Raw genomic sequence first — 230,686 nt, 5'->3', positions numbered from 1 at the left:
GCTTCCCGAATGTGATTTCCCTGTTGCGCATGGTGGCGGTACGCTCCCTGTCCGAGCCTTACGACAAGAAAACCATGACAGAAACCTGCCATGTCGATTGGGCTTCTGGTGCCTTCCTGGCTTTTGATGCACTGCACTATCAGGCGTTGCAAGGTTTTGATACCCGCTATTTCATGTATTTTGAAGATGTGGATATCTGTTACCGCTCCAAGCAATTGCTGGGCAAGGGCATACGTTTTTATCCACAACTCGATGCCACCCACACTGCCGCCCACAAAAACCGCAACCTGGTGTCACGCCATGCGAGCTGGTTTTTCCGCAGCTTCCTCAAATTTTTGTCGCGCCGCTATTTTGTCTATGACAGGCGGTCGAATTTGCCTGCTGCCAAATAAGGTATGAAGCAGCAAATTTTGTTGACCGGTGCCAGCGGCTTTGTCGGCCAGGCTCTTGCCCGCGCCTGCCTGGCCCAGGATGTTGCCCTGATTTGCCCCAGCCGCCGTCCCCTGGCCTGGCAGGATGCAGACATGCGCAATCCCATTGTCAGCGATATGAGTGCGGACACTGACTGGTCTGCCCATTTGCAAGGCGTGGATATCGTCATCCATAGCGCAGCGCGGGTACATGTGATGCAAGAGACAGCCAGCGACCCTCTCGCGCAGTTCCGTGCTGTGAATGTCGATGCCAGCCTGCAACTGGCGCGCCAGGCAGCAGCGGCGGGCGTCAGGCAATTTATTTACCTGAGTTCAGTCAAAGTGAATGGCGAAGCGACCTTGCCAGGTCATCCATATACCGCTGATGACCAGCCCTTGCCGCAAGATGCCTATGGCATATCCAAAATGGAGGCCGAACAGGCTTTGCTGCAACTGGCACAGGCAACTGGCATGGCTGTCACCATCATACGCCCGCCACTGGTGTATGGGCCGGGCGTCAAGGCCAATTTCCTGAGCATGCTGCGGATGGTGCGCCGTGGCCTGCCTTTGCCCTTGGGCAGCATACGCAACCAGCGCAGCTTTGTGTATCTTGGTAATCTGGTTGATCTTGTCCTGCATTGCCGTTTGAACGAAGCGGCGCGCAACCAGGTTTTCCTCGCATCTGATGGCAGAGATTTATCGACGACAGAATTATTGCGCCTGTGCGCGCAGGCCTTGCAAGTCAAGTCGCGGCTATTGCCGTTCCCTGCTGCTTTGCTGACAATCGCAGCCAGCATGCTGGGCAAGAAAAATGTCGCTGACCGCTTGTGCCAGTCATTGCAAGTCGATATCAGCAAGACCAGAAAGCTGCTGGCCTGGTCGCCGCCCTATACCGTAGAACAAGGCTTGCAGGTCACAGCTGCAGCCATACCTGTTAAATGAAGAATATGTTGAAGCGCCTTTTCGATCTCGTCCTTGCACTGACAGCCAGCCTGTTTTTGATGATACCTTTGATCATCGTTGCCATCTGCGTCAAACTTACTTCACGTGGCCCTATGGTTTATTGGTCAGACCGGGTCGGGCGTAATAATGTCATCTTCAAGATGCCCAAGTTTCGCAGCATGCTGATTGATACACCCGCAGTGGCTACTCACTTGCTGAGTAATCCAGACCAATACCTGACGCCCATAGGCTCTTTCCTGCGCAAATCCAGCCTTGATGAATTACCGCAATTGTGGAGCATACTGCGTGGCGACATGAGTTTTGTCGGCCCGCGTCCTGCCCTGTACAACCAGCATGACCTGATTGCCCTACGCACTGAAAAGCAAGTACATACTATCCCGCCTGGCCTGACGGGTTGGGCACAGATCAATGGCAGGGATGAATTACCTATTCCTGTCAAAGTGGATCTGGATGCGTATTACCTGCAGCATCAGTCCTTCATGCTGGATATCCGCATCTTGTTCTTGACCTTTTACAAGGTGGTGCGTCGTGATGGTGTTACACATTAATAAGGCTGCGCTATCATGATGCAATCCGTACTCAATCTGCCCCGTCTGCAAAAACAGTTGATAGCCGCCCTGGCCGATGCCATCTGCCTGCCGCTGATGTTTATCCTGGCGATCTGGCTGCGTTATGAAACCTTTAATGCCAGCCTGTTCAATCATTACTTCTGGCTCATCGTTTCTTCTTCCCTGATCGCCATACCGGTATTCATACGCATAGGCTTGTACCGTGCCGTGATCCGTTTCATCGACCAGAAAATCATTAGCGTAGTGGTCTTTGGCGTCACGCTGTCGGTGCTGTTCATGGCGTTTGTGGCGGTGATGCTGCATATCACGCCTTTGTCGCGTGCGGTGTTTGGTTTTTTCTGGGCAGGTTCCATCCTGTATGTGGGTGCCAGCCGTTTCCTGGCCAGGGCCTGGCTGTTGCAGGCTGACATGGCAGAGAACGCCACCCGCATTGCCATCTATGGGGCAGGCAAGGCTGGTGCGCAACTGGCTACTGCCCTGCGTGCCGGTGGTGAGTATGTGTGCACCGCCTTCATTGACGACAATAAATCCATACAGGGTTCTACCATAGGTGGCGTCAAAGTATTTGCACCTGAATTGTTGAAGGACCTGGCTGAACGCCACGACATACGCGAAATCCTGTTGGCCATGCCCAGCATCAGCAAGACCAGACAAAAGCAGATACTTGACCAGCTAGAATCGCTGAAACTCAAGATCAAAGTCACGCCATCAATACAAAGCCTAGTGAATGGTGAATTGCGTTTGCAGGATATACGCGAAGTAGAGATAGAAGATTTGCTGGGCCGTGATCAGGTAGAGCCTGATGCCCGCCTGCTGAGTATCTGCATCACTGGCAAGCGTGTCATGGTGACCGGAGCTGGTGGCTCGATAGGTTCTGAACTATGCCGCCAGATTTTGCGCCAGCGCCCCGCCAAACTGGTCTTGCTGGAAATGTCGGAATACGCCCTGTATGCCATAGAGCAGGAATTGACTGGCCTGTGCCAGCAACTGAAGCTGGATGTAGAGATTTTACCTTTCCTCGGTTCCATACTCGACAGCGCCAAGCTTGACCGAATCTTCACCACCTGTGAAGTTGAGACCCTGTATCACGCTGCCGCCTACAAGCATGTGCCACTGGTAGAACATAACCCGGCTGAAGGCATACGCAATAATGTGTTTGGCACCCTGTCCGTCGCACAGGCGGCGATGGCGGCAAAGGTCAAGAATTTTGTGCTGATTTCTACTGACAAGGCAGTACGCCCGACCAATGTCATGGGTGCGACCAAGCGCCTGGCCGAACTGATCTTGCAAGCCTGCTCACGCCGCCAGCAACATACCCGTTTTTGCATGGTGCGCTTTGGTAATGTGCTGGGATCATCCGGCTCGGTCGTCCCCTTGTTCCGCAGGCAGATCATGGCAGGTGGCCCCATCACTTTGACCCATCCAGAAATCACCCGCTATTTCATGACCATCCCCGAAGCCGCGCAACTGGTCTTGCAAGCCGGGGCCATGGGCGAAGGCGGTGATGTGTTTGTACTCGATATGGGCGAACCAGTACGTATCATCGACCTCGCACGCCGCATGGTGCATCTGAGCGGGCTCGAAGTGAAGAGTGAAAGCACGCCCGATGGCACCATAGAAATCCAGCACGTAGGCCTGCGCCCCGGTGAAAAACTGTATGAAGAATTGCTGATAGGCGACAATGTTGAAGGCACTTCGCACCCGCTGATCATGCGCGCCCAGGAGAGCGAGTTGCCATGGGATCAACTGAATGCCCTGTTACAAAACCTGCAGACTGCCTGCACCGCCTTTGATTATGAGCAAATCCGTGCCCTGCTGCTGCAAATAGTGGCAGAATATGAACCACAATGCGGTATTGAAGACCTGATCTGGCAAGCCCAGCAAACTGGCCCCAAAGACCAGACGGCCACCGGGCTGCTCCACTGAATCTTTTTACTATAGAAAAATAATCATGTCCCTACTCTCCCCCAGCATATTCAAAGCCTACGATATTCGCGGCATCATCGATAAAACCCTGGATGCCGAAGTTGCCCACCTGATAGGCCAGGCCTTTGGCAGCGCCGCCATCGCCAAAGGTGAAAAAGCCGTGGTCATAGGCCGCGATGGCCGCTTGTCCGGCCCGGATCTCATCACCGCGCTGGCCAAGGGTTTGCAATCGACAGGCGTGGATGTCATCGACCTGGGCGTGGTCGTCACCCCCATGGTTTACTTTGGCACCAATGTACTGGGCGCCACGTCCGGCATTATGGTCACAGGCAGCCACAACCCGCCTGATTACAATGGTTTCAAAATGGTGCTGGCGGGTGAAGCAATTTATGGCGATGCCATTCAAGCGCTATACCAAACCATATTGAATAAAGATTTCAAACAAGGCAGTGGCAACTACCGCACGCATGATATCAAGGCGACTTATCTTGAGCGCATCATCGGCGACGTCAAAGTCGCCCGCCCACTGAAAATTGCCGTCGATTGCGGCAATGGCGTGGCTGGTGCTTTTGCCGGTGAGTTGTATCGCGGCATGGGTTGTGAAGTCATAGAACTGTTTTGCGAAGTCGATGGCACTTTTCCCAACCACCATCCTGATCCAGCCCACCCGGAAAACCTGCAAGACCTGATACGCTGCCTGCAAACCACCGATGCAGAAATAGGCCTGGCATTTGATGGCGATGGTGACCGTCTTGGTGTTGTCACCAAGGATGGACAGATCATCTACCCTGACCGCCAGCTCATGCTGTTTGCCGAAGACGTATTGACACGCAACCCCGGCGCGCAGATTTTGTATGACGTCAAATGCACCCGCCATATCGCCCCTTGGGTCAAGGCACGCGGCGGCGTCCCGTTGATGTGGAAAACCGGCCATTCCCTGGTCAAGGCCAAGCTGCGCGAAACCGGCTCGCCTCTCGGTGGTGAAATGAGCGGCCATGTTTTCTTCAAAGACCGCTGGTATGGTTTTGATGATGGCCTGTATGCTGGCGCCCGCCTGCTGGAACTCGTCAGCCGCGTAGCCGACATGACAGCCACACTGAACAACTTGCCACAATCAACTTCAACACCAGAACTGCAATTGCAACTGGCTGAAGGCGAAAACTTCAAGATCATCGCCGCCATGCAAGCGAATGCCAGCTTCCCAGGTTCCGATGAAATCATCACCATCGATGGCCTGCGCGTTGAATATCCAGACGGCTTCGGCCTGGCCCGCTCATCCAACACCACTCCTGTGATTGTCATGCGCTTCGAAGCCGAAAATCCCGAAGCACTGGCACGCATACAGGGCGCAATGAAGCAGGCTGTGCTGGCTGTGAAGCCAGATGCAAAATTGCCGTATTAATTTATATAAACCTGCAAGCTCACCACAGAGACACGGAGACACAGAGGGGCACAGAGGAAAACCGAAAAGATAAAGGAAAGGTAATCAAATTTATCGCCTTTATCCTTTGAGGTTTTCTCTTGTTTTTCTCTGTGCCTCTGTGTCTCTGTGGTGAGATTTTTGGTCTTACTACTATTGTGAAAATCCTTCTTGTTCGCGTTTCGTCGTTGGGCGATGTTTTGCATAATATGCCCATCGTGGATGACTTGCGTCGCCAGTTTCCGCAGGCGCGTATAGACTGGGTGGTGGAAGAAGCCTATGTGCAACTGGTGCGCCTGAATCCTGGTGTAGATCAGGTATTCCCCTTCGCCCTGCGCCGCTGGCGCAAGAGTCTGGGGCAGGCGGCAACACGGCAAGAGATCAGGAATTTCTTTCGCCAATTACGGCAAGAGCAATATGACCTGGTACTCGATACCCAGGGCTTGCTCAAAACCGGCATCATCATGGGCCTGGCAAAAACCGTCAAAGGCGGCAAGAAAGTCGGTCTGGCCAATGGTACTGAGGGTTCGGGCTATGAAGGCATTTCCAGAATCTTCCACGACATCAGCGTACCGGTAGACAAACGCACCCACGCCGTCCTGCGCGGCCGTCTGGTCGCCGCTGTGGCTGGCGGCTATACCGTCAACACACCCGCCAGCTTTGGCTTGCAGGCACCGGATATACCCGCTGACCAGCATGCATGGCTGCCAGCTACCCCTTATGCAGTGTTCTTCCATGGCACTGCCGGCGCAGCCAAGAAATGGCCGCGAGAGAATTGGCAGGCGATTGCCGCCGAATTAAAAAACTACGAATTGCCAATACTGCTGCCCTGGGGCAGTGCTGCAGAAAAAACCGAAGCAGAAGAGATGGCAGCCATCATGCCTAATGCAACCGTCTTGCCTGCATTATCCATGCAAGCCGCAACCCTGCTGGCGCAAAAAGCACGTCTGGCTATTGGTGTCGATACAGGCCTGACGCATATCGCCGCAGCTTATGAAACCCCGACCATAGAAATCTATTGCGCTTCACCGCGCTGGAAAACTGAAGGTAACTGGTCGGATAAGATTATTAATCTTGGGGATAGCGGGGAGCCTGCGACTGTTGACGAGGTTCGCGGGGCGATTGGCATACTAATGAGAGCAACCAGCACACAACAATAGCCAGGCGCTTAGGAATAAACTCTTCCACTTAGTAACGTCATTCCAGCGTGCCTTTAGCTGGAATCCACCGGGCTGGCGCTCCAGTGGCGTTCATAGTACGTCACATAAGGTATTTACTTCATGCCCGTACAACTTTACACACTAAATTTTCAAATACCTTCGTAAGTCATTTACTCATTTTTATGCAAATAGATCAGATTACATTGCTCTTGATCATCCCGAATGCCCTTATGCTACTTCACGGTTTAAGGAGCGTTTTCAGACGCGATTCAGGTAATACTGTAGCAGCATGCTGCCTTGCCATCAGTTTGACCATGCTGGCTTTGGTCGTCTCTGTCACCCTGACTTATTCCTGGGCACCAGCCAAAGAACTCAAGGATGATTACTTTGCGGCATATTTACCAGTATCCGTCTTCACCCTGATTTTCACTCAGCATATTTGGAGAAGAAAGCCCGCTTTATGGCAAATACTTCTTGCAATATTCTTCAGTGCCATCATCTTTTGTATTATGGCCCCTTATGCTGCAATATTGACGGCGTGTGCTTGCGGTGACTGTCTGTAAAAGCAGCACAGACATCATCGTCAGCAGATAAATAGCTGATGATGCCACAGTGAGTAACTCAAATTTGACAGGCAAATACAAATGAATTCGATCAACATCATCGCCCCCTACAAATACCGCGACAGTTGGGTATTTGATGATGAGCGTGTAGGCCTGCTGCAAGAGCCTTTCGTGTGCGGCGCAGACACAATGATAGACAAGGTAGTTGCCACAATTCCTGACCCAGAATCAGGTTTTATCATGCTTTTTTCTGCGATCGCCTTCCCTGGTCACCAGATAAAACTCTCCTGGAGCAGGGAGGACTGTGACGGCAACTGGTATTTTTCAGAACAATTGGATATGGAAGGATGGCTATGCCCTGCTTTGTTTGAATATTTTGATGAAGCACCAAAAGAAATTTATGTGCAGGTCAAGGCAAGGAATAATCCCGTTATCAAACCTGTTTAAATCAAATCAAGCAAACAATCTTATACTTGAAGACAGCATACAAGCTGCGTTGCAATTTTTCTCCTATGAGCAACGTATTGAGAGTACTGGCTTCGTCGTCACGCCTTGCTGGAACAATTTTATGTAAGTCCTAATTGATTTGGAAATATTGTCATACCCATGCATACAAATTTATTGGCTTTTTTAATCAGCCCTGTGGGACTGTGTTTAATAATACCGCCCATTCTCATGCTAGATAAACTTCGCCGATTTGCCATTAGCTCCCTATCGATGTCAGGAAAATGCCAGATACGGTAAAATGAAACCCCGCCTGTCAATATACCGCGAACCATGGCATCCCCTTCCAGCCACAGCGCTTCACCCCATTTCTGGCGCGACGAACAGTTGCCTTTTGTCGAGATGCGGTCTATCAAGGGAGCGCGTAGCATAGCTTATGCGAAACACTCGCATGAGAGCTTTTCCATTGGCGCAATCACCGGCGGAAAGAGTACCTACCTGAACGGCAAAATGAAAGAGCAGGTAGCTGCAGGAACGGTCGTCATTATCAATCCTGAAGAGATACACGCCTGCAATCCCGTTGTTGATGAACCCTGGTCTTACCACATGCTGTATGTCGATCATGCATGGTTGGCAGCGCTTCAGCAGGAACTTGGCTTCAGTGCCAATGCTGACTTCAGGCCGTTTTCAACAATATCGACCAATTCCCTGTTTGTGGAATTGACCTCTCTATGTGCGATGTTAGCGGATGAACATGCGGATCAATTGCAAAAACATGGCGCTGTCATCGATTTTTTCTCAATGCTGCAAAACCGGCTTGATCCTGCATCCACCAGCAACAAGGATGCCAACGTCAAGCTCGTGCGCGCGGCGGAATTCATCAAGGAAAACTTCAAGCGTAGCTTTAAGCTTGAAGAAATCTGCGCCGCTGCCGAATTGTCACCAGCCTATCTGATACGCGCATTCAAGCATCAATTCGGCATGACGCCTCATGCCTATCTGATCAATCACCGTATTCAACAGGGCCGCGCCCAGCTCAGACGCGGCCATGCCATCGCCGACATTGCCATCGACACTGGGTTCTCGGATCAGGCGCATTTCCAGCGCGCTTTTAAACAGCATCTGGCAGCCACACCTGGTCAGTATCGGGGCCGCGGATAGACTCATACCTTCATAAGCGAATTATGATGATGCTGCCATGACGTCGATCACCGCCTGATATAGGCGCACAGGTTCCTCTGCAATGCGGTTGAGTACATAAAGAAAATATTCTTCGCCAAACACCGCATATTCCCGCGTCACAAATCCACGTCTTTGCAAGCTGTCAAGCAAATCAGTACCAAGACCGATCAGGGATTCAAATTCATAGCTATCGCGCCGCACATCCTCGCTTGAGATAAAAGCAGATAATTCTTCTTGAATTTGAGCATCATGGGTCGCTATCGAACATTGATGGCCGCTCGAGAGCAAGGTCTTTGCGTAGCGTCGATAGCAGGCTGCAAGTTCAGGGCTATTGCGGCTGTAAGCAATATTTTCTGCCTCCAGAAATGCGCCCTTGACCAGGCGAATTCTTCCCGGATATGTCATCAGCACAGGAAGATCCTGCTCGGTGCGATGCAGCTTGGCGGGCACGGTAATGCCAATATTGCTCAGACCCGCCTCCGTATGCAAGCGGCCATAGGTCGCGTAAATATTATCAGCACGATCCGATCCCTCCATCGAAATCATGACCTCGCGCCCCACCGATGCTGCGGCTGTAGCGATGCGTTTCACATTTTGAAAACCAAGTTCCGCATCAATCACTGATCCTACGTGCGACAGGTCCAGGGAAATCGAACAGCGCAAGTTCAGTCTGTCGATAGCCGCGATCAATTCAAGGAATATGGCTGTTTCAGCCAGCGCCTTGCCCTCGTCCCGACAACTTTCCCCCATGTATTCAGCCGACCCGGCATGACCTCTTGCATTGATTTGCTGTATGCGCCGCAACAAATCTTGAATTGTCTCGCCAGCGACATAGCGCTTGGCCACGCGTTGCATATAGGGACGTAAGATTGGATCGTCACAAAACCGCGCCTTGGCTTTTTCATCCAGTGCCAATTGGCGAAGTTCATTCGCTGCCTGAGCAACCAGTGGCTGCCATGCCGCCGGAAATTTTGGCAAATTTGATACTGTCATGTTCAACTCCGATCGAAAAATGGAAAGGAGTCAATGGTGGCGGGATACTTCGCCAAAGTATTGAAGAAAACTGCCCTCTTCCTAAGTTCGCGTCAAAGCGTAGGTGCGCAACACTGCCAGGTAACACGATGATGATTGCCGCACCAGGTAATAAATGTGTAATTGCCAGCTTAACAGACGTCCGCAGCCAACTTTAGCTTCTCACATCCATCTGGACCGCATGCGATTGGCGCTAAACTCACATAGGCGAACAAATGGCAGAGAATTTTTCCTGATGTCGTAAAAGGACGGGCCGGATAAATGGGGTAATCGACCTTGCATCACTCAAATCCTCAGTATCAGTACATGACCAATACCAGACAAGATGAATATGCATGTCAATATCTCGCTCAAGCAAGTCCAAAAACTGCTTCCAGCTCTCGCTGCGCAGAAAATTCTCATTTTCATCTATGGTGTCGCAAGATGATTGCAATAGCATGGCCATGAGCGTGAATTTTTCATCCTCGCTTAATTCACCACTAGCATAGACGACAAGAAATTCATCTATCCTGCTCGCATCAGCAACTTCATATTCCCAATCCTGCATATTTTTTTCATTGGGCAGATTGAAGCGTATTGCAGTGCGTCCATGGCAGCTCTGGTGGGGAAGCGGTAAAGATGATCGAGGTCTGCGAACATAAATCTTAATGCACCTTTACCGTGAAGCATTTACTGATAATGCCCGCATTTACTTTGACCGCAGAGGCAACAGCCGCAGTGAAATGACCGAAGCCAGGTTTCCTACTGCATCGAATGAAGGTTTAAACTTGCAAGAGCTGACGAGCTTGACACTTTCCTGATTCAATTTTGGATCAAGCGACCACTCAAGATTGGTTTTCTCAATACCTCCATCCTTATTCAGCCAGACACCAACGACAATACCACGCCCTGGTTCATTATCTTTTGCAAAACTGACGAAATCGGACTTGTTACATGTTCCCGCCAAAACTTCTGCAGGCTTGCTTGGAACATTACTTTCAAGAGACCATGCGTAGGCAGTCTTGACGTAAAGTCTTTCTGTTTTAGGATCATCGAAAATTTGGCAACCCATCATTGCAATCAAGACAGCTTCATCCAATGCACGCCAACCACTACTACGTGTGACCTCTGCCATCGTCACTCTCCCTTCGGAATTCACAGCTAAATCCAGCTCCGTCTTTCCCACCATTTCATAGCGTAATGCAAGTCGTGGGTATTCTGGTTTCTTACAACGATCATATGAAGCTTTTAGCAGGAGAGTCGGTTTTATGTTTGGCACAACTGAAATGCTCGGAATATCTTTCAATTCGGTTTGCGCCCATACTTCAGATACTCCAAAATGAAAATTTAGCAGAGTTAATACAAGAGTAGAAGTAATGAAAATTTTATTTTTAAACATTTTTTATACAAGTCTGAATGCGGAGTGAGGAAGCACCTTAGAAAATGAATTTGAGATTAAATCTCCAACATCCCAAACGACTTCACCAAATCATCCAGCGACTTCAATTGCGCGAGGAAAGGTTCCAGCTTATCCAGCGGCAAGGCGCTGGGGCCATCACACTTGGCTTGTGCCGGATCAGGATGCGCTTCGAGGAACAGGCCCGCCAGACCAGTCGCCATGCCCGCACGCGCCAGTTCGACGATCTGTTCGCGACGGCCACCTGAGGCTGCTGCGCCAGCTTCACGTTGTTGCAGGGCGTGGGTGACGTCGAAGATGACAGGCAGGTTGTTGGTGACTTTTTTCATGACAGCAAAACCTAGCATATCGACCACCAGGTTATCGTAGCCAAAGCAGGTGCCGCGGTCGCAGAGTATCAGTTGGTCGTTGCCTGCTTCCCTGAATTTTTCGACGATGTTTTGTACTTGGGAAGGGCTCAGGAATTGCGGCTTCTTGATGTTGATGACGCGGCCAGTTTTGGCGAGTGCGACGACGAGGTCAGTCTGGCGTGCCAGAAAGGCGGGCAGTTGCAAGACATCGACGACGTCTGCCACTTGCGCAGCTTGCCATGGTTCATGTACGTCGGTGATCAGGGGGACACCAAATTCTGCCTTGATGGCTTCAAATATCTTCAAGCCTTCTTCCAGGCCAGGGCCACGGTAAGAATGGATGGAAGAACGGTTGGCCTTGTCAAAGCTGGCCTTGAAGACATAGGGGATGCCCAGCTTGCTGGTGACACGTACGTATTCTTCGGCAACGCGCAGGGCCATGTCTTTGGATTCCAGCACATTCATGCCACCGAACAGGACGAAGGGGCTTTGATTGCTGGCTTGAATTTGTGAGGTGATGGCGACGGTAGTCAAGATGATTCCAATTCTTAAAAATAGGCTGTTAAAACCATATGTACAAGCGATTTATTTTCAACAATACCTTAGAGGCTGTTGCAAAGTTAAGATGGCTAGGCGCCGCCGACGCAGACAGTACTTTAGTACCGGGTTTTACATCTGGGAGGCGCAACAACGCCAGATTAATTTTGCAACGGCCTCTAAGAAACCCAGCGCAAGTAATCTTGCCATTGCGGATCAAATTCGCTGCTGATATCAAACTCCAGCGGGGCAAAGTTTTGTGCAAGTTTATGCGCCTTGGCCAGGGCGGTTTCTACATCGCTGACATGCCAGTTCATGCTGCGCACATTGCCGTGCAGGGTGATCTGGCTGGTGATGCCTTCCTGGGTTTGTGCTAACAGGGTTTCAAGCTGGTCTTCAAACTCGCGGGCGGCTTCAAGATCATCTTTATTGTCCAATACCACATCGACTTGCACGCGCCACAGCATGTCGGCCCTGCCAACCAGAGCCATGGCAGATTCATTGCGTTGTACCAGCAACTTGTCGTCAGGGTCGGTATTGCTGACGAGCTCAAAACCTGTCCATTCATTTTCACCGGTCGGGAACAGGGCCGTATGACCAAGCTCATCGCGCCAGAAATGATCGAGCACAGCCGGGAAGGCAGCCAGGCTCACCGTGTCTTGTCCGGGTTCGTCTTCCATGAATTCTACCGGGCCTATCTTGATGGCGAAATCATATTCACCGATGGCATGGTCCAGCAGGATGAAGGACATGTGCCTGGCATGATCGACCATGTCTTGCGGTATGGGTTTGGCAAACCATAATTGCAAACCCACCCTGCCTGCGTCGGCATAATGGCCAACCAGCACATCGTCAGGGCTGAGACTGAAATTATCCATGGACATGCCAAACTCACCCATTTCTGTGCGTGCCCGGAAGGCCGTTACATTGCTGAACATGGTCAGCTTGGGCGCTGTCTGCGTCAGCGACATGACATCCTGAAAATGCTCCGTTGCGCCGTGAGCCGTGATGATCAGGTCATAGACGCCATCTTCAGTCTTGCCTTGCAATTCAGCAGCCAGCTTGGGGAAATGGGGTTCCAGCAATGCATTGATGGCTTCCATGACATCGCGAATTTCCATTTGCTGTAATTGTGGCTGTGCATTTGTCAGTGCTTGCCAAAAGAGGTCTGTGCTCATCTATTCATGTCCTGGATGGTGGAAGGCTCAACATGTCCTTGCATGTTGTTTAAGAGGCATAGGATATCATTTTATGGGGGTGGTTTTGTAGAAGTGCAAAGTGCCTTGTTCAGCTTTACTAAATTTTCAAGCAACATGCTTAGCGACAAACGCCACTGGGCTCCTGCCTGCGCAGGAGCGACGATTTTAGAGTCTTACCTTTATCAAATTACCCGGCCTGCAACGTCAAAGAACTTGCATTAGAGGCAAATAATTATAAAATTTGCAAGGATTACATTCATTGTTAATAAAAAACACACATCTTTTGCTGTGTATTAAGCTCCAGCAAGACATAACCCCTGCACACCGTTTTCAGGTATATTCCCTCCTCTTCGCCCACACTCCCCAAGCTTGATGTCTGCTCATCGAAAAAATCTTGATGGTTTTGCCATTTCCCTCATGCTGGTGCTGTGCCTGTGCTGGGGTTTGCAGCAGGTGGCGGTTAAATTGGCGGCGCCTGTTATCGGTGCCACGATGCAGCTGGGTTTGCGGTCTGGGCTGGCTGCGGTGCTGGTGTTGTTGCTGATACTTATCAAAAAGATTCCATTTTCTTTGCGTGACAAACATCTCATGCCCGGTATTGCGGCGGGTGTTTTGTTCGCTGTCGAATTTTTATGCATATCGCTGGGGCTAAAATACACCACGGCCTCGCATATGTCGGTATTTTTATATACCGCCCCTATTTTTACCGTGCTGGGCCTGCACTGGCTGATCCCGGCGGAGCGCTTGCAATCGACACAGTGGCTGGGCATATTGTCGGCCTTTGCGGGGGTGGCCATCGCTTTCTCAGGGGCCTTCAGTAGTAGCCAGCGTGATGTGGCTGACATGCTCATCGGTGACAGCTTTGGCGTGGCGGCAGCCGTGTTGTGGGCAGCAACGACGATTACCATACGCAAGTCCAGCCTGTCTGAAGCTGAACCAACGACTACACTGTTTTACCAGTTGGCTGTGGGTGCGGCGATCCTGCTGGCATTTGTCATGCTGCGCGGTGAAAGCCTGCCCACGCAATTGGATATGACCAGCATCGTCAGTCTGTTTTTCCAGACAGTAGTGATTGCCTTTGCCAGTTACCTGACCTGGTTCTGGTTGATGCGGCGTTATCTGGCATCACGTCTTTCTGTCTTTTCTTTCCTGACACCCTTGTTCGGCGTGGCCGCTGGTGTCATTCTTATGCACGATCCCATTAGCCCACGCTTTGCGCTGGGTGCAGTACTGGTCTGTGGTGGTATTGTATTAGTGAATTTCCGTCGGACATAAAGCATGCGTCTTCTTTACTCCCTGGTATGGGGCCTGTCCCTGCCGTTTGCCCTGTTCCGCCTCTGGTGGCGTGGCCGCCTTGAGCCTGGCTATCGCCAGCATATAGGCGAACGCCTGGGCTTTTACCCAGCCGCTGCCAGTGTGCCAACGATCTGGGTGCACGCCGTCTCTGCCGGTGAAACCCGTGCAGCAGAACCGCTGATACGTGCCCTGCTGGCACGCTGCCCTGAACACCGTATCCTGCTCACGCATATGACTGCCACCGGGCGAGAAACTGGCGGCAAGCTGTTTGCCGATGTGGGCCCACGACTGCAACAGGCGTTTTTACCGTATGACATCAACTGGATGATCGTGCGCTTCTTGCGGCATTTTTCGCCGCAACTGTGCATACTGATAGAAACAGAAGTCTGGCCCAACCTGATTGCGCAGTGTGAGGCCAAGTCCATACCTGTAACACTGGTGAATGCCCGCCTGTCTGAAAAATCCTTGCGCAAGGCGCAACGCCTGGCTTCGCTGATACTGCCTGCCGCTCGGGCTATCAGCAGCGTGGCAGCACAATCAAATCCCGATGCCCTGCGCCTGCATGAGCTGGGCATAGAGCAGCCGGGTGTCACTGGCAATATGAAGTTTGATGTGACACCCCCTCCATTGATGGGTGAACGCGGTGCGGCCCTGCGCCGCAGCTTTGGTGATCGTCAGGTGATTTTGTGCGCCAGTACCCGCGATGGCGAAGAAGAACTGATACTGCAAGCCTTTGTCGAGCAAGTGCCTTTACTGCAAACCAACCCGCTGCTGATCATCACACCACGCCACCCGCAACGCTTTGACCATGTGGCCAGCCTGCTGGAATCACAAGGCATCAAATACCTGCGCCGCTCCAGCCTGAACCATGAAGAAATTGCCCCCATAGGTAAAAACATACAGGTCGTGCTCGGTGACAGCATGGGTGAAATGTATATGTATTATGCGGCCTGCGATATCGCCTTTGTCGGCGGCAGCCTGGTACCACTCGGTGGACATAACCTTATCGAAGCCTGTGCCATGGGCAAGCCTGTATTGACAGGTACGCATACCTTCAATTTTTCTGAGATCACTGACCAGGCCATTGCCAGCGGCGCGGCCTTCCGTGTTGATGGTGCACTGAGCCTGTTCCGCCAGGCCCATGCCCTGCTGGCGGACAAGCCAAAATGCCAGCGCATGGGTGAGGCAGCCTACACGTTCTTTTTGCAGCATCAGGGCGCAACTGCACGTACCATGCAGATGCTGGAAAAATATCTATGATGCGGTACTGCCGACAGGACTGACATTGTCGAGTATCTGCAGAGCCGCCTCAAAGTCAAACACCTGCAGGGCCCGCACAAATTCATCAGCCTGCGCCCCCAATACCTGGTGCATGCTGGGCTGGTGAGTGTTGAAATAATCGAGTGCTTCACTGTCTGAGTCTTCAAGATACTGACGCAGCGTGGCAAACAAGTCAGCAATTTCTGCGGCATCAGTAGTATCTGTGCCCCGCCCTGCCAACCCTGCTTCCTTTTCCTGTGTGGCGGCTTCTTTGCCTGCCTGATCTTGCAAAGCCTGTTTCAGGGCATTGATAAGCTCTGCACTGGTCGCACTGAATTTTTGTAGCAGCGCCTCATTCTCTTCAGAATTTTCTATAGCCAGCTCGAGTTCGGTGGACACGGCGGCCATTGTAGTCGCACCGATATTGCCAGCAGCACCGCGCATGGTGTGGGCTTCGCGCTCTGCAGTGCCACGGTCACCCCGCTCCAATGCCTGCCTGACCTTGTCTGGCGTACTTGCTGCACTCTCAACAAAAATTTGCAACAGGCGCAGGTAAAGATCAAGATTCTGGCTGCAACGGCGCAAGGCAGGCGCAACATCGACACCAGGGATAGTCAGATCGTGAACAGGGGCTTCTGGCTTGACTGGCTCTGCCTTAGTGGCTGTTGTGGCGGATGTAGCAGGAGCATCGTGTACGCTACCAACAACCGCAGCCGTCACGGCTGGTGCTGAGTCTTCATTCTGATAACCTGGCATGCGCTGACCACACCAGCGGGCAAGAGTGGCAAAGAAACTGTCAGGATCTATCGGCTTGGCGATATGGTCATTCATGCCGGTATCGAGGCAGCGTTGCCGCTCTTCATTCATGGCGTGTGCGGTCATGGCAATGATGGGCAAATCCAGCCATTCGGGGTAAGAGCGGATGACGGTAGTGGCGGCATAGCCATCCATCTCCGGCATTTGCAAGTCCATCAGCACGATGTCATACGGGTTGCCCTGGTTCAGCTTGTCGATGGCGATGCGGCCATTGTCGGCCACATCAACGATCATGCCTGCCTCGGTCATCAGCTCGGCAGCAATTTGCTGGTTGATATGATTGTCTTCTACCAGCAGGATGCGCATGCCTTCAAAGCGGCAATCACTATGGGTCTCGACTGCAGTACTGGCAGGTGCCTCGCGCGTTGCTGCACTGATGCGCAGTAATACTTCGAGCAAACCAGCCATGCCCGTTGGCTTGGACAGATAAGCAAGCGGTGCATAAGTCCTGGCCTGCATGGTGCTTTCATCAAAGTTCATGGTGGTCAGCATGATGACCTGAGGTGCTTCGCTGCCCATGCTGGTGGCGATGGCATTCATGGTGGCGGCACCATCCATGTCTGGCATATGGGCATCAAGCAACAGCAGATCATATGGCTGAGCATGTACCCTGGCTTCGCTCAGCATGTGCAGGGCCAGTTTGCCGCTGTTGGCGGCGTTCACTATCAGGCCAAGTTGCTGGCCCAGCTTTTGCAGATGCAGGCGGGCGACATCATGGTCATCCACGACCAGCAATTTCAGGCTTTGCACCTGCTCTGGCAATATGATTTGCGGGGCCGGGGTAGCAAACGCGAACCAGCAGGTGAAATGGAAACTGCTGCCTCTGCCAACCTGGCTTTCAACCCATATCGTGCCACCCATAAGTTCAACCAGGTGCCTGGAGATCGTCAGGCCCAGCCCGGTGCCGCCATATTTGCGGGTAGTGGAACTGTCGGCCTGGGTAAAGGCCTGGAACAGGTTTTCCTGCTGCTCTTCTGTCATGCCGACGCCGGTATCCTGCACGCTGAATTGCAGTTGCACCTTGTCGATTTCTGCCTGCACCTGCTTGACCAGAATGATGACAGAACCCTGGTCGGTAAACTTGATGGCATTATTGACCAGGTTGGTAATGATCTGGCCCAGACGCAAGGGGTCGCCGTGCATGCTGTGCGGGACATGGGTATCGATATCAAATACCAGCTCTATGTCTTTCTCTGCGACATTGTGGGCAACGATGGTGGCGACATCGTCGATGACATCGGCCAGCACAAATTCTGCCGATTCTATATCGAGCTTGCCGGCTTCTATCTTGGAGAAATCCAGGATGTCATTGACGACGCCAAGCAGCGAAGTACCGGCGCTGTGGATCTTGTCGATATAGTCGCGCTGTTTCAGGCTCAGGCGGGTTTTCTTGGCCAGGTGTGAGAGGCCGATGATGGCATTCATCGGTGTGCGTATTTCATGGCTCATATTCGCCAGGAAATATGACTTGGCAACCGTAGCCTGCTCAGCCTGTTCCTTGGCTTCGCGCAGTTCATCTTTTTGCAGATAGGTCTCGGTTTCATCTATCCAGAAACCATTCCATATCCAATCACCATTGACGCGCTTGGGATTCACGGTTTGCGAGCGCAGCCAGCGCACCTTGCCATCGACGAGAACACGCTGGTGGAAATTGCTGTAGGTGCGGTTATCGACTGCCCGGTTCAAACTGGTTTCGGCGGCATCACGGTCTTCTGCCAGTGTAGTGCGCCAGCGGGCGTCCTTGTTGGCCAGCAATTCTGCTGCCGGTACGCCCAGAACGTTGATGACGTTTTCACTGACGTAGGCATATTCTCTTTGCCCGTCTGGTCTTTCACGGTATTGATAAACCGAGAGCGGCAAGACGTCGGTCAGGTCGGTCAGGCGCTTGCGTTCGCGGTCTGCCTCTGCCGTTCTTTGCCTGACCAGTTCTTCGAGCTGGCTTTGCTGGTCAGAGAAGCGGCTGACACGCCAGCGATAGACCAGGAAAATCAGACCCAGCAGGATAAGGCTGACAATGATCCTGAACCACCATTCCATCCAGAATGGTGGCGTGATGGTGATCAACAGGCTGGCACCTTCACTCCATTCACCATCCTTGGTGGCGGCGCGGGTTCTGAATATATATTCACCAGCCCCCAGATTGGTATAGTTGGCTGCGCGGTGGGCACCGTCTATCTGCACCCAGTCCTGATCAAAACCGTCAAGCTTGTAGGCATAGCGATAATGCAGGGGATCGGAATAATTCAGCGCTGCAAATTCTATCGATACAACACTGTGCTTGTAAGACAGGGTGATGGACCTGGCATCAGAAATATTGCCATCCATCTTCACGCCTTCAGGCAATTTGCCGCCACGCACAGACTGGTTGAAAATCAAAAAGTCAGTAATCGTCGTGACAGGCTCGGTATTGTTGTCGCGTATGGCCTTGGGATAAAACCAGGCCATGCCCTGGAAACCACCAAAGTAAAGTGCGCCGTCTGCATCACGGTGGCTCGCACCTACCGTGAAAGTGCCATCAATGAGCCCATCATCAGCGGAATATTTTTTGACAGTCTTCCTGTCCGGCCCCAGTTTGTACAGGGCTCCATCAGTACTGATCCACAGATTACCAGCATCATCTTCAGCAAAGCCTGCAATCGCATCATTGCCGAGCGCTCCCGCATAGCGGATGAAGCTGAGCTTGCCGTCAGCCCCCTGCACCATCTGGTTCAGACCGCTGGCCGTGCCTACCCAGATCACACCCGTCTTGTCTTCATACACCGCATACACGCGACTATGGCTCAGGCTGGCGGGGTTATCCGGTTCATGCTGGTGATGTTCAAAGCGGCCCGTACTGCGGTCCAGTTTATCCAGTCCACCAAAGCTGCCGACCCAGAACTGGTCGCGCCGGTCAAACAGGATAGACACGACACGGCCATGAGAAAGACTGTCGCTGTCCCTGGGATTGTGCATATAGCGCTTGAACTTGCCGCCCTGCATAAGGTTCAGGCCATCATCGCTGCCCACCCACAGATTGCCCGCCTTGTCATAGGCCAATGAATGCACAATGCTGGAACTGAGGCTGTCTGCCTGCTTGGGGACATTCTGGAAATGCTGTGCATGCGCGGTCACGGTGTCAAACAGGTTCAGGCCATCCTGGGTACCAACCCAGAGCTTGCCCTCAGGTGCCAGCTTCAAAGCCCTGATCTTGCTATTACTGAGACTGTCTGGCACGCTGTCGAGATGATGATAGGCGCGTACCTGACCGCTGGCCTTGTCGAGACGGTTCAGGCCATCGCCGGTACCTATCCAGACCACGCCGTCCTTGCTGGTGATGGCGGAGACTGTGTTATTGCTAAGGGTCTTGGCTTCGCCCGGCAAATGCAGCAGGCGTTCGAACCCACCACTGGCCAGATTGGTACGGCTGGCACCACCAAGCCAGGTGCCTACCCATAAGGTGTCGGTACGGTCTTGCAGCAGGCGCGTGACGCGGTTGTCGGTCAGGCTGTGCCTGTCGCTGGCATGATGGCGGTAAGATGAAAACTTGTTGTCAGCAGCGTTCCAGCGCTTGAGACCGTCATCGGTGCCTACCCAGATCACACCATCCCGGTCTTCGAGCAAAGAAGTGACAGGACCCGGTTCGAGGTCTTCTGCCCGCCCAAAGCGGCGTTTTTGCTTATGGTCGCGTGACCATAGCTCAAGACCTGCCGAGGTGGCTATCCACAAGTTGCCCTGCTTGTCACTCAGCAGCGCCTGTACATTATTGTGGCGCGGGTCTGGCTTCGCATCACTGTCGAGGCGAAAATTCTCAAAGCTGGTCTTGCCGCGATACATGACACTGACACCGGCATTGCTGCCTGCCCACAGATTGCCATCCTTATCCAGGTTCAGTGCACTGATCTGGTCACTGGCAATACTGGCGACGTCTTTGTCGTCATGACGCAGAATCTGGAAGCGGGCAGTATCCGGGTCAAAATGCGCGAGGCCATCGCCCGTTGCCAGCCACAGGCCTGAGCTGCTGTCACCGATGATGGCCTGTATCTGGTTACCGCCCGAGCTGCGGATATCGGCAAGGTTGCGCTTATACCTGACCATGGTCTCGGTCGCCATGTCATAGCGATGCAAACCGCCATTGCGCGTACCTACCCATATCCTGCCCTTGTCATCCTGATGCAGGGCCCAGACCCAGTTATCGGTGAGGCTGTCTGTACGGCTGGGGTCATGGCGGAAAAATACCACCTTGGAACCATCATAACGATGCAGGCCACCCTGGGTGCCAAACCACATATAGCCCTGGCGGTCTTGCAACATGGATTGCACGGATTCGTGCTGGAAGCCCTGGTCACGCCCAACCTGCTCAAAGCGCAGGCTTTGGACACTGACAGCACGGGCTGGCTGACAAAACAAAAGGAGAACCAGGCACAGCAAGCTGGTGCAGGCGAACAGGAACTGGGGAAAAGTATATCGCCTAGCCAAACTGCCCTGCCTCATTATGTGCCCTCTGTTTTTATTGAATTTCTTGGATCAAATTTTGTTCAAGTATATGTTATTCAGTCATTAAGAAATCACTGTTAGCCCCGAGTTTCACAGAGTTTTTCACAGTTTGTAGGGATTTCGCTAAAAAGCGGCAAGTTTGGCTAGACTTACTGACATCAGAGCCCCATCTGGACGCGAATGGAAACAAAAAAGTAGCCAGTCGGGTAGCAAAAATACATATCTGCCAGGCAAGCCGGATAAGGAATTTTTTTATCTATACAAACCTCTTCATGCCATACAGACATGATTGCCGGAAAGATAAAGTCCGACCCAACTCCCTGCATTTTTATCCAAAATCGTGCATCGCTCAGTCAGTTTTCACCAGGCGCGAAAGTGGCGCGTTTCCTTGAGAAAATCTGGCTTGGCAATTTTGTTATGCCTTGCTGGAAAGATTGCCCCTACCTAGATTCAGCTCAAGAAAAATTATCGCGGCGGGGTTTATAATGGGAGCGATCAGACATCAGGATGGTTGGCATTACGATGCCTTAAATTCAATAGGGCAATACTTGTTTTAATAAGGACTACGCCATCCTGCTTCCCATCTAATACCAGGAAAATCAACCTGGCACCTTGCCCGTTTTCTTTAACAGGCAGGGCTTAGGATTCATCTCTGCAACAAAGTAACAAAGAAAACCATTCATATGAACGCAAACGAAAAAATTTTAGGATTGACAGAAATGTCTCCTCAAGAAATCTCTCTCGATGTCTTGCTCGAAAAATACGCCAAAGGCGATGAAGTCACTATCCATGATGTGCAGACTCGCGTTGCCAGGGCACTCGCCAGCGTAGAGCAGCCAGACTTCCAGGCTTACTACGAAGAAAAATTCTTGTGGGCGCAAAAGAATGGTTTTGTACCGGCAGGCCGTATCAATTCTGCCGCTGGCATGGACTTGCACGCGACTCTCATCAACTGCTTCGTCCAACCGGTAGGTGACTCTGTTTCCAGCGCTACCGATGGCAAGCCTGGCATTTATACCGCTTTGGCAGATGCTGCAGAAACCATGCGTCGCGGTGGCGGTGTTGGTTATGACTTCTCCACCATACGCCCTAAAGATGCACTGGTGCGTGGCACGCGTTCACGCGCTTCTGGCCCGGTGTCTTTCATGCAGGTCTTCAATGCATCCTGCTCGACCGTTGAATCTGCCGGTGCACGTCGTGGTGCGCAGATGGGCGTCTTGCGTGGCGACCATCCTGATATCCTCGAATTCATCCGTTCCAAAGACCAGGGTGGTTTGACCAATTTCAATATCTCCATCGGTGTTACCGACGAGTTCATGGAAGCAGTCGCCAAAGATACGGATTACTGTCTGGTCCACAAGGCTGAACCGGGCGAAGACAAAAAAGAAGCCGGGGCCTACCAGCGTGAAGATGGCCTGTGGGTATATCAGACAGTGCGTGCGCGTGATTTGTGGGATGAAGTCATGAAATCGACCTACGACCATGCAGAACCGGGCATCCTGTTTTTGTCGCGCATGAATGCAGAGAATAATCTCTACTATTGCGAAAAGATTGAAGCCACCAATCCATGCGCAGAACAACCACTGCCTGACTATGGTTGCTGCTGCCTGGGTTCGATCAATCTGACTCGCTTCATCAAGGGCGCATTCACTGATGCTGCCGAATTTGATTTCACAGCCTTTGAAGCGGTAGTGACTGTTGCCACACGCATGCTCGACAATGTGCTCGATGCTACTGCGTGGCCTTTGCCACAGCAAAAAGCGGAAGCCATGTCCAAGCGCCGCGTCGGCCTGGGCTTCCTCGGTCTCGGCAGCAGCCTGGTCATGCTGGGCCAGCGTTATGATTCCGACGCCGGTCGTGCTTTCGCACAAAAAGTATCTGAAGTCATGCGCGATGCTGCCTACCTGGCATCGGCAGAACTGGCCAAAGAAAAAGGTCAGTTCCCATTATTTGACAGCACAAAATACCTGTCCGGTGCTTTCGCCAAACGTCTGCCTAAAAATGTACGCAATGCGATTTCAAAACATGGTTTGCGCAATTCCCATTTGCTGTCCATCGCCCCTACCGGCACCATCACCCTGGCCTTTGCCGACAATGCATCGAATGGCATAGAACCGGCTTTCTCCTGGGTGTATAACCGTAAGAAACGCATGGCCGTTGGTGATGCCAAAGTCTATGAAGTGGCGGACCATGCATGGCGTTTGTACCGTCATCAGGGCAATGATGTATCTGACGACAGCAAGCTGCCAAAACAGTTTGTCACCGCATTGAACATGTCTGCCAGCGACCACATGAAGATGTTGCAGGTCGTGCAGCCTTACATTGATTCTGCGATTTCCAAAACCGTTAACGTACCGGCAGATTATCCATACGAAGATTTCCAGAACCTGTACATGGATGCCTGGCGTGCTGGCCTCAAAGGCCTGGCAACTTACCGTCCGAATAGCATACTCGGCAGCGTATTGTCTGTCTCCACGGAAGCCGCACCAGAAGTCAAACAGACACCTGACGACGACCTGCTGCGCAAACAATTCGATGGCCGCCCATTTGGCGACCTCGAATCCGTGACATCCAAAGTGCAGTACATGACTTACGAGGGCAAGAAAACTGTCTACCTGACAGTCAGCTTCATCCACATAGATGGCATGGTTGGTGGCGAGCGCGTGACGATAGAGCGCCCGTTTGAATTCTTCATGCCTGCTGGCCAAAAGAATGATGGCCAGCAATGGATATCAGCCAGCATGCGCCTGCTGTCGATGGCAGCACGCTCAGGCGGCTCCATCGCCAAGGCCCTGGCAGACATGCGTGAAGTGGTGTGGGACAAAGGCACGGTACGCTGTGGCATGATCACCAAGGACGATGGCTCACAGGCACCACTGTTCCATGAATCCGAAGTCGCCGCCATCGGTTACTCGCTGCAACGCATATTGATGAAACGCGGTTTCCTTGATGCGTCCGGCAACCAGATCCCTATCACCGTACTGGCAGAAAAATTCAAGCAAAGAAGCCATCACTACGGCATGGACGACCTGGCCTATGAAGCTGAAACTGCGCCGATCAGCTATATCCCGACTGGCAAAAAATGCCCGGATTGCGGCGCACATGCCCTGCAAAAAATAGATGGCTGCAGCCGTTGCGTTTCTTGTGGCTATGTTGGGGCTTGTGGTTAATTTTTGCTGGCTTCATTGCGCTTATTGATGTGGGGTACACCATAAGTCGCTATACTTTCAAGCATTAAAATATTGTGGGCTTGAGTGACATTTATTAAAATATTGTGGGCTTGAGTGACATTTTCTTAATCAATTTTTTCCAGCGTATTGACTGAAATTTCCTTGGTAAAATTTTCAAAAAATTTCACGATAATTAGAATAAATAAACAATGGGAAGTTCGGATTTCTGAACTTCCTATTTTTATATATTAAACGGGGTATTTGTTGTGAGCGTCAACGATTCGAGCTATCAGCCAGTATCTGGAAAGAGTTGACGCCCACCTGCAGAGTAATCGTCACCGACATGCCCGCATTCCATGCGTTTTCCGGCGAAAATTAAGTGCAAATAACGGAAGTGCCGTCTGACTGAATCCGGCAGTTTGGGATGGTTTGCGATATTGCATGCGGCAAGCCATCAGCCAGTCGGACCTGTTGCAAACGATCCCAGGCTGACGCCGCAAGACTGGTGCTAGCCTGGCCTGAGTCGCCCTTACCAGGGTATTTCTGAACCGGCATGTTCAAACTTGCCGGTTCGACTATTCGGCGGCAACATTGCCAAATCAACGATGGTCTTTATGCCTTCTTCTACCGACAGCTCGGCATATTCAGTGCCAAGCTCAGTGCGGACCCATCCAGGATAGGCACTGTTGACCTGGATACCCAACGGTTGGCCCAGTTCCGCAAGGTGAGTGGTCAGCGCATTCAGTGCCGCTTTGCTGGCATCATAGGCAAATGGTTTGACGCCGACCAAGGGCCCGCCCGGATCGGCATGGTAGGTGTTTGATCCCATCCGGCTGCTCACGTTGACCACATTGGCATGACCGGCTTTAATCAGCAGCGGCCAAAGTGCCTGGGTCAAGGCGACCGTTCCAAAAAAGTTGGTTTCAAAGGTCCGCTTCAGGGTGACGGCGTGAATGGTGATAGTAGTGTTGCCGACCCAACCACCATCGAGCATGATGGCGGCATTGTTGACGAGCACGTCCAAAGATCCATGCCGTGCCTCGATTCCCTTTACAGCAGTAGTGATCGACGAGGGATTGTCGAGATCCAGTGCGATCAACTCGCCTTTATTTCCTTTTTCCCGTATTTCCGCAAGCAAAGCCTGCGAAGCATCGATATCGCGTACGCCGATGAGGACAAAGTATCCAGCCTGCGCCAGGTATAAGGCGGCGGCTTTGCCCAAGCCCCGTGACGCACCAGTGACGAATGCCACCGCTTGCCGTTTCTGCTGATTCAATTGTGTCATTTATTTTCCTCGGTTAGGTTTGACGACAACGTGGATTGTGCGGGAGAATCAGATATTGAAACAGTAGGTAAGAAATGAACGTATGGTTTCCATAAAAAGAACGATCGATAGTGGATTGCTGGAAGTGTTTGTCCACATCGTGCATCATGGTGGCGTCTCTGCTGCAGCCGTCAAGACTGGAAACACGAAATCTGCCATCAGCAAACAGCTTGCTGCGCTGGAAACACACTTGCAGGTGCGTTTGTTTGAGCGCAACGGGCGCCGGATGATGCTTACCCAGGAAGGCAAGTCGCTGTTCGCCCGCGCAGAATCCATCCTGGCCGATTTTGGTCAATTGGTCGAGGACGTGCAGAACCAGAAAACCCTGGTCCGCGGCACGGTTCGATTGGCGGCCTCGCCGGAATTCGGCGCGCTATTGTCCGAACACTTTATTCCGCAGGTGCTGGCGCGCTACCCGGAACTGAAGATTTCCATGTCGCTCGAATATGCATTTGACGACCTGCATGATCCCGCTATCGACCTGGCGTTACGGCTCGGTACAGTTCGCGATGAGCGTCTGGTGGTACGCCATCTAGGCGATCTCCAGCGCGTGCTTGTTTGCAGTAAGTCTTATTTGAAATCGCATGCCATCGGGGCGGTTGATGACTTGGCTACAGCAGAGGTAGTGCTGTTTTTGCGCGATGGCCCGGAACCCTCCTGGACCTTGCAATCAACTGCCAATGCCGCAGAAACATGCGAGGTCAGGCTGCGTGGCAGATTTGCAGTTCAGGGCGTTGGCGCCCTTGCGCGGGCCGCCATCGGAAACTTGGGTGTTGTGCAGATTCCGGCGTTTGTTGCCGCGCCACATATTGCCGATGGTAGCCTGGTCCGCGTTCTGCCCCATTGGGATCCGATTCCCCTACCGGTTCAGCTTGCTTACCGGGCCGGTGTTTCACGCGTGAGTCGCGTCCGTGCCGTCATAGAGTCCGCGACAACGATCATTCCGGAGCTTCTCGATCGCTTATGAGGAAAACAGTAAAGCCTGATTTCGACGCGCAACCCGACACTGCATTTGCCAACGCGTGTCACCTTGGGTACCGTCGGGTATCCTGCTGGCCCTTCGCCGGTGAGAAACGCATATTTGCACGGTGTACGATTCTTTTCTTTCGAAAGATTCGATTTCGTTGCGAAGGATATGTCCTTTTTAAGTAAGGTCTGTACCGTGTATGTAGTTGGACGGTGTCGCTTGACCTTCCTCCAAATAATGCCTGGTAATGCCACGTCAATCACTCCTATCCCGTAGTCATCAAAATAAGTAGGATTGTGTGCTAAACGTGGGTCACAATAGATGCAAATTACCCAGCAAAAAAAATGTAGCGGCTTATGGTGGTGTGTTCCACAATTAAGCTAAAACCTGTCCAGATTTATGGATGACGCCATAAATCCGGCCAGGTGCTCAGTAAGTCAGGGATGCATGCCCTCTTTTACCCATTGGTCATATAAATCAATTTTTTTCTGCTCCATGCGTCTGTCCTGGCCGCCTGGTGGCATGGGGTGTGAGGCTTTGACAGGCTTGCCTTTGTCGGGGCCGTCCTTTACCAGCAGGGGCGGTGCGCCAACTGCCTCGTCATAGCCATGGATTGCCACCTGCACCTGATAATAAAAGCGTTTTACGCACTCATAGTCGTCGAGCTCAAGGTTGGCCGTACCTTGTGTGTCACCTAGCACTACCCTTTTCATGCAGGCGGTGTAGCGGGCAAAAATTGGTTTGATATCACTGTTAAACGAAACCATCATGCACTCCTGATTGTATCTGTTATCGTTATTTGCTGTAATTGATGACGGGGGCGCTGAAGGCAAATTTGCCCGATGGATTATCGCGTGAGCTGATGCCCAGGGTGACTGTCCATTCCTGCCCGTCCTTGCCGCCAAGGCGCAGGTTGTTGATATCCTTGCTGATATCTTGCGTCAGCCTCAAAGGCACACTGCTGCCTGCATCATCATGATGGTGGTGATGTCCGGACAAGGCCCAATAGCTGGCGCTCAGGACCAGATAACGCATGCGAAAATCTTTATTGCCGACATCAGCAGCGACATCTTGCGGATGAAAATAAACATCCACCTGGTAACTATAATCATCACTGCCCGCGTCGCGCACGATGTCGATCAGGGCTTTGCTGCCATCCAGTGACTGAATTTTAACCTTGCCCTGAACGATTGCATTCGGGCGTGCTACCGGGCCATGTGCGCCATAGCTCATCAATTCGCTGAACAGGCTTTGCGGGTTGTCACCCAGGGTGGCACCTGGCAAATTATGCTTGGCAACGATGGCATCAATCTGGCTTTTTGGAACAAACTCGCCGAAGGCACCAGACTGATAGGCAAACCCCTGTTTTTTGGTATCGTAATACAGCTCTGCCCGCCCCATGTTTTTGCTGTAATTGCTGAAGGGTTCACGCTTTTTGCCAATGCCTTCTTCAAAGCCGACCGGCAATTGCAGACGCGCATCCTGTTCGCCGCGCATGAACCAGTTGCCACCTGTGATGGTCTCGCTGCCGTGTTCTTCTATCCATTTTTCGAGAGCATAGTCAATGAAGGCATGGAAGGAATAAAACAGGGGGTCAAGCCCGGCTGTAGCGGGGTTACGTAAGTATCCATGCACATACTCATCGTGCATGGTGTCGTGGATTTGCGATTCAAATGAGCCCGAGTTACCGGCACCACCCAGAGGATAGCCACCAAAGGATTGCCAGTCCTGCTTGTAAATCAGGTAGCCCATCAGATAAGGCGAAGTGTAGCTGGGCATGGCAGGTTTGCTGCCTGCGGGATTTTGCAGCCTGTGCTTGAACCACAATGGCGATGCGGCATCTTCAAAGGCTTTGGGGTAACGGCTGCCGGTGGGCGGCTTGGTGAAGTTCCAGTAAGGGACGGTAACATTTTTTGTGCTCGGGCCAGACAAGCCTTCCGGGTCAGCATCCTGCAAGGCTTTTTCATAAAAATAAAACTCGGCCCGGTGCCACTGGAAAAAAGTGTCTTTCCTGTGTTCACACATGCCTGGATTTTCATAGATGACGTTGCCAGCGCCTTTCACCTGGGTCTCAAAGCTGCAGGTATTGAAGGGATTGGCCATCGTATCATTGATGTCATTACCCATATTTAATTGCCCGTTGATGACTTCATACAATTGCTTGTTGTCACCGCTAGCCAGTGCATATTGCCGCTTGTCATTCACCGCAACTGAGGTGCAATTGTGGACCCAGGCCTGCCATAAAAAGCCTGTTCTGTCATAAATGTTCTTTGCACTTTTGACTTTCATCATTTTCACTGCATGCTCGAAGGCGGCCAGTTCTTCTGCACTGAGTTCATCAATGTTTTTGCGATATTTCACTTCCCGTGGTGCTGCAATTTGCGCGCAGGCATTGATGCTGAAGCAGCTTGCAAGCAGCAAGCCAGCCAGCAAGCGGTATTTTGAGATATTCATTTTGTACCCTTTAACTCTTGTTGCCCAGGCCTGGCTGGCAGATGCAGCAGTGTGGCTGCCGGATTACCGGTTTACAGCCACACTGTGTATTCAGGAAGTTTGCTTACTACCGAAAATATGGATCAGTGCATAAATCCGTACTTGGATGTGCGTGCGTCAATGTGAACCATGCGCCCCATGCCCACCGACAGAGGCACCGCCATTACCATCCGGCAGCACGACCTTGACGTTTTGCATCATGCCCTGGTCTTCATGATCGAGGATATGGCAATGCAGTACATACTCGCCGATATAGCGCTGATAGCGAGTGCGAGTTTTGACGGTATAGCCTGGTGTCGCCATGATGGTGTCTTTCCAGACTCCTTGCATACCGGCGTATTGCCCGATTGTCTTTGCTGTCGTATCTGTCAGTGCGCTGACATCAACACCGTTTTTATCGGTGATGCTGATAATCTGGTAGGGATTCACGTGGATGTGGAAAGGATGCTGTATCGGTGCTTCACCCGTGTCAGTTGGGTTATAAGACTTGATATGCCATTCCTGTACCTGGCCCAAGATCAGGGTCTGATGAACTTCAGACGGTACATAAGGTGCACCATTGACGTCAAAGATAGTCTTGCCGTTACGCTGATCGATACCCAGTACCAGGTCAACCGGCTTTTGCGGATCGGTAAGTTCGGATTCGGGTATCGCTTTATGCGGTACAAATTTGGTCAGTTTCAGGCCATCTTTCAAATCCCTGATAATGGTATCGCGCACACTTTTTGACAACAGGCCAGCGGCACGTACCAGTTCTTTGGTGACGAATTGCGTTTGATCACCGCTGGTCTTATTGCCGGTAGCATGAATCACCGTGATCACCTTCGCATTATTCGGCAAGGCTGAGATAAAGTCAGGTGCGCCTGAATCGCTATAGACGCAATAATCGCCTTTTTCTGGCAAGCTGAACAAGATATCGCTGCGATAACCGGGTTGCAAGGTATTGGTGACCTTGGCAAAAGCGCTGGGGCGGGTCAGGCCATCGGTTGCGACTTCAAACTGCAATACGTCGATGCCATTACAGGCGTTTTTTACTTCAGCTTGCAAGGCCTCGGGTGTGGCGGCAGTTGGAGTCAGCTTGCTGACGTCATTGATTTTGCGGATGCGCAAAACGATGGATTCACGTACGCCTGCGTCTATCAAACGCCAGCGATACAGTTTGCCCGCTTCCATCATCAGAGGCTTGGCAGGATTACGTGCAAAGCCGTTGATCAGGGTATGGCGGCCAGATTTATTCCAGGAACCGGGGGCGAATTGCGCTTTGAAATCCTGCACTACACCAATGTCACCTTTCTTGCACAGCCAGGTGCCATCAGGATTGGTCTGTATCACGTCTATTTCTTTGCCCGGTTCTTTGGGGTCAGGTCCCTTGATGAAACAGGCATAGGGAATCTGTTGCATCAGCATTACTTCGCTATAGTTGCCAGAAGCGGGCTTGAAAGGATTGAGCAAGGTATCAAGATCACCATTGCTGAGCACAGTAGGCTGTCTGTCGCCTTTGACGATCAGCGCACCGGCCATGCCACTGCCTACCTGCACCGCAGTAGAACCATGCACATGCGGGTGATACCAGAAAGTGCCGGCAGGGTGATCCGCCGGTACATTGTATTCATATTCAAAATTGACCTTGGGCTTGATCGCCAGCAGCACATTGTCGCTATTGCCCGATGGTGAAATCCACAAGCCATGTGAATGCAGATTGGTGGTGTTGTAGCAATGCGGTGTATTGATATTATCTTTTGCAACCAGCTCACAACCCGGTTCCTTGTCGAGGCGGTTACTCAGGTCAAAGCGCACGGTTTGCCCAGGTTTCATGACTACCGTAGGAGCAACAAAGTCGGGGCGCAGCAGATTAGGGGCACCAGAAACATTACGGCCATATGAACGCAAGGACACCTGGTCATATTCGCCTGTCGAGGGATTGTAGATAAATCCCGATGTCATTTGTATCGGCAGGAAATAACGGATTTCACGACCTGATCTTTCCACCATCTTGCGCTGCTCGCCACTCAGCAGATTGGCAGCGGGCTTGATCAGGTCTGCCGCTACATCCTTGTCATCAACCTGGCTGGCCAGTGGCGGCGCCTGTGGCGCTTCTTTGGCTTTGGCATCCTGTGCCAGCGCAGCCTGACAGAACATGCTGACCCCGGTCACGGCGGCGACACCAGCCAGGCGGCGCATTTGCTTTAATTTTGTGTGCATAAGATGCTCTTGAATTTGATTGATGGAAAGGAGTGAGGATGACTTTTGCAAGCAACTCATAATGTGTATATGAGCTTTGGTTTCTTTTTATGAAGCAATATTGCCAAACCGAATTACCCACATCTGGAAAACATGGTTTCGCTACATAAACATTCATTTTGGTCATTATTTTTTGCCAACCCAAGTTTATAAAACCACCATCTAACTTGCAACAACGTTAAGCTGTCAAAGCACAAATTCGTTGTTTTTTCGATAAATTTTTCAATTTGTTTCAAATTCTTGTTTTAGCTGTGCCTAATCCAGTTTCCAGAATTGTCTGGAAGATGGTGTCGCTCCTGTCAATCAGGTGTGAATGTCTTCATGGTATTTCTGTTGGCGAGTTTTCCACTGCAGCAACGAGAGCACGTACCCCCAGGCTTTCTTGACAAATGCTGGCATATGCAATTAAATATAAATATTGGCATATGCAAGTATTTTCAAAAATACTTGCGCCAATGATTCACTCTGTTGCCTGCCTGTGACGTGCCGTATTTTGCCGGTGGACTTAACAACAGCCTGTCTTGGCCTTTACTCACTGAACCAGGAGATACTCGATGCCTTATTTACAGCTGGACGTCAACGACAGCTATCCTGCCGACCTCAAAAAGACCCTTGCCAGGCAGATGGCGACCACCTATGCCAGGCTCATGACGGTCGATATACGCCGCATCAGCATCGCCATCCGCGAACTTGGCGAGGGAGGTGTCTGGAGAATGATAGATGGCGAGCCTGTTGCCGTTGCTGTACTGATGTGCGACATCCGCAAGGGACGCACGCCAGAACTCCGCATGGAGGTCGCCAAGGCGCTATGTGCTGATTGCATCGCGATCCTCGGCCTGCGCGAAGACCGGTTGAATGTCGAGTTCACCCAGCATACAGGAGATGAGATGTATCACCCTACACTGGGTGGCTTCAGCCCTGAATGGTCTGAGAATGAAGCATAGACCTGCTGAACCGACTGGGAACGGCGTGATGAATAAACCAAATAAACCACATGGAGGCAGGATTTGACTCAGCAAAGCGCCAAAGACCCGCTTGTTTGCAATGGTGCTGCGCTACGCAAGGCCAGCCGCCGTGTTACCCAGCTATATGATGCCGTTCTCGCTCCATGCGGGCTGACTATTTCCCAGCGCTCAGTGCTCGTGCATGTGCAGCGTGCGACATCACCGACGATGTCGGAACTTGCTCATGCGATGGTACTTGACCGCTCGGCGCTTGCGCACAATCTGAAGCCTTTGGAGCGTGACGGCTATCTCGTGCAAACCAGGGACGCCAAAGACGGGCGAAGCAAACGCGTCACCCTGACGCCAACCGGCGCAGAAAAATTGAATGACGCAAATCTGTTATGGCGAAAAGCGCAGGCACGCTTTGAAAAAACCTATGGCCCTGAGCGGGCAAAAGCCCTGCGTTTTGCGCTGGCAGATATTTTTACCGACGACTTTGCCGAGGCTTTTTTGCTGGACTAGGGAGATCAGTTGGCGATGGATATAACAATGCGATTGCGCTTCTGCGTCTTTGCGGTGGGTACGCAGTTCAAGCTGCCGTATGGCAATGCCGTACGACTAATATCCGTAATCTGGCAATGGCGGCAGGAATGATGGTAGGATAGGAAATCCCTTGCCTGAGTGAATAATGCCCTACGAAAAGTCAACCGATGTCGCAATGATACAGAGCATGGATTCTGTATCCACCATACTTGAAGCAGTGGCCGCTACCACAGGCTTGCGTTTTGTATGTATAGCCCGTGTTACTGCTGATTCATGGACCACATGTGCCGTCCTTGATCAACTGGAATTTGGGCTAAAAGTCGGTGACGGTCTTGATGTGACCACTACCCTGTGCGAAGAAGTGCGCGATACCGGCAAAGCGGTGATCATTGACAGCGTCAAAGACGACTTGAAATACAGCGACCACCACACACCACGGATTTATGGTTTCCAAAGCTATATATCCATTCCTGTGTTTCGTCCGAATGGGGATTACTTTGGCACTTTATGCGGTCTAGACCCACTGCCAGCCAAACTGTCAACCGCTGGCATCGTAAAAAGCATGACGCTGTTTGCGCAACTTCTTTCATCGCAAATGGATTCAGAAGAAGCACTCAGGGATGCCCGAAAAAACCTTGTCCATGAACGCGAGACATCTGAACTGCGCGAACAATTCATTGCTGTACTGGGTCATGATTTGCGTAATCCGTTAGGTTCTATTTTAACGGGAACCGATGTCTTGCTACTGCAAGGCGCGACAACGCAAACCAAGACCGTCATTGAACGCATGCGAAGAAGTGCCTTGCGCATTTCCAGCCTGGTCGATGATGTGATGGACTTTGCACGGGGCCGTATGGGCGGTGGTATCTCTTTGAATATGCGCGAGAATACCGAGCTTAGCCAAGTTTTTCAGCAAGTCGTTGATGAACTCAGCAGTCTCTACCCATATAGAAAAATCACCGCTGATATAACACCGCATTTGAGGATGTCATGTGATGCGGGACGATTAAGCCAGCTGCTCTCCAATCTATTAAAAAATGCCCTGGTTCATGGCGCGCCGGACACACCTGTGCATGTGCAGGTTCAACTCAATGAAGGCATGCTGGAAGTGAGCGTGACCAATGCCGGGCAGGCAATCCCTCCGGACGTGTTGCTTCAGCTTTTCAAACCATTCTGGCGGTCTTCACCAGCCATGGGAAATGACGGACTGGGCCTGGGACTCTACATCGTCGCTGAAATCGCCCGCTCGCATGGTGGTACTGTTGACGCACAATCGAACACGACGGCTACCACATTCACCTTCCGCGTCATGGGTGCGGAAGTTGCTATGTGAATGTGTGGCGCTTGCAGATTCGGGTAAAGCATCTCTCGGAAAAATTCTTGCCAGTCAGCTATTTCCAGTCGTCCCGTTCCTGAGCGACTCTTGAATTATTTTTCGACTCTTGAATTATTTTTTTCTTTACTCAGGAAAGTTATCCAGATTTTCTGGCTCTTTCATTTGCAGTCCATTATGCGCTGCCCGGAATTTCGACGACATGTCATAAGCCGCCTTGCGCGCCCGCATGATGGAACCTATAGGGCGATGAGCGGCGATGCCGTGCCAGGGATTGAAAGACATATTGTCATCCACTGCTTTTGAGCGAGACTCACTCCATGCGAGTTGCGGCTGCATGATAATACGTGCGACCGGCAGATAAGGACTGATATCTTCTGGCCAGGCGACGGATGCATCCTCCACCGGCATGCTGGCAAGATCGGTACACAATTGCACACGTACTTCCCACTCAGCAATATTGTCCTTGAAAAAATCGATGACTGCATCGCGCAAACCATTGGGTTTGCCATTGACGTTGAGCTCTGCACCGGCAAGCTCAGTCAGATTGGCCGAGACAGGGGCAATGCAGATTTTTGCCATGTAAGGACCAAACAGCACCGGTGTCTTGCTAAAGAAAGTTTCACCGAGAATATGTGTCTCAGGATGACCACCCATACTGATGATGGTCGCACTCTCACCACCAAAGGCTTCAATTACTTTCTCTGTGCCACGCAAGACAGCGGACAAGGCTTTTTTGAGACCAGGGGCTTTATTGGTCGTCGGTGCAAGCAGCTTCAAGGCATTTGAAAAATCCCTGGCGCCCGCTGCAGAAAAACTGGGGCCGCCATTGACGAGGACAAAATCCTGGGTGACATCCCCTGCACTTCCATCCAGACGTTCGCCTTCTACACCGACCACTTTGACGGCCATGCCGCGCGGGGTCGATACACTGTCATCCAGCATATCGCCTGGTACTGTAGAAAGACGCATGACGACGGGATAACTGCGCGGTACAGCAAATATGCCCTGCGCCAATATCTGTGGCAAATTATCCAGTACCTGCATTTCACCGCGCAACAGGCCGTGGCTTTTTGCATGCACACTACGTGTTGCATGACCAGAATCTTTGAACGTGACTTCAGAGATGTGCTTTAGCGACTGCAACAAGTCTGCAATGACCTCTGCCTCGCCTTCTTCCGGTACTTCAAAAGAAGGCTGGTAAATCAAAGGGTGTAATGTGTTACTGGTTTGTATGCTCATGGCATATCCTTAAACAAATTGGGGGCAAAGAATCCTGACTGCTATCATGCTAGTGACAAGATCATTCTCTGCGAGTAGGAGGGTCGGAGTCCTTTCTGTAGGCGGACATGCTGGCAGGCACTAAAGCGCTCAAACACGTTGAATGAACAGGGGCCAATCTTCAAGAATATGGTATTGTCTTGGCAACTCGTGACGCACAGGTTTTTATTCCCTCATCAAAAGGAGTCTTATGAAACTGTCCCGCTCTCTCATTGCTGCTGCATCACTGGCAGTATTCAGCATGACGCCAGCCTTGCTGGCACATGCCAAGACACCACAGCAGCTCAGTGCAAAAATTGATGGGAAGTTATTCGAGAGCGATGATGACGGCATTACCTATCTGATACCGACCAAGGGCGTACTGAACCTGATCGCTTCGACCAAAGGTGCATCTGCTTATCCTCCACCCAAGACACTGACAGACCGCCTGAGTATTATCTGCAGGGATTTTGACGGCAAGCCTGTCAAGTATCAGGCCAAGGATTTTAGTAGTAGCGGCTGCGAAGTCAAATTCATCAAGGGTGAAAGCAAGAAACCATTTGGCGAACCAGTGGCTGAATACATTGCGCGTGATGGCAAGAACATGCTGGAGATTACTGCCGTCAAGGGCAAGATCATCGAAGGCAAGTTTTCTTTTGAGCTGAGGGATATAAAGACCAAGGCAGTGCTAACGATCACTGAGGGTACGTTCAAGGCGGAAGACCGGCAGTTGTAATCCGATGCCTATAGTATTTATAGCGCTTATTGAAACTGATCAGGCACATCCAACATGATGCACTTAAGCAGCGCCTTGCGGCACTGCTTAAGCTGTTCATAAAATTATTCCAGCAAGACATCTTTGACGATATCAGCTTATCGCTTTCTGTAATTTCAGCATGCGGGTAAATGTTTGTCCATAAGGTGGATAAAGCAGGCTGATGCCATTCAACTTGCACTACCCACTTCTCAGATACCTTTACGCACCAGCACCGGATCGGGCCTATACACCGCTGGCATGACGCGCTTGAGGTTTTCAACCTTGGGCAAGTCGTTGATGGCGATGTATGGCTCGTTAGGATGCAGGGTCAGGTAATTTTGATGATAAGCCTCTGCTGCAAAGAAACCTGTGTCTGCTTCCAGAGTGGTCGCCAGTTTGCTACGGAAAGCGCGCGAGGCATTCAACTGGGTGATGTATTTTTCAGCCACATCGCGTTGCGTTGGCGTGGCTGGGAAAATCGCTGAACGGTATTGCGTGCCACTATCTGGCCCCTGGCGGTTCAACTGGGTAGGGTCATGCGCAACGGAGAAAAATATCTGCAGCAGCTTGCCATAACTGATCTGGTTGGGATCATAGGTCACCTGCACTGCTTCTGCATGACCAGTTGCGCCTGAACCTACCAGTTCATAATGCGCAGTCGCTGCCTTGCCACCGGCATAGCCCGAGACTGCATTGGTGACACCGCGCACATGCTGGAATACGCCCTGCACACCCCAGAAGCAGCCACCCGCGAAAACTGCAGTCTCTGTCTTGGCGCTACCTGTTGGCACATCCACCGCTGGCGCGGCAATGATTACTGCTGCTTCGCCAGCCCGCACCTGTCCATTGAAAACCAGTGCTGCGGCGACACCGCCTATGCCCAGTACCAGGGCTGTCAAACTGCTTGCTATTTTCATGTCGTACTCCTTGTAGATAATGTAGAGGCTGTTGCAAAATTAAGCTGGCTAGGCGTCGCCGACGAAGACAGTACTTTAGTACGGCTAGGAGGCGCAACAACGCCAGGTTAATTTTGCGGCAGCCTCTTAACCAAAAGTGAAGGCGTAGGCTTCTACGCCAGGATCAAGAAACTCTATGCTGAAAGTGTGCTCAGCGACTTTGCCTGATTGTCGCACCAGTTGGTACAGACGCTGGCCAGTCACCTTACCAGTACCGTCGGAAGCGATGTCACTGCCATGCGCAGCACCAGGCGCAGCGCCGTCAATAGTGACGCGGAAACGTACAGGCTTGCCGTCTTTGCCTGGCCCCAGCACCAGATGCAGGTCGCGGGCCTGGAAGCGGTAAGTGATACGCCCACCCTTTTGCGTCAGGGCGGCATGTTCTTCCTGCACCTTCCAGTTACCTGCCAGACCCCATTGATTCAGAGTCAGTTGTGCTGGCAGACTGTAATCGGCATTGCGGTTTTGCTGTACGCCACCAGCTGAAACAAAGTTTTGCACGCGGCTATAACCAAGATAGGTTTCTGGTGATTTGACCTGGCTTTCGTCCGCCGCCATTTGCGCACCAGCCGCACCCGTCTCGATGACGACATCATTGGCAACATTTTTCTGGCCTGCTTCTTCCAGCAATTGTTGTATCACCTGCTCAGATTGCACATATTCGCCTTCACCAAAATGATGGTGACGTATGCGACCAGTGGCATCGATAAAATAATGCGCAGGCCAGTACTTATTGCCAAAGGCACGCCAGATTGCATAGTTGTTGTCGATGGCAACCGGATAGCTGATGCCAAGATCACGCACGGCCTTGCTGACATTGGCAGGGTCGCGCTCAAACGCAAATTCAGGCGCATGCACACCAATCACGACCAGGCCCTGGTCACGGTATTTCTTGGCCCATGCCTGCACATACGGCAGACTGCGCAGACAGTTGATGCAAGAGTAAGTCCAGAAATCGATGAGCACAACCTTGCCTTTGAGCTCTTGCGCAGTCAGTGGTTTGGAATTAAGCCATTGTGTTGCACCATCCAACGCTGGCATGATCCCTTCTTCTGGTAAAGTGCCTGCTGTAGCTGCATTGCTACCATGCGCAGACATCATGGCATTCGATGGTGCCATGGTGTTGGATGCCATTTGCTTGTTCGATGCCATCATGGCATTGGAAGCCATCATTGCATTCGAGGCCATCATTGCCCCCTGCTGCGGGTTGTTCTGTGCTGGTGTTGGATTGGCTTGTACATCTGGTGAATTTGGCGCATAGCGGTCTATCAATTGCTGTTCCAGTCCCGAGGTAGCAACAGTGGACAACCGTGTCAGCAAGCCAGTATCCAGACCCAGCGCAATCGCAGCAACACCGGCTATCATCGCAGCACCCAGAATGCGGCGTATCCATTCACCGGCACCCAGCGAGCGTTTCATCGCGGCAAATACCTTGCCACCTATCAGCAAGGCCACGGCCAGTGAAGTTGCGGCACCGGCAGCGTAAGCCAGCAGCAAAAAAGTTGTCTGTGCACTGGCACCATTCAGTGCGGCACCGGTCAACAGCAGACCCAGCACTGGCCCGGCACAGGGTGCCCATAATAGGCCCGTTGCCACGCCCAGCAAGAGTGATGAACCTATACCACCGCCATCCGTCTGCGCGGTATTCGACAGGCGGTCACCTGCAGCCACCAGTGGCTTGGTGAGCTTGTCAGCCAGATGCGGGAACAACAATGTCAGACCAAAGAAAGCCAGCAAAGCCATCGCCAGCCAGCGGCCATATTGATTGGTCTGCAACACCCAGTTACCGCCCACCGCGGCCAATGTGGCAACAGCAGCAAAGGTCAGCGCCATGCCCACCAACAATGGCAAGCCACTGCGGCGGAACGGCTGGCCGGTGCGGGCGAAGACAAAGGGCAGCACCGGCAGGATGCAAGGGCTGAGTATGGTCAGCACGCCACCGAGATAAGAAATAAGTAATAGCAACATGTTTGCTTTCTGTGCGTGGTTCAGGCTTTGCCAGGGGTAAAGTTCATCGCCACGCCATTCATGCAATAACGCAAGCCGGTAGGGCGCGGGCCGTCATCAAATACATGACCGAGATGGCCACCGCAGCGGCGGCATTGCACTTCTGTACGCAGCATGCCAAAGGTGGTGTCGGTCACATTGACAACAGCCCGCTCCAGTGGCGCATAAAAACTGGGCCAGCCAGTGCCGCTGTCAAACTTGGTTTTTGATGAAAACAGTGGTAACTGGCAACCAGCGCAACTGAACTGGCCACTGCGGTGTTCATCATTGAGCGGGCTGGTGAAGGCACGCTCGGTCGCACCACGGCGTAGGACCTCGTATTGCATGCCAGTCAGCAGGCGACGCCATTCGGCATCGGTACGTTGAACTTCAAACACATTACCCACAGGGGCAGCTGACAACATGCGGCTCATGGCCAGCATGCTGCCAGCCAGTAGAAATTGACGTCGGTTTTGCATATATCCTCCTTGGTGTGTACAGCATCTGTGCGATGGTTCTTATTGTGCGCCTCAATCGCTGTCCAAGTCTTCACGTAAAGTTAAACGATTTGTGATACTTTTTCTCTGCAAATCCTGCACAATGACAACATTCGGATGGCGGGGAAAAGCGTGGATACAGCAAAAAATATACTGATTGTGGAAGATGACATGCCCATCGCCGACCTGCTGCGCCTGCACATGAAGGACGAGGGTTATCAGGTCACGCATTGCGCTGACGGCAGACAGGGTCTTGCACAATTGCGTACCGGTAACTGGGATGCCCTGATCCTCGACATCATGCTGCCCGGTGTCGATGGGCTGGAAATCTGCCGACAGGCACGTGCCATGGAAAACTACGTACCGATTATCATCATCAGTGCCCGTTCCAGCGAAGTGCACCGCATCCTGGGTCTGGAACTGGGTGCTGACGATTACCTCGCAAAGCCTTTCTCGGTGCTGGAACTGGTGGCCCGCGTCAAGGCCATGTTGCGTCGCGCCGATGCGATGGACAAGAGCCGCCGTACTGAAGCCGGGGATGTAGCCGTAGATGGCGTGGCCTTGTCGCCGGTGACACGGGTTGCCACTGCCGATGGCAAGTTGCTGGACCTGACCCCGCGTGAATTTGACTTGTTGTACTTCTTTGTACGTCACCCCGGTCAGGTATATTCACGCCTGGATTTGCTCAACAAGGTCTGGGGTTATGAACACGAGGGGTATGAACATACCGTCAATACCCATATCAACCGCCTGCGCGCCAAGATAGAGAGCAACCCGGCAGAACCGCAGCGCATACTGACGGTATGGGGCAAGGGCTACCGTTATGCACTGCCTGGAGAGGCAACGTGAAGCTGACGCTGTCCCAGCGTTTGTCGCTGGTATTTTCTGTATTATTGCTGGCCAGTTGCGGTGTCTCTGCCTGGTTGCAGATACGCGCCAATGACATGCGCGAAATGGAAGTGGTGCAAGGCCTATCGCGCGGGCTGGCAGGCAGCATCGCCGTCAATGCGCAACTGACTGGCACAGAAGAAATGGGGCCGGATTCTGTACGCCGCCTGTTTGACCAGTTAATGACCGTCAACCCGAGTGTGGAAGTTTATCTGCTCGATGAAACCGGCAAGATCATCGGCAATGCGGCACCGCCTGGACGTCTGAAGCGCCAGCAGGTTGATCTGGCACCCGTACGTAAATTCCTTGATGGCCGTATGTTGCCCATACTCGGTGACGACCCCCGCAGTATCACCGGGCACAAGGTATTCAGCGCGGCGGCATTGCGCAGTAACAGGCCTGAGGTGCATTACATCTACGTTATTTTGCAAGGCGAAGAACATGACCGCTATGTTGCCCATGCGGGTATCAATGCGGTATTGCGTGTCACCTTGTTGTCAATGGCGTTGGTGGCATTGCTGACCCTGGTGGCTGGCTGGGCTGCACTGCGCTGGGTCACCCGACCCCTGCACAAGCTGGCAGACACCATGCGCCGTTTTGATACCCAGGCTGAACAGCCCGTCGTACCGCCACCGTTAACACAGGCTACCAACCAGCGTGATGAAATCGCGGTGCTGGAAACCAGCTTCGGGCAAATGGCGGCGCGCATCAATGAGCAATGGCATACATTGAAGCAGATGGATCATGACAGGCGCGAAGTGGTCGCGAATATCTCTCACGACCTGCGCACGCCATTGACATCCATCCATGGTTACCTGGAAACCCTGGCTGCCAGAGATGCGACGCTGGATGCTGCTGAGCGCCAGCGCTACCTGGCGATTGCGCTGGGCCAGAGCCGCAAGGTTGGCCGTCTGGCGCAGGCGCTGTTTGATCTCGCAAGACTCGAGCATGGCGGTGTAGCGCCAGAACCTGAAGCCTTCATGCTGAATGACCTGATACAGGACGTGTTCCAGAAGTTTGAGCTGCTGGCGCAAACCGGCCAGGTCAGGCTGGAAGCAGAACTGGATGGTAATGCCATTGTCATGGCAGACCTGGGCATGATAGAGCGGGTGCTGACCAATCTGATCGACAATGCCATACGCCATACACCGGCAGGCGGCACGGTGACTGTGGCGGTAGCAAAACGCCTGCAGGCAGTAGAAATCTGCATACGTGATACCGGCCCGGGCATACCCGCTGAATTAATGGAAAAGCTGTTCAAGCGACCATTTGCACTCAGTGGTGAAGGTCACGGTGGCGGTGGGCTCGGCTTGCTGATCGTGCACCGCATCCTGCAATTACACCATAGCAGTATAGAATTACGTACAGACCCGGCTGCAAACAGCATGGGAGCCTGCTTCTGCTTTGCCCTGCCACTGGCAACTGGCGCTGCGGGTAACACTCACTCATAAATACACAAATAGATTCAGGAAAAGCACCATTGAAAACAAGAGCATGGATCAGGCTGCCGTCAGGCAAGCGCCTGGATCTGATTAACCCCGATCCCCAGGCCTGGCTGGATAGCGACCTGGCAGACAGACTGTCGAGAACTTACCGCTGGGGTGGCGAATCCTGTTGGCCACGGCCACTGTCAGTAGCCCAGCATAGCCTGAACGTACTTGCCCTGCGCAGTACCATGACAGAAAAGCCTATGAGCGCAGGAGCTGCCTTGCGCGAACTCTTGCATGATGGTGAAGAAGGCCTGCTGGCCTTCGACTGTATTTCACCACTGAAAGCCGTACTGGGCGCGCCGTTCAAGGAAGTCAGCGACAGGCTCACAGATGCGATCGTCAGACGCTATCAGCTACCCGCATGGGATGATATGGATTACCGCTTGCATAAACTCGCAGATGAACTGATCGCCGCCTCAGAAGCCGTACATTGCGCCGGCTGGCGGCGTAATGAAGTACTTGATGTACTGCAAATCAAACTGCCCATCCTCGAAGAAGACCCGCTGGCAGAAATCTATAATTCCCAGCCATGGGAACCATGGGCACCGGACGTGGCCTGTGAGCGTTTTTTAGAAAAACTGATTTCACTTAACAATATTGCGCTGAACAATACTGTGCTGAATACATAAAATCAATGCCGGAAAAAATCCGGCATTGATACTTCACCATTCACTCTGGCTATATCTGATACTTCTGTATCGGTTACAGCCGCATCATTACTTGGGCATCAAGACGGTATCAATGACGTTGATAACGCCATTCGATTGATACACATCATAGGTGCTGATGCTGGCGACATTGCCGCTTTCATCCTTGACGCTGATGTTATGCGGGCCATTCATCATGAACCACAATTTGCCACCACTGGCTGTCGCCAGTTCTATGGGGCCGCCCTGCTTTTTGATCTGGGCAGAAATGCTCATGAAATCATGTTTGCCAGGTACGACGTGGTAAGTCAGTATCTTGGTCAGTGTCGCCTTGTTTTCTGGTTTGACCAGGGTGTCAACGGTACCTGCTGGCAGCTTGGCAAATGCAGCATTGGTTGGCGCAAACACCGTGAACGGGCCTTTGCCTTTTAAGGTATCAACCAGGCCTGCAGCTTTGACGGCGGCAACCAATGTCGTGTGGTCGGCAGAATTGACGGCGTTATCAACGATGTCTTTGGATGGCAACATGCTTTGGCCACCGACCATGACATCAGCAGCATTGACAATGGAAGTTGCAGCCATGGCGGCAGCGAAGACAAGAGCGTAATTAAATTTGCGCATGATCATTTCCTTTTAAGATAAGTGCGAGTTCGCATCAAGTTCTACGGTGAGAAAATCACATCGGTTTCAATTATTTTTAAATAATGTAAATTTAAATTTTCTAATGGCTTATTTTTACAGCCCGGCAACAATACTGTCTGACGGAAGAAGTCAGCAGGTGATAAATCCTTTGTTGCTTCATTCAATTTAGAACATGCGACGCATTGCAATGCGTCCTGCATAACGACGCTGAGTTGCTTATTTTTTTCCCCGGTAGGGTGCGCCGTGCGCACCGGCTTTTGGTTTAGTGACCAGCAAGATTTTGCTGGTAATGGTGCGCACGGCGCACCCTACGCGATACGACAATGCGGGGGAATCTCAGCTTAATTAAGGGTTCGCCATTCCTTGAGCACATTCATAAAGTTTTCTTTCATCCCGATATCCGCGCAAAAAAATGTTTAAAAAATGTGAATCCGCTTGTTTGTTTTGAACGTAATAAGTAAGGACAGCAATAAAGCAGCAGGAAATATCCTTTTTCCCCCTGACACAAGCATGTGTAGTAAGCAGGCAGTGAACAGGAATGCAGGCAGGTCTGGTTTTTGCTTATCTAAATGCAAAGTATGAGGAATTTTTACTTTTCTCATACAGACAGATCAGATGGGCAGGCATTGAAATCAAACTACATAAAAAGAATATATACGGAGCAATAATGCAAAAGACGACGATAAACCGCACTGAACTTGTACTGCTGCTGGCAAGCCTTGGTGTGATGTTGATGCATGTCGCTCCGGCTGCGCAGGCGCAACAATCCAGTGAAACAGCACAGCCAGAAAAAATCGCCACCGTCCAGGTGCTCGGCAATTACGATAATGCTGTTGGCACCAGCAATGCTGCCAGCCAGGGTTCAGTGACATCCAATCTCGTCAGTAACCGCCCTGCCCTGCGTACTGGTGAACTGCTGGAATTTGTACCAGGCATGATCGTCACCCAGCATAGTGGTGATGGCAAGGCCAACCAGTATTTTTTGCGCGGTTTCAATCTTGACCATGGCACTGACTTTGCCACTTTTGTTGATGGCATGCCGGTCAATATGCGTACCCATGCGCATGGCCAGGGTTATTCTGATTTGAATTTCCTGATCCCTGAGCTGGTACAGCGCATTGATTACAAGAAGGGGACGTATTTTGCCGATGAAGGTGACTTTGCCTCTGCCGGTGCGGCTCACCTTCGCCTGGCTGACAAGCTGGGGGCCGGCATCGCCAGCCTGTCTTTGGGTGGCTATGGCTATCAGCGGGCAGTGCTGGCAAATTCAGTGGCACTGACGAATGGCAATTTACTATATGGCCTGGAGATCAACCGCAATGATGGTCCATGGCTTAATCCTGAGAATGTGCGCAAGTACAGTGCTGTGCTGCGTTATAGCCAGGGCAGCCATGACGATGGTTACAGCGTGACAGCCATGGCTTACAAGAATAACTGGAATTCCACAGACCAGATACCCTTGCGTGCAGTGCAGTCAGGCCAGATCAGCCGCTTTGGTGCGCTTGACCCTACGGATGGTGGACAAAGCTCACGCTACAGCCTGTCTTATGCCATGAAAAAGCGTAGTCAGGATGGTGTGTTTGAAATGGATGCCTATGCAGTGCAATCCAGTCTTGACCTGTTCAGCAACTTTACGTATTTCCTGGCTAACCCTGATATGGGTGACCAGTTCAGCCAAAGTGAGAAGCGCCAGATGCTGGGCATGAATATCAGCCAGACCTGGCCGCTGACTGTGGCTGATCTTGAAATGCACAGCAAGATAGGTGTGCAGTTGCGTTACGATAAACTATCGCCCGTCGGCATTTATAACACCATCGCTCAACAACGCATATCAACGATACGCGAAGACAGCGTGAAAGAAGCCAGCGCTGGTTTTTATGCAGAAAACTCCATACAGTGGCACCCAAAATTCCGCAGTATCGCCGGGTTGCGTTACGATGCCTATCGCTTTGATGTCAACAGCAGTATAGACGGCAATTCAGGCAAGATCAGTGACCATATTGTCTCGCCCAAGTTGTCATTGATCTTTGGCCCATGGAACAAGACCGAATATTTTATCAACTATGGCAGCGGCTTTCACAGCAATGATGCGCGCGGCACTACGCAGACACGCTTGCCTGATGGCGGCATCTCCACACCGGTAACACCACTGGTAAAAACCAGGGGCGCAGAATTGGGTGTGCGCACAGAAATCATTCCCGGCCTGCAAAGCTCGCTGGCACTGTGGCGGCTGGATATTGCCTCTGAACTCTTGTTCGTCGGTGATGCCGGTGAAACCGAACCCAGCCGTGCCAGCCGCCGCACCGGCATAGAATGGAACAACCATTACATCGCCAGACCATGGCTGTTATTTGATCTTGACCTGGCAGCATCACGGGCGCGTTATACGCAAAATGATGTGGCAGGTAATTACATCCCAGGCTCCATCGACAAGGTGGCCTCTTTTGGCGTTACAGTGACTGACCTGGGCCGCTGGTACGGTGGCTTTGAACTGCGTTATTTTGGCCCACGTCCCTTGATTGAAGACAATAGTGTGCGCTCTTCATCGACCACGCTGGCCTATGCCCGCATGGGTTACCGTATCAATGCCAGGACCAAGCTGACGGTGGATGTATTTAACCTGTTCAACAAGCAGGCCAGCGACATTGATTATTATTACCAGTCACGACTGCCGCGTGAAAGCATGGAAGGTGTCAATGATATCCATTTCCACCCGGTTGAACCACGCTCTGTGAGACTGACACTGACGCATAATTTTTGACACGGAATGACAGGGAATGACAGAGCATGCATGTATCATTGCATTCATGCACACCCATGAGTTTCTACCAGATATCCCCATAATGGCGTCATGTATAGTAATGTACATATTGTCCCGGTAGAGATGAAAAAATACACCCAAGTTTGGCATGCGCATATTCATCCGAACAGTTGGATCGAGGAACGACATATAAGCATAGTATTGAGCTGAATCCGTTTTATTGAATACCCCATACTTCCTGTGCAGCTATCGTCGCCTGTCCAATAGCATTTCCTCAGCATCCCCCCAGCATTCCCCCATAAGCGCCTGCACATACAACATTTCAGAAATTATTAAAACTGGAAAATCTGTCAATTGATCTGCCCTCCCTTCCATATGTGGCTCCGGCCAGTGCGTTCAATATGGAATCAAACCTGCTAAAAATCTGCAAATTTCCCTGAAGTTTATCGGCGAACCACGCATAGGTCTTCGACAAAAACCCAAACATAGTTTGTGAAATATCAAATCATTTCCCATGATTAATATATAATACGAATCATTCTCATTCTCATTAATATCAAAAAGAAAACATGCGCCGCTCTTTCTTACTCCAGCCACTTCCGTTAGCACATTCAACGCGCCGTGCGCCCATTACTGCCACACTGACTGTCTGCGCAGCCCTGGTTGCCAGCACCTTCATGGCAACATCTGCGTTTGCACAAACGGCAGCAACGGCTTCCCGTTCCTATAATATCGCTGCCCAGCCTATGGGTGATGCGTTGAATACGTGGGCACGCCAGGCTGGTGTGCAAATGAGCTTGCAGGCTTTCCAGGTCACGGGCAAGACTGCGCCTGCAGTACAAGGTACGCTGGCTGACCGTGAGGCGCTGGATTTGCTGCTGGCTGGCAGCGGCCTGGTGGCGACACAGGATGGCAACACTGTGGTCATCAAAGCCGACGCTTCAACAACGACCAGCACAGCAACGCCGTCCGTGAATATGCAAAGCGTGAATGTGACTGCGAACAGGCTGGGCCGTATCACGGAAGGCAGCGAGTCTTATACACCTGGCACCATCGCCACCGCGACACGTATGGTACTGACACCGCGTGAAACACCACAGACCATCAGCGTGGTCACGCGACAAGAGATGGATGACTTCAACCTCAACTCCATCGACCAGGTGATGATGCACACGCCTGCCATCAGTATCGTGACATATGACAGTGAACGCACTGAATACTATGCGCGCGGCTTCGCCATCCAGAATTTCCAGTATGACGGCATCCCCATGACGCGCAACTCCTCTTACTCTGCGGGTAATACCCTGAGTGACATGGCCTTGTACGACCGTGTGGAAGTACTCAAGGGTTCAACCGGTTTGTTGACAGGCAGCGGCATGCCCGGTGCAACGATCAACCTGATCCGTAAAAAACCGACACGCAAGTTCAGTGGCAATGCATCGGTCTCGGCTGGCACCTGGAATACTTACCGTGGCGACGTTGATGTCGGTGGCGCAGTGAATGAGAGCGGCAGCGTGCGCGTACGCGGCGTGGCAGCCTATCAGGACCGTCAGTCAAATCTTGATCGCTACTCACGTTCAACATCGACGCTGTATGGCATCCTGGAAGCGGATATTGCCCCCGGCACATTGCTGACCATCGGTGGCGATTTCCAGAACAATGAACCCAAGGCATCTACCTGGGGCGGCATCCCTTTGCTGAACTCAAAAGGTGAGTTCAATGACATGCCACGCTCTCACAATAATGGCACCAACTGGAGCCACTGGGATCAATATACCCGCACCGCCTTCGCTACGCTGGAACACAAATTCGCCAATAGCTGGATCGCCAGATTGCAATACAACCACCAGATCAACGGCTATGACGCCGCATTGGGTGCCGCCGCCAGTGGTTACCCCAATCCGGCAGATGGCAAGGGTGTATCAATGTGGGTAGGCAAATATGTAGGCCGCACCACCAGCGACGCATTTGATGGCTATGTCAGCGGCCCCTTCACTCTGGGCGGGCGTGAGCATGAGCTGGTGATAGGTGGCAGCCTCTCCAAATCCCGCTGGACCAATAATGGCTACAGCGCACCTTCCAGCTACAGCACCACAGTGCCGGATTTTTATCACTGGCAAGGCAATGTGGCTGAGCCGGTCTGGCCTTCAACACCCAGTTTTGGCAATGATGAAACCACGCGTGAACGTGGCCTGTATGCTGCAGCCCGCTGGGATTTGAATGACAGCACCAAGCTGATCACCGGTGGCCGCTGGTCCAGTTACCGCAACCGCGAACAGGGCATGGAAGAATCCGGCGTATTCGTTCCTTATGTCGGTGCCGTAGTCGATATCAACAAAAACTACTCGATCTATGCCAGCTATACCAATATCTTCAGCCCGCAGTCCAATCAGGATATGCAGGGCCGCACACTGGCACCGGTTGAAGGCAAGAATTATGAAGCCGGTGTCAAGGCCGCTTTCTTTGGTGACAGACTGAATATTTCAGCAGCCGTGTTTGAACTGGTGCAGGATAACTTTGCCATAGAAACCAGTGGCCTGACACCATCGGGTGGCATTGCCTATCGTGCAGCACAAGGCGTCAAGACCAAGGGGTATGAAATGGAACTGTCAGGTCAACTGGCAGCAGGCTGGCAAATGCATGCAGGTTACTCACACAATATCTCACGCCAGCAGGGTGAGCGTGTAGCTACCCTGACGCCGTCCAACCAGTTCAGCCTATATACCAGCTATAAACAAAATGCCCTGACACTGGGCGGCGGCGCACGCTGGCAAGACAAGACCTGGGGTGACATCAGCAAACCTACGGGTGAGACCATACGCCATACCGTCGATAGCTACTGGCTGTTTGATGCCATGGCACGCTATGAGTTCAGCAAACAGTTGTCTGCGTCGATCGGCGTGAAAAACCTGTTCGATAAAAAGTATTACACCATCTTCAATTGGTATAGTACCTACACCTGGGGTGAACCGCGCAGTGTGAACCTGAACATGAACTATAAGTTCTGATGCCATGGCAAGCCAAGCGCCCGCCAGGCTGGTTCTGGCCCATCGTTTTGTAGTCGCCATATTGGGTGCCTACATTTTTTCCTGGGGTTTCATCACCCTGGGAATGGCTGGCTTGTTTGCGCTTGGCATGTCCTTTCATGATGCCGAGCACCTCAGCAGCATGCTGGTTTTTTTGGTGTATCTGGGTGCCTTCCTGTGGGCATTCATCGCTAAAAGCATGTTGCGCCTGTGGCTGTTGCTGGGTGGTGGCGGCGCCTTGATGGCCGTATGCGCATCAGCGCTGCAACACACCCTGGTTTGAAGAGAGAAATCACCATGTTCCAAAATTCCCGTCTTGCACTGGCCTGGCTGCATACCTGGCTGGGCCTGCTGCTAGGCTTTGTTCTTATCGTGGTGTTTTTCTTTGGTGCGCTGTCGGTATTTGACCGTGAGATAGACCGCTGGGCGATTCCGCAATCACGCTTTGCGCCGCAACCCATGCCATCTTTTGACAAGGTGCTGCGCCCGGTTTTCGAGAGCATGCAACCCACGGCTGAGAGCATTAACTCCATGCGCGAGCGCGTCAAGGGGGCCATGCCTGAGCATTTTGATACCGTACGCCGCTGGGGTGCCTACACCACCCACCGCGATCCGGTACTGGGCATTTTCTCTGGCTATGAAATTCCCAATGCCAAAGACCCTGAAGATGCGGTCTGGGGATCGCGCACCATAGACCCGCGCAATGGCAATGCGCTGCCCGATGATCGCCTCAAAATCGGCAGCCAGTTTTTTTACCCATTGCATTACAGTCTGCACCTGAACTGGCTGAGCCTGGGCTACTGGATAGTCGGGTTCGCTGCCATGGTGATGCTGATTGCCCTGGTCAGTGGCATCGTCATGCACCGCAAGATATTCCGGGAATTGTTTACTTTCCGCGCCAAAAAACGTGGCCAGCGCCGCGTGCTGGATTTGCATAACCTGACAGGCGTGGTCGCCCTGCCCTTCCATTTTTTCTTTGCCCTGACAGGCCTGATCATTTTTGCTGGAATTTATTTCCCTGTCACCCAGACCCAGCTTGCCCCTTTGCATGAACTGCATGAAAAACTCGAAGCGCAGGAAACTGGCCTGCCGCAGCATCGCTCTGGCATTGTGGCTCCACTGGCGTCAGTAGATGCCATGATGGCCGAGGCGCAACGCCGCTGGGCCGCCCGTGGCATGGCAGGCGAGATCGGCTTCCTGGCGCTACAGCATGTCGGTGACAGCAATGGCTATGTCAGTGTTTACCGGGCCGGCACAGACCGCATTGCCCTCACTGGCGAAGGCATACACTTCAAGGCATCGACAGGTACCGTCTTGCGTGAAGATCCGCCGCAAACTGCGGTAGCTACCGTCAATGAATTTCTGACTGGCCTGCACCTGCAACATTTCCGCCACTGGCTGTTACGCTGGCTGTATGTATTTGGTGGACTGTCAGGTTGCGTCTGCATTGCCACAGGTTTTATCTTCTTCGTTGAAAAACGCAAACTGCAACATGCCAAACAGGGCAGCCAGGGTGTGCGCATTGTCGATGCGCTGGCAGTGACCACGGTAACGGGCACCTTGCTTGCCACCCTGGGCATGCTGACAGCCAACCGGCTGCTGCCAGACCAGCTACCTGCCGGCTGGCCCGCACGCGGCGATCTTGAACAATACCTGTTCTGGGCGAGCTGGGTATTGGCTATGGTACATGCCTTCTGGCGTTCTGCCCCGGTCGCCAAAGCTGGCATTTCACCAGCATGGCAGGAACAATGCTGGGCAATAGCAGCAATGGCGGTGAGCACTGTCTTGCTGAACTGGATCACGACAGGTGATCACCTGTTGCGTACCCTCGGCAATACTTACTGGCCTGTGGCCGGTATCGATCTGTTCATATTGGCCAGCGCTACCGTGGCAGTGATGGCTGCCCGTAACCTGAGGCAAAGGGCAAGCAGTACAGCATCTGCATCAAACAAGGAAACTGTCCATGCCTGATACCCTGTTCTTGATTGCCGCCCTGGCTGCCAGTGTGGCGGGCATGGGATGGCTGGCGCTGGCCATGGAAGTGCACTGGGAACAGGTACGCGGTACTCTTCCCCAATCGCCCCAGTTGGTCACACGGCTACGTTGTCTCGGTGCAGTGGGCTTGTTTGCCTCACTGCTACTTTGCCTGAAAGTCGATCATGCATCCATGGCAGCTCTGGTATGGATTATGGCAGTCGCGTTTGCAGCCATCAGCACAGCCTTTACCCTGACTTGGCGACCGCACTGGTTGCGGGTGCTGGTATTCTGGTCATAAATCACTCCTGAGGGCCACCTCTTCCCATAAAGTACGCTGTCGCACAGAGACACCAATATATCTCTGCCATCATCAATTCAACTTACAATAGCCCCATCAGCAGGCGGGCTATCAATTGAATGGAAATGCAAGGGGAAACTCGTGGGTGATCTGGGGCGTGATCTGGTTGTTAACCGTAAGGAAGGCCTGTATTGCGTGCCGGGTGATTTCTACATCGACCCCTGGCGCCCGGTACCGCGTGCCATCATCACCCATGCGCACTCTGACCATGCCAGGATAGGGAACGAACACTATCTGACGGCAGCGGCTGGTGTCGGCGTGATGAAATCGAGACTGGGTGATATCAGCATAGAAGGGCTGGAATACGGCGAGCAGCGCGTGCACAATGGCGTGACGATCTCCCTGCACCCTGCCGGACATGTGCTGGGTTCTGCCCAGGTCAGGATGGAATACAAGGGTGAAGTGTGGGTGGCCTCTGGCGACTACAAGGTAGAGGCAGACGGCACCTGCGCCCCTTTTGAATCTGTCGCCTGTCACACCTTCATTACCGAATCCACCTTTGGCCTGCCCATCTACCGCTGGCAGGCCCAGCAAAGTATTTTTGACGACATCAATCAGTGGTGGCGCAATAATGCCGCGCAGGGCAGGACCAGCGTGCTGCTGTCTTATTCATTCGGCAAGGCACAACGTATTTTGCATGGGCTCGATGCCAGCATAGGCAGCATTATCTGCCATGGTGCAGTCGAACCGCTGAACCATGCTTACCGCGAAGCGGGCATACGCTTGCCAGCAACAAAAATGGTCAGCGATGTCAACGACAAGAATGAGCTCAAACAGGCAATTGTCATCGCCCCGCCTTCTGCTGGCAATTCGCCATGGATAAAACGCTTTGGCGATTTCAGCGATGCCTTTGCCAGCGGCTGGATGCAGTTGCGGGGCGCACGGCGCAGGCGTGGCGTGGACAGGGGCTTTGTGCTGTCTGACCATGCCGACTGGCCGGGCCTGATGCAGGCGATCAATGCAACGGGTGCCTCACGCATTATCGTCACCCATGGATCAATACCCGTCATGGTGCGTTATTTGCAGCAACAAGGCTTGCAGGCATCTGGCTTTGATACTGAATACGGGGATGAAGACGAAGCCTCTGCAACAGTTGCTGTAGAGGCAGCAGTAGCGGGAACAGAAACGGGAACAGAAAAACCCAAAGAAGGCGATCATGCGTGAATTCGCCCAGCTCTACGCCCAACTGGATGAAACCACATCCACCAACCGCAAGCTTGATGCTTTGAAAACGTATTTCAGCCAATCACCACCTGAGGATGCGGCATGGGCAGTGTATTTTCTGGCGGGCGGCAAACCACGTCAGGCAGTACCGAGCAAACTGCTGCGACAGTTTGCCATGGAATATGCCAACATCGAAGAATGGCTGTTTGAAGAATGCTATCAGGCGGTAGGCGACCTGTCGGAAACCATCGCCCATGTCTTGCCACCACCTGTACGGCAAGCCCATGTTGGCCTGGCAAACTGGATGCTGGAAAGAATCGCCCCTCTGCGTGGCGCAACACCAGAGCTGATACGCAACGCCCTGTTTTCTTTTTGGGATGAACTGGCCACACCCGAACGTTTTTTGCTGGGAAAACTGATAGGCGGCGGCTTTCGGGTAGGCGTATCGAAACTGCTGGTCACGCGCGCACTTGGCGATGTCGCCAAAGTCGATAACAAGCTGATCGCACAAAGGCTCATGGGCTGGACAGATGGCCGTGTGGCGCCAACAGCAGATGGCTTCATGAAACTGATAGCCCCCCAGTCAGACCAGGAACATAGTTTGCGTGGCGGCCAGCCTTACCCATTTTTCCTGGCGCATCAGTTATCCGCTGCGCCAGAATCCCTGGGCGACATCACTAACTGGCAGGCAGAATGGAAATACGATGGCATACGTGCGCAACTGCTGCGCCGTGACAACCAGACATATCTGTGGTCGCGTGGCGAAGACCTGATTACTGAACGTTTCCCGGAAATAGCCGCTGTCCCCCTGCCAAATGGCACCGCCATTGATGGTGAAATCCTGGTGTGGACTGAAGACCGCCCTGCCCCGTTTGCTGATTTACAAAAACGCATAGGCCGCAAGAGCCTCACTACAAAACTCTTGTCCGAGCTGCCAGCCGTGCTGGTGGCCTATGATTTGCTGGAGCTGGAACAAGCTGACTTGCGCCATCTGCCACAACATGAACGACGTGCCCTGCTGGAAAAATTGGTTACCAGCGTCAACAACCCCACGCTCAGGATTTCCCCCGTCTTACAAAAACCGGACTGGCAGGACTTGGCCCTGCTACGCCAGAACTCCCGTGCACTGGGTGTCGAGGGCATGATGCTCAAGGCTGTCAATGCCCAGTATGGCGTGGGCCGCACCAAGGATGTAGGCACATGGTGGAAATGGAAGATCGATCCTTATTCCATCGACGCAGTACTGATCTACGCCCAGAGCGGCCATGGGCGTCGCGCATCGCTGTATACCGACTATACTTTTGCAGTGTGGGATGAAGATGCCAGCGGCAAACGTATACTCGTGCCTTTTGCCAAAGCGTATTCCGGCCTGACGGATGCAGAAATCGCCCAGGTTGATGCCGTGATCCGCAAGACCACCATAGAAAAATTTGGCCCGGTACGTAGCGTCAAACCCAGCATGGTGTTTGAAATAGGCTTTGAAGGTATCTCGCTTTCCACGCGGCACAAGGCTGGCATTGCAGTACGTTTCCCACGCATACTACGGCGACGTGAAGACAAGCAGATAGAAGAAGCCAATACCCTGGATGACTTGAAAAATTTACTGGCTGGCAAAACGCATGAGCTTGGCAACTAAGGCAGTCAAAGACTGGTTTGCTGCAAAGGGATGGAAAATTTTTCCCTTCCAGCGCGAAGTCTGGAAAGCAGCGCATGCCGGCCAGTCTGGCATATTGCATGCGAGTACAGGCTCAGGTAAGACTTATGCCGTCTGGTTTGCTGCGCTGTTGCGGGCCATGGAAAGAAAGCCGAATAAAAGAAGCACAGCAGGTCTCAGGGTATTGTGGATCACGCCCATGCGGGCGCTGGCAGCAGATACCTTGCGTGCCTTGCAAGAGCCCCTGACTGAGTTGCCAGATGAGTTATTGCCGCGATGGAGCATAGGCGCACGCACCGGTGATACCGGCTCTGCCGAGCGTGCGCGTCAGGCCAAGGCCTTGCCTGCGACCCTGATCACCACACCAGAAAGCCTGTCGCTGATGCTCAGCAAGAACGATGCCCATGCCCAGTTTGCTCAACTGGACATGATCATCGTCGATGAGTGGCATGAATTGATGGGTAACAAGCGTGGCGTACAAACCCAACTGGCCATCGCCAGGCTGAAGGCATGGAATCCACAATTGCTGGTCTGGGGTTTGTCGGCAACCCTGGGCAACCTGGAACAGGCACGCGATGCCTTGCTGGGTGTCGGCAATGGCTTGCTGGTACAGGGTCAGATCCAGAAGAAGATCAAGGTCGATACGCTGATACCAGCGAACCCCTCACGCTTCCCCTGGGCCGGTCATCTGGGCCTGCAAATGCTGCCCGCGGTTGCCGCAGAAATTGACAAACATCAAAGTACCCTGGTATTTACCAATACCCGCTCACAGGCAGAAATCTGGTACCAGAACCTGCTGGAAGCGCGCCCAGACTGGGCGGGCGTCATCGCCCTGCATCATGGTTCGCTGGACAAGCAGGTACGGGACTGGGTTGAGCAAGGCCTGAAAGCGGGACAATTAAAAGCCGTGGTGTGTACATCCAGCCTGGACCTGGGCGTGGATTTTTTGCCGGTGGAACGGGTACTGCAAATCGGCAGCGCACGCGGCGTCGCGCGCCTCATGCAAAGAGCCGGGCGCAGTGGCCATGCACCCGGACGCGTATCACGGGTAACCCTGGTGCCCACGCATACGCTGGAATTGCTCGAAGCTGCAGGTGCCAAACAGGCCGTTGCCCTGCGCCAGATAGAAGCCCGCCAGGTACCTGACAAGCCACTCGACGTGCTGGTGCAGCATGTGGTGACGGTGGCGCTGGGTGGCGGCTTTCGTTCGCAAGACCTGTATGCAGAAGTCAGGGCGGCATATTCCTACCGCAATCTGAGTCTTGATGAATGGCAATGGGTGCTCGATTTTGTCGCCCGCGGTGGGCAGAGCCTGATTGCCTATCCTGAATACCATAAAGTGGTTGAAGGTGAAGACGGCATCTATCGCGTGCCAGATCCCGCCATAGGCCGCAGGCACCGCATGTGCATAGGTACCATCGTTTCTGAAGCATCGATCAGCGTTAAATTCATCAGCGGCAGCCGCATAGGCACGATAGAAGAATCTTTTATCTCGCGCCTGAAAAAGGGCGATCACTTTTTGTTTGGCGGCAGGATACTGGAGTTTATCCGCGTCTATGAAATGACTGCCTATGTCAAACGTGCCGTGGGTAAAAAGGGAACCATACCGCGCTGGCAAGGCGGTAAAATGCCTTTATCTTCTGAACTGGCCCATGCAGCGCTGGAGCAACTGCGTCTCGCCGCCAGGCAGGAATTTGATGGCCCTGAAATGAAAGCGCTGAAACCCTTGCTCGACATACAGCAACGCTGGTCTGCCCTGCCAACGCCAGAGATACTCTTGATAGAAACCATGCAAAGCCGCGAAGGCTTTCACCTGTTCATGTATCCGTTTGAAGGGCGCGCCGTGCATGCGGGCCTGGCTGCGCTATTGGCCTACCGCATGGCAAAGCACCAGGCAAATACTTTTTCGATAGGCTTTAATGATTATGGCTTTGAGTTGCTGGCGCCGCAGTCCACAGACTGGGCTTTACTGTTTAATGCAGAATCAGGCAAAGAGACCGCCCTGTTCAGCACCGACATGCTGCTGGAAGATGTCTTGCTGAGCCTGAATGCGACTGAACTGTCGCAGCGACGCTTTCGCGAAATTGCCCGCATCGCGGGCCTGGTATTCCAGGGCTACCCTGGCCAGCCAAAATCCAACCGCCAGTTACAGGCATCATCAAGTTTGTTTTTTGAAGTATTTCGCAAGCATGATGCTGAAAATTTGTTGCTGACCCAGGCCCAGCGTGAAGTGCTGGAGCAGGAACTGGAACTGACACGCCTGCGCCAGACCTTGCAGCAGCTACAGCAAAAACAAATTGTCTTGCGTCAAATAGCCAGACCCACGCCGTTTGCCTTCCCGCTCATGGTGGAACTGTTCCGCGAAAAACTCAGTACAGAAAAACTTTCGGACCGTATCGCCCGTATGGTGCGTGAGCTTGAAAAGGCGGCGCAATCATGATGGCACTGGAACTTGAGGTCGCAGGTGAAATGCTCATGCTGTTGCCACAGAAAGCCATGTACTGGCCCAGCAATTCAACACTGATCATTGCCGATATTCACTTTGGCAAGGCTGCCACATTCCGCCGCCTGGGTGTGCCAGTGCCGCATGGCACGACAGCACAAAATCTTGAACTACTGGATGAGCTGATGATGCTCTACCCGACCCAGCACATTATTTTTCTGGGGGATTTTTTGCATGCGCCTGATATTTCAGCAGCCACGCTACAAAGCCTGCTCAACTGGCGCACTAGCCATCCCGCACTTGAAATGACACTGGTACGTGGCAACCATGATTTGCGGGCGGGCGACCCGCCGCAGGAATTAGGCATCCATATCGTCAATGAACCTTTCCGCAGCGGGCCATACGCCTTTTGCCATTATCCTGATATTGAAAGCGACGGTTATGTGCTGGCCGGCCATGTGCACCCGTCTTTTCATTTGTATGGCAAACGTGATTCGCTGCGCTTGCCCTGCTTTGTCGTCGGTGAACGGCGCACGATACTGCCTGCCTTCGGCGCTTTTACCGGCACCTACACCATGTCCCCGCAAGTGGGAGAGCAGATATTTATTATTGCAGACGACAGGGTCATGAAAATTGGCAATTGAATTATTTCCCCTTATTGCAGCATATTCCTACACGATTTTCATTATGTTCTGACATTTTTTATACAGGATGAAGCGCAATATGGAGAGTGAATACTAGAACTCATTTAACAGAAAAAATATCATCCAGCAGGAGTCAACATGGCACACGCAATATGGAAAGGTGCGATCAGCTTTGGTCTGGTCCATATCCCGGTAGAGCTTTTTTCAGCAGTGGCAGACAATGCTCTTGATCTGACCATGCTGGACAAGCGTGATTTTTCTCCTATTGGTTTCCGTCGCTATAACAAGGCAAGCGGCAAAGAGGTCAAATGGGAAGATATCGTCAAGGGCTATGAATACAAGCCGGATGAATATGTCGTGCTGTCAGATGAAGACTTGAAACAGGCCAATGTAAAAGCAACGCAGACTATTGATATCCAGTCTTTTGTCGATGCCAGTGAAGTGCCACTGACTTATTATGAACAGCCGTATTTCCTGGTGCCTGACCGGGGCGGCGACAAGGTATATGCCCTGTTACGGGAAACCCTGCGCAAGGCAGACAAGGTGGCGATTGCCGAAGTGGTGATCCGCACCAAACAGCATCTGTGCGCCTTGCTGACCATAGATGATGCGATCGTCCTCAATACCTTGCGTTACAGCGATGAAATACGCGATACAGGTGAATTGAAATTGCCCGCCAAGAGTGCAAAGACTGCGGGCATTTCTGACAAGGAAATTGCCATGGCCATGTCATTGGTGGATGGCATGACAGAAGCATGGAATCCCTCACAATACCATGATACCTACCGCGAAGATGTACTGGCACTGGTCAAGAAAAAAGTGAAGGCCAGACAAACCAAGACCATCACCATGCCGGAAGCGGAAACAGAAGAAAAACCACGCAGTGCGCAGGTGTATGACCTGGTTGGTTTGCTGCAACAAAGTCTGGGTAAAAAACCTGCCGCTAAAGCCACAAAAATCACAGCCAAGTCCAAATCCAAAACCACGGCTGACAAATCCAGCGAACCTGTACCTATCCGCAAAAAAGCCGCTGCAGTTGTCAGCAAAAGCAAGGCAAAACCCGTAACAAAAACGAGCAAAACCGCAGCAGTCAAAGCCAAGGCTGCAGCACCCAGACAAAGACGCAGCGCCTGATATCCGACAAACAGGCATTGTGAAAATTTAACAGCCTGGCGAGTATCAAAGATACTGCCAGGCTGTTTAAATTTGTTGTTACAAACTAATGCTGCAAATGCTTTTCTACTGCAACAGCACTGGTGCCCACTTCTTGCACGGCAGTGACCAGTTCATCTTTGGTACAGTCAAATTTCCTGGTCCAGTAAGCGACCTCCCAGGGTTCACTCACGTTCACCCTTGAAGCGTCTTGCGGACCACGGTTTTGCAGATTGTCGGCCATGTCAGCCTCCTTGATTTGTTGTTGGCAGCAACACCATGGTTATGGTGCTGGCTGGCCTTTTACTGCGTTACGGTATTTAGCCTTGGCGGCCAGCTTCTTTTCTGCCTCTGCGGCGACATTGGTACGCTTGATGTCGCGTTTTTCCTGTTTGCCACGGTGTTGTGCTTCATCTTTATTGCCTATGCGTTTTGTCATTACTTTCTCCTGATAAATAATTTAATGATGTCAAGCATCCAGAACAGCAGATGCTGTGAGATGCCACAGTAGCCAATGCACTCAGGCTTGTATGTAGGACGATAAACGAAGCAGATGTAGGATAGCTAGGCTTGTTCCTACATGCTTGTCATCACCTAGCTGATAGCCCGTCTGTCTTCTTGAATTTATGCTCTGCCCTATCACATTTGATCAATACATATGTATTTCACGGCAGAAAGTTCATCATGGCAAAACCAGACGCGCTGCAAAAATATAAATCCAAGCGCGATTTTTCCATTACATCAGAACCTGCGGAAGGTGGCACGCCTAACGAAAAGGCGCGGGCTTTTGTTATCCAGAAACACTGGGCCAGCAGCCTGCATTATGACTTTCGTATAGAGCTCGATGGCACCATGAAAAGCTGGGCCGTACCGCGCGGCCCAAGTTTTGATACGCACGACAAGCGCATGGCGGTACATGTCGAAGATCATCCTATTTCCTATAACACTTTTGAGGGGACTATCCCGGCCAGGCAATATGGTGCGGGCAAGGTCATCATCTGGGACAAGGGTTATTGGAAACCCCTGGGCGATGCGCGCCAAGGCTATGAAAACGGCAATCTTAAGTTTGAACTGTTTGGTCACAAGCTGCGTGGCAAATGGGCACTGATCAAAATGCGCAATGTCAAAGGCAAGCAGGAAGCCTGGTTGCTGATCAAGGAAAAAGATGAGTTCGTCCGCCCTGCCAGTGAATTCAGTGTTGTTGATGAACAGGCAGAGAGTGTCAAGGCGCTGGGTATGCCTGCCATGGAAGACGATGAATCGAATACGGGAACAGCAGAAACAGAAACTGAAAAAAAAGAAGCCAGCACCAGCGGGCCGCCTGCACTGGCAAAAGCAGCGAAGTTACCAGCGGACCTCAAGCCCCAGCTTGCCACACTGGTCAGCGGCACACCAGCGAATGTGGGTGAATGGCTGTTTGAAATAAAATTTGACGGTTACCGCCTGTTAAGTCGTGTAGAAAACGGCACCATACAATTGTTCACCCGCAACCAGAATGACTGGACAACAAAGCTGCCACGCCTGCACAAGGAGTTGCTCGGCATGAATTTACCCGATGGCTGGTATGACGGTGAAATCGTGGTACTCAATGACGATGGCAAACCAGACTTTGGCGCACTGCAACTGGCTTTCGATGAAAACAATACCAGGGCCATTCATTATTTTATCTTCGACTTGCCCTACTGTGCCGGTCACGATCTGCGCGATGTACCCTTGTGGGAAAGGCGTCAGGTGCTGGAACGCATCATGCAAAGGCAGACGTCTGAACTGGTGCGCTTCAGCGGCATATTCGACCATGATCCTGGCGAGATTGTCGCTGCGGCTTGCCAGATGGGCCTGGAAGGCGTCATTGGAAAACTGAAATCATCGACTTATGTATCAAGGCGCAGCGACGACTGGATCAAACTGAAATGCGCACAGCGCCAAGAATTTGTCATCGGCGGTTTTACCGAACCGCAAGGTTCACGCATAGGCTTAGGTTCATTATTGCTCGGTGTCTATGCCAAAGACGGCAAGCTGCACTATGCTGGCAATGTCGGTACTGGCTTCAATGACATAAGCCTCAAAGCCTTGCGTAAACAACTTGATGGCCTGGTAAGTGAACAACGTCCGTTCGCTAGCAATACCGGCATAGACAGCAAATCACACTGGGTCAGGCCTGAGCTGGTTGCCGAAGTCAGTTTTGGGGAGTGGACCAGCGCCGGGCATATCCGGCATTCGGTCTTCCAAGGTTTGAGGGCAGATAAACCAGCCAGTTCCATCGTGCGCGAGCAAGCGATAAGTCCTGCACATGCAGCATCAGCAGATAAAACACGGCCCGGCAAATGGCAAAGAATCAGGAATGCAGCAAAACCAGATAAAGAAGCGACAGCCAAGGCTAGTAGCAATGCAGAGGTGCATGAGAGCCTGCCAGCAGACTTCAAGATCACCCATCCTGCACGCATCATGGATGAAGAAAGCGGCACCACCAAGCTGCAACTGGTGCGTTACTATGCCTTGATTGCCCCCTTGATGATGGAACACCTGAAAGACCGGCCACTGGCACTGGTGCGCGCCCCTGCCGGCGTCAGTGGTGAATTATTTTTCCAGAAACATGCCGATACCCGGACCCTGCCCGGCGTCAGCCAGACCCGCGATAATTTACTGCCAGGTCATCCTGGCCTGCTGGTGATCAAGAAACCGGAAGGCCTGATTTACTCAGCCCAGTGGAACACTGTAGAAGTGCATACCATGAATGCTACTGCGGCTTCATTCGATAAGCCAGACCGCATGGTGTTTGACCTTGATCCTGGCGAAGGTGTGGACTGGAAATCAGTGCAGGAAGCAGCCCGTTTGATGCAGGCCATGCTGGTGGAGCTTGAATTGCTGCCATTTTTAAAAACCAGTGGTGGCAAAGGCTTGCATGTCGTGGTGCCCATCAAGAAACGCTATGACTGGAACACCGTCAAGGATTTTTCTGAAGCCATTGTGACTCATATGGCCAATACCATCCCCGAGCGCTTTGTTGCAAAAAGCGGCCTTAAAAACCGTGTGGGGAAAATATTCATCGATTATCTGCGCAATGGCCTTGGTGCAACCACTGCCTGCGCCTGGTCAGCACGTGCCAGGCCGGGGATGGGTATATCCGTGCCAGTCACCTGGGAAGAACTGGACAAACTTCATGGCGGTAATCACTGGACAGTGCATACCGTCCATGAACGCCTGGATGCGGGAAATGAGCCCTGGAAAGATTATGCAGACTCTGCCAGGCCACTCACAGCCAGTATGAAAAAACTGGGGTTTAAAGTTGCGAGTAAATAATGTTCCCTTCTTCTGTCTCACTCACATTTAAAGTCATCCATGTCAACAACATCACCTAAATTCGCTGCCCATAAGAAGAAACAGGTCCACAGCCTGCTGCACGAGGTATTTGGCATTACCAAATTTCGCAATGGCCAACAGGCTGTGATAGACAGCGTGCTGGAAGGACGGGATACGCTGGCGATCATGCCGACGGGAAGCGGAAAATCGCTTTGTTACCAAATCCCTGCGGCAATTTTGAGTGGTGTGACCATCGTCGTCTCGCCGCTGATTTCACTGATGAAAGACCAGTTGGAAAAACTGACAGAGCTGGGCATGCATGCCAGCCAGCTCAACAGCAGCCTCACTCATGCTGAAGAACAGGCTGCGCTGAATGACATTGCCAGCGGCAACAGCAAGATCATATTTTGTACGCCAGAGCGTCTGACGTCGCCAGATTTTTTGCAGTTGCTGACAACGATCAACATTGCCCTGGTAGTCATTGATGAAGCACATTGCATTTCGCAATGGGGCCATGATTTTCGTCCTGCCTATCTTGAACTGGCAGCGGCGATCCGCAGCCTGCACCGACCTCCCATACTTGCACTGACGGCCACCGCAACGGAAGACATCATTGCAGATATGGAAAAACAACTGGGTATGATCAAACCCCGTGTCATCAACACCGGCATCTACCGTAAAAACCTGCGGTATCGCGTCATACAGACCACCAATGAAGAAGAAAAATTGGCGCTGGTTACACGAATGATCAGGGAAAGCAAGGGCGCAGGCATCATCTATGGTACGACGGTCAAGGCAGTCAATGCTTTATATGAACACTTGCAACAATGTGACGAAAGTGTCGCCTGCTACCATGGAAAACTGTCTGCCACTGAACGCAAACAAAACCAGGAATTATTCATGAGTGGTGCCTGCCGCCTGATGGTGGCGACCAATGCCTTTGGCATGGGCATAGATAAGAGCGATATACGCTTTGTCATTCATTTGCAGGTACCTGCCTGTCTGGAAACCTATTATCAGGAATCAGGCCGTGCCGGTCGCGATGGCTTGCCGGCAGATTGCACCTTGCTTTATTTCCAGGACGATAAACGCGTACAGCAATTCTTCCTGACAAAAAACTATCCTGAGGCACACGAATTGCAAACGCTTTCTCAGCAGTTAGAAGAAATGAGCGTACAAAAACCAAGTCTGTCGTTTGCAGACATCAAGGGCATACTGAGCGATATGCCAGCAAGCAAATTGAAAATCAGCCTCAAGCTGCTCAAGGATGGTGGCGTGCTGCGGCAGGATCGTAAATTGAACTATTTGATTAAGCCGAGGCAGATTAAGCAGGAAATATTTTCTGAATTGAGTGCAACTTACCAGCAAAAGCAGGACGCAAGCCGCGTCGCGTTGGAAAAAATGGTGGCCTATGCGCAAAGCGGATTTTGCCGCTGGAAATTATTGCTGGATTATTTTGACGATGATCATGACTTCAAACAATGCTGCCAGTGCGATAACTGCCTGTCTCCACCGACAGCCAAGGCTGAAGACAATAGTACGCTGGAAATTCTCATTCCTCCTGTGCATACACTAAAAGAACATAAAGAACTCATCTCCACTTTTGAAGTGGGATCACAGGTCAGGTTGAAAAAATTCGAGGTCGGCACTGTCATTGCAGTGGAAGGTGAGCAGGTCACGGTGGAATTTCCACAAAACCTGGTGAAAACCTTTTTGCGGGAATTCGTCATGCCAGCATGAACAAACTTCCAAACTGTAGATAGCGACTTCTCCTACATCAGCAGGCGCTTGAAACTGACTGCATCTGTCTGGAGCAGGATTTATCATGCAAGATGAATATGATTGGAAAAACGATGAGTTCAGATAAAAATCAAATTCACAAATCAAATCCGGTGCATGACGCATACAGAAAAAAAAGAGATAAGAAAGCTTATGATGCCACCAGCAGAAACAGTTGAGACCACAGCAGCGCTGGCAGACAATAATAACAAGGACTCCGTCCTGTCCAAGCTGGGACCTGGCCTGATCACGGGCGCAGCTGACGATGACCCCAGCGGCATAGCCACGTATTCACAGGCTGGCGCGCAGTTCGGTTTCAACATGTTGTGGACAATATTGCTGACTTATCCGCTGATGTGCGGCATACAAATAGTCAGCGCACGCATAGGCAGGGTCAGCGGCCACGGGCTTGCCACCAACATCGCACGGCATTATCCAAAATGGCTGCTGTACTTCATAGTTGGCTCTTTGCTGGTCGCCAACTGCATCAATATCGGTGCCGATCTGGCTGCCATGGGTGAAGCCACCAAGCTGCTTCTGGGCGGTCAGGCGAAATGGTATGCCATTGTTTTTGGCCTGATATCCATCGTGTTGCAGGTGTGCATACCCTATCAGCATTATGTACGGGTATTGAAATGGCTGACACTGGCCTTGCTGGCCTATGTGGCAACAGTATTCGTGGTACGCATCCCTTGGGGCCAGGTAGTAGCAAGCACTGTCATGCCACATATTTCAATGAAAGCTGAATATCTGACGATGATCGTCGCTGTATTTGGTACCACCATCAGCCCTTACCTGTTTTTCTGGCAAGCCTCACAGGAGGTCGAAGAATTGCGCGCAAAGCCGGAAGAAACCGCATTATTGAAAGCACCCTTGCAGGCGATCAGAAGTTTAAAGCGTATCAATATAGATACCTTTATCGGTATGGGGTTTTCCAATATTGTCGCATTCTTTATCATGCTGACCACTGCAGTGACTTTGCACATGCATGGGCAAACCGATATACAGTCCTCGGCGCAGGCAGCGGCGGCATTGAAACCTATCGCAGGTGAATTTGCCTTCCTGCTATTCAGCCTCGGCATTATCGGTACAGGTTTGCTGGCTATTCCTGTGCTGGCCGGTTCTTCTGCCTACGCCATTGCAGGCAGTTTCAAATGGAAAAACAGTCTTGAGCATACTGCTACCCAAGCGAGAGAATTTTACGCGGTGATTGCAGTGTCAACCGTCATCGGTGTCATTCTCAGTCTCAGTAATGTTGATCCTATCAAGGCCTTGTTCTGGAGTGCGGTGATCAACGGCGTCATCTCTGTGCCTGTCATGGTCGTCATGATGTTGATGGCAGCCAAGCCTGCCGTAATGGGGCAATTTGTTATTTCTCGCCGCTTAAAAATCCTCGGGTGGCTGGCTACAGCAATGATGGGCGCGGCAGTTGTTGCGATGGCATTCACCCTTTAAGTAGATTGAGTGGATTGCATAGGCAAAATACCATTCAGGCAAGAATGAAAAGGCGATCTCTTACAAGCATTGGCATCACTGTCTGATGGATAACAGACCCCGGGACGTCTAAGCTACAGTTAGCAAGACGTATTTCAGGACAAATCCAAATAAGCTAAATGGAGCTCAAAATGATTATAGTTAAAAGCGTAGGAAAAGGCATTTTGCGAGCGACCGTCCGCCTGGAAACAGTAGAATATGGCAACGGTTGGACATTAGGCGTAGAGATCAATGGCATCATGGTGCATCACCCTGACAAGGATTTATACCAGACTGAGCAGGATGCGCTGATTGCAGGCGATGAAGTTGTCGATGCGATGGTGCCGACACTACATTGATGATGAAAAAACAGCGTACTTCTCGAAAGAAATACGCTGTGGAAACCAGAACTTGTTCTGGGAGGGTAGAAATCTTCTTTATCTTTAGTTGATCTTTAGTTGGCTACTGCAAGACTAAGCCTAGGATCAATGGCCGATGGTGTCGTTAGCACCACTGGAGCAGAATTACGTGCATCCCAGCCACCACCAATAGCCCGTATCAAACTCACTGCCGACCTGGCACGCGCACCATCGAGTTGAGCAGCGATGCGCTGTTGCTGCAATACTGTTCGGTCAGCATCAATCACATTGAGGTAACTGACCGAACCTTCGCGGTATTGCACATGCGAGAGTTTCGCTGCCCGCTCTGCCGCCTGCACCGCATTATCTTGCGCCTGGGTCTGGTCGCGCAAGATGCGCAAGTCAGCCAGGTTGTCTTCGACTTCCCTGAAGGCATTCAGCACAGTCTGGCGATAATTGGCGACATCTTCTTCATAGACTGCGCCTGCCTTGTCCACACTGGCCTGACGACGCCCACCATCAAACAGAGGCATGGACAACAAAGGCCCGAGCAGGAAGGTGCGGCTGCTCCAGTTCAGCAAGTCACCCAGGCTGGCTGACGCATAACCGGCTGAGCCTGTGATATCCAGCCGGGGGAAAAAGGCTGAGCGGGCCACACCGATGCGTGCATTGGCGGCAGCCATGCTGCGTTCTGCTGCGGCAATATCAGGCCTGCGTTCCAGCAAGTCTGATGGCAAACCTGCCGGGATATTGACAGCAATGCGTGACAAGGGCCTTGGGGAGAAATTGAATTCTGCCGGTGTCTTGCCCAGCAAGACTGCCAGCGCATGTTCAGCTACCGCACGGCTACGTGCCAGGCCCAGCGATTCTGATTGTGCCGTTGCCAGTTCAGCCTTGGCACGTGCGAGATCAAGTTCGCTGATATCACCTTCATTAAAACGGGTTTGCACCAGCTTCAGGGTTTTTGAACGCAACTCTACCGTGGCGGCATATAAAGCCTGTTCTGCATCCAGCTCCCGCAACAAAAAATAAGCCTGTGCCACATCGGCTTGCAAGGCCAGTTGCACGGACTGGAACAGGGCTTCAGTCTTTTGCGTATCTGCCGTTGCCGCATCTATGCTGGAAGCCACACGGCCAAATAGATCCAGTTCATACGAGGCACCCAGCTGGGCATTGTAGGTCGTGGAAGTCGGCATCCTGGTATTGTCAGGCAAACCCTGGGACGCCGGTGCGGCACGCCCACGGCTGGCACCCAGGCCCGCGTTCACTTGCGGGAACAGGCCAGCACGCGCATCCTGGCGCAAGGCGCGGGATTGCTTCAGACGGGCAGCAGCCGCTTTGAGGTTCTGGTTGGCCGCCATTGCCTGAACCTCCATCTCGTTGAGACTGTCGTCTGCAAAGATTTTCCACCAGTCGCCACGGGCGACTTCTTCTGCAGGTTGCGCTTCTTTCCAGTTGCTCAAGTTGCTGCTTGCCTGCACTTCTTTATAGGCAGCGGGAGTTGTCACTTCTGCCTTCTGATAAGTCGGTGCGACTGAACAACCAGCCAGCACCAGCAATAACATCAACAGGGATGAAGCAGACTTCAGGGGTTTGATTGTATTCATCATCATGCCTCTCAAACTTTAACTACGCTATGTGCGTGGCCATGATCGTGCTCATGATCGTGACCATGTGCTACGGCAGGCGCTTCATGCACTACCGCAGAATGCAGCTTGCGGCCACCTGCAAGAGTACGCAGCAATACATAAAATACCGGTGTCAGGAACAAGCCAAACAGGGTCACACCCAGCATGCCAAAGAACACCGCCACACCCATCGCATGACGCATCTCGGAACCTGGGCCGCTGGAAATCACCAGTGGCACCACACCCATGATGAAGGCGATGGAGGTCATCAGGATAGGACGCAGACGCAAGCGGCTGGCATCTATCGCTGCCTGCAAAGGCGTGCTGCCCTGCAGTTCAAGCTCCCGCGCAAATTCCACAATCAGAATCGCATTCTTGGCCGATAGCCCCACCAGTACCATGAGACCTATCTGGGTGAAGATATTGTTATCACCACCTGTCAGCCAGACGCCAGTCAAGGCCGCCAATAAACTCATGGGCACGATCATGATGACTGCCAGAGGCAAGGTCAGGCTTTCATACTGCGCTGCTAATACCAGGAACACCAGCAAGACACTGATAGGGAATACCCAGACACCGGCATTACCAGCCAAAATCTGTTGGTAAGTCAGGTCTGTCCATTCAAACTTGATACCGGCAGGCAGGGTCTTTGCAGCAATACGTTCTGCCGCAGCCTGCGCCTGGTTGGATGAATAACCGGGAGCTGGACCACCATTGATATCTGCCGCTGTATAGCCGTTATAACGCACCACCATTTCAGGACCAAAGCTTGGTGTCACCTTGACGAGAGAAGACAACGGCACCATTTCACCAGCCGTATTGCGGGTTTTCAGTTGCAGGATATCTTCAGGCTTGGCACGGTAAGGCGCATCTGCCTGGGCACGTACCTGATACACACGGCCAAAGCGGTTGAAATCATTCACATACAAAGAACCAAGATAAATCTGCATGGTGTCAAATACATCAGTCACCGGCACACCCAGTTGCTTGGCCTTGACGCGATCAAGGTTGACATCCAGTTGTGGCACATTGATCTGGTAGCTTGAGAACATAGGGCCCAGTTCTGGTGCTGTTTTGGCAGCAGCAATAAAGGCCTGTGTTGCGGCGTCCAGTTCAGCATAGCCTAATGCTCCCTTGTCTTCGATCTGCATCTTGAAACCGCCAACTGTGCCCAGACCCATGACAGGTGGTGGCGGGAAGACGGCGATGAAAGCATCCTTGATGCCGAAATACTTCTGGTTCAGCTTGCCCGCAATCGCATTGGCAGAAAGCTCGGCACTGCGGCGTTCTTCAAACGGCTTCAGCGTCACAAAAACAATACCAGCGCTGGAGCTATTGGTGAAGCCATTGATGGACAAACCAGGGAAGGCAACTGCGCTTTCCACACCCGGTTCTTTGAGCGCGATGGCAGACATGTCGCGAATGACTTTTTCAGTACGATCCAGCGTTGCGCCATTCGGCAATTGCGTAAAGCTGATCAGGTATTGCTTGTCTTGCCCAGGCACAAAACCACCCGGCACGATATAGGAAATACCCACGGCTGCCGCCAGCAATACCACATACACCACCATGCTGGATGCCTTGCGCGAGATCACGCCAGCCACACCCTTGGAATACTTTTCAGAACCGCGATTGAACATGCGGTTGAAGGCATCGAAGAAGCGGCCAAACAGCCGGTTCATGACTTTGGTCAGCCAGTCCGGTTTTTCATCATGTCCTTTGAGCAGAATGGCTGCCAGGGCTGGTGACAAGGTCAGCGAGTTGAAGGCCGAGATCACAGTAGATATCGCAATCGTCATCGCAAACTGTTTGTAGAACTGCCCGGTCAGACCTGTCATGAAGGCCAGTGGTACAAACACCGCAACCAGCGTCAGGGCGATAGCGATAATAGGGCCGCTGACTTCACGCATGGCGCGGTAAGTCGCTTCTTTCGGTGACAGGCCAGCCGAGATATTTCTCTCTACATTCTCTACCACCACAATCGCATCATCGACGACGATACCGATGGCCAGCACCATGCCAAACAGTGACAAGGCATTGATGGAATAGCCAAAGCCCAGCATCAGCGAAAAAGTACCGACGATGGATACCGGCACTGCCAGCAGCGGGATCAGCGAAGCACGCCAGGTTTGCAAAAACACGATGACCACCAGCACGACCAGGGCAATCGCTTCCAGCAAGGTCTCGACTACCGCATGGATACTCGAACGCACGAATTGCGTAGGGTCATACACGATCTTGTATTGCACCGAGCTTGGAAAGTCTGCCGACAATTCTTTCATCGCCGCACGTACCTGGTCAGACACGTCTAGCGCATTGGCGCCAGGTGCCTGGAAGATAGGTATCGCTACTGCCGGTTTATTGTCAAGCAGCGAACGCAAGCCATATTCAGAAGCATCCAGCTCTATGCGCGCCACGTCCGCCAGGCGGGTGACTGCACCATCGGCAGAAGTCTTGAGTATGATCTCGGCAAATTCTGCTTCTGATTTCAAACGGCCTTGCGCATTCACATTGAATTGCAAAGGCGTGCCAGGCACATTCGGTGATGCACCAATGACACCCGCCGCCACCTGCACGTTTTGCTCGCGTATGGAATTCACGACATCAGATGCAGTCAGACCACGCTGCGCGACTTTTTGCGGGTCCAGCCAGACGCGCATGGCGTAATTGCCAGAGCCAAACAAGCCCACTTCACCGACACCCTTGATACGCGCCAGACGATCTTTGACATTCAGCACGGCATAGTTGCGCAGGTAGGTCATGTCATAACGGTCATCCGGTGAAATCAAATGCACGACCATGGTCAGTGCAGGTGAACTCTTGATCGTCGTCACCCCCAGGCGTTGCACATCAGCAGGCAGGCGTGGCAAGGCTTGCGAAACACGGTTCTGCACCAGTTGCTGCGCCTTGTCAGGGTCTACACCGAGCTTGAAGTTGACAGTCACCGTCAGGTTGCCGTCACTGTTTGCCTGTGACTGCATGTACAGCATGTTTTCCACGCCGTTGATGGATTCTTCCAGCGGAGAAGCCACGGTTTCTGCAATCACCTTGGGGTTGGCACCGGGATATTGCGCCCGCACCACGACGGAAGGCGGCACCACCTCGGGATATTCCGAGATGGGCAACTGGAACATGGCCAGCGCACCGGCCAGCAAGATAATTACCGACAGCACCCCGGCGAAGATGGGGCGGTCGATAAAGAATTTTGAGATATTCATGATATTTTTCTATCTGCGTTTATATTTGAGTACGCGACATGTATGTGACGTTTAAGACTTGTTAGCAGCAGTTTTTTCTGTTGCAGCACTGGTGTCAGGATTTGCCGGAACAACCGCGACTTTACTCATAGGCACCATGTTTGGTGTGATGGCGTCCCCTGGTCGTGTACGTTGCAGGCCATTGACGACAATGCGTTCACCGACCTTGAGACCAGATTCCACAATCAGCATATCTTCCTGCCTGGTACCGAGGCGTACTTCGCGGTAAGCAGTGTGATTGTCCTTATCGACTGCCAGCACGAAGCGTTTGCTTTGATCAGTGCCCACGGCTTTTTCATCTATCATCAGGGCTGCATGCGGTGCACCGCCACCGAGGCGTACGCGGGCATACAGGCCAGGCAAGAGCAAACCATCCTGGTTTTCAAACACGGCACGTACACGTACAGTTCCTGAGGAAGTATCCACACGGTTGTCGATGGAAACCACCTTGCCCTGACGCGAATAACCGTCTTCATTGGCCAGACCCAGGAAGACTGGCACCTGGGTATTTTTCGCCTGTGCCGGGTTCACGTATTTCAAGAAACTTTGCTCATCCACGTCAAAGGATGCATACACTTGCGAAACGGATACCAGCGTACTCAAAGGCGGCGAACTGGCACCGACTGCAATGACGTTGCCTACAGTGACCTCGGCCCGCGAGATACGGCCAGCAACCGGTGCGGTGATCTGGGTATATTCAAGATTGAGTCTGGCTGTTTTCAATGCTGCCTGCGCTGCCAGCACATTGGCCGCTGCTTCACGCGATGCATTTTGTTTTTCTTCAAAGTCACGGCGGGCGATGGCGTTTTCACCGAGCAGTCTCTCACCGCGGGCCACGTCAGAACTGGTGTAGGCTGCGCGTGCTTCTGCTGCTGCCAGTTGCGCCTGGAAGCGTGCTACTTCAGCCGCATACGGGCGTGGGTCTATGGTGAACAGCAAATCACCCTTTTTGACCAGGCTGCCATCCTTGAAATGCACGGCAGTCAAGGTACCGCCAACCAGGGGGCGTATTTCTACCCTATCGACGGCTTCGAGTTTGCCAGAATAATTTTGCCAATCGACGATATTGCGGCTGACGACTTCAGCGACATCAACCGTCGTTGCTGGCGGCGCAGCCTTGGGGGCATCATTGGCTTCGACATTAATAGCGCCTATGGTGCCAGCAGCGGCAATCAACAGGACAACGGCGGCGCTGATGGCTATGGATTTACGGCTAGGAGCTGTTGATATAGTGGAGCTGGTAGATTCAGACATGATATTCCTCGTGGATGTAGTATGTAAGTTACTGAGTTCTTGAGAGTCTTTTGTTTTGTCAGACATTTTGTTTTTCCTCCAGGGATACGAAAGCAGATGTGTTCAAATCATTGGGAACTGCAAGGCGGCGGCGTAAAAAATCCGCCACTTCCACCAGCACCGGCTGATGCTCGGGCAATGAGGCATGCTTGATACCGGCAAAGCGGGCGACCTGTACTGGCACGCCAACGGTGATCAGGGCTGCCGCATATTTTTCTGCCTCCACATGCAGGACATCATGTTCAGCAGTAGCGATAAAGGCGGGGGATAAACCACCCAGGCGGCTGGATTCCAGCGGCGCAGCGTACGGGTGCAGGCGCTGCAAGGAGCGCGGCAGGTATTGGCCATAGCAATGCGCGCATTCTTGCGGGGTCAGGTCAGATTCCAGCTTCTTGGCGTCGCCGAGGCGTGTCATGCTGGGGTCCAGCATCGGACCTATCAGTGCTTGCGCCAAAATCGGCGGGGCATTGCGGTCACGTGCTATCAGTGTCAGGCAAGTCGCCAGGTTGCCACCGGCATCGTCACCGGCTACTGCCAGGCGGCTGGCGTCAGCCTTGATGCTGGCGGCGTTCTTGATGGCCCACAGCATGGCGGTGTAAGCATCTTCCGGCGCTGCCGGAAAAGGCTTGGCCGGTGCAAGTGAATAGCCCACGGACAAGACGATGACATTGCTGTTACGTGCGATGAAGCGCGCCGGTACATCGGCATCATTCAAGGAACCACTGATAAAACCGCCGCCATGGAAATACAGCACCACCGGCAAAACCGCATTGCCCTGAGGGCGATACAGGCGCACAGGAATGACACCCAGTGGGCCAGGGATAAGGAAATTATCTATCTGCAAAGATGGCTCAGCCGTCTTTGTGGTCTTCTTTCTTTTTTTATCAGAAATACCGGGTTTAGTGAGGATTGTTGCTGTTTCGTCCATCATATTGTCGCCAATCGCGCCAGAGCTTAGTGAATGGACCGAATAGTAGGCGCGATGCGCTTCTGGATAAACGCCTATAATCCAACATGACTATTCCGTCAGGCCGACTAATTAAGCATCAGATTAGGTTTATACTTCGTTCAGACGAATAGTCCTTGACTATGCCAACCAGTTATTCAGGAGTACCGCGATGGACCGCTTTCAGGCAATGCAAGTCTTTACCCGTGTGGTGGACAGCAATAGTTTTACCCGCGCCGCCGACAATCTCGGCTTGCCGCGTACCACCGTCACGACCATCATCCAGAACCTGGAAAGCCTGTTGCAGGTACGCCTGCTGAACCGCACCACCCGCCGCCTGAGCCTGACGCCAGACGGCGCGGCCTACTATGAGCGCTGCGTACGCATATTGGCTGACGTCGATGAAACTGAATCCTCATTCCAGAACGTGGCGCGCGGCCCCAAGGGGCAACTTCGTATAGACGTGCCAACCTCGATAGGCAGGCTGATCCTGCTACCGCAAGTCTGTGAATTTTATTCGCGCTATCCTGATATCAAACTGGTCATGGGCATGGGTGACCGCATGGTCGATATGGTGCAGGAAGCGGTTGACTGCGTGATCAGGGTAGGAGAGTTGCAGGATTCCAGTATGGTGGCCCGCCGCATAGGCACTTTCCAGAGCATCACCTGCGCAGCGCCCGATTATCTCGATACCCATGGTGAGCCACAGAGCCTGGAAGACTTGCAGCACCATCAGGCTGTGCATTATTTTTCCAGCCGCACTGGTCGCAACCTTGACTGGGATTTTGTTGTCGATGGCAAGACCGTGGATGTCACGGTCAATGGCAAGATATCCGTCAATGATTCTGAAGCTTATATCGATTGCGCCGTCAAGGGTTTTGGCCTGATACAGGCACCACGCTTCATGCTGATGCCGCATCTGCAATCCGGCGCATTGCGCGAAGTATTGCCGCAATGGACACCCGCCCCTATGCCCATCTCGGTGGTCTATCTGGCTAACCGTCATCTGTCACCGAAAGTGCGCGCCTTTGTCGATTGGGTGGCAGAACTGTTCCCGCGTTGCCCTTTGTTCAGTGGCCGCGATGCAGAATTGCTTAACGGTACGGGTGAATGTGCTTTCGCTGGCAAACCTGAGCAACGCCCGGCCTACAATACTTTGCGCTCCGTCATCGAGCAAAAGAATATTGCGGAAAGTGTATTTTAAGTAGCTACCCTGCTTGCATGAGTTGATTTGAAGCAATATCATTTTGGCAAAATTAAATTTACAACAAATAATGTATTTCAATTAAATCATTTCCCGTTTGCCCGCTAAAGTCGTTAATAATTCATTACTAGCGGGCGTGCGAGATGATAAGCAATATCAAAGCTGACAGTTATTCCCTCAAGAGTTTTGACGCAAACGAAACTCCTTCCTCACCCACTCCATCGTCCTCTGATGCGTTGAGCATGAACGTTTCACACGCAGGCGGCAGGGACGCAGCAGACAGCACGACCTATTCGCAGCGCAATCATTATCTGTATGTACAGTTGCAGAACGATTTAAAAAAATCGGGGGCGCCAGAATTGCAACTGAACTTGCCCAAAGGCTCATTGACTGAATCCTGGAATAGCTATCTGAAGACGCAAACCACGGGCAGCCCGCTGAAAACTGCAGCATCAGAAAAAATAAGACCGCGCAGTACAGAATCCATCCAGGACTTGCTCAAGCGCCGCATGAAGGAAGAGCGCGTCAGCCTTGGCACACCTGCCCCCAGGTCTGTCAGTTCACCGCCGGCCTCGCTGCGCAGCAGTGTTAACAACTCCATGCAGAGCCAGTTGCTTTCTCGCCTGAACAGCAAGGATGAAACTGCGGTTGCAGGCACGCAAAAACCCCAGGCTGCGACAGGACCAGTGATTGACCCGGTAACGGGTGCGATCAACCGTGAAAATCTGGCCAGGACAGTGCGCGCCCTGATACAGGAATTACCACCGGTACCAGCGAGCCCGCTGGATTTACGTGAAAAAAGAAGAGCAAAGATCGTTGGAGAATTACATACCGTGCTGGCCCTGGCCACCAGCAAAAATGCCTTGCCTGAAGATGAACTCGGTCTAAAAATCCGGCAAAGTTTTTCACAAGCCGCCACTGACTCAAGAAAACTGGCACGCAATCTCGCCACCTCCATGTTCAAACGCCCGTTGTTTACACCTGAACCTGAACTGGCATTGACGTATAGCTGCATGGGTGCCCTGCTCACAGAATTAAAACGCATACACCTGACTGCCGCAGCGCCCGCAATTTTGGACAAATACGCCGCAGCTGAAGCAAAGAATATGGAGAGCGTGGCACCAGGCATAGATAAAGCCCGGCCCGGTGCCAGCCTGGTTGTATCAAAAAGCATAGGTGCCAAACATTCTTTCTTTGGCGTCGGTAGCCTGGGCGGCAGCCTGCAAAAGACCAATGTCCTTAGCGTGGATGAAGATGGAGATCACAATTATTGGGAAATGCTGGGCGGGCAAATAAAAGGCGGCTTTGGTGACAAGGTACACGGCTGGGGATATGAAGCCAGTGGCAAAGTCAAAGCTGAATTTGGCACGACATTTTTTGAAACAGCGACGACTGCCGAGATGGCGAAGTTGATCGCAAACATGCATGCGAACCAATTGCTGAGCCAGAGGTCGGCTGGGCAAGGCGCAGAAGCACTCGCAAAGGCAAAGGAAACCTACAACAAGATTGCCAAATTCGTCATCGGCAGGCGTTATGAAAGTGATGCGACTGAGCCCACTTATCTGAACGACGCCAAACTGGCCAAAGGTTATAACACTTCAAAACTGATGCATATTGCCAGTGCGGCTGACGGCATGCTGGGGCAAAAAAAGATCACTGACTTATTTGCTGCTGCCTATCCCAGCGCTGCACAACTGGCATATAAAGACCAGGGTACAGATGCTGCCAGCAAATTGCGCTCGCCCATCAATGCGTCCATCCCTGATTCGGTCGGCTATGCCAACAATAAAACTTTCAGACCGGCGATCAATAGTTTAACGGGAACTGTCGCCGCCGAAATTGGCAAGAAACACAATGAAGGCAGCTGGGCAGCGGTTGGTGGCAAGGCGGCAGGAGAGCTGACAGTCAAAAATCTGGCCATGCATATCAAAACCGCCGAGCCAGCACATCGCCTGCTTGACCCTGTGCATTTGCACGATATGGCACAGACCATGGAAGTGCATCAACGGGTGGAGAAACTGAATAATCCTCGCCTGTATTTGTATCATTCATTGCGTACGGTCATGGAACAAGGTGCTCCCGGTGCAAGCGATGTCAACAATAAACTGGCGACAGAAGCCCAGCATTTTTACGGGAACAATGGCCAGATTCCTGCGCAATTCAAGAGCAGTATCAATGCGCCTGATGTCAATAAATTATCCGGGCTGACTTCCGCTTTTGCTGAGCTGCATCATATCTATAGTAATTATCTGGAGAATGCCAATCTGGTGTTGGCCAAACCAGACCGTTATCTGCCGCCTGAATTGAGAAATGATTTCCAGGCAAAGAGGGAGCATGCTTACCAGGCGATCAATGCCGAAATCTGGCAGGGTAAAAACCAGCAAGGCTTGCAAGCCGCATTGAAAGACCCAGAGAAATTCGTGGCCGAAAGCTATGATGGTATTTCACTAGCGCTGGCTTCTGCAGGTACACACCTGAGTTTGCTCAAACGGGAAATCGCCAGGGAAGAGGCAGCCCATCCATCGACATATCCGGCAATCAGGGAACAAAAAATTGCCGCGATCAGGGCTGCGGATAAAGAGTACGCAAAGATACGTGAGCTCATGGATACGACCTTGCTGCCCATCAAGCGGGAAACATTATCAGAACACATGCTGTTGAAAGAACGGGCACTCTGGCAAAGGCAGGATTACTCGGCAAAATTGTCGGGTTCTGGCGGCTCGAATTTCAATATAACCGATACCCTGCCAGCGCAGACCGGGCAGATTAAAGAAGACGGACAACATAACCCCAGTTTTTCGACTCAGGTAGGGAATATGTCTGTGTCTGTAGAAACAAAAGTACAAAATGCTTCTTCGCAGATCAACTCGGGGCGGCTGGGGCAATTCATGCTGCTGTCGATCAGTGCAAATGCTGGCCAGCCCATTACCGGCAAGCTGGCAGAAGAAGGTTTGCTGCTGGTGATGGAAAAATTCTATCCCGGTACGTCTGCCCGCGAGTTGCGCTCGATGACGGAAGAAGTTTGCCAGCAATTGCGCAGCATACAAGGGGTGGTGGCAGACCAGGGAGCTGGCGCCACAATCGAGTTGAAATTGCACCGGATGCCAGGGGTAGGCTCGAAAGCGCGGTTTGAAATGCAGCATATCCGTGCCATGGCCAATACGGATAGCGGCATGAGTGTTTCCGTTCCGTTGGTAGTGACAAAAGCCGGGGTCACATCTCTGTCACTCAGCAATAAAGATTCGACGACCTCGGTTGTCAGTGAAATTATTGGCCCTGACCTCAGCTATCTGATGATGCGCTCTTCTGCCATGAAAGAAATGCTGGATTTGGGCAAGAAAAATAATGCTTCACTGTCTGAGATGTTTGCTGCCAATCCGCAAATGAAGGGTCAGTATTTGGGTAACCCTGATCTGTTCATCAAATTGATCGACAAGCACTATGAATATCAAGCCATCTCCAGGGCTGGATTTGATATTTCAACCATGCCCATGCCAAATGAATTCTTTTGGTATTTTGAGCAAGAACCGTATAAACGTGCCGCAAGCATGGCAAACGAAGTGGCCCATTTTGCACCCGGCTCAACAAAGGACGATAGCGACCCATTCGCAAAAGCACCGGATACTTTGCTGAGCCAGATACGCAATATGCAGTTGCCCGATAGCATAGACTGGGAAAAAGAAAAAGCAGTGATAGGCAAACTGTCTTCTGTCGAGCAGCGCCTGGCTTATTTTGAAAGCCCGAAGGGCCGCCAGGTTTTCGATCATTTCGTCAACATCATTGACGTCACCAAACAAGTCAACAGCGCGGCGATGATCCATGGCGAACACCGCAATGACGGATTCAGTATCAAAACCCCCAAGGCAGAGATAGCAAAAGATGTGGCCGATAGCATCAGGAATCTCGACAACAAGAAAAGCCTGTTTGGACAATTAAAATCTGGAATGGCCGATGTCATGCGGCCAGAAAGAAAGACCCTGCGCGAACTCAAACCCAATGAGCTTGAGATCATCTCCAAAAACATGACGCTCACTGACCGTGTCAGGGTTGAAGCCTTCAAGGAAATAGCCAAACGATCTGCCCTGGGCAAAGCTGCAGCGCAGGAGAAAACAGCGGACACATCCACGCCACCACCAGCTACGTTCAATTCCAATGAAGCAGGCAAAAACATATCCAGCCTGCAGAAAAGTTTTATCAATGGCACACAGCCTGCCAAGACTGAAAAAAGCAGTAGCGAAGCTGTCAAATCTCCTTTCGATGCAAAAGGCGCATCAACGGCGGCGAAGAAAATTATAGAGATACAAGGAACTGCTTTTGGTGCTCAGGGGAATGAGACCAACAAACTGGTACAAGGGAGTATTTTACCTACGCTCAGGACTCAGGCAGGCTCATCATCCGACGGCAGGGCCGCGCAGGCAATCGCTGAAGAAACAGAGCGCATGGCGAAGCTGATGCCAAAAGTAGAGAGCTGGATGAAAGCAAGGAACATAGGCATCGTACCCAACAATGGCGATGGCCTGAATTGCCTGATCATTTCCCTGTTACAGCACGCCACGAAAGATTATGGTTCGCAGCATACAGAAATGGCGGGCAAGTTGCGTACCGCAGTACAGAATAAATATCCTGAAGTAGGTAGCAAAATGCTGTATTCAGATGATGCACCATTCAAGTCGCTGGTGAATTTTATCAACAAGAAATTTAATGCCGACATGAATGTGCTGATCGTCCAGCCGGATGAAAACGGCAAGCCTGTCGTATTGCCCACCAACCGCACCGGAAACAATGATGTGGTCATCATACAAAAAGGGGCGCATTATGAAGCGGTGACCATGGCATCTGCTGCCACCCAGCAAAGCAAAGCGGATTTGCTCGACATTCCAGCCTTGCCCAGTTCCAGGCTGACGCAGATATCTGACAGGCTGGCAAACCCGAATGGCTTGTCACGCAAGATTTAAGGAAAAGCTGAGCTGCTTACAAATCACTGCCGCGCTGTGCGGCAGCGGGTAAGGTAAACCAGAACACGGTGCGGACACCAGCTTGTGATTCAAAACCTATGCTGCCGCCCATGGTTTCCACAAGGTTCTTGGTGATGTTCAAACCCAGGCCCGCGCCACCCAGGTTTTTTTCGCCATGCTCTTCTGCCTGGGCGAATTTGCCAAAAATACGCGGGCGGAATTCGTCAGGAATGCCTGCACCACGGTCTTCAACCTCTATCCTGAAAACCTCATCCTCAAGCTTGAGGCGGATTTCTACCTGTACATGCTCAGGTGAATATTTGGCCGCATTGGACAAGAGATTGGCAAACACCTGCATGATGCGCTCAGAGTCGCCCATGACCCAGGCCGACCTTGGATATTCGGTCAATGCAAAAGAAGTCTGGCGCTCCTGTGCATAGCCGGTATTTGCTTCTATCGCCTGCAAGGCCAGGGTGGTCAGATCGACACGCTGAATTTCAAAACGCATGTGACCAGAGCTGATTTTTTCCATGTCGAGGATATCGTTGACCAGGCCAGTCAGGCGCTTGCTGTTGTTATGGGCTATGCGCACCAGTTGCAAGGCCTTGGGAGTGAGCTCCATCAGCGTGCCAGATTCCAGCAAGCCCAGCGCACCCCGGATCGACGTGATGGGAGTACGCAATTCATGGCTGACCGTAGAAATGAAGGCCGCCTTCATATTATCTACTTGCTTGCGCTGGGTAATATCACGCGCAATCGTGGAAGCACCTATGACGTTTTGTTCACCATCATGTACTGGTGACATGGCAACAGAGAGCTGGATTTTTTCACCGTTCTTGCGCAGCCCTGTCACTTCAAAATGGCTGACCCGCTCTCCCTTGATGATGCTACCCAGATGTGCTGAACTGGCGATCACGTCATTATCTGCATACAGCAGCCTGGAAGAACGGTCCAGCACTTCTGCGGCCTGGTAGCCAAACAATTTCTCTGCTCCCTCATTCCAGCTGGTGATGATGCCATCCAGAGATTCGCCGATGATAGCGTCTTCCGAACTGTCTATGATGGCAGACAACTGGGACAGCTTTGCAGCCGCTTGCAACTGTTTTTCAAATTGTCTGACGATGACAGCACCAAAGATCAGCAGGATGATGATCAGCACGCCATTGCCTATGCCTTGCACTATGGCACTGGAGCGCCAGGCTTCCAGCACTTCTTCCCTGGACAGAGCAGCCACCGCTATCAGGGGGAATTGTTCAAGACGGCTATAACCGACTATCCGTTCTACACGATCCAGCTTGGAAGTTGTAGAAAATGTGCCGAATTTATTGACAGCAATCTGCTCGCGGAAAATGGGGCTGTTAATGTATTTTTTTCCCAGCGCACCGACTATCATGGGCCTGCGCAGGATCAGTGTGCCATCATCTGTCAGCATGGCGATAGAACCTTTTTTACCGAGGTTGATGCTGTTGAAATATTTGAGCAGGAAATCAACATCAATATGTGCCAGCACCATGCCGCCGTATTCACCATTCTTTTGATTGAGGCGATGCGACATCAGGAAAACCCAGCTGCCATCCTGTACCACTTTGGCGGATTTGCTGATATACCAGCCAGCGTCTGCATGTGTTTGGTGATACGCAAGATTATCGTGTTCGAGTTCACTGGCCAGGGTAAAACCGGCATTGCTTGATGCCATGACCTTGCCATCAGCGTTGATCACCGTCATGAGTTTTAACTGCGGCAGGTTATCCATCTCGCGCTTCAGGGTCAGCGTCAGTTTGTCACGCTGATGCAGATAGCCGGCATCCTGCTCCAGCCTGTCCAGGACAGAAATGATGGCAGCATCCACCGCCTTGAGCGTATCACCGGAATGCTGGGCCATGGCCTGCGCCAGATTGCCGGCGGCCACATCACCGGCACGCACGGCCATCTCATGGGTTTTCCACATTTGCCAGATGCTATTGCCAGTCAGGACCGTGCATACCAGCGCAATAAACACATACATGGCTAACTTGATGGAGGTGCGCTTCACTGGCATTAAGGTATTCACTCAAGATCAACGGGAAAGGATATCTGCCCTGCAGGCCAGTTCACTGGAACACGCCGCATCACAGTGACTGAGTTCCAGGACTGCATCATTGTAAGTTGTCTGTCATAAATAGGCGAATGAATCAGCAGCCTTGCGATGCAACTATATATCTTCCATGGCGACTGCTGGCTTCACCATTCAAGACAAGCAGATTCGCTGCTCAATTACCTGCCAATTACCTGTCACTTACCTCAGTATTAAATTTCCCTTGAGACAAGATAGTAATAAATTGTTACGTATTTCGACCTTGACAAATATTAATAATAAATTAACCTTGAATGATTGACATGCAAATAAAGTAATAAGCATATGTAATTAATTTCCTCGCCTGCAATCTCTCCCTTTTTGTGATTTTTGAGTGTTTGAGCCCGTTTCCAAACGGCTCGGGGTGGATTGTTGTCGCCGTCTTTTTTTGCATGTATGGATTTGCATCACATCAGGGATTTTGAACGTGTCATCTGGCTGTAACGGTGATGCGTGTTGTAGCTGCAAGGCAGGGGCCCGGCTTCTGTTTGTTGAATATTGTTGTCCAAAATTTTCTGGAACAGTAATCGGGTATCAGCAAAGCCCTAAGTCCGATAGTGTTTCAGTGCCAACCGAATGGAGAATTGTGATGGCGAAAGACAAGTATTTTGTAGAAGTATTGGCTGCTGATCCGGCGAATATTCCTGATGTGGTCTTGCTCAACGGCTTTGTGGGTAATTCTGCACTGGAAGGCTATACCCGGCTGTACCTGAATGCAGTCCTGAATGAATATTATGAAATCCCCAGCGAGGCAATCTTGCACACGGCAGCGGCATCTGCCAGCAGCAATAATCCACTGGAAACCGCCTATGTATGGATCAAGGCCGACGCCGAACTCATACGCAAAGGCAAGAGCGTGGCTGACACCAAGCTCAGTTTTTTCAACGGGCCCATACAAAGTGCCCAAGCTGCATCCGCAGCATCCGCCGCCAATGCAGCAGCCCAGGCAGCGGTGGCTGGCGGCCCTACCGGCGTATTGAACTGCACGCAGGCCCCGGCGCAATGCGGCAACACTGCATGGCCAGGTTGCCCTGACACCCCGAAATAATCTGACAGAAATTCCGACAAGAATTCAGACCGAAATACCCGAATTGGAATATTCGTGATGTGAAGGGCCCTTGCCTGACTGGCCTTTTTCTCATGCGAATGTGTGAAGAATGGCGCATGTCACTGCCCTGTTTTTTTTATCAGAGGCATGCATTGCTGCCATTAGTTTGTTGCTTTGTTTTTCCCTGGTTTTCTTTTTTGTTCATGAAATGCAGTACCACTCTTAGGAGAGTTTTGCCATGACTACTCAATTACCGATTTGTCACATCAACACATTGATTCCTCAATGCCTGCCTGTGACTATTCCGGCCGCATGTCATCATCTGACACAACCACCACAATGCCTGCCAAACACCTCGCCTGTCATCTGCCATGTGACGCAACCGCCACAGTGCTTCCCGCAGACTCTTGCTGGCCCAATTTGCCAGCATGTCACCAGCCCTGCGATATGCCACTTCACCCATAATCAACCTCAATGCGGCATACAATGTCAGGCTAATACACGCTTGCCTATCACTACGACCTTCGATCCGACCATATTCCAAACCCACACACCGGTACTACAAAATCAAACACCGGTACTCCATGGTGGCGTAGGTGGCGGCCTGGCCGCACCAGCGCAGGCACAAAACTTTGCAGGAGCAGCAGCACCTGCCCAGCAATTTGCAGCACAAGCCAATGTCGGCCCAACTGGCGTACAGCATTGCACAGCTGCCCCGCAATTTTGCGGCAACACAGCGTGGCAGCCTTGCCCGCCCATCGGCCCAACCGGTGTACAACATTGCACCGCTGCACCTCAGGTTTGCGGCAATACGGCATTGCAGGCTTGCCCGCCACAACAGGCGCAACATGCACAACAGGCGCATTTCCCTTTCCACCCCACCACAAACCCTACTGCCAATACCCATTGCTTCATTTGCCCACCATTTACCGTTGAGGCACAGCAGGCTGCACCTCAGCAAGCACAGGCAATGAATCCAACGAATGCGACGCATTGCTTCGTTTGCCCTCCACACACACTGGAAGCGCAACAGCAGGTTGGACCAACCGGCGTACAGCATTGCACAGCCGCACCACAATTTTGCGGCCATACCGCGTGGCATGGTTGCCAGCCACCACTGTCGGCACCACCACATTGCCCAACCGTTGCTGCCGCTGTTTGCCACACTGCTGCCACGGTTTGCACACAAACGGTAGCGCCTACGCATCTGCTCGGTTGCACTTGCCTGCCCATGACCGTGGGTCCGGTACATCCAACCAACCATATGCAAGTTTGTGGCAACACTTGCCTGCCAATGACGGTAGGGCCTGTTATTCCTACGAATAACATGCCAATTTGCGGCAACATCACTGCCCCTGGTTTTTGCTAAACAGGAAACAACAAGGTGCAAGGGAACTAAAGCAGTACAGAGCAGTTTGATCAGCCCTGGTAAAAACGGTCGGGATACTATCCCGACCGCGGGTTGACTCATTCTTAGTAAACCCCGGGTGCAATTTGCACCCGGGGTTTCGGCATACTGGCAAGCGTAAGGCTGCCGTAATACCAGGAGTAATCAGGAATGTTTTTGACCGCATCCAATATGGCCCACTATCTGCTGGCGCGAGGCACGGTTCCACCATGCGTGGTTGTCGATGGCGATTTCATGGTGGTAGAGGCAGGCCGCCGCAACCGCAATTACAAGATCATACGGCGCGATGGTTCAGGCTTGTTCGTCAAGCAGATCAAGGAAGTCGAACCCATGGCAATCTCGACCATGCAGCGCGAAGCCGCCTGCTACCGCATGGCGCAAAAAAATGGTTACGAAGCATTGGCAAGGCTGATGCCCGGCTTTGTCGATCATGATGCTGGCCGTCATTGCCTGACCATCAGCTTGTTACCCGGCGGTGAAAATCTGACGGAATTTCATGCCCGCAAAAAAACATTCCCAGCCGAGATAGGCAAGTTGCTCGGTGCTGCACTGGGGAGTTATCACCAGACCTTGCGCGGCAAGTCGTTGCGGACAGAAGACCTCAGCAATTTCCCACGCATGGCGCCCTGGATTTTAAGTTTTCATCTGAACAGTGTGCAGGCTGGCTCCACCCTTAGTGGTGGCGTGCAGCAATTGGGCGCACTGATCAGGCAATACCCTGACCTGCAGCAAAACCTGGCACGGCTGGCACAAGGCTGGCGCTATGACAGCATTATTCACGGTGACATGAAGTGGGATAACTGCGTAGTCTATCCTGGCCCCAATGGCGAGATGACTTTCCGCATCATCGACTGGGAACTGGTTGATTATGGCGATGCCAGTTGGGATATAGGGGCAGTGCTGCAAGCCTATCTGACTTCGTGGATATATTCCATGCCGCTGTATCAGGAATTTGACCCTGCCAGCTTTGTCGATAAGGCTGTCTTTCCGCTGGAGGGTATGTACCCGTCCATCCACGCTTTCTGGCGCAGCTATGTACAGACAGCAGGCATCGATAAATCGCAAGTCTATCCTTACCTGCTGCGCTGCATAGAATATGGTGCTGCACGCATGGTGCAGACTGCGTTTGAATCCCTGTATTACTCGCCCGTCATGACCAATCATGCGGCGACCTTATTACAGGTAAGCCAGAATATTTTGCGCGATTCACGGCAGGCAGCATCTGCCCTGTACGGGTTTAGCGGGGAGTTGTCATCATGAGTGACGCATCTACAAACAATGCATCCATGCGCGAAGAATTAAATGGCATCTATGCTGCCTTGCAAATCCACAATCAGCAGAGCTATGCACTGGGCAGCAATACCCCCATCCCGGTTACATCCACAGGTGCACAAACCAGCCCTGCCCAGGCATTGATCACCGCCATCAATAACAGCCTGTATGGCATGTACTATGTGCGTGACGCTGCGGGCGAAGCTGCGCTGCCATCACAAAACCTGGTAGCAAATTTGAGCCAGGCCAACCAGACCTCAGACCGCTGGGACCCCGGCTGGAAAATTTATCAGCAAAGTCCCGATGGCCGCGTCATGATACAAAAAGGTGAACGCAGCCGCACCGCAATGGCGGGCGAATATGCGGCCAACAAATGGCCGGGCATGCCAGCGCAGGCCGGTGAGCTGGTGAACTTGCGTGTGTATCCCGGCACTGCCGATATGCAGCAGGGGTTTTACTATGCGTTTGGCAGCAACCTGTCTGACCAGTTTGACGATTATGAACTGATACGTTTTTACTTCAATGTACCAGCGCATGCCGCAGCAGAATTACTCTACGGTCTTACTGCGCAGTTGAACCGTTATGCCCTGCCCTTCCGTTATAAAACCCTGGTTGATGCCAGCGCCTATCGCCGCGCTGATGCCGCTGTGCTATATATCGCCAAGCGCCACTACGCCATGGTCGCAGCGCTGATGCAGGATTTGCATGCCAGCCTGGGCAGCAAGCTGCGTGTAGCCACACCAATGTTCTGTAAAACCCTGATGAGCGGCATAGGTGTGGCAGAAGAACCCGGTACCGGTGAGAGCTTTGGCATGCACAGGTGCAGGCTGGTGGCAGAAGGCATGGTCGATGCCTGGCTGGCAGGCTCACAAAGCGTGAACGCACGTGCAGATGCCGTGCAAAAACGCTTTGCAGCAAGTGGCATAGACATGCGCACCCCTTACCTGAACCGCAATTCAGTCAACCTGTTTGAAACACCCGTATTTAACGGAGGCTTGCTGTTATGAATGCACCTATCAATGTACCTATGACTACGCCTGTAACTGCGCCTATGAATGCACCTATGACTGCACCCATCAATGCAGTCATCAATCCTTACAAAGAAGTTTATCTCGACGTTGCCGATCGCATAGGTCGCAATTTATGCCGCGATGCGGTCTGGGATGGGGCGCGCTGCAACTGGCTGGGCTGGTCCATGGAAGCCGTGAATCAAAACTGGGTACCAGCTTACCGCTCTTTTGCCGGTGACCTGTATGGTGGTACCAGTGGTATTGCCCTATTCCTCGCTGAACTGCATCAGTTCAGCGGCGACAAACAACAAAAACGCATACTCGAAGGCGCATTGAACCAGGCATTGTCGCTGTCTGACAAGATGCAAGGGCCAGCCCGTAGCGGTTTTTACGCAGGCAGCAGCGGCTTTGCCTATGTGCTGGTACGTATCGGTACATTATTGAAAAATGAAACCCTGATCGCCCGTGGTCTGCGTGAAATGGCCAGCCTCAAAGAGCAGGTGCCGGATGCGATGTTCATCGATGTCATCGGTGGCAGTGCCGGTGCCATACCGGCGATGTTGAAACTCGGCCTCGAACACCAGCGCCCCGACTTCATCACCATGGCGCAAAGCCATGGTGATTATTTGCTTGAGCACGCCAGCAAAAGCGACGCTGGCTGGTCATGGGAAACCATGCATGTGCCCGGACAAAAACACCTGACCGGGCATTCGCATGGCGTGGCAGGCATCGTCACCGCCTTGCTGGAACTGTATCGAGCCACAGGAGAAAAACGCTATCTGGACGGTGCCAACGAAGGCCTGCGTTATGAACGCAGCCTGTTCAGCGCCCAGCATAATAACTGGCCAGACTTGCGCATCATGGATGCCAGCCAGACAGATGCACCGCCGGTGTATAACATGGCCTGGTGCCATGGCGCGCCAGGCATAGGTTTATCGCGCCTGCGCAATGTCGCCCTGATGCCGGATGATGCCATGCTCATGCAGGAATTGAACGCGGCCATACAAACCACCGCGAGTTCACTGATGCCCGCCTGGGTGCATGGCATAGGTAATTTTTCGTTATGCCATGGTGCCTGCGGCAATGCTGAATTGATGATCATGGCCGGGCAATATCTGAAACGCCCTGACCTGACCCAGATCGCAGAAAAAATCGGTCAGGAAGGCTGGCAGCATTACGGCCAGTCCGACATGCCCTGGCCCTGCGGCGTGGCGGGTACGGGTGAGACACCTAACCTGATGCTGGGGACGGCGGGGATAGGGCACTTTTATTTGCGTCTGTATAAGCCTGAAGCTGTGCCTTCGGTGTTGATTGTGACACCGCCGGATAAGGCGGGGAGTTGATTGAAATTTTGTAGGTTGGGCTACGCTTCATCAGCCCAACACTTGGCCTCAACATACGTATACCTTATTTAAACGCCGAGTGTTGGGCTGGTAAACCGCAGCCCAACCTACAAGTTCAACCCAACCTACAAACTATTAAAACAAGCGATTGTAGTAAGCCACTTGCGCTTTCAAACGCGCGATTTCAGCCTGATCACCACGTGTCACTGCATCTTGTATCGCCACACCATACAAGGCTTGCGGCGGCAAGCCCTTGGCTTTCATGGCTGTTTCCAGCGACGGCAAGAGGCGTTCTATTTCTGATGCGGCTGCCAGATAGTCCAGTGCCTGATCGCGGACGGTGGACATTTTTTTGACATCGCCACTGGCGATGGCTTCATGCATGGGGACGGCATACAAGGCGGCCAAGGGTGCTGCGTGTGTTGGGGAAACCATATCTACTCCTTCGAGAAATCCTGGCATCAATATAAAGCCAGGCGGATTAAGGAAAATATTTATCAATACAAAATTTCCCCCGGCAAACCCCAAAAAATTTGGAGGCCGGGCTTTGATCGTCACACTGTGCTGGTCAGCACATGCAGGCGATCGAGTACGCTCTTGAGTTCTGTCATGACGGCTTGCCGTCTGGCTTCTTCAATGGCATATTTTTGTGCGGCGGCAGCGACATCGGCATGGCAGTGCGGGCACTCGGTTTCATCCTGCCAGATGTATTCATGACAGCTGCGGCACAATCCCAGTTCAGGCAAGGGATTGCTGCTGGTGCGTTCTGCCACGCGTGGTGCTGGCGCAGGTTCCTCGGGTAGAATTTGCCTGCCGGGAATTGCTTCTTCATACAGTTCAAACCGGCCTATGGCAAAAGGCTTGTCAGGCGCTGGTGCCACCTTGCGAATTTTTTCATGTATGCCACGTTTTTCCAGCTTCAGTGCACGGTAGTGGCAATAGGGATTATTGCCGGGCTTGCCGAACAGGGAATCTGAAGTCCAGGTGCAGCCACCACGGCAAACATCGGCGTAGTAGCAAGTGCGGCAATGGCCCCACAGTGAATCGATATTGCGCATGCGGCCAAAGTGCAGGGCCTCAGACGTGTTCCACAACTCTGCCACGGCAGTGTCACGGACATTGCCACCACCATAGGTTTCTGTTGCCAGAGATGGGCACCCCTTTATCGTGCCGTCCGCCTCAAGACCGATGACATTCTGGCCAGCAGCGCAACCTGTCCAGTGCAGGGTTTCATCACCGAGGCCACGCCAGTGATGCTCGAAGGGGCCGAAGTAACCGAGGTTGTTGCCAAAGGTCAGCAACAGGCCACGTTGCTGGCCTTCATGATAAAGCCGGTTCAACAGTGGCATGAGTTCCAGCACGCGGTGTGGCTGCAGCAACAGGTGGTCATTTTCTACCGCATTGCCCATGGCAACAGTGATCTGCAATTGCCAGTGAGTGGCACCTGCTTCGATGATGCGGTTGAACAGCGGTTCCAGTTGGTCTATGGTTTCTGCACCGATCTGGGTATTACAGCTGACACCCAGGCCCAGGGATTTGGCAGTTTCCATGGCACGCAGAGCATCATTCCAGGAACCTACGACACCGCGCACCCTGTCGTGATAATCCTTCATGCCATCAATGGACACGCCTATGCCAAACAAACCTGCCTGCTTGCCAGCTTCCAGCCTGGCGGTATTGAGATTGCGGGCGCCGGTTTGCATGCCTACGCGTATGCCGTGGCCAGCGATACGTTCCACCATTTGCAGCCAGTCCTTACGCAAGAAGGCTTCGCCACCTATGAGGGTGATTTCACGCGTGCCCAGAGCGGCCAGTTGATCGATCACGGAGAAGGCTTCTTCGGTGGAGAGTTCACCTACCCTGCGCTTGCCTGCGCGAGAACCGCAGTGGCTGCATTTGAGATTGCAGGCAAGGGTAATTTCCCACACCACATGCACAGGCGTATGGCCGTTGAGGTCGGACAGCGTACGCGCCCTGGCGGGTTGGGATGCTTGAGAAGATTGAGATACCTGAGTTTGTTCCATACTTGGCTCCGGTGGCAAATGCCAGCAAGCTGGCATCCGGGATCATGCGGCTGTACTTATTTGCTGGCGTTGAGTTGTGCCAGCAGGCTTTGAGCGAGTTCTTTCAGGCGATCAACTTCGGCCTGATCACCGCGCGCCTGCGCATCCTGTATCGCGACGCCATAAGGTGTGACAGGGTGAAAAGCGGCGGCAGAGTTGCTGACACCACCGAGCAGATTGCCATAGGAGGCAAGTTCAGATTTGATGCGGGCGATTTCAACCTGATCGCCACGGGCGACGGCGTCTTGTATGGTAACGGCATACAGGGGACGGATAATACCGCCCTTGCTTTTGATCGCGCTTTCCAGTTCAGGCAACAGACGGGCCACATCGGCGGCAGCCGCCAGGTGACTGAAAGCGGCATCACGCGCTGCGCTCATTTTTGCTGCGTCGCCACTGGCAATTGCATCGCTCATTGCGACTGCATACAGGGGGATGAAACCGCCATAAGATTCTTTACTGGTAGTCATAAAATTACTCCTTTAAGTGAGTACGGGTTATGAAACTGGGGTGGGTATCTATGAAATTCTGGAAACCTGCCTGCTATCAATATGGCAAGCTTACTTAGTATATTTTCAATTATCTAAAAGTCAATGTCATTATTCTTTTTTTAATTAAATTAAACAGATAAAGAAATCATCAAAGCCGATGCTTTACACTTAGCAACCCTGCCAAACACCAAACCAGAACATGAATGCGAATAAAGTCAGCGGTACCGAAGGCTATGCAGAGATGGCGGATTACCTGGTGCAGCAATGGCAGGAAATTTCCTTCAAAGAACATCACGCTGCCGTCTTGCACCTGCTGCCGGTAACACCTGGCCGTGTACTTGATATTGGTTCTGGCATAGGCAGTGATGCAGCGGCCTTTGCAGCAATGGGGCATCGTGTTGTCGCCGTAGAACCGGTCAGTGAATTACGCCTGCCGGGCATTGCGCTGCATGACTCAACTCTGATCACCTGGCTGGATGACAGCCTGCCAGACTTGTCCTTACTCAGTGCCAGGAATGAGACTTTCGACCTCATCATACTCAGTGCCGTTTGGATGCACCTGGACGAACTTCAACGACAGCGCGCCATGCCCAGGCTGGCAAACTTGATGAATGCATCAGCAACGATGATCTTATCGCTACGCCACGGCCCTGTCCCTGCCGGGCGACGGATGTTTGATGTCAGCGCGGCAGAGACCATAGAACTGGCCGCGCTGCAAAACCTGGAACCCATTTTGCATGTAGAGGCAGCGTCAATACAAAAACTCAACCAGCAAAGCGGGGTGACATGGACGCGGCTGGCGTTCAGACGTGCCACATCATAAAGCGACAAAAATACAAAGGTGTAAGCACACATATCATATTGACCATAATTGCCTTTTGTGAAACACTGACCTGCATTGAACTCATTTAGGCTCATTTTCAGGCTCATTTTCAGGCTCATTTTCAGGCTCATTCCATGGCAAACCCGCTACCCATCGTTCTGCCGCAACTCATGATGCAGCAGCGATGCGCATCCAGCATTGTCTTGCGCGGCCTGAATAATCCACGCGGCATCAAACTCAAACAAGATGGCAGCCTGTTGCTGGTGGAAGCAGGCAGTGGTGATGCTGCACAACCGTTCTCCGGGCGACTACTGCAATTCAAACAAAATGCTGATGGCGGGTATGCAAGGTACGAGGTACTTGCTGATGGTTTTCGCTCCATGAATATGCAGGCACGCATGTGCCGGGATGAAATATTCGGACTTGCCGATATCGCGTACGGCGATGGTCGCTGGTTGTTGAGCCAGACAGATTATGTTGCTGGTTCACGTATTCTTGATTTGACTAGCTTGCCGCCTCAGCCACTGATACATAGCAGTGGCAATTTAAATGCGCTTTGTTATCACCCACAAAGACGAAGCTGGCTCACGGTCAAGCCAGATACCAATCAGGCGATAGAATTCATTGATGGCCAGCCAGAAGCGGTGGTCGGTGTGCTGGCAGATTTATCGGGTGGTCAACACGCCGTACCTGTGACGATTATCCTTGATCAACATTCAAAAGTGGATAGTGGCGATCAGCCGGTATTGATTTCCCTGTTCTCTGGCGAGTTGCAAGACGATGCCGACAAAATGGGCATCAACTTTGAAAAAGGCGTCAGCCAGATCGTCTGGCTCGATCTTGCTACGGGTGAAGTCAGCACAGTCATAGCAGGCCTGACGCTGGCCACCGGCATGGCATACACTGAACAGGGGCAATTGCTGGTGCTGGAATTATGCGAGGATTTTTTAGAACCCATGCCTGCAAATGAAGTACCACAAACCGCATGGCATGGTGGCTTCAAGCGTTATTCTGGTCGCTTGCTTCGCTTTGATCTGGACAAGCGCACGGTAACCTGCCTTGCCAGACATCTGGATACGCCGTCGAATTTATGCGTGGCAGGCAATACGGTCTTCATCAGCGAAGGCATGGGTCTGCCCGGCCGCCCCATCGCCAACGCGGATGGAGAAACCGAGGCCCTCGAAGGCTATGTACGCAAACTGATATTGCCCGAAAACTAGATCGCCTGTAAACGCGCAGTCAGCTCAGCCAGCTTGGCAGGGAAAGGGGCCTGTGCCACCCACTCTGCCGGGTCACCTTCTTTTTGCCAGGCGAAACCAACCACGGCCATGACATCGCCCGCTTTGCTGAGCAGGGGAATCGCGATTGCCGCCTGCGCGCCAACTGCCTTGGCACCGGGTCGTATATTGCCGCTTTTATCGTCTTGCAGATTGCAGGTTTGCACAGGTGTCTTGCTTAGTTGTGCCGCACCTGCCATGCCCTTGCCATGACTGACATGGGCAACGATGGCGAGCACAGGTTCAGGTATGCGCAAGGCGGCACTCAGGTATAAATCTTCACCGCGCTGTACATGGATAGTGCCTGCGGCAGCATCGAGATTGGCGATGCTGTCTTCCAGCCATTGCTGATGCTCTGTGTTTTTTTCAAACATATTCATTCTCCTCAGTTTATGAGTATTGCTATCAGTGTGAGTCTTGCAGCAGCTCTTGCCAGCTCTGGTCTTTTGCTGCGGTGATCAGATTCTGTTGTTGGCACAGTGTGCGAATCTTGCTGTCATGGGCAGGCAGACTTTTGGCGATCGCCAGCTTTTCTGCCATGCTGCCTTGTTCAAGTGTGCGCAATAATTCTGGTTCGCCAAGCAATGCCAGTTGTGGTGTCACGCAGCGCCATAATTCGGGACTGATGGCCCGCCCCGCTGCCCAGCGTTCATGGGCGAGATCAATCAGGATAGCAGCGAGGGCAGGATTATTCCTTTGCTCCAGCCCTTGTATTGGCCATAGCGGGCTGTCGAGAAAAAAACATTTGACGACCATCTGGTTCCACGCTGCCTCATCAAACGACAGCATGGGGTAAGGGTTACGGTGCGCCATCGCTTCAAAAATGGGACGCATGCTGGAGCGTATCGCTTCGCGGGCGCGGTGTTCTATCGCCACCGCTGCGGGATACAAGGGAAAGCCGGAATACAAAGCGATCAGCTCATTGATCTCTGCACTGTCAGCGATGCTGTCGAGCTGCCTAGCGAATTGCGCTTCATCTCCGGCATAGCTGGCGAGCAGGAAAGCCACCCTGGCTGCGATATCGACGCTCCAGGCCGAGGGGTCAAAACCAGGGCGCAATGCGTGCGCTGCGGCCAGTTCCTCTACAGTCAAATTCAAATCCTGTTTGCCAAGTTTGCGCGAAGCCATGCCCATGGCGCGATACACATCACGCTCCTGTTTCGCAGTGCTGATTTGCTGGCATTGCAGGCGGAACCATAGCAAGGCTTCTGGCGTGCTGCGTGCGGCTATCCAGATATCGAGTTGTGACAATGCTGCAGCAGTTGGCGTCAGTGCCTGCATTTCTTCTAAAGATGGATGTCTCATGATTGCCGCCTTCAAATGATGGATCAGGTTCCGGGAATGACACGCTGCAAAACCCTGGTCAGGACAAAGGCGCAAAGGCAAAACGCGACGGCCGCAACACCACCACCGGCGATGGCAATCACCAGTGCATCCAGCAAGGATGTTGCAGCAATCAATTGCGCCACGGCCTTTGGTACCGAACCTGCAATATGGCGGGTAATCAACAGACGCACAGCGATGACGTCTGCAACGATCAGAGCCAGCAGCATCAGCAAGGCCAGCCCGCCATCGGCCCAACTGGTGACAGAACGGCTGCCATACAAAAGCACGGGCAAGGCCAGTATCAGTAAGGGCCACAGGCTGCCAAGACGGTTCAAGCTCTCTTGTTTTGCAGCATAGGTCAGACCCACCACATGCGCCCAGATAGCCAGTGCTGCCAGCACTACCGTGGTATTGAGCAATACAGTGCTGGTCGGAGGCTGCTCGTTTGTAGTATTAAGCTCTACCATCATGACACTGGCAGCGGCAACAAAATACACCAGGGCGCGACACAGGCCCATGATCAGCGGGCTCAGTGGATTACCCTTGTGCCAGACGTTGTACAGCAGGATGGTCGCGGCCAGTGCACAGCCACAGACGATAGCCCAGTTGCCGTAATAGCTAAGTATGGCAATGCCCGCTACTTGCAGGACAAAGCCTATGGCAAACACAGCCCTCGCGCTGATCTGGCCAGAAGGAATCGGTCGCCCCGGTCTTTCGCGGGCATCAATTTCACGGTCAAAGGCATCATTCAAGTACATGCCCGCACAATAAAAAGCCGATATCGCCAGCATGACCAGCAGCATATGCATGAGGGATAAAGGACGACCAGTAATGCTGCCAGCAACGATGGCACCCGCCAGCACATTGGTCCATACCGTAGGCAGGTTGGATACCCGGCCCAGCCGCAGATAAATACTCATGCGGCTGTTATTCATGACTAAAGTATTCATGTCAGCAGTTCTTTCATGATAAAACTGAGCTCGCGCGCAATAGCGTGGGCCTTGGATTCAGTCTTCAAATGCGCAGGCAAGACATCCCAGGTATAAGTCTCGACTTCCAGATGCCCCGAAAAACCTTGCTTGCGCAAAGCCCGCAAAGTCGCCAGCAAATCTGCACGGGTTGATCCCAGTGTTGAAGCTTGCTGTTGCTCACTATCCCAGAAGATAGGCACATGGCAATGTACACGCCATTCACCGTCTGCATGGCCAGCCTGGTATGAGGCGAGCGCAGCAGGCAGGTCGGTATAACGCTGCAACTCATCTTGATTCTGGATCACGACCTGATGCAGATAAACACCATCATCAAAACGCCGCAATTCACTCAACAAATTTGCATGCATGACAGGAATGCGCAAGGCGCAAGATAACTGTATCTTGGGTATGCGTATGCCGAGCGCGGTCAGGGTCTGCATGGCATGGACGGGGTCTTCAAATTCGACAGCAGCATGGCAGACGTCATAGCACACACCCAGATGACGGCGCATCAGGCGCTCAGCCTGCGCTTCTGTGCAGGCGAGCAATGCAGCCAGCTTGCTAATGCTGTCTTTTGCCCATAGCTGGCCACAGAAAAAAGCCGTGGTCTCGCTCATGGTTTCCAGAAAACAGCAGGGCTCTGGTTCCAGTGCCAAGGCTATGCATTTTTCTGTCTTTTGTTCGATCTGGGCCAGCATGGCAACTGCCTGTATGAGCTGCTCAACAATCTGCTGTTGTGCATCTGCAGTCTGCGTTTCAGATTTGTAGGCACCGGGGACGGTGGAAATACTGCCTTCCATATCATCAGGCAAGAGCTGGCTCAAAATCGTGGCGCATTGCCTGGTGTAGCGCAAACGTTCAGCATCGCGCCAGTCTGGCAGATAGACTTGCTCCTTGACTCTGACAGTGTGAAAAGGCCCGTACGGAAAGGCATTGATGGTGAATACATAGGCACCCAGGTTTTGTAGTTGCACCTTGAATTGCTGCAAGACTGCAGGCTGCGCCAGACTGTCAGCGGCAATCGCCGACAGGCGCAAGCCTATGCCGAAGGGCTTGTCTTCAAGCAGCTCCAGTTTTTTCCTGAGTATGGGTATGGTTTCATCAAGACTGGCGCTGATTTCTTCCCAGCTTTCACCCGCATGGATATTCGTGCAGTAAGTCAGGTGCACGTTTTGCGGTGGCAGGGATATCAACATATCAGTCTCAGCCTGCGGTGGTGATGGATGCTGCGGTTGGTTTTGCAGTTGATACTGCGGCTGGTATTGTTAGCTGTGCGCTTGCCTGCAAGCTTTGCAGCCAGTCTATCGCGGTCCGCACCAGTCCGGCATCCATCTCATGCACTTCTACACCACTGCCTATCGCGGCCAGCAGGGTGATGGTTAACTCCCCACCCAGATGTTCACGAAATTCTCGCAAACCCTGCAGCACCAGTAATTCGTCTTGCGCACTCTGCGCGAGTAATTGCGGGTGCCACAAATCAAAACCTAATTGCGTCAACAAGCGGTGGATGCGGGCATCTTCTCCCGCTGGCAATAAACCGGCGAGGCAAGAATAGCGGGCATCCAGAGCAAGACCTATCGCCACCGCCTCGCCATGCGACAAGGCATGTGCGGTCAGGCGTTCAAGTTTGTGGGCGACCCAGTGGCCGTAATCGAGGGGCCGGGCGGAACCGCTTTCAAACGGATCACCACCATGCGCGATCTGGTGCATGTGCAGGCTGGCTGAACGGGCGATGACGCTGTTCAGGATTGCGCTGTCAAATGCGGCCAGCGCGGGCAGCTGTTTTTCCATCATGAGGAAGAAGGCATGGTCACGTATCAGGGCAACCTTGACGGCTTCTGCCAGCCCCGCCCGTTTTTCACGCGCTGGCAGGATATCAATGAAAGCCGCATCATTGATGACTGCCCACGGTGGTGCGAATGTGCCAATAAGATTTTTCTGTCCCTGCCAGTTGACAGCATTCTTGACACCGACACCGCTGTCATCCTGCGCCAGCACCGTAGTCGGGAAGCGTATATGACGCACCCCGCGGTGGAAAATCGCAGACGCATAACCGACTGCATCGAGCACTGCACCGCCACCTATGGCGATAGCATAGGAATGCCGGTCTATGGCACGCTCAGACAATGCCTGCAACAGTGTTTCTACGAGGGTGGGATCATTCTTGCAGGCCTCACCACCGGGCATCATGAAGATGTCATCGATCAATTCCATCGCTTCATGATGGAAATTGATATAAGTCAGTATCTGTTCGGCGAGACCAGGCATGGCTCTGGCCACACCCTCATCGAGAAAAATGGCGAGGCGGTGGCGGCGTTGCGGTTCGCGCAAAGTCACAACCGCACGAAAATCCGGATTGGCAATATCAAAGGCATCGCGGGTGGATACCACAGGGAAAGAATAATCGACGCGCACATGTTGCTGTTGCCAGGCACCGCGCAAGGCAGATGGTGCCGTCACATCAAGATCGGGCAGCCTGTTGAGTTCAGCCAATTTCACGATAAGTCCTTTTCATGGATATCCACATCCAGTTCACCATCATGCTGTAATTGATTATAAAACTGATATGCATTTGTTTGCAAATTTATCAATCCCTCCAGACAACATCGACAACATTGGCAACATCAGCAACACTGCCTGGAGGAAACACAAGGGTTCATTCAATCAGGGAAAGGCAGCTGGAAGCTTGGCCCTGCCGTTGTGCCATCACTCAAACCTGAAGGCGTCTCCATCAATTGCTGCGCAGCCAGGCCAAGCGAGAACATCAGGCCAACTGCCTGGCCCAGCTTGTCCGGCTCGCCATTGAAGGCAATATGCAAGCCATTCAGCAGCGCCTGATAAGTATTGGCGAATTGCTCCTGCAAGATGCGTGCGCGTGAACCCTTGGGATAGAGCGCCAGATTGGGGTCATCCATCATGGGCCAGACACCATCAGGGTCAAACGGGATTTTTTCGCCGGTATAGGAAAAACCATGCTCGCTTTTGACCAGACGGTAACCATTGACGATTTCGGCATATTTGTAATAGTGCGACAATTCACCATCGCCATCACCCGGATGACGTGCACTTGCACCCTCGCCCTGACGCTTGATTTCATCTATCGCGCGGCAGGCATCCGCCAGTGAAGTAATCGCGAAGAGTTTGCCTGTGCCATGCCATTCTGTGACCTGTTTATCTGCATTGCCAAAACTGATCTGTCCGGCATTGCTCAAGTCCGTCAGGGTCTGTTTGATTTCATCATAGAACCAGCCTATGGTGTATTTTGAGGTATCGACAGGCTCGCCTCTCCTGGCACGGTAATGCACGGGCTCTACGGTTTTTTCTGGCTGTTCTATGGACATGAAGGCACGCAACTGATCAATCGAGCATTTACGCAGGCGCACATTCAAGTCTGCGCGTAAACCACCAGGCAGGGAGCCAGGATAAACCGGCACGAATTTGGGGCGATTGAACGTGGGTTTGCCACCTATGGATATCATCAGATTGGCGACCAGCGCCATGTGCAACATTTCTTCCATGACGACACTGCGTATCAACTGCGCCACTTCTATATTGGCATTTGGCTTGATACTGTAGAGCGCAGTCAAATAAGGCGGTATCGTCGCATGCTCCAGCTCTATCGCCTGTTGCAGGGCACGGTGCAGGTCGGGAACAGAATCGAGTTCCATGTAGAGCGGGCTTTCCAGCCACTTCAACAGCATCTCGCGCTTTTGGGTAGAAAGATCGCGTGTCACCGGCATGTAATTGGGGTCGGATACGGGTGCCTTGAACACATTCTTGAGTGCATAAATCTTGCTGGTCAAACTCGCGTAATTCGACAGATCAACAATCTTGTGCATGATGGGATAGAGGTCAGCATATTGCTGGAAGATAGGGCGTACATCCGACATCCAGTCTGGCTTGTCAGGTATGGCGTAGCCACTGAAGACCAGCGCATTCAGCGTCAGTGCGCCATTGCCCACACTGCCTAGGGGCGGTGGCGTACTGCCTATCTGGTAGGTGACGCAATACACCTGACCATCAATATAGCCGCGTGGATTACCAGGGTCGGTCGCTTTCAGTGTCAATTCTGCCCGGCCATCGCTGCCGGTTGTAATGCTGGTCTGGAAAGCCAGTGCTTCAGTAGGTGTACCAACTTGTTGCGGGCCCGATACCGGTCCCTGGGTGACTTGCCCTTGCATCGCAGACGGATCATAGCCGAGGCTGATCTGGGTATTTGCCAGCGGTTGTCCAAAGCTGCTCGCATAAAAATGTACGCCGGTGTTTTCTGGCGGATTGAACCTGAAAACAAAATTATCTGCCCTCACCCACTGACCATTCGGTGCTTCTGCCAGCAAGGGCTGGGTAGCGTTTTTGACCAGGCCCAGCGGAGTATTACCGGCTGCGGCGAGCTGTGTGCTGCTCAAAGGAATGGAGACTATGCCTGCCGTGCTTTCATACCAGTGCTGCCCCTGGTAATTGACTTCTGCCAGCAATTGCGGCGGGCCATCATTCGGCAGCAAGGCTATCGTCAGGCTGCCAGAATCTGCGCGGGCACCGCCCAGTTCTGCGATAGGCAGGCTATTGCCTAAATCCAGTGTCAGCACATTGCCAACAATTTGCCCGATGGCGTCATTGGCTGTTTGTCCTGGCACTGCCCACAGGCGGCGGCCAGGCACAAAATGCCGGGGCTCACAAGCATCATGCAAACCTATGCTGCCAACCACACGGCCAAAAGTAAAATTGGGCGAAGACATGGTGTCGTCAAAACTATCGACATTGAACTTGATACTGAAATTGTCTGGCGTTTTATTCTCAGCCAGCAACTCTTGCAGGAAGCGCGAAGGCCCGGCACCAGTGATGCTGATCTGCTCCAGCACTGACTGGTAATACGCGCAAAAGAATGAATCCGGCTCGCCGGGTGGGTAATTGACCCAGATGTCTGCAAACGGCGCGACCGCAAAACGGCTACGGAAACCCATGCCGGATGCCTCGCTGCCAAGATTGACCGAGAAGCCCCAGATCTGCGACACCATCTGTTGTTCACTATCGAGATCAACCAGCTTGCCCTCTACCCTGCTATCGCTGCCATTCACGGCCAGGCCGATGACAGGATCAAGACTGGGGTCGCTGCAAGTGCTGCCATCTTTATACACCACGCTGGTCACTACGCACTGGCGGAAACGCCACGAGCCCGTGCCGTTAGGATTCCACCAGCCATTGCTGGCGCCTGGGCCCGGCATCTGGTAATTCGAACGGAAACGCGCCGTATTGAAATGTTCAGGGTCATTATTGACCGTGGATACATCCGCTTGAAACTGCCCGGCAAAAACCAGACGGGGAAGACTTAGATAACTCATGGTGACTCCTGGGGTAGATATCAAGTGAATTGACGGGCTTACCTGGGTTTGCTGGATTTGTACGTTGATTGTGATGACACTGATGACGGCACCCACTGCTTGCGGATAGCCGTCGTGCCGCCCTGAACAGGCAGCACACAATTACAAATATTGAAACATTAATGCAAAATAATCAATGATTATTTGCAAACAAATGTTGAATTATGATGACATTTTTAAATTAACCAAAAAGAAACATTTTTTACATAAAGCATGTTGCAGTAAACCATGGATAAGATAATAATCAGGCAACAAGAGGGGCCAGCAAGGAGTAAGACAAGGGCAGGCTTTGTAGCGCAAACCTGTTTCATGCCTTCCAAACCTGCCAAACCAGCCGACCTAGCCACATAGCCAATGAACAAAGATTTGCCATGCAAGCCCAGACCCTGTTAATACTGAATATCGTTGGACTGACACCCCGCCTGATAGGAACCTACACACCCAGGCTCAAGGCCTTTGTCGAACAGGGTAGGCTGCTGCCCCTGCAAACCGTGACACCTGCCGTCACCTGTACCGTACAGGCCAGCATGATGACGGGGCTGCCGCCGCAACAACATGGCATAGTCGGGAATGGCTGGTTATTCCGTGATCTGGCAGAAATCTGGTTCTGGCGGCAATCGAACAAGCTCATCACTGGAGAAAAAATCTGGGAAGCAGGCAAGGCGCGCGACCCCAGGTTCACTTGTGCAAACCTGTTCTGGTGGTACAACATGGCGTCCAGCCATGACTATGGCATTACACCCCGCCCTATCTACAAGGCAGATGGCCGCAAGCTGCCAGACTGCTATACGACGCCGCCAGAATGGCGCGATGAGCTGAGCCAAAAACTCGGTGCCTTCCCGCTGTTCCAGTTCTGGGGGCCAGCCACCACGATCAAGTCCAGCCGCTGGATAGCTGATGCTGCCAAGCTGGCGATCACGGAAAAGAATCCCACCCTGACCATGGTCTATCTGCCCCACCTTGACTATGACTTGCAAAGACATGGTCCCGACCTGACAAGCCCGGCGGTACAGCAATCGCTGCGTGATATAGACGAAGTGGCGGGGGACCTGATCGCCCATGCACAACAGGCCGGGCGCCGTGTCATGATACTGTCTGAATATGGCATCACTGCTGTCGATCGCCCGGTGCACCTGAATCGCATACTGCGTGAAGCCGGTTACCTGGTAGTGCGCCAGGAAGATGGTGCAGAACTGCTGGACCCGATTGCCTCCAGCGCCTATGCGGTGGCTGACCACCAGTTTGCCCATGTGTATATCTCCAGGCCAGAGCTGATTGCGCCGGTGCGCAGGCTGCTGGCCGGGGTCGCTGGTGTAGAAGGTATCTGGGCCGGTAGCGAGCGCGCAGAAATAGGGCTGGATCACCCGCGCTCTGGTGAACTGGTCGTCATGGCAGACCAGCGCTCATGGTTCACCTACTATTACTGGCAAGATGATGCGCTGGCGCCTGACTTTGCGCGCACGGTAGAGATACACCGCAAACCCGGCTATGACCCGGCTGAATTGTTTGTCGATAAAAATATCCACTTCCCCAAACTTGCCGTCGCATGGCGGCTGGGCAAGCGCCTGCTGGGTTTACGCAGTCTCATGAATGTCATCGGCCTCGATGCCAGCCTGGTCAAGGGTTCGCACGGCAGACCGGTGGATGATGTGGCCGATGGTCCCTTGCTGATACTGGACCAGGCAAAGGCCGATGGCGTGAACGAAGTCCACGCGGCAGATATCAAGGACATCGCCTTGAAAATCATGTTTGAAAATGCACAATCAGGAGCAGGCAAATGATCAAGAATGGCCCCCCCCAAGATAAGTACCCTGGCAACTTCGTCGCCGACAGCACGATAGTCGATGAAATGTTTTCTGACCGTGCCGTCACCTGCCCCTGCTGCAATGGCACGATCACGCCGCAGATGCTGCAAAACCTGCTGGCCCAGGCCGGGCAACTGCAGCAGGGCCAGGCAGCATTCCGTCAATTGCCCAGCGGTGGCAATGGCATGATGATAGACCCACATGCCCACATGATCGCCCGCACTACCGATGATTACGAAGCCATGGCCAAGGCCGGGATTGTCGCGGTTATAGAACCGGCATTCTGGCTCGGGCAATTGCGTACCAATGTCGGCAGCTTCATCGATTATTTTTCTACCATCACCGGCTTTGAGCGTTTTCGCGCCGGGCAGTTTGGCATACGCCATTATTGCGCGATAGGTCTTAACCCAAAAGAGGCAAATAACCCGGCACTGGCAGAAGCGGTGCTCGACATCATGCCACGCTACCTTGGCAAGGAAGGTGTGGTCGCACTTGGTGAAATTGGTTATGACGAACAGACTGAACTCGAGGACAAGGCCCTGCGTGCGCAAATCGCCATGGCAATAGAATTTGAATTACCCATCATGATACACACGCCGCACCGTGACAAAAAACGCGGTACCACCCGCACCATGGACGTGCTGGAAGAATGCGGCTTTGACCCGGCGCGCTGCGTCATCGACCACAATAATGAAGAAACCGTGCAGGAAGTACTAGACCGTGGCTACTGGTGCGCCTTCACGATCTATCCATCGACCAAGATGGGTAATGAAAGACTGGCTGACATCGTCAATCAATATGGCCCTGAGCGTATTATCGTCAACTCGGCCTGTGACTGGGGTGTGTCTGACCCGCTGGCGGTACCCAAATCAGCGCGCCTGATGGCCAGCCGCGGCATTTCTGCCGAGGTGATACATCAGGTCGTGTATGCCAATGCCTTGTCCGTGTATGGGCTGAACCAGGAGATGCAGGAAGCCCACTGGTGCCAGCCAGCCAAGATAGACCAGCGCACTCTGTATAGCGGCAATTCTGTGCTGCGTGGGCAGACACCAAGAGTGGATGAAGAAGTCTTGAATCCGGATATCATCCGCTGATACGCCTGAGTGCGGCCATCTGGTATATCAATTTGCAGCCAGCAAGGCTGATTACTGGGTAAAATACCTGGAATTGATACCAACCAGATGACCTGCTCCCATGTTGAAATGGCTTAAAAACACTTTTTCAAAATCGACAGACACCTCCCAACAAGCGCATGACAGCAAACCCGCTGGTCAGGATAATCTGCCAGTGGCTGAAGCCGCTGTGGCTGTGACTACGATTGCAACTACGGCCGCGCCCGAACCACTACCAGAACAAACTGCTCAGTCAACGACAGAAGCAACTACCGTGATGGTAGAAGGCGACCAGAATGCCCTCGCTGTCGCCTATCAAAAACTGCAACTTGATCCGGCAGAAAATCTGCCAGCCAATATCCTCGCTGACAAGCTGTATGAAAAAATGCTGTTGCCAGAAGCAGAGGCAGTATATCGCCTGGTGTTGCAGGCCAGGCCAGAATCGCTGGAAAACTGGATCAATCTGGGCCTGACTCTTGATGGACAGTCACGCTCTGCAGAGGCCATACAGTGTTACCAGCACGTTATTGCACAAGAGCCTGGTAATACGATTGCTCATTTCAATCTTGCCGTCAGCCTGTCATTGCTGGGGAAAAATCCTGAGGCTGAGCAGGCTTATCTGCGCGCACTGGAAATCAACCCGCAAATGACGCATGCGCATTTCAACCTCGGCATACTTTTCCAGCAGCGCGACCATTTTAGCGGGGCTATCCATCATTATGAAGAGCTGCTGAAACTGGACCCACAACATTACTACGCCTATTGCAACCTCGGCATGATACTCGCCAGCCAGGGCCGCATGGCTGAGGCAGAATCCTGTTTCCAAAAGGCGATTGCTGCACAACCTGAATTGTTCAATGCAGATTTATTCCTGATCAACCTGTACCAACAACAAGGCAGACAGGCTGATGCGGAGACCCTGCTCAAGAATCTCTATCAGCGCCAGCCTGAGAATACCAATGCGCGTGACAACTTGCTGAGCCTGTACATGCAACAAAGGCGTTTTGCCGACGCGGCCATTATTTATAAGCAGATGCTGAACCAGGCACCGGCAGAGCCAGTTCATCACTACAATCTGGCCGTCGTACTTAAGGAACAAGGCCTGGTTGAGGAAGCCTTACAGCATTATCAGCAGGCAGTGCAACTCAAGCCCGACTTTACCGAAGCACACTGTAATCTTGGTGTCGTCTTGCAAGAGCAAGGTAAATTGAAAGAGGCGCAAGCCAGTTACGAGCGCTGCCTGGAATGCAATCCCTGCTTCAGTATCGCCTTGAGCAATCTCGCGCACATTTACAGCGGCAGCGGACAGTTTGCACAGGCAGAAGCAAATTATCGCAAGGCACTGTCACTGGAACCTGGCAATGCAGACCATCACGGCAATCTGGGAAGTTTGTTGTATCAGCAAAATCGCTATGCCGAAGCCGAAACCAGTTTTCAACAGGCGCTGAAACTCAATCCCAATTCCTTCAACGCTCTGCACGATTACGGCAAGCTGCACATGCACTTCAGCCGTCAGACAGCAGCGCACCAGTGCTTTGAGCAGGCGATCAAACTCAAGCCTGATTTTGCCGATGCCTACAATAGCCTGGGTGCCCTGTTTGATGACCAGGGCATGATCCCCGAGGCAGTAAATGCCTATCGCCAGGCACTGGAATACCGCCCGAATTTTTCTGAGGCCTATGGCAATTTGCTGTTTGCCCTTAACTATCATCCAGACCTGAGTGCAGAAGAGATTTTTGCTGCCTACCGTGAATATGAACAACGCTTTGCCGCACCGCTGTACCAGTTACAGCGCCCGCCTACGAATAACAAGACCGCAGACCGTCGTCTGAAGATAGGTTATGTATCACCAGACTTGCGCCGCCACCCGGTGCAGCATTTCCTTGAACCGCTGATGGCGCATCATGACAAAAACCAGTTTGAAGTTTATGCCTACTCTGAATTGCTGACTGAAGATGCAGTGTCAGAGCGCTACCGCAGCTACGCCGATCATTGGATACCTACGACACATTTAAATGATGACGCACTGGCAGACCGGATCCGTACAGATGGCATCGATATCCTGATAGACCTGGCCGGACATACCAGCAATAACCGTCTGCGGGTATTTGCCCGCAAACCTGCGCCGGTATCCCTGTCCTGGCTGGGCTTTGGTTACACGACTGGCTTGCAGGCCATCGATTATTTTCTGGCAGATTCATCTACCGCGCCATACCGGACAGAAGCGCTGTTTGCTGAAAAAATCTGGCGCGTCGATAGCCCGGTATTTGCCTACAGACCCAAGGAAGGCATGGGCGCAGTATCGAGCCTGCCAGCCCTCAAGAATGGCTATATCACGCTGGGCACCTTAAGCCGCGCAGTGCGCATCAACCAAAAAGTCATACGCACCTGGGCCAGGATATTGCAGCGTCTGGAAAACGCCAGGCTGGTGATAGACAGCAGTAACTTTAGTGATGCGACCACACGCAAGGCCATGGAAGATAAATTTGTTGCCCTGGGCATAGACAGGAGCCGCCTGCAAATTGGTGTGCACAGTCCACCATGGGATGTGCTCAGGGGCATGGATATAGGTCTCGATTGCTTCCCGCATAATTCTGGCACCACCCTGTTTGAAACCCTGTATATGGGTGTGCCTTTTGTAAGCCTGCTGGGCAGGCCAGGTGTTGGTGGCATAGGCGCCAGCATACTGGAAGGCCTGGGGCGACCTGAATGGATAGCCCGTACGGAAGATGAATATGTAGAAAAAGTCGTCAGCCTGGCATCGAACCGGGATTACCTGAACACCCTGCGCATGAGCCAGCGCAGCCAGATGCAAAATAGCAAGCTCATGGATGAAACCGGCTTTTGCCGCAAGGTGGAAGCAGCTTACCGTTCCATGTGGCAAACCTGGTGTCAGAAATAAAACTAAGATAAAACTGAAGATAAAACTGAATACAGGGCCTAAGCCTTGATGATGAAGTCCATTGCAATATCATGCGGCTCTGAGGCAAATTCAGCCTCAGTGCAGACATAGGCAATACCTATCGCCACAGGACGCGGGCTGGCGGCCAGGGTACGGTCATAAAAGCCGCCGCCATAACCCAGGCGGTAACCTGCTGCATTCCAGCCCAGGCAGGGGATGACCAGAACAGGAGGCTGCCTTACCAACCTGCCATGGGAAGGGATGGCGATGCCATAACTATCGACCGCCATGCCATCTCCGGCCTGCCAGTCAAGAAAACTCAAAGCCATGTCCTTGCCCGTCACCAATGGCAAGGCCAGGCGCAAGCCACCATCCTGCAATTGCTGGTAACAAGGACGCAAATCCGGTTCAGCCTGTATCGGCCAATACACGCCCAGGCTGGCTGGCTGGTTTTGCTGACACCATGCAAGTAATTGTCTTCCTATCTCTGCATCCAGCACCTGCTTTTGTTCTGCCGTGATCTCCTGGCGTTTTTTACGCAGCAGCTTGCGCAATTCGAGGCGACTTTGCGCTGTTTCAATGCTGAGTTTGTGTGCGCTATTCTTGGGCTGTGTCATACTGTCAGAAATGTAATCTCAAACTGTCAAAAGATGTCTGTGAAAAAAAGTTTAGCTAGTCTTGGCCTGATGATCTTAGCAGGTTTTGCAACAAGCCCTTTCGCCTATGCAGCGCCGGCGAAAAGGAGCCTGATTGCCAATGATGATGACCGTTTCATGGCGCTGCGCGATGCCGCCATGCATGATGATGCTGCCAGTGTCGAGCAATATGCTGCGGCGCTGAAGAATTATGACATTCCTTCCTACATCGATTATTACCGCATACGCTCGCGTCTGGTAAAAACCAGCAATAGTGAATTCCGTGAATTTATTGGCAAGTATGAAGGCAGCGCCATCGCCGACCGCCTGCGTAATGACTGGCTGCTCATGTTGGGCAGGCGCGGTGAGTGGGACTTGTTTGATCAGCAATATCCGCAATTTGTAGTTGCCGATGATAATCAGCTGCGCTGCTATTCCCTGTTATCGAAGGCAAACAAGCAGCAAAAAGTGGCAACAGAAGCACGCAATTTGCTCAATAGCCCGCGTGACTATGGCGAAGGCTGTTATGCGCTGGTGACTTATCTGTCTGCTAACGGGCAATTCAACCAGTATGATTTATGGGCGCAAATGCGCATGGCAGCAGAAAACGGTGCCATACCCCTGGCGCAACGCATAGGCAAGTTACTGAATCTGCCAGAAAAACAAGTCGCAGAAGTCATCGACAAACCTGCCGGCCTGTTGAAAAAAGCACCGGATGCAGGCCATGCAGCACATGAGCTTTACCTGATCGCCCTTGGCCGCCTGGCCAAAACTGATCACGAGCAGGCTGCCACCACACTCAGCCGTCATGCGGCCCTGTTCACGGACAATGAAAAAGCCCTGGGTTGGGCGCAAATCGCCATGCAAGCGGCACTGAAGCTGGAGCCGGAGGCTTTAGGCTACTGGCAAAAAAGCGAAGGCGCACCGCTGACGCTAGAAGCCTATCAATGGCGCACCCGTACTGCCTTGCGTGAACTGGACTGGAAACTGGTGAAATCCAGCATCACCGCCATGCCTGCCAGCCTCAAGAGTGAACCAACCTGGGTCTATTGGTATGGCCGCGCCCTGAAGGCAGAAGGCAAAAATGAAGAAGCGCGTCTACAGTTTGCCAGCATCGCCGATCAACTCCATTTTTACGGGCAACTCGCGCTCGAAGAGCAGGGTCAGAAAATCGGTTTGCCCGCCACCGTCAAGCCATTGACGCCAGAAGAACTGGCACCGATGGAAAAAAATCCCAACCTGCAAAGAGCCCTGAGATTTTACGCCATGAATTTGCGCTTTGAAGGTACGCGTGAATGGAATTGGGAATTGCGCAAGATGAGCGAACGCCAGCATCTGGCGGCGGCTGAGCTGGCAAGACAAAACAATTTGCTGGACCGTATGGTGAATACCTCGGACCGCACCAAGGGTGAACTGGATTTCAGCCAGCGCTACCCTACGCCGTTCAATGACAGCATGTACAAGACTACTCAGGCACTGGGCATGGACATGGCCTGGGTGTATGGCTTGATACGCCAGGAATCTCGCTTCATCATGAATGCCAAGTCACATGTAGGCGCCTCTGGCCTGATGCAATTGATGCCAGCGACGGCGCGCTATGTTGCCAAAAAAATTGGCCTCGGCAATTTTGTACCTACCCAGGTCAATGATGTGGAAACCAATATCGCCCTCGGCACAAATTATCTGAACATGGTCCTGACTGATCTTGGTGGCTCGCAAGCGCTGGCATCCGCCGCTTACAATGCGGGCCCTGGTCGCCCGCGTGCCTGGCGCTCGAAGCTGAGCCGCCCGGTGGAAGGGGCAATCTTTGCCGAGACCATACCGTTTAATGAAACCCGTGGCTATGTCAAGAATGTCTTGTCGAATGCAACTTACTATGCCGCCCTGTTCGAGAAAAAACCGCAATCGCTGAAGACACGCCTGGGCATGGTAGTACCCAAGGGCATGACAGCGACTGAATCCGATATTCCCGCCAATCTTTAAGCGCTTTTAATTTTACGCATACACATCATGCAAGATACAGAAATGCAACCCGCCCTGGCCGCCCTGCTGGACCAGCACCGTGCCGGTTTGCGACTGGTGATAGGCAATAAAAATTATTCCTCCTGGTCCATGCGCCCATGGGTGTTGATGAAGGCCTTTGGCATTCCGTTTGAAGAAATACGCATCGTATTGAACCAGCCAGACACCACCAACCGCATCGCCGAATATTCTGCTGCCGATCGTGTGCCTGTCTTGCTGGCAGGTGAAATCACGATCTGGGATTCTCTGGCAATCTGTGAATACCTGGCCGAGCAATTCTCGATACTCAATCTGTGGCCAGAAGATGTCGCCGCAAGGGCCACTGCACGCAGCATCTGTGCCGAAATGCATTCCGGCTTTTCTTCGTTGCGCTTTGACATGCCCATGAATATCCGCGCCGACCTGTTTGGCAAGGGCCGCACCATAGGTTCACAGGCTGACATAGGCCGCATCAGCGAAATCTGGGAAGATTGCCTGGCCCTGTATGGTGCGCATGAATTTTTGTTTGGCGCATTCTCGATTGCCGACGCCTACTTCGCACCGGTGGTTATGCGTTTTCGCACTTATGGTGTATCGCTGGCCCCGGCCCTGCAAGCCTATGCTGACCGCGTCATTGCCCATCCGGCGGTAGCCCTGTGGGTCAGGGAAGCCTTGATGGAAACCGAAAACATGCCTGGCCATGACAGCCGCCACGGCGATTGAGCCATAGCTGCATGAAGACATAGATGAAGACATCGATGAAAACATACATCGTAGGCGGAGCCGTGCGCGATGCCTTGCTCGGCTTCCCGGTGCAAGACCGCGATTTCGTCGTCGTCGGTGCCACGCCTGAAGACATGCTGGCCCAGGGTTACCTGCCGGTAGGCAAGGACTTCCCGGTATTCCTGCATCCCAAAACCCATGAAGAATACGCGCTGGCCCGTACTGAACGCAAGACGGCTGCGGGTTACAAGGGCTTTGTCTTTCATACCGATGCAGAAGTCACGCTGGAACAAGACCTGATACGCCGCGACCTCAGCATCAATGCGATGGCGCAGGATGATGACGGTAATATCATCGACCCTTATGGTGGCCTGCAAGATATCAAAAACCGCGTGTTCCGCCATGTATCGATGGCATTTTGCGAAGACCCGGTACGCATACTGCGCCTGGCCCGCTTTGCGGCACGCTTTGCCACGCCACCGCAAGACTTCAGCGTCGCAGAGGAAACCACAGCACTAATGCAAACCATGGTCGCTGCCGGTGAGGTCGATGCTCTCGTTGCCGAACGGGTATGGCAAGAAATTTCGCGTGGTCTGATGGAAACCCGTCCTTCACGCATGTTTGCAGTCTTGCAGAGTTGCGGTGCACTGCAGCGCTTGTTGCCAGAAATTGATGCCTTGCCAAAAGTGCAAATGCAGCGCCTGATGCAATTGCTGGATGCCAGCGCACAGGCAGATTTAGCTCTGCAGCTGCGCTATGCCGTGCTCTTGCATGATTTGCCAGGCAAGCTCGTTGATGGCATCTGCCAGCGCCTGAAAGTCCCGGCAGAATGCCGTGACCTCGCTATCATGCTGGCACGTGAACATTTATGTATCAAGGACGCAGCTGGCCTGTCTGCGGCAGACACTGTCGATTTGCTCGGGCGCTGCGATGCCTACCGCAAACCCCAGCGCTTCCTCGAACTATTGCATGCAACAGCCTGCCTGTATGCCCAGCCGGACCAGCCATATGCACCACTAGCCAGCCTGAGCAAGTCGCTGGAGGTAGTACAACAAGTCAATGGCGGCGAGATTGCCAGTTTGCATACTAGCAACCCGGCACAGATTCCCGTAGCGATACGGGCAGCCAGGATAGCAGCGCTGGAAGCCATGATTAAGTAACTAAGTAAGCAGATAAATAAGTAGATAAATAAGTCACATACAAAGCCAGGTCAGGCACTGACTTCATTGCGGTTTCATTCCGGCTCCACTGAGTGAATAGAAGGTTTATTCTCAAAAACCGGGCTTTTCTGGAATAATCAGGGCAGATCATCTACAATGCATTGTGCAGTGCACAAAAAGCTACCCATAAGGAGCTGATATGAATGCGTCTGATATGTTTCCTGAAGATCCCAAACACTTGCTCGACTCTTCCAACAAGCCCTCCAAACCCACTATTTTTGTCAAGGAATTGTCAGAAAAAGACCGGCACCGCATCATGAGACACTTTCTTGGCCTTGAAGAAAGTGACCGCCTGCTACGCTTTGGTACTTACCTGCCCGATGCCATGGTAGAAAAATATGTCGATGGCATAGACTTTTCCCGCGACAAGGTATTTGGCGTCATCAGCCACAGCTTCAATGTGGTCGGAGTTGGTCACCTTGCATATGCTCCCCGCAGTGAAGATGATGAGCACAGCAACAAGGACAAGGTCGCAGAATTTGGTGTTTCAGTTTCCGGCAATGCACGTGGCAAGGGCATAGGTTCCAAGCTGTTTGAACGCGGTGCCATTCACTGTCGCAATGATGATGTTGATACCCTGTACATGCATTGCCTGTCATCAAACCAGACTATGATACATATCGCCAAGAAGGCGGGCATGGAAATCCACCGCGCCTATGGCGAAGCTGACGCCTACCTCAAGCTCTTGCCAGCCGACGCCGCCAGCATGCTCAGGGAAGCGATGCAGGAACAGGTAGCAGCGATAGACTACACCATCAAGGCCAATGCGCGTGCAGCGGCAAAATGGCTCAGGCATCTTCCTGGTGTAAAGGACAGGTCAAAGTAACCCCGGATCGGACCAGCTCTAAGTCTCGTTCCAGTTGCTATTGGACAGCAAGACAATTCCCAGAATGGTACCAATAGGAAAGCCAAATAGCATCAGTATGCCAAGTACTATCGAAGCGCCTCTGGCCCAGGGCTCTTTCTTTTGAGCACCAACAGAAGTGAAGAAATGTATAGCGACAAGTACGCAAAAAAATAATACTGATGGCAATACATCTGCAACCTTGATGACCGAACTTCCAAACACAAAGTACAACAAAGCAAAAACTAAAATAGCACCATAAAGGTAAGATAGCCAACGGTGCACCCTCGCCGAAACTTCATTTTTTGTCACGTCATTTCCCTTGCTTATCAAACCGGACCTGTCAAACCATTTGGGTAATTTTACTATTCGGACAATATGTATCAAAATGTTACCAACACAGATATTAACAAATCTCGCTGTACTTGTAAAAAATAGAATTTTCCATCAAATTCAGCTCATCGACGCAGGTCATCATGCCCCCGCCACCACCGGCAATGCCGTCGTATCCTTAATCTGCTGCAAGGCAAAACTCGACTTTACATCCAGCACAGCAGCATGCCGCAACAGCGTCTCCATCATGAAGCGCGAAAAATGGTTCATGTCTTCCACATGCACGCGCAAGAGATAGTCCATTTCGCCTGTCATCGCATAACAGGCTACCACCTCTGGCCACTGCCCAACTGAGGCCGAGAAGTCATCGCGCGGCGAGCGTGATGCGCCCTTGCCGGGGGCATCACTATGCTTTTCCAGCCGCACATTGACGTAGGCCAGCAAGCCCAGGCCTATCTTGGCCGGTTCCAGCAAGGCTACGTATTTGCGGATGACACCACTGTCTTCGAGACGCTTGATACGGCGCAGGCAGGGCGAAGGTGAGAGATTGACGCGCTCCGCCACTTCCTGGTTGGTCAGCCTGCCGTCTGCCTGCAAAATCGCCAGGATCTTGCGGTCTATCTTGTCCAGTTCAACTTCAAGCATAATCTGCCTCATAATAAATAAATTAAGCAATATTATTGCTCAGATTGACAAACCATTGGGTTATTTTGCAATTATATGGCGCGTTTCGCAGACTATACTGAGAGCTTGAGCTACATCAAAGCCAGCCTTGAAAGCGGTAGATGCAGCGGACACTGATGATCACACTGAGGAGACAGGCATGACTTTCCAAACTTGGGAAAACCCTATGGGTACCGATGGCTTTGAGTTTATCGAGTATGCAGCACCCGATCCAAAAGCACTCGGCGAATTATTCGTCACCATGGGTTTTACTGCGATAGCCAAACATCGTACCAAGGATGTGACTCTTTTCCGCCAGGGTGGTGTGAATTTCATCATCAATGCAGAACCTGATTCTTTCGCACAAAAATTTGCCCGCAAACATGGCCAGTCTGTTTGCGCATTCGCTTTCCGCGTCAAGGATGCCAACGCTGCCTACAAGCGCGCACTGGAACTGGGTGCCTGGGGTTTTGACAATAAAACCGGCCCTATGGAATTGAATATCCCTGCCATCAAAGGCATTGGCGATTCCCTGATTTATTTCGTTGATCGCTGGCATGGTAAAGATGGTGCAGATGCAGGTGCCATCGGCAATATCAGTATCTATGATGCTGACTTCGTGGCATTGCCAGGCGTGGATTCCAATCCTGTCGGCAAAGGCCTGACTTACATCGATCACCTGACCCACAATGTACATCGTGGCCGCATGAAAGAATGGGCAGATTTCTATGAAACCCTGTTCAACTTCCGCGAAATCCGTTACTTCGATATCGCTGGCAAACATACAGGCCTGAAGTCCAAAGCCATGACTTCTCCATGCGGCAAAATCCGTATTCCTATCAATGAATCTTCGGATGACAAATCCCAGATCGCTGAATACCTGGACCTGTACCACGGCGAAGGCGTGCAACATATCGCCATGGGCACCGACAATATCTATGACACCGTTGGCGGCATGAAAGCCAATGGCGTGGTGTTCCAGGACACCATAGAAACTTACTATGACCTGGTAGACCGCCGCCTGCCTGGCCATGGCGAAAACCTCGAAGAATTGCGCAAGCTGCGCATTCTGGTCGATGGTAAGAGCACAGAAACATCGCGTGAATTGCTGTTGCAGATTTTCACGACCACAGTCATCGGCCCTATCTTCTTTGAAATCATCCAGCGTAAAGGCGACCAGGGTTTTGGTGAAGGTAATTTCCGCGCCCTGTTTGAATCTATTGAGCTGGATCAGATCCGTCGTGGCGTCATCAAAGACGAAACAACTGCCTGATGCATTAAAACTTTGTTTCGCTAATAGCTAATGGAGATATGAAAGAGGCTGGTCATCATCTGATGCCGGCCTTTTTCACTGAAAAATATGGATACTATCGCTACTTCCGCTACTGCTGACACGACTGTCAGCAACGACGATTTTCTGGCCGCCGTTGCCGAAAAATCCAATGGTGCAGCCCTGCGTGGCAATTATGAAAAAGCCGATGCACAATATGTTGTCGAGCAAGACTGGGATGCCTATACCGAAGCAGAGCATGAACTGTGGCGCAAGCTGTATCAGCGCCAGATGGAACTCTTGCCTGGCCGTGCCTGCGACGAGTTCATAGAAGCACTCCACAAGATGGATGCCTCGGCTGGCATCCCGAAGTTTGAGCGTACTTCAGAAGAATTATTTGCCGCAACCGGCTGGCGCATCGTGGCCGTGCCTGGCCTGATCCCGGAACTGACTTTCTTCGAACACCTGGCCAACCGCCGCTTCCCGATCACGGTCTGGTTGCGCACGCCGGAAGAATTCAATTACATCGTCGAACCCGATGTCTTCCACGATTATTTTGGTCACGTGCCCATGCTATTCAATCCGATTTTTGCCGATTACATGCAGCTGTATGGCAAAGGCGGTTTGAAGGCGATGAAGCTGGGTGGCCTGGATTTTCTGGCGCGCTTGTACTGGTACACAGTAGAGTTTGGCCTGATCAATACCGACAAGGGTTTGCGCATCTATGGCGCGGGCATTCTGTCGTCGGGTGGCGAAGTGGAATATTGCCTGAAGCCGGGAACGACTTCACGCCATATCCATCTCGACATAGAACGCTGCCTGCAAACCCTGTACAAGATAGACAGCTATCAGGAAACCTATTTTTTCATCGACGATTTCCAGCAATTGTTTGATGGCACGGCACCGGATTTCACGCCTTATTATGAGCGCCTGAAACAACTCGATGCCTTGCCAGCCAATACTTTATTGCCGGGTGAAGTTGAATTGCTGCCGTAAGCCTGGATTGCTATTGAAGATTGATATTGAAAAATGAAATGGGAGCATCAGGCGATGCTCCCATTTTTATTTTTGCGCCGTGATGATGTTGGACACGCGCGTCCACACCTGGGTACGGCCATTTTCTGGCTTGTCCTTGTAGGCTGTGACTTCCAGCTCAGTCTGGCTCAGCATGCGCATCTGGCAGGCATAGGTCTGACCATCGGCACGGTTAAAAATCTTGCCTGACCAGGTGTCGGCCTTGCCTGGCGTAAAACCTTCCATGATGGTCTTGCCCAGCACAGGCGTGGCGGGCATGGATGTTGGGGCAGCGCCCATGGCAGCCATGTTGCTGACATTGCCCGCATCATTGACCTTGCTGACTTTGCCGCACAAGGCTTCGCCACAATTGCTGATCTGCACTTCCAGGCTGCCACTTTGCGTGAGCCAGGTACCGGCAACTGCGCTAGCCTTGCTACTGGCAAGATTGTTCGACTGGATTTGAGCTTCCACAGGTGCCAGGTAATAATCAGACAAACCAGCCTGCTGCGCCTGGGCAGACCAGGCACTCATCAATACAGTGGGGAAAGTGGTGATAACGATCATTTGCTTTTTCATGTCAGTTCTCCTTGAGTTGTCGAGGTGATTAATTCATCACGGCAAACTCATTAGACAGGCACAAGGTATCTGGCACATGTCAGGAAATGCCATATTTGCATCTACATATGTGTCAACAGCACCCAGATACACTGGGATACAAAAGATTTTGCCTCTGCCGCGATTTAAGCTATAAAGCCCTATGAGCGTAGCGAATAGATGAGCACAAAGCCCGACACATGGAAAACACAGAATCCCCGGATCACATCCTCATCGTTGATGATGATGCAGAAATACGCGAACTGACTGCCCTGTACCTGCGCAAGAATGGCAACAAGGTCAGCACGGCTGCGGGTGGCAAGCAAATGCGCGCCTTGCTCGAAGGCAGTGCCATCGACCTCATCGTGCTTGATATCATGATGCCGGGCGAGGATGGCTTGAGCCTGTGCCGTGAATTGCGCTCTGGCCCGCATAAAGTCATCCCAATATTTTTTCTGACGGCACGCGCTGAAGAGACTGACCGCATCGTCGGCCTGGAGATGGGTGCCGATGATTACCTGACCAAGCCTTTCGCCGCACGCGAACTGCTGGCAAGGATCAAGGCCGTCTTGCGCCGTACACGCATGCTGCCGCCCAAACTGCGCGAACAAAAGCCACCAGCCATGTTGCAATTTGGCGAATGGCAACTCGATACCCTGGCACGCCATCTGCTCGATAAAGACGGTGTCATGGTCACGCTCAGCGGGGCGGAATACCGTCTGCTGCAAGTCTTTGTCGAACACCCGCAGCGAGTATTGAACCGTGACCAGTTACTGAACCTGACACAGGGTCGCGATGCCGATCTGTTCGAGCGCTCCATCGATTTGCTGGTCAGCCGCCTGCGCCAGCATTTGCGTGATGATGCGCGCGAGCCGCGCTATATCAAAACCGTGCGCAGTGAAGGTTATGTATTTTGCGCACAGGTCACGGCACCCGAGGAGGCTTGATGCACATCATAGAAAGCCCGCACTGGCCGCACACCCTGTTTGGCCGTCTATGCCTGATTTTGCTCAGTGCGCTGCTAATGGCGTATGCACTGTCGTTTGCGTCTTCGCAATGGGACAAGATGCAGGTCAGGAAAAATCATATGGTTTACTCAGTAGGCAAGGATGTCGCCAATGCGATTTCATTTCTTGACCGGCTGCCAGTCAGTGAACGTCAGGGCTGGCTGGACAAACTTGCCCGCAACAACTATGAATATACTTTGCATGCCGCCCCTGCTGATGCCAAGGACAGCATAGACCTGGACATTGCCAACGAGGCGATAGAGGCCATCAAAAATAATCTGGAGCATCCGGCAAAAATCCGGATCAGCGTACGTACTGAAAACGATAAAAAAATCCTGCAATTACATCTGGCTCTGAGTGATGGCGCGCCACTGACCGTGCGCCTGACTGCAACGCCATACACCATACAATGGAACATGTTCTCGCTACTCTGCGTACAGCTTGCCATCATCATGCTGGCAAGCTGGCTGGCCGTCAAGACGGCGACACGCCCTCTGGCGATGCTGGCCGACGCCGCAGATGCGATGGTCAAGCCGGGCGCCAGGCCACAGTTCCCTGCCCGCGCACCGCGTGAAGTATTCCGCGCAGCGACTGCCTTCCAGAACATGCAGGAACGCATAGATACGTACCTCGCAGAACGCATGCAAATCCTGGCCTCCATCACCCACGACCTGCAAACCCCCATCACCCGCCTGCGCCTGCGCACCGAACTCATGGACGACGACAGCCAGCGCGACAAAATGCAGGCCGACCTGCACGCCATGCAAAAACTGGTAGAGCAAGGTCTGGCCTATGCCAAGGTACAAAACCAGCTGCAAGCCGACCAGGAAGCCAGCAGCAAAATCAATCTCGATGCCCTGGCTGGCAGCCTGGTACAAGACTATTGCGACACCGGCCAGCAGGTCAGCCTGCATGGCAATAGCAGCCAGATCATACAGACCCGCCCCCTGGCCCTGTCCCGTTTGCTCGGTAATCTCATCGACAATGCTCTTAAGTTTGGTGGCGAAGTAGAACTTATTTTAAGTAGCGATACACAGCACGCAATCATCACGGTACAGGACACAGGCCCAGGCATCCCTGAAGAACAATGGGAAGCTGTCATGCAACCTTTCGTGCGACTTGAATCTTCCCGTAACCGTGAGACTGGTGGCGCAGGGCTGGGACTTGCTATCGTGGCGCAACTGGCGCTGCAATTGCATGCGCAAATACGGTTTGCCAATCGTGAAGACGGAGGCTTGGCGGTGAGTGTCAGCTTGCCTTTGCAGACTGCGGTGGGGTAGGTTTAATCGGTGAGCAGTTGATCGCGAAGAATGTGAGTGGCGGTCGTGGTGACGTTGAGGTTGCCGTTGCTGTTGGGTTTGACTTTGGGGTTGAGGCTGTTTTTGACTTTCGCTGTTCCCATGTGTAGCCGCCATTTGTGCAGTACAGAAAATGGATCAAGAAATGCCCGTGTTTGAGGTGTAGCTGGGGTTTCGAAGTGCATGCACTTCGCCTGCGTAACGGCAATCGCTTGCAAGCGATTGTGCGCCCTGCAAGGGTAGCGAGTTTCGGATCTTCCCATTTTTTGTACTGCACAAATGGGAACCCCGAAGGGGCGGCTACGCCTGGGTCGCCTTTCTTTGAATTCTTTCTTTGGCGACGCAAAGAAAGAATTTCGGCCGCCGGGCCGAGATCCGGCTTGGTTCTACGAAGGGCAATTTATTTTAAACGATACGGTATGCAATAAAAGCCACTGGATTCCAGCCAAAAGCACGCTGGAGCGCCAGCCCGGTGGAATGACGATAACTTTATTGCCGTCAATTTGAATTCTTTCAGCTCGGCATCATGTCGAAACCGTGGATTCCATCTGCATCAAAATACCAAGATGCCGATCACACCCTCCAATACTCCCCCTCAGCCCTCTCCATCAATCCATTCATAATAAACTCCCGCCGCAAGGTCGCGAAATCAGAATGAAACTGCAACAAGAAGCTATTGATATCAGCCTCCACATACCGCCGCTCAAACTGTAATTGGTCCACCAGCCAGCGCAAAATCACCAGCCGCTTTTTACGCTGCTCAGGAATACTCACCAGCCGCCCATCCTTGACGAAAGACTTCATCACCCGCTCAGCCTCAACTTCGGTGGACTGCAAATCCAGCATGATCTGGGAGGCATCCCAGTTCGCTTTGAAACGCTCGGTGCGGCTGGCTTGCAGACGTTGCTGCGCCAGGTTCAGCCAGCTCGCGCTGCCATAGCCCTGCACCAGATCACGCCCGATAGTGTCCCAATATTCAGCAGCAGCACTGACACCCAATGCCTGCAAATAATCACTGGTGACGACGAGGTATTGCTTACGGTAAGGCAGCAAATAACCAGCTTCGTTAGCTCGCAATTGCTCCTGCGCTTCGGCATAGCTGGCATACCAGTGATTGATGAAGACCGACACCTCGGGACCATGCCAGAAGTCACCCATGTCTTCACCAGGTCTGGCTTCGCCACCGAGGACGATGCGGGCATGTTCCCAGTTCTGGAAACCGGCATCGGCTGCAGCCAGGTTCATGCAGTGCTTGAGTTGCCAACTCTCGGGAATTTCCCATTGGCGCTGGCGGCTTAAGATCAGGGCGCGTTTGCTGGCTGCGGTATTGCGCGTCTCCAGCAGCTTTTGCAATAAACGGGCACGGGTTTTAATTTCTGTAGTCAATGCGTTCATGCTGCAGCTCCAGTCAATGTGGGCTGTTGTGTGATGAACAATGATGGGTGATACGACGATAACATGATGAACTCCAGTTCGCTTATCGACGACCCGCTGACGTCAAACGAAACATGGCAATTATCACATTAATTTGGATGTGCATTTGCAGGGTGAGAGCCTCTTTTGCGGGTAGGCGCCCCTTAGCACCTGTGCCGCAATTGTAGGCTCGCCTCAGAATTTCGTCAACCATGCAACTAATGCAAGGCTGGCAAACTGGCGAGGGACACACCCAGCACAATCAGCACTGCACCAATGAAACGATTCAATATCACTTGCTGCCTGAGCATGCCTGCACGCAGGCGATGATCTGAAAAGAACAGGGCAACCAGGCTGAACCATATCCAGTGCGCGGCAGACATAAACAAGCCATAAGCAAATTGCGCCAGCAGGCTGGTATCAACTTGCACGACCTGGGTATAAGTGCTCAGGACAAATAAAGTGGTTTTGGGATTAAAGGCATTGGTCATGAAACCTGCACGCAAGGCCGCCAGATTATTTAATGACTGCCCTGCTCCAGCTTCTGTACTGATGACCGCACGGGCAAAAAAAGTCTGGTAGCCGATATAAATCAAATAGACCGCACCGATAATCTTGATGGCGAAATACAGGCTGGGTGATTTGGCAATCAACAGGCCCACACCCAGCATGGTGTACATGACGTGCACTTGCACGCCCAGCGCAATGCCACTGGCAGCCAGCAGACCCGCACGACGGCCATACAGATAACTGTTCCTGGTGACCATGGCAAAGTCAGCTCCGGGGCTGATGACGGCCAGGATGGTGATGATGGCGACGGCAATGAGTTCTGTCATTTTCTTCCTCAGGATAAGAAATATTTACTTGTGATGAAAGATCACACATGCTTGTATTCTGAAGCACAGCATTAATTATAAAAATCGATATATACTCAGCCATATCATTGAGAAAATCTCACATATGTCCAGGCACCTGCCATCCCTGAATGCGATACGCGTTTTTGAAGTCGCCGCACGCCATTTAAGCCTGGTCAGGGCAGCAGAAGAACTGCATGTGACCCACGGCGCTGTCAGCCGTCAGATCAAACAACTCGAAGAAAACCTGGGCGTGGAATTGTTCGAACGCCGCAACCGCGCCATTTTCTTGACACGCGCAGGCTTGAGTCTGCAAGGCACTTGCACTGACATCATGCGGCAACTGGAAGCAGGTTTGCGCCAGCTCAGACAGGCAGATGATCAACCGCTGGTAGTGTCGTGTGAACCGACGATAGCCATGCGCTGGCTGATCCCACGCCTGGGCAAATTCAGGCAGCTACACCCTGAACTGGAGATTCATTTATTTGCCGCTGGCGGGCCTGTCGATTTGCGCCATGGACATATAGACCTGGCTTTGCGACGCAATGATTTTGTCTGGGATGCAAACTACCATGTAGCCAAAGTCGCCCGTGAACTGATCGCTCCGGTTTGCACACCAGGCCTGCTGAAACAAGGCAAACTGCCACTGAACCAGCAATGCCTGTTGCACACGGCAACCCGGCCCGATGCATGGCAGCAATGGCAAAAACTCAGCAGGCAAACTGCACGTGGCAAAGGCCGGGCGACCTACGAACATTTTTACCTGAGCCTGCAGGCGGCTTGCGCTGGCCTGGGTGTGGCGATGGCATCAGCGTATATGGTGGAAGATGAAATCCGCAGCGGGCAACTCATTGCGCCTCATGTTTTCATGGAAGACGGCACAGACTATGTCTTGCTGTCAGCCCTGCCCTTTGATGAAGACCAGCGCCGTCTGGCGTTTCTGGGATGGTTGCAACAAGAACTGGAAGTGACGGCACAGGCCGTCACTGACCTGACTCAATAAACGCTGGGTTCACCCGGAGGACGTGTTTTGAAACGCTTGTGCGCCCAAAAGTATTCGGCTGGCGCTTTCAAAATTTCCTGCTCAATGAAGGCATTCATATAACGCGTAGCCGCGACGATATCATCGCCCGGATAATTTTGCCAGGGCTCGTGGAAAGTTACTTTCCAACCCTTGTAGTCAGGCAAAATAGTCGCGATGACGGGGATGACTTTCGCACTCGTAGTCGCGGCAATTCTCGGCACTGCAGTCAATGTCGCTGCGGGCACGCCAAAGAAAGGCACAAACTCGGCATCCTTGGCACCAAAGTCCATATCCGGCAACATAAAGAAAGGCAGGTTTTCACGCATGGCGCGGATGATGGGTTTGACGCCTTCCGCCCGTGAAAACAGTTTTACAGGGCGAAAGCGCGAGCGCCCTTTGCGCAGCGCTGCATCAAACACCTTGCTGCGCTGGCGGGTGTAAATGGAACACAGCGATGACTCCAGCATCACCGCCACGCCTGCCACATCGAGACTCACAAAATGCGGGCACATCAATATGGTAGGGCTCTCTGCCATTGCTGCCATGGGTACGGCAGGGTGTATCTGTATGAGCCGCTTCAAACGCGCTTCTGATGCCCACCAGAGTATGCCGCGTTCCAGCACGCTGCGGGCATAGACCTGGAAATGACGTTTGGCGATGGCCTGCCTTTCGGCTTGGCTCAAATGCGGCAGGCAAAGCGCCAGATTCGTCAGCGTGATATGCCTGCGCTTGCGTATCAGCATAAATAATATGCTGCCCACACCTTCACCCAGGCGGCCAAGCAGCGGCAACGGCAACCAGTGCAATATCCACATCAGGACCAGCACTGCCCTCATGCTGGCTCCCTGTCTGTGCCGCTTTCCGGCCCATCAACGCCATCCGGTTTCTTGTAGCGGTTATAACTCCAGAAGTACTGCGCAGGGGATAGCGCAATCAGTTTTTCCATGCCGCGATTGATGGCTGTAGCCTGTGCCACCGGATCTGTACCCAGCTCTTCTTCAAAAGGCACGAAGCGGACCACATAGCCGCGCCCGCCGGGCAGGCGCTCTGCAAAAGTCAGGATAATCGGCGCGTCTGTCATGCCATGCAATTTGGCAGACAGGGTCATGGTATAGGCGCGTTTGCCAAAGAATTTGGCCCAGACACCCTCGCCTTCTTGCGGCACCTGGTCGGGCAGCAAACCTATCGCCTCACCTTTTTTAAGTGCCTTGGCCATGATCCTGACACCAGAGAAATTTGCCGGTGCCAGCAAAAGATTGTCACGGGCGCGTGCGCCTTCTATCAATGGTTTTAAAGCCGCCTTGCGTGGCGGGCGGTATAAGACAGTCAGGCGGGTACGTACGGCGATGCTTTGGGCGACGATTTCAAAACAGCCCAGATGTGGTGTCAAAAATATCACGCCTTTCTTGGCATCCAGCGCGGCCTGCACCAGCTCCCAGTTCTCTATCGTCGCCGTTTTTAATACCCTGTCAGGCTTGGCGCACCAGATAAAGGGCAGCTCCAGGATATTCTTGCCTGCCTCACGCACGGCAACATGCAAATGCTCAGGAAAACCGGCACGCGTGATATTTTGTTTCAGGCGGCGGCGATACGATCCCGACAGCAAATAGACGAACCAACCCAGCGCGGCTCCGGAAAAATGCAAGACCGACAATGGAAAAATGGAAAGGAAACGAAACAAAGTGACAAGCATGATGCTGCTCAATTATCAGTATAATAATAAGGGTATATTCGACAGACTATGCAGAACGAGCGTAAAATATCACATATTGGCTAGCTCTGACCTGCTTTAGGGCAGGATAAACACAGAAGGCAAGCCACCGCCGAGTTAATGACAACTTGCGAGGCGGTTAATAAAATTCGCTAAAGCGTCGCAGGACTCTTCCGACTGCGGCATAATTTTTACGGTCAATTTTTTATAGGAGCCTGCGATGGCTAATGATTTTCTTTTCACCTCTGAATCAGTATCCGAGGGACATCCGGACAAAGTCGCCGATCAGATTTCCGACGCGATTCTGGATGCGATCTTTGAACAGGATCCCCGTTCCCGCGTTGCTGCCGAAACTCTGACCAATACTGGTCTGGTCGTTCTGGCTGGTGAAATCACCACGAATGCCCACGTTGATTACATACAGGTCGCACGCGACACCATCAAGCGCATAGGCTACGACAATACCGATTATGGTATCGATTACAAGGGTTGCGCGGTATTGGTTGCTTACGACAAGCAATCCAATGATATCGCCCAGGGTGTTGATCAGGCTTCTGACGATCACCTTAACACCGGTGCCGGTGACCAGGGTCTGATGTTTGGTTATGCCTGCGATGAAACACCAGAACTGATGCCTGCGCCAATTTACTATGCGCACCGTCTGGTAGAGCGCCAGGCACAATTGCGCAAGGATGGCCGTTTGCCTTTCCTGCGCCCGGATGCCAAGAGCCAGGTCACCATGCGTTATGTCGATGGCAAACCGCACAGTATCGACACTGTCGTGCTGTCCACCCAGCATCACCCTGACCAAAGCGAAACCTCCACCAAGATGAAGCAGTCTTTCATTGACGCAGTCATTGAAGAAATCATCAAACCAGTCTTGCCTAAAGAATGGTTGCTGGACACTAAATTCCTGATCAACCCGACTGGCCGTTTCGTTATCGGCGGCCCGCAAGGTGATTGTGGCCTGACTGGCCGCAAGATCATCGTTGATACCTACGGCGGTGCCTGCCCTCATGGCGGCGGCGCTTTCTCCGGTAAAGACCCTACCAAGGTAGATCGTTCTGCTGCCTATGCGGCACGTTATGTCGCCAAGAATATCGTCGCTGCGGGTATCGCGCGTCAATGCCAGATCCAGGTAGCTTATGCGATTGGTGTAGCACGCCCAATGAACGTGACTGTTTACACTGAAGGCACAGGCGTCATCCCTGATGACCAGATCGCCGCACTGGTGAATGAGCATTTTGACCTGCGTCCAAAAGGCATTATCCAGATGCTGGACTTGCTGCGCCCTATCTATTCCAAGACAGCCGCTTACGGCCACTTTGGTCGTGAAGAGCCGGAATTCACCTGGGAACGTACCGACAAGGCAGCAATTCTGCGCGCTGCTGCCGGACTGTAGTATCTTCATTGTTTTAAGTAATAGGTAGCACTGGGAGTAGAAGCGAGAATGCCGGTCAGTTTTATGAGAAGTAAGTTCTGCGCATCTCGCTGCAAAAACCTCAGTGCTTTGTTTGCGGTGGCTGGCCTGCTGGCCATGCAATCTGCAAACAGTCTGTCTGCTACCCCTGCTATCCCTACCACGCCTGCTTCGCCTGCTGCATCAGTTCCACCAGCAGCATCTACGCCTTCAGCGGCGTCAGCACCATCAACACCAATCAAGCCACCTGTCAAACCAAAAATCATCAGCGACTGGTGTACGCCACTGGTAGCACGCTTGCCCAAGGTCAGCCTGACTGACTGCAAGAACAGCAAACTGAGTCCTACTGGTGCCAATTCTCTCAATGGTTTCCCGGTACTATTCCGCGATATCAAGGCAGATGCCAAACACCCGCAAGCGATACGGGTACTGCTGCTGGGTGGCATACATGGCGATGAACAGACGGCGTCTTCCGTTGTGTTCAAATGGATGGAAGCCATGCAAAAAAGCCCGTTGGAATTCAACTGGCGCGTGGCACCTGTGGTCAACCCTGATGGCCTGCTGGCCCCCAAGCCACGCCGCGTCAATGCCCGTGGCATAGACCTGAACCGCAACTTCCCCACGCCCAACTGGCAAAAAGAAGCGCCAAGCTACTGGGCCCGCGTGACACGCAGCGACCCGCGTCGCTATCCAGGCAAGGCACCGATCTCTGAACCGGAAAGCCGCTGGGTGTATGAAACCATAGAAAAGTACAAGCCCGACGTCATCATCTCTGTCCACGCCCCTTTTGGCGTACTCGACTTTGACGGCCCAACCACTCCACCGAACCGCTTTGGCCGCCTGATCTATAATCGCGTCGGTGTCTATCCCGGCTCACTCGGCAATTACAGCGGCCTGCACAAAGACATCCCGGTGGTCACCATAGAACTGCCAAACGCCACGCAAATGCCGCCAGACGCAGAAGTACAGCGCATCTGGCAAGACATGCAGACGTGGATACGGCAGAACGTGGCGACACCGTTGAAGACGGCACGTAATCCTTGAATTTGCATCTGCATTAACTACATCGTTTATCCTGTGGACTTACTGTGCAGTCTCATCTTCGATTAAGAAAGCCATGGTCCGGTTTTTGTCCAGCATCCATTGCTGCGCCAGACTTTGCACTTTGCTCAGGGATATCTTCTCTGCACTATCCCTGACTGTGAAATACCAGCTCCAGTCATTGGCAACCAGGTAAAGCGGCAATGCTACGGCATAACGCTCTGCGTCATTCTTGCGGGACTGAAAACCCTTGAGCCACTCTGCCTTGGCACGATCCAGTTCAGCCTGAGTAAAAGGATGTTCCAGAATGTCTTTTTCCAGACTCAGGAGTCTGGCTTTGGCATCGGGCAGCAAGTTACCCGATCCATATGGCAATAGGGACCTGACAAACAGGATACTGTCATCCAGATAAGGCGTCACATAAACGCCGATTTTTTCTGTCATCGTGGCATCTGCAGATTTTTTCTCCTGACACCGGTCTTTGAGTATGCTGGCAATCAAATGAACCGCAACAAAATCTGGATCACCAACAGGCACAACACGATAGGCACTGATCATGCCCGGCGCAGTGCGCCTATAGCTCAGGCTGATTTCTTGCGCGGCAAGCTGGGTAATCTTTTCAAATCGCCTGTGCTGGAGAACAGATTCAGGTTTGGGTATGCTGGCAAAGCGGGCTTGAATTAGCTCCAGCATTTCTGTATTGTCAAAATTGCCGGCGACAATCAGGCTGGCATTATCGGGCCGGTAATAGCTTTGCCAGAATATTTTAAGTTTATTCAGGTTGGCATTCGCCAGATCACTTTTATCACCCAGAGTATTGCGCCCGCTTGCCTGGCCTGGCCGCATGGCAATCACAGTTTTTCGCAATAAACTTGCATCATGTTTGCTGCTCGTGTTGCCTATCTCTTCATAGACTTCCTGCAATGCGGTCTTCAAACTGTCTTCACTATAATTGAACTGGCTCATGCGCTCGGCATCCAGCGAGAGTATCCATTCCAGCTCTTTGCGGCTGCTGATGTTTTTTGTTCTGTAATACGTATAGTCGCTGCTAGTAATACCCAAGCGGCTGATGTGTTTTTCTTTTAAATCATCTTCCAGTCTCGGGTAGAGCAAAGAACTGCGCTGCGCGACAAAATGCTCAAACATATGCGCCAGTCCCGATTGCCCTTCCAGCTCACCTGCACTGCCTGTGCGGTACACCAGATTCACGACATAAAGGCTGGATTTGGCATCAGGCATAAGCAGTATCTGCAAACCATTCTTCAACTGATACTCATGTACGCCCTCAATACTGCGGACAAAGCGCACTTGCGTGTCATTACTTACTGTTGTTCCTACTTTTTCCGAATCCGCGGCAAAGCTGCCTGCCTGCACTTGCCAAAAAAGGCTGAGTAACAATATTCTTGAAAAAATACGAGGAGTCATAGATATGAAGGCACTTTAAAAATTAGTATGATTTAAAAAATTTTACTTAAGGTTTCCCTTGTCAGTTACCTGAAAAAATATCGGGAAATTCTCATCAACTGCTTTTGCTTAAGAAGTGCCGTCAAGAATGAATTGACTTTAAGCAAACTCTAATAATATCCTTGTGTTACTATTTATTCAACATCAATCCGGTGTTGACGTGTTGTGATGAACTCAAGGACCTGAAGGAACTTATGAAATCCATTCAATCGATATTGGCATGCCTGCTCTGCGCCACAGCAACCGTCAGCCACGCTGGAATATTGTGTGCAACAGCAAAAAATACGCAGGAAGAAGCCCAGTGCATGACTGCCGAAGTGAGCAAGGCAGACAAGAAGCTGCAGACCTACCTGCAAGCTGCCAAAAGCCGCATTGACAGAACTCCGGACGTCAAGCTCAACCTCGATAACGCGCAAAAATCCTGGGAACAATATCGCTCCGCCCATTGTGGTGATGTCTATACTTATTGGGCACAAGGCAGCGTGCGCTATCGCCAGTCTGCCCAGTGCCAGCTTGACCTGACACAAAACCGTACCCATGATGTGTGGCAAGCCTACCTGACCTATGCAGACAGCACGCCACCTGTACTGCCCCGTCCCTGAAGCCTAAACCTTAAGCCAGCGTGGCGGACAGGTAGGTTTTGATAATCGGTTGTACAATGCAATGCTGTTTTATCCGGCGTTTCATACATACCCCACGAAGAAACCTTACAGGAGAACACCATGCAGCTTCGCGAAGACTTTAATAGCCTGGTTGGTAGCACTGAAGATAGTACGGCAGTCAACCGCCGCAGTTTCATGCAAACCGCAGTTGGTGTCGGCTTTGCCGCAGCAGTTGCACCAGTGAGCGCGCAAACCATGATCAAGACTGACCGCGCCGGTCTGACAGATGGCGTGGCAAAACTGACTGTCGCCGGTGCAGAAGTACCTTTGTACTTTGCCAAACCCGAGGGCAAGAGCAATTTGCCAGTGATACTGGTGATTTCCGAAATTTTTGGTGTGCATGAACATATTGCCGATGTCGCCCGCCGCTTTGCCAAACAGGGTTATCTGGCGATTGCGCCTGAATTGTTTGTGCGCCAAGGCGATGCAAAAAATGCTGCCAGCGTGGCCGAACTAATCAAGGAAATTATTTCCAAAGTGCCTGATGCGCAAGTCATGGGTGATCTCGATGCTTCAGTTGCATGGGCAGCCAATAATGGTGGCGACACCAAGCGCCTGGGCATCACTGGCTTTTGCTGGGGTGGCCGCATCACCTGGATGTATTCTGCCTACAACCCGAATGTCAAAGCCGGGGTGGCCTGGTATGGCAAGCTGGTCGGCGATGCCTCGGCATTGACGCCCAAGCACCCTATTGATATCGCCGCCAACCTGAAAACACCGGTGCTGGGCCTGTATGGTGCCAAGGACCAGGGTATCCCTGTGGAATCTGTCTTCAAGATGGAAGTGGAACTCAAAAAAGGCAATAGCAAATCAGAATTCAAGGTGTATGAAAATTCTGGCCATGCCTTCAATGCTGACTATCGCCCCAGCTATAACGAAGCCGATGCCAAGGATGGCTGGGGCCGTGCTCTGGCCTGGTTCAAGGCCAATGGCGTAGTGTAATTATCTTCTTCTCTGTATCACGATCACGAGCAGATCCGGTGCAAGCGATTTGCCAGATCTGCCTCTTTCATCTTATCCCAGGACCACTACCATGCACACTTACGACTATGACTTATTCACGATAGGCGGCGGTTCTGGTGGTGTGCGGGCCAGCCGCTTTGCTGCGCAATATGGTGCCCGGGTTGCTCTGGCAGAATCGGGCCCGCTGGGTGGCACATGCGTGAACGCAGGTTGTATCCCTAAAAAACTGATGTCGTATGCCGCGCATTATCATAACGACTTTGAAGAGGCTGCTGGCTTTGGCTGGAGCCTGGGTGAGCAGCGTTTTGACTGGCCTACCCTGATCGCCAACAAGGACAAGGAAATCGCCAGGCTCAATGGCATCTACAGCCAGATACTGACGAATGCAAATGTGGATGTCATCGCCGGTCATGCGCAGATAGTGGATGCGCATACGGTTGTGGTGAACGGCAAAAGCTATAGCGCACATCATATCCTGATCGCTACTGGCGGCCACCCGGTCAAGCCAGAATTGCCAGGCAGTGAACTGGGCATTACGTCGGACGAATTCTTTCACCTGCCTGCCCTGCCGCGCCATGCGATAGTACAAGGTGGTGGATATATTGCGGTAGAGCTAGCCTCCATCCTGAACGGCCTGGGTTGCAAGGTCACGCTGGTACAACGCGGGATGCAAATCTTGCGCAGCATGGATGCAGACCTGGGGCATTTCCTGATTGCGGAAATGCGCAAAAAAGGCGTGGATATTGCACTCGATACCAGCATTGTTTCTATAACCGCACAAGGTGACAGCAGACAGGTAGTGCTGAGCGATGGCCGTACGCTGGAAAGTGACTGCATCCTGTTTGCGACAGGCCGTAAACCCAATGTCAGAGGACTGGGGCTGGAGAACGCCGGCGTGCTGGTGCGCGAGAATGGTGCCATCAGCGTGGATGAGCACTTCGCCACCAATGTCCCGCATATCTATGCCATCGGCGATGTCATCGACCGCGTGGCACTGACCCCGGTGGCACTGGCAGAAGGCATGGTCGTTGCAGCCAACCTGTTCCAGCATGGCCGCAAGCTGATGTCCTATGAAAATATTCCCACTGCCGTGTTCAGCCACCCGAATGTCGCCACCCTGGGCATGACAGAAGCCAAAGCACGTGAAAAACATGCGCATGTCAGAATCTTCAAAAGCGAATTCAAGGCACTCAAACACACGCTGTCTGGTTCCAGCGAACGCTGCCTCATGAAAATGATCGTTGATGCCGATACCGACCGTGTACTAGGCATGCACATGGTAGGGCCGGACGCTGGCGAAATCATCCAGGGCTTTGCAGTGGCAATGCAATGCGGTGTGACCAAAGCACAGGTCGACGCCACCATAGGTGTGCATCCTACGATTGCAGAAGAGTTTGTGACGATGAGGACGGCAGTAGTGTAGCTAAAGGAAACTGTTCCGGTAAATAGATAGTGCCGGTGTTTCGTAGTTTTTAGTATTTTCCTTGAACTCATTCCTTCTGACACGACTTTGCATAAATTTCATCTCCCATTTTTCCTCGCCATCATGCTTGGCCTGTTTTCAAACAACTCCCATGCTGCATGCACCGATGACTTACTGGGTGATTTTGCCAGCGAAAAAAATGGCTCTGCCATCATCAGGATAGAGAAAATACAGGGTGAACTTACCTACCGCATGTCAACTGACAGCCAGCAGTGGGACGCCAATGTTCACAAAAGTGCGTTGGTCACGCAGGACAAATTGTTGCAGTTACTAAAAGAGCAGAGCCTGCTCAAGACTTCATGCGCGATATGGGTGGACAGCGGTGTGCTGATGAAACTACCCGTGGGAACAGCCGTGCAAGTCAGTTCACCCACACAAAAATCTTATATAGACAGGGAGGTGACGACAGGCTATGTCTATTACATCATGCAAGGCTTCATGCTGGAAGCGATTGATTTGTACCCGGTTGCCGCCAAAGGTATTTCTCCAGCCACACCTGAACCTTTGAAGAAAAGGCCTGATGGCAAAGAAGTCGCTGATGCTGCGGTAATTTGCCAGGGTAAAAGACGGCCGGACATGAAACAGGTGGCTTTTGATCACTTGCGTGCCAGCACAAAAGACTGGTTCAGGAAACGTTCACCACAAATGCAACTGGAATTTATCTGTGGCCAGTTGCTGCATGCAGAAATGCTCAAATTTCCTGGCATGGCAACAAAGGATGAAAAGGAAAGAACTATCATCCTGGAGAATTTGCGTGAGCTACTGCGGGCAGGCCAGATACCGCGTGATGAAAATGGCGATGCGCAATGGCTAAATGCAGGCATTGCACTTCTGAGAGGAAATCATGACTGGAACATGATCGTGGCTTTGCAAAAAGAATTTTATGATTTGTTCGATCAAGCCATCTTCCCGCACCTGGCTGTACCTGCCCCCTATGAAAACAGCTACGCCAATACCGAGTTGCTGAAACTGACACGGTTCATGCCAGCAGCGCAAGCACTGCGCGTATTAAAGAAATTCAATAAAAAAAACTTCTTGAGCAACTCTCGCGAAAGGCCAGAGACAAGACGCTATGCCCTGTCGCCAGTAGCGATGGAATTATTGCAGCAGTATCCTGACCTGGGCATAGTACCTGCAACTACCCTCGACTTTCTGTTTTCACAGGCAGGTCCTAACGCAGTCAATGACAGGGAATTGATGCGCAATGCTGTAGCCACTAAAAACGCAGATGCTGTACTACAGCTACTAAAACGTGGTGCAGATCCACTGCGGAGAGAAGTTTTATCACGCGCCTGGGATAAACCAGCCTACCCCAGCTTGCTGGCAGCAGCGCTGGCGCAGCATGCGGCCACAAAAGCAAAAACCCTCTTGCCCCAGATTGAAGCCGAAGCTGTGCTCAGCCGCATACTTGCCACCCGCGATTATGAAAAGAAAATTGACTGGCAAGAAGTGGATTTTTTAATCAGTGCTGGTGCAGATATCAATCATATGTTTGGGCAGAACATCCCAGAGAACATCGGTGTATATGCACACATGCGTCCTGAAAGTACCATGCAATTGATAGCGCACGGCTTGCAACTAGACAAAAATCACGCGTACGATGATGGCAAGAACAAGACCTCAGGCGAATTACTGCCTTTGTATTTGCGATTTGAGGGTTATGAGCCGCATCGCGAAGACCTGATACGCGCCATGCTCACAAAATACAATAATGTGAATATTGCCTCAGGATGCACGACCTGTGGCCTGAATTATCCACTGGACTACGCGCTCAAATCCGGGCGGGCGGACCTAGTGAAAACCTTTCTGGAATTTGGTGCCAATCCAAATAATGTGAACAAGGATGGTTCATTAAGTTTTTGGCAGGCGATCATCAAAAACCAGACTGATATGCTGGAGATGATGGCCGCTTCCGAATTTAAACTCAATTTGAATGCTACTGATAAAAATGGCATCTCAGCACTGGCCTGGGCCAATTGCCTGAAAGCCGATGCGGCAGCAGCATGGCTGAACAAAAACGGGGCGCTGGAAATTGGCCGCGAGATTTGTGCGAAAGTTAAGTAACCATATTTTAATTTTTCTGCAGGATATAGTCTGCCCTTCACCACCTCTCGGCAACGCCTGACATGCCTGTAGAACCACTCTTGCGCGCTCAAAGCGGAGGTCAGTTTAGATATACATCCTGCGCTGACAGAGAAATTTATGGCGATGCGGACGGCGGTAGTGTAGGCTGATGAAGCTACCCAAACCCAATCTCGCAAGTGACTACCCAATAACACTTGCAGACTATCGTGTGTTTTACTAGAACTCATTTCATAAATAGGGATGAGTGCGAACAAGACGATTTGGGATGCAGTGCAAGGCCTCAGCGACTTTACCTCTGCAGCTAAGGCTCATGCCTTAGCAAAGGAGGGGTGGCATACTAAGCGCAGCAATGCGCCCAAATCGTCAGTTCACTAAGGGTTTGCCTTATAACATGTACCAGATAACATAGAATTTATTTTTGATGATGCAAGCATTAATTGCCGTGTCAGCATTGCCATTCCGCGTTATGAGGCAAACGCACCTCATTCATATTTATGAAATGAGTTCTATATATATTGATACTAAACGCAAGAGCAGCAAAATATAGCACCTCTATGAGAAATTGAATTCCCCAGGTATCAACAGCATAGATTTATATTTGATAAAGTATCATTGCTCATTTTCACTATCGCACCAATCGACAATTTATGCCTGGAATCCATTCACACGTACTATCACTTGCAGAATTTCTTTCTAAAAATCCAAACTATAGAGATGACACTATCAATGTATATCTCAGCTCCTTAGGATTGAACGATCAAGAGATTTTTGCCATAACAATGTGTGTCCAGGCAGCCTGGGGCCAACGAGCCGTGTCACATACAGGCGCAAAATCAAGCAATGAATACGTGTTCGCAAACGGTGCTGGCGAAATACTGCGACGTGGCAATTTCACGAATGATGCATATTTCAAGAGTGCGCTGGAATTGTATGAGCGCTACTTGCCTTATGAAGGCTGTATTCGATTCGCCAGGGAATCCGCAACATATAATACCGTTCAAAATTCAATTGCCAGTGGACACAATGTGTCCACATCCACGCCGTTCCCACAAATTACATTTGTTGATGAATTTACTGCTGAAAGTCTTGCGAAGGTCATAGATAAACTCCGGGCGCCAACATCAACTTCCATCGTCAAAGCCAAGAGTTGGTGGAAATTTTGGTAAAACATCTTTCAACACCATCTTACAGCCAAGTAGAGTACGTTTCAACGCACCGGCTGTGATGGCCGTAGTGGTAGATCGAGCGCAGTGGTAATGCAAAATCGATGCGTCAACACGTACCCTAGAGGTGACTTGTTTGCAGCATTCCCGATTTGTTCAATCAATGTATCCCAACGTAGATGCCAAAGGATCTATCTTTTCCCATTGGTCTTGTCTGGGGATTGCTTTCGCCCGCAACATCAGAGCATCGGCTTCGGCAATCTGGCCTTTGCGCCGGCTCAGTTCAGCCAGCCTGGTCAGCACCAGCGGCAACTTCTTGCCAGACTTTTTTTCTGGTACCAGTAAAGATGCACGCAATAATGGTTCAGCCTCGGCGTCGCGCCCCAGTTTCAGGTAAATCGCTGCCTGATCATCAAGCAAGGCGGTTGGCTCACCGTGGGTAGCCCAGTATCCTCCTGCTACGGGATCCTTGGGCATTTGCGAAATGGTTTTTGTGCGCCTTTCTTCCATGGTTTGCAGAAGGGCCAAGGCTTTTTCGTGTTTCCCTTCCCGCATGAAATGGGCGGCAATACGGCACCCTGACTCATAGGGATTGACTGGTTCCAAACCAATAGGATTAGCTTCCCAGGGAGCACGTCCGGAAAAATTGAGTTTCTTCAGCAATTGCTCTAACAAGACCTCGGCTTCGTTAGCACGCTGCAAGCCTATCAGCGCGGCACAACGCATCAACACAAGCTCGTCAGGTTCTCCATCAGGTTTGCCCAGTTTTCCCCAGATGGAGGAATGCTGGTCCAGATAGCCCAATGCCTCTGTATATTCACGCGTGCTCAAAGCAAGATTCGCTAAATTGATGTTGATCATGATGCCAACAATACTGGCACTCATATCGGCATCTCTTCCTGTAAATTTTCTTTTTTTGCTTAAATCCAGTGCAAGCCGGTTAATTTCTTTTGCATCAGAAAAATCCCTAGCCCAATACGCCAGTTTTGCCATGATGACATAAGAAAATAACTGATCACCAAATTCGCGATCGTTCTCAGGCGGTTTTGCTTTTTCCAAATAATCAGCGAGACGCTTCCAGCATTTGGATACAGGTACTGGCTCACAAACTGGTGAATTATCTAGTTGTTCTTCCTGATTATTCTTCGTATTGTCTGCCGCCTGAGCCTGACTAGAGATGCCAATGGCCAGTAACACTATCAGGGAATATAAAGTCCGTTTTTTCATTTGTCTTTGGTTCAGTTGCAGGTGATGAAAAGGCAAAAGTACATTGATGGTATTGTAGCAAAAATACAATATCTATTATCACGGAATGAATGTATGCCACGATTGCATATTGCGTCATCGCCAAAGAATTTATGAGGATACTTTTGGTGCCAACATAGCTGCAAGTAGAGACTGCATTTGCAGAAAACCCCGCAATATGCTTTAATTTGCAACCTGGTTGCAAATTCCCGAGGCTTAAAATTCACTCCACGCTGTTATCTATCCTGTTTGCTACCACGATTGCTGGTGTATTAAGCATCACTGCGGCTGCCATTTTTTCGTTTTCGCTGTTATCCAAAGTCGTAGAACGCATGGTCAGTTTGTCGGTCGGCATTATGCTATCGACTTCTTTGTTGCATGCCCTGCCTGAGGCTTTTGAGTCTGGGGCAGACACCCGCACGCTGTTTGCCTGTTTGCTGGGCGGCTTGCTGGCTTTCTTTTTGCTGGAAAAATTCGCCATCCTGCGCCACTCACATCATCATGAAGGCGATGGTCATCATCATGAGCATGGCCATGATGCGCATGAGGCTGGCAAGGCTGGCTGGATGATACTGGTGGGCGATGGCCTGCATAATTTCACCGATGGCATTCTGATCGCTGCTGCCTTTCTGGCCAACCCAAAACTTGGCCTGGTAACCGGCCTGGCCATCATTGCCCATGAAATACCGCAAGAGATAGGTGACTTCATCGTCTTGCTGAACGCTGGCTTCAGCCGCATGCGTGCGTATATGTATAACCTGATCTGCAGCATGATGGGTGTAGTTGGTGGTGTGCTTGGTTATTACACGCTGGAAAGCGCCAGCGGCATGATCCCGTATGTGCTGGTATTTGCGTCTTCCGGTTTTATATATATTGCGGTCAGTGACCTGATGCCGCAGATGCAGAGACGGGCGACGCTGAAAGAAACGATACCGCAGATTATCCTGATATCACTGGGGGTGGTGCTGGTGTTGTTTGTGACTAGTCACAGATGATGCTAGGGCTATTTTTTGCGTGACTCCAATTGAAGTGCCACTTCAAACATGAAGTTTTTCGATATCGTCAAACAATAAATCTCTTGCCCGATCGACGAACGCCGCTGGACTCCTGCCTGCGCAGGAGTGACGAATTTTAGGTTCGCGCCTTGTAGTCTCGTAGGTTAGGCCGGGCCTCGCTAGGGTACGGTTTACCAGCTTCGTAGGTTGGGCTACGGGGTATCGGCCCAACACTGGGCCTCCATCAACGTATACGTCATTTAAACGCCGAGTGTTGGGCTGGTGAAGCGTAGCCCAACCTACGCATATCATCGGTTCAAACTCTACTCAACGCTCCACCGGCCTGGACGCATCCGCACACCATTCACTCCACGACCCCGGATACAAGGCGGCTCCCTGCAAACCCGCCACTTCCAGTGCCAGCAGGTTGTGGCAGGCGGTAACACCAGAGCCGCATTGCATGATGGCCTGGCTGGCATCGCCAACTACTGCAGACCACTCTTGCTGCAACTGCTCTGCCGGTTTGAAGCGGCCATCGGCTTGCAGATTGTCTTTGAAGAAGCGGTTTTTGGCACCGGGGATATGGCCGCCGACTGGATCTATCGTTTCATTCTCACCGCGGAAACGGTCAGCAGCGCGGGCATCGACCAGGATTTTGCTTGCGCTACTGATGTTTGCCAGCACCTGACGGACATCGACTGTGTCTACCAGTGCTGCCTGTTCGCTGATATTGCCACTGCGTGCAGCAGGCACTTCAGTCGTGACAGGCTGGCCGGATGCGATCCAGGCTGGCAAGCCACCATCCAGCACCGCCACGGCCTTGTGGCCTACCCAGCGCAGCATCCACCACAGGCGCGCTGCAAACATGCCGCCGTGGGCGTCATACACGATGACCTGGCTGTCATTGTTAATGCCCAGGGCTTGCAGGGTGGCGATGAAATCAGTTTTTTCAGGCAGAGGATGGCGGCCACGGAAGACACCATCTGCACCAGTTTTGGCAGCCGACAGGCGTTGGTCCAGATGAACGAATTGCGCACCGGGGATATGTCCCTGGTCATAAGCTGCCTGGCCTGCATTGGTGTCCATCAAATCATGGCGGCAATCCAGCACGACCCAGTTGGTGTCGGCAATGTGGGATGCCAGCTCTGTTGCACTGATCAATGTGGTGTACATCTTGGTCTCCTGAAAAATAAGCTGATGATTATTCTGAACTGATGGCATCGCCGGGTATGGATTTGCGATTGGTCTTGGCATTATAGAATGTTGCGATGAGGCCGCTGCATAAAATCACGGCGATACCCACCCAGCTTAACCAGGCAAGGCTGACTTTCCAGATCAGCACATCCCAGACGCTGGAAAACACAATGCCCACATATTGCAGGTTGGCTGTGACCAGGGTATTACCTAGCCGGTAGGCGCGTGTCATGGCCATTTGTGCGCTAGCAGCAGTCACGCCTATAGCCAGCAAGAGCATGATGCCCCTGCTGTCCAGATGATGCCAGGTGACCTCACCCGCTGCGGCATACACAGATTTGCCGATCAGGGTACCCATCAAGCCAGCCACGGCACAGGTCAGGGAGAAATAAAACACCACGCGGTATTCAGGCTCGCCCAGCAAACCCATTTGCCTGACTTGCATATACGCCCAGGCTGCCAGCATGCCAGATATCAGGGCAAGCACGCCCCCCATGATCTGATCATTGTGTATGCTGGGACGCAGCAGCAAAACCACGCCGACAAAGCCCATGAGTATAGCGGCGATAGGTTGCCAGGTCAGGCCGCGCTGCTTGCGCCACCATGCACTTGTCAGCAAGATGGCGGCAATCCAGATGGGTGACATGTAATTCAGTGTCACCGCCATTGCCAGCGGCAATTTGCCCAGGGCATAAAACCATAACCATAGCGAGATGACACCCACACCACCACGCACCAGGTGATGTCGAGGCATGCCTGTTCTTAAAGTACCACCCTGAACCCTGACCAGCATGGCGATCATCAGCATACCTATTGCACCGCGGTAGGCGACGATTTCAGCGGTGGAATAATCAACTGACGCCAGCTTCACGCAGACACCCATGATGGAAAACAGAAAGCTGGCAACCAGCATCCATAAAGACTGCATAAGAACTCAACTCCAAACTCAACGCCAAAAGATAAGGGAGGCACGGGCCTCCCTTAAAATTCTACATTACACTGCAATTTTTCTTCGGTACCATTCGTGGAAGTGCTGCATGCCATCTTCCATAGGCGATTGGTAAGGGCCGACTTCATTGACGCCACGGTCAAACAATATCTTGCGCCCGGCATCCATACGCTGGCCTATCTCATCATCCTCGACGCAGGTTTCCATATACGCTGCACGTTCCGCTGCGATAAAGTCGCGCTCAAACAGCACGATTTCTTCGGGATAATAAAACTCGACTACATTGCGGGTCTTGCCAGTCGCCGTTGGCCACAGGGTCGATACCACCAGCACATGCGGATACCATTCAACCATGATGTTGGGATACAGAGTCAGCCAGATCGCGCCATACTTGGGTGCCTCGCCATCACGGAACTTCAGCACCTGTTCTTGCCAGCGCTGGTAAGTGGGCGAGCCAGATTTTTGCAAGCCCTTGTGTACGCCTACGGTTTGCACGCTGTAGTCTTCGCCGAATTCCCATTTGAGGTCATCGCAAGAGACAAAACTGCCAAGGCCAGGGTGGAAAGGCTCGACGTGATAATCTTCCAGATAGACTTCAATGAAAGTCTTCCAGTTGTAATCACATTCATGCACTTCGACATGGTCGAGCATATAGTCAGTGAAATCCAGGTCCTGGGTGACACTGAGCTTGGACATGCGCTCCATGACGTTGTAGCCGTTTTGCTCGAACAGCAGGCCATTCCAGTTTTGCAGCGGCGTGCGCTGCAAATTCAGGCAAGGTGTATCAGCAAAATGCGGCGCACCGATGAGCTCACCTTTGAGGTCATAGGTCCAGCGATGCAGCGGGCAGACAATATTATTGGTATTACCGCGCCCATTGAACATCAATGCCTGGCGGTGACGGCAGACATTCGACATCAGTTCTATGCCTTGCGCACTACGCACCAGCATGCGGCCTTCGTTTTCGGCAGCAAGCGTGGCAAAGTCGCCGACATTGGGCACCATGAGTTCATGGCCGACATAACGCGGACCAGAATGGAATAAATCTTTGATTTCGCGCTGTAACAGCGTTTCATCAAAATACGCGTAAACCGGAAGTTGCGCGTCAGAACGCGCGAGTGTAGACAAAGAAGCCAGATCGGACATCCCCACCCCCCAAATTAATTTGCACCAACCTAAGAGAGAAAGAATCCACAAAAACCTGTTCCGTAAGGATTTTCAATCCCAACGAAAATTCAAACGATCAAACGACTTGAAGAGGAAATTTTGGACAGAACCGGGGATTATACCCGAACCTGAAAAAAATGGTCTGAAAGGATAATGAAATGATATAAAAAGTTCAGGATTTAGCGGATTTGCCGGGTATGGGGCTTTCAAAGCTGGACTGACGAACTGCTTTTCCCTCAGGAGCAAACCAGGCAAGACGGGCAAGCCTGGCTTGCCCACACCACGCTCAACTTGCCTGCAAGACAGCCTGTAACTGCCGCAAAGACAGGGCCGATTCGTCTGCAATACGACGGCGCAAGACCAGGAAGTTGAGGATTTTTAGCAAGGGATTGGGTAAGTCATAATGCAGATGTCTTTCAAATAAGGTTCCCGCTGAGGTTTCTGATAATTGATAACTGACTGTCAGACGAGCACCATTATCGACTTTTGCCTGCCCGGTCCAGCGGCGCTGATCCAGATATTCGGTCACCGTCCAGACCAGATGCCCGGTGCGGCCACCGGCGCGTACATCTTCTTCAAACCGGGTACCGTTGGTGGCGATGCTGGCATGATCCATATACAGCTTCAGCGATGAGGGATGCCAGTCTGGCCAGTGCGTGGGCGTGCAGGCGTAGTCAAACACTTGCCGGATCGGGCGCTGTATCTCTATGGCATTGTAGATATGTGTAGTCATGGCATGCTTTCAGCTGCGGTCCAGCGCAGCGCGGGTATAGGCTTCGACATGGTCGAGCAGCTTTTCTGTGGCGGCAACGGCGCCATCTGCATCGCCACTGGCGATGGCGTCGGCCAGGTCAGCATGGGTCATGGCGGTGACATGCAGGATGTCTTCAAACTGTGCCTGTATCTTCCAGAAACGGCGTGTCAGGGCATGCATGCGCTGCAAGGCAGAGACCAGAAATTCATTGCCAGCCACCGCGAACACAAGCCGGTTAAAAGCCGCATCGGTCTCGCCGAGGATAAGTTCATCTGCCTTGCTGGCGGCCTGGCGAAAGCCTTCTGCCAGACTACGGAACTGTGCGCGTTCACCCTTGCTCGCCTTGCGGGTGGCGATGCGTATCAGGCTGGATTCCATGGCACGGCGCGCTTCTATCAAACGCATCTGGCATTGCAGATCGACTTCACTGACTATCATGCCTCGCCTGGGCAAGACCTTGACCAGCCATTCCTGCGCCAGTCTTTGCAAGGCTTCACGCACGGGTGTACGGCCAAGATCAAGATATTCACAGAGTTCACTTTCAGTAATCGCCTGTCCGGGTTTGAGGTCCAGCGAGACGATGCGCAATTCCAGCAGGCGATAAGCACGCGCGGCTTGCGACTCGTTTTTGATAACAGGAAAAAGCTTGCTGAATTCTGTTTTATCCATGGTCTGTTGATGAGGTAAATGGCCGTTGTTTCATAGGGTTTTATTTGGCATCAGGGGACAACACCGCCACGCTCACTGGCTGCAGCGGTGCTTGCACATGTGGCACCGGGGGCTGCATACCCAGCTCCTGATAACGCCTCGCCACTTCCGGTTTCAAGTGTTGCGAAGCATAGCCATTGAAGACGGTGCCCAGCAAACTGCGCTGCAAATCGGAGGTGCCCAGCAGCCAGTCGGCAAAGGGAAATGTCAGGTTCATATTGTAGTCGGTCATCAGTGTCTGGGTGTGGTGCACCATGTGATTCCTGCGCATGGTATTCACCAGTGGCAGATGCCTGACCACGCTGTTTTCATCGACATGACAAAGAAAATGCATGGCTTCATACAAAAGATAAAAAGCGATGGCAGTGGCAAATACGATGTAAGCAAGATTACGTCCCGCCACCAGAGCACAGACCAGGCCAAGCAAAACGCTTTGGATAGCGATCAACACAAAAGCATAGGCCGGGAAAAATACGATACGGTATTCACGCGTGCTGGCTACCCGCATTTCTTCATGGGTGAAGTAATGATGATGTTCTTTGGTGTGGCGATGCCAGATCAATTGTGACAAACGGTTCTTGCCACGCTTGTGCAAGCGGTTCTTGTGCACATACCACTCATTCAGATTGGCAAACAGCAAGGTCGCTGGCACACCCAGCCAGGCCCAACTGGCGGCCTGCACCTGATTGAACGCTGCCACGATGAGGGCAATGCCCAGGCCAAATACAAACAGACCGTGCAAGACGCCATTGTAATAAGGGCTGGTCGCAGCCTGATACTGGCTGCGGAACAGACGCTGCTTTTCATGCATGTTGTCATCTCCGGATAATTTTATTTATTTTGAAGTCCATCTGATATATCACATGTTCATCATATACCAGTTTTAAAAAATTAAAAGCATCCATGGATGAATTTTTGTTCAGGCTGGTTTAACGCACACGGTGGCCAAAGCTGGCGCCCAAGACTGCGCGCCCGGATAAGGACTACCCTCATTTGACTACAAGCGGAAGCAGATGACTCAGGCAAGATTGATGACTGGCTGCGCAATACAGACATGAGATGAAGACGCGGGAGACTCCGCAAGAGAGAAGTAGCAGCAGAGCGCCTGTTGTGGTGAACCGACAAACTTGCCCGCCAAAAACGCAAGGCTGCATTTTAGTGAATTTCATCTAAAACCCCGCAACAACTTGCCTTGCTCAGGCAACTACAGAGTGCATATAAATGATTTAACTATTTATGGGGGCGCTTGTGTCGTCACAAATTCCCAACACTCTTCATTTTCCAGGCTCATTTATGTTGCATAGCAACTTGCTAATCAAGCCTGACAAACCTAGCCTGAGCTTGCCATATCAAGACCTGCTCACAGAAGCGGGCACATAGGCACCGCTGCGTTTCATTTCAACGATAACAATGAAAGAGACAAAATGAAAAAACAAATGGTAAAAAGTGTAGTGATGTTCGTCATGGCCATGATGGTGTTACCAGCACCGTCGTGGGCAGCAGGTTATACGGAGACAAAATATCCCATCGTGCTGGTGCACGGCCTGTTCGGTTTCGATAACATCGGCCCGGTAGATTACTGGTATGGAATCCCCTCTGCCTTGCGCAGCGATGGTGCCAAGGTCTATGTCACCCAGGTTGCGGCTGCCAACAGCACCGAAGTCCGGGGCGAACAATTGCTGACTCAGGTCAAACAGATACTGGCAGTCACAGGCGCAAGTAAAGTCAACCTGATAGGACATAGCCACGGTGGCCCCACCATACGCTATGTGGCTTCCGTCAGGCCTGACCTGGTGGCGTCAGCTACCTCAGTAGGCGGTGTCAACCGTGGCTCCAAGGTGGCAGACGTCTTGCTTGGTGTAGCACCGGCAGGTTCCTTGTCGAACACCGTACTGGTGTCGATCACGAATGGTCTGGCACAAGTCATCAGCTTCCTGTCAGGCAAACCCACCATGTCGCAAGACTCACTGGCCGCAGCCAATTCGCTGAGCACGGCTGGTTCACTGAAGTTCAACGCCAAATACCCTGAAGGCGTACCAACGACAGCTTGCGGTGAAGGTGCCTACACGGCACGCGGTGTAGCGTATTTCTCGTGGAGTGGTGCCAAGCCCTATACCAATGTGCTCGACATCATAGACCCAGCCCTGGCACTGACTTCACTGGCTTTCTCAGGTGAAAAAAACGATGGCCTGGTCGCCAGTTGCTCCAGCCATCTGGGCAAGGTAATACGTGATGACTATGCAATGAACCACCTGGACGAAGTGAATCAGACCATAGGCCTGATAAATATCTTTGAAACCAATCCGGTTACCCTGTATCGTCAACATGCAAACCGCCTGAAAAATCAGGGCCTGTAAATCTGTAATACAGCCTCTGAATGTAGTCCCCGCAACAAGATGCAAACTTGAACAAGGAGCGGTAGTCTATGAGAACAGCCAATCTGGCATTTGCTGGCGCGACGGCCCTGGTCGTCGCGGTTTTTTTCGTTTTTACTTCCCTCAAATCAGAGAGCAATAGCGAACCAATCAAACAGCGCAAGACCGATCAAAGCTTTGACTTTGTCCGCTCATTTGAAGGCACTACCCGCGATGGCAATATCAGCCAGAGCGACATGAACCAATTACAGGTCAGTGCGGAATTGCGCCTGCTGTTTGATTACTACCTGGCAGCGACCGGCGAAAAAAAACTGCCAGAGATACGCGCAGAAATTGAAAAAGTACTGGATCAAAAACTCAGTGGCAATGCTGCCCTGCAAGCAAAAAACCTGCTGGCCCGCTACATCCAGTACAAAGAAGCCCTGGTCAGCGTAGAAGCCAATGCACAAAACATCAGCGCGGGTAAAACCAGCATGGCCGCAGCAGCCCGCCAGCGTTGGTCTGCCATGCAGCAAACCCGCCAGCGCTTCTTCAGCGAAAAAGAAAATCAGGCCATGTTCGGCTTTGATGACGCCTACGACATCGATGCCCTGAACCGACTTGATGTCGCTGAAAATGCCAGCCTCACCACCGAACAGAAACAGGCACAATTCAAAGCCCTTGACGACGCCCTGCCTGCTGCCTTGCGCGAAGAAAAGAATGCCCCCTACCAGGTCATACGCCTCGAAGAACAGGCCGCCAATCTGCGCGCCACTGGTACCAGTGAAGATGACATCTATAAAATGCGCGCCGCCGCCACTTCACCAGAAGCCGCCAGCAGACTCGCCGAAGTCGATAGAGAAGAAAGCATCTGGAAGGCCCGCATACAACAATACCTGGAGCAAAAGAATAAACTGAATACCGAAATGGCATTCCACAGTGCGACCGAAAAACAGACAGCGCTGGATCAGGTTCGCAAGCAGTATTTCAATGCAGACGAACAGCGCAGGTTGCCTGCGTATGAGTGAAATCATCCGCTATTTACATTGACGAATTAAGCCAGTCAAAAATTGCAGATGCAACGCCTTTGGTTCAGGCATCTGCATATTTCTTCAGCAAAATAGCTTCATCATTTTGGTTGGAAATATGAAGCAACACCGTGTGCATAAATTCTATGGTGGGGTGCTTCACAGTAAACTTGGCGAATTCAAATACATCTTCCAGATTATCATCCGAAAACCAGTATGTAAGGATGAAGCTATCGTCAGGAATAGGCATATAGTCAAACTGTTCTATATTTGCCCAATCGACAGAATCGTCCCACAAAGAGCATTCAGGTCCCCAAGCCAACATGCACAAGCAACCTGAGTTGGCTAGCCACTTGCTGATCATAGAACGCCATTCCGGCGTAACATCCGCTTCAATCACGATGACCGCAAGATAGGGCGACAATGCTGGAATGTCGATTGGCTCAGCACCTGGCTTGAGATGCAGATAAATCGGGTCGGGCGTGTTTGTCATGACAGAGTTTGGGGCAACAGGCACCGTGACAGAAAAGCGATGCATCCTGTTCAGCGCAGTTTTTATTTATTACTTTGCAGGGAGGATATACAAGCAAGTGCACGAATACCAAATAGGGTTCTTCAAGACACGTAGTAACGAGATAGCGAGTGTGCCATTTTAATGAGACTTTGACACGACTTGCAGGGGCATTATTTCAGGAGTAATGCGTATACATTTAATGCAAACAACACTAGTGTATAGCAGCGAAAATCAAACCAGACTCATCTCTTCTTCATCCTCATGCTCATCTGGTGTATTTTCCAGAGCTTCGGTCAGGGCGCGATCGACGACGCGGTCGAGTTCGAGTATCTTCGCGCGTTTTTCGCGGAAGGTTTGTTCGAGTTCTTCGGCGGTGACCTGGAAGGTTTTTTCCTTGTCACCGGTAGTGAAGATGTACAGGCTGCGCATGGGGCTGACCCAGGCGAGTTTGACCTTGGTGGTGCCTCCGGTTTTCTTGGTGAATTCCAGCCAGACGCCGCGTTCGAGTTCGGTGACGGTATCGACGTGTTCATCTGGTGGCGGTGCTGGTTCGGCTTCTGCCTTGCCTTCTGCTTCTGCGCGTTTTGCTATCCTGCGTTCGGCTGCTTGCTGTGCAACTTCGACAGCGATTTCTATCTGACGCTCTGGCGACAGGTCTAACGGTGCACGCACGATGGACGCATGGCATTCTGCCAGGTCGGCAAAGAATTGCACGCGGTCGGCATCTTCCCACTTGATCAGGCTCAGCCATTTGTTCAGGCGGGCCAAAATCGCAGGCAGGCGGTTCAATAATTCCTGACGTTGTTGCAGAGTGATCTTGGGCTTGACGCTCCAGATCAGGTCATCCATGGTCTTGATGGCGTCTTCAACAGCGTAAGGTTTTTCTTCCTTGACGCTATAGGCCAGGGTCAGCACCTTGGTCCAGCGGTCTTCGAGGAAGGTTTCAACAAAGGCGACGACTTCACCAGTACCCACGCGCAAGGACACCTCGTGGGTAGCGGCGATATTGGCCTGTTTGACTTTTTCTTTTTTGAGCGCTGTCTTGATAGGCAGTTGCAATGCCTCGGCCGCTTCTTTCTCTTCTTTCTGGATGAAAGATTCGAGATCGTTGACGACTTCATCAAACAAAGCGACTTCCTGGTCAAACTCTTGCTGCACACGATGAACGTTGCGCTGCATGGTCTGGAACAGCGGATCTTGCTGACCTTTTTTCTGATCCCAGGCCAGGCTGTAACGCGACAGCAAATCAACCAGGCGACGGGCCGGGTGATTTTCCTGGAAGAAGAATTCCTTGTCCATCAAGGCGGCCTTGAGGACAGGTATCTGCAGGACTGAAATCAATTCCTTGATCTGGGTAGGAATGGCCTGATTGCGGAACACGCTGTCAAATACTTGTGACAGCAAATCCAGGGTATTTTTTTCTATACCGGTGTTGGCGATGTTGGCAATTTCCGGCATTTGCTCGCGCATTTGCGAGAGGCGCAATACGTCTTGCGCACCGGCCATCATCTGCTGCAGCTTGACACTTTTTTGCAGCTCAGCGAGTTTTTGGAACAGCTCGGCACGCGCCACTGTCTGCGACTCACCCGACTGGGCAAAACCGGAATAAGGGGTAGAGCCGCCAGCACCTTCTGATGCACCGCCCATCTGGCCTGCAGCACCTTGGTGACCGCCAAAATTACCTGAGCTGCCTGAGCCACCCGAGCCGCCACCTGCAAAACCACCGCCTGCACCCATACCACCAGCGCTGCCATGTCCGCCGCCAGCATGGCCACCGGCTTCATTCGCGGCACCAGCCTGGGCATTGCCAGACAGGAGGTTTCTGAGTTTTTGTGAGATATCGCCAGGAACTGCTTCTTTGCGTTTTTCTGAATTACGGCTACGACGTATGCGGAAGGACTCGTGCAAGTCAGGCAAAATGCCTTTGGCGATCAGCGCTTCATTAAGCGAATTTAAAATCGGTTCAAGGTCAAACAATATATCGGCGCGCAACAGTGGCAACACCAGTTCATGGGTGTTTACCTCTGGATCAAATTCACACCAGGCAGAATAAATCGTGTGCAGGAATATCTCTGGGCGGAAAGGATTTTGCGCAATACTCAGCGCATCATGTTCCATCAAGTGGGCAAAACGCATGTTCAATGCGGCGTATTGCTCGGCACTATCGAGTTCCAGTGTGCGACCAGCCCTGCTCAGAGCCAGTTTTTTGTCCATCTCTTCATAAGTGACCAGGGTCAGGGCGACGTCAGCATTGCTGGCGACGATTTTGACACCTTGCAGGAGAGCCTCGATTTCCTTGCGGAAAGCAGCTTCAAATCCTGCTGAGGTCAGGTAGAAAAAGGCATAGCCATTTTTTTTGAGCAATTGCCCGGCGTTAAAGCTCAGGTTTGCTTCACGCGCATCCATGCTCTGTTCAGACAAAGCGAGAAAGGCATTTGCCAGGCGAGCAGAGAATGCATCTATCTGGGATGCCACCAAATGATTCGCCAGCGGAATCAGACCGCGCAAGACGGCATCACGGGACTGTAGAACAGTACCGGTAGGCTTGGGCAGGTTGGCTGGCGTGGACATGGTGACAAGAGAATCAGGTTATTTTGTTCAAACTAAAATTAGAACAATAAAAGTAAGAAAATTTATCCAAGTAATACTATAGTGCAAATCGCACATTACAATTGCAAAGAATTAAGACAAAGTCATGACACAATTACAGATTCTTTTGCGGCGTATGTTCTTTGTTTCAAGATAGTTGGAAAACAGTTAATCTGCACAAGAATTAATCAAGCTGGATGAACGAACTATATACCGTTAATTTCCACATGGAAATGTTTGAAACGCAATTTCTGTAAAATTTAAGTATAGCTTGAGAACAAATTTCAAAACAGCAACAGCTTCGAGCACATCCCCTAAAATTGATTGCCATCATTGCAATAAACAGTAAATTTCTCGGGATTGCTCTAAAATAGCAGGTTGAACTCTGTTTACCTTGCTTTTCCCGCCGATTTTTACGTTTGGTTTCACTTTTTTTTGTTAACGGCGCGAAACAAACATTTCTTTATGACAAAAAAACAATCAACTGCAAATCTAGCTGTTCCCGCCCATCTGGAGGGTCTGTCCTTTGAAGATGCCATGGCTGAGCTCAATAAGCTCGTTAACTGCATGGAAGCAGGCGAGCTGCCGCTGGAGGCCTCTGTAAGTGCTTACCAACGTGGCTCTGAACTGGTGAAATATTGTGCATCCCAGCTAGAAAAAGTAGAGCAACAAGTTAAGGTACTGGAAGCTGGCATGCTCAAACCTTTTGCCGATTCTGGCAATCAGGGCGGCAATCAAGGCAATGAGGAATGAGCATGAGTGAACAATTTGGTAACTGGATGCGACAAACCCAGGCAGAGTGCGAAACCAGCCTGAAACAGTTTTTGCCGGACGAAAATACAGTCCCGCAGCAATTGCATGCCGCCATGCGTTATGCAACCCTGGATGGCGGTAAACGGGTACGCCCTCTATTAGTATATGCAGCGGGCCAGTTGTTTGATGCGCCTGCCGCCTTGCTGAGCCGGGCTGCTGCTGCAGTAGAAATGATCCATGCGTATTCGCTGGTACACGACGACATGCCCTGCATGGACGACGATGCCCTGCGCCGAGGCAAACCCACAGTGCACGTCAAATATGATGAGGCAACCGCGCTGCTGGTCGGCGATGCCTTGCAGGCGCAAGCCTTTTTGGTCTTGTCTGAAGGTGAAGGTGATGCTGGCGCCAAACTGGCCATGCTGCAATTGCTGGCACGTGCTGCCGGTTCTGTGGGCATGTGCGGTGGCCAGGCAATTGATCTGGCCAGCGTTGGCCTCGCCCTGAACCGCGAACAACTGGAGCAGATGCACAGGCTGAAAACCGGTGCCCTGCTGCGCGCTTCTGTATTATTAGGGGCCATGTGTGGCAAAAACCTGACTGCAGATGAAACCGCAGCGCTGGATAGCTATGCTGCCGCCATAGGCCTGGCCTTCCAGGTGGTAGATGATGTGCTGGATGCGACGGCAGATTCTGCCACTCTGGGCAAGACAGCGGGCAAGGACGCGGCAGACAACAAACCTACCTTTGTCAGCCTCATGGGTCTGGAAGCTTCACGCGCATTAGCCACGCAACTATGCCATGATGCGCATGCAGCCCTAGAGAATTTTGGCGACAGGGCTAGTTTATTGCACGACTTGGCAGATTTGATTGTGCAGCGCCAGGCTTGATTATGATATGGGGTGCAGGTTAGGTAGGGTGCGTCTCGACGCACCATTAAGTGCATGTGTATTGAAATTTTTGGTCGAAAAACGGTGCGTCAAGACGCACCCTGCGAAAAACGGCGGTAGTTTCAAGTTTGTCCCGGCGCAAGCTGGAATCCATCTGCGCAAGATCCATTCACGCAGATGAACCCTGTGAAAAGCAGATTAAGTAGGGTGCGCAATGCGCACCACAGCAGTAAAAAAAGTATGACGAACGATATATCTGGCAAAGAATTCTGCCAAAGACAGTAGCCGGACAGAAGTAAGCACGAACAGTAATGCAGTGCAGGTATGCGATAGCAGCTCTGGCAGTCGGCCAGGTGAGTAATAGCCGATCATCAGGGGCGTTTAGCCAAGTAATGAAAAAGAACAATGACGACTTTATTAAACACCATTAATTCCCCCGCTGACCTGCGCAGCATGACGCGCAGCCAACTCAAGCCGCTGGCCGATGAATTACGTCAGTATGTGCTTGACTCCGTTTCCAAGACGGGCGGCCATTTGTCGTCGAACCTGGGCACGGTGGAATTAACCATCGCCCTGCATTACGTCTTCAATACGCCAGAAGACAGGCTGGTATGGGATGTCGGCCATCAGACCTATCCACACAAAATTCTGACAGGCCGGCGTGACCAGATGCATAGTCTGCGTCAGTTGAATGGCATCTCTGGTTTCCCGCGTCGTGCTGAAAGTGAATACGATACCTTTGGCACCGCACATTCGTCGACCTCGATTTCTGCCGCGCTGGGCATGGCACTGGCCGCCCGCACCAAGGGCGAAGACCGCCACGCTGTTGCCATCATCGGTGACGGCTCAATGACAGCGGGCATGGCATTCGAAGCAATGAATAACGCTGGCGTACATGACGATATCAATTTGCTGGTGGTACTGAATGACAATGACATGTCGATTTCGCCGCCTGTCGGCGCACTGAACCGCTACCTGGCGCGCCTGATGTCAGGCAAGTTTTATGCGGCCGCACGCAATGTCGGCAAATCTGTCTTGCCATCACCTGTGCTGGAGCTGGCCAAGCGTTTTGAAGAACATGCGAAGGGCATGATAGTACCGGCCACCATGTTTGAAGAATTTGGTTTCAATTATATAGGCCCTATCGATGGCCATGATCTTGATTCGCTGATACCGACACTGCAAAACATCCGCAACCTCAAAGGTCCGCAATTTTTGCATGTAGTCACTAAAAAAGGCCAGGGCTACAAACTTGCTGAAGCTGATCCCGTTTTGTACCATGGCCCGGGCAAGTTCAATCCGGCGGAGGGTATCAAACCTGCAAGCGCACCGGCCAAACAAAGCTATACCCAGGTATTTGGCAACTGGTTGTGCGATATGGCAGCGGCGGATCAAAAACTCGTTGGCATTACACCTGCCATGCGCGAAGGCTCGGGCATGGTGGAATTTGAAAAACAATTCCCCAAGCGTTATTTCGATGTCGGCATCGCTGAACAGCATTCCGTCACCTTTGCCGCTGGCCTCGCTTGCGAAGGCTTGAAGCCGGTCGTCGCCATCTACTCCACCTTTTTACAACGCGCCTATGACCAGTTGATCCATGACGTTGCGCTGCAAAACCTGGACGTGACTTTTGCTCTTGATCGCGCTGGCCTGGTTGGTGCCGATGGTGCAACCCATGCCGGTAATTATGATCTGGCCTATCTGCGTTGCATCCCTAACATGGTCGTCATGGCAGCCTCAGATGAAAACGAATGCCGCCAGATGCTGAGCACAGCCTATCAATACCCCGGCCCTGCCGCGGTACGTTACCCGCGCGGTGCTGGCATAGGTGTACCAACTGGCAAAGACCTTGATACCATCCCCCTGGGTAAAGGCGAAATCAAACGCCAGGGCAAGCGCATTGCGATACTGGCATTTGGCTCACTTGTGCACCCCGCGTTGCAAGCGGCAGAACAGCTAGATGCGACACTGGCAAATATGCGTTTCGTCAAACCGCTGGATGTGGAATTGCTCAAATCCCTGGCCGCCAGCCATGATGAACTGGTGACCGTCGAAGAAGGCTGCACCATGGGTGGTGCTGGCTCAGCAGTGGCTGAAGCCATGGCCGAAGCGGGTATCAACAAGCCCCTGCTGATACTGGGCTTGCCAGACCGCTTTGTCGATCACGGCGACCCTGGCTTGCTGCTGGCGCAATGCGGGCTGGATGCTGCGGGCATAGAGAAATCAATCCGCGCCAGATTCGATTGATCAGAAAAAATACTGGCACTGAAATACAGAAGACTGCTGACCAACAGTCTTCTTTCATCTCCCTCCTGCAATTCCTCACCAGCCATAATACTGTTTGTCTTTTGCCCGCAAAATTGTTTCAATCTCGGTTTTCAATACGGGTTTGGCATTTTCACCTTCAGGTCCGTTATCAGTCGTGATCGTATGCCGGGCCACTACTTGCAGATCATGCCAGCCATTTGTTGTGCCAGGTAACACGACGATATCGCGTTCGACATTATCGGTAACGATCAGTTTATCGCCACGGGAACATGGTGGCCCATCTATCAGTCTCCAGCCAGCCATGGCCATATTTTTTAATACCGGGCGCAGCTTCTTGCCTTCTTCTATCATCAGCATGAGAAAGTCGTCTATTCCACCATCAGCGCATTTTGGGCTATGGCCGATATTCATACGCACGCCAAGCGCCCGCAGGCCAGGTGCCAGATTATAGCGGGCAGTATCCAGGCGCAGGCTGCCATCATAGATGCGGGTGCTAGCATCCAGTTCAACTTTCTCGCGATACATTTGCAGCAGCTGCTGTTTGTTGGTGTTAATCACGGCCATGACAAATCCTTTGGCGTCTTCACGCACCTCCCCTTTCTTGTTTCGTAAATCGTGGAACAGGGCGACAACAGTACGGTCTTCATGCAAGGGATGGGACTTGCAGACCAGAGCGATGAGATCGCCATTTTCAACATTTCGACTGAAGGCGAAATTGATGTGCAATTTGTCTTCCAGCGTATCAGCAAGCAGAGCAACATTGCAGGTCTGAGGCTCCAGTCTCGCCTCTGCAACATATGCAACATATGCAACATACGCAGCATCATCGGCCGCCGCTTTTTTAACCGCTGGTTGCACAATTGTTTTGGTAACCGCAGCTTTTGGAGAGCGGACGAAATAAGTCAGGCTGTCACCACTGACCTCACCCATGTCAGCCGATGTCGCACTGCAATCTGCGCGACGCTTTTTGTCGCTGGCGTCACCAGCACAGATATTGAATGCCTTAGCCCACCACAGCTCGAGATTACCATCACCGTCCAGATCGGACACTTGCGCGAGATTGTTTTGCCCCTGCCCACCACGAAAGCGCGCAGGCACGCTAAAAGCCTTCATGCCGTCAGGCCCTGCGATAAAGAATAAGCGTGTCGCTTCGTTATCGTTCAGGCTTAATTCCAGCATTCTGTTGGCATGCCTGGGGTGACGCCAGACCGCGGCTTCCTGCACTTTTAGCTGACGTTTTTCGAGATCAACTGCCAAGGTTTGCATGTCACTCAATGCCGCCCCGCTCATACCATCCAGCAATTTAGCCAGCCAGCCGGATTGGGTTTGTGCTGCCTGCTTGAGGTCACCAGCGGCATCTGCAAGTGGCGGTACACTGCTCTTCTTGCTGAACTGCTGCGTCTTGTCCAGCACCAGTTTACTGTGCGCAAGTTTGAGCGTGACCGTCTGTGGCTCGGATATCCATTTCTCGCATAATTCACGTAACCATACTACAGGTGCTGGCTGGCTAAAACAGGCGCTGCCATTTGATGTCAGCTTCTCCAATATCAACTCACGCACGGCAGCGGATTCAGTATTGTTCAGGTAATCAATAAAGCGCCCACGCAGTTCAAGCGCAGAGTCTGATTTTTCTGCCTGCGCTGCAGGCACTTTGTCCTGCCTCAACCACTCCCAGTTTGGCGCCACACAGGATGAAGCTGGCTTGTCAGCCAGATGCAGCAAAGCATATTCACTGTTCATGCCTGCACCTGCATGCGTCAACCACTGACTGAAGAGACTGCAATCATCGCCAACTGGCTTGCCGATGCGCTGCAACTCTGCCAGTACCGCATCCCTGAGTTGTGGTGAACGGTCAATGCGCTCTGCCACCACAGCCCAGGGATTAACCGCTTCATTGCGATAACCAATCTCATACAACTGGCTATTGTGTGTCAAAGCCGGGATGGCGGCGATGCGCAGCGCCGTCATTTGCTGCAGCGTCGTTGTCAGAGCGCTGGCAGTCCAGGCAGATGGCACAGCCAGGACAGACTGGAGTTTGGCCCGCAGATAGGCTGCACGTCGCAGCACGTCATCAAATTGCGGCAGCCCATCTTCTCCGCGCTTGCCAGCTTTTTGAGTTGGCGAGCTTGCCTGGGATGTCACCGCAGGAGCATCCCAGGCAAGCTCGCCTTCCAGTGTTTGCATGGTCTTCGCCAGTGCGGTATCAGTTGGGGCCAGGCTAGCCCACTGGCGCATCACCAGCACGCAATCATCCGGCCCGGTACCACTGCAACGGCTGGTCGCCAGCAATTGTGTGAATTTTTGTACCAGTACCGGCACTACCTTGTCCGCAACTTTCTTGCTATCTTGCTGCATTCTGACGACTTCAGCATCAGTAAAAGCAGCCTGAAAACCAATACGCTGCTGAATACAATGGGCAAAGTCATATTCCTGAACGGCAGAACTATTCGCCGCGCCTGGCATGAACAACAAATCCTGACCACGGCGACGCATAAATGGATTCGCAGCAGGCCTGACCCAGGCGGATTGCGGCGTGCACTTCCACAGCGCGATGAAAGCGGCAGGCTCTGCATCCCAATCCTGATATGGCCCGAACAAATTGATCTTGCCAAAGAAACGCGGTTCTTTCATGGCACGTGTCGCCGCGAGCTCGTCTGGAAACCATGCCTCCATTTTGGCAAGCACATCGGATGGTTTATTGAAACTCAGCAGCTTGCCATGACCGGCAAAAATCAAACCGTTTTCACGAATAATCGTGGTTTGCTGACTTAACTGCGGCGAGTTATAGAAGAGGTTGATACGCTCAGGGGTCGCTTCACGCACGACAAATTCAGGGATTTTACTTTCCCTGGTTTTCACCATGGCCTGAATTTCCTGCACTATTGCCTTGCTACTGGCCTCATCCAGTGAGGCAGCCTGGGCGCTACCCGTGAGCAAAAATAAAGCCGGGAGAAAAGATAAAACAAAAATCCAGGCGCGGGTTTGTGTTTGCGTCAGTTGATGCATCATGGTGGGCCAGAGAGAAGTGAATCATTACAATACATCAAGTCTGGTGCCCGGTACATCGCTGGCACCTGCTCTTTACAGAATTATGTGCAGGAACACAAAGGCCAGATTATCTTAGACTGCACTTGCTCAAAAATACGAGCACATTTCCACCGCAACTCACTACCCCGATAAGAAGACCATGCCCGTCTTTGTTTGATGTTACAAGCGCAGGAAAGATTTTTATTTCAGCCTGGTTTTACGGTAAACGCCCCTGAAACTGACGTTCAGGCCACCACAGACATTATTATCTTTGACGACCAGATAAGGACCGAGCAAGCTCAGTTCCAGTTTGCAGCCCTCGTCTTCTGCACTGTCTTTCAACAAAGCCTTATTGGCTTGCGGCGTCATCGTTCCAGATATGTCCCCGACATGGACATTGCCACCACCGCCGTCCCACACGGCATTACCATCATAGCCTAGTGATTTTCCTTTTTTCTTGACATTCAGTTCAGCGTACTTATAGTAAGTCCACTTGCCCAGCCAGTCTTCTGGCTTCGCCGCAACAGATTCTGCAAGGCTAGTTTTATTCTGCAAGCTGTCCACCCTGACCCAGCCTACGGTTTCGCGCTTGGCACCGGGATACCAGGCGCATACCCAATCGCCCCTGCGCTGATTACTGACTAACTCATCACCTGGCAGCACATAGGCCTTGGTCTTGCAGGCATCGCCCTTTTCTGGGCAAGACTTTTCATCTTTGTAAAAATACAGTTTTTGCTCTGCAGTTGCCTTAGCGCTGACCAGTGCCAGCTTGCTGTGATCTTCTGTGAAGGTATAAGAGTCGCATCTTGCCTCCTCAGCATGGGCGACAGAAGCAAGTGCCAATAGCAAGAATGGGGTAGTAACTGTGTGAAGTCGCATGATTTAAGTGAGGAAGTTGGCAGCGCCTGGTAAATGCACCTGGGTGCAAAAATAGAAAACCTTAGTCCTTGCATATAATACAAGAAGCAATATGTAAAAGAAACGCAGCTTAGGGATACAACAATGCGTACGGGCTACCATACATCGCCCAGCATTGCCGCTGATCGCCTGGTATTTGAACTGGGTGCGCTACATCAATATAATCGTTGCACCGCAGTTTTTACATGTGCAGTGTGTGGATAGAAAGCACGCTAAGACTACACTGCCACAATACTCCAGGAATTTTTAAAGGAAACCAGCATGCACATACACTCTAAACGACTCTGGTCAGCCATCCTCTTGCTAGGTGCGCTGTCTTGCGGATACGCGCAAGCCGCAGGTGCAGGCGGGCAGGTAGTGACGACAGATGACAAGCACGTCAAATTCTGGGCGGCAGGCACGCCAGAAAAAACCGAAGAGACCATGCCCGAGCGCAAGGGTGCACCCTATAAGCGCACCACTTACACGATGGAAGTTGGCGGCAGTACGCTAATGCTGGGCGTGCTGGAGTTTCGCCAGGATGATGGATCGGCGCCAGGTTATGAAACCGCCTACCTGAACACCATGCTGGACAATATGCGCAGAAGCTTTGTTAACAAGTTTTTGCTTGATAATGATGGCGGCTGGAAAGATATAGACTTGCCCAATTCAAACCTAAAAGGCAAGCAGGTAAAAGGCCGGCTTGAGAATCAGGATTTTATTTTGCGCGCCTACGTGGCCCCGCATACTATCTATATGCAGCAGGCAGGCCATGCGCCACAAGATAAAAAGGCCGCAGAAGTGGCGGACAAGTTCTTGCAATCGCTGGAGATCACTCCGTAAGCAGGAGTGCGATGTCACCTGGTAAAAGCCCAGGCAAACAGTAAGCTATTCATCACACACCATAACTTCAAGGGTGATTGAATAGCCTTCAAAAAGCATGGGATTACCCATGCTTTTTTACTGCTGTTACAGCTTATTCCTGCGTCATTATCTGGCGCAGCGCCCGTTCAAATACTTCTGGCGGCTGGCCGCCTGAAATCAGGTGGCGCTCGTTGATGATAATCGCCGGTACCGAATTGATGCCTTGCTGGTGATAGAAAGTCTCAGTCTCACGTACCTCGGCAGCATAAGCGTCAGATGCCAGAATGCGCGCAGCTTCTGCCGTATCCAGCCCTACTTCACCCGCTACCCGCAGCAATGCCTCGTGCGAAGCCGGGCTTTCACCCTTGCTGAAATACAGCTCAAACAGCGCCACCTTCAAAGCATGTTGATGCCCCTGTGTTTCTGCCCAATGCAGCAGGCGGTGTGCATCAAATGTATTATAAATACGGCTGCGTGTCGCCATATTGAACTCAAAGCCCAGCTCTGCGCCACGGGCCCGTATCATTTCGCGGTTCTTGGTGGTCTGCTCCTGCGTCGCGCCGTATTTCTCTGCCAGATGTTCAGTGATGTCCTGCCCTTCCGGCACCATCTTGGGATTTAATTCAAAGGGCTGGAAGTGCAATTGCACTTTAGCATCATCACCTATCTGATCAATTGCCTTTTCCAGTGATTTAAGGCCAATGATGCACCAGGGGCATGACACGTCCGAAACGAAGTCGATTCTGATTTCTTTACTCATGATATTTTCTTTCTGCTGCGCGACTATGTGCCACAGCTATCCAAGTGATGGCGCGTCAAACCAGGGGCTTGTGCACCGATATGCCAAGCTATATATGCACTTTACCAGTCAATTCAAGTGTCTGCTGCCGGAGCTATCGGACGCTGCTGTGCCCGCTACGTACAAATTGATACACATTAGTTTTCCCGGCAAATTAATATATATGCATTAAAAAAACAGATAAGCCCACTTTTTTTATGCATATATGGCTATATCTATAAATTTATGGGCATGACGATTACTTACCCCGGAGCACGAACTTACCGGACCATTACCGGACCATAAACGCAACACTGAGTCATTCACTGTAGTCTGCATTCACCGTATTCATTCCCTATACTCACCCACGCATTAGCGAAGGAAAAAGAAATGACAGAAGATGAAATCCGCCGTAACGCCTTTGCAATGCCTTATTCCAACTCAGCCTTTCCACCCGGGCCCTACCGCTTTACCGACAGGGAATACCTGATCATCACCTACCGCACTGACCCTGAGCTGCTGGAAAAAATCATCCCCGCCCCTTTGAAGTTGGCAGAACCTGTGGTCAAGTTTGAGTTCATCAACATGCCAGACTCAACTGGCTTTGGGCATTATTGTGAATCCGGCCAGGTCATCCCGGTGACACTTGATGGTGTGCATGGTGCTTACGTGCACAGCATGTATCTGAACGATCACCCACCAATTGCGGCTGGGCGTGAGTTGTGGGGCTTTCCTAAAAAACTCGGTGAGCCTGAACTCAGGGTACACAAGGACACCCTGGTTGGCACGCTGGATTACAGCGACTTCCGCATCGCCACCGGCACCATGGGTTTCAAGCATACCAAGCTTGATCACGCTGCCATCAAGGCTGGCATGGAACTCCCCACCTTTTTATTGAAAATCATCCCCCATGTCGATGGCACGCCGCGCATCTGCGAACTGGTGCAGTACCAGCTCACCGATGTCACCATCAAAGGTGCATGGGGTGGGCCAGGTGCGCTTGATTTGCATCCGCACGCTCTTGCCCCCATCGCTGGCCTGCCAGTGCTCGAAGTATTATCTGCTGTTCATATCCTTTCTGACCTGACTCTGCCCTACGGCACAGTTGCGTACGATTACCTCGCCACCATCAAGAAATAACCACATAAAGGAATTCACATGCTACTCAATAATAAAGTCGCCCTCATCACCGGTGCTGCCAGCGGCATAGGCAAAGAAATCGCCATCGAATACGCTAAACAAGGCGCAAAAATCGTCATCGCCGACATGGCCCTCGAAGCCGCACAAGCCACCGCCAAAGAAATCGAAGCATCTGGCGGCACCGCCATGGCTGTGGCGATGAATGTGACTGACGAAACACAGGTCGATAAAGGTGTGGCTGACGCAGTGGCCGCCTATGGCAACATCGATATCCTGATCAGCAATGCAGGCATACAAATCATCAGCCCATTGGTCGATCTGAGTCTGGATAACTGGAAAAAAATGCTCTCCATCCATCTGGACGGCGCATTCCTGACCACCCGTGCCTGCATGCGTTCCATGATCGCTGGCGGCAAAGGCGGCAGCGTGATCTACATGGGCTCAGTCCATTCACACGAAGCATCCCCACTGAAAGCCCCCTACGTCACTGCCAAGCACGGCTTGATCGGTCTGGCAAAAACCGTTGCCAAAGAAGGTGCCAAAAACAATATCCGCGCCAACGTCATCTGCCCCGGCTTTGTCCGCACACCATTGGTCGATAAACAAATCCCGGAACAGGCAAAAGAACTCGGCATCACAGAAGAAGAAGTCATCAAGAACGTGATGCTGAAGGAAACAGTGGATGGCGAATTCACGACCGTACAAGACGTCGCCCAAACCGCGCTATTCCTGGCAGCCTTTGGTACCAATGCGTTGACTGGACAATCCATCACGGTTAGTCATGGGTGGCATATGCAGTAAGGTAAATTTTTGAGTGTTCCAGTTGATGGACACTCGTGCGCCCGCAGCGATGAAGCTGCGGGCTTACAATAAGATATGCATCAAGCTTCATATCGCACAGCACATCAAAGTAAATATGGTGATTCAGGATTGTGAAATATCAGACCATAGACATTAACGTGCGCACCTGCAAACCTAAAATCTTTCACGAAAAATATCTGGGTTATGCCGCCGCCAGATTTCCATTTCCTCTTTGTCCGGCAAACCATCCAATTCCTTCCAGTTCGGTGAAGAAACCCATTCTATACAAGTTTCAAGCATGGAAGATATCGAATAAAAATACATTCTTATACCGTGGAACACTCGAATGACTGGATGATCCTTGTCAGAACCAAAAAGATGCGCGCCACAAGCGACAACATCCCAAGAACCATGAAATTCTGAAATTGGCAGACAATTTTTGAGATCTACACGATCTTGCTCCAGCGTTGAATGAATACCATAGTATTCCTGAACACTTTGATATTCCAAAACTGCTTCTTCCAGAGAAATAAACTCATTATCGCGAAAACAAAAATTCGTATCGAGGTCTGAATTAAGCCTATCGATACGCCCATTCCTCCACTGATAAAGTTCAATGACGTCATCTGGCACTATGATTTGCAAAGGTGCTACAGTCTCCAGGATTTCCGTTGTCGTAAGACCCGGTCGTAAATTCTCTCTGATAGCGATGCCCTTCGCTTCGTAGGCATCAGCCAATTGATTACATAGCTCAGTGATTGTTGGCATGATAAAGTTTTTATGTATGGGGTGCAGTTTTTATGTAATGGAAGAAGGAAATGTATGCTCAGTTAGTGCAGGGAAGCCGTGGTGACATCCATATTGACTGAAGCGCCCATCAAATTTATTTTCCAGGGCAGTCAAATGACTGCTGATCTTATGTGTTGCCAAAAGCAGCGCCTGCATACTGTCATCCCCGTCAGCATAAGATGATTTCTCAAAATGTATGGTCTGGATCAGGAAAGAACATCGCCAATTGTGAGGGCCTAACTCTACAGGCTGCCATACCGAGATTTTTGTAGAAATGATGCGTCCATCGATATAGGTAAATTCCAAATCCCGTCGGGCAATAGCGTGTTTTGTGAGATTGGGAAAAGACAGAAATTCGCCGACGAATAACTTCTTTCGCATGCGTCGACTACGGGATTTTTTCAGGCTGGTCATTAGTAAGTTAAAACTAGGCAATTAAGCGGAAAATTTTTAGCACAGAAATTCAAAGTTAGGGTCAGTCGGGGAATGGACACCCTGCCTCTAACCAAGACAGAAAATCAATCCCTATGACTTCCATAAACTCTGGAGTCATGACACCATGCCCGACAAGATAGACACTAGTGTCATCAAACAATGCGCTTTTTATCAATATCGCCTGCCCACCTCCGTCGTCACCTATATTGATAAAATCTGGACAATACTGTTCGACTTCATAAGTCAAGTTTCTTTCAACGAGTTCATCGACTGGATAAAGCCTCAAAAAGTTTGCATCAAATCCATTGCTTTGTTTTAGGAACTGCAGATACCACTTAGGAAAAGGCAGTCGTAATGCCGACTCGACGACGTTAATAAAGTCATCATCAACTGGCGTCCTCTGAACAAGCAATTCAATATTTTCTAAATTAATCATGCATTGCAACGCTAAAAAGTGGCGTTCATCTCTGACGCTCTTTTTCCCACAACACATCCGATCCCCCCGCATACCTGTTCAGCACCCGCGACAACACAAACAGCAAATCCGACAGGCGGTTCATATACTGTCTTGGTGCCTCATTAATAGCCTCGGCATTGCCTACGCTGACTATCGCGCGTTCGGCGCGGCGGCAGACGGTGCGGCAGACGTTGGCGATGGCGGCGGCGCGGGAGCCTCCTGGCAGGATGAAGTCTTTTAGCGGTGGCAGGTCGGCATTGTATTTCTCGAGCAGGGCGTCTAGCCTTTCTACCTGGGCATCGGTGATCATGGTGTAGCCGGGGATGCAGAGTTCGCCGCCCATGTCGAACAGGTCGTGCTGAATGGAAAACAATTCCTGCTTCATCTGCTCTGGCATGTCTTCACACAGCAGGACGCTGATCTGAGAATTGAGTTCATCCACGTCACCCATGGCGTGCACGCGCAGTGCGTCTTTGGCGACGCGGCTGCCGTCACCGAGGCCGGTCGTACCTTTGTCGCCGGTACGTGTTGCGATTTTTGAGAGTCGATTACCCATGGCAAATAAATTAAGTGAAAAATAAATAAGGAAATGTGAAAGGATACGGCAAAATCTGCCTGGATACACTCTGAATACACCATCCTCTGCACCGACAGCATGCACATCATAGCTGGTATTGGTGCTTGAACGCCCGCCATGATTGCCCCGCTTGCCGCGTATCAATATAATCTCGCCATGACACTTACACAATTACTCAGCGCGATACGCGCTTCTTATGTTGCCGTGCTGACTGCGGCCATCAATCAGGATCATGCACATGTCGAACCTGCTTACCGCAATGCCGATGGTGCACTTGCTCTGGAAGGCAGCCCGGCCTTGCCCTGCCGGGCAGACTGGATACCGGTAGAGGGTGAATATGCCGGGCAGTCACATACGGTGGATGCCAAAACCCAGCTGGAATTTGAGCCCTTTGGCTTTAGCATGTCAGGCACTGAGGTCAGCATCACCCCATTCACCTGGGACTGGCTGCCCTTGCAGATCAGCGGCCTTGCACCTGATGTTGCTGCAGCTACCCTGGCAGACTGGTTCATGGCCTGGTTTGATGTTGAGGATAACAATGCCAAAAATGCCGAGGGTCTGTTTGGGGTCGTGCATTTCATGTCTGCCATCACACAGGAAGAGGATGCCCTGCAAGTCAGCATAGACCTGGGTTCTGTCTCAGAGGCGGCACTGGAAGATTTGCTATTCAGACTGGCAGATGCCAAAGCGCAGTCGATACAGCTGGGCTGAAGCTCCACCATGTCGTTTTACTTGCCTTGCAGGCAATATTTGAACGCTGATTGCCGCTGGCAAATAAAATAAGGCAGGAAGTTGGAAAGCTTACGGCAAAATCTGGCCGGACACAGCATAATAGAGGGCACCACTATCTGTACGGACCGCATTATGAACCATCCTGCCATTTTGGCGAGTGTCAGAAAGCCCCTGCCCGCTGGCCTGCTGCATGCCTTGCAAGCCCTGCTGGAAGACCGTTGCAGCATCGCCCTGGCCGTGCGTGAGCACCATGGCCGCGACGAGTCCTCATATGATCCCATGCCGCCAGAGGCGGTCGTATTTGCCCAGAGCACAGCAGAGGTCGCCGAGATCGTCAGGCTGTGCCATGCGCATGAAGTACCAGTCATCCCCTATGGTGCCGGTTCATCGCTGGAAGGCCATATCCTGGCCCTGCATGGCGGCGTGACGATAGACTTGTCACAGATGAACAAGATGGTGGCCGTGCATGCCGAGGATTTGACCGCCACCGTACAGGCTGGCGTGACGCGCAAACAACTGAATACCGAGATACGCGACACTGGCCTGTTTTTCCCGATAGACCCTGGTGCTGATGCCAGCCTCGGTGGCATGGCAGCCACGCGGGCATCCGGCACAAACGCGGTGCGCTACGGCACCATGCGTGAAAACGTCATGGCGCTGACGGTGGTGACTGCAGATGGCCGCATCATACGCACGGGTTCGCGTGCCAAGAAATCATCCGCCGGTTACGATCTGACGCGGGTGTTTGTCGGCAGCGAAGGTACGCTGGGTATTATCACTGAAGTCACGGTCAAACTTTACCCCTTGCCGGAAGCCATCTCGGCTGCGGTATGCAGCTTCCCTGATAATGCCGATGCAGTGAATACCGTTATCCAGACCATACAGATGGGCGTGCCGATTGCGCGGGTAGAATTTCTGGATGCGAATGGCGTGCGTGCCATCAATGCGCATGACAAATTGAATTTGCCTGTCAAGCCTTTGCTGCTGTTTGAATTTCATGGCACTGAACATGGCGTGAAAGAACAGGCTGAACTGGTGCAAGAGATTGCTGCAGCCAATGGTGCCGGTGATTTTGAATGGGCGACCAGGCCAGAAGACCGCAGCCGCCTGTGGGCTGCGCGGCATAATGCCTATTTTGCGCTGCTACAATTACGGCCAGGTTCACGTTCTATTTCTACCGATTGCTGTGTGCCGATTTCACGCCTGGCTGAATGTATCAGTGAGACCCAGATAGATTGTGAAAACCATGGCATTACCTATTCCATCATCGGCCATGTTGGTGATGGTAATTTTCATGTACTGATGCTGGTAGATCCGGACAGCCCGGATGAAATTGCAGTGGCAGAATCCATCAACCAGCGCATGGTGACGCGGGCGATTGCCATGGATGGTACCTGCACGGGTGAGCATGGCGTGGGCATACACAAGATGGGATTTTTGATAGAAGAACATGGGGCAGATGCGATACACATGATGCGTATGCTCAAGCATGCCTTTGATCCAAAAAATATATTAAACCCGGGCAAAATTATTGCGTGGGATGAGGTTGAAGAATAAATCGAAACCATCGTCGTTTATCGACGAAAGACCACTCACCACAGAGACACCGAGCCACAGAGGTAACACAGAGAAGATCGAAGCAAAAAGAATCTGAGCATTGCTTTGAACCCAGCTTCCTTGTGTTATTTTTGACTGCTTGCCTGGGGATTGAGCAAGCGTATAAAACAAATCAGGAAGAGTATGGCAACACGATTACCACCGGTACATGCATTATCTGCTTTTGAGGCTGCGGCGCGGCATAGTTCTTTTGCGATTGCGGCAGAGGAATTGTGCATCACGCCTTCTGCACTGTCGCACCGCATACGTCTGCTGGAAGAACATTTGTGCGAGCGCGTTTTTGTGCGTGAAGGGCGCAGTGTCACGCTGACTGAGTTTGGCCGCCGTTACCTTGATGTGGTGCGGGTGGCCTTGCGCACCCTGTCTGATTTCCCGCTGCCGAACAAGATCACGCAAAGCCAGTTGCGCGTCAAGGTGACGGTGCCGCCTACTTTTGCGCGCTATATGTTCATGCCGCGCCTGGCCGAATTCATGCGCCAGTATCCCGACATAGAAATTGAAGTCTATCTGTTTGTGCCGCTGTATGACCTTAGCCTGTCAGAAAGTGATGTAGAAGTGCGCTTTGGCGCCGGTGAATATCCTAATCTGGTCACCAAGAAATTATTTGTCGAACCCAGCTTTGCCGTCGCCAGCCCGGCTTACCTGAAGTCTTTACCATCAATACAGACACCGGCAGACCTGCGTCATGCCCGACTCTTGCGGTCTGCGCTTGAACCCTGGCAGCCATGGTTTGAAGTGGCAGGACTGGACTGGCCAGAACCAACAACAGGCTTGCGCATCGACGACCTGGGCCTGTTGCTGGAAGCAGTCAAGCATGGCCATGGCATAGGCCTGACACGCCAGCATTTTGCCCAGGAAATGATCAACCGGGGCGAGGTCGTGCGCGTGTTTGACACGCAACTGGCAACGCCCCCGCATGCCTATTACCTGGTACATGAGGCGCAGGCAAATATACGGCCCGAGGTGCAGTTGTTCATCGACTGGATGCAGGCGACTTATCAGCAGGCTTAGTGGCAAGCTTAGTGACAGGTTTGTAGGGTGCGCCGTGCGCACCGTTTGAGGCATGGACATGCCTCTGCAAACCTATAATTTGTTGTAAACAATGGATGGTGCGCACGGCGCACCCTACAATTTGCTCAGGCGAATAAATTACCGGGACTTGGGTAAAGAGATGACCGTAGGGCGAATTGTAATGCGCCGTATGTGCGCGCCATGCACGGCAATCATCTTTTCCCCCGCGATTTGAAATGGCATGCGGCGCATTGCAATGCGCCCTACAACACGGCTACGTTTAAAGTTAGCCTATGTGCACCGCAAAACTGTCCGCGCTACACCACCCTGGTACTCTCCTGCCCCGGTTGCGCTATCTGCTTTTGCAAAGCCAGCCATTTATCCAAAGGCATGGGGCGGGCGAACAAGAATCCTTGCATGGATGCGCAACCGTTGGCGATCAAGAATTCTGCCTGCTCCCTGGTCTCTACCCCTTCGGCCACCACGCGCAAACCCAGGTGAGATGCCATCGACAATATCGATTGCACGATGGCCGTGCCATTGGCATCACCCGGCGTATCCTGGACAAAACTCTTGTCTATCTTGAGCTCATACAGCGGCAGGCGTTTGAGGTAAGCCAGGCTGGAATAGCCGGTACCAAAATCATCGATGGAAAAACGTATGCCCAGCGTCGTCAATTCCAGCATGCGGGCGATGGTGTCTTGCAGATTATCAATGAGCAGACCTTCTGTCACTTCAAAGATAAGGCGTGATGGTGGTGCGCCGGTGTAGCGCAAGACACGCCTGACTTTTTCTACAAAATCTGGCTGGCGAAATTGCTTGGGGCTGACATTCACAGACAGCGGTATGTCCCAACCTGCGGCCTGTAATTGCAGCAGTGCCATGCAACCCTGTTCCAGCACCCAGTCCCCCAGACGCAAGATCATGCCGGATTCTTCTGCAACGGGGATGAACAGCGCGGGCGAGACAAAGCCACGCTCAGGGTGTATCCAGCGCATCAGCATTTCACCACCAACTGGCTTGCCCAGCCTGTCGACCTGGGCCTGTATATACATGTGCAGGTGCCCGCCTGAGATGGCTTCGCCCAGCTCCCTTTCCATGGTCAGCCTTTGTTCGACCTCGGTCTGCATGCCGGTTTCATAAAAGGCGATCTGGTTGCGGCCACTGCTCTTGGCACGGTACATGGCGGTATCTGCTTCACGCAGCAGGTCGTGTGAATTCTGGTTTTCTCTTGGCAACATGGTCACGCCTATGCTGCAGGTCGTGCTGTATTGCAGGCCATTGATATCAAAAAACTGTGAGATGGAATGACGGATTTTTTCTGCCACTGCCTGTGCTGCGTGGGCGCCTGCCACTACGTTATTCGAGATATGGCAGAGCATGACCACGAACTCATCGCCACCTATATGGGCCACTGTATCCACTTCGCGCAGGCTGCTGGAGAGTCTTTGTGCGACCAGGTTCAACAAGGCATCACCGACGGCATGGCCGCGCGCATCATTGATGTATTTGAAGTGGTCGAGATCGATGAACAACACGGCACTGACCATATTGCCGCGCCTGGCCGTTGCCAGCAATATGCTCATGCGGTCCAGCAAGAGGCGGCGATTCGGCAAGCCTGTCAGCACATCAAAATAGGCTAGCCTGTGTATATGTTCCTGGGCTTTTTTACGATCACTGATGTCGCGCCCAGTAGCCACCCAGTGGCTGAACAGACCGTGCTCGTCGGCCAGCGGTACCACGTCGGCCTCCATCCAGAATTCACTGCCATCGTGGGTATAGCATATCAGTTCTATATGGACAGACTCGTAGGACAACAGCGCCAAGTTGAGCTTATCGAGTTCATCTGTCTGGGTACGCGGCCCCTGTAAAAAAACTGGCGATTTGTCGACCACATCCTCACTTTTAAAACCTGTCTGGCGCACAAAGGCATCATTGACGAAGACGATCTTGAGGCGGCGTTTTCCGGCGCCATCAATATCAACCTTGATGATCATGACGATGTCATTGAGGCGCGCCACGGCAGCGACAATCAGGCGCAGTTCTTCGTTCGCCACGGCAAGTGAAGATTGCCCATGCTGCAATGAGGCAGCGATGACACGCTGGTGTTCAAGCGAACTATCCAGCCGTTGCAGTAACACGCTGCAAGAGATGGACATGACAGCTCCAATGAAACCGAAATTGATGGTCACCACCACCAGTTGCATGAAGGGGTGGGAATCAAAGCCATACACATGCAAATTGGAATCCGAGATATAGCCCACCACCAGCAAGCTCAGTGAAGCCAGAACCAGGGCATACATGGACAGCCGCATGTTCAGCAGCAAGGCGGTCAGTACCGGGAAAGCCAGCAGGTAGATCAGCCCGGTCAGGCCGACCTTGATGAGAAACCAGACACCGAGCAGATACAGAAAAAGCAGGAAGTTCCAGGCGCGCTGCTGATAGTTCAAGAATGGCAGGCGCCAGATCGTGGCAACCCAGCCCAGGGCGAAAATATCAACCACGACGACCGACCACAGGTTTTCGCTGATGGCCAGCACGATGCTGGGTATGGCCGTTGCACCACCCAGTGCGAGTACAAAAAACAGGATGGCAGACAGCACCTGCTCACGCCACTGGTGGGTTTCCACCGGTGCCGAAGAGTTAGCCATGAAATTACTGCGGATGAATTGAAAAACAGTCACAAATCCTGTCCTTCTGCAATCACATCACGAAACGGGCCAGACCAGATTTAGCGGCCAGAACAGTAATACTATACCAACATATATCCATTCAGACAGAAATTGCGCCTGTGCTGGTAAAAAGCGACAAAATGACTTTACACAAGGCAATAATATGGCTGTTTGGCAGACTGATTGATCAAGAAACTGATCAATCAGTGCCTGACAATCCCGACTAATCGACGTTCTTACCCGCAGAGGCACACCACAAGGCAAACCATTGTTCGCGGCTTAGCTTAATGGCAGTGGCATTGACCGCTTCTTCAATCGCGGCGATACGGCCTGAACCTGTCAGCACCAGTGGCCGGGATGGATGTTGCAAAATCCAGGCAAGGGCAATGGTACTGGGGCTGGTATCAAGCTCTGCCGCAATACGGGCCAGCACCGTACTGATGCGCTGGCCACGTTCGTCCTGCTCATGCAGGGGGCGGAACAGGCTGCCACCACCAAGGGCTGACCAGATCATCGGTGCAATGCGCAAGCGCTGGCATAAATCTAAAGTGCCGTCATGCAGCGGTTGCATATGCAGGAGTGATAATTCCACCTGGTTGGTCACCAGCGGGAAACGCGCTGCCAGCAATTCAAACTGGCTGTTGGTAAAGTTGGAAACACCAAAATGCCTGACCTTGCCACTGTCTTGCAAATGCTGGAAAGCGCCGGCGATTTCGTCAGCATCCATCAATGGATCTGGCCTGTGTATCAGCAATAAATCAAGCTGCTCTATCTGCATCGCACGCAATGATTGTTCTGCAGATGCAATGATGTGTGCGGCACTGGTGTCGTAATGCTGCATGCCATGGGCTGGGCGATTAGCAGACACCAGCTTGATGCCACATTTGCTGACGAACTGGAACTTGTCACGCAGATGCGGTGCCAGCGCTATTGCTTCGCCGAGCAATTGTTCGCTTTCATAATTGCCATAGATATCTGCCTGGTCTATGGTGTTGATGCCGAGCGCCAAAGCTTGCTCAAGAAAGCTTACTCTTTGCTGCGCTGTCATTTGCCAGCTGGCGAGCCGCCACAGGCCAAGTACGATGCGGGAAAATTCAGGGCCGTTTGGAGCGATAGGGGCAATCTGTAAATGTGGTGTCATGCTATTTTTCATTGTTGTGTCAGTGCCTGGAAAGTAGAGATCAGATCATCACGCGTAGTGTAGCCAGAAGCGAGCATGTGTAGCGCGCCCTCATGCACGAGCAAGAGCGCGGGAAAGCCGCGTATGCCCCAGTTTTTTGCCTGCTCAAAATGCTCGCGCGCATCTGACATGGCCATCGGTGAGACCAGGGTTTCGGCAAAGCTGACTACATCAAAACTGCCTTCACCTTCAACCTTGTTCATCGCAGCAACGGCAAGTTCAGACAAGACTGCCGGATCACGTACATCACGTCCTTGGGCGTAAAAGCCATGCTGTACCGCATGGAAGACGGCCAGTGCAGACCGCCCGGTATCATCGTCAGTCAGCGTGCGCGCAGTCACCACGGCACGGCAGGCTGGCTCAGTGTCATACACAAAGCCGAGCTGCGACATGGCACTATCGCTAAAAGGCAGGCCACTGCGTTCTGCTACCTGCTGCCAGTGCCCCATGATGGAAGTGCGCGTAGCATCATCCAGCACCTGTTTGTTATAGGCGCGCAAACCACCCATGATCAAATCAATTTTGGCATGTGGCACGGTATCAAGAAAAGCCAGCAATTCTGGCCCGAAGCCATAACACCAGGAACACATGGGGTCGGCGACATAAATCAGTTGCGTCATAAAGCAATCTCAAAGTATCAATATTGATTTGCCATTGTATAGAAACTTGGGATTAGCTGTCGCCTGCGATTTTGTAGAGTGCGCCGTGCGCACAGGAATACGGAGCGCACGGCGCACCCTGCTAAACTATGCGGGGTAGAGGGCACCTAAAATTCGTCCGCCCGCAGCACCCGTCACATCGGGCAAATTCCCTGGCAAGCGCAGGCAAAAGCGCTGTGCCAGCCAGGCGAAGGCCAGGGCCTCTACCTGTTCAGGCGCAACACCGAGCACTGCGGTGCTGCGGACAACAGCAGCACATGATTGCGCCGCCAGCAAAGCCTGCAAGCGCTGCATGAGCTGATGATTGAAGGCACCACCACCGCAGACATAAACATGGGCGGCATCGGCAGCATGGCGGGCAATATCATTAGCCAGCGTCAGCGCGGTAAATTCACACAAAGTTGCCTGCACATCGACAGGCGATACGGCATCGAAACCCTGCAGTTTGCCTTGCAGCCATGCAGGGTGGAACAAGTCACGCCCCGTGCTTTTGGGTGGTGGCATGTGCAGGTAAGCCTCGTCCATCAGACTGTTCAATAAGGCGGGTATGACATTACCCTGCGCTGCCCAGTCACCATTTGCATCATAGCTTTTGCCCTGATGTTGCAACACCCAGGCATCCATCAATACATTACCGGGGCCGGTATCAAAACCACGGGTACTGCCATCTGCCGCCAGTACACTGATATTGCTGATGCCACCGATATTGGCAACCACGCTGGAAGCACCTGCGCGGCCAAATACGGCACGGTGAAAGGCGGGCACCAGCGGCGCGCCCTGGCCACCGGCAGCGACATCACGGCTGCGGAAGTCGGCGATGACATCTATCCCTGTCAACTCGGCCAGCAAGGCAGGGTTATTGGTCTGGCGGGTATAGCCTAGCTCGGGCCTGTGACGGATAGTCTGGCCATGTGCGCCTATGGCATGTACGGTTTGTCCACTGGCATCTGCCTGCAATTTTTTGACGCAAGCGGCATAGGTGCTGGCGAGTGCATTTGCCAACAGTGCTTCATGATGAAGCTCATTATCACTGGCCTGCTGCAGGCGCATGGCTTGCTCGCGCAGGTCTGGGTCAAAGGGGATATAGGCAGTTGCAATGATCTGCATGCCGGTGTCAGTGTCAGCATCAGCATCAGCGGCAGCAGCATCAACTGGATCGGGCAGACGTACCATGACACCATCCACGCCATCAAGGCTGGTGCCTGACATCAGGCCGATATAGATGTTTGCCGTATTGTTTTGATTGTGCAGCATGCTGATTCCACCTGTATGTTGATCAGCATGAGTATAGAAGAGTCGGCCAGGTATTACAGCGTCTTGCAGAAAATTCTATTGACGGCTTCTTCATTTTCCATACGGAAGACGGCGGCACCTATGTCGGCATAACCAGTACTGGCATAAAAGCGCAGGGCTTTGTCGTTACCGACCCAGGCTGTCAGCCAGAGTCGCTGTACGCCCAGAGAGCGTAAATGTTCTTCAGCTTCAGCCAGCAAGCGGCGGCCTATGCCGCGACTAAAAAATCCAGGGTGTACGTACAGATGATCAAGCTCGGCCTGGTGTTCGGCCTGCACCTGGTCATTGCGCTTGCCGTTCAGGGTTTGGCAATAGCCAACCAGATGGCCATCAATTTCTGCCAGCAGGATGTGGGTATGTTCTTGTGCGAGATAGGCAGCCGTGCGTGCGGTCGTCAGTTCAGACAACACATAATCGGCAATCGACTTTTTGATGCCATGCTTGACATAGGTATCAAGCCAGACTTGCAATATCAATACAGTCAAGGCAGAGACATCCTCTGTCTCTGCCTTGCGTATGATGACTTCGCCTGCGGTCAAACCAGCCAAACCAGTCAAACCAGCCAAGGCTTATGAGCGCTTGGCCGCCAGACGCATGATTTCTGCCATGCGTTCAGGATGTAGCAAGTTAAAGCGGTGAATCATGTCGCCAGCAAAACCTTTGAAGCGGGTCATTTCAGCAACTGCCAGAGGTGCTGCCTCTGTCATATTGATGCCCATGGGGTCACGCGCTTCATTATTGACGCGGAACTCATAATGCAGATGCGGTCCAGTGGACCAGCCGGTAGTGCCGACATAACCAATGACATCACCCTGGCTGACCTTGCTGCCCTTGTGTATGCCAGCAGCAAAACGGCTCATGTGAGCATAGGCTGTGCTGTAGTTATTCCAGTGCTTGAGCACGACCAGGTTGCCATAACCATTGCTGGGCGCGGCAGAATCAACAACACCATCAGCCGAGGCGCGGATAGGTGTACCAGTTGCGGCTGCAAAATCAACACCCTTGTGCGCCTTCCATTGACCGGAGATAGGATGCACGCGCATGGAGAAGCCAGAAGACACACGGGTAAATTCTATCGGTGACTTCAGGAAGGCTTTTTTGAGGGACTTGCCGTCAAAGGTGTAGTAGCCACCCTTGCCACCGGCTTCTTCAAACCAGGCAGCCTGATACAGCTTGCCAGAATTGCTGAATTCACCTGCGAGTACGCGGCCAGTGCGGACGCGCTCACCGTTCTGCCAGAAGCTTTCATAGACAATATTGAAATAGTCGCCCTTTTGCAGGCGCTGGTAATCAACATTGGTCTCGAACATGGATTTGACCTGTTCAGTGACACCGTAGGGGATCATGGCATCATCGGCAGCCGGGTAAAAGGCCGTGCGGATATAGGCCGTTGCCATTTCCACACGCCTTTCGAGCTTGGCGCTTACATCAGAAGATGTCAGTTTGCCATGAGCATCGCGGTTGATGACGATATTTCTGACTGGTTTGTCCGGGCCATCTGAGACCGTTGTTTGCAACCACAGCAGTTCACCTTCTTCATCCGTTTTTACTGCCACGGTTTTGTCAGCCCTGAATTGCAGGATAGTGCGTGCAATACTGTCTGATTTGATGAACTGTGCCGCTTCTTCGTCATCCACGCCTATGCGCTGCAAGAACGTGGCCAACTGCTCACTGCTCTTGAAGGTGGCTTCACGGATGAATTGCTGATCAACCGCTTCGAGTGCGGCGACCTGTTCATCGAGTGAAGGCAGGCTCAACTCTTCCTTGATGCGCTTGACTGGCAAGTCAGAAGCATCTGGTGCCAAAGGAGCAACACTAGCAGCGCCAAATGCGCAAACAGCAAAGAAAAGAGCGGAAACTGAAACGATGCGCGAGGCGCGTGTGGTGCCGAACAACAGCCTGCCGCCAGAGACGATACGAAGTAATTTATCTGTTGGACGCATGCAATAAGTTAAAATTGACTGGTTTTATTGAAAATTCGAGTACATTGCGGTGAAATGCTCTTGCATATTTTATGCGCACATTATCAAGACGGCAATATTGAAACTCGCACTAAGTTCGGGATTAAAAACCAGGCAAAGGCATTAAAATGCTGGCATCTGGCTTAAACAATAATCCCTGCTAATTAACCAACACCCAGAATTTGGCAAACGCTGATTATGGATTCAGATTTGAAATTCGACCAGCGGTGTTACAAAAAATTTGATTTCCATTCATGATGACTTCTGAACAAAATTCCAGCTCCCCTGAAAACACTGGCAATGCCAGCAAAATCATGCCCCTTTCCGATGCAGTGCAACATGCACTGGCAGTGACCAAACGCGGTGTTGATGAACTGCTCATCGAATCCGAATTTGCCCAAAAACTGGCCCGTAGCGAGCAGACAGGCAAGCCGCTGCGCATCAAACTGGGCCTGGACCCGACTGCACCAGATTTGCACCTGGGCCACACGGTAGTACTCAACAAGATGCGCCAGTTGCAAGATCTGGGCCATACCGTGATCTTTTTGATCGGCGATTTCACGTCCATGATCGGCGACCCGTCTGGCCGCAACGCCACCCGCCCACCGCTGACACGGGAGCAAATCGAAGACAACGCCCAGACTTATTTCAAGCAGGCAGCTTTGGTGCTGGACGCCAGCAAAACCGAGATACGCTACAACTCTGAATGGTCAGACCCGCTAGGCGCGCGCGGCATGATACAGCTGTCATCCAAATACACTGTCGCCCGCATGATGGAGCGCGATGACTTCACCAAGCGCTTCAAGGCGGGCACCCCGATTTCCGTGCATGAATTCTTGTACCCGCTGATGCAGGGTTATGATTCTGTCGCCCTTAAATCTGACCTGGAACTTGGTGGCACTGACCAGAAATTCAACCTGCTGGTGGGTCGTGAACTGCAAAAAGATTATGGACAAGAGCCACAATGTATTTTGACCATGCCTTTGCTCGAAGGCCTGGACGGCGTCGAGAAGATGTCAAAGTCCAAGAATAACTACATCGCCATCACTGAACCAGCCAATACCATGTTCGCCAAGATCATGAGTATTTCTGATGTCATGATGTGGCGTTACTACGAGCTGCTGTCCTTCTGCTCACTGGAACAAATCGCTGCTTACAAAAAAGCAGTCGCAGAAGGCCAGAACCCGCGTGATATCAAGGTGGCGATTGCGCAGGAAATCGTGACGCGCTTCCATAACAGGCAGGCGGCGGAAGATGCGCTGGCTGATTTCGTCAATCGTTCCAAGGGCGGGATACCCGATGATGTGGCAGAAGTCACAATCAGCGGTGCGCCTTTGACCATAGGTCAATTGCTGAAACAGACCAATCTGTGTGCATCGACAGGTGAAGGCATGCGCATGGTTGAGCAAGGTGGCGTGCGTATCGATTCTGTCGTTATCAGCGACAAGGGTTTGAAAGTTGAAGCTGGTACATTTGTGGTGCAAGTTGGTCGTCGCAAGTTTGCGAAAGTGACGTTGACAGCTTGATGCTTATGCGTAGGTTGGGCTACGCTTCATCAGCCCAACACTGTGTCTCAATAATCGTATACGTCATTTAAACGCCGAGTGTTGGGCTGGTAAACCGTAGCCCAACCTACGAGATTTCGCCCCTTTTCTCCGCCCCCCAAGCAACGATACCAATTACCCCCATGATCGCCCTACTCCAAAGAGTCACCGAAGCCAAAGTCGTCGTTGATGGCAACACCATAGGCGCCATCAATGCCGGCCTGATGATCCTGGTCTGCGCCGAGCGCGAAGACACTGAAAAACAGGCTGACGACCTGCTAAAAAAATTACTCGCCTACCGCGTATTCTCTGACGACGCAGGCAAGATGAACCGCAGCGTCACCGACGTACAAGGCGGCTTGCTCTTGGTGCCGCAATTCACGCTAGCAGCGGATACCAATTCCGGCACTCGGCCCTCATTTACGCCAGCAGCCCCACCAGAACTGGGCAGGCAATTATTCGATTATTTTGTCGCCCAGGCACGCAGCAAACATGCGCAGGTAGAAACCGGCAGTTTTGGTGCCGACATGAAGGTCTCACTGACCAATGATGGCCCGGTGACCTTCTGGCTAAAAACAAAATAAGAACAAAATAAGAACAAAATAAACAAATGAAACCCACAGAAATTTTATTGATACGCCATGGCGAAACCGCCTGGAACGCCGAACGCCGCTTGCAAGGCCATCTCGACATCCCATTGAATGCCGAAGGCACACGCCAGGCCAAGGCATTGGCCTGGGCCTTGCAAAATGAAAAACTACACGCAATAGTCTCCAGCGATCTACAACGCGCGGTGCAAACCGCAGGTGAAATCGCCCGCCTGCAAGGTGTCAGCACCCGCATAGGTAAAGGCTTGCGTGAACGTTGCTTTGGTGGCTTTGAAGGCAAGCTGTATAGCGAACTACCCAGCCTGTACCGCAAGGAATATAACGCCTGGCAAGCGCATGAACCAGATGCACAATTCCCACCTGGCGAAAACGAAGGCGAAACCATACGCCAGTTCCACAAGCGCGTTATGGAACATGTGCTGCATTATGCCAAGCAATTCGAGGGCAAGAAAATCGCCCTTGTCGCTCACGGCGGCGTGCTTGAATGTGCTTACCGCGCCGCCAAGGATTTGCCGCTGAGCGCACCACGCGAAGTGACCATCTACAACGCAAGCATCAACCGCTTTGAAGTCACAGGTAAAGAAATCAAGCTGCTGCAATGGGGTGATATTGCGCATCTGGATGCCGATGGGCTGGATGAAATTAACCAGAGCAAGGTCGAGAAACATTGATGTCTTTGCGATGGCAATAACCGGCATTATCTGTCAGTTGAAAAACGCCACTGGGCTCCAGCTTGTGCTGGAGCGACCTTAAATTGTGCCACCAGAATAGTATGTTGAACAAATTGGAATTCTTATTTGCATGAGCGAATGATAATCCTCATATCTTCCAAATCGTCATTCCTGCGCAGGCAGGAATCCAGAGACTTTCGTGATACGCCGTAAAAGCGATTGGCTAATAAAACATCATCAACAACAGATATCAACAGAGTTCAAGATACTGGCACTTATTTTTACTTCGTTAATTTCTCCAGCTTTCCTTTAGCCTTGGAACTGACATCCAGTTTCACAGCTTGCTGATAGGCTTCTTTCGCTTTGGCCAGTTCATCTGCAGCCACGTAGTAATCACCCATACCTTCATGGGACAAGGCATTGTGTGGATAATTTTCCAGATTCGCACTGAGAAAATCATGGGCATTCTTCAATTTTTTCTCACGCAAGAAATGCTGCCCCAACCAATCCATCGTTTCAAGATCGGGTAAAAGCTTGTAGCCCATACGGGCGCTGATTTTTTCAAACTGATGTTTCAGTTCACCTGCACCATCTATCTTCGCATCATACAAGCGCACAAAATCAGCCATCTTGTAAAAATCAAACAAGAAATTTAAGCCGTCATACTCGGCCAAAACCGGAATAGAACCATGGCCTTCGTCCGGGTAGTATTTCCACTTCCAGCGCAGGCCGCTTTGTGGATGCGCATCCAGGGTATCGACCAGTTTGAGTATGGAACGAATATGCCTGCTTTCCTGATCGCTGCCAGATCTGACCTGATCAATAGACACGTCTTTGGCAAGTGTATTGGCAACCGCCAGATATAGCGATTTGTTAGCCAGGCGGCCATCCCTTAGCGCGACTTCCATCTGTTTGACCAGCAAAGCATTATCCCACCACATACTGGGGTCTATCGCCAGATAGGCGTCGAACAATGCACTGTGATTAATCAGATTATGCATCACGGTCAAGCCACCCAAAGAATGACCAACCAATACCCGATAAGGAGCAGCCGGATATTTTGCGTTAATGTAGGGAATCAACTCTTTTTCCAGATAAGTAGAAAAAGCTTCGCCACCACCAGAGTTTTCATTGATCTTTTCTGGCTGGGCATACGAACCTGCCTTCGTCGGTGTCAGTTCACGCTGGCGGTTATTGTGGGTAACCGCAACCAAGATCATTTCGGGGCAAGAGTGTCCAATGCCCCGGCATTTCTTTTCCATCAAACCCATCATCGAAAGAAAATGATCGCTGCCGTCCAGCAAATACACAACCGGATAGACAGGCTTCTCCGGTCCCCGGGCAGCATTCGGCTTGGGAACATATACCCAGATCTTTTTATCTTCGTTCAAGACATTCGAATGTATGGTCTCTATCGTGCCCACGATAATGTCTTCGTTTTTCTCCCCGGCATGGGCAAATCCAACCAAACTCAGCAGAAGAACAAATAGTCGAATGTTGCTCATAGGATGGACAATTCAAGGTAATAGAAATGACAGATGATTTACATCTTTGTATCGGCATGATGGCAAGATTGCCTAACGAACAATATCAAGTCAAGAAACTTTCCAATTCCTGCAAAGATTCACACACAAAACTTAAAGCAACCTTTTTGTTGCATTTCTTCAAAATCCATCCCATAATAAATACGCAGCTATTTGGCTGCATATATCACACAATGGAGACAGATCATGAAAAGCTACCAGCAAAGCCTCAGTATCAAAGCCAGCCCTGCCGCTGTCTATGCCGCCCTGACAACCGTAGAAGGCTTGCGTGCCTGGTGGACCCAGGATTGTGAAGGTGGGGTAGCCGTTGGCGATACCCTGGAATTTCGCTTCAGTGAGTGTTACAAGGATATGCGTATAGAGAAACTGCAAGCTGACAGCGAAGTGCGCTGGCTATGCACCCGCGCGCATATCGTGGCTGAATCAGTCGCCCTTGCTGACGAATGGGTGGGGACTCAGGTCGTGTTCCATATCAGCGATGCAGGTCTGGGCAAGACGCAGCTGGATCTGGAACACATAGGCCTGCTACCCTCGCTACAATGCTATGCGCTTTGTCAAAATGGCTGGCAGCATTTCCTCGCCAGTCTGCAGCTGTATCTGGAAACTGGCACAGGCACACCGTTTGTAGCGGCCGTTCATCAGCAAATCCCATCCACGGAAAGGAGAGCAGCAGCATGAGCAATAATACAGATAGCATACAGCGCAGCATCGTCATCAATGGCACACGTGAGCGCGTATGGCGTGCCCTGACTGATGCAGAAGAATTTGGCGCATGGTTTGGTGTCGATCTGAGCGGCCAGGTATTTGCGCCGGGCCAGCGCACACGTGGGCTGTTTACCCACCCTGGCTGCGAAGGTTTAATGTTTGATATCGTCATCCAGCATATACAGCCACAAGATGCCATGTCTTTTCACTGGCATCCGTATGCAGTCGATACTGCTGTTGATTATTCTGGTGAGATACCAACCCTAGTCAGTTTCAATTTACAAGATGCGCCCGGCAATGCTGTCTTGCTGACTGTGGTTGAATCAGGTTTTGACAAAGTGCCTGCGCACCGCCGTCGCACAGCCTTTGAGATGAATACCGAGGGCTGGGACATACAACTGCAAAATCTGGGGAACCATGTCACCAAGTAAAACAAACAACAAGGCCAGCGCACCAGCCATCATTAGTGCCCACGACACGTCTGCTCAGGTGTTCGCGGCACTTGGTGATCCCACACGTCTGAAGCTGGTGGCAGTGCTTTGCGCAGGTGGCGCTTTTTCGATTTCTCACCTGACGCAAACCACAGCCATCAGCCGCCAGGGCGTCACCAAGCACCTGAACGTACTGGCTGAAGCAGGTGTCGTCAGTGACATCAAAATTGGCAGGGAACGTTTGTGGCAACTGCAAGCTGCGAGCATAGATGAAGCCAGACAAACACTCGAATCCATAGGCCGCGAATGGGAAATGGCACTGGGCAGGCTGAAGCGTTTTGTGGAAAAGGATGATTAGGGAGCGCAACATGAGAAAAATGCTTGCAATGGCAAAAGCTCACGCAATTAGCCCTGTGGAATCGATCCGCTATCCCCAAGGAGTCGCTGAGTAAGCGTAGCGAGCGATGTCAGTTTGAGTTGAGAAGCGCAGTCGTACTCAAGTACGACGAGCATCGCCGACTCAAAATGGCTTCGCGCAGTAGCTTAATCAGCGGCTCCGACTACATTTGGCGAAACTGGTGTTGATACGCCTGCGACACCGCCAGCCACTCATCCTCTTTCTGCAAGCGCAAAGCCAGGCCACCATCGCTTCTCTGCACCGCATCTATCGCTGCCACATTGACGATATTGCTGCGGGATATCTGCCAGAATTTATCACCGTCGAGTTGCGCTGCCAGGTCCTTGATGGTGGTGCGGATATAGGCTTCGAGCCTGGCAGTGATGACTTTGGTGTATTTTGAATCTGCACGAAAGCAAAGCACATCGCTGACATTGATGAAGCGTATCTGGTTGCCAACCGATGCCTGTATCCAGCGCAGTGCTTCTTGCGGTTTTTTGATTTGCAGGGAAGACAGGTCAGCCGGTTGTTGTGACAGGCGCTGCTTCAACCTTTGCACTGCCAGCGCCAACCTTCCTAAATCCAGGGGTTTGAGCAGGTAATCCACCGCACCCTGGTCAAAGGCATCAACGGCATAATCATTATGGGCAGTCAGGAACACGATGTGGCAGGGGTGCTGGGCCAGGCGGGCCACGTCTATACCGGTCAGGCCGGGCATGCGTACATCCAAAAAAGCGATGTCGGGGCGCAGGTCGGTAATGGCTTGCATGGCCTTGATGCCGTCATCAACAGCGGCAATGATATCCAGCTCTGGCCATAACTGCGCCAACGCGTCTTGCAGTTCCTGGCGCAGGATGGCTTCATCTTCAGCGATCAGGGCTCTGGGTTTAATGATGCTCATGCCAGCTCACCTGTCCTGGCTGGCAGAGATATCGTGGCGCGCACACCACCCTTATCCCCTGGCTGTAATTGCAGTTCTGCCTGCTCACCAAACAGGGCGGATAGGCGCTCCTGTACATTCAGCAAGCCAACACCACTACCCAGTTCATCCCGAAAACCGCGACCATTATCGCTGACTGTGACCAGCAACTGGCCGGCTTCGCTGCTGGCACTGATATCTATGCGCACCTCACCCGGCTGCGGCTCTATGCCATGCTTGATGGCGTTCTCTACTAGGCTCATGATGGCCAGTGGCGGGATCAGGCAGGCCCGCACTTCATCTGCGGCCCGCACAGAAAACTGAAAGCGTGCACCCAGGCGTATCTGGAAGATTTGCAGATACGCCGCTGCCCTGTCCAGCTCTTGCCCCAGTGTGGTGGTACTCAGGCGCATGTCGGGCATGGCAGCACGCAGGTAGGCAATCAGGTTGTTCAGCATTTGCTCCGCCATGGCGGCATCCTGGTGTATCAGGGCACGGGTGTTGGCGAGCGTATTGAATAAAAAATGCGGTTCTATCTGGCCCTGCAATGCAGCGAGCCTGGCTTCCAGCATTTGCCTCTCGACTTTGTGCTTGCTGGCTTCCGCCGCCAGGCTGGCCTGGGTGCGATGTCTGATTTCCAGGTCTATGGCAGCAGGCAAGACGGTGGCAAAAATAAACACCAGGATAATGGCGGGCAATAACCAGTTGACATGGCCTGTGCTCATCGCTGGCCAGAATGCAGCCTCCGCCTTGAGCCCTGCAAACAATGCCAGCGCCACGGACAAGGCCAGGATAGCCCAGCGCTGGCTGGCATGTTTGAACCACAGTATTTTTTGCGACAGACATAAACCAGCTTGCGCCAAAGTATAGGCCAGCAGGATGGCCAGGCTATCTGCCAGCCAGGCTGAACGTCCTTGGTCAAGGCTTGCATAAACCAGTAAACCCAGCACGGCCAGCATGGGTAATAACGGCCACGCGCTCAATGTGCCTGACTCATCCTTATCCGCATGAGTTATCGTCATGTCTGTACGCATTTTTTTATTCCGAGAAATTCAGGTTTTTTATCGCTGCGCTTGCCTGACTAATGTTGACATCGTTTGCTATAGGTCTGCGTTCAGATATGGAATTATTTGCGGAGGCTTCGGCAAAGGACAGGTCCTTCACCAACAATTTTCCTTGTTTTCTGATGCCTATCCCTAACTCCAGTTTTTGCGCATTGGCGCTCACTGGTGTCTGAACCTTCACCGTTTCCCAAGCGTCCCCTTTAGCTCCGCTAGAGGAGGTAATGCGAACGCCGCCTTTATCATCAGTCGTTCTGATCCAGAGTTCGTAGCGCCCCAGCTCACCAGTGTGTCGGGCAGATGCTGTTAAAACCATGATCTTTCCACGATATGCACCGGCATCGACCACTTGCGTGATGGCGGCAAAGTCATCATCCGTGCTTGTCTCTTTTGCAGCAATAAAGAAAGCTGGTTGCTCTTTACTTCCTTGCGACTCGTCAAGCCCACTTTCATAGTGGGTAGCAATTGCGCCGCTACCTGTCCAGCCTTTTGGAATGCCGTTCTTGACAGCACCTGCGTAAGAAAAATTGACAGCAAAGGCAACCAGTGGGGCTGCGATCAGGATTTTCCAGTGTTTCATGTCTGCTCCAGTATTGTTCAGTATTTGCTAGATTCGGGATATCGTTTGTGAGGCCCGGTAATTTTATTCAGTAAAGTTCAGGTTGCGTGCTGGATAAGCTGGCAGGCCAGAACGATGAGTGGGCAACTCAACCGCTTTGGGAACAGCCACATAGGGCTTGCGCTCCAGCTTGATATCTCTGATCCAGATCTTGCCTTTGGATGCCAGGGAAAAACCGATGTCAAAGTGTTTTTGACCGGGCTCTGCACCTTTAGGGAAATAGCTGCTCAGGGTAATTCTCTCCCAGCCTTTTCCATCAGGTATGCTGCGCGAGTATTCCATCAGTTGCGGCCTGCCAGCTTTTTCGCCCAACATGAGGGCCTGGCTTCTCAAGTGGCGCAACCATACCCTGTTTTTCTCTGCGCCTATGGCCTTAGCCATCATACTGAACTCGATCACGCCCCCTTCCCACTCGCTTGCATCGACTTGCTGCATCAGGCTGACGGTTTCATTGGTCGGCGTATCTTTGCTGGCGACAAGCAGTGCGGGGTGTTCCGGCGTGCTTTCTGCCGGGTCTATGCCCATCTCATATTTGTCACCCAAAGGTCCCCATAATTGCCAGCCACTCGGGACACCTGACTTGACGCCATCAGCGAACGAGGTATTCATCGCAAGTGCAATCAGGCTGGCTGCGGCCAGAACTTTCCAGTGTTTCATCATCTTTACTCCATGTGGGTTGTTGATGATGTGCAATATACGGATGAACAAGTTTGGTTTCCTTCGCTTTGCGATTACTGCCCCGTCACCGCCGATAAATGGCGGGAAATTTCTGATGAATGGAGCTGTTAAAAAATAGTTTTATGCATGGCTGCCAGAATGACACAAGTGAATTGACCATGGCATTGTAAATAGCGATACTGCCAGCTTTAGCCTGAAATTTTTTCGCGCATATTATATGCGTGACGTTTTTGCTGATCTGCCTCTTTAATTGAAGGAAAGTTGTGGTGCGAGCCTTCTATCAACTCGATTATGACGCACTCCCCCGTGACGTCAAAAAACAATTGGCCAGGTCGGTCAGAAGCCCGGACTATCTGGTGCATGCTGACGCCATGTCGAATCGGTCGTGGTACCTGCGGCATGCTGCCTTGATGGCCGCATGTATTTTCTTTATTTACCTGGCTGCGTCGTCAAGCTTTGGTGACCCAGTCAATGATCTCGCCTGGGATAATACTGGTCTGATAGTCTGGTATGCAATACTGTTTTTTGGGGTAGTCTATGCTGGCCATGAAATATGGCAGCGCATGCAGCTGAGCGCAAAATTTCGCTTCGCCCCTGGTTGCTACCTGTTCCCACTGGCACTGGTTGATATACGCAGCAACAAAATCGCGGTACATGATCTGGCACAATTGCGCAAACTTGATGCTACCCATCATGAATCGAATGGACGTTATCAAAGAACGATTTTCTCTTTTAATTTCAATGATGGCACGCGTAAAGACCTGGTCATCAATAACCAGAACCTGGCTGAAGCCACGCTGGGAAAATTCAATATCTATAAAACCAAGGCCAAGGATGCATTTCATAACCGCGATCTGGCAAGCCTGTATGGCTTTGACCCTCTGTTGGACGTGCGGAGAAACAAGTGGCGGGAGGCACATGGAGCCGCCAGCCTGGGTAAGCGCTTTATCAATCTAATGACTCAATTCAAAGTACCGCTGCTGGTGCTGGCCATCTTCATTGCTGCCTTGTTTTGGTATGGCAGGAATGCCGCAGCAGACAAGAAAATGTATTTGAATGCCAAGCACTTGCAGACAGAAGCGGCGTATCTGGGTTATCTGGCACACGGCAAGTTCAAGATTACTGAAATGCAGGCAGAGTTGCCGCGCGTGGTATTCAATGAAGTGCAGAAAAAAAATTCCGTCACTATGCTGCGTCAGTTGAAACTGCGCTTCCCACAGTCGGATATTCTTCCTGACGTGGCAGAAGAAATCCATGTGCTGTATGACAGCTCCATGCAAAAATTCAGGGAACAGGCAGTTAATTCAGATACTGCCTTGATACGCTCCATGGAACAGTTGTTGAAGTTTGCCGAGGAACATGACGATCCGAATGTGGCAGTCAACTTTATTCGTCCGACAGACAGTGATTTGAGCCAGTTGGACGCTGTTTTGAAACTCAAGGAAAAACAGATACGTGGCAAGCAGATCATACCGGCAGCAAAATATTTCGCAAACAATAGCGCCGCTGTCAGGGAGACACGAATTATTCAAGGTATACGCAGCGCGTTCAGTTCAATATTCCCAAATGATGTGCTGTCATTCAATGCCAGTCCTGTCGCACCCGACAACGCTCCCAGACTGCAAATCACTTATCAGATAGAACCATCCGGCGAGATCTTCGGCTCTGAAAAGCATGATAATGCTTTTGTTGGCATGCTGGTACGCTTCAAGGCTGCGCTCATCGTGCCCGAAACCAAAGACCGCTGGAAATTCGACCTGGAAGTAACACCACCAGATACATTCAAAGTGGAATACCAGACATCCAGCCGCGATCCTGTTAAACAAGCGCCTGAGGGACAGGTCTATGCAGTAATGGCAGAACGGGCTTTCGATAAACTGGCACTCAAAATCAATGCTGCCTTCTTCAGGCCCGATAGTGCGGTATATATGAAGCAATTGAAGAACCAGTAAAAAATTGCAAATAGATAGGCTGCTGCCTATCTATATTGCCGTCTGTATGCACAGACACGCGAATTACTTACCCAGTCTATCGCCCAGTTCCGAATCCAGAGCCACATAGCAAGCGCCCACAGCCTGCAAGCTGAAAATGCCAGGCAATAACGGGCAAACCCAATTTTGCCCATATTGTCACGATAAAGTACGCATTTTTGGGAGTCGCGCCTGATGCAGCCATCCATTAAATATATCCAGGTTTGCCGATTGACCAACAAGGCAGAATTCACGATACTTATGCGCAAATGAAAATTAACAATCGAATAATTTTCTCCTTGCACGTTTACTCATGAATTAAGGATGTACCTTTGGCTTATTACTATGAATATCAATTTGACGCGCTGCCTGCGCATCTCAAATCCGATCTGGCCAAGACGATAGGACGCTCCAAATACCTGGCATTTGCAGAAGTGCAATCCAATCTGGATTTTTATCTTATGCACGGGCTGATATTGCTGCTCTGCAGTTCCTTGCTCTTGCTTACTGCAAGCGCTGACTTTGGTAACCCGCTAAAAGATGAATTGTGGTCTGCGCGAGCCATACTGGCCTGGTATGTCTTGCTATTCGCTGGTATTTTCTATTGCGTGCATGCAAGCTGGAAGAGGATCAGCCTCAGCAGGCGCTTTGGTTTTTTGCCGGGACGTTATCTTTTTCAATCTAGTTTCCTGGATGCGCGGCAAAAGAAGGTCATGATAATTGATCTTAAGTTATTTAAAAACGTCAGTCTTGGTGAGACACAGTTTCTTGGCCTGCATAACAAGTCTCAACTCGCGCTTGAACTTCAAGAAGACCAGCATCTGCTCATTAACATACCAGGGCGCAAACTGGGTAAATTGGTTTTTGAGAAATTCCAGGCGATGCACGCTGCAGCACAGAAGGCAATTCAAGAAAGAAATTTGCCAGCACTGCAAAAATTTGATCCTTTCCTGGAATTAAAGAGGAACCAGTTCAGTGGTGCCCTCGAACAACGCCAAGCCAGTTTTTTTGCCATCAGCATTCATTTCCTAAGGAAACTGCACTTGCCGCTACTGTTTATTGCCTGTGCATTTGCGGCCCTGTTCTGGTATGCACGGAATATGATGGCAGACGATAAGGCCGCCATGACAGCTCAGCGCATGAACACGGAAACTGCGTATCTGGCCTATCTTTCACACGGCAAAAACCACGTCAAGGAAATGCAAGAGAAGCTGCCGCGCATCGTCTTTAACGCACTGAAGAAAAATACCAGCGTCACACAATTACGCGCCTTGAAGCAGCGATTTCCAGGCTCGGACATCATTGCCGATCTGGACAAGGAAATCCATCATCATTACCTGCTTGCTCTGGAAAATTTCCGCGCGCTCAATGCCAGCGCAGATCCTGGTTTGATCGCCACCATGGAGCAATTATTGCTCTATGCGGAAAAAAAGAATGATCCCAATGTTGTCATCCGCTTTGGCAGACCTACACCAGCAGAACTTGTTCAGTTGGATGATTTATTGAGGAAGAAAGAGGTACGCACAAAGAATTTAAAAATCATTCCGGCATCACCTCATTTTACCAATGATACTGCGGCAACCAGAGAGTCGCGCATAGTAGCGGGCATACATACTTCATTTGGCGCCATCTTCCCTCAGGATATATTGAAATTCGCCGCAAATGGTGCCGCCAAACCACCGTTTCCCATGCTGAAGATCAATTACAAGATTGCCCCATCAGGTAAAGTGTATACGCAAAGAAAGCAAGAGAACCTGGCATTAAGCGAGCAGGACATTTACATTGGCCTCATCATGAATTTCAATGCCAACATCAGCATACCTGATCAGGAAAATGAATGGAAATTTAATTTAGAAGTCACTCCACCAGATAATTTCAATGTGAAGTATGAATATTCATTGGATGCGGTTGATCACCATCCTTCGGATAGCCAAGTATATGCCGTCATGGCAGAAAGGGCATTTGACCAATTGGCGGGTCAAATCAATGCCACTTTCTTTCATAACCAGGGTTCTGCCTATACCAAAAAGTCCAGACAGGTACGTTAACAATCTGTGATGAAAATGCCGCTCAGTGCAGCTTGATACGCGGATTGCGTACCCGGTCAATAGTCTCTGCCCAGGTCGATAACCAGGTATGGAACAAACCATTGACTGCCATCTGGTGTTGTTTATGCAGTGACCAGTACATCCATTTTGCCAGTGTGCCTTCGATGAAGACAGAACCGCTGGCCAGAGAACCCATGAGACTGCCAACGGTACTGTAATTACCCAGCGAGACCAGCGAGCCATGATCTTTATAGGTAAACTCCAGCGCGGGTTTGCCCTGCAAGCGGCGTACCAGGGTTTTTGCCAACGTGCTTGCCTGTTGATGAGCAGACTGGGCACGTGGTGGCACGTTAGGCAAACCCTCACCTTGCGGACATGCGCAGCAATCACCAATCGCGAAGATGGCCGGGTCTTGCGTGGTTTGCAAAGTACGGGTTACGACCAGTTGATTGATGCGGTTGACTTCCAGCCCATCCAGGTCTTTTAAAAACTCTGGCGCTTTAATGCCTGCCGCCCAAACCACGATGCCACTGGGAATGAATTTGCCGCTAGCCATCTGCACCCCGGCCTTGGAGACATCGACCACTTTTTCATTGGTATGCACTTCTACCGCCATGCTGCGCAATTCACGGGCGACTGAATCGGAGACACGCTCTGGTAGCATTTGCAGCAAGCGAGTACCGGCATCGACGATGACGATCTTCAAATCTTTTTCAGGATGAAAATTCACCAGTCCATAGCTGGACAGGATTTTGGTAGTCATATGCAATTCTGCTGCCAGCTCTACACCGGTTGCGCCGCCACCTATGATGGTGACGGTAAAACGGCCTTCGCCAGATGTCTGCTGCTGACTTTGCGCCTGCAGACAATAATTGATGAGACGTTGATGGAATCGCTCTGCCGCAGCAGGTGAATCAAGCATGATGCTGTTTTCGCGTGCGCCGGGAGTACCAAAATCATTGGTCTGACTGCCCAGGGCTATCACCAGGCTGTCATAGGCAATGGCCTGACGTGGTAATAACTGGACGCCGTTTTCATCGAACATGGGGGCGATATAAATTTCTTTCTTTTCGCGAGAAAGTCCTTCCATACGACCAAGACGGAATTCGAAATGATTGGATCTCGCCAGGGCAAAGTATTCGCGCTCGTCTGCATGGCTGTCGAGGGTGCCTGCGGCAACCTGATGCAATAGAGGTTTCCACAAATGGGTACGGCTGGCATCGACCAGCGTGATGACGGCTTTGCCGCGCTTGCCTAATTTCTTGCCCAGGCGCACTGCCAGTTCCAGCCCGCCTGCACCACCGCCAACGATGGTAATTCTATGTACTGCCTCCTTGTTTTGCGTGTCCACGAACGACTCCCTTATTTGAAAAATATATTCCCTTGCTGACTATCTTTTTAATAAACAAAGAAGATGGATGGCAAGGGAATACATTTTTGTCAGGAGTGAAAATGACAAATATATAAATGTACGCATGGAGTATACACAGAACTGACAAAGCTGAGCGTGGGTTGACGAACAAAGCGGGGGCGAAAAAGGCATATTGCAGACAAATAGCAGACACCTTCCAAGCGCCAACAGCAGTTTAGAGAGGCTAGTCTAATCTGCTCTGGGACGCGCAGTTTTGTTGAAATTTAAACTATCAAAAAGCCAACAAATATAGATAAAAATATTCCTTACGAGTGGTAACGATTTTGCCAAATATTTAGGCAGGATTCAGGTAGAATAGCGCTTCTTCGAATTTCCCCCTTCCCTGATCGTGCAAATCGGCTCTTACGTGCTGCGTAATAATATTTTTGTTGCTCCCATGGCTGGTGTGACTGACAGACCTTTCCGTCAGTTGTGCAAAGAACTGGGTGCGGGTTATGCCGTGTCTGAAATGGCAGCGTCCAATCCCAAACTCTGGGAAACAGAAAAGTCCACGCGCCGTACCAACCATGAAGGCGAAATGGAGCCCAAGGCAGTGCAGATTGCCGGTGCAGACCCACAGATGCTGGCTGAATGTGCCAAACATAATGTTGATAAAGGTGCGCAAATCATCGATATCAACATGGGCTGCCCGGTTAAAAAGGTCTGTAATGCATGGTGTGGTTCTGCCTTGCTGCAGCATGAAAGCCTGGTTGGTCAGATACTGGATGCGGTGGTTGGCGCAGTCGATGTGCCGGTCACACTCAAGTTCCGTACCGGCTGGGACAGGGCCAATAAAAATGCCCTGAACATTGCCCGCATGGCAGAAGCGGCTGGCATACAAATGCTGACCCTGCATGGACGCACCCGCGCCGATGGTTATAAGGGTGATGCCGAATATGAGACCATTGCTGCCGTCAAGGCCGCAGTCAATATTCCCGTAGTTGCCAATGGCGACATCACGACACCGGAAAAAGCCAAATATGTATTAGAGGCAACTGGTGCGGATGCCATCATGATAGGCCGGGCGGCGCAAGGCCGACCGTGGATCTTTCGCGAGATCGCCCATTTCCTCAATACCGGCGAGCATTTACCTGCCCCACTGATTTCTGAAGTTCGTGAACTCATGGATAACCATTTGAAAGCGCACTATGCCTTCTATGGTGACTACCTTGGCGTACGAACGGCACGCAAACATATAGGCTGGTATGTGCAAGACCTGGTAGGTGGTGAAGATTTCCGGCAACAAATGAACTTACTGACGGATTGTGATGAACAACTTGCCGCCGTCAGCAGTTTTTTTGATCACATGGCTGGGGAGCGGTTACAATACCGCCCCTTTGAAGAAAAACTGGCAGCATAAGACAAAACACTTTTACAAAAACCAATTTGTCTTGCCGTCCATGAAGCATGGACTACCCGCCGCCTGGCATAACCGAACAGTGATAAAAACAGCATGAGCAAAGATAGCATTCAAGACGCCGTCCACAAAAATCTGGAAAAGTATTTCCGTGACCTGGGCGAGCAACCCGCATCCAATATTTACGACATGGTCGTGTTAGCCGTTGAAAAACCGATGTTAGAAATGGTCATGACGCGCGCATCGAGCAACCAGTCACAAGCCGCCGATATGTTAGGCATTAACCGGAATACTTTGCGCAAGAAATTGCAGCAGCACGGTTTGCTTTAATCCATCCGCGAGGCTTGACACCGATTTCCTTACTCACATCAAAAATCATGATCAAACAAGCCCTCATTTCCGTCTCCGACAAGACCGGTGTGCTCGAATTTGCACGTGAATTGTCTGCGCTCGGTGTCAAGCTCTTGTCTACGGGTGGCACAGCCAAGTTATTGGCTGACAATGGCCTGCCTGTCACCGAAGTGGCTGACTACACCGGCTTCCCTGAGATGCTCGATGGCCGTGTCAAGACCCTGCACCCTAAAGTGCATGGCGGCATCCTGGCACGCCGTGATTTCCCTGAGCATGTGGCAGCGCTGGAGCAGCATGGCATTCCTACCATCGATATGGTGGTGGTCAATCTGTATCCCTTCCAGCAAACTGTCGCCAAGGGTGAATGCTCACTCGAAGATGCGATAGAAAATATCGACATCGGTGGCCCAACCATGTTGCGCTCTTCTGCCAAGAACCACAAAGACGTGACTGTCATTGTAGATCCGTCTGATTATGCCGTTGTGCTGGCAGAGATGAAGGCGAATCAAAATGTTGTCAGCTATGACACCAAGTTCACGCTGGCGAAAAAAGTATTTGCTCACACAGCGCAATACGATGGTGCCATCACCAACTACCTGACCAGCCTGGGTGAAGACAAGGCGCACACCACACGCAGCGCCTATCCGCAAACCCTGAACCTGCATTTTGAAAAAGTGCAGGAAATGCGTTACGGTGAAAACCCGCATCAGTCTGCCGCCTTCTATCGCGACCTGAAGTCTCTCGAAGGCTCACTGGCCAACTACAAGCAATTGCAAGGCAAGGAACTGTCTTACAACAATATCGCCGATGCCGATGCCGCATGGGAATGCGTAAAGTCTTTTGCTGAATCTGCCTGCGTCATCGTCAAGCATGCCAATCCTTGCGGCGTAGCCCTGGGTGCGACACCGTTTGAAGCTTATAGCAAGGCTTTGCAGACTGACCCGACTTCTGCGTTTGGCGGCATCATCGCCTTCAACCACGAACTCGATGGCAAGGCTGCTGAAATCGTCGCCAAGCAATTCGTTGAAGTGTTGATCGCGCCATCGTTCACTGCCGAAGCAAAACAGATTTTTGCAGCAAAACAAAATGTGCGCCTGCTGGAAATTTCTCTGGGCAATGGCTTCAACCAATACGATATGAAGCGTGTTGGCGGTGGCTTGCTGGTACAGGCACCGGATGCCAAAAACGTCTTGCAGGAAGAACTGCGCGTCGTCTCAAAATTGCAGCCTAGTCCACAACAAATGGCGGACATGATGTTCGCCTGGCGTGTGGCCAAGTATGTGAAATCAAACGCCATCGTCTTCTGCGGCAATGGCATGACGCTGGGCGTAGGCGCTGGTCAGATGAGCCGCATAGACTCTGCCCGCATCGCGTCTATCAAGGCACAAAATGCTGGTTTGACACTGACTGGTTCTGCCGTCGCGTCTGACGCCTTCTTCCCGTTCCGTGATGGTCTGGATGTAGTGGTGGATGCAGGTGCAACTTGCGTGATCCACCCTGGTGGCTCCATGCGTGACCAGGAAGTGATAGATGCTGCGGATGAACGTGGTGTCGTGATGGTTTATACCGGTACACGTCATTTCCGCCATTGATGCGGGATTGATGTATTAAATGAGGTATGTGCGGCCCTGATTATTCAGGGCCGTTTTTATTGCAGGCGCCTTATTACTGCCGGCATCACCTCAGTACAACAGCTCAACAATACGCATTGTCCATAACTTGCCGGTAATAGCCATATGCGATAATGCCGCCTCACACAAGATGGCTACAAGGCGGCACTATATTGCCGTGCCGAAGAATTCCCACAGGATGCATGACGAATGATTTATCTGAGCAAGACGACATTGTCTACCATAACTTGCGCCGTGCTGATGGCCCTGAGTTTGTGGCCTGCCAGCTATGTATCGGCCTCAGAGCCTGATCATCCCGCCGCCAACCAACAGAATTACAGTGCGGACTTGATAGAAACTACCAGGCTTGCTGAAGAAGGCAAAGCCGCTGCACAGCTTAAGTTGGCAGACATGTATTTTGAAGGCCGGGGCGTGGCCAAAGACTTGCAACAAGCCGCCCACTGGTACCGCAAAGCGGCCGATCAGGGAAATGACAGAGCACAACACAGCATGGGCTGGATGTACCAAACTGGTTCTGGCCTGTCCAAAGATATGCAACAAGCGGCCTACTGGTATCTGAAGGCCGCACAGCAAGGCAATGTCAATTCGCAGAATAATCTGGGGTGGCTTTATGAAAAAGGCCAGGGTGTAGTTAAAGACGTGCAACAAGCTGCTCACTGGTATCTGCAGGCTGCACAACAGGGGAATAAAGAAGCGCAAAACAATCTTGGCGTCATCTATCAGGAAGGCGTGGATGAGATAAAAAAGGATGAACAACAAGCGGTGCACTGGTACCGCAAGGCAGCGGATCAGGGGCTTTCAGTTTCGCAGAATAGTATGGGTCGGATGTATTTCGAAGGTCGTGGTATAGCAAAAGATTATCAGCAAGCGGCCCTTTGGTATCGTAAAGCCGCTGATCAGGGAGAGGCCCGGGCACAATCGAGTCTGGGCTGGATGTATCAGACGGGCACTGGCGTAGCCAAAGATGCGCAACAAGCTGCTGGCTGGTATGTGAAGGCTGCGCAGCTGGGAAATGCAGGCGCGCAAAATAATCTAGGCGGGCTTTATGAAAAAGGTCAGGGCGTAGTTAAGGATATACGACAAGCTACACACTGGTATCTGCAGGCTGCACTACAGGGAAGTGCTGATGCGCAAAATAACCTGGGATGCATCTATCAAAATGGTCAAGACGGAGTAAAAAAAGACGACAAGCAAGCCGTGAGCTGGTACCGCAAAGCAGCGGACCAGGGACTTTCCGAGGCACAGACCAGCATGGGCCTGATGTATTTCGAAGGCCGCGGTGTAGCCAAAGACCATCAGCAAGCAGCAAGCTGGTACCGCAAAGCAGCAGATCAGGGAAATGCCAGGGCGCAAGCTAGCTTGGGCTGGCTATACGAGTCTGGCAATGGCGTGTCCAAGGACGCGCAACAAGCAGCCTACTGGTATCTGAAGGCTGCGCAGCAGGGAAATGCAGGGGCGCAAAATAATCTTGGGGGACTCTACCAAAGTGGTTCTGGCGTAAGCAAGGATGAACAAGAGGCAGCAGTCTGGTATCGCAAAGCGGCCGATCAGGGTAATGTCGGCGCACAGTTGAGCCTGGGTGAAATGTATGCTAATGGCCGCGGTGTGCCTAAGGATGAGCAGCAAGCAGTGAGTTGGTACCGCAAAGCCGCCGAGCAGGGAAATGCCAATGCGCAATTTGGTCTGGGCTGGTTGTATCACACAGGTTCTTTTGTGGGTAGAGACACACAGCAGGCAGTGCACTGGTATCGCCTGGCTGCCTTGCAGGAAATGTCCATGGCACAAACGATGCTGGGTGGCATGTACCTGGCAGGCGTCGGCGTACCTGAGAATTTGTCTCAAGCTGCATTCTGGTTTCGCCAGGCTGCCAACCAGGGAGCTGCAGATGCAGAGTACTTCCTGGGGCTGGCGTATATCAATGGCAAAGGCGTGCCAGAAGACTGGCGGCAAGGGTCGATCTGGCTGCGTCGCGCTGCTGAACAAAATTATTCTAATGCGCAGCACGTGCTGGCTTTGCTTTATCTGTCTCGCAAAGAATCACCCGATGACGGGAAACAAGCCCTTTATTGGCTGCGCAAAGCAGCAGAACGCGGCGACGCCAATGCACAACTCGACCTGGGCAGGATCTACGCCAGCGGCAAAATCTTGAATATAGACAGCCGCGCTGCAGCCAGCACCGTTGCGGGTCCACTTGACCAGGCCCGGGACAAGACACAGAAAGACCTGGCGGCAACGATTGGTGAAGTGGCAGGTGTAGCCAGAGATGAACAGGCCGCCTATTTCTGGACCATGCTATCTCTTGCCAACGGCAATCAAGTTGCACGCGACTATTTACCCCCGCTGGTAGCAGTATTGCCCGCTGAGAGCAAAAGCAAAGTCGATGCAGAAGTCAAGGCCTGGAAGCCAGTAAAATAAAGGCTGACAACTTTGATGCCGATGACTGCCAGCCTGCCTGCACTCGTGCCTGAAATACCATGATGCTTTCATCGTCGAGTGGCGACACCGCATTGTGTCAGTTGGCGAGGGGGCTGGCTTCAATGCAGGTAAAAATACCGCTGGAACTCAGCCCATTCCACATTGCATTTCCTTGCTCACACATATCCTGCAAAAGATCAAACGTCATAAGCAATTACTCACTTACTTAGCGAGCAATAAAACTAGCTCGCCGATACGCTATACTCATCAGCAATAATTCCTGTAGCAGCACAGCACCACATCTAATACACACTCAGAAGCCCTCATGAAAATCCTAGGCATAGACCCCGGCTTGCGCACCACCGGTTTTGGCGTCATCCATAAACAGGGCAGCAAGCTGACGTATATCGCCTCAGGCACGATCAAGACCATTGATGGTACTTTACCAGAACGCTTGAAGACCATCCTCGCAGGCGTTTCAGAAATAGTACGCACTTACCAGCCTGATTGCGCGGCGATAGAAAAAGTCTTCGTCAACGTCAATCCGCAATCTACCCTGTTACTGGGGCAAGCCCGCGGTGCAGCGATTTGTGCGCTGGTAGCGGCAGACCTGGCAGTCGCAGAATATACAGCCTTACAGGTTAAACAAGGCGTCGTCGGCCATGGCCGTGCCAAGAAAGAACAGGTGCAGGATATGGTGCAGCGCCTGCTGGCTTTGTCTGGCCTACCTGGCAGCGATGCTGCCGATGCGCTGGGCGTGGCGATTTGTCATGCCCATAGTGGTGATACCCTGGCAACCCTGGGGGCAATTGCGCCGGGTCTGGCGAAGAAGGGTTTGCGTGTCAAGGGCGGTCGTCTGGTCGGTTAATACAGGGCTGCAAGCTCACTGAAGCTGCACTGCGCTCTGGCCAGATCATATATCTGGCCTGCATAAGCTTAATTGCAGTATCGCAATATCAATATAATTTCCCTGCGAGCCTCGTCAAACGCGTCAGAATCGTTTACTATCACTGCTTATTCATACAGTATGAAAGCAGTCTCATGATAGGTCGCATTGCTGGCACTCTGATAGAAAAGAATCCTCCGCAATTGCTGGTCGATTGCCAGGGTGTGGGCTATGAAGTCGATGTGCCTATGAGTACTTTTTATAACCTGCCGCATCTCGGTGAAAAAGTGGTCTTGCTGACGCATCTGGCGATACGCGAAGATGCTCATGTACTGTTTGGTTTTGGTACGGCAGAAGAGCGCAGCACCTTCAAGCAATTGATCAAGATCAGCGGCGTCGGTGCCCGCACTGCCCTCTCTATTTTATCTGGCATGTCGGTAGCCGATCTGGCCCAGGCGATCACCTTGCAAGAAGCAGGACGTCTGACCCGCGTGCCCGGCATAGGCAAGAAAACTGCAGAACGTTTGCTGCTGGAACTCAAAGGCAAGCTCGGTGCTGACCTTGGCAATGCCACTGCGGCACTGGCTGCGGGTGACCATAGCGCTGACATCCTGAATGCCTTGCAGGCACTTGGCTATTCCGACAAGGAAGCCTTGCTGGCGATGAAATCCGTGCCTGCTGGTAGCGGGGTTTCTGATGGCATCAAGCTGGCATTGAAAGCATTGTCCAAAGGCTAAGCGATGACGATACAGACCGACAATCTTTCATCCAACTTCAGCGAGCCACGCATTATCTCGGCCACGCCAAGCTCGCCTAATGAAGAAGCGATAGAACGCGCCCTGCGCCCCAAGCAGCTTGATGAATACGTGGGCCAGGAAAAAATACGCGGGCAACTGGAAATTTTTATTACAGCGGCCAGGCAGCGTAGTGAAGCACTTGATCACACCCTGCTGTTTGGCCCGCCGGGCCTGGGTAAAACCACGCTGGCGCACATCATTGCGCGTGAGATGGGTGTCAACCTGCGCCAGACTTCTGGCCCGGTGCTGGAACGTGCCGGTGACTTGGCGGCCCTGCTGACGAACCTGGAAGCCAATGATGTACTCTTTATCGATGAGATACATCGCCTGTCGCCGGTAGTCGAAGAGATTCTGTACCCGGCGCTGGAAGATTACCAGATCGACATCATGATCGGTGAAGGTCCGGCAGCCCGCTCGGTGAAGCTGGATTTACAGCCTTTTACCCTGGTTGGTGCCACTACCCGCGCCGGCATGCTGACCAACCCGCTGCGTGACCGTTTTGGTATCGTCGCCCGACTGGAATTTTATACACCGGAAGAATTGACCAAGATCGTCACCCGCTCCGCATCATTGCTGGGCGCCCCAATACAGGCGGATGGTGCGCGTGAAATTGCCAAGCGGGCACGTGGCACACCGCGTATTGCCAATCGTCTGTTGCGACGGGTACGTGATTATGCCGAGGTCAAAGGCAATGGTGAAATCACCAAAGGCATTGCCGATGCGGCATTGAAGATGCTGGATGTCGATGCGGTTGGTTTTGATTTAATGGACAGAAAACTGCTGGAAGCCATCCTCTTTAAATTTGGCGGTGGCCCGGTAGGCCTGGATAACGTCGCTGCGGCCATAGGTGAAGAACGCGACACCATAGAAGATGTACTGGAACCCTATCTGATACAGCAGGGTTTTTTGCAACGCACGCCCAGAGGCAGGATAGCAACGCCGTCCGCGTATGAGCATTTTGGCGTGACCATGCCCAGATCGGGTAATAACGGTGACTTATGGGGTGGTAGCTAAACGCTGACCCTTCCCATGGTTTGTGCTCAATCCAACCGAACTTGATGCCATGTCCTTACAAGCCGAACAACATGCTTATACCGTCCTTGAGGCCAGGGCGCGTACCCAGCATATCAATCCCTTAAGCTGGCAATTTGAGCTGAGCATTAACGATGCTTATGACATTGCCAAAGCGTCTGACACCATCCGTGCCGCCGAAGGCGAAGTTTGCATAGGCCGCAAACTTGGTTTTACTAACCGCAAGCTGTGGAATAAATACGGCGAGAAAGCTGCCATCTGCGAACCAATCTGGAGCAGCCTGTTTGACAGCACGGTGCGCTATGTTGAAGATAACCATGCCTACCAAAGCCTGACAGGCGCGCTGCAGCCACGCATAGAACCGGAAGTGGTATTCAAGCTCGGCAGGACGCCGGCTGCCGACGCTTGCATAGAAGAACTCGCAGATTGCCTGGAATGGATGGCGCATGGCATAGAGATCGTCGTCAGCCCCTACCCTGACTGGAAGTTTGAGGCAGCCGATGCGATAGCCGCACTGGGCTTGCACGGCACCCTGCTGATCGGTGAACCGCGCATCTTGTCGAGTGCCAGCCGTCAGCATCTGGCTGAGCTGCTGGCCAATGCCAGCGTCTCGCTGTCATGCGACGGCACACTGTTGAGCGCTGGCTATGGCAGCAATGTGCTGGACAGCCCCTTGCATGCGATCTGGCACCTGCATGGCCTGCTGCAAAAGCAGCCACAGTTCCTGCCTTTGCAGGCAGGTGAAATCATCACCACCGGCACCTGGACTGATGCTTACCCGGTACAGGCCGGGCAAACCTGGGGGACTGCTTTCTCTGGCATCCCATTACCAGGCCTGAGTGTTAGTTTTGCTTAAAAGCAGCCAAGCCTGCAGTCATGAATCTGCAACGATAAGCCCACAGCGATAAGACTGCATCTTTAGCAAACTACGGACAATCAAAACTAAAAAGGCTGACATGTAAACCATGTCAGCCTTTTTTATCTTGCAAAAGCGCATTAGCCTTGGTGGCAACCAGGCCTGTTCAGCACCGCCATAATTGCAGGCAATTACCCTCAAGGCAAACGCGTAAAGAGAAAGCACTCACCAGGAGTGCTTTCTCAGTCTTGCCATGCTCTTTTAATACTGACCTAAGTCAGCATTAAATTAGAACTTGTGACGGATACCAACGTTAACCAGACGTACATCAGCGCCGTTAGGAACTGGATGGAAAGTTGCTGAAGAATCAGCGCTACCCAGGTTGATGTTTGCGTCGTTGCTTGCGCGGGAGATCGAAGTGTACAGGTTAGTACGCTTGGACAGGGAGTATGTGTAACCCAGAGCCAATTGTGTACCGTTAGCAGCTTTCAACAGGCTGTTTTGGTTAGTGGAACGGATGTAGCTGGCGATGATATTGCCAGAGCCAACTGGTACTGTCGCACCCAGCAACCATACGCGACGATCCAGAGCAGCTGCGCCTGTGCCATCATCTTTGATGGAGGAGAAACCAGCGTGTGCTGTAACTACGTCAAAGTTGTATGTACCAGCCAGCAAGTAGCTCTTAGTTGCGTTAGTACCAGTAGCGTTTTGCGCATTGCTGTATGCCAGTTCAGCAAACAGAGGACCAGCAGTGTAAGCACCAGAGAAACCGATGTAACGGCCAGCTGTTGTGTTACCAGCAACTTCACCGAAACCATAAGCAACAGTACCTACGAAACCACCCAGGTTAGTTGTGTTGTAGATAGCGGAGTTGTTGATACGAACGCCACCGTGGTCGAAGTAAGCTGCAGCGCCCAGGCCGGAAGTACCGCTACCTGCTGTACCGCTAGTGATACCAGTGCCGAATGGATCGAAGCTGTCGATTGCAACGAATGCTGGTGTGTATTGACGGCCGAAGTTAACCGCGCCGAAATCACCAGACAAACCTACGTAAGCTTGACGACCGAATGCACGGCCACCTTGAGCGGAGCTACCTGTATCAGCATTGATACCCATTTCCAATTGGAAATTTGCTTTCAGACCGCCACCCAGATCTTCAGAGCCTTTGAAGCCCAGACGGGAACCGGATTGAATACCACTATCCAGACCCAGAGTAGAGCCAGCAGGATCGCCAGTGTTTTGATGTTGCAAAGCCATATCAACTACACCGTAGATAGTGACGGAAGATTGAGCTTGCGCTGTACCAGCAACAGCAGCCAAAACTGACAGAGCGATGAGTGATTTTTTCATTGATATTTCTCCAAAGGATTTCACATTGATATTGAACTACATTAAGCACAGTTCGCGCAAAACAGAGCCAAAACATTGATTGCACGAAGAGCGCAAATACTTAAGAACCGACAAGACAGCTAAAAAGAAGTTAACGTATTTGACCAAAAATGGTGTCAGGCAGCCAAGCTAAATCGGCTTTTGGAGGGAATATGGGGGTGTTTTGTCTCGAATAAGCAACAAAAATTGCTTTAAAAGCAATTATTTCAATGCCATTTAATTAACATCAATGATGTCGGACAAGTGCTGAAAAATTACATTATTACCAACAAAAATGAAACAAAAACAAAATTGCAAAGGTCGCCTTGGGCGACCTTTGCAAGTAAAACTGTCTATCTACAATCAGAATGCGTGCAATACGCCTACTGCTGTACGTGTTGCAGAACTATTGCCTGCACCAATGATGCCCAGTGCCAGGGAAACATCTTGTGCATTAACAGAACCAGCTTTTGCATATGTCAGGGAAGCATAGGCAGTTGTACGTTTGCTGAATGCATATTTACCCAGCAAGATATACTGATCTGCTTTACCGTCGATATCGCCAGAGCGTTTTGTATTGTAGTAAGCAGTCGTCAATGTTGTCTGATCAGACAAAGTGAAATCTGCACCCAGGCCTATAACAGCAATCTTGCGGCCATTTGCGCTTGGCAATGCATCGATCTTCACATTGCCTTCAACTTTATTGCTGGAGTAAGTACCACGCAACATCACAGATGGAGTGATCTTGAATTTGGCACCACCAGCCCAGCCAGACAGATTGGAGACATTGGCATTGTCACGCAGTTTTGCGTAAGACAGGGCTGCACCGTTTGTACCATCTGTGAAGAAGCCGGACAGACCAGCATAGTTGCTCGCAGTATTGTCGCCTGCTTTTTCACCGAAACCGTACATCAGCGCGCCGCCGAAGCCAGACATCAATGGAGATACATATTTGATGGAATTGTTTTGACGCAGAGCAGTACCGCCCTGGTTAGTACCGAAGCCACCAAAGAATGCGCCAGCATTCAAGGCGCTGAACATCACGTTAGGATTGGAACCTGCGTGTGCCAGGCTGATAGGATCAGCCAGACCGACAGAATCCACACCCAGAATATTGTTACGGCCCAGAGTGACTGTACCGAAATCACCAGACAAACCTACCCATGCCAGACGATCAAACAGGGATGTATTGTTACCGGCCTGATTAAATACGTTACCGCCAAAACCGGCACCTGCAGTACCTGTGTCATTGGCCAGTGTGCCTTCCAGATTGAAGTTAGCTTTCAAACCGCCGCCCAGGTCCTCAGAACCTTTGATACCCCAACGGGAGGTCAGTAACTGACCAGCATCCATGGAGAATTTGGAACCACCAGTTGGTGTCTGGTTGGTAGTAGCTACAACGGCTGCGTCGATAATACCGTAGATGACGACTGAAGATTGTGCGGAAGCGGTTGCTGCAAATGCGCTCAAGACTGCGAATGCCAGTATCGATTTTTTCATTGAAAGCGTCTCCAAAATTATTAATTTATGCGGCCACACCTGAAAAGCTTCGGCCATTATTTTACGAATTTAGTCTTGCCAAGACTTCGAAACCTGCTGATTAAGAAGCTAGATTCCATTGAAACAAATTAAAGGAATTTGGGCAAAGAGAATTTGCGAACGATCGTTTTTAAGCAAATTTTATGTGGTGTTATCGCAACAAGCATCTACTTTCTTATTATTACAATCTTAAGTTTTCTGTAGGTTTCCAGACTTGGTCTGATGGCGCGTATCCTTAATTCTTCCTACAATACACACTATCCAGTCTGGTATGGCTCATCGTTCCATCATTACATGCTTAAAAACAATATGAATCTTCCAACAACACTTCCCAAGGTCAGCCTTGACCAAATGATCAGCAAGTTTGACCGCGCCTTGCGTGTGGTCAGCGGCCAGGCCATGTCCAGGCGCGCCTATCCTGGACATGATATGCCCGATGGCAATTTGTCTGAACAGGAAAAATCCCATAGCGCAGGTTTGATGCGCGTTAATCATGTAGGTGAAATTTGTGCCCAGGCCCTGTACGATTCTCAGGGAGCAAATGCGCATACGGAAGATATACGCCAACAGTTCGAGCATTCCGGCATAGAAGAAGAAGACCACCTGGCCTGGACGGCAAAAAGGTTGCATGAACTGAATTCACACACCAGCTTTCTGAATCCGCTGTGGTATGCCGGGGCCTATGCCTGCGGCACACTGGCCGCCAAGTTTGGTGATGCCGTCAGTCTGGGATTTGTTGTTGAAACAGAAAAACAGGTAGAGGCACACCTGGCCAGCCACCTCAAAAAATTACCGGCAGAAGACCAGCGCTCACGCGCCGTGGTAGAACAGATGCGCGTCGATGAAATTGCCCACGGTGCGGCAGCGCAGGCTTTGGGTGCCAGCACCCTGCCTGCTCCCGTGCAGGCGGGTATGAAACTTATGGCCAAAGTCATGACGACGACGGCTTACTATATTTAAAATCCGAAAGCCTTGAAAAGCTGAAACAGGCCAAGCTGTGAACTTTAGTGATTAGTGCGCAGTCCATCGACTGCGCATTTGCCTTTCGCTTATATTTTTTCCAGCTTGGCGATGCTCAAGTCCAGCTCCTTCATGCCAAACTTGCCGAAATTGATTTGCGCTCTGAGGCTGCCACTGCCGCCACCGCCATTCAGATTCACAATAACACCCTCACCAAATTTTGCATGCTCCACATTCTGGCCTATGCGCCAGCTCATGCTGTCATTGCTCTTCTTGAAAGTCTGGGCGATACGATTCGCGGCATCGTCAGGTGCTTCATCCCAGGCGGACTTTTTATTGCCAAACCAGGTCGGCTGTACACGCGGCGTCAGCCACTTCAATGATTCTTCCGGCAACTCATCAAGGAAGCGTGAACGCATGTTGTAACGGGTCTGGCCATGCAACATACGGGTTTGTGAAAAACTCAGGTACAGGCGTTTGCGCGCCCGTGTAATCGCCACATACATAAGGCGGCGTTCTTCTTCTACGCCACTGTCTTCCTGCGCACTGTTTTCATGCGGGAACAAGCCTTCTTCGAGACCGGTAATAAATACCGCATCAAACTCCAGGCCCTTGGCGGAATGCACAGTCATCAACTGCATGGCATCTTGCCCGGCCTGTGCCTGGTTGTCACCCGCCTCGAGAGAAGCATGCGACAGGAAGGCTGACAGCGGTGACATCACCGTTGGCAAGGCCGCATCGGCATCGATGATCTGATCGCCATTCCCGCTATCAAGTAAAACTGCCGCACTACTGGCGGGCCCGGCAAAGGCTGGCGCTTCTTTGTTAAAACCTTCTTCCGACACAAACAGGGTGGCAGCGCTGACGAGCTGCTCCAAGTTTTCTATGCGGTCTGCACCTTCTTTTTCAGTCTGGTAATGCGTCAGCAGACTGCTGACTTCCAGCACAATCTTAACCATCTCGGGCAAGGGCAGGTTCTGGGTTTCAAAACGTGCACCTTCTATCAATTTGACGAAGTTCGCCAGAGAAGAACCAGCCTTGCCAGCCACATAAGGCACCGCCGCATACATGGAAATATTCTGCTGTCTGGCGACGTCCTGCAATTGCTCCAGCGAGCGTGCACCTATGCCACGGGTAGGGAAATTCACCACGCGCAAAAACGCAGAATCATTATGCGGGTTGTCCATCAATTGCAGATAGGCGATCGCATGCTTGATCTCGGCGCGTTCGAAAAAGCGCTGGCCGCCATAAACGCGGTAAGGGATATTCGCCGTGAACAAGGCATGTTCTATGACACGTGACTGCGCGTTCGAGCGATACAGAATTGCAATCTCGCTGCGCAATGAACCTTCACGTATCAGGTTTTTGGCTTCTTCTATGATCCAGTTGGCTTCCTGGATATCACTGCTGGACTCCATGATGCGCACAGGTTCACCATGACCAGCATCGGTACGCAGATTCTTGCCAAGGCGTTTGCTATTATGTTCTATGAGTACATTCGCACTGTCGAGAATGTGGCCATGCGAGCGGTAATTCTGCTCCAGCTTGATCAGGTTCTGTACCTGGAATTCACGCTCAAAAGCGGACATATTGCCGACATTGGCACCACGGAAGGCATAGATACTCTGGTCATCATCACCGACGGCAAACACTGCACCACCTTTTTTACCACCCTCGCCCGCCATCAGCTTCAGCCACTTGTATTGCAAGTCATTGGTATCCTGAAACTCATCGACGAGGATATGACGGAAGCGATCCTGATAATGTTCACGCAGCGGCTGGTTGCGGCTCAGCAATTCATAGGTGCGCAACAGGAGTTCAGCAAAATCAACCACGCCTTCACGCTGGCATTGCGTGTCATACAGGTCATACAAGCCAACCAGTTTGCGGTTGAAGTCATCATAGGCATCGACTTGCGCTGCACGCAAACCCTGGTCCTTGGCACCATTGATGAAATACATCAGGGTCTTGGGTGGAAACTTTTCATCATCGATATTGTTCGCCTTCAGCAAACGCTTGATGAAGGATAGCTGGTCGCCAGAATCAAGAATCTGGAACGTCGAAGGCAAACCGGCATCGCGGTGATGGGCGCGCAAGAGGCGGTTACACAGGCCATGGAAAGTGCCTATCCACATGCCGCGTGTATTAATCGGCAACATGGCAGACAAACGCGTCAGCATCTCCTTGGCGGCCTTGTTGGTAAAGGTCACGGCCAAAATACCACCGGGCGAGACCTGACCAGTCTGTATCAGCCAGGCGATGCGGGTCGTCAGCACACGTGTCTTGCCAGAACCGGCACCAGCCAAAATCAGGGCAGACTGCGCCGGCAGTGTCACGGCGGCAAGTTGTTCGGGATTTAAGTTGTGGAGTAAATTTTGCATAGGCAGATTATACGGGACTATGCCTGCCAGCCTGTTTTCCACTCCCTGAGTCAGGCAAAATCAGGCAAAATTTATTGTCGGCAGGCTTGACAGGCCTGGCTGCACGCGCAGATAATCATTTCAATCGCAATAGAAATTTCATCCACATTTCATTATGCAAACTCAAGTCAAAGATCAAGTACACACGCAAAGCAGCACTGCTTTGTGTATGGTCTTTGCTAAAGCCAAGAAACAGACGCTCATCTGACCGGGGCGTGCTGTCCCGTCAGGTGAGCTGACAGGATGGCAAAAACGGTACTCTTCCCTTTGCGCTGTATGTCAACTCCCTGCGGGTCTTTAACCGGTCCACAGGAGAACAGGCATGACCAGCAGCAATATTAATAGCAGCAACATCAGCAATTCCAGTAACACTCATATTGAATCAAGTAATCACAACAGGCGCGACGATTTTTCTGGCATCTGGGTCGCCCTGATAACACCATTTTGCGATGGTCCGGACGCGGCAGTGGATTTACCCGCACTGCAGGCACTGTCCAGCAAGTTGATCAAGGAAGGAGTTACTGGCCTGGTCGTCTGTGGTTCCACCGGCGAAGCTGCAGCCCTCAGTGAAGAAGAACAATTGCAAGTGCTGGATGCGGTGCTGGCCGTGGTATCGCCCAATCAAGTCATCATGGGCTTGAGCGGTAATCATATGGGGCAAGTCTTGCACAGGCTGGCAGCCATAGGGCAAAGGCAGGTTGCTGGGGTACTGGTCACGCCACCGCATTACATACGGCCATCACAGGCAGGCATCTTGCACTACTTCCATGAAATTGCCGGGGCCTCTGCTGTGCCGGTACTGCTATATAACATTCCTTACCGCACGGGAGTGAACATTGAATTACCCACTCTGCAGCAATTGGCAAAACATCCAAACATCGTCGCCATCAAGGATTGTGGCGGCAATCTGCAAACCACTATGCAACTCATCACCGACGGCGACATACAGGTGCTGACCGGGGAAGACCATCAATTGTTTATTAATCTATGCCTGGGCGGTGCGGGCGGCATACTGGCATCTGCCCATTTGCGGTCTGATCTTTTTGCACGCCTGCAAGCACTAATCATTGCCGGAGAGCTTGCGCAGGCCAGGATAATTTTTTATCGACTGCTGCCTGTCATGCAGGCCTTGTTTGATGAGCCCAATCCAGCGCCGCTGAAAGCTGCGCTGGCAGAATCTGGGCTCATACGGGCCAATCTGCGGGTGCCCATGCTGCCAGCAAGTACCGAAACTACGGACAAACTCTTAAGCAAGATGGCACAACTTGACCTCATTCAATAGCACATTGCCTTGATGGTGCAAGCAAAGGATAATGCGATATCAATAATTTCTTTCAGAATGATATGCGACGCCTGCTTCCTTTGTTTGCCGTATTCGCTACCCTGGCAACCAGCTTGATTTTCCATAGCCAGCCTGCTGCAGCCATGACCATGCTGCGGGCAAATGACACCCTGATTTTATATGGCAGAGTGGTGGCGGATGATGCGCAACGCTTTCGCCGCAATCTGTCTGGCGGTGAAGTACACAATGTCGTGCTGAGTGAAAGCCCGGGCGGTGACCTGAATGCAGCTTATGGCATCGCGCAATTGATACGCGGCAGGAAAATCAATACCGCCGTTCAGGGCAATTGCTTTTCTTCTTGTGCCATCATCTTCATGGCAGGCACCGAAAGACGCATGCTGGATAGCAAAAATCTGGCGAATACAAAACTAGGTTTTCATGGACCACATAATAAGGAAACCCATGAAGTCAGTACCGAAGCCATTCCCAAATTGCGTGAATGGTTGCTCAATGCCACCGATGGCAAATTCCCAGATGCATTGCTGGACCAGGCGATGTATATCAAAAGTGCCGGTGACATGATGTTTTTCCATTATCCGGGTGCAGACAAAAAAAGAGGCAATATCCGCTTTTGTACGGCAGGCAAACTAGACCATCCACGCAAATGTGAAACCATTGAAGGTTACGATGTCGTCAGCGTCGGCATCCTGACTACGGCAGAATTATTAAAGGTCGAAGAGCTGGACCAACAAGCCGCTGACGGCAAGGAAAACCCTGTGGCTACTGAAAACCTCAAGCAATAAAGATCCCGGGATATACCGCGAACCAGTCTCTTACTTCCGCCTGATGTAAAAAAATTCAGTCGCGTCGTATCTGCATTCATGCGGTATATCCAGGGTAGAAAAATCACCGCGCATACATCTCCATAAAATTTCCTTTTCCCCTTCGTAACGGGGTGCCAGATAAAAAGTCTGCTCTATGAAGGGAGCAACATTCATCGTGACAGCGATCAGGCCATGCCTCTGGTCAATTTCTATACTCTTGACATAGTCTGGTAGCTGGGAATCAAAACCGGCCTGGGCGATATTTTTAGGGAAAGCCTGATGAGCAAGAATATAGTCGCCAACTCCCTGGGAAACGTCTTTTGCAATATTCACCGCGTCAGCAATGGCGTGACGGCCATTCGACACCAGCTCTTTCCTGATTGCTTCATTTTTAGCGTCAAGCTGCTTCCTGGCGACCTCTCTTTGTATCTCAGGATATTTTACAGCGCCAGCTAGCGCAATCGTCAGTGCATACAGGCTGAAAGCAACAAGTGTCCAGTTCCGTTGTGCGCTCTTGAAATGCTCCAGACTATCCCAATAAACATTTTGCCAGGCCCACAGTCTTGCGTTACGGCCAATTTTGACAGCGCAAAAGAAACTGATGACAGGGCTAAAAAGAATCAGCAAAACCACCCATCTTTTGTCTATGCTGCTTATGTTATTAAGCCCGACCACACTGGCGACTATGGGAGCCACGAGAAGAAAAAAACTGATCCACCGTTTATGGCGGGCAGTCCAAAAAATCGCCAGCAAAAATGCACCCCATGACCAGCCAGCCACACCATCAGGTGCCGGGTAAAAATCCCCTTTACCCGAAGTATTGTCTTTGCCCACCAGCTGTCTGCTGGAGATCATTTGTGGTTCTGGATTTGCTGGAAAGCTGTTCGCGCTCATGGGTCTAGATAATTGGTCGGCTTGGAAACCGAAGTATATCTGAGGTCCCTGCATATCTTCGAGCGGTTTTTGAGCCAGCCGACAAATGAAATCCCTCCCGCAGACAAGATAAACAGGCAAGCTAAGCAAACAAGCTGGCAAATGCCCGTGCCGCCTGTTGCGGCTGCTCTGCCATATACACACTGCTGATTGCGGCTACCATGTGCGCGCCTTGTGCGAGCAGCGGCTGACAGTTTTCCAACGTCATGCCACCAATGACGACATTGGGCACATCAAATTCCCTGACCGCATCTCCAACTATGCTGGCGGGGGTCGTCACTGCATATTTCTTGATACGTGAGGGATAGAAACCGCCAAAGGCAATATAACTCGCATCACCCTGAATTGCGCTACGAGCCAGTTCCAGGTCACCATAACAGGACGCACCCAGTATTTTGCCCGCGCCCAGCTTGGCTCTGGCATCGGCCACTGAGATATCCGTGCCGCCTACATGCAGGCCATCGGCATCAATATCAAGACAGAGTTGCAGATGGTCATTGATGATGAAGGGCTTATTAAAGCGGCGGCAGAGTTCCAGCAAGGCCAGCGCCTGTGTCTTGCGCAGTACATCGCTTGCAGTCTTGTGGCGGTATTGCACAATATTCGCGCCACCCAGCAGAGCTTGTTCGGTGACTTCAAGCAGCTTCGCCGTATCGTCCCAGTCGGGGGTCACAATGTACAGGCCGCTGAGTTGATGCTTGCTCAAATTATTCATGATTTCTTTCTTGTAGTCGGAACTGGCTGGCGTGCCGGAATGAGCTGTCCTGCGGCAATCGCATACGCATATTGCAAACTCTGCTGGGTATAGCTTTGCGCCTGTTGCAGCGCTACCGGCAAGCTGGCACCAATTGCCAGTTGCCCGGCTATCGCCGATGCCAGCGTGCAGCCACTGCCATGGAATTCACCAGGCAAACGCGGCCATAACCATTCTTGTGCAGTCTGCCATTGTCCATGCTGGAACCAGATATTTTTAACCTGCGCTTCTGTTGCATGTCCACCTTTGAGCAAGACATCCGCCGCATAGGTTTGCATGAGGTTTTCTACCTGTGCCTGCATATCCATAGATTGTGATGACAGACGTTTTAGCTCAGGCAGATTCGGAGTGAGCAGGGTTGCGACTTTCAGTAAAGGCTCAATCGCCTCTACCGGGTTATCGAGAGACAGACTGTCACCTTGACCACTGCCCAATACAGTATCAACGATGACTTGCAAATCAGGCTCTTGCAGTTTCATCTTCTGGATAAAACTGGCAATCGCCGTCGCATTTTTTTTATGTGCGACTATGCCAAGCTTGACGACCTTGACCGGCATTTTTGCCACCAGAGTCATCGCTTGCTGCAAGATGATTTGCACATCAACGGCATGCACGGCATAAGCATGATCATTGTCTTGCACGGTCAATGCGGTAATCACCGGCAGGGCATGCCCACCCTGCGCGGCGATGGCTTCTATGTCTGCCTGTATGCCAGCACCACCGCTGGGATCATGCCCGGCAAATACCAGCACACAGGGGCGCGTAGTTGCTTTCATTCAACGATCATAAACGGATATCAAACGAATATCAGACTATGCGGCCAGCCATCGGTGACGATGGTGAGGCGACAAACTTGCGCGGCATGCGACCTGCCAGGAATGCTTCACGCCCGGCTTCGACCGCCAGGCCCATGGCGCGCGCCATGCGTACCGGGTCTTTGGCACCTGCGATGGCGGTGTTCATCAACACACCATCACAACCGAGCTCCATGGCTATCGCAGCATCAGATGCAGTACCTACGCCTGCATCGACCAGTACCGGTACTTTGGACTGTTCGATGATCAGCGACAGATTCCATGGATTCAGGATACCCATGCCTGAGCCGATCAAGGATGCCAGCGGCATGATGGCAACGCAGCCTATGTCTTCCAGCATACGCGCCTGTATAGGATCATCGCTGCAATACACCATGACATCGAAACCATCCTGCACCAAGGTTTTCGCTGCTTTCAATGTTTCCGGCATATTCGGGAACAGGGTTTTCTCATCGCCCAATACTTCCAGCTTGCACAGCTTGTGACCACCCAATAATTCACGTCCGAGTTGCAAGGTATAGATTGCATCTTCAGCATTGTAGCAACCAGCTGAATTCGGCAGTATGGTGTATTTGCTTGGTGGTACTACGTCCAGCAAGCTTGGTGCATTCGGGTCTTGCCCTATGTTCACACGACGGATCGCTACCGTGATGATATCGGCTCCGCTGGCTTCTGTTGCCTGGCGGGTTTGTTCGAGGTCTTTGTATTTACCGCTGCCGACCAGCAAGCGGGAGCGATAGGTTTTTCCGGCTATGCTTAAGCCTTGTGTGTTTTCTGTGTTCATAAAATTCTTTCAAATTTGTGAAGGCCAAGTAATACGTCATAGATTGGACTGCACCCTGTTAGCGCCGTAGGTTGGGCCACGGTTTACCATCCCAACACTGGGCCTTGAATCAACATGCACGTTATTTGAATGCCGAGTGTTGGGCTGATGAAGCGTAGCCCAACCTACACTCATCCGCCACCAATCGCCCTCACTACATCAACCTTGTCATCGACACGCAAATGATGTTCTGCCCAACGCGACTTTGGAATAATCTGCCGGTTCACCGCTACAGCAATCGCCTGCTGCGACAGGTTCAATTCTGCGATCAGGTCAGCCAGCAGCGCGCTCGCCAGTTGCCGCCTTTCTCCATTAAGCTGTATCTCCACCATGGCTATTGCTTCTTATAGATTTCCGCGCCGGATTTGATGAATTCAACGGCTTTCACTTCCATGCCTTTTTTCAAGGCCTGTATCTCGGTGATGCCCTGGGCATTGGCATAGTCGCGCACTTCCTGCGTGATTTTCATCGAGCAGAAATGCGGGCCGCACATAGAACAGAAATGGGCAACCTTGGCAGAATCCTTGGGCAATGTCTCGTCATGGAATTCACGCGCCTTGTCGGGGTCGAGGCCGATGTTGAACTGGTCTTCCCAACGGAATTCAAAGCGTGCCTTGGACAAAGCATTGTCACGAATCTGCGCACCGGGATGGCCTTTTGCCAGATCGGCTGCGTGAGCAGCAATCTTGTAAGTGATGATACCGTCCTTGACATCCACCTTGTTCGGCAAACCCAGATGTTCTTTTGGCGTCACATAGCACAGCATGGCCGTGCCATACCAGCCTATCTGAGCTGCGCCTATGCCGGAGGTGATGTGGTCATAACCGGGTGCGATGTCGGTCGTCAAAGGGCCCAGGGTATAAAAAGGCGCTTCATGGCATTGCTCAAGTTGCAGGTCTATGTTTTCTTTGATGAGGTGCATGGGTACATGGCCGGGGCCTTCTATCATGACCTGTACATCATGCTTCCAGGCGATCTGTGTCAGTTCGCCCAGGGTTTTCAATTCACCTAACTGCGCTTCATCATTGGCATCATAGATGGAGCCAGGGCGCAGGCCATCACCGAGGCTGAAGGACACGTCATAAGCCTTCATGATTTCGCAGATATCTTCGAAATGCTCGTACAGGAAACTTTCTTTATGATGTGCCAGACACCATTTCGCCATGATGGAGCCACCGCGTGACACGATGCCGGTCAGGCGTTTGGCTGTCATCGGCACATATTGCAGGCGCACGCCTGCGTGAATGGTGAAGTAATCGACGCCCTGCTCAGCTTGCTCAATCAGTGTGTCACGAAAGATTTCCCAGGTCAGGTCTTCTGCCTTGCCATTCACTTTTTCCAGTGCCTGATAGATCGGTACTGTACCGATAGGCACGGGGGAGTTACGGATAATCCATTCACGGGTTTCGTGGATGTGCTTGCCAGTGGAAAGATCCATGACATTGTCGCCACCCCAGCGTATTGCCCAGGTCATTTTTTCGACTTCTTCACCGATGGAAGAAGTGACTGCAGAATTGCCGATATTGGCATTGATCTTGACCATGAAATTACGGCCTATGATCATAGGTTCGATTTCAGGATGATTGATATTCGCAGGGATAATCGCACGGCCACGGGCGATTTCTGAACGCACGAATTCTGGCGTGATTTCTGCGGGAATTGAAGCGCCAAAAGACTGGCCAGGATGCTGGCGGCCCATGACTTCTGCCAGCTTGCTACCCATGGGGCCTGAGGCTTTGAGGTTTTCCAGGTATTCTTTTCTGCGCAGGTTTTCGCGGATAGAGACAAATTCCATTTCCGGCGTGATGATGCCCTGGCGCGCATAGTGCATTTGCGAGACATTCTTGCCTGTCAATGCACGGCGTGGCAGGCGCTTGAGGTTGAAGCGCAACTCGGCCAGCTTGGGGTCATGCAGACGGGCGATACCATACTCAGAGCTTGGGCCTGCCAGTTCTTCAGTATCATTTCGCTCGGCTATCCAGGCACCACGTACGGATGCAAGGCCGGAACGGATATCAATTTTTACTTCAGGGTCAGTGTAGGGGCCGGAGGTATCATAGACATAGATAGGGGGATTTTTTTCCGAACCAAACATGGCTGGTGTATCAGACTGTGTAATTTCGCGCATGGGTACGCGGATATCGGGGCGGCTGCCCTGCACGTAGGTCTTGCGGGAATTTGGCAGTGGCTGTATGGCTGCCTCATCTACCGTAGCGGTAGCGGACAAGAATTGCGGGTTGGCGTTCATTTTGGCTCCTTTGCTTTGTTGGCATGGAGCCAGCAAAGGAGTTTCCAAAACAGGTGCGCGCAGATCAAGACATACTACAGGCGGCACCAACTTCGGCAGCTTCCCTTCGCTGGCATTATCCAGATCAGGTTCGAGGGTATTTCTCACCCGCCAAAAAAATTGATGGCAGGACCCCTAGCATTTTTTCTTCGGGTTCCAGAAATAAATCCAGAACCGCGACGACGGCAGATTATACGACTTTTTTAAACTCAGGTGCTTTATTTGATGGCGCTGGCAAGTTCTTCATCAGATACCGTTGCCGACGCAGCAAGATTGCCTTCTGGCAGTTTTACCGGTCCATGCACCTCTATCAACTCGACCATGCCAGCCTTGATCGCAGCAGACAGATCATGATCGAGTACCGGCAAGGCTTCTTCATAGGCGATCAATAATCTGCTGACACCATAGGCGCGGTTGCGGCCATTGACCTTGCCCAGATATAAGGCCATGTCGGCAATTTGCAGGGCTTTTTCCCAATTACAGATGGCTTCTGGCAAGCCGGAAAATGGCAGGCTGATGAAACCGGCAGTCAGCGTGACAGGGACACTGGCACCATCAGCCTGAATGTTTTCTTCACCTATACTGCGCAAGATGCGCTCAACCAGACCTTTGAGTTGTGCGGGATTGGAGCGTGGTGAATAAATCAGAAATTCTTCACCACCCCAGCGCAATACCATATCACTGTCACGCACGGTACTGCGCAAGCGGCGTGCCACTTCTATCAATACAGAGTCGCCAGTGGCATGACCAAAGCTGTCATTGATATTCTTGAAATGATCAATGTCCATCAGTATCAGGCAGTCAGGGTTATCAAGCGCATCTTCACGCCTTTCACCCTCAGGCAAGATGGCCCTGCCCTTCATCATATCGACAAAAGAACGGCGGTTATACAAACCTGTGAGGGGATCACGTACCGCATGAAATTCCAGTTGCTCATTGACTTCGCGCAGCTTTTCATTGGTCTTGCGCACCCGCCGGTACAGGAAGAAAACCACCACCCCAACCATCACCATGATGACTGCAGCCAGCATCAGCACAACTTGCTGCAGTTGCCGGTTTTTGATATCGGCATCCTTGAGCTGGTTTTCACGCGCCAGCAATTCAATCTGTTTTTGCCTTTGCTGGGCATTGAATTGCTCTTGTAAAGTGGCTACAGCACGTGCCCGGTCAGAGCGGAATAATTCATCGCTGAGTTTTTGCTGCTCGCGCACCGTCGCCAATGCCTCTTTATACATATCGGCGGCTTCATACATATTGCCGATTTCACTGAGCAGGTTTTCCACATCCGACTTGGAGCCGGTTTCCATAAAAAACTTCTTGGCTTCATTGATGTAGCCTATGCCCTGTGCGAATTTCTTTTGCCCTGCCAGTGCAAAGCCGATATTCGCCTTCGCAATGGCCATCGCAAAAGGATCATTCACCACCTGGGCTTTTTCCAGTGAAAAGCGGGCAGCGCGTTCAGCCTCAGCAAATTTGCGCACATGCAGGTAATAGTCGGCAATATTGCCAAGTGCCGTAGCGGCTACGGCAGGCATGCCGGCATCGGTGGCTATCTGCAAGACGGTCTTGTAGGCCTCCAGCGCTTCATCATGACGACCTAGGTCTATCAGTGCCAGGCCACGTGTCATTTGCAGCGAAGAAGTGATTTTGGGCGAGTCTATGCCGGGCAACATCGCCAGGGCTTCATTGGTGGTTTCCAGCGCCTTTTCTGCATTATGCATATTCAGGTAGAGTCTGGCGATGGATTCCATGCGGTACAGCTTGGCCTGTGCGCTGCGGCGTGGTACCTGGTCAGCCAGCTTTAGTGCTTCAAGAAAATAAGGCAGGGATTTATCAAAATTGCCTATCGCCAGTTGCACCATGCCAAAGGCGATATTCAAACGCATGAGCACTTCTGCATTTTTTGAATCACGCAGGCTTTGCTGTATATCATTGAGCTTCACCAGCGCCATGGCGAACTTGCCCTGATCCAGCATCTGAAAGGCTTCGCCTATCAGCGCCATATTGATCATGTCATTATCTTTTTGTGCTCTTGCCAGTTGCAGCAACTCTGCGTTGGCGGCATCAGCCTCCTTGATCTTGCCTGCGTCATACAAGATGCCTATCAATGTCTTCAAGACCTCAGCACGCAAGACATAGTCGGCATCTTTGCCGAGGCGGTCTTTGTATTCCTGCAGTTGCTTGAGGGCCGCCGTATTGTCACGGTCAGACAGGGTATGAATGACTTCTATCTCAGAAAAATCAGGCCTGGCCTGCGCCTTCGCCTGTGCCTGCGCAGCGCCACCCATACATAGCAAGGTAATAGCCAGCAAACCCGGCATCAGCCTGGTTTGCCACCTGGGAAGTTGAAGCTGCGACATGCAAGCTCTCATTATTCTATCCGTGTCTCTGTTCATTTTTTTATCAGGCTGGGGCTATTTCACCCCACTTTTATTTACCTGTCTGGTCCAGGAATACGCTACCCACTTGCGATAATATTTCATCTTCCAGTTGCTGCGCCGGTATCGGCTTGCTCAGATAGAAGCCTTGCAGGATATCGCAGGACTGGGCGCGTAAAAACTCCAGCTGTTCGCGGGTTTCTACCCCTTCGGCCACCACTTCCAGCCGCAGGCTGTGTGCCAGGGCGATGATGCCGGTGACGATGGCGGCATCGTCGGCATCACCTGGAATATCACGCACGAAGGACCTGTCTATCTTGATGATATCCACCGGGAAGCGTTTAAGATAAGACAAAGATGAATAGCCAGTACCAAAGTCATCAATGGTCAGCCTGACACCCAGACTGCGCAAACGGTCCAGTATCGCCAGGGTATCTTGCGCATGTTCCATCAGCGTGCTTTCGGTGATTTCCAGCTCCAGCATTTTCGCTGGCAGGCCGGTATCGAACAAGACCTGCTCGACCGTATTGGCAAAATCTTTTTGCAGTAACTGACTGACAGACAGGTTCACCGCAACCCGCAGATGCCCCATACCCTTGTCCATCCAGTTGCGCATCTGCGCGCAGGCGGTACGCAACACCCATTCGCCGAGTGCAATGATGAGGCCGGTTTCTTCTGCCATGGGAATAAATTCCAGAGGCGACACCATGCCACGGGTAGGGTGGAACCAGCGCACCAGTGCCTCGGCACCAATAATCTCGCCATTGTCCATGCGTGCCTGCGGCTGATAAAACACTGCAAGCTCATTGCGCTCCAGGGCGCGGCGCAGGTCGTTTTCGAGACGTACGCGTTCAGAAATCGAATGTTCCATCGCCGCTTCAAAAAACTGGAAGTCGGTATTGGTTTTCTTGGCACGGTACATGGCTGTGTCTGCATGTTTGACTAGAGTGCCTACGTCCATGCCATCGCTGGGATAGACAGAAATACCTATGCTGGCGGTCACAAAAATATCATGACTATCAATCTGAAAAGGTTTGGCCAGCGTGCGGCAAATATTTTGTGCAGCCGATGCGGCAGCGGCAGGATCAGCCAGTTCACTGAGTATCACAGTGAACTCATCACCCCCCAGACGTGCCACGCAATCGGCATTACGCACGCTGCGGCGTATGCGCTGGGCTACGGCAATCAGCAGGCGGTCACCGACATCGTGGCCGAGCGTGTCATTGACGTTCTTGAACCTGTCCAGATCAAGAAAAAGTATTGCTACGGACTCGACATTTTCCTTGGCCATGGCCAGCCTGCGACCGAGTTGATCGAGGAACTGCGTGCGGTTGGGCAAGCCAGTCAGCACATCGTTGAAGGCCAGGTGGCGTATGCGTTTTTCTGCCTGGTTCGCTTCTATGATGCGGCGCACGCGCTGTGACAGCACGGCAAAATGGATGGGCTTGGGAATGTAGTCGCAGGCACCGGCAGCAAAAGCTCTTTCCACCGACGTATTGTCTTCCAGCGCAGTAATCATCAACACCGGTATGCTGCGGCCACGCGGCATTTCCTGTATCAGGCTACAGGCCGTAAAACCATCCATGACAGGCATGACGGCATCCATGAGAATGACATCAGGACGCATGCGTTTGAGCATCAGCAAGGCTTGTGAACCATCTGCCGCCTCTTCAACCTTGAAGCCATCTCTTTGCAGGGTATGACGCAGCGTGCTGCGGGTACTACGGTCATCATCGACCACGAGCACTTTGGCAACATGTCGGCCAGGGTTGACTGCTTCATGGCCTTCCAGGAATACCTCATTGCTCAGTTCATACGCCACTGCTTCGTAGGCCTGATGCAGGCTGCTCAGCAGCGGCGGGATTTCTGACAAATGCCTTTCCAGCGCCAGTTGCTCAACTTCCTTGGCAAACTGCAAGAGATTGCTGGCCCCCAGGTTACCACTGCTGCCTTTGATCGAATGTGCCATGGCGCGCACCATTTCAGCATCGTCTTGCTGCAGGCCCTGGTTCAATTGTTCCAGATAGACAGGAGTATCTTCCAGGAACAGGGATACCGTCTGCTGCAAACCCGGCCCCAGGATATCGCGCAATTTGTCAAACACACTGCGGTCAAGTGACTGTCCATCAAGCGCTTGCAATTGTCCATCTGGCGGCAGGGCACGCCCTGCCGCACCGCCGTGGGTAAGCCAGCGTTCCAGCTTCTGGCGTAACTCTACCAGGGTAATCGGTTTGGCCAGATAATCATCCATACCTATCGCCAGGCATTTTTCTGCATCGCCACGCTGGGTATTGGCCGTCATCGCGACGATGGGTGTGCGCCTGCCCAGGCCATCTTCATAACTGCGTATCCTGACGGTGGCTTCATAGCCATCCATCTCCGGCATGCTGCAATCCATGAGTATCAGATCATAACGGTTGCGGCGTGCTGCTTCGACTGCTTCCTTGCCATTCCCGGCAAATTCGCAATGGCAGGCGGATAGTGACAGCATGCCTGCTGCCACCATCTGGTTGGTGCGGTTGTCTTCAACCACCAGCACGCGCCATTCAACCTGGCCACCCTGTGCTGGGTGACGAGCCACTTCCATATCTCTGGCAGGCATGGGTACAGGTGGTCTGACCATGCTTGCCATGGCTGGTGACTGTACCTGGGTTTCAGTCAGCAATAAATGCCGCAAGGCTTGCAGCATTTTTTCTATATGCACAGGCTTGCTCAGGCAGATTTCTGCTGCCGTGGAATTGCTATCTCCTGCACAGCCATTCCTGTCCAGTGCCAGCGTGTGGATGCCGCTAAAACGGTGATCATCGCGCAGACGGCGCGCCAGTTCCACGCCATCATCATCCATGCTGGCAACATCCATGATGACCAGGGAATGCGGCGCGCCCTCTTTGACGGCCTGATCCAGCAGGCTCAGGGCCTGCATGCCACTGGTAACTGCATGGCATGCCATGCCATAACGGGAAAGTTGTTGCAGCAAAAAACTGCGCACGATCTCGCTGGGATCAACGATGAGTATGCGTTCGCCCTGCAACTCGGTACTGGCCAGGGCTGGCTTATCAGTGCTGCTGATGTTGTTGATGTTGCTGATGTTGCCGGTGCCGCCGATACTATTGGCACTGCCGGCCCTGCATTGCATGCTGAAGTAAAAATTACTGCCCTGACCCGGCATGCTGCTGACGCCGATTTCGCCATGCAAGAGTGCCACCAGTTGCTTGCAGATAGCCAGACCCAGGCCAGTGCCGCCATATTTGCGTGTCGTTGAACGGTCTGCCTGGGCGAAGGATTCAAACACATTGACAACAGCATCTGCCGACATGCCTATGCCAGTATCACTGACTTCAAAACGCAAGCTCATCGTGGCAGCAGTATCTGCTTGATCGTGGTGCTGGCTCAGTACTACCCGCACCGCTATTTCACCATGCTCGGTAAACTTGATTGCATTGCCTATCAGGTTCATCAGTATCTGGCGCAACCGCAAAGGATCACTCTTAATGCGCAGAGGAACTTCATCGGCAACCAGATACGCAAGCTCCAGGCCTTTTTGTTGGGCAGACTTGGACAATAATTCCAGCACTTCAGCCACCAGTTTATTCAAATCGAACTCGATTTCTTCGACCTCAACCTTGCCCGCTTCCATCTTGGAAAAGTCCAGGATGTCATTAATAAGTTCTATCAGGGATTGGGAAGAATTCCAGGCCACATCCACGCATTCGCGCTGGCTACGGGTCAGGCGCATTTCCTTGAGCATATCAAGCATGCCAACCACGCCATTCAAAGGAGTGCGCACTTCGTGGCTGACGGTGGCAGCAAATTGTGCCTTCATGACGGCAGCATGCAAGGCCTGGTCGCGTGATTGCTTGAGCTCAGCCTCGCGCTCTTCCAGCACGGCCATCATCTGGTTGAAGGCATGGGCCATTTCCATGATGTCTTTTGAGCCTTGCGGTGTCGCGCGCATGCCGGACTCGCCCGCTTCTGCCCTGCCCATCAAGGCTGACAACTGGTTCAGCGGACGTATCATCTGCCGTGACATCAGGCGTATCACGGCCAGCAGGATCAGAGCAAATGAGAACGTGATGGCGAGATTGCCGAGCAGCAGCGATGACACCAGTTTATCCAGTGTAGTCTTGCCGACCACCACATGCACATAACCCAGCAATTGCGGTTTGCTTTCCTGCACTTCAAACGGTGAGGCTTCTGCCTCGCCGGCAAATACCGGGGCGCTGAAACGCCAGTCCTGCTCACTTTCCTGTTCCAGCCTGGCACTGGACAAGGGGCCCGCTGGATGCGTCTGCAAAGGAGGTAAAATGACGCCAGGTTTGCTTTGTGAAAGCAGTACCTTGTGATCTGCATTGGCAATTTCTACCTGCAGGACATCAGGAAAAGCCAGGGTGGTAGCCACCACTTCCCTGGCATTGTCAGCAGAGTGATACAACAGGGCCAGGCGGCTTTGGCGGGCCAGGTTTTCTGCCACTTGCTGGCCTTGCACAACAAAGTAAGCACGCATGCGATGGCTGGCCTGCCATGAGTTCATGATGGAAGAAAATAAGGCCAGCACCAGGATAGCGGCCGTAATGATGACCGTTAGCTGGAGACTGAAACCTGTGCGGCGAAAGTAATTGCTGAAAAACTTCATACTTGAACCAAATTACTTATGGCCATTCACCATCTGGCATCGCTGGTGAACAGCACTCTGTCTCAGAATATTCAAGATCATGACAACATCCTCACAGATGCATGACATGCTTGGCTCTTTCACTTCTCTTCGTTTCTTTTTATTCTTCACATCGCAGGAGCATGGCAGACAGCCCGCAATGGTAGTCAATCACAATCAATAGCAATCAATAGCAATCAACAGAAATACTCAAGGCTCAGGAAAAATAGAGTCAAAACTTCTCTGGCTTTGATAATCAATGTTCAAACCTATATGGCTGGCTGTGCGCAAATTCACTGCCACCAGCACTTCACGCAACAAGGACACCCCAGACTTGCGGCCATCGCCACTTACTGCACTGTGGGCAGCCATGGCCAGGCTATGTCCCAGCTCCAGATTATTTGGATACAGCGCAAATAAAGCGCCTTTTTTTGCATGCAAAAAACTGCTGGAAAAGAAGGGGATGCCGCGGTTCCAAGACTCACGCAAGACCAGCGGCAGGATGCTGCCTTCTTCCACCGTGGTTGAATCTTGTGGCAGCCACAAGGCATCGCGCCGGTCTGCACTGGCAAAGGCCACTTCATACTGATGGGCGGCACCAGCAAGGTCTTTGGCTTCATAGCTCACCAGCTCCAGCCCCTGCTGCTTCGCTGCTTCGCGCGCCAGTTTGATCAGTGACTCATTGTTTTTGGGGTCATACACAACGATGACTCTTTTGACGCCTGGTAGCAGGCTTTTGAGGCGGGTAAACAACAAGGCCGGATCGGGCATGAGGCTGACACCTGTCATGCTGCGGCTTTCACTTTCCGGGATGTTCAGGACACCACCAACCACCACGGCAATTTCGCGGTCCAGGCCACTGGCCAGCTTGACACCCTGACGGCCAAGAGCAATGACGACCCTGACACCATTGCGTTTCAATTGCGCATTCAAGTCAGCGGTTTCGAGCTTGGCACCTATTGGCATGCTGATGACCGGCATGCGTGACTTGCTTTCTATGCCTTCGATGATCTTGGCGAAAATACTGCGATAAGGTTCACCCATGTCAGGATACAGTACCGCCAGGCTGCCACCGGTACTGACCTCAGGGCGGCGTCCCTGAGTGACGGCATCAGCGAAGACCAGATGTTCGCCATAACGGTAGCCCATGCGTAAATCCTGGGCCAGTGCGGGCGTAGGGGTATGTACTTGCGGCACCTGGTTTTGCAGCATGGCCAGCTCTGGCTTGAGCATGGACAAAGGTATGGGCTGCTGGGCCATGGCAGGAGACACGAGCAAAAACAATATGCACAGGACGAGATTGAAAAACTGGCAGGCGTGCTTAGACAACCCGGCTTTCGCAGCAGCTTTTTTGCTGAGGCGGCAAGCACGGATATCAGAAAAATAAGAACAGCCGTAGTCCAGCATCTAAAGTTTTATTCCTTCTTTTATTTTCAACACAGTTTCGTCCTGCTTTTGCGGCGCTTGCCGCTCCTGCTGTTATTACTATCGTTATTCCTCTATCGTTATTCCTGCCATTATTACTACTGCCGTTAATCTAGTGCTGTTTTTTTACAAACAAACTATCACGCCGCCACAGCCATACCGCGAATTAACCATCAACATTAACAGATTTGCGCACGCCCCCATATCGAAATTGATGCACCTGCTTTATTCACCCGACAAGCGGTCAAACATCCCGGTAAAAGATGTTCGGTACTTCTATAATTTATAGCCAAATTGCAAAAAGACTGAACGTCCACCCATGGGAATGTCGTTTGGCATATTGATAAAAGGTGTACTGTAGGGGCTCGGCTCCCGTACATCGGCATTCAAGAGATTGCGCACTATCAGTGCCCAGTCCCAGCCCGCATATTTTTTATTTGTCCCTATGGTCACATCCAGCGTGGTGTAGTCCTTTACATTCGGGCGGGTATCACCAGGTTCTCGCTGCCGGTCTGCGACATGGTTGATTTGGGTATTCACTCTCCATCCTGCGGCAGGCTGCCAGTCCGCCCTCAGGTAGGCGTGACGGCGCGGTGTCAGGCCCGGGTCTTTTTGTGTCACATCATCAATCGCGCTCTGGTAAGCCAAGTTGCCTGCCACGCGAAAATTTTTGTTCACATCCCAGCTAGCTTCCAGTTCAAAACCCCGGCCACTCTGTCTGCCGCCGTTTTCATTCTGAGAATTATTGCTGACCCTGATGATGTCAGACATCCGATAACGAAACAGATTCAGTCCCAGTTGCACACCTGCGCGCGCCTGCCAGCTTAACGCCAGTTCCGTCGTGCGCATTCTTTCTGCCTTTAATGCAGGGTTGCCGTTCACGACAGGATTATTGATCACATACAGCTCTTCAAAAGAAGGTGCCCGAAAAGCTGTGCCGTACAAGAGCTTGGCGGTCAGGTTGTAATCCATTTCCCATACCAGGGCCAGCCTGGGATTGGTGGTATTGCCAAAATCAGAATACTGGTCATACCGCACGCCTGCAGTCAAAGTCCAGTCCTTGGCGAACTGCCATTCATCCTGCACATACGCATATTTCAACAGCCGGCTGTGGGGACGCATATAGGGAGCGGTATCGGTCACATCCACAATGTCAGAAAACGCACCGGCATTAATGGGTGAATTATCGGGATTAAAATTCTTGGTCTCGCGCAGCTTGTACAAATCTATTTTTGATACCCCAAAGCCCAGGCGCACATGATGCTGGCTCATGCCGCTGTAATGCATGGTGGCATTCAGGTTTTCCTGCCTTTCCCAGCGAAACGGGCTGCCGATAAAACCATCCTTGAAGGTACCGCCAAAAGCCCCGGCCGGAAAAATATAGACGCTAGCATTTTCATTGTAATAAGTAAAACTGCCATTCAGTTCCAGCCCCCAGTCTTTGGCAAAATCCGGATCCTTGTATTTCAAGTCACTGGTAAAGCGGCGGCTACTACCCCAGCCATGTGGGTCCAGTGCCTGGGCTATGCCTGTGCCCGTACCGATGTTTTCCCTTTGCATGAAAGCCATGTGAAGGCTCCATTTGCCATAAGCCAGGTCAAGATTACCGTCCGTCGCTGCACGGCTGAAATTTTGATAAGCAGGAGCCAGTGAGGCATGGGTGCCAAACAACTGGTCATAGCCGCTCTGGGCATCGCGCTCCACCAGCGCCTGTGCCCCCGCAGTGCGGCTGTGTTGCAAGGAGGCGGCGACTTCAATACCCCCCCATTTCCCACCATGCAAAACCCACGCATCCCGGCTATTGAAGGAGCCCAGCCTGCTGCCAAAGCGCGTACCGCTTTGCTCTTTTGCAGTTTTAGTGACGATATTGATGACGCCTGAAAAAGCATCTGCACCATACAGGGCAGAGCCGGGGCCACGGATAATCTCTATTCTCGCGACATTTTCCAGCGGCATGTCAGCAGAAATCAAACCACGGTCGCCGGTATAGGCATTAATGACAGGCGTACCATTGATGAGCACCAGTACCTGGGGATTGCTGAGCGTATTGCGCATCCCGCGTATGGTGTAAATAGCCATATTCATGACGGTAGAACGCCCTACATGCAAGCCGGGCACGGTTTCCAGTATGCCATCGAGGCTGGTGGCACCGGTTGCCTCTATATCGGCAGCAGTAATCACCGTGGCCACGGCGGGTGCGCGGCGCAAAGGCAGGGCCGAGCCTGTGGCAACGCTGATGACGGACTTGTCACTATATTTGTCACCATAGACCAGGGCCAGGTCTTCTTCCGTATTCGGTTCTTCAGCCCTGGCTGGCTGAGGCAGGGCTATCAGCAGCAAGACAAAATGCAGGGCATATGCCGTATTGTTCAGGCTTTTCATGATGTCCCCAGAGGTTTGCAAACATCTTAATCCAATCTTTCAGGCAACAACAAGCCAGATGCATGGTGGCAACATGGCATTTGTCGCTTTGCTGCCTACAAGTGACAAGATTTAAAATATTTATTGTCTTTAAAATATTTTATTAAATGCTATCCGCAGGAAAAACCGCCTTATGCACTTTCCTCATTTATAATCAAAGGTTTAGCAATCACCGCAGATCATATTATGGAATTAGCCAAGTCTTTTGAGCCCGCAGAAATCGAACAATCCTGGCGTGGCGAGTGGGAAAAACGTGGATATTTTGCCGCCACCATGGATGAAGGCAAACCCTCGTTCTCGATACAACTGCCGCCGCCAAATGTGACAGGCACCCTGCATATGGGCCATGCCTTCAACCAGACCATCATGGATGGCCTGACGCGTTACTACCGCATGCGCGGTCACAATACGGCCTGGGTGCCGGGTACTGACCATGCCGGTATCGCTACGCAAATCGTGGTAGAACGCCAGCTGGATGCACAAAAGATTTCGCGCCATGATCTGGGCCGTGAAAAATTCCTGGAAAAAGTCTGGGAATGGAAAGAAAAATCCGGCTCCACCATCACCGGCCAGATGCGCCGCATGGGTGCCTCTGCCGACTGGGACCGTGAATATTTCACGATGGATGCCGAACGCTCGAAGAGCGTGACCGATGTGTTCGTCAAGCTGGTAGAGCAGGGCCTGATCTATCGCGGCAAACGCCTGGTCAACTGGGACCCTGTTCTGGGTACGGCAGTTTCTGATCTGGAAGTCGTGTCGGAAGAAGAAGATGGCTCCATGTGGCATATCCGCTACCCGTTTGCAGATGGCTCTGGCCACCTGACGGTAGCAACTACCCGCCCTGAAACCCTGCTGGGTGACGTTGCCGTGGCGGTAGATCCAACGGATGAACGTTATGTACATCTGGTTGGCAAGATGCTCAAACTGCCGCTGACAGACCGCGAAATCCCGGTGATTGCCGACAGCTATGTCGATAAGGAATTTGGTACTGGCTGTGTGAAGATCACGCCTGCGCATGATATGAACGATTATGCAGTTGGTCAGCGTCACAAACTGGAGATGATTTGCATTTTCACTCTGGATGCCAAAATCAATGAAAACGCCCCTGCCGTATATCAAGGCATGGACCGTTTCGTCGCCCGCAAACAAATCGTTGCTGACCTCGACGCACAAGGTTTGCTGGATTCAGTAAAACCACACAAGCTGATGGTGCCACGTGGCGACCGTACCAATGTGGTGATTGAGCCTATGTTGACTGACCAGTGGTTCATGGCCATGAGCAAACCGGCACCGGAAGGTACTTTCTTCCCCGGCAAATCCATCGCTGAAGTGGCGCTGGAAAAAGTCGCTGACGGTGAAATCAAATTCATCCCGGAAAACTGGACGACCACTTACAACCAGTGGTTGAACAATATCCAGGACTGGTGTATCTCACGCCAATTGTGGTGGGGTCATCAAATCCCGGCATGGTATGGCGATAATGGTGAAATCTTTGTTGCGCATGATGAAGCCGGTGCAAAAGCCAAGGCGACTGCTGCTGGTTACACTGGTGCATTGAAGCGTGATGATGACGTACTCGATACCTGGTTCTCGTCTGCGCTGGTGCCTTTCTCTACCATGGGCTGGCCAGAAGAAACCCCGGACATCAAACACTTCCTGCCATCCTCGGTACTGGTCACTGGCTTTGACATCATTTTCTTCTGGGTCGCGCGCATGGTCATGATGACCACGCACTTCACTGGCAAGGTGCCTTTCAATACCGTGTATGTACATGGCCTGGTGCGTGATTCCAGCGGCCAGAAAATGTCCAAGTCCAAGGGCAATACCCTCGACCCTATCGACCTCATTGATGGTATCAGCGTTGATGAACTGGTCGCCAAGCGTACTGCCGGTTTGATGAACCCCAAACAGGCAGCCAGCATAGAAAAAGCCACACGCAAGGAATTTGCTGATGGCATCCCGGCCTATGGTACTGATGCGTTGCGCTTCACCATGGCCAGCTATGCATCGCTGGGCCGCAATATCAATTTCGATCTTGGTCGCTGTGAAGGCTACCGCAATTTCTGCAATAAATTGTGGAACGCGACCCGCTTTGTGCTGATGAATACCGAAGACAAGGATTGCGGTTTTGGTGCAGATGTCACCGCAGCGGATCTGGAATATTCGCAAGCTGACAAATGGATCATCTCTACCCTGCAACGTGCAGAGGCAGAGATAGAAAAAGGTTTTGCTGACTACCGTTTCGACAATATCGCATCAGCCATCTACAAGTTTGTCTGGGATGAATATTGCGACTGGTATCTGGAAGTTGCCAAGGTTCAGGTACAGCAAGGTAATGAAGCGCAGCAACGCGCCACCCGCCGCACTTTATTGCGTGTGCTGGAAGTGATCTTGCGTCTGGCTCACCCTGTGATTCCTTTTGTCACCGAAGCTCTGTGGCAAACCGTGGCACCACTGGCAGGCAAGACCTTGAACCCGGCTGGCGACAGCATCATGATCCAGCCTTACCCGCTGTTCGTGGCAGAAAACGTCGATACTGCAGCAGAGGCCTGGATGCAGGCACTGAAAGCCATGACCGACGCCTGCCGTAACCTGCGCGGTGAAATGCAATTGTCCCCTGCCAAGCGCGTGCCACTGTTGTTGCAGGCCGCGAACGCAGAAGACAAGGCCCGCCTGCAATCTTTTGCACCTTACCTGGAAGCTCTGGCGAAACTGTCTGAGGTTAGTGTGGTGGATGCCTTACCTGAATCACCGGCACCGGTATCCGTCGTTGGCGAATCGAAACTGATGCTGAAGGTGGAAATCGACGTAGCAGCAGAACGTGCACGTATCAGCAAGGAAGTCGCCCGCCTGGAAGGCGAAATTGCCAAGCTGGAGACCAAACTGGGTAACGAAGGCTTTGTCGCCAAGGCACCTGCACAGGTCATCGCGGTTGAGAGAGAACGTCTGGCGAATTTCAAAGCAACCCTGCAAAAACTGCTGGAACAGCTAGGTAAGCTGCCACCAGCGTAAGATGTTGCAATACCGTGGGTTAAAGTAGGTACTCTAAAAATATTGTACGTGGTGAAAATTTTGCCACGTACAATCAAATCACATAAATCAGAGACCGAAGCAGGCACCTAAGTTTTTCTTTTGGAGACAGCATGAAAAAAACAGTTCCACTTGTGTTATCCGTACTATCCGCATTCATCGCATTCGCAGGTATGCCACTGCTGGCACAGGCTGAAGAAAGCCCGGTCGGCCTGTGGAAGAGCATCGATGACAAATCAGGCAAACCCAAGGCACTGATACGTATCACCGAAACTGCCGGTGAATTGCAGGGCAAGATAGAAAAACTGTTTTTGGAAGCCGATGCTCCAGAAAAGAACCCAAAATGCGACAAATGTGAAGGCGCAAATAAAGACCAGCCCATTGTCGGCATGACCATCTTGTCTGGCCTCAAAAAAGACGGTGACGAATATACCGGTGGCAAAATCCTTGATCCGGGCAATGGCAAGCTGTATAGCAGCAAGCTCAGTGTGATTGAAAACAACAAGAAATTGAATGTACGTGGCTACATAGGCGCACCGATGTTTGGCCGCACCCAGACCTGGTTGCGCGAGCAATAAGCCTGCAAGGCCAGATTGCAAAACCAGATAAGGAACAACATAACAACAACGGGAGCTCAGGCTCCCGTTGTTGTTTGTCATTCATGATTCCAGCATGGTTTGGTCTGCGCACTATGGCCTGCGCACTATGGTCTGCGCACTAAAGTCTGATGCTGTGGTCTGCACCCTGTTGCACGCCAGCGACTTGCCAGAAATAGCAATAAGGCAGATGATAGGCTACTGAATCCCTTTTTGATGAAGGCGGTATCATGAAAAAAGCATGCTCATCCTGGTTTGCTGTCGCTCTGCTGATACTGCTCCCCTTGTTGCCAGGCTTGTCATCGGCACAAGGAAAATTACTCAAAATTGCCACTGGTGAACTCCCTCCGTATGCGACTGAAAGCAGGCCAGACAAAGGCATAGCCCTGAGCATAGTGCGGCGTGCTTTTGAACTCGAAGGCTATCAGGTGGAATTTACTTTCTTACCGTGGTCACGCGCACTGGCTGAGAGCCGCGCAGGTAAATGGGATGGCACGGCTTACTGGGGTCATAAGCCTGAGCATGATGCGAGTTTTTTCCTGAGTGATAATGTCATTACCGAGCAATGGGTATTTGTCTATCGCAACGCCATCGATTTTAAATGGAAACAACTCGACGACCTCAAGCCTTACCGTATCGCCATGATACAGGACTATACCTATACGCCAGAAATCTGGACCATGGCGAACAAGGGTGACCTGAAGATGGAAAAACTGCCGAATGATACGGCCGCCCTGAAGCTTTTGCTGTTGAAGCGGGTAGATATCGCCCCTATGGAGAGAAACGTCACCTGTGATTTATTGGCAAAGAATTTTTCCCCTGCCGATGCGGCACAGTTGTCTGCGCACCCAAAACTGATGACGGAGAGTTTTACGACTCACCTGATGATGTCACGCGGCCTGCCGACCAGTGCGGGCAGGGTTGCGGCATTTAATAATGGCCTGAAAAAACTGCGTGCCTCCGGCGAATATCAAAAACTGTCTTCCCAGGTGAATTGCCCGCAAGGCTGGTCTGATGTGGCCAAGTCCAGCCACTGAATTCGTCTTCACCATTTCGCTTTCACTATTTAGTTTCAATGCGCAGTTTCAATGCGCAGTTTTCACTACGCCGTCTTTACTACTCCATATCATCAGCATGACCGGGAGCACACAGCGGCATTTGCATGATAAAGCTGCTGCCTTTTTCCAGCTCGCTCTCTACCCGTATGCTGCCTCCGAGCACATCGCACACCAGGTTATAGACAATATTCAAACCCAGGCCACTGCCGCCCTGCCCCAGTTTGGTCGTGAAGAAGGGATCAAAGATACGCCCGAGGTTGATGTCAGCAATACCAACGCCGTTGTCATTGACGCTTAACTCCACTTTGGCAGGTTCTGTATCCAGCAAATGCGCCCTGATATCGATGACACCATTTTCGCGGCCATCAAAGCCATGCAGGATGGCATTATTGATGAGGTTGCTGATAATCTGCCCGAGCAAACCTGGGTAGGCATCCATACGTATGCCAGGCGGGATATCGATACGGACTTCATGCACATGATGCCTGATACTGGCCCCCATGGTCAGCATGGTTTCCCTGACGACTTCATCCAGGAAAAACACCCGGCGCTGGGCGCTGGTTCTATCTACCGCCACGCGCTTGAAACTGCCTATCAGGTCAGCCGCGCTATGCAAATTGCGCAAGAGTATATCGCTGGCCTGCAGGTTATTTTCGACATAATTTTGCAGGGCCGCACGGGTGACACCCTGTGCCATTTTCTTGTTGAATTCGCGGCTCAGGTCATGGATGGTACTGGCCACCGTCACAGAATTGCCTATAGGCGTATTGAGTTCATGGGCCACGCCTGCGACCAGCGAACCGAGTGCAGCCATTCTGTCGCTGCGCTGGATTTCGGCATGGGCGCTGTTCAAATCATTGAGGGCCGTGCGCAACTCCTGGTTCGATGCATGCAACTCCCTGGTGCGATCAGTGACCCTTTGCTCCAGCGTGACATTGTGGCTGGCCTGCTCGTTCATGAGTTCACCCAGGCGCAGGCGCATGGAATCCACCCCCAGCGCCAGGCTGCCGAGTTCATCGGGCCGGGCGGCACTGACGACCTCTTCCAGATGCCCTTCACCGAGACGATCTACATCGCGCTGCAATTGCTGCAGCGGGCGCATCATGCGTTTTTGGAATAGCAGCCATAACAGGAAAAAAGAAATCAGCAATTGCACCAGGATGGCCGCACCGCCCTTGAGGAATTTTTTCAGGAATTCCTGCTCCATCCAGTAACTGCTCATTTCTATCGTGACCCGGCCTATGACCGCGCCATCTTTGCGGATATTGCGGGTTTCACTGATCAAGCCCTGCTTTTGTTGTATGGCCTGCTCGGCATGGACAAAACGCCCCAGGGCAGCATCTTCGACGACGATGCGGACCACATCAGGATTGAGCATAACGGAATTAACAAAGCTTTGGGCACTGGTCGCATCGACTTGCCACAATGGCACGGGCATGGTTTGTTCCAGCATGCTGGCATATTGCTTCAGCGGGCCACGCACGCGCACTTCATATTCGCGCTCATAGCTATCCCTGGCCAGCACGGTGCCAAGCAGGACGGCGGGGATCAGGATACCCAGGCCTATACCCAGTACGATGGCCTTGCGCAGGGACATGGTAGCGGTATGCCGCCCAGTCTGCTGGCCTGATGATACTGGAGGATGTGAGTGCTTGCTGAACATCGTTGCAGCCAGTCCCGGTGTTAGCCTAAAGCCATAACGGCAGAATTTGTCCAGACCATGGATCCAGACCTGATTGATTTGCTAAGAAGCAGTAGCCAGAGTCTCAATGGCATATACCTGAGGGTACTTCGCGCTGCACAAATATTCTACCTGAAATTGGTTATGCCTTCTTTGATTAGCATTTCACTGTGGCAAATCTGAAAAACTGGAAAGCAGTCTTTCTCGCCTTACCTTGACGTAGATCAAGGATGGTGAACTTTATAAGCTTAACATGAAGACAAGGAAAATCTTTTCCTCAATCGTCAAAGGAGTATCCATGCAAGTAGATCACCATCCTCTTTCCACCGAATTCCCTGAATTCAAACAAGCCATACATGAACTAAAGGCTGAGAATGCGCATTTCGCCAAGCTGTTTACTGAGTATGATGAGGCAGACAAGGCCGTCAATCGTGCAGAAAACGGCGCAGAACACCTGGGAGATGTCGCACTGGAAGGTTTAAAGAAAATACGCCTCAGCCTGAAAGATCAGTTATTCCATATCTTGCAGACCAGTGCTGCGGCCTGATCAATGTAGTTTATGAGGTTTTGAAACACGCTGGATTCAGTTCTGGCGTTTTGCCCTGAAAACTTGCTGGTCTTCATAAAAGGCAGCATCCTGCTGGGACCACCAGCCTGGTAGGCCGAGCACAGGCAATGGCGTGTAATCTGCTGTTGTCAACGCCTGGCTGGCCAGTTGCTGGGCCACCACGCCGTCAATGTGCGCGCGTCTCGCGATTGCATCCAGTGTGAAATAAGCTGGCTCCACCATCACTACCCAAGTATGCGCAGTGATCGCCTTATAAGGCTGGACCAGTTTCTCCATCAGGGCATGGCCGAAGCACCAGACTTCGGCGCAATACCCGAATTTATCTGCCTGCATGACGAAGGCATACTGCCATGCATGAGCGCGCAAGGCTGCGATCAGTTCTGCGCCGTCAGTCGTATCAGCAAGAACCAGCAAGGCAGCATTCTCGTCAAAAATGGTGGCAGCATCACGCGCCGGGCCACGTGACTTGCCTATGCCCAGACTGGCAATCTGCGCCGCCTGCAAGGCATTCAACTGGCGCTTGATGGCAGGGAAAGTCAGCCACACCAGGGCATTGAAAAAATCATGCAGGTTCTCTCGCGTGGGCACCTGGCCAGTGGCACTGATATGCGCTTCATAGGCCGCGCCCTCTGGCAATTCTTCCTGTGTGATAAAGCGCAGGGGCAATTCAAGGTGATTGCTTAAACCCGCCTGCAGAGCAAGATGATTGAGCTGCGAGCGCCAGTCATCGGCCGCCAGCAAGCTGTCAGCCGATTCGCGCACGGCAGCAAACCAGGCTTGCGACCAGTCTATCTCATCAAAAAAACGTGTCATGAATTGCCAACCAGATTTATGCAGTGCGCATTTTCCAGTGCAGGGTTTCACCACTGTTCAGCGGCACGATGCTGGTATCGGCAAATGGCAGTTCTGCCGGCATTTGCCAGTCTTCACGCACCAGGGTAATGCTGCCGCTATTGCGTGGCAATTGATAAAAGTCAGGGCCATTGAAACTCGCGAATGCTTCCAGTTGATCGAGTGCACCGGCCTGTTCAAAAGCCTGGGTATACAATTCCATCGCATGCAGCGCCGTGTAGCAACCAGCGCAACCACAGGCATGTTCTTTCAAACCCTTGGCATGCGGGGCAGAATCAGTACCCAGGAAGAAACGCTTGCTGCCCGAGATTGCCGCTTTAACCAGCGCCTGGCGATGGATTTCACGCTTCAATATTGGCAGGCAGTAATAATGCGGGCGTATGCCGCCTTTGAAAATTTCATTACGGTTATACAGCAGATGATGGGCAGTAATTGTCGCAGCAATCGGGCCGCCAGATTCTGCCACATAGGCAGCAGCATCACTGGTGGTGATATGTTCAAACACCACTTTCAATTCTGGCATGTCTTTACGCAGCGGTTGCATGACGCGGTCAATGAATACAGCTTCGCGGTCAAACAAATCGATCTCGGCATCTGTCACTTCACCATGTACAAGGAAGGGCATGCCGACTTCCTGCATGGTTTCCAGCGTCTTGTAGCAATTTTTGAGATCAGTCACGCCAGCATCAGAATTGGTAGTGGCGCCGGCTGGATACAATTTCACGGCATGCACAAAGCCACTGTCCTTGGCACGGCGTATCTCATCTGGTGGCGTGTTATTGGTCAGGTACAGGGTCATCAGCGGCTCAAAATTCATGCCTGCAGGCAGAGCAGCAAGTATGCGTTCACGATAGGCAGCAGCCTGTTCAGTTGTCGTGACTGGTGGCTTCAAATTAGGCATGATGATGGCGCGGGCAAACTGCGCTGCCGTATGCGGCAACACGCTGGCCAGTGCTGCGCCATCGCGCACATGCAAATGCCAGTCGTCTGGACGGGTAATCGTGATTTCTTGCGGGGAAGTGCTGGAAGTAGAGGCAGTCATGATAGCTCGCAGTGACGGAATACCGGCATTTTACCTTTTCCATTCGTGTTAAGCACCTTTGCAAGCAAGGCTACGGGGCATTTCACAAGAGGCGATCTTTTAAAAAATAACGAAATGACAAAATTACTCAATAATTAATTTTCTTAATGACATGTACTCACAGGATCAAGTTTGCCACCAAAACGCTGCAACGCCATGACCCGCATGATCAATGCCTGCTCTGGCAATATATCCAGCGCGTTTTGTGATGAGGTGCCCTGAGTCATCAACAATGCCTTGTCCTGCGTGTGCGCAAGGCCTAGTACATGACCTAGTTCATGCCCTAAAGGCTTGCCCATCAGGAAATAGGGATTCGCATGTCTGTCCTGGCGCTGCATGAGTACATCGTTAAATACTGCTTTACCTGCGGGCAAATTACCAAATGCATCAGCGACCTTACCTGCCGGGGCGGGCATGGCCGCAGCAAAAATGATCGTCAGTTGATTGCGGTTCTCTGCCCACGTTGGCAATTCGTTTGCCGGACGGAATTTGAAATTGAAAGTAATGCGTGCCTGCTGGTAATAGCGGTTAACGAGTGCCATATAAGACTGCAATTGTTCCGGCTTACTCCAGATCGCAGAGTCCTGGAAAAACACATCTACATCGACTTCTATGCTTCTCTTGCTTTCGGCCTCGCTGCACATGGCCGCATCCCTTGCGCAATCTGGTTGCTGATCAGGGAAAATTTTAAATACGCGTTGCAAATCAGCAGCGCGCAAATGAGACCAGTCGAGTGCTTGCCATTGATATTCAGAAGGCAGTATTGTGCTGCAGTCTGGTAGCGTAGTCTGCGGAGGCTCTGCATGTATCGTCGAAGTAAACAGCAACATGCCTGCATATGTGCAGGTGAGGATGGCGTGTCTTGCTGACTTGATCGAACGAGGAAATGCGTACATAAAAATTTGGCTGGTGTCTTCGAGGTGATTGTGATGCTTCACATGCAAAGGTGCAGCAATTTTATTGTATCTGTGGCTGATGACGGCAGTTACAAACAAGCCCGGCACTATGCAGTGTCGGGCTTGTTTGTGTTTATCATTTCTTGGCAGGGAATCACTCCCCTGCTTTTTCTGCGAACCTGATTAAGCGATGAAGTCGCCAGCGACGATGGAACCTGCGCCAGTGATTTTAACGATAAAGTCAGTTGCATCAACAGTACCTACAGTGCCACCGATGTTTTGGAAAGCATAAGTACCAGCTGCTGTACCTGCGGCTACAGTGATCACATAAGCCTGAGTATTCGCTGCCAGAGCCGCGCCAGCTGCAGTTGCTGCTGTAGCGATTGCTGCTGCCAGAGTAGATACGTCAGCAGTAGCGATAGACAACAGGTTCAGCGTTGTTGCTGCTGTGCCAGTTTTGAACACGTCAGCGCCAGCAACTTTGAAGTTTGCCACTGTATCGATATTAGCCAATACAGAACCGGAAGCAATCACATCAGCACCAGTTGCAGTGGTCGACAGATTGATCGTATCCGCACCAGAACCACCAGTGATGGTTATGTTACCTGTACCAGTTCCCAGAATATTCAGCGTTTGACCACCTGCGCCCAAAACAACATTGCTGATATTAGTAGCAGCAGACTTGGTGAAGTTCAAAGTCACGCCGGCACCGTTTTCATTTGTCACGGTCCATGCAGCATTGGTACCACCAGTGACATTGACAGTTTCAATGCCAGTTGTTTTTGTGCTCAAGTCGATTGATGCGGTTACTGCACCAACGTTCAGAACATCAGTACCCAGGCCACCGTTAATAGTGGCGATGGTAGCATTGTAGATTGCTTCGCTGATGTTCAGTGTGTCGTTGCCTGTACCACCAACAACGCTCGCTGTATTAACAGCAGCGGTGAATGTATTGGTACCGTTAGCCAGGTTGTAGTTTTCAGTGTTGGCCAGAGCTGTAACCGTACCCGCCGTTGTCAGCGTGAGCGTTTCTGTACCGGCTGCAGTCACCGTTGCGAAACCAGCCCACTGCGCAGCGGTCATCGTGAATGAACCATTTGATGTGAACAATGCCTGCTCAAAACCAGTGATATTGGCTGCAGAAATATTGCTGCCATTGGCAAATATCAGCAAGTCAGTTGTACCAGAGCCGGCAGTGAAAGTACCGCTATAAGTCTTCCCTTCCAGTGTCAACTGGTTATTACCATTGCCGAGGTTGATATTACCAGCCAGCATGGAGCTGCCAGAGTTGGCCAGGTAGACGCGGTCATTGCCTGTGCCACCATTGATGGTAGTAACACCTGCAGTCGCAACGTTGAAGTACACGTCGGTTGATGTATTGTCTGTAGCGATGGTTTTGATGTTGGTAATAGTATTGCCACCACCAATAACGATACTGCCGCCGCCAGTAAAGGTGATGATGTCTGTATCGCCAGCATTACCATTGATGGTTGTACCAACCAGCGCTGCTGCATTGCCTGTGAAGTTATCGTTCACGTTTGCAGTGCTGTTAAATACGCCGCCTGCTGTCAGGGCGATAGGAGCCAATGCTGTACCGCCACCGTTAGATGGAGAAGTACCGATGATGCCAGCTGTTGCTGTCGCACCGCCAGATATTGTTATCGCATTGCTGACAGTTGTGTTGTTCACGCCACCACCAGTCGCATTCGAAGACGACGTCACGTCATACACCAGCGTACCACCAGTGATAGAGACAAACGACAGATCAATATTATTCACACCCGCTACGTCATCAACGATAGTCAGTTGATGCGGACCAACGCCAGCAAAGGTCAGTACCGGACCAGACAGATTCAATGCCGCACGCGCAGCGATCAGTGTTGCATACTGGCTCGCAGTAATGACGACTGCAGAATTGCTGACAATGTTTTCAATACCAGACAAAGTTGCACCAGCCAGATTGATCGCACCGTAAGTGACCAGTGTATCGTTACCTGTACCCAGGTTGATCGTGTCTGTTACAACGCGGGCAACTGCAGTCGCTGTGGACTGTGCATTCAGGTTCACACCGTTTTCTG

186 protein-coding genes and 1 riboswitch (1 of these 187 cut by a window edge) are annotated in these 230,686 nt (G+C 51.9%); of the genes, 98 read left to right on the top strand and 88 right to left on the bottom strand.

From position 1 onward, the window contains the following. From ACO0LL_RS10610 to ACO0LL_RS10570, 9 genes are all read left to right on the top strand, one after another. Positions 1 to 392: the end of a hypothetical protein gene (locus ACO0LL_RS10610; RefSeq protein WP_422950832.1), read on the top strand. 400 nt of this gene lie to the left of the window's left edge; only the last 392 of its 792 coding nucleotides appear in the window; the start codon falls outside the window, past its left edge; its stop codon occupies positions 390 to 392. 3 nt (positions 393 to 395) lie between these two features. Then, positions 396 to 1,352 (top strand): UDP-glucose 4-epimerase family protein, encoded by a 957-nt coding sequence (locus ACO0LL_RS10605; RefSeq protein WP_422950831.1) that lies wholly within the window; start codon positions 396 to 398, stop codon positions 1,350 to 1,352. An 8-nt stretch (positions 1,353 to 1,360) separates the two neighbouring features. Continuing rightward, the gene (locus ACO0LL_RS10600; protein WP_422950941.1) at positions 1,361 to 1,921 is read left to right on the top strand and encodes a sugar transferase; all 561 of its coding nucleotides are present in this window, start codon (positions 1,361 to 1,363) and stop codon (positions 1,919 to 1,921) included. Between the two features lie 18 nt (positions 1,922 to 1,939). Continuing rightward, entirely contained in the window at positions 1,940 to 3,868 is a 1,929-nt protein-coding gene (locus ACO0LL_RS10595; protein ID WP_422950940.1) for a polysaccharide biosynthesis protein, read from the top strand. Positions 3,869 to 3,893: 25 nt separating this feature from the next. Further along, complete coding sequence (locus ACO0LL_RS10590) at positions 3,894 to 5,270, top strand: phosphomannomutase/phosphoglucomutase (RefSeq protein WP_422950830.1); 1,377 nt, start codon at positions 3,894 to 3,896, stop codon at positions 5,268 to 5,270. Positions 5,271 to 5,446: 176 nt separating this feature from the next. Beyond that, positions 5,447 to 6,448 (top strand): lipopolysaccharide heptosyltransferase I, encoded by a 1,002-nt coding sequence (gene waaC, locus ACO0LL_RS10585; RefSeq protein WP_422950829.1) that lies wholly within the window; start codon positions 5,447 to 5,449, stop codon positions 6,446 to 6,448. Between the two features lie 182 nt (positions 6,449 to 6,630). Beyond that, a complete protein-coding gene (locus ACO0LL_RS10580) occupies positions 6,631 to 7,011 on the top strand; it encodes a hypothetical protein (RefSeq protein ID WP_422950828.1) in 381 nt (126 codons plus the stop codon). Between the two features lie 81 nt (positions 7,012 to 7,092). After that, positions 7,093 to 7,458: a DUF6717 family protein gene (locus ACO0LL_RS10575; RefSeq protein WP_422950827.1), complete on the top strand. Its 366-nt coding sequence runs from the start codon at positions 7,093 to 7,095 to the stop codon at positions 7,456 to 7,458. A gap of 330 nt (positions 7,459 to 7,788) precedes the next feature. Then, the gene (locus tag ACO0LL_RS10570; protein WP_422950826.1) at positions 7,789 to 8,616 is read left to right on the top strand and encodes a helix-turn-helix domain-containing protein; all 828 of its coding nucleotides are present in this window, start codon (positions 7,789 to 7,791) and stop codon (positions 8,614 to 8,616) included. A gap of 21 nt (positions 8,617 to 8,637) precedes the next feature. On the opposite strand, the gene ACO0LL_RS10565 is transcribed toward ACO0LL_RS10570, so the two are convergent. From ACO0LL_RS10565 to ACO0LL_RS10545, 5 genes are all read right to left on the bottom strand, one after another. Beyond that, positions 8,638 to 9,630 (bottom strand): proline dehydrogenase family protein, encoded by a 993-nt coding sequence (locus tag ACO0LL_RS10565; RefSeq protein ID WP_422950825.1) that lies wholly within the window; start codon positions 9,628 to 9,630, stop codon positions 8,638 to 8,640. 238 nt (positions 9,631 to 9,868) lie between these two features. Continuing rightward, positions 9,869 to 10,216: a hypothetical protein gene (locus tag ACO0LL_RS10560; protein ID WP_422950824.1), complete on the bottom strand. Its 348-nt coding sequence runs from the start codon at positions 10,214 to 10,216 to the stop codon at positions 9,869 to 9,871. Positions 10,217 to 10,357: 141 nt separating this feature from the next. Further along, entirely contained in the window at positions 10,358 to 11,047 is a 690-nt protein-coding gene (locus ACO0LL_RS10555; protein WP_422950823.1) for an energy transducer TonB, read from the bottom strand. A gap of 56 nt (positions 11,048 to 11,103) precedes the next feature. Then, positions 11,104 to 11,949, bottom strand: coding sequence for a 3-deoxy-8-phosphooctulonate synthase (kdsA, locus tag ACO0LL_RS10550; RefSeq protein ID WP_422950822.1), 846 nt, complete (start codon positions 11,947 to 11,949; stop codon positions 11,104 to 11,106). Positions 11,950 to 12,131: 182 nt separating this feature from the next. After that, on the bottom strand, positions 12,132 to 13,130 hold the full coding sequence (locus ACO0LL_RS10545) for a hypothetical protein (protein ID WP_422950821.1): 999 nt from the start codon (positions 13,128 to 13,130) through the stop codon (positions 12,132 to 12,134). Positions 13,131 to 13,523: 393 nt separating this feature from the next. Between ACO0LL_RS10545 and ACO0LL_RS10540 the strand changes: the two genes are divergently transcribed. Both ACO0LL_RS10540 and waaA read left to right on the top strand, forming a co-directional pair. Next, positions 13,524 to 14,426 carry a DMT family transporter gene (locus ACO0LL_RS10540; protein WP_422950820.1) on the top strand — a complete coding sequence of 301 codons (903 nt, stop codon included), beginning with the start codon at positions 13,524 to 13,526 and terminating at the stop codon, positions 14,424 to 14,426. A gap of 3 nt (positions 14,427 to 14,429) precedes the next feature. Continuing rightward, positions 14,430 to 15,707, top strand: a complete 1,278-nt coding sequence (gene waaA / locus ACO0LL_RS10535; protein ID WP_422950819.1) for a lipid IV(A) 3-deoxy-D-manno-octulosonic acid transferase — start codon at positions 14,430 to 14,432, stop codon at positions 15,705 to 15,707. On the opposite strand, the gene ACO0LL_RS10530 is transcribed toward waaA, so the two are convergent. Next, positions 15,702 to 20,978 (bottom strand): two-component regulator propeller domain-containing protein, encoded by a 5,277-nt coding sequence (locus ACO0LL_RS10530; RefSeq protein WP_422950818.1) that lies wholly within the window; start codon positions 20,976 to 20,978, stop codon positions 15,702 to 15,704. The two genes, waaA and ACO0LL_RS10530, sit on opposite strands and share 6 nt — an antisense overlap. A gap of 701 nt (positions 20,979 to 21,679) precedes the next feature. Here ACO0LL_RS10530 and ACO0LL_RS10525 point away from each other — a divergent pair. Next, the gene (locus ACO0LL_RS10525; protein WP_422950817.1) at positions 21,680 to 24,166 is read left to right on the top strand and encodes an adenosylcobalamin-dependent ribonucleoside-diphosphate reductase; all 2,487 of its coding nucleotides are present in this window, start codon (positions 21,680 to 21,682) and stop codon (positions 24,164 to 24,166) included. Positions 24,167 to 24,695: 529 nt separating this feature from the next. Here ACO0LL_RS10525 and ACO0LL_RS10520 read toward each other — a convergent pair. Next, positions 24,696 to 25,451, bottom strand: a complete 756-nt coding sequence (locus ACO0LL_RS10520; RefSeq protein ID WP_422950816.1) for an SDR family NAD(P)-dependent oxidoreductase — start codon at positions 25,449 to 25,451, stop codon at positions 24,696 to 24,698. An 82-nt stretch (positions 25,452 to 25,533) separates the two neighbouring features. On the opposite strand from ACO0LL_RS10520, the gene ACO0LL_RS10515 reads away from it, so the two are divergent. Then, entirely contained in the window at positions 25,534 to 26,457 is a 924-nt protein-coding gene (locus ACO0LL_RS10515) for a LysR family transcriptional regulator (protein ID WP_422950814.1), read from the top strand. 437 nt (positions 26,458 to 26,894) lie between these two features. On the opposite strand, the gene ACO0LL_RS10510 is transcribed toward ACO0LL_RS10515, so the two are convergent. The 3 genes from ACO0LL_RS10510 to ACO0LL_RS10500 form a co-directional block, all read right to left on the bottom strand. After that, positions 26,895 to 27,224, bottom strand: coding sequence for a hypothetical protein (locus tag ACO0LL_RS10510; RefSeq protein WP_422950813.1), 330 nt, complete (start codon positions 27,222 to 27,224; stop codon positions 26,895 to 26,897). 28 nt (positions 27,225 to 27,252) lie between these two features. Next, a complete protein-coding gene (locus ACO0LL_RS10505; protein ID WP_422950812.1) occupies positions 27,253 to 28,911 on the bottom strand; it encodes a tyrosinase family protein in 1,659 nt (552 codons plus the stop codon). Between the two features lie 156 nt (positions 28,912 to 29,067). Next, on the bottom strand, positions 29,068 to 31,152 hold the full coding sequence (locus tag ACO0LL_RS10500) for a multicopper oxidase family protein (RefSeq protein WP_422950811.1): 2,085 nt from the start codon (positions 31,150 to 31,152) through the stop codon (positions 29,068 to 29,070). A gap of 593 nt (positions 31,153 to 31,745) precedes the next feature. Here ACO0LL_RS10500 and ACO0LL_RS10495 point away from each other — a divergent pair. The 3 genes from ACO0LL_RS10495 (at position 31,746) to ACO0LL_RS10485 (ending at position 34,011) form a co-directional block, all read left to right on the top strand. Further along, entirely contained in the window at positions 31,746 to 32,135 is a 390-nt protein-coding gene (locus ACO0LL_RS10495; RefSeq protein ID WP_422950810.1) for a tautomerase family protein, read from the top strand. Between the two features lie 63 nt (positions 32,136 to 32,198). Next, positions 32,199 to 32,657 (top strand): MarR family winged helix-turn-helix transcriptional regulator, encoded by a 459-nt coding sequence (locus ACO0LL_RS10490; protein ID WP_422950809.1) that lies wholly within the window; start codon positions 32,199 to 32,201, stop codon positions 32,655 to 32,657. A 166-nt stretch (positions 32,658 to 32,823) separates the two neighbouring features. Next, positions 32,824 to 34,011: a GAF domain-containing sensor histidine kinase gene (locus ACO0LL_RS10485; RefSeq protein WP_422950808.1), complete on the top strand. Its 1,188-nt coding sequence runs from the start codon at positions 32,824 to 32,826 to the stop codon at positions 34,009 to 34,011. Positions 34,012 to 34,137: 126 nt separating this feature from the next. Here ACO0LL_RS10485 and ACO0LL_RS10480 read toward each other — a convergent pair whose 3' ends face one another. Continuing rightward, positions 34,138 to 35,253: a catalase family protein gene (locus ACO0LL_RS10480; protein ID WP_422950807.1), complete on the bottom strand. Its 1,116-nt coding sequence runs from the start codon at positions 35,251 to 35,253 to the stop codon at positions 34,138 to 34,140. A 229-nt stretch (positions 35,254 to 35,482) separates the two neighbouring features. Between ACO0LL_RS10480 and ACO0LL_RS10475 the strand changes: the two genes are divergently transcribed. Next, positions 35,483 to 36,007, top strand: a complete 525-nt coding sequence (locus tag ACO0LL_RS10475) for a hypothetical protein (protein WP_422950806.1) — start codon at positions 35,483 to 35,485, stop codon at positions 36,005 to 36,007. Between the two features lie 230 nt (positions 36,008 to 36,237). Here ACO0LL_RS10475 and msrA read toward each other — a convergent pair whose 3' ends face one another. From msrA to msrB, 3 genes are all read right to left on the bottom strand, one after another. Next, positions 36,238 to 36,945 carry a peptide-methionine (S)-S-oxide reductase MsrA gene (gene msrA / locus ACO0LL_RS10470; protein ID WP_422950805.1) on the bottom strand — a complete coding sequence of 236 codons (708 nt, stop codon included), beginning with the start codon at positions 36,943 to 36,945 and terminating at the stop codon, positions 36,238 to 36,240. Between the two features lie 126 nt (positions 36,946 to 37,071). After that, positions 37,072 to 38,952 (bottom strand): cytochrome c biogenesis protein DipZ, encoded by a 1,881-nt coding sequence (locus ACO0LL_RS10465; protein WP_422950804.1) that lies wholly within the window; start codon positions 38,950 to 38,952, stop codon positions 37,072 to 37,074. Positions 38,953 to 38,972: 20 nt separating this feature from the next. Further along, positions 38,973 to 39,449: a peptide-methionine (R)-S-oxide reductase MsrB gene (msrB, locus tag ACO0LL_RS10460; protein ID WP_422950803.1), complete on the bottom strand. Its 477-nt coding sequence runs from the start codon at positions 39,447 to 39,449 to the stop codon at positions 38,973 to 38,975. A 150-nt stretch (positions 39,450 to 39,599) separates the two neighbouring features. On the opposite strand from msrB, the gene ACO0LL_RS10455 reads away from it, so the two are divergent. Genes ACO0LL_RS10455 through ACO0LL_RS10445 form a run of 3 tightly spaced genes read left to right on the top strand, consistent with a single transcriptional unit; the run spans position 39,600 to position 42,474 of the window. After that, a complete protein-coding gene (locus tag ACO0LL_RS10455) occupies positions 39,600 to 40,316 on the top strand; it encodes a response regulator transcription factor (RefSeq protein WP_422950802.1) in 717 nt (238 codons plus the stop codon). After that, positions 40,313 to 41,806: a HAMP domain-containing sensor histidine kinase gene (locus tag ACO0LL_RS10450; protein WP_422950800.1), complete on the top strand. Its 1,494-nt coding sequence runs from the start codon at positions 40,313 to 40,315 to the stop codon at positions 41,804 to 41,806. The genes ACO0LL_RS10455 and ACO0LL_RS10450 overlap by 4 nt, the downstream gene beginning before the upstream one ends. 29 nt (positions 41,807 to 41,835) lie before the next feature. Beyond that, positions 41,836 to 42,474, top strand: coding sequence for a phosphohydrolase (locus tag ACO0LL_RS10445; protein WP_422950799.1), 639 nt, complete (start codon positions 41,836 to 41,838; stop codon positions 42,472 to 42,474). A gap of 87 nt (positions 42,475 to 42,561) precedes the next feature. Here ACO0LL_RS10445 and ACO0LL_RS10440 read toward each other — a convergent pair whose 3' ends face one another. Then, positions 42,562 to 43,113, bottom strand: a complete 552-nt coding sequence (locus ACO0LL_RS10440; RefSeq protein ID WP_422950798.1) for a fasciclin domain-containing protein — start codon at positions 43,111 to 43,113, stop codon at positions 42,562 to 42,564. A gap of 41 nt (positions 43,114 to 43,154) precedes the next feature. Beyond that, entirely contained in the window at positions 43,155 to 43,385 is a 231-nt protein-coding gene (locus ACO0LL_RS10435; RefSeq protein WP_422950797.1) for a hypothetical protein, read from the bottom strand. A 416-nt stretch (positions 43,386 to 43,801) separates the two neighbouring features. Here ACO0LL_RS10435 and ACO0LL_RS10430 point away from each other — a divergent pair, with 416 nt between their 5' ends. From ACO0LL_RS10430 to ACO0LL_RS10385, 10 genes are all read left to right on the top strand, one after another. Further along, positions 43,802 to 45,895 carry a TonB-dependent receptor gene (locus tag ACO0LL_RS10430; RefSeq protein ID WP_422950796.1) on the top strand — a complete coding sequence of 698 codons (2,094 nt, stop codon included), beginning with the start codon at positions 43,802 to 43,804 and terminating at the stop codon, positions 45,893 to 45,895. Between the two features lie 569 nt (positions 45,896 to 46,464). Further along, positions 46,465 to 48,903 carry a TonB-dependent siderophore receptor gene (locus ACO0LL_RS10425; RefSeq protein WP_422950795.1) on the top strand — a complete coding sequence of 813 codons (2,439 nt, stop codon included), beginning with the start codon at positions 46,465 to 46,467 and terminating at the stop codon, positions 48,901 to 48,903. A 4-nt stretch (positions 48,904 to 48,907) separates the two neighbouring features. Next, a complete protein-coding gene (locus ACO0LL_RS10420; RefSeq protein ID WP_422950794.1) occupies positions 48,908 to 49,204 on the top strand; it encodes an iron uptake protein in 297 nt (98 codons plus the stop codon). A gap of 14 nt (positions 49,205 to 49,218) precedes the next feature. Continuing rightward, complete coding sequence (locus ACO0LL_RS10415; RefSeq protein WP_422950793.1) at positions 49,219 to 50,892, top strand: PepSY-associated TM helix domain-containing protein; 1,674 nt, start codon at positions 49,219 to 49,221, stop codon at positions 50,890 to 50,892. Continuing rightward, positions 50,885 to 51,196 (top strand): DUF3325 domain-containing protein, encoded by a 312-nt coding sequence (locus tag ACO0LL_RS10410; protein ID WP_422950792.1) that lies wholly within the window; start codon positions 50,885 to 50,887, stop codon positions 51,194 to 51,196. Before ACO0LL_RS10415 ends, ACO0LL_RS10410 begins: the two co-directional genes overlap by 8 nt. A 141-nt stretch (positions 51,197 to 51,337) precedes the next feature. Continuing rightward, on the top strand, positions 51,338 to 52,420 hold the full coding sequence (locus ACO0LL_RS10405; protein ID WP_422950791.1) for a ligase-associated DNA damage response exonuclease: 1,083 nt from the start codon (positions 51,338 to 51,340) through the stop codon (positions 52,418 to 52,420). Beyond that, positions 52,413 to 54,056 carry an ATP-dependent DNA ligase gene (locus ACO0LL_RS10400; protein WP_422950790.1) on the top strand — a complete coding sequence of 548 codons (1,644 nt, stop codon included), beginning with the start codon at positions 52,413 to 52,415 and terminating at the stop codon, positions 54,054 to 54,056. Before ACO0LL_RS10405 ends, ACO0LL_RS10400 begins: the two co-directional genes overlap by 8 nt. Beyond that, on the top strand, positions 54,040 to 56,514 hold the full coding sequence (locus ACO0LL_RS10395) for a ligase-associated DNA damage response DEXH box helicase (RefSeq protein ID WP_422950789.1): 2,475 nt from the start codon (positions 54,040 to 54,042) through the stop codon (positions 56,512 to 56,514). The genes ACO0LL_RS10400 and ACO0LL_RS10395 overlap by 17 nt, the downstream gene beginning before the upstream one ends. Beyond that, positions 56,511 to 57,161 carry a ligase-associated DNA damage response endonuclease PdeM gene (gene pdeM, locus ACO0LL_RS10390; protein WP_422950788.1) on the top strand — a complete coding sequence of 217 codons (651 nt, stop codon included), beginning with the start codon at positions 56,511 to 56,513 and terminating at the stop codon, positions 57,159 to 57,161. Before ACO0LL_RS10395 ends, pdeM begins: the two co-directional genes overlap by 4 nt. A 138-nt stretch (positions 57,162 to 57,299) precedes the next feature. Then, positions 57,300 to 58,295, top strand: a complete 996-nt coding sequence (locus ACO0LL_RS10385) for a Ku protein (RefSeq protein ID WP_422950787.1) — start codon at positions 57,300 to 57,302, stop codon at positions 58,293 to 58,295. Between the two features lie 85 nt (positions 58,296 to 58,380). On the opposite strand, the gene ACO0LL_RS10380 is transcribed toward ACO0LL_RS10385, so the two are convergent. Together ACO0LL_RS10380 and ACO0LL_RS10375 are read right to left on the bottom strand one after the other, a co-directional pair. Further along, positions 58,381 to 58,557 (bottom strand): DUF3606 domain-containing protein, encoded by a 177-nt coding sequence (locus ACO0LL_RS10380; RefSeq protein ID WP_422950786.1) that lies wholly within the window; start codon positions 58,555 to 58,557, stop codon positions 58,381 to 58,383. 39 nt (positions 58,558 to 58,596) lie between these two features. Then, the gene (locus tag ACO0LL_RS10375) at positions 58,597 to 58,752 is read right to left on the bottom strand and encodes a hypothetical protein (RefSeq protein WP_422942550.1); all 156 of its coding nucleotides are present in this window, start codon (positions 58,750 to 58,752) and stop codon (positions 58,597 to 58,599) included. Positions 58,753 to 58,997: 245 nt separating this feature from the next. Between ACO0LL_RS10375 and ligD the strand changes: the two genes are divergently transcribed. The 4 genes from ligD to ACO0LL_RS10355 all read left to right on the top strand — a co-directional run bounded on the left by ligD (position 58,998) and on the right by ACO0LL_RS10355 (position 65,224). After that, positions 58,998 to 61,613 carry a DNA ligase D gene (gene ligD, locus ACO0LL_RS10370; protein ID WP_422950785.1) on the top strand — a complete coding sequence of 872 codons (2,616 nt, stop codon included), beginning with the start codon at positions 58,998 to 59,000 and terminating at the stop codon, positions 61,611 to 61,613. 39 nt (positions 61,614 to 61,652) lie between these two features. Beyond that, on the top strand, positions 61,653 to 63,353 hold the full coding sequence (locus ACO0LL_RS10365; RefSeq protein WP_422950784.1) for a RecQ family ATP-dependent DNA helicase: 1,701 nt from the start codon (positions 61,653 to 61,655) through the stop codon (positions 63,351 to 63,353). Between the two features lie 195 nt (positions 63,354 to 63,548). Next, the gene (locus ACO0LL_RS10360; RefSeq protein WP_422950939.1) at positions 63,549 to 64,847 is read left to right on the top strand and encodes an Nramp family divalent metal transporter; all 1,299 of its coding nucleotides are present in this window, start codon (positions 63,549 to 63,551) and stop codon (positions 64,845 to 64,847) included. Between the two features lie 170 nt (positions 64,848 to 65,017). Further along, the gene (locus tag ACO0LL_RS10355; RefSeq protein ID WP_422950783.1) at positions 65,018 to 65,224 is read left to right on the top strand and encodes a hypothetical protein; all 207 of its coding nucleotides are present in this window, start codon (positions 65,018 to 65,020) and stop codon (positions 65,222 to 65,224) included. A 95-nt stretch (positions 65,225 to 65,319) separates the two neighbouring features. Here ACO0LL_RS10355 and ACO0LL_RS10350 read toward each other — a convergent pair whose 3' ends face one another. From ACO0LL_RS10350 to ACO0LL_RS10335, 4 genes are read right to left on the bottom strand one after another with little or no spacing between them, the layout of a single operon-like run. After that, a complete protein-coding gene (locus ACO0LL_RS10350; protein WP_422950782.1) occupies positions 65,320 to 66,834 on the bottom strand; it encodes an efflux transporter outer membrane subunit in 1,515 nt (504 codons plus the stop codon). Positions 66,835 to 66,842: 8 nt separating this feature from the next. Further along, on the bottom strand, positions 66,843 to 70,070 hold the full coding sequence (locus ACO0LL_RS10345; protein WP_422950781.1) for an efflux RND transporter permease subunit: 3,228 nt from the start codon (positions 70,068 to 70,070) through the stop codon (positions 66,843 to 66,845). A gap of 51 nt (positions 70,071 to 70,121) precedes the next feature. Further along, a complete protein-coding gene (locus tag ACO0LL_RS10340) occupies positions 70,122 to 71,363 on the bottom strand; it encodes an efflux RND transporter periplasmic adaptor subunit (RefSeq protein WP_422950780.1) in 1,242 nt (413 codons plus the stop codon). Positions 71,364 to 71,421: 58 nt separating this feature from the next. Beyond that, entirely contained in the window at positions 71,422 to 72,333 is a 912-nt protein-coding gene (locus ACO0LL_RS10335; protein WP_422950779.1) for an alpha/beta hydrolase, read from the bottom strand. 187 nt (positions 72,334 to 72,520) lie between these two features. Between ACO0LL_RS10335 and ACO0LL_RS10330 the strand changes: the two genes are divergently transcribed. Both ACO0LL_RS10330 and ACO0LL_RS10325 read left to right on the top strand, forming a co-directional pair. Further along, positions 72,521 to 73,552 (top strand): LysR family transcriptional regulator, encoded by a 1,032-nt coding sequence (locus tag ACO0LL_RS10330; RefSeq protein ID WP_422950778.1) that lies wholly within the window; start codon positions 72,521 to 72,523, stop codon positions 73,550 to 73,552. A gap of 242 nt (positions 73,553 to 73,794) precedes the next feature. Next, entirely contained in the window at positions 73,795 to 78,507 is a 4,713-nt protein-coding gene (locus tag ACO0LL_RS10325; protein WP_422950777.1) for a hypothetical protein, read from the top strand. A 16-nt stretch (positions 78,508 to 78,523) separates the two neighbouring features. On the opposite strand, the gene ACO0LL_RS10320 is transcribed toward ACO0LL_RS10325, so the two are convergent. Further along, positions 78,524 to 80,557, bottom strand: a complete 2,034-nt coding sequence (locus ACO0LL_RS10320; protein ID WP_422950776.1) for an ATP-binding protein — start codon at positions 80,555 to 80,557, stop codon at positions 78,524 to 78,526. Positions 80,558 to 81,209: 652 nt separating this feature from the next. On the opposite strand from ACO0LL_RS10320, the gene ACO0LL_RS10315 reads away from it, so the two are divergent. The 5 genes from ACO0LL_RS10315 to ACO0LL_RS10295 all read left to right on the top strand — a co-directional run bounded on the left by ACO0LL_RS10315 (position 81,210) and on the right by ACO0LL_RS10295 (position 86,701). Beyond that, positions 81,210 to 81,668, top strand: a complete 459-nt coding sequence (locus ACO0LL_RS10315) for a hypothetical protein (RefSeq protein WP_422950775.1) — start codon at positions 81,210 to 81,212, stop codon at positions 81,666 to 81,668. A 238-nt stretch (positions 81,669 to 81,906) separates the two neighbouring features. Continuing rightward, a complete protein-coding gene (locus ACO0LL_RS10310; protein ID WP_422950774.1) occupies positions 81,907 to 83,037 on the top strand; it encodes a hypothetical protein in 1,131 nt (376 codons plus the stop codon). A 189-nt stretch (positions 83,038 to 83,226) separates the two neighbouring features. Continuing rightward, positions 83,227 to 84,336, top strand: coding sequence for an aminoglycoside phosphotransferase family protein (locus ACO0LL_RS10305; protein WP_422950773.1), 1,110 nt, complete (start codon positions 83,227 to 83,229; stop codon positions 84,334 to 84,336). Next, entirely contained in the window at positions 84,333 to 85,355 is a 1,023-nt protein-coding gene (locus tag ACO0LL_RS10300; RefSeq protein WP_422950772.1) for a T3SS effector HopA1 family protein, read from the top strand. The genes ACO0LL_RS10305 and ACO0LL_RS10300 overlap by 4 nt, the downstream gene beginning before the upstream one ends. Then, positions 85,352 to 86,701, top strand: coding sequence for a lanthionine synthetase LanC family protein (locus ACO0LL_RS10295; RefSeq protein WP_422950771.1), 1,350 nt, complete (start codon positions 85,352 to 85,354; stop codon positions 86,699 to 86,701). The genes ACO0LL_RS10300 and ACO0LL_RS10295 overlap by 4 nt, the downstream gene beginning before the upstream one ends. 135 nt (positions 86,702 to 86,836) lie before the next feature. On the opposite strand, the gene ACO0LL_RS10290 is transcribed toward ACO0LL_RS10295, so the two are convergent. The 3 genes from ACO0LL_RS10290 to ACO0LL_RS10280 all read right to left on the bottom strand — a co-directional run bounded on the left by ACO0LL_RS10290 (position 86,837) and on the right by ACO0LL_RS10280 (position 89,234). Continuing rightward, positions 86,837 to 87,136 carry a DUF1843 domain-containing protein gene (locus ACO0LL_RS10290; protein WP_422950770.1) on the bottom strand — a complete coding sequence of 100 codons (300 nt, stop codon included), beginning with the start codon at positions 87,134 to 87,136 and terminating at the stop codon, positions 86,837 to 86,839. 119 nt (positions 87,137 to 87,255) lie between these two features. Further along, complete coding sequence (locus ACO0LL_RS10285; protein ID WP_422950769.1) at positions 87,256 to 88,725, bottom strand: GDL motif peptide-associated radical SAM/SPASM maturase; 1,470 nt, start codon at positions 88,723 to 88,725, stop codon at positions 87,256 to 87,258. 56 nt (positions 88,726 to 88,781) lie between these two features. Further along, on the bottom strand, positions 88,782 to 89,234 hold the full coding sequence (locus ACO0LL_RS10280) for a DUF1843 domain-containing protein (protein ID WP_232063093.1): 453 nt from the start codon (positions 89,232 to 89,234) through the stop codon (positions 88,782 to 88,784). 220 nt (positions 89,235 to 89,454) lie between these two features. Here ACO0LL_RS10280 and ACO0LL_RS10275 point away from each other — a divergent pair, with 220 nt between their 5' ends. Continuing rightward, complete coding sequence (locus ACO0LL_RS10275; protein ID WP_422950768.1) at positions 89,455 to 90,078, top strand: class I SAM-dependent methyltransferase; 624 nt, start codon at positions 89,455 to 89,457, stop codon at positions 90,076 to 90,078. Positions 90,079 to 90,212: 134 nt separating this feature from the next. Further along, the gene (locus ACO0LL_RS10270) at positions 90,213 to 91,298 is read left to right on the top strand and encodes a hypothetical protein (RefSeq protein ID WP_422950767.1); all 1,086 of its coding nucleotides are present in this window, start codon (positions 90,213 to 90,215) and stop codon (positions 91,296 to 91,298) included. On the opposite strand, the gene ACO0LL_RS10265 is transcribed toward ACO0LL_RS10270, so the two are convergent. From ACO0LL_RS10265 to ACO0LL_RS10240, 6 genes are all read right to left on the bottom strand, one after another. Further along, positions 91,295 to 91,729, bottom strand: coding sequence for a GAF domain-containing protein (locus ACO0LL_RS10265; protein ID WP_422950766.1), 435 nt, complete (start codon positions 91,727 to 91,729; stop codon positions 91,295 to 91,297). The two genes, ACO0LL_RS10270 and ACO0LL_RS10265, sit on opposite strands and share 4 nt — an antisense overlap. 31 nt (positions 91,730 to 91,760) lie before the next feature. Beyond that, positions 91,761 to 92,660, bottom strand: a complete 900-nt coding sequence (locus ACO0LL_RS10260) for an EboA domain-containing protein (RefSeq protein WP_422950765.1) — start codon at positions 92,658 to 92,660, stop codon at positions 91,761 to 91,763. A gap of 23 nt (positions 92,661 to 92,683) precedes the next feature. After that, the gene (locus tag ACO0LL_RS10255; protein ID WP_422950764.1) at positions 92,684 to 93,631 is read right to left on the bottom strand and encodes a UbiA family prenyltransferase; all 948 of its coding nucleotides are present in this window, start codon (positions 93,629 to 93,631) and stop codon (positions 92,684 to 92,686) included. Beyond that, a complete protein-coding gene (gene eboE, locus ACO0LL_RS10250; RefSeq protein WP_422950763.1) occupies positions 93,628 to 94,848 on the bottom strand; it encodes a metabolite traffic protein EboE in 1,221 nt (406 codons plus the stop codon). The genes ACO0LL_RS10255 and eboE overlap by 4 nt, the downstream gene beginning before the upstream one ends. Positions 94,849 to 94,855: 7 nt before the next feature. Continuing rightward, positions 94,856 to 96,151, bottom strand: coding sequence for a 3-dehydroquinate synthase (locus tag ACO0LL_RS10245; protein WP_422950762.1), 1,296 nt, complete (start codon positions 96,149 to 96,151; stop codon positions 94,856 to 94,858). A 161-nt stretch (positions 96,152 to 96,312) separates the two neighbouring features. Beyond that, a complete protein-coding gene (locus ACO0LL_RS10240) occupies positions 96,313 to 98,991 on the bottom strand; it encodes a ferritin-like domain-containing protein (RefSeq protein WP_422950761.1) in 2,679 nt (892 codons plus the stop codon). A gap of 410 nt (positions 98,992 to 99,401) precedes the next feature. Here ACO0LL_RS10240 and ACO0LL_RS10235 point away from each other — a divergent pair, with 410 nt between their 5' ends. From ACO0LL_RS10235 to ACO0LL_RS10225, 3 genes are all read left to right on the top strand, one after another. Beyond that, positions 99,402 to 100,811, top strand: a complete 1,410-nt coding sequence (locus ACO0LL_RS10235; RefSeq protein ID WP_422950760.1) for a nucleotide pyrophosphatase/phosphodiesterase family protein — start codon at positions 99,402 to 99,404, stop codon at positions 100,809 to 100,811. Continuing rightward, on the top strand, positions 100,808 to 101,929 hold the full coding sequence (locus ACO0LL_RS10230; RefSeq protein ID WP_422950759.1) for a TatD family hydrolase: 1,122 nt from the start codon (positions 100,808 to 100,810) through the stop codon (positions 101,927 to 101,929). The genes ACO0LL_RS10235 and ACO0LL_RS10230 overlap by 4 nt, the downstream gene beginning before the upstream one ends. Before the next feature lie 100 nt (positions 101,930 to 102,029). Then, on the top strand, positions 102,030 to 104,849 hold the full coding sequence (locus ACO0LL_RS10225; protein WP_422950758.1) for a tetratricopeptide repeat protein: 2,820 nt from the start codon (positions 102,030 to 102,032) through the stop codon (positions 104,847 to 104,849). Positions 104,850 to 104,887: 38 nt separating this feature from the next. Here the strand turns inward: ACO0LL_RS10225 and ACO0LL_RS10220 are convergent, their stop codons facing one another. Continuing rightward, positions 104,888 to 105,466: a 5-formyltetrahydrofolate cyclo-ligase gene (locus tag ACO0LL_RS10220; protein ID WP_422950757.1), complete on the bottom strand. Its 579-nt coding sequence runs from the start codon at positions 105,464 to 105,466 to the stop codon at positions 104,888 to 104,890. A gap of 33 nt (positions 105,467 to 105,499) precedes the next feature. Between ACO0LL_RS10220 and ACO0LL_RS10215 the strand changes: the two genes are divergently transcribed. The 4 genes from ACO0LL_RS10215 (at position 105,500) to ACO0LL_RS10200 (ending at position 110,254) form a co-directional block, all read left to right on the top strand. Beyond that, positions 105,500 to 107,467, top strand: coding sequence for a transglycosylase SLT domain-containing protein (locus ACO0LL_RS10215; RefSeq protein WP_422950756.1), 1,968 nt, complete (start codon positions 105,500 to 105,502; stop codon positions 107,465 to 107,467). Positions 107,468 to 107,494: 27 nt separating this feature from the next. Beyond that, entirely contained in the window at positions 107,495 to 108,208 is a 714-nt protein-coding gene (locus tag ACO0LL_RS10210) for a glutathione S-transferase family protein (protein WP_422950755.1), read from the top strand. A gap of 35 nt (positions 108,209 to 108,243) precedes the next feature. Then, positions 108,244 to 109,368 (top strand): multifunctional CCA addition/repair protein, encoded by a 1,125-nt coding sequence (locus ACO0LL_RS10205; RefSeq protein ID WP_422950754.1) that lies wholly within the window; start codon positions 108,244 to 108,246, stop codon positions 109,366 to 109,368. A 199-nt stretch (positions 109,369 to 109,567) separates the two neighbouring features. Further along, the gene (locus tag ACO0LL_RS10200) at positions 109,568 to 110,254 is read left to right on the top strand and encodes a GNAT family N-acetyltransferase (RefSeq protein WP_422950753.1); all 687 of its coding nucleotides are present in this window, start codon (positions 109,568 to 109,570) and stop codon (positions 110,252 to 110,254) included. Between the two features lie 18 nt (positions 110,255 to 110,272). Here the strand turns inward: ACO0LL_RS10200 and ACO0LL_RS10195 are convergent, their stop codons facing one another. Together ACO0LL_RS10195 and ACO0LL_RS10190 are read right to left on the bottom strand one after the other, a co-directional pair. Then, complete coding sequence (locus ACO0LL_RS10195) at positions 110,273 to 110,584, bottom strand: hypothetical protein (RefSeq protein ID WP_422950752.1); 312 nt, start codon at positions 110,582 to 110,584, stop codon at positions 110,273 to 110,275. Between the two features lie 162 nt (positions 110,585 to 110,746). After that, positions 110,747 to 111,250 (bottom strand): Lrp/AsnC family transcriptional regulator, encoded by a 504-nt coding sequence (locus ACO0LL_RS10190; RefSeq protein WP_422950751.1) that lies wholly within the window; start codon positions 111,248 to 111,250, stop codon positions 110,747 to 110,749. A gap of 178 nt (positions 111,251 to 111,428) precedes the next feature. On the opposite strand from ACO0LL_RS10190, the gene hppD reads away from it, so the two are divergent. Both hppD and phhA read left to right on the top strand, forming a co-directional pair. Continuing rightward, positions 111,429 to 112,541 carry a 4-hydroxyphenylpyruvate dioxygenase gene (gene hppD / locus ACO0LL_RS10185; RefSeq protein WP_422950750.1) on the top strand — a complete coding sequence of 371 codons (1,113 nt, stop codon included), beginning with the start codon at positions 111,429 to 111,431 and terminating at the stop codon, positions 112,539 to 112,541. An 87-nt stretch (positions 112,542 to 112,628) separates the two neighbouring features. Next, positions 112,629 to 113,534 carry a phenylalanine 4-monooxygenase gene (gene phhA, locus ACO0LL_RS10180; RefSeq protein ID WP_422950749.1) on the top strand — a complete coding sequence of 302 codons (906 nt, stop codon included), beginning with the start codon at positions 112,629 to 112,631 and terminating at the stop codon, positions 113,532 to 113,534. A 66-nt stretch (positions 113,535 to 113,600) separates the two neighbouring features. Here phhA and ACO0LL_RS10175 read toward each other — a convergent pair whose 3' ends face one another. Then, positions 113,601 to 114,131, bottom strand: a complete 531-nt coding sequence (locus ACO0LL_RS10175; RefSeq protein WP_422950748.1) for a DUF2147 domain-containing protein — start codon at positions 114,129 to 114,131, stop codon at positions 113,601 to 113,603. Between the two features lie 218 nt (positions 114,132 to 114,349). Here ACO0LL_RS10175 and ACO0LL_RS10170 point away from each other — a divergent pair, with 218 nt between their 5' ends. Both ACO0LL_RS10170 and ACO0LL_RS10165 read left to right on the top strand, forming a co-directional pair. Continuing rightward, complete coding sequence (locus ACO0LL_RS10170) at positions 114,350 to 115,096, top strand: response regulator (protein WP_422950747.1); 747 nt, start codon at positions 114,350 to 114,352, stop codon at positions 115,094 to 115,096. Further along, entirely contained in the window at positions 115,096 to 116,436 is a 1,341-nt protein-coding gene (locus ACO0LL_RS10165) for an ATP-binding protein (protein WP_422950746.1), read from the top strand. Before ACO0LL_RS10170 ends, ACO0LL_RS10165 begins: the two co-directional genes overlap by 1 nt. Before the next feature lie 2 nt (positions 116,437 to 116,438). Here the strand turns inward: ACO0LL_RS10165 and ACO0LL_RS10160 are convergent, their stop codons facing one another. From ACO0LL_RS10160 to ACO0LL_RS10150, 3 genes are all read right to left on the bottom strand, one after another. Beyond that, positions 116,439 to 116,639, bottom strand: coding sequence for a hypothetical protein (locus ACO0LL_RS10160; RefSeq protein WP_422950745.1), 201 nt, complete (start codon positions 116,637 to 116,639; stop codon positions 116,439 to 116,441). A 388-nt stretch (positions 116,640 to 117,027) separates the two neighbouring features. Beyond that, positions 117,028 to 117,849 carry a DUF2087 domain-containing protein gene (locus ACO0LL_RS10155; protein ID WP_422950744.1) on the bottom strand — a complete coding sequence of 274 codons (822 nt, stop codon included), beginning with the start codon at positions 117,847 to 117,849 and terminating at the stop codon, positions 117,028 to 117,030. Between the two features lie 236 nt (positions 117,850 to 118,085). After that, on the bottom strand, positions 118,086 to 118,703 hold the full coding sequence (locus ACO0LL_RS10150; protein ID WP_422950743.1) for a LysE family translocator: 618 nt from the start codon (positions 118,701 to 118,703) through the stop codon (positions 118,086 to 118,088). Positions 118,704 to 118,827: 124 nt separating this feature from the next. Here ACO0LL_RS10150 and ACO0LL_RS10145 point away from each other — a divergent pair, with 124 nt between their 5' ends. Further along, the gene (locus tag ACO0LL_RS10145; protein ID WP_422950742.1) at positions 118,828 to 119,724 is read left to right on the top strand and encodes a LysR substrate-binding domain-containing protein; all 897 of its coding nucleotides are present in this window, start codon (positions 118,828 to 118,830) and stop codon (positions 119,722 to 119,724) included. Here ACO0LL_RS10145 and ACO0LL_RS10140 read toward each other — a convergent pair. Together ACO0LL_RS10140 and ACO0LL_RS10135 are read right to left on the bottom strand one after the other, a co-directional pair. Further along, the gene (locus tag ACO0LL_RS10140; protein ID WP_422950741.1) at positions 119,718 to 120,581 is read right to left on the bottom strand and encodes a lipid A biosynthesis acyltransferase; all 864 of its coding nucleotides are present in this window, start codon (positions 120,579 to 120,581) and stop codon (positions 119,718 to 119,720) included. The genes ACO0LL_RS10145 and ACO0LL_RS10140 overlap by 7 nt on opposite strands. Continuing rightward, entirely contained in the window at positions 120,578 to 121,438 is an 861-nt protein-coding gene (locus tag ACO0LL_RS10135; protein WP_422950740.1) for a lysophospholipid acyltransferase family protein, read from the bottom strand. The genes ACO0LL_RS10140 and ACO0LL_RS10135 overlap by 4 nt, the downstream gene beginning before the upstream one ends. A 238-nt stretch (positions 121,439 to 121,676) precedes the next feature. Between ACO0LL_RS10135 and metK the strand changes: the two genes are divergently transcribed. After that, positions 121,677 to 122,858: a methionine adenosyltransferase gene (metK, locus tag ACO0LL_RS10130; RefSeq protein ID WP_422950739.1), complete on the top strand. Its 1,182-nt coding sequence runs from the start codon at positions 121,677 to 121,679 to the stop codon at positions 122,856 to 122,858. Positions 122,859 to 122,921: 63 nt separating this feature from the next. Further along, positions 122,922 to 123,920, top strand: a complete 999-nt coding sequence (locus ACO0LL_RS10125; protein ID WP_422950738.1) for a M14 family zinc carboxypeptidase — start codon at positions 122,922 to 122,924, stop codon at positions 123,918 to 123,920. Positions 123,921 to 123,959: 39 nt separating this feature from the next. Here the strand turns inward: ACO0LL_RS10125 and ACO0LL_RS10120 are convergent, their stop codons facing one another. Continuing rightward, the gene (locus ACO0LL_RS10120) at positions 123,960 to 125,315 is read right to left on the bottom strand and encodes a M16 family metallopeptidase (RefSeq protein ID WP_422950737.1); all 1,356 of its coding nucleotides are present in this window, start codon (positions 125,313 to 125,315) and stop codon (positions 123,960 to 123,962) included. Positions 125,316 to 125,575: 260 nt separating this feature from the next. Between ACO0LL_RS10120 and ACO0LL_RS10115 the strand changes: the two genes are divergently transcribed. From ACO0LL_RS10115 to ACO0LL_RS10095, 5 genes are all read left to right on the top strand, one after another. Further along, positions 125,576 to 125,983: a lysozyme inhibitor LprI family protein gene (locus tag ACO0LL_RS10115; RefSeq protein ID WP_422950736.1), complete on the top strand. Its 408-nt coding sequence runs from the start codon at positions 125,576 to 125,578 to the stop codon at positions 125,981 to 125,983. 120 nt (positions 125,984 to 126,103) lie between these two features. After that, complete coding sequence (locus ACO0LL_RS10110) at positions 126,104 to 126,985, top strand: dienelactone hydrolase family protein (protein ID WP_422950735.1); 882 nt, start codon at positions 126,104 to 126,106, stop codon at positions 126,983 to 126,985. A 91-nt stretch (positions 126,986 to 127,076) separates the two neighbouring features. Next, complete coding sequence (gene gor, locus ACO0LL_RS10105; protein WP_422950734.1) at positions 127,077 to 128,429, top strand: glutathione-disulfide reductase; 1,353 nt, start codon at positions 127,077 to 127,079, stop codon at positions 128,427 to 128,429. Between the two features lie 87 nt (positions 128,430 to 128,516). Then, positions 128,517 to 130,553: an ankyrin repeat domain-containing protein gene (locus ACO0LL_RS10100; RefSeq protein ID WP_422950733.1), complete on the top strand. Its 2,037-nt coding sequence runs from the start codon at positions 128,517 to 128,519 to the stop codon at positions 130,551 to 130,553. Positions 130,554 to 131,221: 668 nt separating this feature from the next. Further along, entirely contained in the window at positions 131,222 to 131,740 is a 519-nt protein-coding gene (locus ACO0LL_RS10095) for a hypothetical protein (RefSeq protein WP_422950732.1), read from the top strand. Positions 131,741 to 131,893: 153 nt separating this feature from the next. Here the strand turns inward: ACO0LL_RS10095 and ACO0LL_RS10090 are convergent, their stop codons facing one another. Continuing rightward, a complete protein-coding gene (locus ACO0LL_RS10090; protein WP_422950731.1) occupies positions 131,894 to 132,964 on the bottom strand; it encodes a tetratricopeptide repeat protein in 1,071 nt (356 codons plus the stop codon). A gap of 263 nt (positions 132,965 to 133,227) precedes the next feature. On the opposite strand from ACO0LL_RS10090, the gene ACO0LL_RS10085 reads away from it, so the two are divergent. Beyond that, complete coding sequence (locus ACO0LL_RS10085; protein WP_422950938.1) at positions 133,228 to 133,977, top strand: ZIP family metal transporter; 750 nt, start codon at positions 133,228 to 133,230, stop codon at positions 133,975 to 133,977. A gap of 327 nt (positions 133,978 to 134,304) precedes the next feature. Here the strand turns inward: ACO0LL_RS10085 and ACO0LL_RS10080 are convergent, their stop codons facing one another. The 6 genes from ACO0LL_RS10080 to ACO0LL_RS10055 form a co-directional block, all read right to left on the bottom strand. Then, positions 134,305 to 135,150, bottom strand: a complete 846-nt coding sequence (locus ACO0LL_RS10080) for a sulfurtransferase (protein ID WP_422950730.1) — start codon at positions 135,148 to 135,150, stop codon at positions 134,305 to 134,307. 28 nt (positions 135,151 to 135,178) lie between these two features. Then, entirely contained in the window at positions 135,179 to 136,099 is a 921-nt protein-coding gene (locus ACO0LL_RS10075) for a DMT family transporter (protein WP_422950729.1), read from the bottom strand. A gap of 66 nt (positions 136,100 to 136,165) precedes the next feature. Beyond that, a complete protein-coding gene (locus ACO0LL_RS10070; protein WP_422950728.1) occupies positions 136,166 to 137,266 on the bottom strand; it encodes an aromatic ring-hydroxylating oxygenase subunit alpha in 1,101 nt (366 codons plus the stop codon). Positions 137,267 to 137,573: 307 nt separating this feature from the next. Beyond that, complete coding sequence (locus ACO0LL_RS10065) at positions 137,574 to 138,020, bottom strand: SRPBCC family protein (protein ID WP_422950727.1); 447 nt, start codon at positions 138,018 to 138,020, stop codon at positions 137,574 to 137,576. Between the two features lie 9 nt (positions 138,021 to 138,029). Further along, the gene (locus ACO0LL_RS10060) at positions 138,030 to 138,710 is read right to left on the bottom strand and encodes a GntR family transcriptional regulator (protein WP_422950726.1); all 681 of its coding nucleotides are present in this window, start codon (positions 138,708 to 138,710) and stop codon (positions 138,030 to 138,032) included. A gap of 40 nt (positions 138,711 to 138,750) precedes the next feature. After that, the gene (locus ACO0LL_RS10055) at positions 138,751 to 139,560 is read right to left on the bottom strand and encodes a fatty acid hydroxylase family protein (protein WP_422950725.1); all 810 of its coding nucleotides are present in this window, start codon (positions 139,558 to 139,560) and stop codon (positions 138,751 to 138,753) included. A gap of 613 nt (positions 139,561 to 140,173) precedes the next feature. Here ACO0LL_RS10055 and ACO0LL_RS10050 point away from each other — a divergent pair. Together ACO0LL_RS10050 and ACO0LL_RS10045 are read left to right on the top strand one after the other, a co-directional pair. Further along, on the top strand, positions 140,174 to 141,106 hold the full coding sequence (locus ACO0LL_RS10050) for a lipase family alpha/beta hydrolase (protein WP_422950724.1): 933 nt from the start codon (positions 140,174 to 140,176) through the stop codon (positions 141,104 to 141,106). Positions 141,107 to 141,174: 68 nt separating this feature from the next. Beyond that, complete coding sequence (locus ACO0LL_RS10045) at positions 141,175 to 142,131, top strand: lipase secretion chaperone (RefSeq protein ID WP_422950723.1); 957 nt, start codon at positions 141,175 to 141,177, stop codon at positions 142,129 to 142,131. 64 nt (positions 142,132 to 142,195) lie between these two features. Here the strand turns inward: ACO0LL_RS10045 and ACO0LL_RS10040 are convergent, their stop codons facing one another. Next, positions 142,196 to 142,669, bottom strand: coding sequence for a DUF7684 family protein (locus tag ACO0LL_RS10040; protein ID WP_422950722.1), 474 nt, complete (start codon positions 142,667 to 142,669; stop codon positions 142,196 to 142,198). A 207-nt stretch (positions 142,670 to 142,876) separates the two neighbouring features. Beyond that, positions 142,877 to 145,216, bottom strand: a complete 2,340-nt coding sequence (locus ACO0LL_RS10035) for a DUF1631 family protein (protein WP_422950721.1) — start codon at positions 145,214 to 145,216, stop codon at positions 142,877 to 142,879. Between the two features lie 483 nt (positions 145,217 to 145,699). Here ACO0LL_RS10035 and ACO0LL_RS10030 point away from each other — a divergent pair, with 483 nt between their 5' ends. The 3 genes from ACO0LL_RS10030 (at position 145,700) to dxs (ending at position 149,124) form a co-directional block, all read left to right on the top strand. Further along, complete coding sequence (locus ACO0LL_RS10030) at positions 145,700 to 145,987, top strand: exodeoxyribonuclease VII small subunit (RefSeq protein ID WP_422950937.1); 288 nt, start codon at positions 145,700 to 145,702, stop codon at positions 145,985 to 145,987. A 2-nt stretch (positions 145,988 to 145,989) separates the two neighbouring features. Further along, on the top strand, positions 145,990 to 146,877 hold the full coding sequence (locus ACO0LL_RS10025; RefSeq protein WP_422950720.1) for a polyprenyl synthetase family protein: 888 nt from the start codon (positions 145,990 to 145,992) through the stop codon (positions 146,875 to 146,877). 405 nt (positions 146,878 to 147,282) lie between these two features. Beyond that, positions 147,283 to 149,124 carry a 1-deoxy-D-xylulose-5-phosphate synthase gene (gene dxs / locus ACO0LL_RS10020; protein WP_422950719.1) on the top strand — a complete coding sequence of 614 codons (1,842 nt, stop codon included), beginning with the start codon at positions 147,283 to 147,285 and terminating at the stop codon, positions 149,122 to 149,124. A 75-nt stretch (positions 149,125 to 149,199) separates the two neighbouring features. On the opposite strand, the gene ACO0LL_RS10015 is transcribed toward dxs, so the two are convergent. Together ACO0LL_RS10015 and ACO0LL_RS10010 are read right to left on the bottom strand one after the other, a co-directional pair. Further along, the gene (locus ACO0LL_RS10015; RefSeq protein ID WP_422950718.1) at positions 149,200 to 152,154 is read right to left on the bottom strand and encodes a hypothetical protein; all 2,955 of its coding nucleotides are present in this window, start codon (positions 152,152 to 152,154) and stop codon (positions 149,200 to 149,202) included. Positions 152,155 to 152,373: 219 nt separating this feature from the next. Then, entirely contained in the window at positions 152,374 to 153,051 is a 678-nt protein-coding gene (locus tag ACO0LL_RS10010; RefSeq protein ID WP_422950717.1) for a hypothetical protein, read from the bottom strand. A 300-nt stretch (positions 153,052 to 153,351) separates the two neighbouring features. Between ACO0LL_RS10010 and ACO0LL_RS10005 the strand changes: the two genes are divergently transcribed. Beyond that, positions 153,352 to 153,912 carry a hypothetical protein gene (locus ACO0LL_RS10005; RefSeq protein ID WP_422950716.1) on the top strand — a complete coding sequence of 187 codons (561 nt, stop codon included), beginning with the start codon at positions 153,352 to 153,354 and terminating at the stop codon, positions 153,910 to 153,912. A gap of 133 nt (positions 153,913 to 154,045) precedes the next feature. Here the strand turns inward: ACO0LL_RS10005 and ACO0LL_RS10000 are convergent, their stop codons facing one another. Continuing rightward, on the bottom strand, positions 154,046 to 154,693 hold the full coding sequence (locus tag ACO0LL_RS10000) for a DsbA family oxidoreductase (protein WP_422950715.1): 648 nt from the start codon (positions 154,691 to 154,693) through the stop codon (positions 154,046 to 154,048). Positions 154,694 to 155,101: 408 nt separating this feature from the next. Here ACO0LL_RS10000 and ACO0LL_RS09995 point away from each other — a divergent pair, with 408 nt between their 5' ends. Together ACO0LL_RS09995 and ACO0LL_RS09990 are read left to right on the top strand one after the other, a co-directional pair. Beyond that, complete coding sequence (locus ACO0LL_RS09995; protein WP_422950714.1) at positions 155,102 to 155,851, top strand: acetoacetate decarboxylase; 750 nt, start codon at positions 155,102 to 155,104, stop codon at positions 155,849 to 155,851. Positions 155,852 to 155,869: 18 nt separating this feature from the next. Continuing rightward, entirely contained in the window at positions 155,870 to 156,652 is a 783-nt protein-coding gene (locus tag ACO0LL_RS09990) for a 3-hydroxybutyrate dehydrogenase (protein ID WP_422950713.1), read from the top strand. Positions 156,653 to 156,826: 174 nt separating this feature from the next. Here ACO0LL_RS09990 and ACO0LL_RS09985 read toward each other — a convergent pair whose 3' ends face one another. The 4 genes from ACO0LL_RS09985 to ACO0LL_RS09970 form a co-directional block, all read right to left on the bottom strand. After that, a complete protein-coding gene (locus ACO0LL_RS09985; protein ID WP_422950712.1) occupies positions 156,827 to 157,420 on the bottom strand; it encodes a hypothetical protein in 594 nt (197 codons plus the stop codon). A gap of 30 nt (positions 157,421 to 157,450) precedes the next feature. Further along, positions 157,451 to 157,855, bottom strand: a complete 405-nt coding sequence (locus tag ACO0LL_RS09980; RefSeq protein WP_422950711.1) for a DUF6968 family protein — start codon at positions 157,853 to 157,855, stop codon at positions 157,451 to 157,453. 61 nt (positions 157,856 to 157,916) lie between these two features. Further along, complete coding sequence (locus ACO0LL_RS09975) at positions 157,917 to 158,312, bottom strand: SMI1/KNR4 family protein (protein WP_422950710.1); 396 nt, start codon at positions 158,310 to 158,312, stop codon at positions 157,917 to 157,919. A 25-nt stretch (positions 158,313 to 158,337) separates the two neighbouring features. Beyond that, positions 158,338 to 158,889: a cob(I)yrinic acid a,c-diamide adenosyltransferase gene (locus tag ACO0LL_RS09970; RefSeq protein ID WP_422950709.1), complete on the bottom strand. Its 552-nt coding sequence runs from the start codon at positions 158,887 to 158,889 to the stop codon at positions 158,338 to 158,340. A 177-nt stretch (positions 158,890 to 159,066) separates the two neighbouring features. On the opposite strand from ACO0LL_RS09970, the gene ACO0LL_RS09965 reads away from it, so the two are divergent. The 3 genes from ACO0LL_RS09965 (at position 159,067) to ACO0LL_RS09955 (ending at position 162,270) form a co-directional block, all read left to right on the top strand. After that, positions 159,067 to 159,621, top strand: a complete 555-nt coding sequence (locus ACO0LL_RS09965; protein WP_422950708.1) for a hypothetical protein — start codon at positions 159,067 to 159,069, stop codon at positions 159,619 to 159,621. Between the two features lie 153 nt (positions 159,622 to 159,774). After that, positions 159,775 to 161,199, top strand: coding sequence for an FAD-binding oxidoreductase (locus tag ACO0LL_RS09960; RefSeq protein ID WP_422950707.1), 1,425 nt, complete (start codon positions 159,775 to 159,777; stop codon positions 161,197 to 161,199). A 183-nt stretch (positions 161,200 to 161,382) separates the two neighbouring features. After that, positions 161,383 to 162,270, top strand: coding sequence for a LysR substrate-binding domain-containing protein (locus ACO0LL_RS09955; RefSeq protein WP_422950706.1), 888 nt, complete (start codon positions 161,383 to 161,385; stop codon positions 162,268 to 162,270). Positions 162,271 to 162,587: 317 nt separating this feature from the next. On the opposite strand, the gene ACO0LL_RS09950 is transcribed toward ACO0LL_RS09955, so the two are convergent. The 6 genes from ACO0LL_RS09950 to ACO0LL_RS09925 form a co-directional block, all read right to left on the bottom strand. Continuing rightward, positions 162,588 to 164,921: a putative bifunctional diguanylate cyclase/phosphodiesterase gene (locus ACO0LL_RS09950; protein WP_422950705.1), complete on the bottom strand. Its 2,334-nt coding sequence runs from the start codon at positions 164,919 to 164,921 to the stop codon at positions 162,588 to 162,590. A gap of 244 nt (positions 164,922 to 165,165) precedes the next feature. Beyond that, a complete protein-coding gene (locus tag ACO0LL_RS09945) occupies positions 165,166 to 166,083 on the bottom strand; it encodes an aldo/keto reductase (RefSeq protein WP_422950704.1) in 918 nt (305 codons plus the stop codon). Positions 166,084 to 166,091: 8 nt separating this feature from the next. Continuing rightward, on the bottom strand, positions 166,092 to 166,742 hold the full coding sequence (locus ACO0LL_RS09940; protein WP_422950703.1) for a DsbA family protein: 651 nt from the start codon (positions 166,740 to 166,742) through the stop codon (positions 166,092 to 166,094). 126 nt (positions 166,743 to 166,868) lie between these two features. Continuing rightward, complete coding sequence (locus ACO0LL_RS09935; RefSeq protein WP_422950702.1) at positions 166,869 to 168,035, bottom strand: anhydro-N-acetylmuramic acid kinase; 1,167 nt, start codon at positions 168,033 to 168,035, stop codon at positions 166,869 to 166,871. A gap of 53 nt (positions 168,036 to 168,088) precedes the next feature. Further along, a complete protein-coding gene (locus tag ACO0LL_RS09930) occupies positions 168,089 to 168,640 on the bottom strand; it encodes a GNAT family N-acetyltransferase (RefSeq protein WP_422950701.1) in 552 nt (183 codons plus the stop codon). A gap of 3 nt (positions 168,641 to 168,643) precedes the next feature. Further along, complete coding sequence (locus ACO0LL_RS09925) at positions 168,644 to 170,017, bottom strand: peptidoglycan DD-metalloendopeptidase family protein (RefSeq protein WP_422950700.1); 1,374 nt, start codon at positions 170,015 to 170,017, stop codon at positions 168,644 to 168,646. 275 nt (positions 170,018 to 170,292) lie between these two features. Between ACO0LL_RS09925 and tyrS the strand changes: the two genes are divergently transcribed. The 3 genes from tyrS (at position 170,293) to ACO0LL_RS09910 (ending at position 172,858) form a co-directional block, all read left to right on the top strand. After that, positions 170,293 to 171,561: a tyrosine--tRNA ligase gene (gene tyrS, locus ACO0LL_RS09920; protein WP_422950936.1), complete on the top strand. Its 1,269-nt coding sequence runs from the start codon at positions 170,293 to 170,295 to the stop codon at positions 171,559 to 171,561. 161 nt (positions 171,562 to 171,722) lie between these two features. Continuing rightward, positions 171,723 to 172,163 (top strand): D-aminoacyl-tRNA deacylase, encoded by a 441-nt coding sequence (gene dtd, locus ACO0LL_RS09915; protein ID WP_422950699.1) that lies wholly within the window; start codon positions 171,723 to 171,725, stop codon positions 172,161 to 172,163. Positions 172,164 to 172,189: 26 nt separating this feature from the next. Next, positions 172,190 to 172,858 (top strand): histidine phosphatase family protein, encoded by a 669-nt coding sequence (locus ACO0LL_RS09910; RefSeq protein ID WP_422950698.1) that lies wholly within the window; start codon positions 172,190 to 172,192, stop codon positions 172,856 to 172,858. A gap of 281 nt (positions 172,859 to 173,139) precedes the next feature. Here ACO0LL_RS09910 and ACO0LL_RS09905 read toward each other — a convergent pair whose 3' ends face one another. Next, positions 173,140 to 174,363 carry an alpha/beta hydrolase-fold protein gene (locus ACO0LL_RS09905; protein WP_422950697.1) on the bottom strand — a complete coding sequence of 408 codons (1,224 nt, stop codon included), beginning with the start codon at positions 174,361 to 174,363 and terminating at the stop codon, positions 173,140 to 173,142. A gap of 225 nt (positions 174,364 to 174,588) precedes the next feature. Between ACO0LL_RS09905 and ACO0LL_RS09900 the strand changes: the two genes are divergently transcribed. The 3 genes from ACO0LL_RS09900 to ACO0LL_RS09890 are packed head-to-tail and all read left to right on the top strand — an operon-like array spanning position 174,589 to position 175,896. Further along, positions 174,589 to 175,080 (top strand): SRPBCC family protein, encoded by a 492-nt coding sequence (locus ACO0LL_RS09900; protein ID WP_422950696.1) that lies wholly within the window; start codon positions 174,589 to 174,591, stop codon positions 175,078 to 175,080. Further along, positions 175,077 to 175,538: an SRPBCC family protein gene (locus ACO0LL_RS09895; RefSeq protein ID WP_422950695.1), complete on the top strand. Its 462-nt coding sequence runs from the start codon at positions 175,077 to 175,079 to the stop codon at positions 175,536 to 175,538. The genes ACO0LL_RS09900 and ACO0LL_RS09895 overlap by 4 nt, the downstream gene beginning before the upstream one ends. Beyond that, positions 175,525 to 175,896 (top strand): ArsR/SmtB family transcription factor, encoded by a 372-nt coding sequence (locus tag ACO0LL_RS09890; protein WP_422950694.1) that lies wholly within the window; start codon positions 175,525 to 175,527, stop codon positions 175,894 to 175,896. Before ACO0LL_RS09895 ends, ACO0LL_RS09890 begins: the two co-directional genes overlap by 14 nt. 202 nt (positions 175,897 to 176,098) lie before the next feature. On the opposite strand, the gene ACO0LL_RS09885 is transcribed toward ACO0LL_RS09890, so the two are convergent. From ACO0LL_RS09885 to ACO0LL_RS09870, 4 genes are all read right to left on the bottom strand, one after another. Further along, positions 176,099 to 176,836, bottom strand: a complete 738-nt coding sequence (locus ACO0LL_RS09885; RefSeq protein ID WP_422950693.1) for a LytR/AlgR family response regulator transcription factor — start codon at positions 176,834 to 176,836, stop codon at positions 176,099 to 176,101. Beyond that, positions 176,833 to 177,888 carry a sensor histidine kinase gene (locus ACO0LL_RS09880; protein WP_422950692.1) on the bottom strand — a complete coding sequence of 352 codons (1,056 nt, stop codon included), beginning with the start codon at positions 177,886 to 177,888 and terminating at the stop codon, positions 176,833 to 176,835. Before ACO0LL_RS09880 ends, ACO0LL_RS09885 begins: the two co-directional genes overlap by 4 nt. 4 nt (positions 177,889 to 177,892) lie before the next feature. Further along, a complete protein-coding gene (locus ACO0LL_RS09875; protein ID WP_422950691.1) occupies positions 177,893 to 178,495 on the bottom strand; it encodes a hypothetical protein in 603 nt (200 codons plus the stop codon). A 63-nt stretch (positions 178,496 to 178,558) separates the two neighbouring features. Further along, positions 178,559 to 179,191 (bottom strand): hypothetical protein, encoded by a 633-nt coding sequence (locus tag ACO0LL_RS09870; protein WP_422950690.1) that lies wholly within the window; start codon positions 179,189 to 179,191, stop codon positions 178,559 to 178,561. Between the two features lie 287 nt (positions 179,192 to 179,478). On the opposite strand from ACO0LL_RS09870, the gene ACO0LL_RS09865 reads away from it, so the two are divergent. Next, complete coding sequence (locus ACO0LL_RS09865; RefSeq protein WP_422950689.1) at positions 179,479 to 181,164, top strand: hypothetical protein; 1,686 nt, start codon at positions 179,479 to 179,481, stop codon at positions 181,162 to 181,164. Positions 181,165 to 181,514: 350 nt separating this feature from the next. Continuing rightward, the gene (locus ACO0LL_RS09860; RefSeq protein WP_422950688.1) at positions 181,515 to 183,230 is read left to right on the top strand and encodes a hypothetical protein; all 1,716 of its coding nucleotides are present in this window, start codon (positions 181,515 to 181,517) and stop codon (positions 183,228 to 183,230) included. Positions 183,231 to 183,252: 22 nt separating this feature from the next. Here ACO0LL_RS09860 and ACO0LL_RS09855 read toward each other — a convergent pair whose 3' ends face one another. After that, entirely contained in the window at positions 183,253 to 184,581 is a 1,329-nt protein-coding gene (locus tag ACO0LL_RS09855) for an NAD(P)/FAD-dependent oxidoreductase (protein ID WP_422950687.1), read from the bottom strand. Positions 184,582 to 184,990: 409 nt separating this feature from the next. On the opposite strand from ACO0LL_RS09855, the gene dusB reads away from it, so the two are divergent. From dusB to ACO0LL_RS09815, 8 genes are all read left to right on the top strand, one after another. Further along, positions 184,991 to 186,001 carry a tRNA dihydrouridine synthase DusB gene (dusB, locus tag ACO0LL_RS09850; protein ID WP_422950686.1) on the top strand — a complete coding sequence of 337 codons (1,011 nt, stop codon included), beginning with the start codon at positions 184,991 to 184,993 and terminating at the stop codon, positions 185,999 to 186,001. A 93-nt stretch (positions 186,002 to 186,094) separates the two neighbouring features. Further along, positions 186,095 to 186,328: a helix-turn-helix domain-containing protein gene (locus ACO0LL_RS09845; RefSeq protein ID WP_110258221.1), complete on the top strand. Its 234-nt coding sequence runs from the start codon at positions 186,095 to 186,097 to the stop codon at positions 186,326 to 186,328. 47 nt (positions 186,329 to 186,375) lie between these two features. Beyond that, positions 186,376 to 187,941 carry a bifunctional phosphoribosylaminoimidazolecarboxamide formyltransferase/IMP cyclohydrolase gene (gene purH, locus ACO0LL_RS09840; RefSeq protein WP_422950685.1) on the top strand — a complete coding sequence of 522 codons (1,566 nt, stop codon included), beginning with the start codon at positions 186,376 to 186,378 and terminating at the stop codon, positions 187,939 to 187,941. A 252-nt stretch (positions 187,942 to 188,193) separates the two neighbouring features. Further along, complete coding sequence (locus ACO0LL_RS09835; RefSeq protein ID WP_422950684.1) at positions 188,194 to 190,395, top strand: tetratricopeptide repeat protein; 2,202 nt, start codon at positions 188,194 to 188,196, stop codon at positions 190,393 to 190,395. A 325-nt stretch (positions 190,396 to 190,720) separates the two neighbouring features. Beyond that, positions 190,721 to 191,263 carry a crossover junction endodeoxyribonuclease RuvC gene (gene ruvC / locus ACO0LL_RS09830; RefSeq protein ID WP_422950683.1) on the top strand — a complete coding sequence of 181 codons (543 nt, stop codon included), beginning with the start codon at positions 190,721 to 190,723 and terminating at the stop codon, positions 191,261 to 191,263. 173 nt (positions 191,264 to 191,436) lie between these two features. Beyond that, the gene (ruvA, locus tag ACO0LL_RS09825) at positions 191,437 to 192,018 is read left to right on the top strand and encodes a Holliday junction branch migration protein RuvA (protein WP_422950682.1); all 582 of its coding nucleotides are present in this window, start codon (positions 191,437 to 191,439) and stop codon (positions 192,016 to 192,018) included. Between the two features lie 3 nt (positions 192,019 to 192,021). After that, positions 192,022 to 193,092 (top strand): Holliday junction branch migration DNA helicase RuvB, encoded by a 1,071-nt coding sequence (gene ruvB, locus ACO0LL_RS09820; RefSeq protein WP_422950681.1) that lies wholly within the window; start codon positions 192,022 to 192,024, stop codon positions 193,090 to 193,092. A gap of 49 nt (positions 193,093 to 193,141) precedes the next feature. Then, entirely contained in the window at positions 193,142 to 193,966 is an 825-nt protein-coding gene (locus ACO0LL_RS09815; protein WP_422950680.1) for a 2-keto-4-pentenoate hydratase, read from the top strand. 288 nt (positions 193,967 to 194,254) lie between these two features. Here the strand turns inward: ACO0LL_RS09815 and ACO0LL_RS09810 are convergent, their stop codons facing one another. Then, positions 194,255 to 195,316, bottom strand: a complete 1,062-nt coding sequence (locus tag ACO0LL_RS09810; RefSeq protein ID WP_422950679.1) for a porin — start codon at positions 195,314 to 195,316, stop codon at positions 194,255 to 194,257. A 381-nt stretch (positions 195,317 to 195,697) separates the two neighbouring features. Next, positions 195,698 to 196,834, bottom strand: a complete 1,137-nt coding sequence (locus tag ACO0LL_RS09805; RefSeq protein ID WP_422950678.1) for a porin — start codon at positions 196,832 to 196,834, stop codon at positions 195,698 to 195,700. Between the two features lie 348 nt (positions 196,835 to 197,182). On the opposite strand from ACO0LL_RS09805, the gene coq7 reads away from it, so the two are divergent. Continuing rightward, positions 197,183 to 197,833 (top strand): 2-polyprenyl-3-methyl-6-methoxy-1,4-benzoquinone monooxygenase, encoded by a 651-nt coding sequence (gene coq7 / locus ACO0LL_RS09800; protein ID WP_422950677.1) that lies wholly within the window; start codon positions 197,183 to 197,185, stop codon positions 197,831 to 197,833. An 89-nt stretch (positions 197,834 to 197,922) separates the two neighbouring features. Here the strand turns inward: coq7 and ACO0LL_RS09795 are convergent, their stop codons facing one another. Then, positions 197,923 to 200,214 (bottom strand): UvrD-helicase domain-containing protein, encoded by a 2,292-nt coding sequence (locus tag ACO0LL_RS09795; RefSeq protein ID WP_422950676.1) that lies wholly within the window; start codon positions 200,212 to 200,214, stop codon positions 197,923 to 197,925. Between the two features lie 361 nt (positions 200,215 to 200,575). On the opposite strand from ACO0LL_RS09795, the gene dapA reads away from it, so the two are divergent. Together dapA and ACO0LL_RS09785 are read left to right on the top strand one after the other, a co-directional pair. Then, on the top strand, positions 200,576 to 201,535 hold the full coding sequence (gene dapA, locus ACO0LL_RS09790; RefSeq protein ID WP_422950675.1) for a 4-hydroxy-tetrahydrodipicolinate synthase: 960 nt from the start codon (positions 200,576 to 200,578) through the stop codon (positions 201,533 to 201,535). A gap of 62 nt (positions 201,536 to 201,597) precedes the next feature. Continuing rightward, positions 201,598 to 202,338 carry a hypothetical protein gene (locus tag ACO0LL_RS09785; protein ID WP_422950674.1) on the top strand — a complete coding sequence of 247 codons (741 nt, stop codon included), beginning with the start codon at positions 201,598 to 201,600 and terminating at the stop codon, positions 202,336 to 202,338. A gap of 30 nt (positions 202,339 to 202,368) precedes the next feature. On the opposite strand, the gene ACO0LL_RS09780 is transcribed toward ACO0LL_RS09785, so the two are convergent. From ACO0LL_RS09780 to ACO0LL_RS09735, 10 genes are all read right to left on the bottom strand, one after another. Beyond that, on the bottom strand, positions 202,369 to 203,253 hold the full coding sequence (locus tag ACO0LL_RS09780) for a DUF2628 domain-containing protein (protein ID WP_422950673.1): 885 nt from the start codon (positions 203,251 to 203,253) through the stop codon (positions 202,369 to 202,371). Positions 203,254 to 203,374: 121 nt separating this feature from the next. After that, on the bottom strand, positions 203,375 to 204,007 hold the full coding sequence (gene thiE, locus ACO0LL_RS09775; RefSeq protein WP_422950672.1) for a thiamine phosphate synthase: 633 nt from the start codon (positions 204,005 to 204,007) through the stop codon (positions 203,375 to 203,377). Beyond that, positions 204,004 to 204,822 carry a bifunctional hydroxymethylpyrimidine kinase/phosphomethylpyrimidine kinase gene (gene thiD / locus ACO0LL_RS09770; RefSeq protein ID WP_422950671.1) on the bottom strand — a complete coding sequence of 273 codons (819 nt, stop codon included), beginning with the start codon at positions 204,820 to 204,822 and terminating at the stop codon, positions 204,004 to 204,006. The genes thiE and thiD overlap by 4 nt, the downstream gene beginning before the upstream one ends. A gap of 31 nt (positions 204,823 to 204,853) precedes the next feature. After that, positions 204,854 to 205,645 (bottom strand): thiazole synthase, encoded by a 792-nt coding sequence (locus ACO0LL_RS09765; protein WP_422950670.1) that lies wholly within the window; start codon positions 205,643 to 205,645, stop codon positions 204,854 to 204,856. 170 nt (positions 205,646 to 205,815) lie between these two features. Beyond that, a complete protein-coding gene (gene thiS / locus ACO0LL_RS09760; RefSeq protein WP_422950669.1) occupies positions 205,816 to 206,016 on the bottom strand; it encodes a sulfur carrier protein ThiS in 201 nt (66 codons plus the stop codon). Positions 206,017 to 206,018: 2 nt separating this feature from the next. Then, positions 206,019 to 207,932, bottom strand: coding sequence for a phosphomethylpyrimidine synthase ThiC (gene thiC / locus ACO0LL_RS09755; RefSeq protein WP_422950668.1), 1,914 nt, complete (start codon positions 207,930 to 207,932; stop codon positions 206,019 to 206,021). A gap of 84 nt (positions 207,933 to 208,016) precedes the next feature. Continuing rightward, positions 208,017 to 208,118: riboswitch (TPP riboswitch) on the bottom strand. Between the two features lie 71 nt (positions 208,119 to 208,189). Beyond that, a complete protein-coding gene (locus ACO0LL_RS09750) occupies positions 208,190 to 210,331 on the bottom strand; it encodes a tetratricopeptide repeat-containing diguanylate cyclase (protein ID WP_422950667.1) in 2,142 nt (713 codons plus the stop codon). A 70-nt stretch (positions 210,332 to 210,401) separates the two neighbouring features. Further along, positions 210,402 to 214,982, bottom strand: coding sequence for an EAL domain-containing protein (locus ACO0LL_RS09745; protein ID WP_422950666.1), 4,581 nt, complete (start codon positions 214,980 to 214,982; stop codon positions 210,402 to 210,404). A gap of 228 nt (positions 214,983 to 215,210) precedes the next feature. Continuing rightward, on the bottom strand, positions 215,211 to 216,407 hold the full coding sequence (locus ACO0LL_RS09740) for an ABC transporter substrate binding protein (RefSeq protein ID WP_422950665.1): 1,197 nt from the start codon (positions 216,405 to 216,407) through the stop codon (positions 215,211 to 215,213). A 294-nt stretch (positions 216,408 to 216,701) separates the two neighbouring features. After that, positions 216,702 to 218,807: a TonB-dependent receptor plug domain-containing protein gene (locus ACO0LL_RS09735; protein WP_422950664.1), complete on the bottom strand. Its 2,106-nt coding sequence runs from the start codon at positions 218,805 to 218,807 to the stop codon at positions 216,702 to 216,704. Between the two features lie 225 nt (positions 218,808 to 219,032). Here ACO0LL_RS09735 and ACO0LL_RS09730 point away from each other — a divergent pair, with 225 nt between their 5' ends. From ACO0LL_RS09730 to ACO0LL_RS09715, 4 genes are all read left to right on the top strand, one after another. Next, on the top strand, positions 219,033 to 221,858 hold the full coding sequence (locus ACO0LL_RS09730) for a valine--tRNA ligase (protein ID WP_422950663.1): 2,826 nt from the start codon (positions 219,033 to 219,035) through the stop codon (positions 221,856 to 221,858). A 131-nt stretch (positions 221,859 to 221,989) separates the two neighbouring features. After that, positions 221,990 to 222,454, top strand: a complete 465-nt coding sequence (locus ACO0LL_RS09725; RefSeq protein ID WP_422950662.1) for a DUF2147 domain-containing protein — start codon at positions 221,990 to 221,992, stop codon at positions 222,452 to 222,454. Between the two features lie 94 nt (positions 222,455 to 222,548). Then, positions 222,549 to 222,677 carry a hypothetical protein gene (locus tag ACO0LL_RS09720; protein WP_422950661.1) on the top strand — a complete coding sequence of 43 codons (129 nt, stop codon included), beginning with the start codon at positions 222,549 to 222,551 and terminating at the stop codon, positions 222,675 to 222,677. A 25-nt stretch (positions 222,678 to 222,702) separates the two neighbouring features. Next, entirely contained in the window at positions 222,703 to 223,509 is an 807-nt protein-coding gene (locus ACO0LL_RS09715; protein ID WP_422950660.1) for a substrate-binding periplasmic protein, read from the top strand. Positions 223,510 to 223,588: 79 nt separating this feature from the next. On the opposite strand, the gene ACO0LL_RS09710 is transcribed toward ACO0LL_RS09715, so the two are convergent. After that, positions 223,589 to 225,127: a sensor histidine kinase gene (locus tag ACO0LL_RS09710; protein WP_422950659.1), complete on the bottom strand. Its 1,539-nt coding sequence runs from the start codon at positions 225,125 to 225,127 to the stop codon at positions 223,589 to 223,591. 382 nt (positions 225,128 to 225,509) lie between these two features. Between ACO0LL_RS09710 and ACO0LL_RS09705 the strand changes: the two genes are divergently transcribed. Beyond that, positions 225,510 to 225,758, top strand: coding sequence for a YdcH family protein (locus ACO0LL_RS09705; RefSeq protein WP_422950658.1), 249 nt, complete (start codon positions 225,510 to 225,512; stop codon positions 225,756 to 225,758). A 36-nt stretch (positions 225,759 to 225,794) separates the two neighbouring features. Here ACO0LL_RS09705 and ACO0LL_RS09700 read toward each other — a convergent pair whose 3' ends face one another. The 4 genes from ACO0LL_RS09700 to ACO0LL_RS09685 form a co-directional block, all read right to left on the bottom strand. Beyond that, complete coding sequence (locus tag ACO0LL_RS09700; protein WP_422950657.1) at positions 225,795 to 226,592, bottom strand: DUF3025 domain-containing protein; 798 nt, start codon at positions 226,590 to 226,592, stop codon at positions 225,795 to 225,797. Positions 226,593 to 226,608: 16 nt separating this feature from the next. After that, positions 226,609 to 227,673 (bottom strand): dihydroorotase, encoded by a 1,065-nt coding sequence (pyrC, locus tag ACO0LL_RS09695; RefSeq protein ID WP_422950656.1) that lies wholly within the window; start codon positions 227,671 to 227,673, stop codon positions 226,609 to 226,611. A gap of 143 nt (positions 227,674 to 227,816) precedes the next feature. Next, positions 227,817 to 228,608, bottom strand: coding sequence for a hypothetical protein (locus ACO0LL_RS09690; RefSeq protein WP_422950655.1), 792 nt, complete (start codon positions 228,606 to 228,608; stop codon positions 227,817 to 227,819). Positions 228,609 to 228,791: 183 nt separating this feature from the next. After that, on the bottom strand, positions 228,792 to 230,686 hold a 1,895-nt coding region (locus tag ACO0LL_RS09685; protein ID WP_422950654.1), incomplete at its 5' end, for a beta strand repeat-containing protein.

It is taken from the genome of Undibacterium sp. TC4M20W, assembly GCF_049340245.1.
GTDB lineage: Bacteria > Pseudomonadota > Gammaproteobacteria > Burkholderiales > Burkholderiaceae_D > Undibacterium.
The sequence above is the reverse complement of the archived record's forward strand: the minus strand, read 5'-3'. Positions and strand labels throughout refer to the sequence as shown.

Excerpts from the sequence above, each read along its gene's own strand:
- ACO0LL_RS09735 (WP_422950664.1), bottom strand. The coding sequence starts at position 218,807 with ATGAAAAGCCTGAACAATACGGCATATGCCCTGCATTTTGTCTTGCTG.
- ACO0LL_RS10140 (WP_422950741.1), bottom strand. The coding sequence starts at position 120,581 with ATGAGGGCAGTGCTGGTCCTGATGTGGATATTGCACTGGTTGCCGTTG.
- ACO0LL_RS10165 (WP_422950746.1), top strand. The coding sequence starts at position 115,096 with ATGCACATCATAGAAAGCCCGCACTGGCCGCACACCCTGTTTGGCCGT.
- ACO0LL_RS10595 (WP_422950940.1), top strand. The coding sequence starts at position 1,940 with ATGCAATCCGTACTCAATCTGCCCCGTCTGCAAAAACAGTTGATAGCC.
- ACO0LL_RS10420 (WP_422950794.1), top strand. The coding sequence starts at position 48,908 with ATGGCAAGCCAAGCGCCCGCCAGGCTGGTTCTGGCCCATCGTTTTGTA.
- ACO0LL_RS09750 (WP_422950667.1), bottom strand. The coding sequence starts at position 210,331 with ATGTCGCAGCTTCAACTTCCCAGGTGGCAAACCAGGCTGATGCCGGGT.
- ACO0LL_RS10565 (WP_422950825.1), bottom strand. The coding sequence starts at position 9,630 with ATGACAGTATCAAATTTGCCAAAATTTCCGGCGGCATGGCAGCCACTG.
- ACO0LL_RS09705 (WP_422950658.1), top strand. The coding sequence starts at position 225,510 with ATGCAAGTAGATCACCATCCTCTTTCCACCGAATTCCCTGAATTCAAA.
- tyrS (WP_422950936.1), top strand. The coding sequence starts at position 170,293 with ATGACTTCTGAACAAAATTCCAGCTCCCCTGAAAACACTGGCAATGCC.
- ACO0LL_RS10155 (WP_422950744.1), bottom strand. The coding sequence starts at position 117,849 with ATGAACGCATTGACTACAGAAATTAAAACCCGTGCCCGTTTATTGCAA.
- ACO0LL_RS09805 (WP_422950678.1), bottom strand. The coding sequence starts at position 196,834 with ATGAAAAAATCGATACTGGCATTCGCAGTCTTGAGCGCATTTGCAGCA.
- msrA (WP_422950805.1), bottom strand. The coding sequence starts at position 36,945 with ATGAAAATAGCAAGCAGTTTGACAGCCCTGGTACTGGGCATAGGCGGT.
- ACO0LL_RS10400 (WP_422950790.1), top strand. The coding sequence starts at position 52,413 with ATGCGTGAATTCGCCCAGCTCTACGCCCAACTGGATGAAACCACATCC.
- ACO0LL_RS10570 (WP_422950826.1), top strand. The coding sequence starts at position 7,789 with ATGGCATCCCCTTCCAGCCACAGCGCTTCACCCCATTTCTGGCGCGAC.
- hppD (WP_422950750.1), top strand. The coding sequence starts at position 111,429 with ATGACTTTCCAAACTTGGGAAAACCCTATGGGTACCGATGGCTTTGAG.
- ACO0LL_RS09900 (WP_422950696.1), top strand. The coding sequence starts at position 174,589 with ATGAAAAGCTACCAGCAAAGCCTCAGTATCAAAGCCAGCCCTGCCGCT.
- ACO0LL_RS10225 (WP_422950758.1), top strand. The coding sequence starts at position 102,030 with ATGTTGAAATGGCTTAAAAACACTTTTTCAAAATCGACAGACACCTCC.
- eboE (WP_422950763.1), bottom strand. The coding sequence starts at position 94,848 with ATGTTGATATCCCTGCCACCGCAAAACGTGCACCTGACTTACTGCACG.
- ACO0LL_RS10040 (WP_422950722.1), bottom strand. The coding sequence starts at position 142,669 with ATGCATCGCTTTTCTGTCACGGTGCCTGTTGCCCCAAACTCTGTCATG.
- ACO0LL_RS10170 (WP_422950747.1), top strand. The coding sequence starts at position 114,350 with ATGGAAAACACAGAATCCCCGGATCACATCCTCATCGTTGATGATGAT.
- ACO0LL_RS10495 (WP_422950810.1), top strand. The coding sequence starts at position 31,746 with ATGCCTTATTTACAGCTGGACGTCAACGACAGCTATCCTGCCGACCTC.
- ACO0LL_RS10270 (WP_422950767.1), top strand. The coding sequence starts at position 90,213 with ATGGCAAACCCGCTACCCATCGTTCTGCCGCAACTCATGATGCAGCAG.
- ACO0LL_RS10515 (WP_422950814.1), top strand. The coding sequence starts at position 25,534 with ATGGTTTCCATAAAAAGAACGATCGATAGTGGATTGCTGGAAGTGTTT.
- ACO0LL_RS10560 (WP_422950824.1), bottom strand. The coding sequence starts at position 10,216 with ATGCAGGATTGGGAATATGAAGTTGCTGATGCGAGCAGGATAGATGAA.
- ACO0LL_RS10310 (WP_422950774.1), top strand. The coding sequence starts at position 81,907 with ATGACTACTCAATTACCGATTTGTCACATCAACACATTGATTCCTCAA.
- ACO0LL_RS10125 (WP_422950738.1), top strand. The coding sequence starts at position 122,922 with ATGAGAAGTAAGTTCTGCGCATCTCGCTGCAAAAACCTCAGTGCTTTG.
- gor (WP_422950734.1), top strand. The coding sequence starts at position 127,077 with ATGCACACTTACGACTATGACTTATTCACGATAGGCGGCGGTTCTGGT.
- ACO0LL_RS10065 (WP_422950727.1), bottom strand. The coding sequence starts at position 138,020 with ATGACTACACATATCTACAATGCCATAGAGATACAGCGCCCGATCCGG.
- ACO0LL_RS10505 (WP_422950812.1), bottom strand. The coding sequence starts at position 28,911 with ATGAATATCTCAAAATACCGCTTGCTGGCTGGCTTGCTGCTTGCAAGC.
- ACO0LL_RS10500 (WP_422950811.1), bottom strand. The coding sequence starts at position 31,152 with ATGCACACAAAATTAAAGCAAATGCGCCGCCTGGCTGGTGTCGCCGCC.
- ACO0LL_RS10220 (WP_422950757.1), bottom strand. The coding sequence starts at position 105,466 with ATGACACAGCCCAAGAATAGCGCACACAAACTCAGCATTGAAACAGCG.
- ACO0LL_RS10160 (WP_422950745.1), bottom strand. The coding sequence starts at position 116,639 with ATGCACTTCGAAACCCCAGCTACACCTCAAACACGGGCATTTCTTGAT.
- ACO0LL_RS10425 (WP_422950795.1), top strand. The coding sequence starts at position 46,465 with ATGCGCCGCTCTTTCTTACTCCAGCCACTTCCGTTAGCACATTCAACG.
- ruvA (WP_422950682.1), top strand. The coding sequence starts at position 191,437 with ATGATAGGTCGCATTGCTGGCACTCTGATAGAAAAGAATCCTCCGCAA.
- ACO0LL_RS10325 (WP_422950777.1), top strand. The coding sequence starts at position 73,795 with ATGAACGTTTCACACGCAGGCGGCAGGGACGCAGCAGACAGCACGACC.
- ACO0LL_RS10035 (WP_422950721.1), bottom strand. The coding sequence starts at position 145,216 with ATGTCCACGCCAGCCAACCTGCCCAAGCCTACCGGTACTGTTCTACAG.
- ACO0LL_RS10590 (WP_422950830.1), top strand. The coding sequence starts at position 3,894 with ATGTCCCTACTCTCCCCCAGCATATTCAAAGCCTACGATATTCGCGGC.
- ACO0LL_RS10340 (WP_422950780.1), bottom strand. The coding sequence starts at position 71,363 with ATGTCTGAATCTACCAGCTCCACTATATCAACAGCTCCTAGCCGTAAA.
- ACO0LL_RS10265 (WP_422950766.1), bottom strand. The coding sequence starts at position 91,729 with ATGTTTGAAAAAAACACAGAGCATCAGCAATGGCTGGAAGACAGCATC.
- ACO0LL_RS10015 (WP_422950718.1), bottom strand. The coding sequence starts at position 152,154 with ATGATGCATCAACTGACGCAAACACAAACCCGCGCCTGGATTTTTGTT.
- ACO0LL_RS10375 (WP_422942550.1), bottom strand. The coding sequence starts at position 58,752 with ATGACAAAACGCATAGGCAATAAAGATGAAGCACAACACCGTGGCAAA.
- ACO0LL_RS10205 (WP_422950754.1), top strand. The coding sequence starts at position 108,244 with ATGAAAACATACATCGTAGGCGGAGCCGTGCGCGATGCCTTGCTCGGC.
- ACO0LL_RS09950 (WP_422950705.1), bottom strand. The coding sequence starts at position 164,921 with ATGGCTAACTCTTCGGCACCGGTGGAAACCCACCAGTGGCGTGAGCAG.
- ACO0LL_RS10285 (WP_422950769.1), bottom strand. The coding sequence starts at position 88,725 with ATGGAACAAACTCAGGTATCTCAATCTTCTCAAGCATCCCAACCCGCC.
- ACO0LL_RS10605 (WP_422950831.1), top strand. The coding sequence starts at position 396 with ATGAAGCAGCAAATTTTGTTGACCGGTGCCAGCGGCTTTGTCGGCCAG.
- thiD (WP_422950671.1), bottom strand. The coding sequence starts at position 204,822 with ATGAAAGCAACTACGCGCCCCTGTGTGCTGGTATTTGCCGGGCATGAT.
- thiE (WP_422950672.1), bottom strand. The coding sequence starts at position 204,007 with ATGAATAATTTGAGCAAGCATCAACTCAGCGGCCTGTACATTGTGACC.
- ACO0LL_RS10555 (WP_422950823.1), bottom strand. The coding sequence starts at position 11,047 with ATGTTTAAAAATAAAATTTTCATTACTTCTACTCTTGTATTAACTCTG.
- ACO0LL_RS09945 (WP_422950704.1), bottom strand. The coding sequence starts at position 166,083 with ATGACACCACATTTACAGATTGCCCCTATCGCTCCAAACGGCCCTGAA.
- ACO0LL_RS10075 (WP_422950729.1), bottom strand. The coding sequence starts at position 136,099 with ATGCAGTCTTTATGGATGCTGGTTGCCAGCTTTCTGTTTTCCATCATG.
- ACO0LL_RS09715 (WP_422950660.1), top strand. The coding sequence starts at position 222,703 with ATGAAAAAAGCATGCTCATCCTGGTTTGCTGTCGCTCTGCTGATACTG.
- ACO0LL_RS10510 (WP_422950813.1), bottom strand. The coding sequence starts at position 27,224 with ATGGTTTCGTTTAACAGTGATATCAAACCAATTTTTGCCCGCTACACC.
- ACO0LL_RS10415 (WP_422950793.1), top strand. The coding sequence starts at position 49,219 with ATGTTCCAAAATTCCCGTCTTGCACTGGCCTGGCTGCATACCTGGCTG.
- ACO0LL_RS09725 (WP_422950662.1), top strand. The coding sequence starts at position 221,990 with ATGAAAAAAACAGTTCCACTTGTGTTATCCGTACTATCCGCATTCATC.
- ACO0LL_RS09960 (WP_422950707.1), top strand. The coding sequence starts at position 159,775 with ATGAACCATCCTGCCATTTTGGCGAGTGTCAGAAAGCCCCTGCCCGCT.
- ACO0LL_RS09810 (WP_422950679.1), bottom strand. The coding sequence starts at position 195,316 with ATGAAAAAATCACTCATCGCTCTGTCAGTTTTGGCTGCTGTTGCTGGT.
- pyrC (WP_422950656.1), bottom strand. The coding sequence starts at position 227,673 with ATGACTGCCTCTACTTCCAGCACTTCCCCGCAAGAAATCACGATTACC.
- ACO0LL_RS10110 (WP_422950735.1), top strand. The coding sequence starts at position 126,104 with ATGCAGCTTCGCGAAGACTTTAATAGCCTGGTTGGTAGCACTGAAGAT.
- ACO0LL_RS10480 (WP_422950807.1), bottom strand. The coding sequence starts at position 35,253 with ATGAGCATACAAACCAGTAACACATTACACCCTTTGATTTACCAGCCT.
- ACO0LL_RS10575 (WP_422950827.1), top strand. The coding sequence starts at position 7,093 with ATGAATTCGATCAACATCATCGCCCCCTACAAATACCGCGACAGTTGG.
- ACO0LL_RS10355 (WP_422950783.1), top strand. The coding sequence starts at position 65,018 with ATGATTATAGTTAAAAGCGTAGGAAAAGGCATTTTGCGAGCGACCGTC.
- ACO0LL_RS09720 (WP_422950661.1), top strand. The coding sequence starts at position 222,549 with ATGGTTTGGTCTGCGCACTATGGCCTGCGCACTATGGTCTGCGCACTA.
- ruvC (WP_422950683.1), top strand. The coding sequence starts at position 190,721 with ATGAAAATCCTAGGCATAGACCCCGGCTTGCGCACCACCGGTTTTGGC.
- dapA (WP_422950675.1), top strand. The coding sequence starts at position 200,576 with ATGACCAGCAGCAATATTAATAGCAGCAACATCAGCAATTCCAGTAAC.
- ACO0LL_RS10025 (WP_422950720.1), top strand. The coding sequence starts at position 145,990 with ATGAGTGAACAATTTGGTAACTGGATGCGACAAACCCAGGCAGAGTGC.
- ACO0LL_RS10260 (WP_422950765.1), bottom strand. The coding sequence starts at position 92,660 with ATGAGACATCCATCTTTAGAAGAAATGCAGGCACTGACGCCAACTGCT.
- ACO0LL_RS10300 (WP_422950772.1), top strand. The coding sequence starts at position 84,333 with ATGAGTGACGCATCTACAAACAATGCATCCATGCGCGAAGAATTAAAT.
- ACO0LL_RS10135 (WP_422950740.1), bottom strand. The coding sequence starts at position 121,438 with ATGCTTGTCACTTTGTTTCGTTTCCTTTCCATTTTTCCATTGTCGGTC.
- purH (WP_422950685.1), top strand. The coding sequence starts at position 186,376 with ATGATCAAACAAGCCCTCATTTCCGTCTCCGACAAGACCGGTGTGCTC.
- ACO0LL_RS10145 (WP_422950742.1), top strand. The coding sequence starts at position 118,828 with ATGTCCAGGCACCTGCCATCCCTGAATGCGATACGCGTTTTTGAAGTC.
- ACO0LL_RS10475 (WP_422950806.1), top strand. The coding sequence starts at position 35,483 with ATGAAACTGTCCCGCTCTCTCATTGCTGCTGCATCACTGGCAGTATTC.
- ACO0LL_RS09955 (WP_422950706.1), top strand. The coding sequence starts at position 161,383 with ATGGCAACACGATTACCACCGGTACATGCATTATCTGCTTTTGAGGCT.
- ACO0LL_RS09990 (WP_422950713.1), top strand. The coding sequence starts at position 155,870 with ATGCTACTCAATAATAAAGTCGCCCTCATCACCGGTGCTGCCAGCGGC.
- ACO0LL_RS09895 (WP_422950695.1), top strand. The coding sequence starts at position 175,077 with ATGAGCAATAATACAGATAGCATACAGCGCAGCATCGTCATCAATGGC.
- ACO0LL_RS09970 (WP_422950709.1), bottom strand. The coding sequence starts at position 158,889 with ATGGGTAATCGACTCTCAAAAATCGCAACACGTACCGGCGACAAAGGT.
- ACO0LL_RS09925 (WP_422950700.1), bottom strand. The coding sequence starts at position 170,017 with ATGCGTCCAACAGATAAATTACTTCGTATCGTCTCTGGCGGCAGGCTG.
- ACO0LL_RS10385 (WP_422950787.1), top strand. The coding sequence starts at position 57,300 with ATGGCACACGCAATATGGAAAGGTGCGATCAGCTTTGGTCTGGTCCAT.
- msrB (WP_422950803.1), bottom strand. The coding sequence starts at position 39,449 with ATGCAAAACCGACGTCAATTTCTACTGGCTGGCAGCATGCTGGCCATG.
- metK (WP_422950739.1), top strand. The coding sequence starts at position 121,677 with ATGGCTAATGATTTTCTTTTCACCTCTGAATCAGTATCCGAGGGACAT.
- ACO0LL_RS10465 (WP_422950804.1), bottom strand. The coding sequence starts at position 38,952 with ATGTTGCTATTACTTATTTCTTATCTCGGTGGCGTGCTGACCATACTC.
- phhA (WP_422950749.1), top strand. The coding sequence starts at position 112,629 with ATGGATACTATCGCTACTTCCGCTACTGCTGACACGACTGTCAGCAAC.
- dtd (WP_422950699.1), top strand. The coding sequence starts at position 171,723 with ATGATCGCCCTACTCCAAAGAGTCACCGAAGCCAAAGTCGTCGTTGAT.
- ACO0LL_RS10525 (WP_422950817.1), top strand. The coding sequence starts at position 21,680 with ATGAACGCAAACGAAAAAATTTTAGGATTGACAGAAATGTCTCCTCAA.
- ACO0LL_RS10215 (WP_422950756.1), top strand. The coding sequence starts at position 105,500 with ATGTCTGTGAAAAAAAGTTTAGCTAGTCTTGGCCTGATGATCTTAGCA.
- ACO0LL_RS09780 (WP_422950673.1), bottom strand. The coding sequence starts at position 203,253 with ATGAGCGCGAACAGCTTTCCAGCAAATCCAGAACCACAAATGATCTCC.
- ACO0LL_RS10255 (WP_422950764.1), bottom strand. The coding sequence starts at position 93,631 with ATGAATACTTTAGTCATGAATAACAGCCGCATGAGTATTTATCTGCGG.
- ACO0LL_RS09870 (WP_422950690.1), bottom strand. The coding sequence starts at position 179,191 with ATGAAACACTGGAAAGTTCTGGCCGCAGCCAGCCTGATTGCACTTGCG.
- ACO0LL_RS10380 (WP_422950786.1), bottom strand. The coding sequence starts at position 58,557 with ATGGCCGACAATCTGCAAAACCGTGGTCCGCAAGACGCTTCAAGGGTG.
- ACO0LL_RS10095 (WP_422950732.1), top strand. The coding sequence starts at position 131,222 with ATGCCTGGAATCCATTCACACGTACTATCACTTGCAGAATTTCTTTCT.
- ACO0LL_RS10045 (WP_422950723.1), top strand. The coding sequence starts at position 141,175 with ATGAGAACAGCCAATCTGGCATTTGCTGGCGCGACGGCCCTGGTCGTC.
- ligD (WP_422950785.1), top strand. The coding sequence starts at position 58,998 with ATGGCAAAACCAGACGCGCTGCAAAAATATAAATCCAAGCGCGATTTT.
- ACO0LL_RS09980 (WP_422950711.1), bottom strand. The coding sequence starts at position 157,855 with ATGACCAGCCTGAAAAAATCCCGTAGTCGACGCATGCGAAAGAAGTTA.
- ACO0LL_RS10430 (WP_422950796.1), top strand. The coding sequence starts at position 43,802 with ATGCAAAAGACGACGATAAACCGCACTGAACTTGTACTGCTGCTGGCA.
- ACO0LL_RS09740 (WP_422950665.1), bottom strand. The coding sequence starts at position 216,407 with ATGCTGGACTACGGCTGTTCTTATTTTTCTGATATCCGTGCTTGCCGC.
- ACO0LL_RS09935 (WP_422950702.1), bottom strand. The coding sequence starts at position 168,035 with ATGCTGCACAATCAAAACAATACGGCAAACATCTATATCGGCCTGATG.
- ACO0LL_RS10080 (WP_422950730.1), bottom strand. The coding sequence starts at position 135,150 with ATGTACACCACATTGATCAGTGCAACAGAGCTGGCATCCCACATTGCC.
- ACO0LL_RS09910 (WP_422950698.1), top strand. The coding sequence starts at position 172,190 with ATGAAACCCACAGAAATTTTATTGATACGCCATGGCGAAACCGCCTGG.
- ACO0LL_RS10005 (WP_422950716.1), top strand. The coding sequence starts at position 153,352 with ATGCACATACACTCTAAACGACTCTGGTCAGCCATCCTCTTGCTAGGT.
- ACO0LL_RS10060 (WP_422950726.1), bottom strand. The coding sequence starts at position 138,710 with ATGGATAAAACAGAATTCAGCAAGCTTTTTCCTGTTATCAAAAACGAG.
- coq7 (WP_422950677.1), top strand. The coding sequence starts at position 197,183 with ATGAATCTTCCAACAACACTTCCCAAGGTCAGCCTTGACCAAATGATC.
- ACO0LL_RS09880 (WP_422950692.1), bottom strand. The coding sequence starts at position 177,888 with ATGCGTACAGACATGACGATAACTCATGCGGATAAGGATGAGTCAGGC.
- ACO0LL_RS10030 (WP_422950937.1), top strand. The coding sequence starts at position 145,700 with ATGACAAAAAAACAATCAACTGCAAATCTAGCTGTTCCCGCCCATCTG.
- ACO0LL_RS10115 (WP_422950736.1), top strand. The coding sequence starts at position 125,576 with ATGAAATCCATTCAATCGATATTGGCATGCCTGCTCTGCGCCACAGCA.
- ACO0LL_RS10055 (WP_422950725.1), bottom strand. The coding sequence starts at position 139,560 with ATGCATGAAAAGCAGCGTCTGTTCCGCAGCCAGTATCAGGCTGCGACC.
- ACO0LL_RS09940 (WP_422950703.1), bottom strand. The coding sequence starts at position 166,742 with ATGACGCAACTGATTTATGTCGCCGACCCCATGTGTTCCTGGTGTTAT.
- ACO0LL_RS10175 (WP_422950748.1), bottom strand. The coding sequence starts at position 114,131 with ATGAAAAAGCAAATGATCGTTATCACCACTTTCCCCACTGTATTGATG.
- ACO0LL_RS09710 (WP_422950659.1), bottom strand. The coding sequence starts at position 225,127 with ATGTCCCTGCGCAAGGCCATCGTACTGGGTATAGGCCTGGGTATCCTG.
- ACO0LL_RS09905 (WP_422950697.1), bottom strand. The coding sequence starts at position 174,363 with ATGAGCAACATTCGACTATTTGTTCTTCTGCTGAGTTTGGTTGGATTT.
- ACO0LL_RS10335 (WP_422950779.1), bottom strand. The coding sequence starts at position 72,333 with ATGATGGACGAAACAGCAACAATCCTCACTAAACCCGGTATTTCTGAT.
- ACO0LL_RS09975 (WP_422950710.1), bottom strand. The coding sequence starts at position 158,312 with ATGATTAATTTAGAAAATATTGAATTGCTTGTTCAGAGGACGCCAGTT.
- ACO0LL_RS10345 (WP_422950781.1), bottom strand. The coding sequence starts at position 70,070 with ATGAATATCTCAAAATTCTTTATCGACCGCCCCATCTTCGCCGGGGTG.
- ACO0LL_RS09785 (WP_422950674.1), top strand. The coding sequence starts at position 201,598 with ATGCGACGCCTGCTTCCTTTGTTTGCCGTATTCGCTACCCTGGCAACC.
- ACO0LL_RS09995 (WP_422950714.1), top strand. The coding sequence starts at position 155,102 with ATGACAGAAGATGAAATCCGCCGTAACGCCTTTGCAATGCCTTATTCC.
- ACO0LL_RS10540 (WP_422950820.1), top strand. The coding sequence starts at position 13,524 with ATGTCTGCTCATCGAAAAAATCTTGATGGTTTTGCCATTTCCCTCATG.
- ACO0LL_RS10440 (WP_422950798.1), bottom strand. The coding sequence starts at position 43,113 with ATGCGCAAATTTAATTACGCTCTTGTCTTCGCTGCCGCCATGGCTGCA.
- ACO0LL_RS10000 (WP_422950715.1), bottom strand. The coding sequence starts at position 154,693 with ATGAGTAAAGAAATCAGAATCGACTTCGTTTCGGACGTGTCATGCCCC.
- ACO0LL_RS10365 (WP_422950784.1), top strand. The coding sequence starts at position 61,653 with ATGTCAACAACATCACCTAAATTCGCTGCCCATAAGAAGAAACAGGTC.
- ACO0LL_RS10410 (WP_422950792.1), top strand. The coding sequence starts at position 50,885 with ATGCCTGATACCCTGTTCTTGATTGCCGCCCTGGCTGCCAGTGTGGCG.
- ACO0LL_RS09875 (WP_422950691.1), bottom strand. The coding sequence starts at position 178,495 with ATGAAACACTGGAAAATCCTGATCGCAGCCCCACTGGTTGCCTTTGCT.
- ACO0LL_RS09700 (WP_422950657.1), bottom strand. The coding sequence starts at position 226,592 with ATGACACGTTTTTTTGATGAGATAGACTGGTCGCAAGCCTGGTTTGCT.
- ACO0LL_RS09730 (WP_422950663.1), top strand. The coding sequence starts at position 219,033 with ATGGAATTAGCCAAGTCTTTTGAGCCCGCAGAAATCGAACAATCCTGG.
- thiS (WP_422950669.1), bottom strand. The coding sequence starts at position 206,016 with ATGGTGGAGATACAGCTTAATGGAGAAAGGCGGCAACTGGCGAGCGCG.
- ACO0LL_RS10290 (WP_422950770.1), bottom strand. The coding sequence starts at position 87,136 with ATGGTTTCCCCAACACACGCAGCACCCTTGGCCGCCTTGTATGCCGTC.
- ACO0LL_RS10580 (WP_422950828.1), top strand. The coding sequence starts at position 6,631 with ATGCAAATAGATCAGATTACATTGCTCTTGATCATCCCGAATGCCCTT.
- ACO0LL_RS10305 (WP_422950773.1), top strand. The coding sequence starts at position 83,227 with ATGTTTTTGACCGCATCCAATATGGCCCACTATCTGCTGGCGCGAGGC.
- ACO0LL_RS10230 (WP_422950759.1), top strand. The coding sequence starts at position 100,808 with ATGATCAAGAATGGCCCCCCCCAAGATAAGTACCCTGGCAACTTCGTC.
- ACO0LL_RS10295 (WP_422950771.1), top strand. The coding sequence starts at position 85,352 with ATGAATGCACCTATCAATGTACCTATGACTACGCCTGTAACTGCGCCT.
- ACO0LL_RS09745 (WP_422950666.1), bottom strand. The coding sequence starts at position 214,982 with ATGAAGTTTTTCAGCAATTACTTTCGCCGCACAGGTTTCAGTCTCCAG.
- pdeM (WP_422950788.1), top strand. The coding sequence starts at position 56,511 with ATGATGGCACTGGAACTTGAGGTCGCAGGTGAAATGCTCATGCTGTTG.
- waaA (WP_422950819.1), top strand. The coding sequence starts at position 14,430 with ATGCGTCTTCTTTACTCCCTGGTATGGGGCCTGTCCCTGCCGTTTGCC.
- ACO0LL_RS10050 (WP_422950724.1), top strand. The coding sequence starts at position 140,174 with ATGAAAAAACAAATGGTAAAAAGTGTAGTGATGTTCGTCATGGCCATG.
- ACO0LL_RS10315 (WP_422950775.1), top strand. The coding sequence starts at position 81,210 with ATGGCGAAAGACAAGTATTTTGTAGAAGTATTGGCTGCTGATCCGGCG.
- ACO0LL_RS09965 (WP_422950708.1), top strand. The coding sequence starts at position 159,067 with ATGACACTTACACAATTACTCAGCGCGATACGCGCTTCTTATGTTGCC.
- ACO0LL_RS10275 (WP_422950768.1), top strand. The coding sequence starts at position 89,455 with ATGAATGCGAATAAAGTCAGCGGTACCGAAGGCTATGCAGAGATGGCG.
- ACO0LL_RS09885 (WP_422950693.1), bottom strand. The coding sequence starts at position 176,836 with ATGAGCATCATTAAACCCAGAGCCCTGATCGCTGAAGATGAAGCCATC.
- ACO0LL_RS10240 (WP_422950761.1), bottom strand. The coding sequence starts at position 98,991 with ATGAGTTATCTAAGTCTTCCCCGTCTGGTTTTTGCCGGGCAGTTTCAA.
- ACO0LL_RS09845 (WP_110258221.1), top strand. The coding sequence starts at position 186,095 with ATGAGCAAAGATAGCATTCAAGACGCCGTCCACAAAAATCTGGAAAAG.
- ACO0LL_RS10150 (WP_422950743.1), bottom strand. The coding sequence starts at position 118,703 with ATGACAGAACTCATTGCCGTCGCCATCATCACCATCCTGGCCGTCATC.
- ACO0LL_RS10280 (WP_232063093.1), bottom strand. The coding sequence starts at position 89,234 with ATGACTACCAGTAAAGAATCTTATGGCGGTTTCATCCCCCTGTATGCA.
- ACO0LL_RS10350 (WP_422950782.1), bottom strand. The coding sequence starts at position 66,834 with ATGATGAATACAATCAAACCCCTGAAGTCTGCTTCATCCCTGTTGATG.
- ACO0LL_RS09890 (WP_422950694.1), top strand. The coding sequence starts at position 175,525 with ATGTCACCAAGTAAAACAAACAACAAGGCCAGCGCACCAGCCATCATT.
- ACO0LL_RS10545 (WP_422950821.1), bottom strand. The coding sequence starts at position 13,130 with ATGAGCACAGACCTCTTTTGGCAAGCACTGACAAATGCACAGCCACAA.
- ACO0LL_RS10200 (WP_422950753.1), top strand. The coding sequence starts at position 109,568 with ATGAATGCGTCTGATATGTTTCCTGAAGATCCCAAACACTTGCTCGAC.
- ACO0LL_RS10190 (WP_422950751.1), bottom strand. The coding sequence starts at position 111,250 with ATGCTTGAAGTTGAACTGGACAAGATAGACCGCAAGATCCTGGCGATT.
- ACO0LL_RS10010 (WP_422950717.1), bottom strand. The coding sequence starts at position 153,051 with ATGCGACTTCACACAGTTACTACCCCATTCTTGCTATTGGCACTTGCT.
- ACO0LL_RS10235 (WP_422950760.1), top strand. The coding sequence starts at position 99,402 with ATGCAAGCCCAGACCCTGTTAATACTGAATATCGTTGGACTGACACCC.
- ACO0LL_RS10520 (WP_422950816.1), bottom strand. The coding sequence starts at position 25,451 with ATGACACAATTGAATCAGCAGAAACGGCAAGCGGTGGCATTCGTCACT.
- ACO0LL_RS09765 (WP_422950670.1), bottom strand. The coding sequence starts at position 205,645 with ATGAACACAGAAAACACACAAGGCTTAAGCATAGCCGGAAAAACCTAT.
- ACO0LL_RS10360 (WP_422950939.1), top strand. The coding sequence starts at position 63,549 with ATGCCACCAGCAGAAACAGTTGAGACCACAGCAGCGCTGGCAGACAAT.
- ACO0LL_RS09815 (WP_422950680.1), top strand. The coding sequence starts at position 193,142 with ATGTCCTTACAAGCCGAACAACATGCTTATACCGTCCTTGAGGCCAGG.
- ACO0LL_RS10395 (WP_422950789.1), top strand. The coding sequence starts at position 54,040 with ATGAGCTTGGCAACTAAGGCAGTCAAAGACTGGTTTGCTGCAAAGGGA.
- thiC (WP_422950668.1), bottom strand. The coding sequence starts at position 207,932 with ATGAACGCCAACCCGCAATTCTTGTCCGCTACCGCTACGGTAGATGAG.
- ACO0LL_RS10090 (WP_422950731.1), bottom strand. The coding sequence starts at position 132,964 with ATGAAAAAACGGACTTTATATTCCCTGATAGTGTTACTGGCCATTGGC.
- ACO0LL_RS10330 (WP_422950778.1), top strand. The coding sequence starts at position 72,521 with ATGGACCGCTTTCAGGCAATGCAAGTCTTTACCCGTGTGGTGGACAGC.
- ACO0LL_RS10485 (WP_422950808.1), top strand. The coding sequence starts at position 32,824 with ATGCCCTACGAAAAGTCAACCGATGTCGCAATGATACAGAGCATGGAT.
- ACO0LL_RS09795 (WP_422950676.1), bottom strand. The coding sequence starts at position 200,214 with ATGCAAAATTTACTCCACAACTTAAATCCCGAACAACTTGCCGCCGTG.
- ACO0LL_RS10210 (WP_422950755.1), top strand. The coding sequence starts at position 107,495 with ATGCAAGATACAGAAATGCAACCCGCCCTGGCCGCCCTGCTGGACCAG.
- ACO0LL_RS09690 (WP_422950655.1), bottom strand. The coding sequence starts at position 228,608 with ATGTACGCATTTCCTCGTTCGATCAAGTCAGCAAGACACGCCATCCTC.
- ACO0LL_RS09985 (WP_422950712.1), bottom strand. The coding sequence starts at position 157,420 with ATGCCAACAATCACTGAGCTATGTAATCAATTGGCTGATGCCTACGAA.
- dxs (WP_422950719.1), top strand. The coding sequence starts at position 147,283 with ATGACGACTTTATTAAACACCATTAATTCCCCCGCTGACCTGCGCAGC.
- ruvB (WP_422950681.1), top strand. The coding sequence starts at position 192,022 with ATGACGATACAGACCGACAATCTTTCATCCAACTTCAGCGAGCCACGC.
- ACO0LL_RS10070 (WP_422950728.1), bottom strand. The coding sequence starts at position 137,266 with ATGTCCGATCTGGCTTCTTTGTCTACACTCGCGCGTTCTGACGCGCAA.